This window comes from Pseudomonas sp. GW822-FHT04C11 (genome assembly GCF_058800905.1).
Window position 1 is genome coordinate 1 of record NZ_JBXAMS010000013.1, and the last position, 182935, is coordinate 182935.

At 60.1% G+C, this 182935-nt stretch carries 156 protein-coding genes, 5 tRNA genes and 2 pseudogenes; 88 read left to right on the top strand and 75 right to left on the bottom strand.

The window, feature by feature from the left end:
• Positions 1–213: 213 nt before the first annotated feature.
• A complete protein-coding gene (locus AC1RJ3_RS20115; protein WP_493080082.1) occupies positions 214–2040 on the bottom strand; it encodes a glycoside hydrolase family 15 protein in 1827 nt (608 codons plus the stop codon).
• A 210-nt stretch (positions 2041–2250) separates the two neighbouring features.
• Here AC1RJ3_RS20115 and AC1RJ3_RS20120 point away from each other — a divergent pair, with 210 nt between their 5' ends.
• The 5 genes from AC1RJ3_RS20120 (at position 2251) to AC1RJ3_RS20140 (ending at position 8433) form a co-directional block, all read left to right on the top strand.
• On the top strand, positions 2251–3423 hold the full coding sequence (locus tag AC1RJ3_RS20120) for an MFS transporter (RefSeq protein WP_493080084.1): 1173 nt from the start codon (positions 2251–2253) through the stop codon (positions 3421–3423).
• 147 nt (positions 3424–3570) lie between these two features.
• Positions 3571–3765 (top strand): hypothetical protein, encoded by a 195-nt coding sequence (locus tag AC1RJ3_RS20125; protein WP_371917679.1) that lies wholly within the window; start codon positions 3571–3573, stop codon positions 3763–3765.
• A gap of 196 nt (positions 3766–3961) precedes the next feature.
• The gene (locus AC1RJ3_RS20130; RefSeq protein ID WP_347927461.1) at positions 3962–4396 is read left to right on the top strand and encodes an ANTAR domain-containing protein; all 435 of its coding nucleotides are present in this window, start codon (positions 3962–3964) and stop codon (positions 4394–4396) included.
• A 149-nt stretch (positions 4397–4545) separates the two neighbouring features.
• Entirely contained in the window at positions 4546–5193 is a 648-nt protein-coding gene (locus tag AC1RJ3_RS20135; RefSeq protein ID WP_347927459.1) for a response regulator, read from the top strand.
• The gene (locus AC1RJ3_RS20140; protein ID WP_493080086.1) at positions 5194–8433 is read left to right on the top strand and encodes a transporter substrate-binding domain-containing protein; all 3240 of its coding nucleotides are present in this window, start codon (positions 5194–5196) and stop codon (positions 8431–8433) included.
• A 16-nt stretch (positions 8434–8449) separates the two neighbouring features.
• Here the strand turns inward: AC1RJ3_RS20140 and dkgB are convergent, their stop codons facing one another.
• The gene (gene dkgB, locus AC1RJ3_RS20145) at positions 8450–9253 is read right to left on the bottom strand and encodes a 2,5-didehydrogluconate reductase DkgB (protein ID WP_493080088.1); all 804 of its coding nucleotides are present in this window, start codon (positions 9251–9253) and stop codon (positions 8450–8452) included.
• A 234-nt stretch (positions 9254–9487) separates the two neighbouring features.
• Between dkgB and AC1RJ3_RS20150 the strand changes: the two genes are divergently transcribed.
• The 7 genes from AC1RJ3_RS20150 to AC1RJ3_RS20180 all read left to right on the top strand — a co-directional run bounded on the left by AC1RJ3_RS20150 (position 9488) and on the right by AC1RJ3_RS20180 (position 22377).
• Entirely contained in the window at positions 9488–10924 is a 1437-nt protein-coding gene (locus tag AC1RJ3_RS20150; RefSeq protein ID WP_347927454.1) for a mechanosensitive ion channel domain-containing protein, read from the top strand.
• 460 nt (positions 10925–11384) lie between these two features.
• Positions 11385–11825 carry a carboxymuconolactone decarboxylase family protein gene (locus AC1RJ3_RS20155; RefSeq protein WP_054596457.1) on the top strand — a complete coding sequence of 147 codons (441 nt, stop codon included), beginning with the start codon at positions 11385–11387 and terminating at the stop codon, positions 11823–11825.
• Positions 11826–11932: 107 nt separating this feature from the next.
• The gene (locus AC1RJ3_RS20160) at positions 11933–15616 is read left to right on the top strand and encodes a DUF4132 domain-containing protein (protein ID WP_493080091.1); all 3684 of its coding nucleotides are present in this window, start codon (positions 11933–11935) and stop codon (positions 15614–15616) included.
• Between the two features lie 33 nt (positions 15617–15649).
• Positions 15650–16750 (top strand): ATP-binding protein, encoded by a 1101-nt coding sequence (locus AC1RJ3_RS20165; RefSeq protein WP_493080093.1) that lies wholly within the window; start codon positions 15650–15652, stop codon positions 16748–16750.
• Positions 16734–19190: a DUF5682 family protein gene (locus AC1RJ3_RS20170; RefSeq protein ID WP_493080095.1), complete on the top strand. Its 2457-nt coding sequence runs from the start codon at positions 16734–16736 to the stop codon at positions 19188–19190. The genes AC1RJ3_RS20165 and AC1RJ3_RS20170 overlap by 17 nt, the downstream gene beginning before the upstream one ends.
• Entirely contained in the window at positions 19187–20314 is a 1128-nt protein-coding gene (locus AC1RJ3_RS20175) for a VWA domain-containing protein (protein ID WP_493080097.1), read from the top strand. Before AC1RJ3_RS20170 ends, AC1RJ3_RS20175 begins: the two co-directional genes overlap by 4 nt.
• Positions 20311–22377: a YehQ C-terminal OB-fold domain-containing protein gene (locus tag AC1RJ3_RS20180; RefSeq protein WP_493080099.1), complete on the top strand. Its 2067-nt coding sequence runs from the start codon at positions 20311–20313 to the stop codon at positions 22375–22377. Before AC1RJ3_RS20175 ends, AC1RJ3_RS20180 begins: the two co-directional genes overlap by 4 nt.
• A gap of 6 nt (positions 22378–22383) precedes the next feature.
• Here AC1RJ3_RS20180 and AC1RJ3_RS20185 read toward each other — a convergent pair whose 3' ends face one another.
• The 3 genes from AC1RJ3_RS20185 to AC1RJ3_RS20195 form a co-directional block, all read right to left on the bottom strand.
• Entirely contained in the window at positions 22384–23973 is a 1590-nt protein-coding gene (locus AC1RJ3_RS20185) for a DHA2 family efflux MFS transporter permease subunit (protein WP_493080101.1), read from the bottom strand.
• A complete protein-coding gene (locus AC1RJ3_RS20190) occupies positions 23970–25097 on the bottom strand; it encodes an HlyD family secretion protein (RefSeq protein ID WP_103316094.1) in 1128 nt (375 codons plus the stop codon). The genes AC1RJ3_RS20185 and AC1RJ3_RS20190 overlap by 4 nt, the downstream gene beginning before the upstream one ends.
• A 102-nt stretch (positions 25098–25199) precedes the next feature.
• Entirely contained in the window at positions 25200–25964 is a 765-nt protein-coding gene (locus AC1RJ3_RS20195) for an AraC family transcriptional regulator (protein WP_347927441.1), read from the bottom strand.
• A gap of 100 nt (positions 25965–26064) precedes the next feature.
• Here AC1RJ3_RS20195 and AC1RJ3_RS20200 point away from each other — a divergent pair, with 100 nt between their 5' ends.
• The 4 genes from AC1RJ3_RS20200 to AC1RJ3_RS20215 all read left to right on the top strand — a co-directional run bounded on the left by AC1RJ3_RS20200 (position 26065) and on the right by AC1RJ3_RS20215 (position 35435).
• The gene (locus AC1RJ3_RS20200; RefSeq protein WP_347927439.1) at positions 26065–27222 is read left to right on the top strand and encodes an MFS transporter; all 1158 of its coding nucleotides are present in this window, start codon (positions 26065–26067) and stop codon (positions 27220–27222) included.
• Positions 27223–27331: 109 nt separating this feature from the next.
• Positions 27332–29059 carry a ShlB/FhaC/HecB family hemolysin secretion/activation protein gene (locus tag AC1RJ3_RS20205; RefSeq protein ID WP_493080104.1) on the top strand — a complete coding sequence of 576 codons (1728 nt, stop codon included), beginning with the start codon at positions 27332–27334 and terminating at the stop codon, positions 29057–29059.
• Between the two features lie 107 nt (positions 29060–29166).
• The gene (locus AC1RJ3_RS20210; RefSeq protein ID WP_493080106.1) at positions 29167–33954 is read left to right on the top strand and encodes a hemagglutinin repeat-containing protein; all 4788 of its coding nucleotides are present in this window, start codon (positions 29167–29169) and stop codon (positions 33952–33954) included.
• A gap of 773 nt (positions 33955–34727) precedes the next feature.
• Positions 34728–35435 (top strand): PA4824 family protein, encoded by a 708-nt coding sequence (locus tag AC1RJ3_RS20215; protein ID WP_493080108.1) that lies wholly within the window; start codon positions 34728–34730, stop codon positions 35433–35435.
• 92 nt (positions 35436–35527) lie between these two features.
• Here AC1RJ3_RS20215 and AC1RJ3_RS20220 read toward each other — a convergent pair whose 3' ends face one another.
• Entirely contained in the window at positions 35528–36679 is a 1152-nt protein-coding gene (locus AC1RJ3_RS20220) for an MFS transporter (protein ID WP_493080110.1), read from the bottom strand.
• Between the two features lie 151 nt (positions 36680–36830).
• On the opposite strand from AC1RJ3_RS20220, the gene AC1RJ3_RS20225 reads away from it, so the two are divergent.
• Entirely contained in the window at positions 36831–37823 is a 993-nt protein-coding gene (locus AC1RJ3_RS20225; RefSeq protein ID WP_493080112.1) for a diaminopimelate epimerase, read from the top strand.
• Between the two features lie 117 nt (positions 37824–37940).
• On the opposite strand, the pseudogene codA reads toward AC1RJ3_RS20225, so the two are convergent.
• The 3 genes and pseudogenes from codA to AC1RJ3_RS20240 form a co-directional block, all read right to left on the bottom strand.
• Positions 37941–39178 (bottom strand): annotated as a pseudogene (gene codA, locus AC1RJ3_RS20230) (cytosine deaminase).
• Positions 39179–39275: 97 nt separating this feature from the next.
• A complete protein-coding gene (gene queD, locus AC1RJ3_RS20235) occupies positions 39276–39632 on the bottom strand; it encodes a 6-carboxytetrahydropterin synthase QueD (protein ID WP_019692825.1) in 357 nt (118 codons plus the stop codon).
• A gap of 94 nt (positions 39633–39726) precedes the next feature.
• Positions 39727–40806, bottom strand: coding sequence for a patatin-like phospholipase family protein (locus AC1RJ3_RS20240; RefSeq protein WP_054596470.1), 1080 nt, complete (start codon positions 40804–40806; stop codon positions 39727–39729).
• A 153-nt stretch (positions 40807–40959) separates the two neighbouring features.
• Between AC1RJ3_RS20240 and AC1RJ3_RS20245 the strand changes: the two genes are divergently transcribed.
• From AC1RJ3_RS20245 to AC1RJ3_RS20255, 3 genes are read left to right on the top strand one after another with little or no spacing between them, the layout of a single operon-like run.
• Positions 40960–41274, top strand: a complete 315-nt coding sequence (locus AC1RJ3_RS20245; RefSeq protein WP_493080114.1) for a PepSY domain-containing protein — start codon at positions 40960–40962, stop codon at positions 41272–41274.
• On the top strand, positions 41274–41942 hold the full coding sequence (locus tag AC1RJ3_RS20250) for a response regulator transcription factor (RefSeq protein WP_054596472.1): 669 nt from the start codon (positions 41274–41276) through the stop codon (positions 41940–41942). Before AC1RJ3_RS20245 ends, AC1RJ3_RS20250 begins: the two co-directional genes overlap by 1 nt.
• Entirely contained in the window at positions 41939–43252 is a 1314-nt protein-coding gene (locus tag AC1RJ3_RS20255) for a sensor histidine kinase (protein ID WP_493080117.1), read from the top strand. The genes AC1RJ3_RS20250 and AC1RJ3_RS20255 overlap by 4 nt, the downstream gene beginning before the upstream one ends.
• Before the next feature lie 148 nt (positions 43253–43400).
• On the opposite strand, the gene AC1RJ3_RS20260 is transcribed toward AC1RJ3_RS20255, so the two are convergent.
• Positions 43401–44156 (bottom strand): methyl-accepting chemotaxis protein, encoded by a 756-nt coding sequence (locus tag AC1RJ3_RS20260; RefSeq protein WP_371917731.1) that lies wholly within the window; start codon positions 44154–44156, stop codon positions 43401–43403.
• A gap of 102 nt (positions 44157–44258) precedes the next feature.
• A pseudogene (locus tag AC1RJ3_RS20265) lies at positions 44259–45548 on the bottom strand (cache domain-containing protein); the annotation flags it as partial.
• Here AC1RJ3_RS20265 and AC1RJ3_RS20270 point away from each other — a divergent pair.
• From AC1RJ3_RS20270 to ctpM, 3 genes are all read left to right on the top strand, one after another.
• Positions 45547–45849 carry a hypothetical protein gene (locus AC1RJ3_RS20270; RefSeq protein ID WP_347927425.1) on the top strand — a complete coding sequence of 101 codons (303 nt, stop codon included), beginning with the start codon at positions 45547–45549 and terminating at the stop codon, positions 45847–45849. The pseudogene AC1RJ3_RS20265 and the gene AC1RJ3_RS20270 sit on opposite strands and share 2 nt — an antisense overlap.
• Before the next feature lie 10 nt (positions 45850–45859).
• Positions 45860–47176 (top strand): Na+/H+ antiporter family protein, encoded by a 1317-nt coding sequence (locus tag AC1RJ3_RS20275; protein ID WP_162491290.1) that lies wholly within the window; start codon positions 45860–45862, stop codon positions 47174–47176.
• 154 nt (positions 47177–47330) lie between these two features.
• A complete protein-coding gene (gene ctpM, locus AC1RJ3_RS20280) occupies positions 47331–49013 on the top strand; it encodes a methyl-accepting chemotaxis protein CtpM (RefSeq protein ID WP_493080119.1) in 1683 nt (560 codons plus the stop codon).
• A 191-nt stretch (positions 49014–49204) separates the two neighbouring features.
• Here ctpM and trhP read toward each other — a convergent pair whose 3' ends face one another.
• On the bottom strand, positions 49205–50530 hold the full coding sequence (gene trhP / locus AC1RJ3_RS20285) for a prephenate-dependent tRNA uridine(34) hydroxylase TrhP (RefSeq protein WP_493080121.1): 1326 nt from the start codon (positions 50528–50530) through the stop codon (positions 49205–49207).
• A 162-nt stretch (positions 50531–50692) separates the two neighbouring features.
• Here trhP and AC1RJ3_RS20290 point away from each other — a divergent pair, with 162 nt between their 5' ends.
• Complete coding sequence (locus AC1RJ3_RS20290; RefSeq protein ID WP_347927422.1) at positions 50693–51754, top strand: AI-2E family transporter; 1062 nt, start codon at positions 50693–50695, stop codon at positions 51752–51754.
• On the opposite strand, the gene AC1RJ3_RS20295 is transcribed toward AC1RJ3_RS20290, so the two are convergent.
• The 3 genes from AC1RJ3_RS20295 to AC1RJ3_RS20305 form a co-directional block, all read right to left on the bottom strand.
• Positions 51751–51933 carry a hypothetical protein gene (locus AC1RJ3_RS20295; RefSeq protein WP_019692817.1) on the bottom strand — a complete coding sequence of 61 codons (183 nt, stop codon included), beginning with the start codon at positions 51931–51933 and terminating at the stop codon, positions 51751–51753. The genes AC1RJ3_RS20290 and AC1RJ3_RS20295 overlap by 4 nt on opposite strands.
• Before the next feature lie 106 nt (positions 51934–52039).
• The gene (locus AC1RJ3_RS20300) at positions 52040–52234 is read right to left on the bottom strand and encodes a hypothetical protein (RefSeq protein ID WP_054596479.1); all 195 of its coding nucleotides are present in this window, start codon (positions 52232–52234) and stop codon (positions 52040–52042) included.
• A 260-nt stretch (positions 52235–52494) separates the two neighbouring features.
• Positions 52495–52812: a hypothetical protein gene (locus AC1RJ3_RS20305; protein ID WP_019692815.1), complete on the bottom strand. Its 318-nt coding sequence runs from the start codon at positions 52810–52812 to the stop codon at positions 52495–52497.
• 247 nt (positions 52813–53059) lie between these two features.
• On the opposite strand from AC1RJ3_RS20305, the gene AC1RJ3_RS20310 reads away from it, so the two are divergent.
• Positions 53060–53878 carry a shikimate 5-dehydrogenase gene (locus AC1RJ3_RS20310; protein ID WP_493080124.1) on the top strand — a complete coding sequence of 273 codons (819 nt, stop codon included), beginning with the start codon at positions 53060–53062 and terminating at the stop codon, positions 53876–53878.
• A 28-nt stretch (positions 53879–53906) separates the two neighbouring features.
• On the opposite strand, the gene AC1RJ3_RS20315 is transcribed toward AC1RJ3_RS20310, so the two are convergent.
• A complete protein-coding gene (locus tag AC1RJ3_RS20315; RefSeq protein WP_054598279.1) occupies positions 53907–54554 on the bottom strand; it encodes a YceH family protein in 648 nt (215 codons plus the stop codon).
• 225 nt (positions 54555–54779) lie between these two features.
• Entirely contained in the window at positions 54780–55706 is a 927-nt protein-coding gene (locus AC1RJ3_RS20320; RefSeq protein WP_493080126.1) for a universal stress protein, read from the bottom strand.
• A gap of 195 nt (positions 55707–55901) precedes the next feature.
• Here AC1RJ3_RS20320 and AC1RJ3_RS20325 point away from each other — a divergent pair, with 195 nt between their 5' ends.
• The 3 genes from AC1RJ3_RS20325 to AC1RJ3_RS20335 all read left to right on the top strand — a co-directional run bounded on the left by AC1RJ3_RS20325 (position 55902) and on the right by AC1RJ3_RS20335 (position 58588).
• Positions 55902–56252, top strand: coding sequence for a hypothetical protein (locus AC1RJ3_RS20325; RefSeq protein WP_493080128.1), 351 nt, complete (start codon positions 55902–55904; stop codon positions 56250–56252).
• Positions 56253–56290: 38 nt separating this feature from the next.
• The gene (locus AC1RJ3_RS20330; RefSeq protein ID WP_347927416.1) at positions 56291–57529 is read left to right on the top strand and encodes an MgtC/SapB family protein; all 1239 of its coding nucleotides are present in this window, start codon (positions 56291–56293) and stop codon (positions 57527–57529) included.
• A 138-nt stretch (positions 57530–57667) separates the two neighbouring features.
• Entirely contained in the window at positions 57668–58588 is a 921-nt protein-coding gene (locus tag AC1RJ3_RS20335; protein WP_493080130.1) for a universal stress protein, read from the top strand.
• Between the two features lie 53 nt (positions 58589–58641).
• Here the strand turns inward: AC1RJ3_RS20335 and AC1RJ3_RS20340 are convergent, their stop codons facing one another.
• On the bottom strand, positions 58642–59205 hold the full coding sequence (locus AC1RJ3_RS20340; RefSeq protein WP_054596485.1) for a GNAT family N-acetyltransferase: 564 nt from the start codon (positions 59203–59205) through the stop codon (positions 58642–58644).
• A 224-nt stretch (positions 59206–59429) separates the two neighbouring features.
• Between AC1RJ3_RS20340 and AC1RJ3_RS20345 the strand changes: the two genes are divergently transcribed.
• On the top strand, positions 59430–60350 hold the full coding sequence (locus AC1RJ3_RS20345; protein WP_054596486.1) for a universal stress protein: 921 nt from the start codon (positions 59430–59432) through the stop codon (positions 60348–60350).
• Here AC1RJ3_RS20345 and AC1RJ3_RS20350 read toward each other — a convergent pair.
• Entirely contained in the window at positions 60340–61323 is a 984-nt protein-coding gene (locus tag AC1RJ3_RS20350; RefSeq protein WP_493080133.1) for a zinc-dependent alcohol dehydrogenase family protein, read from the bottom strand. The genes AC1RJ3_RS20345 and AC1RJ3_RS20350 overlap by 11 nt on opposite strands.
• Before the next feature lie 33 nt (positions 61324–61356).
• A complete protein-coding gene (gene fnr / locus AC1RJ3_RS20355; protein WP_493080135.1) occupies positions 61357–62109 on the bottom strand; it encodes a fumarate/nitrate reduction transcriptional regulator Fnr in 753 nt (250 codons plus the stop codon).
• Positions 62110–62395: 286 nt separating this feature from the next.
• Between fnr and AC1RJ3_RS20360 the strand changes: the two genes are divergently transcribed.
• Positions 62396–64771 (top strand): phosphoketolase family protein, encoded by a 2376-nt coding sequence (locus AC1RJ3_RS20360; protein ID WP_493080137.1) that lies wholly within the window; start codon positions 62396–62398, stop codon positions 64769–64771.
• A 90-nt stretch (positions 64772–64861) separates the two neighbouring features.
• Positions 64862–65743 (top strand): universal stress protein, encoded by an 882-nt coding sequence (locus tag AC1RJ3_RS20365; RefSeq protein WP_429540195.1) that lies wholly within the window; start codon positions 64862–64864, stop codon positions 65741–65743.
• Positions 65744–65775: 32 nt separating this feature from the next.
• Here the strand turns inward: AC1RJ3_RS20365 and AC1RJ3_RS20370 are convergent, their stop codons facing one another.
• The 3 genes from AC1RJ3_RS20370 to AC1RJ3_RS20380 form a co-directional block, all read right to left on the bottom strand.
• A complete protein-coding gene (locus AC1RJ3_RS20370) occupies positions 65776–66201 on the bottom strand; it encodes a potassium channel family protein (protein ID WP_019692802.1) in 426 nt (141 codons plus the stop codon).
• A complete protein-coding gene (gene ftsH / locus AC1RJ3_RS20375) occupies positions 66198–68021 on the bottom strand; it encodes an ATP-dependent zinc metalloprotease FtsH (protein ID WP_054596491.1) in 1824 nt (607 codons plus the stop codon). The genes AC1RJ3_RS20370 and ftsH overlap by 4 nt, the downstream gene beginning before the upstream one ends.
• A 163-nt stretch (positions 68022–68184) precedes the next feature.
• Positions 68185–68832: a BON domain-containing protein gene (locus tag AC1RJ3_RS20380; protein ID WP_054598280.1), complete on the bottom strand. Its 648-nt coding sequence runs from the start codon at positions 68830–68832 to the stop codon at positions 68185–68187.
• A 302-nt stretch (positions 68833–69134) separates the two neighbouring features.
• Between AC1RJ3_RS20380 and AC1RJ3_RS20385 the strand changes: the two genes are divergently transcribed.
• From AC1RJ3_RS20385 to AC1RJ3_RS20410, 6 genes are all read left to right on the top strand, one after another.
• On the top strand, positions 69135–70046 hold the full coding sequence (locus tag AC1RJ3_RS20385) for a universal stress protein (protein WP_493080140.1): 912 nt from the start codon (positions 69135–69137) through the stop codon (positions 70044–70046).
• Positions 70047–70120: 74 nt separating this feature from the next.
• Complete coding sequence (locus AC1RJ3_RS20390) at positions 70121–70840, top strand: ABC transporter ATP-binding protein (RefSeq protein ID WP_347927399.1); 720 nt, start codon at positions 70121–70123, stop codon at positions 70838–70840.
• On the top strand, positions 70837–71724 hold the full coding sequence (locus AC1RJ3_RS20395; RefSeq protein WP_347927397.1) for an efflux RND transporter periplasmic adaptor subunit: 888 nt from the start codon (positions 70837–70839) through the stop codon (positions 71722–71724). The genes AC1RJ3_RS20390 and AC1RJ3_RS20395 overlap by 4 nt, the downstream gene beginning before the upstream one ends.
• Positions 71725–71777: 53 nt before the next feature.
• The gene (locus tag AC1RJ3_RS20400) at positions 71778–73217 is read left to right on the top strand and encodes an efflux transporter outer membrane subunit (protein ID WP_493080143.1); all 1440 of its coding nucleotides are present in this window, start codon (positions 71778–71780) and stop codon (positions 73215–73217) included.
• Positions 73214–74356, top strand: coding sequence for an ABC transporter permease (locus AC1RJ3_RS20405; RefSeq protein WP_427539817.1), 1143 nt, complete (start codon positions 73214–73216; stop codon positions 74354–74356). Before AC1RJ3_RS20400 ends, AC1RJ3_RS20405 begins: the two co-directional genes overlap by 4 nt.
• A gap of 106 nt (positions 74357–74462) precedes the next feature.
• Positions 74463–75839: an MBL fold metallo-hydrolase RNA specificity domain-containing protein gene (locus AC1RJ3_RS20410; protein WP_493080146.1), complete on the top strand. Its 1377-nt coding sequence runs from the start codon at positions 74463–74465 to the stop codon at positions 75837–75839.
• A gap of 138 nt (positions 75840–75977) precedes the next feature.
• Here AC1RJ3_RS20410 and AC1RJ3_RS20415 read toward each other — a convergent pair whose 3' ends face one another.
• Positions 75978–76475 carry a BCAM0308 family protein gene (locus AC1RJ3_RS20415; RefSeq protein ID WP_103316127.1) on the bottom strand — a complete coding sequence of 166 codons (498 nt, stop codon included), beginning with the start codon at positions 76473–76475 and terminating at the stop codon, positions 75978–75980.
• A 331-nt stretch (positions 76476–76806) separates the two neighbouring features.
• On the opposite strand from AC1RJ3_RS20415, the gene groL reads away from it, so the two are divergent.
• Both groL and AC1RJ3_RS20425 read left to right on the top strand, forming a co-directional pair.
• The gene (groL, locus tag AC1RJ3_RS20420) at positions 76807–78423 is read left to right on the top strand and encodes a chaperonin GroEL (protein WP_493080148.1); all 1617 of its coding nucleotides are present in this window, start codon (positions 76807–76809) and stop codon (positions 78421–78423) included.
• Between the two features lie 173 nt (positions 78424–78596).
• Positions 78597–79487 carry a universal stress protein gene (locus AC1RJ3_RS20425; protein WP_493080150.1) on the top strand — a complete coding sequence of 297 codons (891 nt, stop codon included), beginning with the start codon at positions 78597–78599 and terminating at the stop codon, positions 79485–79487.
• Between the two features lie 24 nt (positions 79488–79511).
• Here AC1RJ3_RS20425 and AC1RJ3_RS20430 read toward each other — a convergent pair whose 3' ends face one another.
• The 3 genes from AC1RJ3_RS20430 to AC1RJ3_RS20440 are packed head-to-tail and all read right to left on the bottom strand — an operon-like array spanning position 79512 to position 83940.
• Positions 79512–81899 carry a serine hydrolase gene (locus tag AC1RJ3_RS20430; protein ID WP_493080152.1) on the bottom strand — a complete coding sequence of 796 codons (2388 nt, stop codon included), beginning with the start codon at positions 81897–81899 and terminating at the stop codon, positions 79512–79514.
• Complete coding sequence (locus AC1RJ3_RS20435) at positions 81851–83125, bottom strand: putative glycoside hydrolase (RefSeq protein WP_347927384.1); 1275 nt, start codon at positions 83123–83125, stop codon at positions 81851–81853. Before AC1RJ3_RS20435 ends, AC1RJ3_RS20430 begins: the two co-directional genes overlap by 49 nt.
• Positions 83122–83940: a polysaccharide deacetylase family protein gene (locus AC1RJ3_RS20440; protein ID WP_493080154.1), complete on the bottom strand. Its 819-nt coding sequence runs from the start codon at positions 83938–83940 to the stop codon at positions 83122–83124. Before AC1RJ3_RS20440 ends, AC1RJ3_RS20435 begins: the two co-directional genes overlap by 4 nt.
• Positions 83941–84046: 106 nt before the next feature.
• Between AC1RJ3_RS20440 and AC1RJ3_RS20445 the strand changes: the two genes are divergently transcribed.
• On the top strand, positions 84047–84607 hold the full coding sequence (locus tag AC1RJ3_RS20445) for a nitroreductase family protein (protein WP_493080156.1): 561 nt from the start codon (positions 84047–84049) through the stop codon (positions 84605–84607).
• Between the two features lie 18 nt (positions 84608–84625).
• Here AC1RJ3_RS20445 and AC1RJ3_RS20450 read toward each other — a convergent pair whose 3' ends face one another.
• On the bottom strand, positions 84626–85591 hold the full coding sequence (locus AC1RJ3_RS20450; RefSeq protein WP_427539834.1) for a ribose-phosphate diphosphokinase: 966 nt from the start codon (positions 85589–85591) through the stop codon (positions 84626–84628).
• A gap of 26 nt (positions 85592–85617) precedes the next feature.
• Positions 85618–86184: a bifunctional pyr operon transcriptional regulator/uracil phosphoribosyltransferase PyrR gene (locus AC1RJ3_RS20455; RefSeq protein WP_493080159.1), complete on the bottom strand. Its 567-nt coding sequence runs from the start codon at positions 86182–86184 to the stop codon at positions 85618–85620.
• A 287-nt stretch (positions 86185–86471) separates the two neighbouring features.
• On the opposite strand from AC1RJ3_RS20455, the gene AC1RJ3_RS20460 reads away from it, so the two are divergent.
• A complete protein-coding gene (locus AC1RJ3_RS20460; protein WP_493080161.1) occupies positions 86472–87179 on the top strand; it encodes a phosphoribosyltransferase in 708 nt (235 codons plus the stop codon).
• On the top strand, positions 87172–87849 hold the full coding sequence (locus tag AC1RJ3_RS20465; protein WP_054596513.1) for a dienelactone hydrolase family protein: 678 nt from the start codon (positions 87172–87174) through the stop codon (positions 87847–87849). The genes AC1RJ3_RS20460 and AC1RJ3_RS20465 overlap by 8 nt, the downstream gene beginning before the upstream one ends.
• 6 nt (positions 87850–87855) lie before the next feature.
• Here the strand turns inward: AC1RJ3_RS20465 and AC1RJ3_RS20470 are convergent, their stop codons facing one another.
• The gene (locus AC1RJ3_RS20470; RefSeq protein WP_054596514.1) at positions 87856–89223 is read right to left on the bottom strand and encodes an erythromycin esterase family protein; all 1368 of its coding nucleotides are present in this window, start codon (positions 89221–89223) and stop codon (positions 87856–87858) included.
• A gap of 305 nt (positions 89224–89528) precedes the next feature.
• Between AC1RJ3_RS20470 and AC1RJ3_RS20475 the strand changes: the two genes are divergently transcribed.
• From AC1RJ3_RS20475 to polX, 3 genes are all read left to right on the top strand, one after another.
• Positions 89529–90947 carry a cytochrome C gene (locus AC1RJ3_RS20475; protein ID WP_493080164.1) on the top strand — a complete coding sequence of 473 codons (1419 nt, stop codon included), beginning with the start codon at positions 89529–89531 and terminating at the stop codon, positions 90945–90947.
• 25 nt (positions 90948–90972) lie between these two features.
• Complete coding sequence (locus AC1RJ3_RS20480; RefSeq protein WP_493080166.1) at positions 90973–91632, top strand: c-type cytochrome; 660 nt, start codon at positions 90973–90975, stop codon at positions 91630–91632.
• Between the two features lie 139 nt (positions 91633–91771).
• On the top strand, positions 91772–93574 hold the full coding sequence (gene polX / locus AC1RJ3_RS20485; RefSeq protein ID WP_493080168.1) for a DNA polymerase/3'-5' exonuclease PolX: 1803 nt from the start codon (positions 91772–91774) through the stop codon (positions 93572–93574).
• Between the two features lie 84 nt (positions 93575–93658).
• On the opposite strand, the gene AC1RJ3_RS20490 is transcribed toward polX, so the two are convergent.
• From AC1RJ3_RS20490 to AC1RJ3_RS20535, 10 genes are all read right to left on the bottom strand, one after another.
• The gene (locus AC1RJ3_RS20490; protein ID WP_103316139.1) at positions 93659–94045 is read right to left on the bottom strand and encodes a hypothetical protein; all 387 of its coding nucleotides are present in this window, start codon (positions 94043–94045) and stop codon (positions 93659–93661) included.
• Between the two features lie 191 nt (positions 94046–94236).
• A complete protein-coding gene (locus AC1RJ3_RS20495; protein WP_103316140.1) occupies positions 94237–94782 on the bottom strand; it encodes an Hsp20/alpha crystallin family protein in 546 nt (181 codons plus the stop codon).
• Positions 94783–94880: 98 nt separating this feature from the next.
• On the bottom strand, positions 94881–96374 hold the full coding sequence (gene arcD / locus AC1RJ3_RS20500) for an arginine-ornithine antiporter (RefSeq protein ID WP_493080170.1): 1494 nt from the start codon (positions 96372–96374) through the stop codon (positions 94881–94883).
• 243 nt (positions 96375–96617) lie between these two features.
• Positions 96618–98744, bottom strand: coding sequence for a copper-transporting P-type ATPase (locus tag AC1RJ3_RS20505; RefSeq protein WP_493080262.1), 2127 nt, complete (start codon positions 98742–98744; stop codon positions 96618–96620).
• A 57-nt stretch (positions 98745–98801) separates the two neighbouring features.
• Complete coding sequence (locus tag AC1RJ3_RS20510; RefSeq protein ID WP_054596521.1) at positions 98802–99056, bottom strand: DUF2933 domain-containing protein; 255 nt, start codon at positions 99054–99056, stop codon at positions 98802–98804.
• Positions 99057–99160: 104 nt separating this feature from the next.
• Positions 99161–99553, bottom strand: coding sequence for a hypothetical protein (locus AC1RJ3_RS20515; protein ID WP_493080173.1), 393 nt, complete (start codon positions 99551–99553; stop codon positions 99161–99163).
• Positions 99554–99801: 248 nt separating this feature from the next.
• Positions 99802–100503 carry a VIT1/CCC1 transporter family protein gene (locus AC1RJ3_RS20520; protein WP_493080175.1) on the bottom strand — a complete coding sequence of 234 codons (702 nt, stop codon included), beginning with the start codon at positions 100501–100503 and terminating at the stop codon, positions 99802–99804.
• 79 nt (positions 100504–100582) lie between these two features.
• Complete coding sequence (locus AC1RJ3_RS20525) at positions 100583–101548, bottom strand: FAD:protein FMN transferase (RefSeq protein ID WP_493080264.1); 966 nt, start codon at positions 101546–101548, stop codon at positions 100583–100585.
• Entirely contained in the window at positions 101538–103763 is a 2226-nt protein-coding gene (locus AC1RJ3_RS20530) for a PepSY domain-containing protein (RefSeq protein ID WP_493080177.1), read from the bottom strand. The genes AC1RJ3_RS20525 and AC1RJ3_RS20530 overlap by 11 nt, the downstream gene beginning before the upstream one ends.
• A gap of 25 nt (positions 103764–103788) precedes the next feature.
• Positions 103789–104259 carry a DUF2271 domain-containing protein gene (locus tag AC1RJ3_RS20535; RefSeq protein ID WP_347927369.1) on the bottom strand — a complete coding sequence of 157 codons (471 nt, stop codon included), beginning with the start codon at positions 104257–104259 and terminating at the stop codon, positions 103789–103791.
• A gap of 133 nt (positions 104260–104392) precedes the next feature.
• Between AC1RJ3_RS20535 and AC1RJ3_RS20540 the strand changes: the two genes are divergently transcribed.
• The 3 genes from AC1RJ3_RS20540 to AC1RJ3_RS20550 all read left to right on the top strand — a co-directional run bounded on the left by AC1RJ3_RS20540 (position 104393) and on the right by AC1RJ3_RS20550 (position 107012).
• The gene (locus tag AC1RJ3_RS20540; RefSeq protein ID WP_054596527.1) at positions 104393–105052 is read left to right on the top strand and encodes a response regulator transcription factor; all 660 of its coding nucleotides are present in this window, start codon (positions 104393–104395) and stop codon (positions 105050–105052) included.
• The gene (locus AC1RJ3_RS20545; RefSeq protein WP_493080180.1) at positions 105049–106380 is read left to right on the top strand and encodes a sensor histidine kinase; all 1332 of its coding nucleotides are present in this window, start codon (positions 105049–105051) and stop codon (positions 106378–106380) included. The genes AC1RJ3_RS20540 and AC1RJ3_RS20545 overlap by 4 nt, the downstream gene beginning before the upstream one ends.
• 122 nt (positions 106381–106502) lie before the next feature.
• Positions 106503–107012: a DUF1993 domain-containing protein gene (locus AC1RJ3_RS20550; protein WP_054596529.1), complete on the top strand. Its 510-nt coding sequence runs from the start codon at positions 106503–106505 to the stop codon at positions 107010–107012.
• Positions 107013–107078: 66 nt separating this feature from the next.
• Here the strand turns inward: AC1RJ3_RS20550 and sstT are convergent, their stop codons facing one another.
• A complete protein-coding gene (sstT, locus tag AC1RJ3_RS20555; RefSeq protein WP_493080183.1) occupies positions 107079–108311 on the bottom strand; it encodes a serine/threonine transporter SstT in 1233 nt (410 codons plus the stop codon).
• Positions 108312–108636: 325 nt separating this feature from the next.
• On the opposite strand from sstT, the gene AC1RJ3_RS20560 reads away from it, so the two are divergent.
• Entirely contained in the window at positions 108637–109791 is a 1155-nt protein-coding gene (locus tag AC1RJ3_RS20560) for an MFS transporter (protein WP_054596531.1), read from the top strand.
• A 4-nt stretch (positions 109792–109795) separates the two neighbouring features.
• Here AC1RJ3_RS20560 and nhaR read toward each other — a convergent pair whose 3' ends face one another.
• Positions 109796–110695 carry a transcriptional activator NhaR gene (nhaR, locus tag AC1RJ3_RS20565; RefSeq protein ID WP_054596532.1) on the bottom strand — a complete coding sequence of 300 codons (900 nt, stop codon included), beginning with the start codon at positions 110693–110695 and terminating at the stop codon, positions 109796–109798.
• A gap of 135 nt (positions 110696–110830) precedes the next feature.
• Between nhaR and AC1RJ3_RS20570 the strand changes: the two genes are divergently transcribed.
• Both AC1RJ3_RS20570 and AC1RJ3_RS20575 read left to right on the top strand, forming a co-directional pair.
• Positions 110831–111082, top strand: a complete 252-nt coding sequence (locus AC1RJ3_RS20570; RefSeq protein ID WP_054596533.1) for a hypothetical protein — start codon at positions 110831–110833, stop codon at positions 111080–111082.
• A gap of 29 nt (positions 111083–111111) precedes the next feature.
• The gene (locus AC1RJ3_RS20575; RefSeq protein ID WP_054596534.1) at positions 111112–111861 is read left to right on the top strand and encodes a TerC family protein; all 750 of its coding nucleotides are present in this window, start codon (positions 111112–111114) and stop codon (positions 111859–111861) included.
• 86 nt (positions 111862–111947) lie between these two features.
• On the opposite strand, the gene AC1RJ3_RS20580 is transcribed toward AC1RJ3_RS20575, so the two are convergent.
• Positions 111948–112118 carry a hypothetical protein gene (locus AC1RJ3_RS20580; protein ID WP_173860006.1) on the bottom strand — a complete coding sequence of 57 codons (171 nt, stop codon included), beginning with the start codon at positions 112116–112118 and terminating at the stop codon, positions 111948–111950.
• A gap of 213 nt (positions 112119–112331) precedes the next feature.
• Between AC1RJ3_RS20580 and AC1RJ3_RS20585 the strand changes: the two genes are divergently transcribed.
• A complete protein-coding gene (locus tag AC1RJ3_RS20585) occupies positions 112332–113006 on the top strand; it encodes a peptidase C39 family protein (protein ID WP_493080186.1) in 675 nt (224 codons plus the stop codon).
• An 81-nt stretch (positions 113007–113087) separates the two neighbouring features.
• On the opposite strand, the gene pbpG is transcribed toward AC1RJ3_RS20585, so the two are convergent.
• On the bottom strand, positions 113088–114029 hold the full coding sequence (gene pbpG / locus AC1RJ3_RS20590) for a D-alanyl-D-alanine endopeptidase (protein ID WP_054596536.1): 942 nt from the start codon (positions 114027–114029) through the stop codon (positions 113088–113090).
• Between the two features lie 20 nt (positions 114030–114049).
• Between pbpG and AC1RJ3_RS20595 the strand changes: the two genes are divergently transcribed.
• Together AC1RJ3_RS20595 and makC are read left to right on the top strand one after the other, a co-directional pair.
• The gene (locus AC1RJ3_RS20595) at positions 114050–114190 is read left to right on the top strand and encodes a hypothetical protein (protein WP_347927366.1); all 141 of its coding nucleotides are present in this window, start codon (positions 114050–114052) and stop codon (positions 114188–114190) included.
• A 749-nt stretch (positions 114191–114939) separates the two neighbouring features.
• Positions 114940–115332, top strand: a complete 393-nt coding sequence (gene makC / locus AC1RJ3_RS20600) for an alpha-pore-forming tripartite toxin MakABE regulator (RefSeq protein ID WP_493080189.1) — start codon at positions 114940–114942, stop codon at positions 115330–115332.
• Positions 115333–115459: 127 nt separating this feature from the next.
• Here the strand turns inward: makC and folD are convergent, their stop codons facing one another.
• Positions 115460–116314: a bifunctional methylenetetrahydrofolate dehydrogenase/methenyltetrahydrofolate cyclohydrolase FolD gene (gene folD, locus AC1RJ3_RS20605; protein ID WP_054596538.1), complete on the bottom strand. Its 855-nt coding sequence runs from the start codon at positions 116312–116314 to the stop codon at positions 115460–115462.
• A 275-nt stretch (positions 116315–116589) separates the two neighbouring features.
• On the opposite strand from folD, the gene AC1RJ3_RS20610 reads away from it, so the two are divergent.
• The 12 genes from AC1RJ3_RS20610 to AC1RJ3_RS20665 all read left to right on the top strand — a co-directional run bounded on the left by AC1RJ3_RS20610 (position 116590) and on the right by AC1RJ3_RS20665 (position 127137).
• A tRNA-Arg gene (locus AC1RJ3_RS20610) sits at positions 116590–116666 on the top strand.
• 32 nt (positions 116667–116698) lie between these two features.
• Positions 116699–116774: transfer RNA gene (locus AC1RJ3_RS20615), tRNA-His, on the top strand.
• A 58-nt stretch (positions 116775–116832) separates the two neighbouring features.
• A tRNA-Leu gene (locus AC1RJ3_RS20620) sits at positions 116833–116917 on the top strand.
• A gap of 77 nt (positions 116918–116994) precedes the next feature.
• Positions 116995–117067 (top strand) — tRNA-His (locus AC1RJ3_RS20625).
• Positions 117068–117472: 405 nt separating this feature from the next.
• Positions 117473–118783 carry a trigger factor gene (gene tig / locus AC1RJ3_RS20630; protein WP_493080191.1) on the top strand — a complete coding sequence of 437 codons (1311 nt, stop codon included), beginning with the start codon at positions 117473–117475 and terminating at the stop codon, positions 118781–118783.
• Positions 118784–118875: 92 nt separating this feature from the next.
• On the top strand, positions 118876–119517 hold the full coding sequence (gene clpP / locus AC1RJ3_RS20635; protein WP_054596540.1) for an ATP-dependent Clp endopeptidase proteolytic subunit ClpP: 642 nt from the start codon (positions 118876–118878) through the stop codon (positions 119515–119517).
• A 106-nt stretch (positions 119518–119623) separates the two neighbouring features.
• Positions 119624–120907 (top strand): ATP-dependent Clp protease ATP-binding subunit ClpX, encoded by a 1284-nt coding sequence (clpX, locus tag AC1RJ3_RS20640; RefSeq protein ID WP_054596541.1) that lies wholly within the window; start codon positions 119624–119626, stop codon positions 120905–120907.
• Between the two features lie 198 nt (positions 120908–121105).
• Positions 121106–123502: an endopeptidase La gene (gene lon, locus AC1RJ3_RS20645; RefSeq protein WP_054596542.1), complete on the top strand. Its 2397-nt coding sequence runs from the start codon at positions 121106–121108 to the stop codon at positions 123500–123502.
• Between the two features lie 147 nt (positions 123503–123649).
• On the top strand, positions 123650–123922 hold the full coding sequence (locus tag AC1RJ3_RS20650; protein WP_002552737.1) for an HU family DNA-binding protein: 273 nt from the start codon (positions 123650–123652) through the stop codon (positions 123920–123922).
• A 53-nt stretch (positions 123923–123975) separates the two neighbouring features.
• Positions 123976–124052, top strand: a tRNA-Asp gene (locus tag AC1RJ3_RS20655).
• Between the two features lie 101 nt (positions 124053–124153).
• Positions 124154–126013 (top strand): SurA N-terminal domain-containing protein, encoded by a 1860-nt coding sequence (locus AC1RJ3_RS20660; RefSeq protein WP_054596543.1) that lies wholly within the window; start codon positions 124154–124156, stop codon positions 126011–126013.
• Between the two features lie 272 nt (positions 126014–126285).
• The gene (locus AC1RJ3_RS20665) at positions 126286–127137 is read left to right on the top strand and encodes a DUF2242 domain-containing protein (protein ID WP_493080195.1); all 852 of its coding nucleotides are present in this window, start codon (positions 126286–126288) and stop codon (positions 127135–127137) included.
• 353 nt (positions 127138–127490) lie between these two features.
• Here AC1RJ3_RS20665 and AC1RJ3_RS20670 read toward each other — a convergent pair whose 3' ends face one another.
• Positions 127491–128531 (bottom strand): AraC family transcriptional regulator, encoded by a 1041-nt coding sequence (locus tag AC1RJ3_RS20670; RefSeq protein WP_123582910.1) that lies wholly within the window; start codon positions 128529–128531, stop codon positions 127491–127493.
• Between the two features lie 3 nt (positions 128532–128534).
• Positions 128535–129665 (bottom strand): nitrilase-related carbon-nitrogen hydrolase, encoded by a 1131-nt coding sequence (locus tag AC1RJ3_RS20675; RefSeq protein ID WP_493080197.1) that lies wholly within the window; start codon positions 129663–129665, stop codon positions 128535–128537.
• Between the two features lie 210 nt (positions 129666–129875).
• On the opposite strand from AC1RJ3_RS20675, the gene AC1RJ3_RS20680 reads away from it, so the two are divergent.
• Entirely contained in the window at positions 129876–131915 is a 2040-nt protein-coding gene (locus tag AC1RJ3_RS20680) for an oxidoreductase (protein WP_493080199.1), read from the top strand.
• Between the two features lie 191 nt (positions 131916–132106).
• Positions 132107–133039, top strand: a complete 933-nt coding sequence (locus AC1RJ3_RS20685) for a 1-aminocyclopropane-1-carboxylate deaminase/D-cysteine desulfhydrase (protein ID WP_493080200.1) — start codon at positions 132107–132109, stop codon at positions 133037–133039.
• Here the strand turns inward: AC1RJ3_RS20685 and AC1RJ3_RS20690 are convergent.
• From AC1RJ3_RS20690 to AC1RJ3_RS20700, 3 genes are all read right to left on the bottom strand, one after another.
• Entirely contained in the window at positions 133026–133583 is a 558-nt protein-coding gene (locus AC1RJ3_RS20690; RefSeq protein WP_103316160.1) for a cytochrome b, read from the bottom strand. The genes AC1RJ3_RS20685 and AC1RJ3_RS20690 overlap by 14 nt on opposite strands.
• Positions 133584–133784: 201 nt before the next feature.
• Positions 133785–134612 (bottom strand): phosphonoacetaldehyde hydrolase, encoded by an 828-nt coding sequence (gene phnX, locus AC1RJ3_RS20695; RefSeq protein WP_493080202.1) that lies wholly within the window; start codon positions 134610–134612, stop codon positions 133785–133787.
• A gap of 123 nt (positions 134613–134735) precedes the next feature.
• Positions 134736–135845: a 2-aminoethylphosphonate--pyruvate transaminase gene (locus AC1RJ3_RS20700; protein WP_493080204.1), complete on the bottom strand. Its 1110-nt coding sequence runs from the start codon at positions 135843–135845 to the stop codon at positions 134736–134738.
• 111 nt (positions 135846–135956) lie between these two features.
• On the opposite strand from AC1RJ3_RS20700, the gene AC1RJ3_RS20705 reads away from it, so the two are divergent.
• Positions 135957–136823, top strand: coding sequence for a LysR substrate-binding domain-containing protein (locus tag AC1RJ3_RS20705; protein ID WP_493080206.1), 867 nt, complete (start codon positions 135957–135959; stop codon positions 136821–136823).
• Positions 136824–136979: 156 nt separating this feature from the next.
• Here the strand turns inward: AC1RJ3_RS20705 and AC1RJ3_RS20710 are convergent, their stop codons facing one another.
• Positions 136980–138773: a type VI secretion system Vgr family protein gene (locus tag AC1RJ3_RS20710; protein WP_493080208.1), complete on the bottom strand. Its 1794-nt coding sequence runs from the start codon at positions 138771–138773 to the stop codon at positions 136980–136982.
• A 219-nt stretch (positions 138774–138992) separates the two neighbouring features.
• Between AC1RJ3_RS20710 and AC1RJ3_RS20715 the strand changes: the two genes are divergently transcribed.
• The gene (locus AC1RJ3_RS20715; protein WP_347927353.1) at positions 138993–139697 is read left to right on the top strand and encodes a YebC/PmpR family DNA-binding transcriptional regulator; all 705 of its coding nucleotides are present in this window, start codon (positions 138993–138995) and stop codon (positions 139695–139697) included.
• A gap of 136 nt (positions 139698–139833) precedes the next feature.
• Here the strand turns inward: AC1RJ3_RS20715 and AC1RJ3_RS20720 are convergent, their stop codons facing one another.
• From AC1RJ3_RS20720 to AC1RJ3_RS20735, 4 genes are all read right to left on the bottom strand, one after another.
• Positions 139834–141159, bottom strand: coding sequence for a leucine-rich repeat-containing protein kinase family protein (locus AC1RJ3_RS20720; protein ID WP_493080210.1), 1326 nt, complete (start codon positions 141157–141159; stop codon positions 139834–139836).
• Between the two features lie 88 nt (positions 141160–141247).
• Entirely contained in the window at positions 141248–142381 is a 1134-nt protein-coding gene (gene zapE / locus AC1RJ3_RS20725; RefSeq protein WP_493080212.1) for a cell division protein ZapE, read from the bottom strand.
• 184 nt (positions 142382–142565) lie between these two features.
• Entirely contained in the window at positions 142566–143318 is a 753-nt protein-coding gene (locus AC1RJ3_RS20730; RefSeq protein ID WP_493080214.1) for an anti-sigma factor family protein, read from the bottom strand.
• Positions 143315–143821: an RNA polymerase sigma factor gene (locus AC1RJ3_RS20735; protein ID WP_054596561.1), complete on the bottom strand. Its 507-nt coding sequence runs from the start codon at positions 143819–143821 to the stop codon at positions 143315–143317. Before AC1RJ3_RS20735 ends, AC1RJ3_RS20730 begins: the two co-directional genes overlap by 4 nt.
• 160 nt (positions 143822–143981) lie before the next feature.
• Between AC1RJ3_RS20735 and AC1RJ3_RS20740 the strand changes: the two genes are divergently transcribed.
• A complete protein-coding gene (locus AC1RJ3_RS20740; protein ID WP_493080217.1) occupies positions 143982–145073 on the top strand; it encodes a catalase family peroxidase in 1092 nt (363 codons plus the stop codon).
• On the top strand, positions 145070–145612 hold the full coding sequence (locus AC1RJ3_RS20745) for a cytochrome b (RefSeq protein WP_054596563.1): 543 nt from the start codon (positions 145070–145072) through the stop codon (positions 145610–145612). The genes AC1RJ3_RS20740 and AC1RJ3_RS20745 overlap by 4 nt, the downstream gene beginning before the upstream one ends.
• On the opposite strand, the gene AC1RJ3_RS20750 is transcribed toward AC1RJ3_RS20745, so the two are convergent.
• From AC1RJ3_RS20750 to AC1RJ3_RS20760, 3 genes are all read right to left on the bottom strand, one after another.
• Positions 145606–145755, bottom strand: a complete 150-nt coding sequence (locus tag AC1RJ3_RS20750) for a hypothetical protein (protein WP_493080219.1) — start codon at positions 145753–145755, stop codon at positions 145606–145608. The genes AC1RJ3_RS20745 and AC1RJ3_RS20750 overlap by 7 nt on opposite strands.
• Before the next feature lie 9 nt (positions 145756–145764).
• Positions 145765–146916, bottom strand: a complete 1152-nt coding sequence (locus AC1RJ3_RS20755; RefSeq protein WP_054596564.1) for a M14 family metallopeptidase — start codon at positions 146914–146916, stop codon at positions 145765–145767.
• A 523-nt stretch (positions 146917–147439) separates the two neighbouring features.
• On the bottom strand, positions 147440–147781 hold the full coding sequence (locus AC1RJ3_RS20760) for a DUF6124 family protein (protein WP_054596565.1): 342 nt from the start codon (positions 147779–147781) through the stop codon (positions 147440–147442).
• 129 nt (positions 147782–147910) lie between these two features.
• Here AC1RJ3_RS20760 and AC1RJ3_RS20765 point away from each other — a divergent pair, with 129 nt between their 5' ends.
• A complete protein-coding gene (locus tag AC1RJ3_RS20765; protein WP_054596566.1) occupies positions 147911–148576 on the top strand; it encodes a LexA family protein in 666 nt (221 codons plus the stop codon).
• 42 nt (positions 148577–148618) lie between these two features.
• Here the strand turns inward: AC1RJ3_RS20765 and AC1RJ3_RS20770 are convergent, their stop codons facing one another.
• The 4 genes from AC1RJ3_RS20770 to AC1RJ3_RS20785 are packed head-to-tail and all read right to left on the bottom strand — an operon-like array spanning position 148619 to position 154179.
• Complete coding sequence (locus tag AC1RJ3_RS20770; protein ID WP_493080222.1) at positions 148619–150568, bottom strand: acetyl/propionyl/methylcrotonyl-CoA carboxylase subunit alpha; 1950 nt, start codon at positions 150566–150568, stop codon at positions 148619–148621.
• The gene (locus AC1RJ3_RS20775) at positions 150568–151383 is read right to left on the bottom strand and encodes a gamma-carboxygeranoyl-CoA hydratase (RefSeq protein ID WP_054596568.1); all 816 of its coding nucleotides are present in this window, start codon (positions 151381–151383) and stop codon (positions 150568–150570) included. The genes AC1RJ3_RS20770 and AC1RJ3_RS20775 overlap by 1 nt, the downstream gene beginning before the upstream one ends.
• A gap of 13 nt (positions 151384–151396) precedes the next feature.
• Positions 151397–153004: a carboxyl transferase domain-containing protein gene (locus tag AC1RJ3_RS20780; protein WP_493080225.1), complete on the bottom strand. Its 1608-nt coding sequence runs from the start codon at positions 153002–153004 to the stop codon at positions 151397–151399.
• An 11-nt stretch (positions 153005–153015) separates the two neighbouring features.
• Positions 153016–154179 (bottom strand): isovaleryl-CoA dehydrogenase, encoded by a 1164-nt coding sequence (locus tag AC1RJ3_RS20785; RefSeq protein WP_054596570.1) that lies wholly within the window; start codon positions 154177–154179, stop codon positions 153016–153018.
• Between the two features lie 251 nt (positions 154180–154430).
• Here AC1RJ3_RS20785 and AC1RJ3_RS20790 point away from each other — a divergent pair, with 251 nt between their 5' ends.
• The gene (locus AC1RJ3_RS20790; protein ID WP_493080227.1) at positions 154431–156128 is read left to right on the top strand and encodes an AMP-binding protein; all 1698 of its coding nucleotides are present in this window, start codon (positions 154431–154433) and stop codon (positions 156126–156128) included.
• Positions 156129–156718: 590 nt separating this feature from the next.
• Here AC1RJ3_RS20790 and AC1RJ3_RS20795 read toward each other — a convergent pair.
• The 3 genes from AC1RJ3_RS20795 to AC1RJ3_RS20805 all read right to left on the bottom strand — a co-directional run bounded on the left by AC1RJ3_RS20795 (position 156719) and on the right by AC1RJ3_RS20805 (position 159167).
• Positions 156719–157618 (bottom strand): hydroxymethylglutaryl-CoA lyase, encoded by a 900-nt coding sequence (locus tag AC1RJ3_RS20795; protein ID WP_347927342.1) that lies wholly within the window; start codon positions 157616–157618, stop codon positions 156719–156721.
• A gap of 37 nt (positions 157619–157655) precedes the next feature.
• Positions 157656–158054 carry a MerR family transcriptional regulator gene (locus AC1RJ3_RS20800; protein WP_493080230.1) on the bottom strand — a complete coding sequence of 133 codons (399 nt, stop codon included), beginning with the start codon at positions 158052–158054 and terminating at the stop codon, positions 157656–157658.
• A gap of 183 nt (positions 158055–158237) precedes the next feature.
• Entirely contained in the window at positions 158238–159167 is a 930-nt protein-coding gene (locus tag AC1RJ3_RS20805; protein ID WP_054596575.1) for a LysR family transcriptional regulator, read from the bottom strand.
• A gap of 176 nt (positions 159168–159343) precedes the next feature.
• Here AC1RJ3_RS20805 and AC1RJ3_RS20810 point away from each other — a divergent pair, with 176 nt between their 5' ends.
• Entirely contained in the window at positions 159344–160573 is a 1230-nt protein-coding gene (locus AC1RJ3_RS20810) for an acyl-CoA dehydrogenase (RefSeq protein ID WP_054596576.1), read from the top strand.
• A 72-nt stretch (positions 160574–160645) separates the two neighbouring features.
• On the opposite strand, the gene ftrA is transcribed toward AC1RJ3_RS20810, so the two are convergent.
• Complete coding sequence (gene ftrA / locus AC1RJ3_RS20815) at positions 160646–161623, bottom strand: transcriptional regulator FtrA (protein ID WP_493080232.1); 978 nt, start codon at positions 161621–161623, stop codon at positions 160646–160648.
• A gap of 100 nt (positions 161624–161723) precedes the next feature.
• Here ftrA and AC1RJ3_RS20820 point away from each other — a divergent pair, with 100 nt between their 5' ends.
• Positions 161724–162158 carry a rhodanese-like domain-containing protein gene (locus AC1RJ3_RS20820; RefSeq protein ID WP_493080234.1) on the top strand — a complete coding sequence of 145 codons (435 nt, stop codon included), beginning with the start codon at positions 161724–161726 and terminating at the stop codon, positions 162156–162158.
• 166 nt (positions 162159–162324) lie between these two features.
• Here the strand turns inward: AC1RJ3_RS20820 and AC1RJ3_RS20825 are convergent, their stop codons facing one another.
• Positions 162325–162978: a type 1 glutamine amidotransferase gene (locus AC1RJ3_RS20825; RefSeq protein ID WP_493080236.1), complete on the bottom strand. Its 654-nt coding sequence runs from the start codon at positions 162976–162978 to the stop codon at positions 162325–162327.
• 155 nt (positions 162979–163133) lie between these two features.
• Between AC1RJ3_RS20825 and AC1RJ3_RS20830 the strand changes: the two genes are divergently transcribed.
• A complete protein-coding gene (locus tag AC1RJ3_RS20830; RefSeq protein WP_493080238.1) occupies positions 163134–164246 on the top strand; it encodes a succinylglutamate desuccinylase/aspartoacylase family protein in 1113 nt (370 codons plus the stop codon).
• Between the two features lie 623 nt (positions 164247–164869).
• Positions 164870–165580 (top strand): alpha/beta hydrolase, encoded by a 711-nt coding sequence (locus AC1RJ3_RS20835; RefSeq protein WP_493080240.1) that lies wholly within the window; start codon positions 164870–164872, stop codon positions 165578–165580.
• 8 nt (positions 165581–165588) lie between these two features.
• Here AC1RJ3_RS20835 and AC1RJ3_RS20840 read toward each other — a convergent pair whose 3' ends face one another.
• The gene (locus tag AC1RJ3_RS20840) at positions 165589–166167 is read right to left on the bottom strand and encodes a DcrB/PsbP domain-containing protein (protein ID WP_493080242.1); all 579 of its coding nucleotides are present in this window, start codon (positions 166165–166167) and stop codon (positions 165589–165591) included.
• A 166-nt stretch (positions 166168–166333) separates the two neighbouring features.
• A complete protein-coding gene (locus AC1RJ3_RS20845; protein ID WP_347927334.1) occupies positions 166334–167146 on the bottom strand; it encodes a hypothetical protein in 813 nt (270 codons plus the stop codon).
• A 237-nt stretch (positions 167147–167383) separates the two neighbouring features.
• On the opposite strand from AC1RJ3_RS20845, the gene AC1RJ3_RS20850 reads away from it, so the two are divergent.
• From AC1RJ3_RS20850 to AC1RJ3_RS20865, 4 genes are all read left to right on the top strand, one after another.
• Positions 167384–167551, top strand: coding sequence for a metallothionein (locus AC1RJ3_RS20850; protein WP_019689605.1), 168 nt, complete (start codon positions 167384–167386; stop codon positions 167549–167551).
• A gap of 116 nt (positions 167552–167667) precedes the next feature.
• Positions 167668–168456: an AraC family transcriptional regulator gene (locus tag AC1RJ3_RS20855; protein WP_103320336.1), complete on the top strand. Its 789-nt coding sequence runs from the start codon at positions 167668–167670 to the stop codon at positions 168454–168456.
• Between the two features lie 93 nt (positions 168457–168549).
• A complete protein-coding gene (locus AC1RJ3_RS20860) occupies positions 168550–168723 on the top strand; it encodes a DUF1427 family protein (protein WP_081013678.1) in 174 nt (57 codons plus the stop codon).
• A gap of 30 nt (positions 168724–168753) precedes the next feature.
• On the top strand, positions 168754–169710 hold the full coding sequence (locus AC1RJ3_RS20865) for a quinone oxidoreductase family protein (RefSeq protein ID WP_493080245.1): 957 nt from the start codon (positions 168754–168756) through the stop codon (positions 169708–169710).
• Between the two features lie 174 nt (positions 169711–169884).
• Here the strand turns inward: AC1RJ3_RS20865 and AC1RJ3_RS20870 are convergent, their stop codons facing one another.
• A complete protein-coding gene (locus tag AC1RJ3_RS20870) occupies positions 169885–170919 on the bottom strand; it encodes a purine-nucleoside phosphorylase (protein WP_493080247.1) in 1035 nt (344 codons plus the stop codon).
• 42 nt (positions 170920–170961) lie between these two features.
• Positions 170962–171918, bottom strand: a complete 957-nt coding sequence (locus AC1RJ3_RS20875; RefSeq protein ID WP_054593108.1) for a nucleoside-specific channel-forming protein Tsx — start codon at positions 171916–171918, stop codon at positions 170962–170964.
• A 267-nt stretch (positions 171919–172185) separates the two neighbouring features.
• Here AC1RJ3_RS20875 and selD point away from each other — a divergent pair, with 267 nt between their 5' ends.
• Both selD and mnmH read left to right on the top strand, forming a co-directional pair.
• Positions 172186–173220 carry a selenide, water dikinase SelD gene (gene selD, locus AC1RJ3_RS20880; RefSeq protein ID WP_054593107.1) on the top strand — a complete coding sequence of 345 codons (1035 nt, stop codon included), beginning with the start codon at positions 172186–172188 and terminating at the stop codon, positions 173218–173220.
• Positions 173220–174317: a tRNA 2-selenouridine(34) synthase MnmH gene (gene mnmH / locus AC1RJ3_RS20885; RefSeq protein ID WP_493080250.1), complete on the top strand. Its 1098-nt coding sequence runs from the start codon at positions 173220–173222 to the stop codon at positions 174315–174317. Before selD ends, mnmH begins: the two co-directional genes overlap by 1 nt.
• A gap of 46 nt (positions 174318–174363) precedes the next feature.
• Here the strand turns inward: mnmH and AC1RJ3_RS20890 are convergent, their stop codons facing one another.
• Together AC1RJ3_RS20890 and AC1RJ3_RS20895 are read right to left on the bottom strand one after the other, a co-directional pair.
• Positions 174364–175419 (bottom strand): permease, encoded by a 1056-nt coding sequence (locus AC1RJ3_RS20890; RefSeq protein ID WP_347927330.1) that lies wholly within the window; start codon positions 175417–175419, stop codon positions 174364–174366.
• A gap of 91 nt (positions 175420–175510) precedes the next feature.
• Positions 175511–176185, bottom strand: a complete 675-nt coding sequence (locus tag AC1RJ3_RS20895) for a hypothetical protein (protein WP_054593104.1) — start codon at positions 176183–176185, stop codon at positions 175511–175513.
• 329 nt (positions 176186–176514) lie between these two features.
• Here AC1RJ3_RS20895 and AC1RJ3_RS20900 point away from each other — a divergent pair, with 329 nt between their 5' ends.
• The 3 genes from AC1RJ3_RS20900 to hemB all read left to right on the top strand — a co-directional run bounded on the left by AC1RJ3_RS20900 (position 176515) and on the right by hemB (position 179241).
• Positions 176515–177213, top strand: coding sequence for a glutathione binding-like protein (locus AC1RJ3_RS20900; protein ID WP_054593103.1), 699 nt, complete (start codon positions 176515–176517; stop codon positions 177211–177213).
• Positions 177214–177260: 47 nt separating this feature from the next.
• Complete coding sequence (locus AC1RJ3_RS20905; RefSeq protein ID WP_493080253.1) at positions 177261–178103, top strand: PhzF family phenazine biosynthesis protein; 843 nt, start codon at positions 177261–177263, stop codon at positions 178101–178103.
• A 163-nt stretch (positions 178104–178266) separates the two neighbouring features.
• The gene (hemB, locus tag AC1RJ3_RS20910) at positions 178267–179241 is read left to right on the top strand and encodes a porphobilinogen synthase (RefSeq protein ID WP_019689616.1); all 975 of its coding nucleotides are present in this window, start codon (positions 178267–178269) and stop codon (positions 179239–179241) included.
• 19 nt (positions 179242–179260) lie between these two features.
• Here hemB and AC1RJ3_RS20915 read toward each other — a convergent pair whose 3' ends face one another.
• Positions 179261–180790, bottom strand: a complete 1530-nt coding sequence (locus AC1RJ3_RS20915) for an FAD-dependent oxidoreductase (RefSeq protein ID WP_493080255.1) — start codon at positions 180788–180790, stop codon at positions 179261–179263.
• Positions 180791–180935: 145 nt separating this feature from the next.
• On the opposite strand from AC1RJ3_RS20915, the gene AC1RJ3_RS20920 reads away from it, so the two are divergent.
• The gene (locus tag AC1RJ3_RS20920; RefSeq protein WP_054593100.1) at positions 180936–182033 is read left to right on the top strand and encodes a DUF1615 domain-containing protein; all 1098 of its coding nucleotides are present in this window, start codon (positions 180936–180938) and stop codon (positions 182031–182033) included.
• A 37-nt stretch (positions 182034–182070) separates the two neighbouring features.
• On the opposite strand, the gene AC1RJ3_RS20925 is transcribed toward AC1RJ3_RS20920, so the two are convergent.
• Positions 182071–182730, bottom strand: coding sequence for a methyltransferase family protein (locus AC1RJ3_RS20925; RefSeq protein ID WP_493080257.1), 660 nt, complete (start codon positions 182728–182730; stop codon positions 182071–182073).
• Positions 182731–182935 lie beyond the last annotated feature (205 nt).

Consider the following 182935-nt stretch of genomic DNA (forward strand, 5'->3'; position numbering starts at 1 on the left):
CGATCCGTACGACTCCGACGCGTAAAGCACAACCTTGTGGCGAGGGAGCTTGCTCCCGCTGGAGCGCGAAGCGGTCCTAAGACCATTCGATGCGGTTTTGCTGGAGGACCGAGTGAAGGGGTTACGACTGCTGCGCAGCCGAGCGGGAGCAAGCTCCCTCGCCACAAGGGATTGTCGGCTGTCAGACAGTCCGTCAGGTTTCTCACCCGCATTTTACGGCTGCCAGTAACTCTTCTCCCCACTCAACTTCCGCTCGAGAAAACTCGCTGCGCTGATCAGTGCCAAGTGGGTCAGCGCCTGTGGTGTGTTGCCCAGGTGCCGTGCGTGGCTGTCGAACTCTTCGGCGTAGAGTCCGAGCGGGTTGGCGTAGCGCAGCAGTTGTTCGAACTCCAGGTGCGCTTTTTCGACCATACCGGCGCGAGCCAGGCACTCGATGTACCAGAACGAGCAAGCGGCGAACGCGCCCTCGGTGCCGGGCAGGCCATCGATCTGGCTGTCGTCGTTGTGGTAGCGGTACACCATGCCGTCGCGCACCAGGGTTTTCTGGATCGCTTGCAGGGTCGACAGCCAGCGCGGGTCCCTGGCGCTGACGAAGCGCACCAGCGGCATCAGCAACATCGAACCGTCAAGCGCGGTGCCGCCGATGTGCTGGACGAAATGCCCATGTTCGTCGCTCCAGAAGTTGTTCCAGATGTCGGCGTAGATCGCTTGGCGGGTCTGATCCCAACGGGCGAACGGGGCGGGCAGCGAGCGTTTCGACGCGAGACGGATGGCCCGGTCCAGTGCCACCCAGCACATCAGCCGTGAATGCAGGAAATGATGCTGCTCGCCACGCATTTCCCAGATGCCGACATCCTCTTGCTGCCAGCTATCGCAAACCTGATCGACCACCTTGATGGCATGTTGCCAACTCTCATGGGAAATGGCCTCACCGTACTTGTTGACCAGGTACACCGCGTCCATCAACTCGCCGAAAATATCCAGCTGAGCCTGCTCGTAGGCCTGATTGCCGATACGTACCGGCTTGGCGTTGCTGTGACCGGACAAGTGCGCGAGTTCGATTTCCGGCAGCTCCTGACGACCGTCGATGGCATACAGGACGTTGAGCTTCATCGCTTTGCCCTGGCAGTCGCTCATCCGTCCGTGCAACCAGCGCATGTAGGCGTTGGCTTCATCGACAAAGCCCAGGCGCATGAAGGCATAGACGGTGAAGGAGGCATCGCGGATCCAGGTGTAGCGATAGTCCCAGTTGCGGGCGCCGCCGGGTATTTCCGGCAGGCCGAAGGTCGCGGCAGCGAGGATCGCGCCGTGTTTGCGCGAGGTCAGCAGTTTCAGCGCCAGCGCCGAGCGGTTGACCATTTCGCGCCAGCGTCCGCGGTAATTGGATTGCCCGATCCAGTCGCGCCAGAACTTCAGTGTGCGTTGCAGGCACAGGTCACTGTTTTCATCCTTGAAGCGTGGGTCGTCGAGGGCGCCGAGGAGAAATTCGGCGCTCTGGCCCTGTTTGAGGCTGAACGTGGCGACGGCGGCGTCTTGTGCAACTTGCATCGGTTGATTGGCGCGCAGGCGTAAACCTGGCTGCTGGGCGGCTTCGAAGCAGACGTCTGCGCCGTCGGTCCGCGCTGTGGTCTGCGCTCGGGCGTAGTCATGGCGCACCGCGCAATGCAGGTGGAACGTGGCGTGGCCACTGACCAGCCGCACACGACGGATCAACAGGGGCAGGGCGTCGTCGTTGTCGCCGACCGGCAGCAGATCGGTGATTTCCACCACCGCTTGTTCACTCAACCAACGGGTTTGCAGCACGTTGGTGTCGGGCAGGTAGATTTGCTCGCGCCGGGCATCGGGCAGGTCGGGTGCCAGTTGGAAAATCCCCGCGTCCGGGGTGTCCAGCAATGAGCAGAAAATCGACGGGCTGTCGAATTCCGGCCAGCAGAAAAAGTCCACGCTGCCCTTGTCGTTGACCAACGCTGCGCTGCGCATGTCCCCGATGATGCCGTGGGCGTCGATAGCGCTTTGTCGCTCGTTGTAATGATCAGCCATTGCTGTGTCACTCCGGATAGAGACATAGGCCGCCATCGATGAACAGTGTGCTGCTGACGAGATGTGCCTATCACTCAGCTTTCGACGGGCGGGCATATCAGGTGACTGGCGCAAGGTGGCTTGAGTTCATGTTTGGCGGGCTTATTTGTGGTTTTTTACTACCTGGACGCTTTATGGCAAGTTGCACGCCTCAGCAGAGGATGGAACCGGATGGCAAATCCCTATCAAGCGCTATTCAACGCCCCTGGCAGCCGCGCCTTTGTGCTGGCGGGAATGGTCGCGCGCATGCCGATCTCGATGACCGGCATCGGCCTGATCACCATGCTTTCGCAGTTGCAGGGCGGTTACGCGTTGGCCGGGTCAGTGGCGGCGACCTTTGCCTTGGCCACGGCGTTTTGCGCGCCACAGGTGTCGCGCATGGTCGACCGTTTTGGTCAGGGCCGGGTGCTGCCGGTTTCGGCCTTGGTCGGCGGTTGCGCGTTGTTGTTGCTGTTGCTCTGTACACGATTGCAAGCGCCGAACTGGACACTGTTTGTGTTCGCCGCGCTGGCCGGTTGCATGCCGAACATGTCGGCGATGGTCCGGGCGCGCTGGACCGAGCTGTATCGTGGTCAACCGCAGTTACAAACCGCCTATGCGCTGGAGTCGGTGCTGGATGAGGTGTGTTTTATCGTCGGACCGCCACTCTCGGTGGGGCTGTGCGTGGTGGTGTTTCCCGAGGCCGGGCCGTTGGTGGCGTTGCTGATGTTGGCGATTGGGGTGAGCGCGTTTGTGTTGCAGCGCAGCACCGAGCCGTCGGTGCATCCGCATGACGCCGATCAACCGGGTTCGGTCGTGGGTTCAGGGGATATACGCCTGTTGATGCTGTTGATGGGCGCCATGGGCACCATCGTCGGGGTGGTGGATGTGGTCAGCGTGGCCTTCGCCCAGCAGCAAGGCCAGCCAGCAGCGGCGAGCATCGTGCTGTCGGTGTATGCCATCGGCTCGTGCCTGGCCGGGTTGGCGTTCGGCGCGTTGAAACCCGAAGTGCCGTTGCCGCGTTTGTTTCTGTACGGCGGAGTGGCGACGGCGCTGACCACGCTGCCGTTGCTGCTGGCGGGGAACATTCTCGGGTTGTCGCTGGCGGTGTTTGTTGCCGGGCTGTTTTTCGCACCGACGTTGATTGTCGCCATGGGGTTGGTGGAGCGCATCGTGCCACCCGCCAAACTCACGGAAGGCCTGACCTGGCTGATCACCGGCCTGAGCATCGGCGTGGCGATCGGCGCAGCAGGTTCCGGCTGGCTGGTGGATGCCTTCGGCGCACGCAGCGGGTTCTGGCTGTCGATTGCGGCGGGGGCGGTGGTGCTGGGTTCGGCCATCCAGAGTTATCGACGACTCAAATGAACATTGGCGTCAGCTGACTCAAATCCATGGATAGGCGATAAACCCGTAGGAGCAAGGCTTGCCCGCGAAGCGAACACCGCGATTTTTCAGGTATTACGCGTCATCGTTCATCGCGGGCAAGCCACGCTCCCACATGTACGGCGACTAATTTGTGTTGGGCGTCATTCTTTCCCCTTACCGGCCAGCGATGACGTGCGCGCCTTTGGCAATGATGAAGTGGAAATCGAAGCCACCCTGGCAACCACCTCGGTTGACGGGGACGAACTGGATGCGCTTGTGGCACGAATCTCCCTCTCACCCTTGGTTCAACAGGCGTTCTGGAGCCCGAGTACGACCGAGTGACCGACCGATGAGTGGCACTGACTTGCAGCGTTGGCTGAAGTTGTCATCGGTGCGACAGCAAAAAAATTAAAAGTCGATGGAACTGTTTCTTTCAGAAATGTCCTACAGAAACCCCCGCGGCATTGCCCTTAGTCTGAGGCGCTCTTGATAAGGGTGGGCGTAAACAGCCGCACCGTCATTGTAGGGTCAATCAACCATGCCGAATAAAGCGTTACGTATCCTGATCGCCGATGAGCAGCATTTTCATCGCATGAAAATCGAGCGCAGGCTGAATCAGCTCGGTTACTACCGAATTGCCCCCGTGCACTCCCTTGTAGAGCTGCTCAGCGTTGTCGAATACGGCTGTGAGCCGTTTGATCTGGTGATCATCAATGCAACCTTGTGTACCGGGACCGGCCTGGACCTGGTGGCGTTCTGCCAAGACAACCAGCAGATCTGTCATACGTTGATCTACGATGCCCAGAAAGCCGGCTTGCCCGCGTTGTTTGCCGTCCAGCAGCACAACGTGCGGATCAGCCAGGATCGCGTACCGGACCAGGAAACCCTCGAAGGGCTGATGAGTCGCGTCGATATACCGGCTCACGGTTCCCGGCGTGGGCACGCCCGGCAGCAGGGCGGTTTGCGCGCCTGAGGCACACGACCGTTGGTCTGAACTGTCAACTTTGACAGGTAGTTTCGCCCAGTTCCTCGTGCAACAGTCGTTGCGCAGCCGTTGTGTCAGCCTTGGCAAATGCCATGGGCGGCACGCCGGGGTTTTTGGGCGTTTCTACAGGAGTTGCCATGCTGTCAGTGCTGATCGCGGATGATCATCCGGTTGTTGTGGCCGCTGTCAAAATGCTGCTTGCGGCACTCAAGGATTCCAATGGCAGAGAGATGTTCCAGACCATTCTGGAATCATTCAATGGTGTTGAGGCCCTGCAGACGATCCTTACCCAGTCACCTGATCTGGTGGTGCTGGATCTGAATATTCCCAGGCTTGGCGGGTTGGAACTGCTGAGTCGTCTGCAGCGCGATCAGTCACTTTCCCGGGTTGTGGTCTTCACCTCCTGTGAGCCGAGGTTCTATGTCGACCGCTGCATGAGAGCCGGGGCCTTGGGCTTTGTCTCGAAAACCAATGACCTGCAAGAGCTGCGTAAAGCCGTTCAAGCGGTGATGTCTGGCTATATGTATTTCCCTCAACTGGACTCCAGCTCAGTGAGTCTGGATCCGCTGCAACTCAACGAGTCGCAGATGATCGGGAAACTCTCCGACCGTGAACTGAGCATCTTTCGATACCTGGCGCTCGGCTTTAGCAACAAGGAAATCGCTAAAGCCATGAACCTCAGCCACAAGACCATCAGTACCTACAAAACCCGTTTGATCGCAAAGCTCAATGTGAAATCCCTGGTTCACTTGAGAGAATTCGCCATACGCAATCAGCTGATCTGAATGCATATGCGCCTGCGTGTATGGCTGGTTGCATTGACGTTGTTCAGTCCGTGGTACGCGGCGAACACCTTTGCGCAAGAACCTGAACCCCTGCATCTACTGGGACGCTCGACTGTTGAGGGTTACCGCGTCGAACTGGCACCGGCCGACTGGCGCTGGTTAAGGGATAAGGGCAGCTTGCGATTGGGCGCTTCGGCGCCGGATTACCCGCCGTTCGAGAGCACGATCAACGACTACGATTTTGAGGGCATCACGGCTGATTTTGCAGACCTGCTCGCCCAATTGCTGCGCATCAAGGTTGAGGTGACGCGTTACGAGTCTCGCGAGGCTGTAATTAACGCGTTAAAGCGGGGAGAGATTGATCTGCTGGGGACCGCCAACAACTTTGAAGCGGCCGATCCGCAGCTTCTGATGTCGCGTGCCTATGCAGAAGATGCTCCCGTTCTGGTCGCGAAGGAGGGTGACAGCGCCAGGCTGACAGAAGATCTTTCAGGGGTGCGGGTAGCCATGCTCGATCATTATCTGCGGCCTGAAGCTGTCAAGGAGAGTTACCCCGAAGCCCGGCTAAGACTCTATCCCTCGACATTGAGTGCCATTGGCGCCGTGGCCTTTGGGCGCGCGGATGCCTACCTCGGTGACTCCATCAGTGCTCGCTACCTGATCAACAACAATTACCTGAATAATGTGCGGTTGACGCAATTTGCCCGAATGGAAGTCAACACATTCGGGTTCGCCGTGAGTGCCGAGAACACCCGTTTGCGCCGCATCACCGATGCCGCTCTGGCGGTGATCCCAGAGCAGGAACGCATGACCATCCTGCGTCGCTGGAGCTCCGGCGGCAGTTTCAGCAACCCGCAGCGCGTACAGTTGAGTGCCAGCGAACAACGCTGGCTCGACCAGCATCCACGTGCCAGGGTCGGGGTTATCAGCGACTTTGAACCACTTTCGTTTTATGAAAAAGAAGGCCGGTTCAGTGGCCTTAGCGCAGAGGTCCTGGACAGAATCAGCCTGCTCACCGGGTTGAAATTCGAACCGCTGCGCAGCGAGTCATTGAGTGAGCAACTCGATCAACTCAAACGCGGAACAGTCGACTTGTTGGCGGTGATGACGCCGAGCATCGAACGCCAGGCAGAGCTGCGTTTCACGCGACCGTATCGGGTCAGCCCCTTTGTGCTTGTCAGTGCTGTGGGCGCCAAAGCCCCCAAGACCCTGGACGATTTAGCGGGTAAACGCCTGGCAATTGTCCGTGGTAACGCTCTGCATGAATTCATTCGGGTCAATGCACCGGGTGTGCTCTTCATCGAAGCGGAAAGTCCCGCCCAGGCGATGGCAATGGTGGCCAGCGGGGCGGCTGATGCTGCCTTGAACTCGTTGATCAGTGCGCGCTACATGATTGGCCGGTACTACCGCAACACGCTTCAAGTGACCAGCACTGTCGGCACCGAACCGGCACACATCAGCTTCGCGACCAACCGTGGAGCCCTTGAACTCTACTCAATTCTCAATAAAGCCCTGTTAAGCATTCCCCCGGAAGAAATGGACGAGTTGGCCAACCGCTGGCGCAATGAACTGCCGGTGGATGACAGCTACTGGTCGCGTCACCGCACGTCCATCCTTCAGGGTTTTTTGGCCGCAGGACTGTTGCTGCTGTTGGCGCTGGGCTGGATTGCCTACCAGCGCAACCTGATCCGCAAGCGCCAGCAATTGCTGCAACAGGTGCAGCAAGCGAGGGACGCGGCGGACGATGCCAACCGTGCCAAAACCACCTTCCTGGCAACCATGAGCCATGAAATCCGCACGCCAATGAACGCTGTGATCGGCATGCTCGAACTGGCGATGTTGCGAGCTGAAGAGGGCGTCACGGACCATCTTGCGATAGAGGTGGCGTGGAATGCCGCGCAGCAGATGCTGGAGCTGATCGGCGATATTCTGGACATCGCGCGGATCGAGTCGGGGCATTTGTCCCTGACCCCGGAACGCGCGAATCTGTTGGCGCTGGTCAGTTCGGTGAGCAAAGTATTTGAAGGCCTGGCACGGCAAAAGAACCTGCTTTGGCAGGTCGAACTGGATGCCCGTAGTGACCGCGATGTGTTGATCGACCCGATGCGTTTCAAGCAAATCGTCTCCAACCTGCTGAGCAACGCGATCAAGTTCACCCGCGCCGGACAGATCAGCCTGACGCTACGAGTAGAGCCCGCTGCCGTCCACGGGAACCTGGCGATCAGCCTGCGGATCAAGGACAGCGGGATAGGCATCAGCGAATTCGACCAGCAGCGATTGTTCAGTCGGTTTGTACAGGCCAGCAATAGCCCGCAGGATGGCCGCAGTGGCTCCGGGCTGGGCTTGCTCATTAGCCGTTCGCTGTGCGAGATGATGGGGGGGCGATTGCAATTGCGCAGCGAGCTGGGCGCGGGCACGCAAATCGACGTCAGCCTCGATGTACTGGCATTGCAGCCGCTGGCCGCGCCGCCGGTCGAGACTGTGCCACCGGAGCGAGGGCACTCGTTGAACATTCTGGTGGTTGACGACTACCCGGCCAATCGCCTGTTGCTGGTGCAACAACTGAGCCGTCTTGGGCACCGTGTGTGTGATGCCCAGGACGGTGAGCAGGGGCTCGAATGCTGGCGTGAACACACGTTCGACGTGGTGATCACCGATTGCAACATGCCGAACCTCAGCGGTTACGAGTTGGCCATGGCAATTCGTGACGAGGAGCGGGCCAATGGGGACATGCCTTGCCTGATTCTCGGTTTCACTGCCAATGCCCAGCCCGAAGAAAAGATCCGTTGCATGGAAGCCGGGATGGACGATTGCCTGTTCAAGCCCATCGGCCTGAAGGACCTGAGTGCCCGTCTGACTGGCGTGACACCGGGCATGAACTCGCGACCGCCGATCACAACGCTGCCGGCCAGCGCTGCCGAGATCGATCTCGGCAGCCTGGAGCAACTGGCCGGGCCTGACCGTAGCCTGATCAATAAACTGCTGGCTGAACTGGCCAGCAGTAATGCCAAGGATCTGGCACGGTTACAGGGCTTTTACCGCAAGCGTGACCGCATAGGCTTGCGGGAGCTGGCCCATCGGATCAAGGGCGGCGCGCAAATGGTCAAGGCCCGGCGCGTGGTCCACTGTTGCGAACAACTGGAAGTCGCCTGCGGTGGGCGCGACAACAACGTATTGAACCAGGCGGTGCAGGCCCTGCAATTCGCCATGGAGCGTTTGGCTCTGCACCTGGAGCAATAATGCTGAGCGGTTACGCTCAATCCCAATCGGGAGCGATACCTTTCGGGCTGGTCAGGCGCTGGCCGCGCTCAAGCCCGGCGATCAGCGCCATATCGGCTTCGCTCAATGTCAGCTCGCGGGCCGCCAGGTTGCTGTCGAGGTTGGCCCGTTGGGTCGACGACGGAATTACCGCGTAACCCAGTTGCATGGCCCAGGCCAGCGTGACTTGTGCCGGAGTTGCCTGATGCCGCTCGGCGATCTGTTGGATGACCGGGTCCTTCAGGACTTCGCCGTAGGCCAGGGTCATGTAGGAGGTGATCTGAATACCCCGGCTCTGGGCAAACTCGACCACTGTGCGGTTTTGCAGGTAAGGGTGCAGCTCGATCTGATTGGTCGCGATGTTGTCTGCGCCGACCGCGTCGATGGCTTGCTGCATGAGGTCGACGGTGAAATTCGACACACCGATCTGCCGGGTCAGGCCCAGCGCCTTGGCTTCCAGCAGGGCGCCCATGAATTCATGCACCGGCACCTGGTTTTCCGGGGACGGCCAGTGGATCAGCGTCAGGTCCAGATAATCGGTTTGCAGTTTGCGCAGGCTATCTTTCAAGCTGGCGATCAGCTGGTCCTTGGCAAAATTGGCGATCCAGATCTTGCTGGTGATGAACAGTTCTTCGCGGGCAATGCCGCTGGCGGCGATGGCCTGGCCGACATCGGCTTCGTTGTCGTAGATCTGCGCGGTATCGATCGCCCGGTAACCGAGTTCAAGGCCGGTGCTCACCGAATCGATGACCACCTGGCCTTGCAAGCGAAAAGTACCGAGGCCGAAGGCGGGAACAGACATGTGTGACTCCAGGGGTTGTGACGGGAATGGCCGCGAGTATCCCGGTCTGCATCCTTGAGAAAAACCGCTGAATCGGCAAAGCACTTTTTACTGAAAATCACGAATCCAGGGGGGCGTGCGCTCAAGCGATGGTGAGTGGTGTTGTGCGGGTTGCGTTCACCTCGCAATCAAACACTCCTACACTGTGCCCAATCTGTGCGATCTTCACGCCATTGGTCTTGCTGGAGTTGCTTGATGTTGTCACTGCTCACCGATCACCCGCTGTTTTGCGCCCTGGCGCTGATTTTGCTCGACATCCTGCTGTGGCGGTTGGTCAGTGTCAGTCACTGGCAGTTGGTCGTGCGGGTGGTGATTTTTGCGTTGTTCAGCGCCGTGCTGTTCAACGAAGGCATGAACCCGATGGATGTGGCGCCCTGGCCGGAGAACGTGCCGTTGCACCTGGCAGCGACCGGATTGCAGATCGGTTGGTGGCTGTTTGGCGCGCGAACCCTGACGGTATTGCTCGGCACGGTGATGATGCAACGGGTCGGGCATACTGGCCGGCTGTTGCAGGATTTGCTCGGTGCGGTGATTTTCCTGATCGCGATCATCGCTGCCCTGGCGTATGTGCTCGATTTGCCGGTCAAAGGCGTGCTGGCGACTTCCGGTGCCCTGGCGATCATCGTCGGCCTGGCATTGCAGAGCACCCTCAGCGATGTGTTTTCCGGCATCGTGCTCAACACCACCAAACCCTATCAACTGGATGACTGGATCTCCATCGACGGCACCGAAGGCCGGGTCACCGACATCGACTGGCGGGCCACGCGGCTGCAAACCTCACAGGGCAGCATGGCGGTGATCCCCAACTCGTTGGCAGCCAAGGCCAAGATCATCAACTTCAGTCGGCCCAGCGACATTTTCGGCATTACCATCAGCCTGCAACTGAGCCCTCATGCGCGCCCGCACACGGTGATCGAAGCACTGGAGCGGGCGATGCAGGGTTGCCGGCCACTGCTCAGCAAACCGGCACCGAGCGTCTCCTTGAAAAGCTCCAGCGCCAGTGGCGTGGAATACGAGATCATCGGATTTGTATCGTCCATGGGGCAAAAGCGTGAGGTGCGCAATCTGCTGTTCGATCTGGCCTTCCGGCATTTGCGTGCATCGGGCGTGAGCCTGTTGTCGACCGCAGAAACCACAACACCGCCGGGCCTTTCACGGCCACGGGCGCTGCTCGAAAGCTCGAGTATTTTTTCGACCTTGCGTTCGGAAGAGAAAGATACCTTCAGCCAGAACATGACGCTCATCACCTTCCGTGCCGGGGAAATGATCCTGCCGGCGGGAGAGGTCAGCGATCACCTGTTCATCATCGAATCGGGCGTGGTGTCAGTGGCCTTGAGCCGTGGCGGCAAAAAGTTCGAAGCCGGGCGCATGGGGCCGGGCGAGGTGATCGGCGAGGCCGGGATTCTCTCGGATGAATCGGTGCCGGCGGACTTTTCGGCCAAGACCTTCTGCACCCTGTACCGGATCGAAAAGGAATACCTCAAACCCTGTCTCGACGCCCGCCACGACATCAACGAAGCGATGCAGGCGTTACTGGATTTCCGCTTGCACACTGCACAAACCTTGACTCAGGAAGTACCAAAAGTGGTGGAAAAGAAGGGTTTTCTGCAGTGGTTGCGTAGCCGGGCGTAGGCCGTTACGGCGCCTTCACAATGTTCTCTCGTGGGAGCAATCAAAAACCCGCCAACCTCGTGAAAAGGTGGCGGGTTTTGTGTGGTCTGCGAACACTGCCCAAAGGCCGATACGGTTCCGTGGCGAGGGAGCTTGCTCCCGCTGGGTTGCGAAGCGACCCTAAAATCAGCCACCGCGAATATCCAGATAGCGCGCGATTACCGGATTACGACCGCTTCGCGGCCGAGCGGGAGCAAGCTCCCTCGCCACAATGACTGACGCCGGATTGGCTACTGCGGTGAGTTCCGTGCATCGAGGTGATCCAGCGCTCGATTCACCGCCAATCCGGCCGCAGAAACGGTCGCGCCAAAAGACGGGCGGGTCAGTCATTGGCTACCTCGACTTCTGAACAATTGGCTATTTGTGCCAATCGCCGGCAGCGCTACCGTATAGCGCATCCCCACTTGCTATGGAGCTGACCATGCAATCTCGCGTCGATTTCTACACCGCCTCGCCGGATGCCCTCAAAGCCATGATCGCGCTGGAAAGCGCGGTGACAAAACTGCCGCTGGAAAAGTCGCTGATCGAACTGGTCAAGCTGCGTGCCTCGCAAATCAATGGCTGTGCCTTTTGCGTCGACATGCACACTGCCGATGCACGCAAAGGGGGCGAGACCGAGCGCCGCCTGTATGCGGTGTCGGTCTGGCGTGAAACGCCGTTCTTCACCCCGCGTGAACGCGCCGCCCTGGCCTGGACCGAGTCGCTGACCCTGATCAGCCAGACCCACGCCCCGGACGCCGACTACGAGCTGCTGGCCAGCGCGTTCAGCCCCAGCGAAATGGTCGACCTCACCGTGGCAATCTCCACCATCAATAGCTGGAACCGCCTGGCCGTGGGCTTCCGCAAGCTGCCGCAGGCATAAGCAACCGGCCCGGGCAGGGCCCCGGCTGCACAGGCCGCCCTGCCGCCAAGGGAAATTGTGTTGTATCCTGCGCGCCCGAAACGGACCGATAGCGAACAGGACGACGCATGCTCAAATGGATAGGCAAGGTATTGGGTGGGGCCAGCGCAACGCCGGCCGCAGCGGCGAGCAACGTGCCGGGCGATGTCTGGCTGCAGCGCCTGCAGACCTACCTCGAACCCCTTGACCACTTGCCCGATAACGGCGGCCGCGCCGGCCTGGCCGAGGCGATCCTGACCTATGTGCGCCAGGGCGATGGGCCGCAGGTCCTGGCCGAACTGGGCCAGCGCTACGCCGTCGCCAATTACCTCCACATATTGAGCGGGCACGAGTGCCGGGTCGGCAGCCTCGGGCCGCAGCTGTATCACGATCTGACCGATGTCGACCCGGCCCAGCTATTGCGCTGGGCGCGGGTGCTGCAAGCCTGTCCGGCACGCCGCTTCGGCATCGCCATGGCCGACGGCAGCCATTGGCCGGAGCTGCTCCTGACCCACAGCGTCGAGCTGTTGCGCGACCCGCAGACCGATGAAACCCGCATCGTCCAGCGCATCAGCGCCCCCTTGATGGAGACCCTGCTGCTGGAGGCGCACCTGCCGCCCTCGGCGCTGCTGACCGCGTGTTTCAGCGGCTCGAATGACGCCTACCGTCAGGGCTACGGCATCTACCTGGTGCCCTATATGGACGGCTATTCGCAGTGGGTGCTGCGCCATGTCGAGGCGCTGCGGCCGTTGCTGCTGGCGGGGGACATGTACCTCAAGCACCAGGTCCTGAACCTGATGAGCGACCTCGATCCGCCGGTCATGACCGCCATGGCCGGTGAGCTGTGTGAAATGGCCTGTGGCGGCAATCGCGAAGTGCGTGAACAGGCGGCTCCGCTGCTGCTCAAGTGCCAGCGCGGCGCCCTGCAACCCCTGACCCTGATGATCCAGGGCGGCAAGCCCGAGCAGCGCGCCCATGCCCTGCGCCTGCTGTGGGCCCTGGCCAACCAGTTGGCTGACCCGCCCCTGCGCGCCGAGGCCCGGGCCCTGGCCGAAGCCGACCGTGCGGCCTCGGTGCGCGGCCTGCTCGCTGAGTGGGACGCCGAGCCTGCCCACGAGCAGGGGCCGGTCCACTACAGCGGCCCGGTGATTGATTGGGCGGTGGTGCTGACCCCTGAACGCCTGGAAGTCGTCGACCAACTGTGGGCCGACCTCAATCAGCTGATCGACCGGGATAACGAGAGCAACATCGAGTACTACGCCGCCCACCCGGAGAAAAAAACCGCCGGCAAGCCGGAGCTGTGGCCCAACTACAGCGTCGCAGCCCTGAACCAGCTCAAGGCGTTTTTGGCCTCGACCGAAGTGGTGCCGCCGGCGTCCCGTGATCTGCCGCAAGACCATAGCGAGTACTTTTCCCGCCCGGCGATGCAGGCCTTCGCCGACAGCGAGGAGTTGACGGGGGTGATGGCGTTCAAGGTCCTGGATTTCTGCAACGCCCTGGGCAGTGGCGAGGGCTGCCTGAGCAACATCAGCTGTCGCGCGTTGGAGCAAGCCTATCAACAGGACGACTCGCTGAGCCTGATGGCCCTGGCACAGATGCTCGAGGACCGTGGCCGCAACGGCGACAGCCTGCTGCAGGATTGCTTCAATGGCGGGTTCGCCGAGGATTGGGATGCCGACGCGGTGGCGCCGTATTTTGCCCTGCACCAGGGCTGGCTGGAGCAGGCGCTGGCGGCCCTGGAGGTGTATCGCACCGACGCGTTGTATGCCGCGGTGGTCAAGATGGCACCGCCGCCCGCATCGTTGATCAACCGCCTGTTCGAGATCGCCCTGGGCTCCAACCAGGGTGAGCGGGCCCAGGCCCAGCGCGCCCTGGAACAGCTGCCGGGCAAGGAGGCGCACCTGATTGCCGCCCTCGGCTCGGGCAAGTCCGAGGTCCGGCTGCTGGCCACCAAATGGCTCGGCAACCTGGGCCACCAGCCGGCGATCCCGGCCCTGGAACAGGCCCTGAAAAAGGACAAGAACGACGGCGTGCGCACCGCCATGATCGAAGCTCTGGAGCAAATGGGCCAGCCGGTGGAGCAGTACCTGGACCGCGAGCAATGGGTCATCGACACCAGCAAGGCCATGGCCAAGGGCGCGCCCAAGGACCTGGCATGGTTCCCCTGGGACGCCTTGCCCGAATTGCGCTGGGCCGATACTCAGGAGCCGGTTCCGGCCCTGGCGGCCCAGGGGCTGCTGGCCCAGGCGGTCAAGCTCAAGTCGGCGCAGCCGGGGGCGTTGCTGCGGCGCTTCTGCGGGATGTTCGAAGCCCGCGGCCGCGAGCGTTTCGGCCAGTTCGTGCTGGACACCTGGCTGGCCGAAGACACCCGGCCGATCCCGCTGGAGCAGGCCCAGCAGTTGGCCGAGCGGCATGCCACGAGCACCCTGTTTTTCATCCAGCGCTACCCGGACGACTACAAGGACAGCCCGCACCTGGGCAAGAGCCTGGACGAGCTGAGTGCGAGCTTCCTGCCGCGTTTCATGCGCCAGCCCCAAGGCTCGGCGGCGGCCAGCAAAGGCTTGCTGGCGGTGGCGGCGGCCTGCGCCGGGGCCGATGCAGCGGCGCCGGCCGGGCGTTACCTCAAGGAGTTCTATGGCACCCGCGCGTCCCAGGGCAAGGCGCTGATCGCCATGCTGGCCTGGATCGAGCACCCGTCCGCGACCCAGTTGTTGCTGTCCATTGCCAGTCGCTTCCGCACCGCAGGCTTTCAGGAAGAAGCCATCCTGCAAGCCCGGGCCCTGGCCGAACGCAACCACTGGACCCTGGCCCAGCTGGCGGACCGCACCTTGCCTTCGGCCGGCTTCGACGAGCACGGCCTGCTGGAGCTGAGTTACGGCGAACGGCTGTTCAGCGCGCGCTTGCTGGCTGACTTCAAGATCGAGCTGTACAACCCCGACGGCAAGAAAATCGCCGCCTTGCCCGACCCGCGCCAGGACGACGACGCCGACGAAGCCAAGGAGGCGAAGAAGCAGTTCGCCAGTGCCAAGAAGTCCCTGGCCAGCATCGTCAAGCAGCAGACTGAGCGCCTCTACGAAGCCCTGTGCACCGGCCGCGAGTGGCCGTACGCCGACTGGCAGCGTTACCTCAACCAGCACCCGATCATGCGCCGGCTGTTGCAGCGCCTGGTCTGGGTGCAGGTCGAGGGGGACCGGGTACTGGCCAGCTTCCGCCCGCTGGACGATGGCAGCCTGACCGATTGCGAGGACAACCCGCTGACCCTGGCCGACGACGCCCAGGTGCGCCTGGCTCATGACTCGCTGCTGGGCGCCGAGGAACTGCTCCAGTGGCAGCAGCACCTGGTGGACTACGAAGTGACGCCGCTGTTCCAGCAGTTGGGCAAGGGCGTCTATCAGTTGCCCGAAGGGCAGGGCGACGCCCATTCTATCGAAGACTTCAAGGGCCACCTGCTGGAAGCCTTCGCCCTGCGCGGCCACGCGCTGAAGCTCGGCTATACCCGGGGCGCGACCGAGGATGCCGGCTGGTTCTACACCTATGAAAAGTCCTTTGTCAGCCTCGGGCTGTCGGCCGATATCCGCTTTACCGGCAACCCGCTGCCGGAGAGCAACCGCACCGTGGCCCTGGTCGACCTGACGTTCTACCGCGGCCGCTACAGCATGCCCCTGGCCAAGGTGCCGACGATTCTGCTCTCGGAGTGCTACCACGACCTGCGCTCGATCGCCGCCCAGGGCACAGGGTTCGACCCGGACTGGGAAAAGAAAAGTGAATACTGAAAGCCTGGCACGCCACCGTAAAGGACCACGCCCATGACCCCTGCGCCTGGCGCAATGCTCAAGGCCCCGGCCGAACAGGCCCACGCCGCTGAACTGGCGCGCCTGCAACAGCACGACAGCGGCCCGCGCCCCATCGGCTGGCGCCTGTCACCGCGCGCGGTGCGCGGGTTTATCCTCGGCGACGGGCCGTTGCAGGTGCGGCGCAAGTTCTATGGCGACGATGCCCTGATCGACCGCTGTATCGTGACCCTGATGAGCAACCGTGGGTTGATGCTGGTGGGCGAGCCGGGGACCGCCAAGTCGATGCTCTCCGAGCTGCTGGCGGCGGCGATCAGCGGCCAGTCGTTGTGCACGGTGCAGGGCACGGCCGGGACCACCGAGGAACAGATCCGTTATTCGTGGAACTACGCCTTGCTGCTGGCCGAAGGTCCGACCCAGCGCGCCCTGGTGCGCGGCCCGATGTATGAGGCGATGCGCAGCGGCAGCCTGTGCCGGATCGAAGAAATCACCCGCATGCAGCCCGAGATCCAGGACAGCCTGATCAGCCTGCTCTCGGACAAAGTGCTGCACGTGCCCGAACTCAAGGACGAGGAGGCCACGGTGTTTGCCGCGCCGGGGTTCAATATCCTGGCCACCGCCAACCTGCGTGACCGGGGCGTGCATGAAATGTCCAGCGCCCTCAAGCGCCGCTTCAACTTCGAAACCGTGCGCCCCATCAGCGACCGGCGCCTTGAAACCCAGCTGGTGCGCGAGCAGACCGAAGCCTTGTTGCAACAGGCCCAGGTCAAGGTCGACTTCAGCCCTGACGTGCTCGAACTGCTGGTGACCGCGTTCAACGACCTGCGCCATGGTGCCACCGCCGAAGGCACGGTGCTGGAGAAACCCAGCGCGGTGATGTCGGCCGCCGAAGCGGTGGCAGTGGGGTACGCCGCCAGCCTGGATGCCCACTACTTCGGCAACGGCGTGGTCGGCGGCGAGCATATTGCCCGGCAACTGATCGGCACCGTGCTCAAGGACAACCCCGAGGACGGCGGCAAGCTGCGCCACTATTTCGACGTGGTGGTGCGCCAGCGGGCCCAGCGCCAACCGCAATGGCAGCGGGTGCTCGAGGCGCGACGTGGGCTTGATCGCTGATGCGTCCCTGGCCGGCACCGGGCTAGACAGCGCCAGCCTGCGCGCCCTGGGCCAGAGCCTGGCCAGCGATGAGTTGATTGTGTTTGCCGTGCGCCACCACAGCCCCGGTTGCGCCTGGCAATTGCAGCAACTGTTCGCCAGCCATCCGCCGAGCGTGGTGCTGGTGGAAGGGCCGCGGTCCTTCGACCCGTTGCTGCCGCTGCTGGTACACCCCGAAGCGCAGATGCCCCTGGCGATCTACACCTACGCCGTGGGCGGCGCGGCGGCGGATTCGCGGCGCGCAGCCTATTACCCGTTCTGTGACTATTCGCCGGAGCTGGTGGCCCTGCGCGCCGCAGCGGCCCAGGGCATTCCCGCACGCTTTATCGACCTCGACTTTGCCGAGCAATGCGCCCTGGAGGCGTCGCCGCCCGAGGTGGAACTCCGCCAGGATTCGCTGCTCGACGAGGGTCATTACCGGCGCAGCGAACACCTGCAACGCCTGGCCGGCCAACTGGGCTGCCGCGACCACGAAGAACTCTGGGAGCACCTGTTCGAGGTGCCGGCTACCCGGCTCGATTGGCCCGAGCACCTGACCCGGGTCGCGGCCTATTGCCAACTGGCGCGCCTGGATTGCAGCCACGACGAGCTGCACGTCGACGGCACCCTGGCCCGTGAGGCGGAAATGGCCTGGCATATCCAGCAGGCCCTGGCCGCCCGGCGTCCGGGAGAGGGGCCGGTGCTGGTGGTGGTCGGTGGCTTGCACGCGGTGGCGCTGCCGGGCTTGCTGGCGACCGGGGTCGAGCGGCCGGCCATCAGCCGCGCCGGGCTGACCGATGAAGCCAGCGCGCTGATCCGCTACAGCTTCGACCGCCTGGAGCGCCTCAATGGTTACGCCGCCGGCATGACCGCGCCGGCCTGGCACCAGCGGCTGTGGCACGCCCAGCTCAAGCACCCGCAACGCAACGCGCAGGCCCCGGCTCGGCCACGGCAGGCAGCGGCCCTGGAGCTGTTGTTCGAGGTCGCGGAAAAACTCCGCGAGCAGGACGTGGCGCTGCCTTTGCCGACCCTCACCGCCGCCTACGAACAGATGCTGCGCCTGGCCACCCTGCGCGGGCGCGATGCGCCGATCCGGGTGGATGTCGACGACGCCATCCTCAGTTGTTTTATCCAGGGCAATGCCGACGCCGACGGCGTTCGGGTGCGGCAAGTGGCCCGCGCCTGTTTCACCGGCCAGGCCTTGGGCCGGGTGCCGCCCGGGGCCGGCACGCCGCCGTTGGTCAGGGACGTGGAATACCGTGCCCGGCACCAGCGCCTGAAGCTGCACGACTCGCAGCCGCGCCGGGTGGTGCTGGACCTGTACCGGCGCGCCGAACACCGGCGCAGCAGCCAGTTGCTGCATGGCCTGCTGTTGTTGGGCATCCCCTTTGCCTGGCGCACCGGCGGCCCGGATTTTGTCGACGGCCACGGTTTGCATCTGCTCCAGGAACACTGGGAGTACGCCTGGACGGCCAGCACCGAAGGTGCGCTGGTGGAAGCGTCGGTGTATGGCGCGACCCTGCCCCAGGCGGTGGCCAATCGCTTCGCCCAGCGCCTGGAGCAACAGGCCGGCGACGGCGTGGCCGATGCCCGGGGCGCGGCGGTGCTGTTGGTGCAGGCCTGTGTGCTGGGGCTGCATGAGCAGTTGGCCACGCCCTTGCAGCGCCTGGCGGAAGCCATTGGCGCCGACCCGGTATTCGCCTCGCTGGTGGCGGCCACGGCCAGCCTGTCGCTGCTGCTGGAGTCCCACGAGCCGTTGCAGGCCGCGCACCTGCCGGGCTTGCCGAGGTTGCTGCGTAGTGCTTATCAGCGCGCCACCTACCTTGGCGCCCAAGGCGTGAGCGAGGCCGAGGCCACGGGCCATGTGGCCTGCCTGGTGCAGTTGCGCGAATTGCTGGCCGGGGCCGCGGGTGCGGAGCTGGATCAGGCGTTGTACTGGGCCCTGGTCAGCCAGTTGCACCAGCAGCCCAACCTGCTGTTGCGGGGTGCCTGTGCCGGCTTGCTGTACCTGGCCGGGCGCTTGTCCGAAGCACAACTGGCCACTGAACTGGCCGGGCACCTGCATGGCCTGCGTCAACCCCAGGAAGCCGTGGCCTACCTGCGCGGCTTGCTGTCCACCGCCCGCGAGAGCGCCTGGCAGATCCCCTGCCTGCTAGAGGTGCTGGACCAATTGCTCAACCAGTGGGGCGAGGCGCAGTTTGTCGCCTGCCTGCCGGAGCTGCGCCTGGCCTTTGCCGAAATGACCCCGCGTGAAACCGACCGTATCGCAACCCGAGTCGCCCAGTTGCATGGCGCCGATGATCTGGGCCGGCTACGCCATGCAATGCTGCATGCCGATCAGGTCCAGGCCAACCTGCGCCTGTCGCAAAGCCTGGCCCTGGTGTTGCAAGGCGACGGCCTCGCCCCCTGGATGACGCCATGACCCCCCTCGAACGCTGGCGCCTGGTGCTGGGCAAATATGCCGATAAACCTCTGCGTGACGCCGCCGGCGGCGCCGGGCTGGAAGGCCAGGCGGCGCGCATGGACGTGGCACTGGAATACCTCTACGGCCGTGAATACCAGGGCCGGGGCTTACGCGAAGACGCTCTCGCCGGTTCCCTCGACCCGACCCAATTGACCCTGGTGACCTGGCTGGGTGAGGTGCGCGAGCTGTTCCCGGTGGACACCGTGGAGGTGATCGAGCAGCACGCCCTGGACCGCTACGGCCTGACCGAGCTGGTCACCGATCCCCAGGCCCTGGAGCGCCTGGAACCCAATCAACAGCTGCTGCGCACCTTGCTCGCCCTGCGCGGGCACTTGCAGGGCGATGTGCTGGTGATGGTGCGGCGCATCATTCGCCAGGTGGTGGAAGAGATTCGCAAGCGGCTGGAACCGCAGGTGCGCCAGGTGCTGTCCGGGCGCCTCAACCGCCAGCGCCATTCCCCCATGGCCGTGGCCCGCAATTTCGATGCCCTGGGCACCCTGCGGCGCAACCTCAAGCACTACGATGTCGAACGCCAGCGGCTGGTGGTGGAGAAGCTGTTTTTTTTCCAGCGCAACAGCCGGCGCCTGCCGTGGGACATCATCCTTTGCGTGGACCAGAGCGGGAGCATGGCCGACTCAGTGATCCACAGCGCGGTGATGGCCGGGATTCTCGCCGGGCTGCCGGCGCTGCGGGTCAAGGTGGTGGTGTTCGACACCGACGTGGTCGACCTCAGCGAGCACGCAGGCGACCCGGTGGAAACCCTGATGCGCGTGCAACTGGGGGGCGGCACCGATATCGGCAAGGCCCTGCGCTATTGCAGCCAGTTGCTGGAAAACCCCCAGCGCACGGTGCTGGTGCTGGTCAGTGACTTCTACGAAGGGGCATCGCCCAATGAGCTGCTGCGCACCGTCAAGCAACTGGCCGAGGCTCGGGTGACCCTGCTCGGGCTGGCCGCTCTCGACGACCAGGCCAACCCCGATTACGACCGGCAGATGGCCACCAGCCTTGCCGCCTGCGGCATGCAGATCGCCGCCATGAGCCCGCAGCGCCTGGCCCACTGGCTGCTCAAGGTGATCTCATGAGCCTGCGCCCGGCGCTGCTGGCGCAACTGCTGAGTTTTGACGACGAAGCCTTTGTTGCCCTGGCCAATCGCGGCCTGTTGCGCCGCGCCTATAAAGATTTGGAAAGCAACCCGCCACGGCTGCTGGAGGAGGGCGCGGAGCACTTGCTGCTGGAGTGCGGTCATTATCAACTGCGCTTTGATCAGCGCGGGCCGGCCTTTGCCCAGTGCAGTTGCCCGGCCAGCGGCGTGTGCCAGCACATCCTGGCCTGCGCCCTGGGCTTGCGCGAGATTTTGGCCGAGCAGGGCCCGCCGCTGGCGCCTGGAGCCGAGCCAGAACCCGCGCCGGATCAGCGTCAGGCACTGTTGAACAGCTTGCTCACGCTGCCCCATGCCGAGTTGCTCAAGCATGGGGGCAAGCCGGGTTATCGCTGGGCCTGGCAGTTCGTCATGGACCTGGATCTGGAGCAGGAGCTGCACCTGGGGGGCGAGCACAATCTGACCCTGACCCTGGGCACGCCACCTCTGACCCTGCGCTATATGGGCGGCCCCCTGGGCGGCATGCTCGCCGACCAGCGCAGCGGCGCCCTGGAGAAGTACCAGGTGGCGGCGGTGCTGGCGCTGCGCCGCATGCAAGGGCTGGAGCTGATCGCGCCCGTCCCCCTGGGCGGCGCCAATGCCGAGTCGAGCCCGACCCTTCGGGAGGCCACTCGCAGCCGTTTGCGCCAGGGCGCGCGGCAGTTGCTGGAAGAGTCGGTGGCGGTGGGCCTGGCCCATTTGTCCCAGGCCATGCAGCAGCGCTACGTGACCCTGGCGGTGTGGGCCCAAGGCGCCGATTACCCGCGCCTGGCCCTGTCGCTGCGGCGCCTGGCGGATCAGGTGCAACTGCTGCTGGAGCGGGCGGCCGGGGCCGATGGCCAGCGCCTGTTCGATGAACTGAGCCGCTGTTATGCCTTGCTCCAGGCCTTGACCAGCGCCGCGCAACGTGGCGATGAGCCGGCGCGCCTGCTGGGCCAGGCGCGCAGCCAGTACACGCCGTCGACGGCCCTGGAACTGTGGGGGCTGGGCGCCAATGCCTGGCGCTCGGCGTCCGGTTACCAGGGCTTGAGCCTGGTGTTCTGGAGCCCGGCGCAGCAGGGTTTTTTGTCCTGCACCGAGGCCCGGCCCGAGCTGCAACGCGGCTTCAACCCGTTGCTGCGCTACCGCAATCCGGGCCCCTGGAGCGGTCTGCTGTCGCCGGCCCATGCCAGCGGCCGGCGGCTGTCGTTGATGGGCGCCCAGGTCAATGGCGATGGGCGCCTGTCGGTGGCCGAGTCGGTACAGGCCGCAGTGCTTGAGCCATTGACCGCGGTGCAGTGGCAGCAACTGCCGGCGGCAGCGGATTGGAGCGCCTTGCTCCTGGCGCGTTCGGCCCAGCGCCGCAGCCTGCTGACCCCGGCGCGGCCGATGAACGACTGGGCGTTGTTGCAACCGGCCGCCGTGGGGACGGTGCAGTTCGACAGCACACGCCAGACCCTGGTCTGGCCGCTGCACGACCATCAGGGCGCGACCCTGTGGGTCGAATTGCGCTATTCGGCCTACACCCGGCACGCCATCGGCCGGATCGAGCAAGTGGCTGGAGAACTCTGGATCGAGGGTTCACAGCTGGTGGCGCGGGTCTATGAACACGCGGGCAGGCTGATTGCCGAGCCCTTGAGCCTGATTCGAGCCGATGCCGCCCCAGGCCAGCCGTTGCTCGATGCGCTGCATTTCGATTTGGCACCTGCCACTGCGACGCCGCTGGCGGCTGTGGATGAGGCACTGGACTCGCCGGTGCAGGAGGTGTTGCTGCCGAGCTGCCACCTGCTGCCGGAGTTCGCCGGCTGGTTGTGCCAGCAGGCCGAGCGCGGGGTGGACCCGCAAGTGGCGTCGGGTGTCGACCAGGCCTTGCAGCAGCGCGGCCTGACCCTGCGCGCGGCGGGCTACAGCGCCTTTGAACGCATGGCGCCGGAGGCCGGGGTGCCGGCGCGGCTGATCATTGCCCACTACCTGTGCCTGCAATACCAGCACTTGCAGGCCGCCGGTGGCGACATTCCAGCCAGTTGAAGCGTCTCAGTGATCGGCCACGGGCGCCGCGGGCGGTGCCACCTTGCGCATCAGTGGCACCATGGCGGTGGCGACGATAAAGCACAGCATGATCATCAAAAACGCATCGCCATAGGTTTGCGTCTGGGCTTCGCGGTAGGTCAGCAGCCACAGTTGGTGCAGGCTGGCTGTCACGCCCGCGTCGCCGCTCTGACCCAGGGCGGCGAAGTTGCTGCCGACCTGTGACAGCCACTGGTTCATGGCTTCATTGCTGCTGTTGAGGTGCTCGGCCAGTCGCGTGAAGTGCAGGTTGGTGCGGTCATTTAGGATCGTCGCGCAGGCGGCAATACCAATCGCACCTCCCAGGTTGCGCATCAGGTTGAACAACCCCGATGCGTGCTTCAACCGCGCCGGGGCCAGCCCGCCCAGGGTCAGCGTCACCGCCGGTGGCACCGCCAATTGCTGGGCAATTCCGCGCAACGCTTGCGGCAGTATCAACTCCCGCGCGCCCCAGTCATGGGTGATCGGGCTGAAGTCCCACATCGACAACGCGAACAGCCCAAGGCCGGTCATCATGATCCAGCGCAGGTCGACGCGGTTGGCCAGAAAGGCATACAGCGGAATCGCCAGGATCTGGAACACCCCGGTGGAAAACACCGCCAGGCCAATGTCCAGTGCCCCATAACCGCGCACCCGGCCGAGGAACAGCGGTGTCAGGTAAATGGTCGCGAACAGACCAATCCCGGTGACGAATGAAAAGAAGCAGCCAAGGGCAAAATTGCGGTCTTTCAGCGCCCGCAGATCAACGATCGGGTTGGCCACGTGCAAGCTCCGGCCGATGAACGCCAGGCCCGCCAACCCGGAAATCCACGCGGTGGTCAGAATCGTCTGGTCGCTGAACCAGTTCCAGCGCGGACCTTCCTCCAGAGTGTATTCCAGGCACCCGAGAAACAGCGCCATGAACACCATGCTCAGGTAATCCGCGCCCTTGAGCAGGGACAATTCCGGCTGGTCGATTTTCACCAGCAGCGGCACCGCGATGGCGACGAAAATCCCCGGCACCAGGTTGATGTAGAACAGCCAGTGCCAGGACGACACGTCGGTGATCCAGCCGCCGATCACCGGCCCCAGCGTCGGTGCCAATGAGGCCACCGCGCCGATGGTCGCGGCAGCGATCACCCGTTGTTTGCCGGTGAAGAAAAAGAATGCCGTGGTGAACACCAGCGGGATCATCGAGCCGCCAAGAAAACCTTGCAGGGCGCGGAAGGCGATCATGCTCTGGATGTTCCAGGCCGCGCCGCAGAGCAAGCTGGCCAGGGTGAAACCAACCGCTGAGACGCAGAATAGCCAACGGGTGGAAAACACCCGCGACAACCACCCTGACAGCGGAATCACGATGATTTCGGCGATCAGGTAGCTGGTTTGCACCCAGGCGGTTTCGTCGGTACCGGCCGAGAGCCCGCCGCCGATGTCACGCAGCGAGGCTGAAACAATCTGGATATCCAGCAGCGCGATGAACATGCCGATGCACATCGTGGCGAAGGCAAACACTTTGGTCGCCGTTGCCATGTTCGCGGCATTGAACGGTACTGCCTGGGCGGTGAGGGCGCGGCTCATGGTGCGCTGGCCCGGGCTATGGCAACGGTGGTTTCCTTGGGCGCGGTTTTGGTATCAACCGAGGCGGTCACCGACAGCCCCGGACGTAATTGGCCGAGCACGCCGTCGGCCGGATCGAGGAGGATCCGCACCGGCACTCGCTGGACGATTTTGGTGAAGTTGCCGGTGGCGTTTTCTGGTGGCAACACACTGAACTGCGCGCCAGTGGCTGGCGCCAGGCTGTCCAGATGGCCATGGAATTCTCGGCCCGAAAGCACATCGGCATGAATGCTCACGCGCTGCCCCGGCACCATGTGCGCGAGCTGATCTTCCTTGAAGTTGGCGTCGACCCAGAGTCCGCTGGCCGGCACCACCGAGAGCAGTTGCGAGCCGGCCTGGGCATAGGCGCCAACCCGCGCCCGACGGTTGCCGATCACCCCGTCGACCGGCGCGCGCAGTTCGGTGTAGCCGAGGTTCAGCTGGGCCAAATCACGTTCGGCACGCGCCTGCATCAACGCCGCCTTGGCTTGTTGCTTGCGGGTGGCGATCACGTCGAGCTGCCGCTGCGTTGCGAGTAACTCGGCTTGTGCCCTGGCACTCAGCGCTTGAGCCGTCTTGAAGGTGGCATCGGCGCGTTGCGCACTTTCCACCGACACTGCATTACTGCCGACCAGCTTTTTGTAGCGGGCATTGTCATCCCGCGAGCGGGCGGTTTCCGCACCGGCGGCATCGATCCCGGCACGCGCCTGACCGATCACTGCATGCTGCAATTGCTCCGTGGCATCGAGATTGGCGAGCAGCGCTTCTTGCGCCGCAACGGCGCCTTCGGCCTTGGCCAGGCTGGCGCGATAGTCGCGTGAATCAAGGCGGATCAGCAGGTCGCCAGCCTTGACGCGTTGGTTGTCGGTCACCAGCACTTCTTCGACATAACCGGCGACTTTCGGCCCGATCACCGTCACGTCGCCACCGATGTAGGCGTCGTCGGTTTCTTCGATGAAGCGGCCGCTGGTCCACCAGTGCGAACCGTAGAGGGCGATCAACGCCAGGGCAAAGAGGCCCGCAACGGCGAGCAGTAGGCGCTTGAGCAGAGGCGGGCGCGCAGGTTGCACGGCAAGGGAAGGATCAACGGCGTTCAGGTTGGTCATGGCAATCCCCTATGGGGTAGCAGTCGTTATTACGATCATAATATGATTCAAGTAATATTTACTGACAAATGATTTTTCCGGCCGCTCGTCGGTTGCCGATGATCATTTGAAATAAGTGCCTGGCGTCTTGCCGGTCATGGCCTTGAAAAAGGCGATGAACACGCTGTCGCTGGCAAAGCCCAGTTCAAACGCGCTGTAACTGATGTTGCGACCGGTAGCCAGCAGTTCGATGGCGCGCATCAGTCGCCACTGCTGTCGCCACTGTTGATAACCCATGCCGGTTTCCCGCTGGAAAATCCGCCCGATGGTTTTGCTGCTGGCGCCGACCCTTGTCGCCAATACCTGCAATTGCGGCGGCAGTTGTTCGGGGAGGCTCAGCAACGGCGCCAGGCGTTTATCCCGAGGCAAGGGCAGCAGCATCGGCTGGTGGATGGCTTCGCGGATTTCACTCAGGCACAGCCCGAGCAAATGCACGAATTTGCCCTGACGCCAGTCTGTGTCGAACGGGGCCATGGCGATCGGCTCCAAGACCGCACGCAGCAATGGGCTGACCTCGATCACGCAGACTTGATGGGGTAATTGAGTCGAGAGTGGCGGCGTCAGGTAAATGGACCGGTAGTCGACGCTCTGTTGCATCACCGCTCGATGGCGCACTCGTGGTGGAATCCATGCCGCGCGCGATGGCGGTAACAGGCAGAGTTGATCGGCCAGGGTAATCCGGGTGCAGCCCCGGCGGGTGAACAGCAATTGCCCGCGCTGATGCTGGTGTAGGCCCGAGTCGTGGTCGCCCAGGCTTGCGGCAATGCCGATGACATCGGCCTCATGAGTGTCCGGGTCGAAGGGGGTTTGTGCTTCAAGCCAGGCCATGAGTTTGTCCGATTTAAGTGGTTTGTTGTCCGGGTCTGGATAATACGTCAGTGACGGCTCCTTAAAATCACCGCCAGTCCTTCTTGGTGAGTAAGCCGTCATGAATTCAAACAACCTGTTGCGCCTGGCCGTTGCCTTGTTGATGTTCGGGCAGATCGCGCAAACCCTCTACAGCCCTGCGCTGGCCGATATTGGCCGGGCATTTGAAGTGACGTCCGCAGCCGCTGCGCAGGTCCTGTCGGTGTATTTCCTGGCGTTCGCTGCTGGTGTCGTGGTGTGGGGGCGGCTTTGTGATCGCATCGGTCGGCGACCGGCGATGCTCGCCGGTCTGGCGTTGTATGCCTTGGCCTCGGTCATGGCGCTGGGTGTCAGTACTTTCAGTGGTCTGCTGGCGGCGCAAGCGCTGGCGGCCTTTGGTGCAGCGGTCGGTTCGGTAGTGACGCAAACCTTGTTGCGCGACTGCTTCAGTGGCCAGGCGCTGGCCCGAGTGTTTTCGATGGTGGGCATGGCGCTGGCGATCAGTCCGGCGTTGGGTCTGTTTATCGGCACCAGCCTGGTCAGCGGGTTTGGCTATCGAGGCGTATTGGTTTGCCTGCTGATACTGGCATTGATCCTGTTCGGCTGGAGCGCCTGGACCTTGCCGGAAACCCGACCGGACAACGTCTCGATACCACCGTTGTTCGCTACCTTGCGGCGGATGCTGCAAGACGTGGCGATCTGGCGTGCGGCGTCATTGGTGGCAGTGTTCAACATCGCTCTGTTCAGCTATTACAGCCTGGGTCCCTTTGAGTTTCAGCGTTTGGGATTGGGTCCTGAATTGTTCGGTTATAGCGGTGTGGTCCTGGCGCTGGGATCGGGGTTGGGGGCGGCGTTGAACAAACATTTGCTCAAGCGCGGCATGAAGGTGGAGCAGCTGATCGGCATTGCGGCCGTGGTGGCATTGCTCGGCGCGCTAGGTGTACTGGGATTGCGCGCCAGCGTCTGGTTTATCGCGCCGATGCTGTTGGTGGCCCTGGCATTCGGGATGGCAATTGCGAATATCCTCGGCTCAGCGTTGACCGGTTATGGCGATCGGTTGGGTACTGCCGGTGCGCTGTTTGGCTTGATGTATTACCTGTTGATCGGCAGCGGTCTGATGCTTGCGGCCTGGAGCCAATCTTTGGGTGGGACGCTGTTGATGTGTGGGGTTCTGGCAGTGTTTTTGAGCGGGTGGATGAGCGCGTACGGCCTGATCGGCAAAAACTGTAGTGATGTTTAATTATTAAATACGACGTAGGCAACGTCTTGCATTTGTGTAGTCAGGGTTTGACTATCACGCCAATTGATAGCGTGGCATTAGGCCAGTTAATCGAATGCAAGGATGTTGAGTGCCGTTTTCGCTTTCCGTTGTCCCGCGTTTTTCCACCCCCTTCTTTCCACGTTTGTTGGCCGCGCTGCTGAGCCTGAGCATCGCTGCGCTCCAGGCTGCAGAACCCTCGGCACTCGGCCAGGAAGGGCTGCGCCAGCAACAGCAGCAACAACGCGATCTGCAACAACTGCAACTGGAACAACGTCGCCGCCAATTGCAACGCGGCAGCTTTGGGCCGGCGCCAAGTACTCCGGCGTTGCCCGCGCAGGTCACTGCCGATGAACGCTGCTGGCCCTTGAGCGGGACGCGCATTGGCGGCGTCACCTTGTTGAACCGTCATGAACTGAATGAGCAACTCAAGCCACAGATCGCTTCGTGCATGGGTGTCGGCCAGATCAATCATCTGTTGGCGACCATCACCCGCTTGTATGTGGACGCCGGTTACATCGCCAGTCGGCCGTACCTGGTCAGTGCCCCGGCAGCCGGTCAGTCGCTGGATATCCGGGTTGATGAAGGTTACGTCGAGTCCATCGAACTGCAGGATCAGAGCTTGCCGGTCGCACTGGGCGGGGCCTTTCCCGGCATGCTCGGCAAGCCGCTGAACCTGCGCGATCTGGAGCAGGGCCTGGATCAGTTGAACCGCTTGCGCTCACTCGATCTGACGGCCGACATCGCCCCCGGCAGCCAGCCTGGTGCCTCGCGGATCATTTTGCGTTCGCGCAGCAGCGCCGCCTCGCGCTGGGCCCTGGGGCTGGGCCTGGACAACCTTGGCAGCGCCAGCACCGGACGCGATCGCGACACCTTGAGCCTGAGTCTGGACAGCCCGTTGCAGCTCAACGATTTGCTCAGCATCAATCTCAGCGACACCCTCAACCACGGCCCACGATATAGCCGCAACGCTAGCCTGTATTACGCCATTCCGTACGGTTACTGGACGTACAGCCTGTTCGCCAGCCATGCCGAATACCGTGCACCGTTCAAACTCAGCAGCACCACGCTGTATAGCCGCGGGTTGACCGACCAGCTCAGCCTGCGCGCCGACCGTGTGTTGTGGCGTGATCAGGGGCATCAGCTCAGCGCCAGCCTGCAACTGGCGCACAAGGACGTCGACAGTTATCTGGAGAACATTCGCCTCGGCATTCAGAGCCCGACGCTGACCGTGGCCGAAGCCGGGTTGAACCTGTTCTGGCTCAACAGCGCGGTGTGGAACCTCGACATCAACTATGCCCAGGGGCTGCGTTGGTTGGGGGCGGACGACGATGCCCAGCGCCAGAACAGCAACCTGCCGAAAGCGCAGTTTCGCAAATACCGCGCGAACCTCAGCCAGTGGCGCAATGGCCAGTTCGCCGGGCAAGCCTGGCAGTGGCAGAGCCAGCTCTCGCTGCAATACAGCCCCGACCCGCTGCCGGCCATCGAACAACTGCTGGGTACCGACGATTCCGCCGTCCGCGGCTATCGCGAAAACAGCGCATCCGGCGCCAGCGGAGCGATCTGGCGCAACACCTTGCGCTTGCCACTGAACAGCGGCCTGCCGGTGCAAATCACCCCACGCCTGGGCCTGGACAACGGTTGGCTCAAGGCCGATCACGGCGCCCAAGGCCAACGGCTGAGCGGTGCCAGTGCCGGGCTCAACCTGAGCTGGAAAAACCTGCAAGTCGACATCGACTACCAACGCAGCCTCAACACGCCCAAGGGGTTTGGGAATGAACCCGAAACCTGGCTGATGCGCCTGGGCCTGCAGATATGAAAACCGTCATCCCCGACAGCCTGAAACAGCCGCGGTATCTGAGCGCGACAGCAGCGGCGCACTCCCCAACGCGCAACTTGATTCAGTCAATTTATTGAGAGGTTCTCATGCCGATAGAAAAGTTCGCGTTTCACCTTTCCCCTCGGGGCAAGTTGCGTTGGGCGATTGCCAGCCTGTTTCTCGTTGCCCAATTGCCTCAGGCGTTTGCCGGTGGCTTGACGGTCGCACCCGGTCCGGGCGGCACCCCGCAGCTGCAAAATCAGGCTGGTGTACCAATCGTCAATATCGTTGCACCCAATGGCGCCGGTCTGTCGCATAACCAGTTTCTCGATTACAACGTCGACCGGCAGGGGCTGGTGTTGAACAACGCCCTGCAAGCCGGGCAGTCGCAACTCGCCGGGCAATTGGCCGCCAACCCGCAGTTCCAGGGTCAGGCAGCGAGCGTGATCCTCAACGAAGTGATCAGCCGTAATGCCTCGGCCGTCAACGGCGCGCAGGAGATTTTCGGGCGCCCGGCCGACTATGTGCTGGCCAACCCGAACGGTATCTCGGTCAATGGCGGCAGCTTCATCAACACTCCGAATGCCAACCTGGTGGTCGGTCGTCCCGAGCTGAACGACGGTAAATTGCAGGGGCTCAACACCCGTGACGCCACCGGCCAATTGCAGATCCAGGGCCTGACGAACCGCGAAGGCAGCATCAACCTGATCGCCCCGCGCATCGACAGCCAGGGCCGCATCGATGCGCGCGACCAGTTGAACCTGACTGCCGGCCGCAATCAGCTGGATTACCCCAGTGGTCAGGTGCGCAGCGTCGATCCTGCCGGCGCCACTCAGGATTCGCGCATCGATGCCAGCCTGTTCGGTGCCATGCAGGCCGGACGCATCAACATTGTCAGCACCGCCGAAGGCGCGGGTGTGCGGGTCGGCCCGGTCCAGGTTGAAGGCCATGACGGCGTGAAGATTCAATCCGCGGGTGACTTGCAGATCAGCGGCCAGGCACTGCCCAACAGCCTCGACGTCACCCGCAGCGCGGTACGCAGCAGCCAGGGTGATGTTGCGTTGCGCGGTGACAAGGACCTGACCTTGGCGGCGGCGGATGTCAGTGGCCGCAACGTCAAGCTCGACGCCGGGCGCAACCTCACGCTGAGCAGCGTTGAAGCGCGCAAGCTTCAGGAGAAACGCGAGAACTGGAACAACAACACCATCGGCATCACCTGGGAAACCTACGACCGAACCCAGACCGACAGCGACTCGCGTCAGCACGGCAGCCAGGTCGTGGCCAGTCACACTGCCGAACTCAAGGCCGGCGCCAGCACCGAACTCAAGGCCGCCAAGGTCGAGGCCGGCGAAACCCTGAAGGTCGACAGCGGTGCTGATCTGCGCCTGACAGCAGCCATCGAAACCCGTACCCAGACCGATCAGGGTAAGCACCGCAAGCACTTGTGGAAAGCCGATTGGAACAACAGCAGCGAAGAGCAACGCAGCGTCACCAGCCAGTTGAAGGCGGGTAAAAACATTGCGATCAGCAGCGGCGAGTTGCTGTCTTCCCAAGGCGCGGAGCTGAGCAGCAAGGGCGACATTCACCTTGCTGGCAAACAGGTCGAGATCGGCAGCGCCAGCCGTACGCAACGCAGCAGCAAGAACGGTTATTCGGGCGATCTGGTCGGTGGCGGGTTCTTCGGCAAGACCGGCGATGCCGATCAGGGCAAGACCCTGAATCAGGGCAGCAAGATCAACGCCGACGGCAAATTAATCGTCAAGGCTGACGACGTGCGTATCAGCGGCAGCCAGGTGCGTGGCCGGACCGAGGCCAGTGTCATCAGCGACAAAGGCTCGCTGACTATCGATGGCGTGCAGAACACCTCGCACAGCAACAGCCATGACAAGGACAGCAAATTCTTTGGCATCGCCAAGGATGAAAGCCGCCAGAACCTCAAGGGCAGCACCACGGTCAACAGCCAGCTGAGTTCCGACAGTAACCTTGCACTCAAGAGCGCCAAGGACATCGACGTGGTCGGCGCCACGGTCTCGGCCGGTGGTTCGCTGAGTGCGGACGCGACGGGCACGTTGACAGTCAGCTCGGCCCAGGACACTTCCGACAGCAGCACCTCGAGCCAGAATCGTGGTTTTGACGCTTATGCCAGGGAGAACGCGCCAGGCGCCGGTCAGTACCGCGCCGGCATTCACTATGAAGACGAACAACAAACCACCACTGCCAACGACACCCGTCAACAGGGCTCAAGCCTGACCGGTGCCAACGTCCAACTGGCGGCGGGCGGCGACCTGATCCTCAAAGACGCCAAGGTCAAAGCCAGTGCCGGGGATGTCAGCCTCAGTGGGCAGAACGTTGCGCTGTTGGCTGAACACGACAGCACCTCCAGCACCACGGACACCACTCGCAACGCTGGCGGTTTCTACTACACCGGTGGTCTGGATCGCGCCGGCAGCGGCGTCGATTTCGCCCACGGCAGCAGTCAGGACAACACCGCCAAAACCACGGCTCGCACCACCGGTGTCGAGAGCAGCGGCAAGCTGCAGATCAACGCCGGCAACGGCACGCTGACCACCCAGGGCGCGCAGGTTGCCGCCGGTTCGACGCTTCAGGTTACGGCGGGGCGGGTCGACAATCAGGCTGCCGATAACACCGACAGCAGCTCCCACAAAGAGAACAACTGGTCGGTCGATGTCGGTGCCAACGTCGAGTACAAAGGCATCGCCCGGCCTGTTGCCAAAGCCATTGAAGGCGTGGCCCAGAGCAAGGTTCAGCAACCGGGTTTGCTGGATAACCTCACGCAGCCGAATGTCGGCATCGATGTCGAGGTCGGTCATTCGAACAACAGCCGTAGCGAGCAAAACAGCAACGCTGTGGTCAGTCAGTTCAAGGGCGGGGCGGTTGGCGTTCAGGTGGCCGGTGAATTGAAGGATCAGGGCAGCCAATACCGTGCAACCGACGGCGCGTTGACGATCAAGGCTGACAGTCAGGTCGCGACGGCGGCCGCCAACACTCACAGCAGCAGCGAGCAATCGGTGGATGCCAAGGTCGGCGTTCGCGTCTACACCACCACCGGCGAAGACGTGAACGTGCGCGGCAGCGGGGCGGGTGGTAGTCGCCAGACTTCCGAGACCAGCTCCAAAGCCGTGGTCGGCAGCTATGCCGGCAATCAGGGCGTGAAGATCGATCTGCGCGGTGATGGCCAGTACGAAGGCAGTCAGTTCAACGGCGGGCAGGGCGGTGTGGCGATCAAGACCGGCGGCAATCTGGCGCTGAATCAGGCCAATGACCATCAGAGCGGCAACACCTCCAGCCTGCGTGGCGATGGCTCGCTGACGGTCGGCACCAATCCCGGCGCCGAAGGCAGCAACGTCAATCTGGGCGCCGGTTTCCAACTCGATCACAAGGCCAACCAGACCGACGACAGCCAGGCCCGGGTCGCGAGTATTCAGGGCAAAGGTCCGGTGCAGTTGAGCAGTGGTGGTGATCAAGTGCTGCAAGGCGCCACCATCGGCACGGTGGTGAACAAGGTGGCTGATATCTCGCTGAATGCGGGTGGCAAGCTCGATCTGCAAGCCGCAACGGAGACTCACAGCGCCACTGGCAGCAATCTGGGCGGTGGCCTCAATCTCGGTGGCGGTAAAAGCAGTACCGAGAAAAGCAGTACCGAGAAAAGCAGTGGCTTGAATGGCAACCTGAGTGCCAATTTCAACATCGGCCGGGTCGGCGAAAACAGCCAGAGCCTGAAGGGTGGCAGTCTGAACAGCCAGGGCCCGGTGCTGCTGAGCAGCGGCTCCAGCGCTGCTGATGCGATCCACCTGCAAGGCACTCAGGTCAGTGCGCCAAGCGTGACCCTCGATGCACAACGAGGCGGGATCTATCTGGAGTCGGCGCAATCGACTCAGGCCATCAACAATTGGGGACTGACCCTCGGCGCTGGCGGTAATGCGAGCAAGTCCACACCGTCGGCGACCAACGATCAGGACGTTGCCAAGAGCGGCCATGGCTTCGACGCGCGAGCGAAAATCGACGTCGACAACCGCAACGGCACCACCCAGAAAAACAGCCACATCCAGGCTGACAGCGTGGTGCTGAACAGCGCTGGCGACACCCGGTTGGCCGGTGCCCGCATCGACGCCAAACAGGTCAGCGGCCAGGTTGGTGGTGATCTCACGCTCGAAAGTCGTCAAGACCATGAAAGCAGCGTCAAGGTTGGTATCGATCTGCGTTTGAATGCAGAGAAAAATCAGCCAGGCGCCGTCGGCAAACTGGCCAAGACCACCGGCCCGCTCAAGGACAAGGTTGAGGGCAAGGCCCAGGAGGCTTTCGACAGCCATCGCGACAAGCTGGAAACTGCCGTCGATAAAAGTGTCGAGGGGCTGGCCTCGGCCAAGGACTCACTGACCCGCAGTGGCAGTTATTCGCTCAACGCGAAAGACTCCGCCGGCAGCAAGGTCGCCGACGCTACCCAAAGCGCGCTGTTCGGCGACAAGAGCGGTGCAACCTCGTACACCCCGACGCTGTACCTGGACGTCAGCCACACCAGCAAAAACAGCGTTACCCAGGCGTCCGGCATCAGCGGCAGCCAAGGCGTCGACCTTCGGGTCGGTGGGGAAACACAACTGACCGGTGCACGGATTTCTGCCAAGGAAGGTTCGGTGGATCTGGGCGGTTCCAGGGTCACCAGTACCAGCCTCAGCGGCAGCGACTACCGGGCCGATGTTGGCCTCAATCTGTCCAAGTCTGCGGTCAACCTGGCGACCGGCGCCAAGGACGAACTCACCCAAACGCCTGACGCCGCCACGGCCAAGGATCGCAAGTTCAACCTCGGCCCGCTGAGCGCCGGTGGCCATTACGAGACTCAGGTGCTGCAAGCCGGTATCGACGAGAAAAGCCTCTAAACCGGATCAGGCCGGTGACCGGTATCACTGGCCTGCGCTAACGACAAAGCCCCTCTCCTGGCAACAGGAGGGGGGCTTTGCTTTCGACTGCGGTAACTAATAAGTTCACTTGTTATTTCTGTCAGCTACCTGAACATCATTCAGAAAACAGTGCGTGTTCTCTGTTGAGTGCGGACAAGTCTGTAACTCGGTGGATATACTCCGGCGCATCCGAAGAGCGACTCCTTAGTTGGGAAGATATCGCTGATAAAGCACTTTTGTAGTGTTTGTTTGTACGTGCGCCTATCAGAAATAAGTGTGCTGATGTTTCGTGATGTGTATCAGTGTGTAACCGGTTTTTTGATGGTGAACGCTGTTGGTGACGGCCTGCATGGGTTTCAAGGCAGGTTTGGTTGCCGGTGGCAGACGTTTTCGGATGAAATAAAGTTGTCATAAGTTGAAATGAATTCTGTCCGGCCAAGTTGGGTAGTCATGCCTCGTCATGGCCATTAATGAAAGATCAGGAGCGTCGAAGATGACCGAAGAACCTAGTTGTAACTCTCAATGCCCGAGCACTGCCTTATTGTTGAAGACATTAACTTTAGTCGTCGCAAACCCTCCTCGTTATAGGCATGAGGAGCATTTGCGTGAACACGTATTCAAGGTCGATCATGCCAAACTACACACCTTGCCGCACCGTCCGGACCGCCCACTCGAAAATCACTGCGCAGGCCGTTGAGGCCGGTTCATTCACTGCTTTTCTTCAAGATCTGTCTCCCCACAAACGCGGGGTCATGCGACAAAACCTGGTGTTTGTCGGAGTGGCCGTTGGCGTCTCCCTCCTGCTGACTCTCGTTTCCAAAGCCCACGCCGCCGGCGGCCCCTATGTGGTCGACGACGGTTCGATCAACGCCCCCGGCGAATGCAACGTCGACGTCTGGTACAAAAGCCAGCGCCACCAACAGTCGAACCATGAAACGGAGCTGTCCCAGGACTGCACGTTCAAGGCGCTGCCCTCGGTGCAGTTCGGCGCCGCGGTGTCCCACGGCCACGACGATGGCGACAGGGAGACCCAAGTCAGCCCGAAGATCAAGGCACAGGTGTTCAGCGATGACGAACTGGGGCTGGAAGTGGCCCTTGCCGCAGGCGCGAACTTCGCCCTCAACCGCCGCCACTCCTTCGATGGCGCCGACCTGACCCTGCCCATGACGTATCAACCTGTCGAGTCGTTGCGCCTGAACGTCAGCACCGGCTGGACCCATGAATACGACGACGGCAGACAGAAACGCAGCTGGACCTGGGGCACAGGCGTTGAGTACGCGCTGGCCGAATCCCTGACGCTGATTGCCGAACGCTTCGGCCAGCAGGGTGCAGATCAGGGCTGGCAGGCCGGACCTCGTCTGCATCTGGGCAAAAAGGTTGATATCGATCTGGTGGTCGGACGCCACCTGAACAACGACCGTGAACGGTGGCTTGCCACTGGTGCCACGCTGCGTTTTTAAACAGCCGGCTGTTCAGTTCACCTCACCCGCCAGTGCATTGTGGCGGGTGATGGTGTGAAAGATCGCAGGCTGCGATCTTTTGCTTTATTGATTCAAACCTTCAACGCCTTGCCACCGACTGCCACCGCCAGCAGCAACACCGCGATCAATCCGAAGGCAAAACTCAAGCTGCTGCCATGGGCGATAAAGCCGATCACCGCAGGCCCGGCCAGGATTCCCGCATACCCCAATGTCGTGATGGCGGGCACGGCGATGTTTTCCGGCATGACGTTCTGTTTGCCGACAGCGGTGTACAGCACCGGCACGATGTTCGAGCACCCGACCCCGACCAGCGCATAACCGATCAGCGCGGCTTCCCAAGCCGGTGCCAAGGTTGCCAGCAGCAAACCGGCAGCCGCGGTCAAACCGCCAAACACGATCACGCGCGTGGCCCCCAGCTTATGCACGATGGCATCGCCCATCAGCCGTCCGACCGTCATGGTCAAGGCAAACGCGGCATAGCCCAGTCCGGCATACGCGGTGTCGAGATCACGCTCTGAGGTCAGGAACACCGCGCTCCAGTCCAGCACCGCGCCTTCGGCCAGGAACACGATAAAGCACAGGCTGCCGATAAACAGCACCACGCCATGGGGAATGGCGAACGCCGGCCCCGAGCTTTCGCTGCCGTAGGGCAACAGGTGGGGCGCTGCCTTGAGCAACGACACCAGCAGAAACACGATCACCACCACTGTCGCGCCCAACGGCGAAATGCCCAGGCCGAGCAGCGCGCTGACACCGGCCGCGCCAACGATCCCGCCGAGGCTGAACAAGCCGTGAAAGCCCGACATCATGGTCTTGCCGCTGGCGCGCTCGACGATCACCGCTTGCAGGTTTACCGTCGAATCCACCGTGCCCAACCCGGCCCCGAACAGGAACAGCGCAGCGATCAGCAGCGGGATCGACGACACCGTCGCCAGCAGCGGCAGTGCCAGGCAGATCAACAGCGTGCCGCCACTGAGCACCCGTCGACAGCCGAAGCGCGAGGCCAGCATACCGGCCATCGGCATCGCCAGAATCGAACCGACTCCCAGGCACAGCAACAACAAGCCGAGCGTGCCGTCATCGAGCCCGGCCCGGGCTTTGGCGTAAGGCACCAGCGGCGCCCACGCGGCGACGCCGAAGCCTGCGATAAAGAAGGCGATGCGCGTCGACATCTGTTCGAGGCGCCCGGGGCGGACGGAGACGGGAGGGATGATGGCGGTCATGAAAATCCTTGGTACTTCGGGGGAGGCTGTGATCAGGGTCACATCCTTGCACATCAGTGACCGTCAGACGACCTTGAGGTTCTGCGGGTGTGATTCGAGTCGCCAACGCTTACAGTAGCGTCGTGTTCCAGACCTCACTCAGGACCTGTCCATGACCTCGCTTTTCGATGCCCGCGGGAATATCTACGCTGTTGTCAGCCCACACGATCTGCGCCAGCGCGGGATCAGTCTTCCGGAGGATGCCAGCCAGTCGGCGCAAAGCCGAGCCGACTGGGCGCTGTCTGCGGTGGAAGCGTTTTGCAGTTGGGCTCCGGGCACCCAACCGGCCGGTGCCAAGGAGCACCGTTCGGACGGCTTGCTGGTCGGCCCGTTTCAGGCTGCGCCACCGTTTGATTTGTTGATCGTTAACACCGACGGCACGTTGGCCGAGCGCAGTGGCAACGGCCTGACGATTTTTGCCCAGGCGCTGACCGAGCAGGGCTTGATGCCGGCGCACGGGCGTTGCCTGCTCAAGGTTCACCATGACAAAAGCGATGCCGTGTCGCCTGTCGAAACCTCGGTCGAGCCTGCGCAGGTCGACGGCGTGCAGGGTTTCTGGCTGGACCTCGGCAAACCGGCCTTCGGGCCGAATGCGCTGGGGGCTCAGGCGCTCGAGACGCGGACACTGAATCAACGTGAGTTGAGCCATGTGCCGATGCTCGCACAACTGAATCCGCTTTGGGCTCACAGTCAGTTCGTGCGGATCGGCAATCCCCATTGTGTGACGCTGGTGGCGGATGCCGAGGCGTTGCCGAGTAATGAGCAGATGCGCGAACCCGGGTTGTTGACTGATCTCACGCGCATCGCTTTTGCGCCACCGTGCGGGACTGGCGAGCCTTGTGCGGCGGGCGTCAATCTGCAATGGGCGAGGCTGGAATCCGAGCGTCGAATTGCTGCTCGGGTCTTCGAGCGTGGGGAAGGCCCGACCGCGTCGTCCGGCACCAGCGCCAGCGCGGTGGCTTGCGCGGCGTGGAGTGTCGGTTGGGTGACGGCGGGAACTGTGGCGGTGGTTATGCCCGGCGGTACGGCGCCGGTGTTGCTCGAAGAGCAGGGTGGCGAACTCAGTCGGGTCAGTTTGTTCGGGACGGCGCGGTTGATGTCCTGATTTTGAAATCGCCATCGCGGGCAAGCCTTGCGCCTACGGATCGGGGGATGGCGAAGGTTCACGCAAACTTTGTAGGCGCAAGGCTTGCCCGCGATGGCGTCAGCCCGGTCAGCCCGGTCAGCCGAAAAGCTCCACCACCGGCATCTGCCGCTTCATCAACACTTCCCCGCCACGAATCGAGTACAGCGGCAAGCCCTGGCTGCGAATCACTTCGTAATCGCTGTCCGCCGACAGAATCAGCAAGTTCGCCGGACGTCCCGGCTCCAGCCCATAACGATCGCCCAGGGCCATGGCCTTGGCGCTATTGTCGGTCACCAGGTCCAGCGCGGTTTGCAGGTTGCGGTAACCGAGCATGTGGCAAATGTGCAGGCCGGCTTCGAGCACCCGCAGGATGTTGCCGTTGCCCAGCGGATACCACGGGTCGACGATCGAATCCTGACCGAAACACACGTTCATCCCGGCTTCCAGCAACTCGTTGACCCGGGTAACACCTCGGCGTTTCGGGAACGTGTCGAAGCGCCCTTGCAGGTGAATGCTTTCGGTCGGGCAGGAGACAAAACTGATCCCCGAGTGCCCGAGCAGGCGAAAGAGCTTGGCGCAGTAAGCGTTGTCGTAGGAGCCCATGGCCGTGGTATGGCTGGCGGTCACCCGTGAACCCATGTCACGGCTGCGGGCTTCTTCGGCCAGCACTTCAAGAAAGCGCGAATGCGGGTCGTCGGTTTCGTCGCAATGCACATCCACCAGGCAGCCGGTGCGCTCGGCGAGGTCCATCAGGAACTTCACCGAACTGACACCTTGATCGCGGGTGTACTCGAAATGCGGAATGCCACCGATCACGTCGGCACCGAGGAGAATGGCTTCCTCCATCAAGTCGCGGCCATTGCGATAGGACTCAATGCCTTCCTGAGGGAAGGCGACGATTTGCAGGTCGACCAGGTGTCGACTCTCTTCACGCACTTCAAGCATCGCCTTGAGCGCGGTCAACTGCGGGTCAGTAACGTCGACGTGGGTACGCACATGCTGGATGCCGTGGGCGGCGAGGGCGCTGATGGTCTTTTTGGCGCGGGTCTTGGTGTCTTCAGCGGTGATGGTCGCCTTGCGCTCACCCCAGCATTCGATGCCTTCGAATAGTGTGCCGCTCATGTTCCAGCGCGGTTCTCCGGCGGTCAGCGTCGCGTCGAGGTGAATGTGCGGCTCGACGAAGGGTGGCACCACCAGATTGCCACCTGCATCGAGGTCTTCGGGGCCGAGGGTCGGCGCTTCGGTCTGACGGGCGATGTTGGCGATCAGGCCGTTTTCCAGGTGCAGTTCATGCAGCCTTCATGGTTGCGCAGGCGGGCGTTGATGATGTGCATGAGGGCGGGTCCTTTTCTCGATCGATAGCGTCAGTGAATGCCTGAATCATAGGCATAAAAAAACCACCGGTCTCGGTGGTTTTTTTTATCCCCAGGCTTATTCGCCGTGGTAGATGCAACCGCTGGTGCAGGTTTCGTGGATGCGAATGGCGCTGAGTTCAGGCAGCAACGGCTTCAGCTCGTTCCAGATCCACTTGGCGAGGACTTCGCTGGTCGGGTTTTCCAGGCCGGGAATATCGTTCAGGTAGTTGTGGTCCAGGCGCTCGTAGAGCGGCTTGAAGATCGCCTTGATTTCCGAGAAATCGCGGATCCAGCCAGTGTGCGGATCGAGATCACCGCTCAGGTGAATCGCCACTTTGAACGAGTGACCGTGCAGGCGGCCGCACTTGTGACCTTCCGGGACGTGAGGCAGGCGGTGGGCGGATTCGAAGGTAAACTCTTTGAAGATTTCCACAGTGGTTTGAGCTCTGTCAGGTGGCTATCGCCCGCGGCGATGGGGCAGATCGCGAGTTTAACAGCTTGGGTTCGGGGTTGCGGGAAAACACTGACTAAAGGGTCAACAGCTGCTCGCCCAAACGCCCGCTGGCAGCCAGTTCGAGGAACTCGTCGCCGAGCCGCTGGCTCTCGTCCATGGCGGTTTTCCAGTATTTCTGGCGGCTGGCCGGGTCACCCATGAAGCGCTTGAAGTCGTTCCGGTCGGGTAATTTGCCGTAGGGCAGGCGCGACAGGTAGGCCTTCGACGGCGCCACCAGCAGCACATCTTGCAAGCGCCCGGAATTGCCGCGTCGCCATGGCAGGGTTTTGTCGAACCAGCCGGGAATCACCCGATCGGTGAAGTGCGGGTAGAGCACGATGTCGTCGCCGCTGTATGGCAAGTCGAGGTGGTAATCCAGCAAGCCGCCATCGCGATAAGTCCCCGCGCCCGCACCGGGCAAGTCACGTACGCCTTCCATGACCATCGGGATCGAACCCGACGCGAGCAAGGCCTGACGCAAGTTGCCGGCGTTCAGCGGGACGAAACGCGACGGGAAGTCATTCAGCGTGTTGAGCGGCGGCGCCAGGCGTGGGTCATGCACGATCAGCCGTTCGAAGTGTCGCGACAACCGTGAGCGCCCGCGCAGGTTGTCGGCGATCACCGAGGACAAGCCCAGCCCGAGCCGTCCGCGATGGTCGTCGGCGAGCAGGCCGTGGCTTTTCACAACCATGATGTTCAGCCGATAGAGCGGGTTGTCCAGCAGCCGCGCATCGTGCCCGTCGAGCAAGTCATGCAACATGCGCCGCGAGCTCTGGCTGATCTGCGCCATGCTCACGCCCTTGGCAAAACTCTGCGCGTTGTACAGCTCACCGAGACGCCTGATGCCTTCGGTAGCGTCCGGCAAACAGGCGCTGGCGAAGCGCCAGGAACCGACCGAAGCGCCGATCAGCGAGCGCTCACGCGGTGCGGCCGGTAGCCACTGGCCGAACAGCGCCAGGTCCAGACCTTGAATCCCCAAGGCCTTCGGGCCACCGGCAGCACCCGGCAGCGTGCCGACCTCCAGGGCGCTCAAGCCGTTTTCGCGAATCCGCGTAAAGGCTCGTGGGCCGGCCTTGAGGGTCAGGGCAGGGAATTTGATGTGGATGGCGGTCATACCGGTCTCGATTTTTTCCGGATGTGTTTACACAGGAATGAAGTGTAAATGCATCAATGATGGCAATTCAGTTTCAGTTAAGTTGATGCAGCTAGGGTGACGCCCCGGGTAATTTATGAAGAATACGCAGGCACTCCATGCTCAGGATATGTAATGAAGGTTAATCTGCGCGCCTATGGCCTGGCGACACTGACGCTCCTGGCATTTTGCTCGGTGGTGGTGGCCCGTGACCTGGATCAGGACGAAGCGCTTCGCCTGCGTCAGAAAGGCGTGATTCTACCGCTTGAACAGCTGTTGCAGCAGGCCATGGACCGCCACCCCGGCGCTAAATTGCTCGAAGCCGGGCTTGAAGAAAAGCATGAGGTCTACATTTACGAAGTCGAGTTGCTGACCGCCGACGGCGTGGTGCGCGAGCTGGACCTGGAAGCCGCCACTGGGCGCTTGATCAAAGACAAGGACGATGACTGATGCGCCTGCTGCTGGTGGAAGACCACGTACCGCTGGCCGACGAATTGATGGCCGGGCTCGATCGCCAGGGTTACGCCGTCGACTGGTTGGCCGATGGCCGCGATGCGCTGTATCAGGGCCGCTCTGAACCTTACGACCTGATCATTCTCGATCTGGGCCTGCCAGGGTTGCCGGGGCTTGAGGTGCTCGGCCAATGGCGGGCCGCGGGCCTGGCCGCGCCAGTGCTGGTGCTGACCGCGCGCGACTCCTGGGCCGAACGCATTCAAGGGCTCAAGGCTGGCGCCGACGACTACCTGAGCAAACCGTTTCACCCGGAAGAACTGCACCTGCGGATTCAAGCGCTGCTGCGCCGCTCCCACGGCCAGGCCAATCAGCCGACGCTCAAGGCCGCCGGGTTGCAGTTGGACGAGGGCCGTCAGTGCGTGATTCGCGACGGCGCCGACATTCAGCTGACCGCTGCCGAGTTCCGCCTGTTGCGCTATTTCATGTTGCACCCGGAGCAGATCCTTTCCAAAAGCCACCTGGCTGAACACCTCTACGACGGTGAAACCGAACGCGACTCGAACGTGCTGGAAGTTCACGTCAATCACCTGCGCCGCAAACTCGGCCGCAGCGTGATCGACACCCGGCGCGGTCAGGGTTACCTGTTCGGTGGGCAAACCCGGTGAGGTCGATTCAACGGCGTTTGAGCCTGGGACTGATCAGCGTCATGGTGGTGGTTGGTCTGGTGCTGGCGCAAACCAGTCTGTGGTTGTTCGAAGTGGGCTTGCAGCGTTATCTGGAAGCCGGGTTGCGCAATGACAGTGAAAGCCTGCTGATGGCCTTGGTGCGGGGGCCGCAGGGTTTGCAACTGGACGAACGGCGCCTGTCACCGGCTTACCAGCGACCGTTCTCCGGGCATTATTTCCATATCGACTTTGCCGACAATCACTGGCGTTCTCGTTCGCTGTGGGATCAGGAATTACCGCTGCTCGACCATCCCGGACTGCACAGCAACCTGCAACTGGGTCCGGAAGGCCAGCAATTGCTGGTCCTGCGCGCGGACTATCGGCGGTTGGGGCAGTCAATCTCCATCAGCGTGGCGCAGGACTACACCCCGGTGCGCGAGAGCTTCCAGCGTATGCGCCAGGTTGGGCTCGGGTTGGGCCTTACAGGGTTGCTGCTGATTCTGGTGTTACAGCGGGTCACCGTGCGGCGCGCCTTGCGACCGCTGGAAAACGCCCGCGAGCAGATCGCTCAGATGCAACAAGGGCAACGCTCGCAACTGGACGATCAAGTGCCGCTGGAATTGGTGCCTTTGGTGGCGCAGATCAACCATTTGCTCGCGCACACCGAAGACAGCCTCAAGCGCTCGCGCAATGCCCTGGGCAACCTCGGTCATGCGCTGAAGACGCCACTGGCGGTGCTGTTGAGCCTGGCGTCGGGCGAAAAACTCGACGCCCATCCCGAACTGCGCAAGATCCTTCGCGAGCAACTTGCACAGGTTCAACAGCGACTCAATCGTGAATTGAACCGCGCGCGCCTGGCCGGTGATGCCTTGCCGGGTGCGCAGTTCGATTGCGCTGCCGAGCTGCCGGGATTGCTGGCGACCCTGAACATGATCCACGGCGACCACTTGAATCTCGACTACACGGCACCGTCCGGTTTGCACTTGCCTTGGGATCGTGAGGATCTGCTGGAACTGCTCGGTAATCTGCTGGATAACGCCTGCAAATGGGCGGATGCCGAGGTGCGCTTGAGCATCGTCGAGACGGCTGAAGGGTTTGTGCTGGCAGTAGAAGACGATGGGCCGGGTATTCCCGAAGCGCAGCGCGATCAGGTGTTCAGTCGTGGCACGCGGCTGGATGAGCAGACTGACGGGCATGGTCTGGGGCTGGGGATCGCGCGCGATATCGTCGAGGCGTGGGGTGGGGAGTTGGTGTTGCAGGAAAGCGAGTGGGGTGGGTTGAAGGTTGTGGTCGAGTTGCCCAGGCGCTGAAACCTTGTGGCGAGGGAGCTTGCTCCCGCTCGACTGTGCAACAGTCGTAAATCCGGTCAATGCGGTTTAGCTGAAGCACCGCAGTGACTGGTTTTTGGGCCGCTTCGCAGCCCAGCGGGAGCAAGCTCCCTCGCCACGAGGTTGTGGATCAAACCCTGAACTGATCCATCAAACCCTGCTGCTGATTCGCCAGGCTATTGAGTGACTGGCTGACCCGCGCCGATTCATTGGCTTGCCCCGACAGCGATTCCGTCACGTCACGAATGGTCGCTACGTTGCTATTGATCTCCTCGGCCACGGCGCTCTGCTCTTCGGCAGCGCTGGCGATTTGCAGGTTCATGTCGGTAATCACCGTCACCGCATCGCCGATCTGCCGCAGGGCGGTCACCGCCTGGCTGACGTGCTCGACGCTACCCTGGGCCTGGCGATGGCTGTTGTTCATCGAGCCGACCACATCTTGCGTGCCGCTTTGCAACTGCTCGATCACCTGACGGGTTTCCTCCACCGACTCTTGCGTACGCCGTGCCAGGTTGCGTACCTCATCGGCGACCACCGCAAAACCACGCCCGGCGTCACCGGCGCGGGCCGCTTCGATGGCGGCGTTCAGTGCCAGCAGGTTGGTCTGTTCGGCGATGGCGCGGATCACTTCCAGCACCGAGCCGATTTTCTCGCTGTTGGCGGCCAGGCCTTCGACCTGGGTCATTGCCGTGCTCATGTCTGCCGCCAGGCTGTCGATGCTGGCGGTGGTGCGGTCGATCACGGTCAGGCCCTGACGAGTTGCCTGATCGGCATCGCGTGCCGCTTGCGCCGCTTGGGCGGCGCTGCGGGCGACGTCCTGGGCGGTGGCGCTCATTTCATGGGACGCGGTGGCCACCTGATCGACCTGACGGTATTGCTGCTCCATGCCGGCGCTGGTCTGGGTGGCGATGGCCGACGATTGATCCGCCGTGCTGCGCGCGTCCTGCACCGAGCGTTTCACTTGCGCGATGATCGGTTGCAGCTTGTCGAGGAAACGGTTGAACCAGCCGGCCAGTTGCCCGAGTTCGTCTTGCTTGTCATAGGCCAGACGGCGGGTCAAATCGCCTTCGCCGCTGGCGATGTCTTCCAGCATGCGCGCCACGCCAAGAATCGGCCGGGTCACACTGCGTGCCATCAACCACACCAGCAACAGACCGATGACGGCCGCCAGTACGCCGAGGCTCAGCTCGATCAGGGTGCCGGCGGTGTTGCGTTCGTCGAGTTGCTGCTTCAGGGTTTCGGCAGGGCCGACCAGGACTTTCTCCGGCACGTCGAGCAACACGCCCCACGACTTTCCACCGGGAATCGGCTGGAACGGCGACAGTACTTTGAGCAACTGATTGTTATGCAGACTCTGGGTCTGAGTGCTGGCGGCGAGCCTGCGGATCAGCTCGGCACCGTTGTCCTTGTCCACGCTGTCCAGACGCTGGCTGAGTTTGCTGGCGTCCGGGCTGTAACCGGCAAGCAGACCCACCGGGCTGAGGATGCTGACGCTGGTCTGGCCGTCATAGAGCTTTTTACTGGCTTGCTGGCTGACCGCTTGCAGGCTGTTGAGGTTGATATCGACCGACAGCGATGCAATGACCTTACCGTCGACCAGCAGCGGGAAGACGATGCTGGTCATCAGTACATTCTGGCCGTCGATCTCATAGAAATAGGGTTCGATCACGCACGGCTTGAGGGTGGTCCGCGGGCAGGTGAACCAGGCATTGGCGGGTTCGCCGCTGGGGCCGGTGCTGGTATCGGCCATGTCGCTTTCCGGCAGCGCCATCGAGTTCAGCTTGCCGGCGGTCGGTTGCGACCAATACAGGGCGAAGCGGCCCTTGTCGTTGCTGCCGATTTCTTTCTGGCCGCTGAACAGTTCGTCCTTGCCGTCCAGTGCGTTGGCTTCAAACACCAGCGACAGGCCGAGCAGTTGCGGGTTGGCTTGCAGCGCCGACTTGACCTGACGGGTCAGGTCTTCGCGCAGGTCGAAGGCGTCGAGGAAGCGCTTCTCGGCCTGCTCACGCAAAAACAGCACCTGGCGCGCGAAACCGTGGCCATATTGGTAGGCGTCCATGAACTGCTGGCGAATCCCCAGCGCCTGAACTTCACCCTGCGCCTCGATGCGTGCTTGAGCCGCTTCGGTGAGCATCTCCATGCTCGAGGCTTTGACCAGCTGAGAACTGTGCTCCATGCGATACAGCGAAAGACCGACCAGCAAGGTGACAATGCCGGCCAGGCACAGCCCGGCGAGCAGGGTGATTTTCCATTGAATGGAAAGTTGTCGGAGCTGCATGGAGATGTCCTTATTCGATATTTATTTGAGACTTTGCACTGTAACGGCGTCGATTCGACTTTCTTTATCCATGGAAGCCAATAAAAAACGACATAAATCCGTAGCAGCTGCCGAAGGCTGCGTTCGAGTGCGCAGCAGTCGTGAATCCAGGCGATGCGGTGTTGGTTTTGACAAGCCAGGCCTGCTGTTGCACAGTGCGTGCCCTCTAATAAAACCCTCTCTTCAATCCGCCGTCGGCTCATGCAGCTGGCTGGACGGACTCATCCTGTTTGCGCCGGATTTACCCGTCGCCCTGTTTTGAGGTAACGATGATTAATGCAGTAATTGCCGCGGTCGGCATCATGCTGGTGCTCAGCCTGTCCCGCGTGCATGTGGTGATCGCGCTGATCGTCGGCGCGTTGGTGGGCGGTTTGACCGGCGGCCTGGGCATCGATGCCACGCTCAAGGCCTTCAACAGTGGCCTGGGTGGCGGTGCGACCGTGGCCTTGTCCTACGCGTTGCTCGGCGCTTTCGCGGTGGCGATTGCCAAATCCGGCCTTGCCCACGCCTTGGCGGACAAAGCTTTGCTGCTGGTCGACCGGCAGGACGCTGCGGGTGGTGGTCAGGTCAAATGGCTGCTGATCGCGTTGCTCTGGGTGGTGGCAATCGCTTCGCAGAACGTCCTGCCGATCCACATCGCTTTCATTCCGCTGCTGGTGCCGCCACTGCTTTATGTATTGACCAAGCTGCAAATGGATCGCCGACTGATTGCCTGCGTCATGACCTTCGGCCTGATCACGCCGTACATGTTCTTGCCGGTGGGCTTTGGCAACATCTTCCTGAATGAGATTCTGCTGGCCAACGTCAGTAGAAGCGGGGTGGACATCAGTGGTGTCAACGTCACTCATGCCATGGGGATTCCTGCGTTGGGCATGGTGTTCGGGTTGTTGATGGCGTTCGTCAGCTACCGCAAGAAGCGCGTGTATGACCTGGAGAAAATCGAGCGGGTCGAGCAGGTCGCGGTGCAATACAACCCGTTGACCCTGATGGTCGCGGGGCTGGCGATTGCCGCTGCGTTCATCATTCAGTTGCTGCTGGACTCGATGATTATCGGCGCGCTGGCCGGGTTTCTGATCTTCTCGGTATCGGGTGTCGTGCGCTGGCGCGAGACTGACGACCTGTTCACCGAAGGCATGAAGATGATGGCGATGATTGGTTTCATCATGATCGCCGCCTCGGGTTTCGCCGAGGTCATGAAGGCCACCGGTGACGTGAAAACCCTGGTCGAGGCCTCGGCGTCGTGGATCGGTCACAGCAAAGGTGTCGGTGCATTACTGATGTTGCTGGTCGGGCTGCTGGTGACCATGGGCATCGGCTCATCGTTTTCCACAGTGCCGATTCTTGCGGCGATCTTCGTGCCGTTGTGCGTGCAACTGGGTTTCAGCCCGTTGGCGATCGTCTGCATCGTCGGGACTGCCGGCGCCTTGGGCGATGCCGGTTCGCCAGCGTCCGATTCGACCCTGGGCCCGACCTCCGGCCTGAATATCGACGGCCAGCATCACCATATCTGGGACACCGTGGTCCCGACGTTCCTGCACTACAACCTGCCGCTGCTGGCGTTTGGCTGGGTGGCGGCGATGATCCTCTGATCCCCCCGTCAAGCCCTCTGCCCCTGTAGGAGCATAGCTTGCTAGCGATAGCGATCTCACGGACACCATCGCGAGCAAGCTTTGCTCCTACAGTTTTGCGTTGCTCTGCCGTTAATGCTTTAACCACGCCAATAATATCCAGAGTGAACAACACATGCGCCTGAGCCTTAAAGCCAAAGTCTTGTCCCTCTCCGTCCTCCCGGTGTTGCTCTTTGCGTTGGTGATCAGTCTGACCACTGCCTTCATTTTGCAAGAGCAGGCCCGTAAAGAAGTTGAAGAAACCCGTCAGCGTTTGATGAACGATGCCAAGGCCACCCTGCAAAGTTACGTTGCGGTGGCGATGACGGCGATCAAGCCGCTGTATGACGCCGCAGCGCCTGGCGATGAGGCGGCTCGCGCGCAAGTGGTCAAATTGCTCTCGAGCATCAGCTACGGCAAGGACGGTTACTTCTTCGGCTACGATTCCAACACCGTGCGCCTGTTCAAGGCCAACAGCCCGGAAGGCGTTGGCCAGAGTTTCAAGGACAATCGCGATCCTAATGGCGTGTATGTCAACCGCGACCTGGTGAAAGTCGCCAAGGACGGTACGCACTACCTGCAATACAGCTCGCCGTTGCCTGGCGACAGCAAAGTCCTGGTGCCCAAGCTGGGTTACACCGAATACCTGTCCAAGTGGGACATGGCTATCGGTACCTCGGTGAATCTCGATGGTGTCGAAGCCCAGGTCGCCGTGGTCCAGACCGAGGTTCGCGAGCGCATGGAAGGCGTGCTGCTGAGCATCGTCGGCGTCGCAGCGGTGGTGCTGCTGGTGATCGCGGCGGTCGGTCTGTTCGTGGCCAATACCATTTTGCGTCCGTTGCACCTGATGAAGGCCAATCTGGACGACATCGCGGCAGGCGAGGGCGATTTGACGCGCCGGCTGGCGATTACCTCTCAAGATGAACTGGGCGAGCTGGCCGGTTCGTTCAACCGTTTTGTCGACAAAATTCACGGTCTGGTGCGGCAGATTACCGAGATGACGTCGCAGCTGACCGGGCTGGTCAATCAGGTCTCCGATCAGGCCCAGCGTTCGGATCAGGCCATGGAGCGCCAACGTCACGAGACGGATCAGGTGGCCACGGCGATCAACGAAATGTCGGCGGCAGCGCAGGAAGTGGCGAAAAGCGCTCAGGGCGCTGCGGTGGCGGCCCAGCAAACCGACGAAGAAGGTCAGGCGGCCAAACGCGTGGTGGCCGGGAGTATTTCGCAGATCCATGCGCTGGTGAAAGATATTCGCAGCAGCGGGGTTTCTCTCGACAGTTTGCAGCAGGACGTGTCGTCGATTGTCAGCGTGCTGGGGGTGATCCGTTCGATTGCCGACCAGACCAACCTGCTGGCGCTGAACGCTGCCATCGAAGCCGCTCGCGCCGGGGAGGCCGGGCGTGGTTTTGCGGTGGTCGCCGATGAGGTGCGCGCGCTGGCCAGTCGCACTCAGCAAAGCACTCAGGAAATTCAGGGCATGATCGACCGCTTGCAGGCCGGCACCCAGTCGGCGGTCGATGCCATGCGCCGTTCAAGCGAAGCCGGTGACGGCACCTCGGCCCAGGCCAATCAGGCGGGCGCTTCGCTGGACACCATGGCCCAGTTGATCGGCACCATCAATTCGATGAACGCGCAGATCGCCAGCGCCGCCGAAGAGCAAACCGCGGTGGCCGAAGAGATCAACCGCAGCGTGCATCAGATCGCCCTCGCCGTGGACAGCGTCGCCGACGAAACCCAGCTCGGCGCACAAACCTCCCGCAGCCTGGCGGATTTGGGCCAGCGGTTGGGTAAATTGGTCGGGCAGTTCAGGATCTAAAGGTGTTTTTGCTTGAACCCCCGTAGCAGCTGCCGAGCCCGCGAGGCTGCGTTCGAGGACGCAGTCCTCGCAAATCCTGCGTACGCGGTTTACCTGAAAAAACGCGCTGCCTGATTTCACGACCGCTTCGCGGCCGAACGCAGCCTCGCGGGCTCGGCAGCTGCTACGGGGGGAGTATCTGCCAATCGTGGCTAAACTACTGTCACATCGCGCATCAACAACCCGAACTTCAGATCCACCGCATCCGGAATCGGTAGATACACGGTGTGCCCGTCCCCCGGTGCCACTTCAATTGCTTCGCCTTTGGCGCTTTGCAATTGATGCAAGTCGAAGTGGAAATTGCCTTTGGGCGTCATCAATTCCATGTGATCGCCCAAACCAAAGCGGTTCTTCACCTTGACCTCGGCCAGCCGATCACGGCGCTCACCGGTCAGCTCACCGACGAACTGCTGACGCTCCGACACCGAGCTGCCGTTCTGGTAGTTCTGGTATTCGTCATGCACATGGCGGCGCAGGAAACCTTCGGTGTAGCCACGCTGGGCCAGGGATTCAAGGTCGGTCATCAGGCTGCGATCGAACTCGCGGCCGGCCACGGCATCGTCGATGGCGCGGCGATAGACCTGAGTGGTCCGGGCGCAGTAGAAGTGCGATTTGGTCCGGCCCTCGATCTTCAACGAGTGGACGCCCATCTGCGTCAAGCGAGCGACATGTTGCACCGCGCGCAGGTCCTTGGCGTTCATGATGTAGGTGCCGTGCTCGTCCTCGAAGGCCGGCATCAGTTCATCGGGGCGGTTGGCTTCCTGGAGCAAAAACACTTGATCAGTGGGCGTGCCGATGCCCAGCGTTGGCTCTGGAGTGAATGCTTGAACGATCTCGCCCACGGTGTTTTCCGTGGCCGGCTGTGCGGCGTATTTCCAGCGACAGGCGTTGGTGCAGGTGCCCTGATTGGCATCACGCTTGTTCATGTAACCCGACAGCAGGCAGCGCCCGGAATAGGCCATGCATAGCGCGCCATGAACGAACACTTCCAGCTCCATGGCGGGGACTTGCTGGCGAATCTCGGCGATTTCTTCCAGCGACAGCTCCCGCGACAGGATGATCCGGCTCAGACCTTGCTGCTGCCAGAACTCAACACTGGCCCAGTTCACTGTGTTGGCTTGCACCGAGAGGTGAATCGGCATCTGCGGGAAATGCCGGCGCACCAGCATGATCAACCCCGGGTCGGACATGATCAACGCGTCCGGAGCCATGGCGATGACCGGCTCAAGATCCTTGAGGAAGGTTTTCAGCTTGGCATTGTGCGGGGCGATGTTCACCACCACATAGAAACGCTTGCCCTGGGCCTGGGCCTCGCGGATACCGAGGGCCAGGTTGGCATGATCGAACTCGTTATTGCGCACACGCAAGCTGTAGCGCGGCTGGCCGGCGTAGACCGCATCGGCGCCATAGGCGAAGGCGTAACGCATGTTTTTCAGGGTGCCGGCAGGGGCAAGCAGTTCAGGCGTGGCGAGGGGCATGAGGGGCTCGATCACAAAAGCTCGCGAGGGTAGAGCAGTCGTGTGAAGCGTTTATTGATCTGGATCTATGTCGGGTGAAAAAAGCAGGGCACTCGGGCGCGTGGTGGCTGACTAACGTAGAACAGGCAGTCAGTGTCTGCGGGTTACTGGCGGGGAGCGGACATGAACCAAACCGTTGTGCGAGACAGATCGCTGCTGGTGCTGCTGGTGTTGGTGACCGCCGCTTTCATCTGGATTCTGCTGCCGTTCTACGGCGCGGTGTTCTGGGCGGTGATTCTCGGGATTGTCTTCGCGCCCTTGCAGCGCCGGCTGCAAGTGAAGTTTGGCTGGCACCGCAACCTGACGGCGCTCTCCACCCTGGGCATCTGCCTGGTCATTGCCATTTTGCCGGTGATCATTACCAGCGTCCTGTTGGTACAAGAGGGGGCGACCCTCTACAAGAATATCGAGAGTGGCCAGTTGGACATCGCCGGCTATCTGGCGCAGTTCAAACACAGCCTGCCGCCGTATTTTCAGCACCTGCTGGACCGCTTTGGCATGGGTGATCTGAGCACTTTGCGCGAGAAGATCGTCAAGAGCGCGATGCAGGGCAGCGAGTTTTTCGCCAGTCAGGCGTTCAGCTTCGGCCAGGGCACGTTCGAGTTCTTGGTGAGCTTTTTCATCATGCTCTACCTGTTGTTCTTCTTTCTGCGTGACGGTGCCGAACTGTCGCGCAAGGTTCGTGCGGCCGTGCCATTGGCGGAACACCAAAAGCGCCGCTTGCAGCTCAAGTTCAACCGCGTGGTGCGAGCCACGGTCAAAGGCAACCTGCTGATGGCGATTACGCAAGGCGCGCTGGGTGGGTTGATTTTCTGGTTTCTGGATATTCCCAGTGCATTGCTCTGGGCGGTGGTGATGGCGTTTCTGTCGCTGCTACCCGCAGTGGGGGCGGGGATTGTCTGGGCGCCGGTGACAGCCTGGTTCCTGCTCAGCGGCGCGATCTGGCAGGGCGTGGTGCTGGGGCTGTTCGGGGTGTTCGTGATCGGTCTGGTAGACAACATTCTGCGTCCGACCCTGGTGGGCAAGGACACCAGGATGCCGGATTACCTGGTCCTGGTTTCGACCTTGGGCGGTCTGGCGATCTTCGGTCTCAATGGTTTTGTCATTGGGCCGTTGATTGCCGCGCTGTTCATGTCGAGTTGGGACTTGTACATCGAAACCAGGCCACGCGTGCAGTTGCCTTAAGCGCCCAGCGCGTAGGTGCCGATACGTTGCGACAGGGCCTGGGCGGCAGGCAGTGAAGTGAGCGGGCCGCTGATCGCGACGCCGTCCTGAACCAGATACCAACAGGCGAGCAATCCCAGCTCTCTGAGCGGTGCGGGAACGGCGCTGCCGATAACGGACATGATCTGAACCTTGGGCATAAGTACCTCCATCAATCTATGGAGCTACCTTACTGACCCGACAGTTCAACGGAAAATCAACGCGCTCGATAGTGGACATTGACAACAACGTGGCGAATGGCCGCTGTCAGTCGACGACCTGGTCGAGCATGTTCATCACTTCATGGTCATTGAGCAGGCCTTTACGCACCAGGTTTTCGGCGAGCAGCGAGAGAAACTTGGCGCTGCGATGGCCTTCCAGGTGTTTGAGCTCGGTCAATGCGTTATAGACCTTGCTTGAGGTACAGAGTCCAACAATGCGGTGCGGGTTTTGCGTGGGCATAAGGGCGTCCTTGTTGTTATGAACCGTTTATTACGGACAATTCAAAGCTTGCGGAACTGTCATGACATAAATATGACGGTTATTGCACACAAGCCAGGGCATTCGTCGGATCAATCATGCCAAATTTAACCGCAGTCACTGTCCCGGTAGCGACCTTGGCGAGATTTATTCAGACATAGTTCGACGGCTGAAACGAAAACAGGCCCCGTTTCGAGGCGGGGCCTGTGTTGTGTAGTCTGCAGTGATGACCAGCCGGAGCCTTAGTAGCGAGGCTGAATGTAGTACCCCGGTTGTGGCGGGACGTAAACCGGTGCTGGCTGGACATACACCGGCTGCGGTTGAACGTAGACTGGCTGCGGTTGAACGTAGACCGGTTGTTGTTGTACGTAAACCGGACGCTCGTTGGACATGACTGATCCCGCGACCACCGCGCCTACCACCGCGCCGACGGCGAGCGGTGCACCCCAGCCCCAGCCGCCGCCACGGCCATGACCATAATAGTAGCCATGGGCTTGTGCCTGTCCTGCGACAGCAAATGCACCGATCAGCAAGGCTATTACAGGGAGTTTGCGGATCATGATAATTCCTCGTGTTTTCGCCCCAACGCGCTTGAGCCTTCAATAGATCCAAGGATAGTTGCGGGGATAACTCTAAGACAGCGTTTTTTGGCGAATCTGCGACGCGTCAGAGTAAATATTGTGTAAGGTCTGTACCGGCTTCTTTACCTTTACCTACCCGCCGGGCCAGAGGCCTCGCTATGATCGGATAAACCCGATGCCATGGCCAATCCCGTCCATCTGAAAGTGCAACTTGAAGGAGATCCACATGCTGATGAACCCGAATAAAGACACCCAACTGTGCATGTCACTGTCTGGGCGCCCCGGGAATTTCGGCCTGCGTTTCCACAACCATCTGTATGAGCAACTGGGCCTGAATTTCTATTACAAGGCGTTCAGCAGTCAGGATCTGCCGGGGGCGATTGGCGGGATTCGTGCCCTGGGTATTCGCGGCTGCGGCGTATCGATGCCCTTCAAGGAAGCCTGCATCGCACTGGTCGATGAGCTGGATGCGTCGGCGCAAGCCATTGCCTCGATCAATACCATCGTTAACACCAACGGTCACCTCAAGGCGTACAACACCGATTACATCGCCATCGAGCAACTGTTGAAAACCCATGCCGTGCCGCAAGACTCGACGTTCGCCTTGCGCGGCAGCGGCGGGATGGCCAAGGCGGTGGCCAGTGCCTTGCGCGACGGTGGCTATCAAAACGGCCTGATCGTGGCGCGTAACGAAAGCGCGGGTCGCGCCTTGGCCGACTCGCTGGGCTATCGCTGGCAAGCAGAACTGGGCAGTGAGCGTCCACGGATGTTGGTCAATGTCACGCCGATTGGCATGAGCGGTGGCGCGGAGGCCGATCAGCTGGCCTTTGACGCTGACGCCATCGATGCTGCCGAGACTGTCTTCGATGTGGTGGCGATCCCCTCGGAAACGCCGCTGATCGTGCGCGCTCGAGCCGCAGGGAAACGGGTCATCACCGGGCTTGAAGTCATCGCCATTCAGGCGCTTGAGCAGTTTGTGCTGTACACCGGCGTGCGTCCCAGCGAAGAGCAGTTCCACAAGGCCGTGGCGTTCGCCCGCAGCTGATCAGGCGCTGCGGGCCAGGGTGGCCAGGTTACTCGAGGCGCGCCAGACGCTCTTCGAGCGCCGCAATCCGCGCTTCGAGTTCTTCGATGCGCTCCACCGACACGCCGCCGCTGGCGCCACGCTCCGCCGGGTTCTGGCGGGCGGCGAGGATCGCTTCGATATCTGCCGGGTCGCCCAGTGCGTGCATGTAGCGGTCTTCGCGCTGGCCCGACTGGCGCGGCAGCAACATCGCGAGCCCGCGGGCAATCAAGCGCTCCAGCTGATGCACAACCTGTTCGGCATCTTCGAAGTCGTGCATGCGGCCGCTGCGTGTCAGCAGTTCGTTGACCGTCTGCGGACCGCGCAGAAACAGCAAGCCGCTCAGAATAACCTGGGCCGGGACCAGCTCCAGCGCCTTGTCGAGCCGATGCTCCCAGCGATCGGCGCGGCTGCCCATGACCAGTTTGGTAAAGCCTCGACCTTCCAAGGCGCGCAAGCTTTGCCCGACCTGGCCCTGGCTGAGGTTCATCACCGGTTCCCGGCTGGTTTTCTGGTTACAGGCGATGACCAGTGCATTAAGGGTCAGCGGATAGGTCTCCGGGCTGGTCGCCTGTTTTTCGATCAACGAGCCGAGAATGCGCAGCTCCGTGCTGCTCAGTTGCAGTGCATCGGTGGACGTCTCTGGCTCTGCGCTCATGCTTTCCGGGCCCTTGCTAACCGTATCTTCCATTGTTGACTCCCTAATTTAGCAACAGACCCTTGTTTGTGGGTCAGATCGCTCTCCTTTCCGTCGTTCTGTTTGACGCAGAACCTCGTCGGAGGAGGCGAGTGCGCCAATCTTAGCGCACTGTTGCTCAATCTTCTGATGGCGGCACGGTTATTCTCGCCGTCGGCATCGCTATCGTAGAGCGTGCCGTATACCTCACTCAGCAAGTTTTTCGGGCGATACGATCCAGACACTGCAGGGCATTTTGTACAACAGGCTTTCTGCCGTGCTGCCGACCAGCCGGTCCAGCCCTCGATGGCTGATCCGGCCCATGACAATCACATCGACCTGATTGACCTCGGCATAGTTGACCAGGACCTTGCCCGGGTTGCCCATGATCATGTGACGCTGTTCCGGCGGGATGCCATTACGCTCGGCAAGTTCGTTGAATGCCTCCCCCTGAGCGTCGAACAGGGTCTTGGCTTTGCCTGAAGAGAAGAAGGTCGAAACGTTGTTGAAGTCGAATTCGTCGGCACTGATGGAGGAAAGGTCATAGGCATAGACGACGTCGACCTCGGCATTGCAGGCGCTCGCCAGTTTGACCGCTTCGTGGAGTATCCGGTCGTTCAAGCCTTGGTACTGTTTATCGCGATGGAAGGGGTCGACCGCTGCAACAACCTTGCGAGGCAAGGCATGGATGGCGTTACTGACGAAATGCAGCGGTACTGGACATTCGCGCAGCAAATGCACGTCGAGCGGTGTGAACATCAGCCGCGAGAGCAGCGATTCGTGTTGCAGTGCTTTGATCAGCAACTCGATCGGCTGTTCTTTGAGGTGGATCAGAATTTCCTGCAGCGGGCGTTCGACCCAGGTCACCTCGGTGGTGACTTCCAGGCCAATCTTGCGCAGAGGCCTGGCCTGCTCCTCCAGCCACAGGCGGTGACGTTCGATATAACCCAGGCGCATCTCTTCGCGGGCCTGGTCGTTGACCAGGCTGGCAGTCGCCAGGCCTTCCAGGTAGTCGAAAGCCACGATGTGCAACGCCGCGCCCTCGGCCTTGGCCAGTGCGGCGGCCCTGTCGAAGGCCGGGCTGTGCTCCATCAGCGGCGAGACGATCAGCATGAAACGTGATTGATCAGACATGACAAATCTCTCCTGGGTAGACACAAAGTCGGCGGCTGTACGGTTGGCACGGTGAGTTGTCAGCTCCTGAAACCATGACCTGATCGTGTCGCTGGCCAAGTGCCCGAGCTTGATCTGTGTCAAACCGGCGAGAGGCCAGTCTTGTCGTCCGACATACGGTCGTTTGCTGCGCCTCCAATCTGCTGATTATTGACCATGATCAATCTCTCGTCCGCGAACCCGGCGCAGTCTGAAACTGGTGCGCGCTTCACGCCAGGACGCATTACCCGCAGACCGATTGCGAGGCTTGATCCGAGGCCGGCTATGATTATTGAAATAACGGAACAACTGGCAAGACACCGTTGGCTCGTACAGATGGATGTGTGGGAGGTGGGTTTCGACAGTCGGGATGAAGCAGAGGCGTTCGTCAGGCAGCTCAAGGCGCGCATCAATGCGCCGCATGCCTGGCCGGCAAACACTGTCACCAAGCCATTGCCCCGACAGCCCGCCGGTTCTCGATCCGACCCGGCGGTCGAGCAACGGGTGCTGGCTGATCTCGCGAGATAAGCGCCGAGGTCAGGGGGGGATGACCGGGTGCGTACCCAATGAGTGAAACCTTCGGCCTGACCAATGCAGCCGCTGCGCTGGGCATCGGCATGCTGGTCGGTCTTGAGCGCGAGCGCCACAAGGGCGGGGGCGACAGCCGCGCCTGTGCCGGGTTGCGGACATTCGCGATCACTGCACTATTGGGCTATATCTCCCCGCAGGTTGGCGGCGGTCTGCTGGTGGGGATCATCGCGATCTGTGTGGCGCTGCTGCTCACCGTGGCTTATTGGCGAAACCTTGAAAAGGATCCTGGCATTACCAGTGAAGTGGCTTTGCTCACGGTGTTGGTACTGGGGGCGTTGTGTGGCACCGCGCCGGAGTTGGCCATTGCGATTGGCGTGGTGATGGCGGGGTTGCTGACTTATCGTCAGCGGTTGCATCACTTTGCGCACAATCAGTTGACCGACGCGGAAATTCGCGACGGTCTGGTGCTGTTGGTCGCCGCACTGGTGGTGCTGCCACTGGCGCCAGATCGCTTCATCGGGCCCTATGCTGCAATCAATTTGCGCACCATTTGTACCTTGACCGTACTGTTGATGACGATAGGCGCGGTGGGGCATATCGCGGTTCGCACCCTGGGCACCCGCTACGGTTATCCGATCAGTGCGATCGCTTCGGGGTTCGTTTCCGGTACGGTGACCATTGCGGCCATGGGGCATATCAGTGCCAAGGAGCCGGCGCACATAAAAGTCCTGAGCAGCGCTGCGATGCTGTCCAATCTGGCGACCGTGATACAGGTGGGCCTGATCCTGGGAACAGTTGATCCCGGCCTGTTGCGCAGCATGTGGGGGCCGTTGTTATCCGGACTCTTCGTCACGGGGTTGTATGGCCTTTGCTTGATGTTTCCAAGATCGACGGGGGACGGCAACGAGCCGATCAAGGTCGGTGGTGCGTTCAATCTCAGACTGGCCTTGATCGTGGTACTGGCCATGACCGGCATTACCTTCCTGTCTTCTGCAATGCTGAGTCACTTTGGCCAGGTGGGTGTGATGCTGACGACGGCCCTCGGCGGTTTTGCCGATGCCCACTCTTCAACGGCGTCCATTGCTTCCCTGGCCAAGGCCGGTCAGTTGCCTTTCGACGCCATTGCCGGCCCCGTGCTGATGGCGGTGAGCAGCAACTCGCTGAGCAAATGTGTGGTGGCGTGGGTTAGCGGCGGTCGGCCGTTCGCCACTTATGTCATCCCGGGTCAGGTATTGATGACGGCGGCGATGTGGGCGGGCACCTTGTTGCACTGAAGCGTTCGATGCGGCTCGTATCAATCGAGCTCCTGCAAACAGTGCATAGAGCTGATAAAGATCAACTCGCCTGCACCCGGAACGTTCAATCTGTAGCCTTACCGATAGCATTGAAATGGCCGAGCGCCGAGGTGTCTTATGTCGCAGACTCAACGTTTATTGCTGATTGCCCCGCCCGCGATGACCCGTACTCCGGCGTTCGAACGCGCTACGGCCCTGGCTCTGGCGGCGCAATTGCCCTTGCATATCGTGGCGTTCGATTACAGCGAAGCCTTGGCGGTGGCCGGTCTGTTCGCCCCCGAAAAAATCCGGCAAGCCCGTGATGGCTATCTGGAAAACCATCGACAATGGCTTGAGCAGCAAGCCTACCTGGCGAAGAAGCATGGGGTCGAGGTCACCAGTGAGGTGGTCTGGGTCCAGCACCCCTATGAAGAGATCCTTCACTTCGTCAACGAGATGCCTCTGGCCCTGATCATCAAGGACGCCCAGGAGGAGTCCGCGTTGAAGCGGATCTTCTTTACTCCGCTGGACTGGCAGTTGCTGCGCGACTGCCCAGTGCCGGTGCATCTGGTCACCAACGCCAGCTACGCACGGCCGCACAAGATTCTGGCAATTATCGATGTGTTGCGCAGTGAAGACCAGGACCTGGTGTTCAACGATCAGATTGTCGACGCGGCAGTGAAGCTGGCCGAACAGTGCAACGCCGAGCTTGATTTGGTGCATGTGTATGACTGGGCAGCGGTGTACGCCACGGACATGGGCGTTGGTGCATTGCCCCTCGCCACCGGCATCTACGAAGCATTGGGCGAGGCGCAACATGAGGCATTTGCGGCCCTGGCCGAGCGCCACGGCGTGCCGGCCGATCATCGCCACTTCATTGAAGGCGCGCCCCTGCAGAGTATCTGCGAGTTTGCGACTGATCATCAGATCGATGTCATCGTCATGGGAACGGTACACCATAAGGGTTTGAACAAACTCTTGGGCAGCACCGCCGAACATCTCTTGCATCGGGCGCCGTGCAGTGTGCTGGCGATCAAGCCGGGCGAGCGGCTGCAGTAGTGTTGAATTACCCCTTGGCGCGCCAGTGTCTGGTGCTCCAAGGGGTATTTTTCTTACAGCATGAGGCGATGAATGACCTGGCGGGCATCGTCTGGATCGTTATGGACTTCAAATCCCAGGGCTTTTGCCAAATCGCGCATGGGGGCATTGCTTGAGGCATCAATGGAATACATCTGATGAAAGCCGTTCTTGCGGGCTGCTTTGATCAAATGCTCCATCAACAGCGTACCCAGCCCCAGGTGCTGCCATTCATCGGCGACGGTGATCGCGCATTCGCATTCATGTTCGGCAGTGGCGGCATAACGACTGACGCCGATTTCGATCAATTTACCGTCTTCGTGGACCAGCGCGATGTAAGCCATGCGCTTCTTGCCGTCGATGTCCATCAACTGGTCGAGCATGGCCTTGCCGGGTTCGTTGATTTGCGCCAGAAAGCGCATATGACGGGATTCCGGGGACAGGCGTTTGATGAATGCGTATTCGCGCTCGCGGTCTTTATCCGTCAATGGCCGGATCAGTACATGCCGACCGTCCCTGAGTGCTTCGATCCAGTATTGCCCGGAGACCGCGGCATAGGCGGCGGCAGCCCGTTCGTTGTGGTCCTTGACAGTGAGCATGGTGCAATCCTCCCTCTGATGGAAAAAAGGTCCGCGTGTAGCAGAAGGTCACGCGGTTCATACCTTTTTACGCCAACGGCGGCACTCGAATCTGATCTGGATCAGACACTCGGCACAGGCGTCCTCAAAGGCCCGGATTTGATGTAAATCAACCACGTTGGGGGCAATGAGCGCAGTCTAGGAACATGCCGGCGGGATCGACCGGCGCCGAGCCGAGGTGTGTGATGGGTCATTATCAACGGTTACTGCTGATCGCCGATCGAACCTTGCATCAATCTCCAGCCTTGCTGCGCGCGGTCGCCCTGGCCAAGGCGAGTGGGGCGGTCTTGCACGTGTGTGCCTTTGTCGAACCGGTGCCGATCGTTCATTTGTGGGATGAAAAAGTCGATGAAGCGGCATTTCAGAGCTACCTGCGTCGCTATCGTCGCTGGATGTCGGAGGAGATCCAGCGGCTGAGCGGTGAGGGACTGAAAGTCTCGGTGGAGGTGGTCTTCACCACCCATCCGTTGCTGGATATCCTGAAGCATGTCGAGGAGTTCAAGCCTGACCTGCTGATCAAGGACGCCACGCTGGAGCCGGTGCTGAAACGGGTATTCATCACGCCACTTGATTGTCACCTGCTGCGCGAATGCCCGGTGTCTGTGCACCTGGTCAACCAGGCCCGTTACAGCTTGCCTCACCGGATCGTGGCGGCGGTCGACCCCTTCGACCCGCAAACCCAGATCAGTGGCCTCAACGACACCATCATTCAAACCGCGAACGCCCTGGCCCTGCAGTGCGATGCGCCGCTGCATTTGCTCTACGCCTATGACCTGTCGCCCGCGTTCAATGGCGATGCACCGTTGGTCAACGGCGGCTGGAGCATGGATTACATGGAGGAGCTGCGTGAATCCCTGCACCTGGCATTCGTGACCCTGGCCGACCGCTACGGTATACCGCCCGAACGACGGCACTTTGTCATGGGCCAACCGGTTCGGGCATTGACCGAGTTTGTCGAAGAATACCTGGCCGACGTGGTGGTGATGGGCACGGTGCACCGGGTCGGGCTGGATCGGTTGATTGGCAGCACCACCGAACGGGCGCTTTACTCAGTGCCTGGCAGCATTCTGGCGGTTCGCTCACCCGGCTTTGCGGTCAGGGGGTGAGCACGATGGCGCCTTTGACCTGACCGCTCCTCAGGTGGGCGAGCGCTTGATTGGCATCGTCCAGTGCAAAGCAGGTGACATCGCTGTGCACGGGCGTATGGCGGATCTCCTGGAAAAACGCCGTGCCGTCTTCGCGCGTCAGGTTGGCCACCGAACGTACGCTGCGCTCACCCCAGAGCAGTCGATAGGGAAACGCCGGGATGTCGCTCATGTGGATGCCGGCGCATATCACACAGCCACCCTTGACGGTGGCCTCCAGCGCCAACGGCACCAGCGCTCCGACGGGGGCGAAGATCAGGCTGGCGTCGAGCAGGTGTGGCGGTTTCTGGTCCGAGGGGCCCGCCCAGGCGGCGCCCAACGTTCGGGCATACGCCTGGCCCTCGTTGTCGCCCGGTCGGGTGAAGGCGTATACCTGTTGACCTCGGCCCAGCGCCACCTGGATTGCCAGGTGCGCGGCGGCACCGAACCCGTAGAGGCCCAGATGACGTGCGGTTTTGGCCATTTGCAGCGCTCGAAAGCCGATCAGCCCGGCGCATAGCAACGGTGCGGCTTCGGTGGCCGAGAGCGTGTCCGGAAGGCGAAAGCAGAAGCGCGCGTCGGCCACGGTGTAGTCGGCATAACCGCCGTCCAGATTACAACCGGTGAACTGCGCCTGATCGCAGAGGTTCTCCCGGCCCGAGCGGCAGAACTCACACCGGCCGCAAGTCGATCCGAGCCAGGGAACGCCGACCCGCTGGCCGATCCAGTCGGGCGCAACGTCAGCCCCCACCGCGGTCACTTCCCCGACGATTTCATGCCCCGGCACTCGCGGCAGTGTCGCTTGTGGCAGCTCGCCATCGACCAAGTGCAGGTCGGTGCGGCATACGCCACAGGCCAGGACTTTGATTAACAGTTGCTGAGCATCAGGTGTCGGGATCGCGCGCTCTTCCCGTTGCAGTGGCTGGCCAGGAGTCTGTAGCACCATGGCGCGCATGACGATTCTCCGGAATCAACGGCATTCAGGCTGTCAAACTGGCGCGTCCCGATGGCAGCCGGTGACCAGATGCTTGAGCCTGTCCATGTCGAGGATGGTGACGTTACGCCCGGAAATCTCGACCAGTGCCTGATCCCGCAGGTGGGCAATGCCTCGACAGATGGTTTCCAGACGCAGCCCCAGGTAGGAGCCGATCTCTTCGCGACGCATCTTCAGTACGAACTCCCTGGACGAATAACCGCGCAGGCTAAGCCGCAGTGACAGGTTCAGCAGAAAGGCCGCCAGACGTTCGTCGGAGTTCATTTTGCCCATCAACATCAGCATTTCGTGATCGCGCACTATTTCGCGGCTTAGAAGTTTGTTCAGATTGTGCTGCAGTGTAGGCAGCTCCCGGGAAAGCTTCTCCAGCTGGGCGAAATGGATGGGACACACTTCGCTGTCCTCAAGAGCGAAAGCATTGCAGGTGTGCTGCTCTTCACTGATGGCGTCCAGGCCGAGCATCTCGCCGGGTATTTGAAAACCGGTGACTTGCTCGCGACCGTCGAGAGACAACACTGTGGTCTTGAAAGAACCGATGCGCACTGCGTAAAGCGAGCGCAATGAATCGCCCGTGCGATACAACGCTGCACCTTTTTTAACTTTTACGCGCTGGATGATCAGGGTATCCAATCGCTCTACTTCCTGGTCGGTCAGGCCAATCGGCAGGCACAGTTCCAGCACGCTGCAGTTGGCGCAGGCAGCCTTGAGGTAATGGGCGTGAAGGGGGCGGAGGTCATACGGCGGCATTAAGCGTCCCTCTTTCGATGTATCAAGCATAGGCGCTGAGAGCCCGGTCAAACCCTTAATGTGTAAACCGGGGGCGTTTGTACGACGAACGGGGAAGGGGGCCCAGCAGATTCAGTGACGGAAGCTGCCGCGTTGACGCTCTCGAGATCTCCTCTTCAGAGAGGGTGCGTTTGATGTAAATCAAGTCTTGAACCTCCCAGACTCCCAGAATCGACAAATGCCCTGTTCGCAGCGCGGTCCTGTCATCGACGGTCGGTGCTGCTCCTTGTCGAGAGCGGAGAGCTTCATGAGCGATTTTCTGAGTGCCGAGCAGCTGGAAGGTCTCGACGCCTATTGGCGAGCGTCCAATTACCTGGCGGTGGGTCAGATCTACCTCAAGGACAACCCGCTGATCAGCGCACCCCTGGCACTGGAACATGTAAAACCGCGTTTACTGGGGCATTGGGGAACAACGCCTGGGCTGAATCTGATCTACGTGCACCTCAACCGCCTGATCACCTGTTACGACCTGAACATGATCTTCGTCACCGGCCCCGGGCATGGTGGGCCGGCGATCGTGGCGCAGACCTATCTGGAAGGGACTTATACCGAGTTCAATCCTTCAGTGGAGCAGAACCGTAACGGCCTGGTCCGGCTCTTTCGGCAGTTTTCCTGGCCTTATGGGCTTTCCAGCCATGTTTCGGCGCAGATTCCCGGGTCGATCCATGAAGGCGGCGAACTGGGCTATTCCCTGGCCCATGCTTACGGCGCGGCGTTCGATAACCCGGACCTGATCGTGGCGTGCGTGATCGGCGACGGTGAGGCTGAAACGGGAACGCTGGCGGCCAGCTGGCATTCCAACAAATTCCTTAATCCGGTGCGTGACGGGGCTGTCCTGCCGATTCTGCACCTCAATGGCTACAAGATCGCCAACCCCTCGATACTCTCCAGAATCAGCGAAGACGAACTGTCGGCCCTGATGTATGGCTACGGTTACGATCCGTATTTTGTCGAGGGTGACGAGCCTGAAGAGGTTCATCAGGCGTTGGCCAGAACCCTGGACACGATGCTGTTGAAAATCCGCGAGATCCAGCGTGTTGCGCGCAAATACCCGCAGCCCCCGGTGCCGGAGCGCCCCCTTTGGCCGATGCTGGTGCTGCGTACGCCAAAGGGCTGGACAGGCCCCAAATTCGTCGATGGCCGGCGTATTGAAGGCACGTGTCGTGCGCATCAGGTGCCGCTGGCGGATTTCGGCCAGCCGACTCATCTGCGGCAACTGGAGGAGTGGCTCAGCAGCTATCGTCCGGATGAGCTGTTTGACGCCAACGGTGCCTTGTTACCCGAAATCGCTGCGCTGGCACCGACGGGGCACCGGCGAATGAGCGCCAATCCTCACGCCAATGGTGGCCTGCTGCTGCGACCGCTGGATCTGCCGCGCTTTACCGAATACGCCGTGAAACTTCCCGCGCCGGGCTGCCTGCGCGCAGAAGCGACCCGGGTGCTGGGGGCGTTTCTGCGCGATGTGATGAAAAACAATCTGGCCTCAGGCAATTTTCGGTTGTTCGGCCCGGATGAAACCGCCTCGAACCGACTGGATGCAGTCTACGACGTCAGCGCAAAGGCCTGGATGGGTAACCTGGAGCCCGAGGATATCGACCTGACGGCCGAAGGCCGGGTGATGGAGATTCTGAGTGAGCAAGTGTGCGAGGGTTGGCTGGAAGGCTATTTATTGACGGGCCGGCATGGACTGTTCTCCTGTTACGAGGCGTTCATTCACATCGTCGATTCGATGTTCAATCAGCACGCCAAATGGCTGAAAACCGCCGCCGAGGTGCCTTGGCGCAAACCCGTAGCCTCGCTCAATTACTTGCTCACCTCGCATGTCTGGCGTCAGGACCATAACGGTTTTTCCCATCAGGACCCGGGCTTCATCGATCTGGTCGCGAACAAGAAGTCCGATGTGGTCCGGATCTACCTGCCGGCCGACGCCAACTGCCTGCTGTCGGTTGCCGACCACTGCCTGAGAAGTCGCAACTACATCAACGTCATCGTTGCCGGCAAGCAACCGGAGTGGCAGTGGCTGGATATCGGTTCGGCCATCCGTCATTGCCTGTGCGGCATCGGTCGATGGGACTGGGCCAGCCAGAACGATCAAGACCCGGACGTGGTCATGGCCTGCGCCGGAGACGTCCCGACCCTGGAAACGCTGGCCGCCGTGACCTTGCTTCGCGAGTACGTGCCGGATCTGCGCGTCAGGGTGATCAACGTCGTCGACCTGATGGTGCTGCAACCGTCATTTCAGCATCCCCATGGTTTGTCGGACTCGGCGTTCGACGAGCTGTTCACCATCGACAGGCCCGTGATCTTTGCTTTCCACGGGTACCCAGCACTGATTCACCGGCTGATTTACAAACGCAGCAATCATGAAAACTTCCACGTGCGCGGCTTCAAGGAGGAGGGGGCGACCACGACCCCGTTCGATATGGCGGTCATCAATAACCTGGACCGTTATCAGTTGGCGCTGGATGTGATCGAGCGGGTTCCGCGCCTGCACGAGCAGATCGAAACCGCCCGGGCGCGTTACTGGGCAACCATGGAGAAACACAAGCTTTACCTCATCGAACACGGGCAGGACTTGCCCGAAGTGATGAACTGGCAATGGACGCCTGCGGCCGGCAGTTGAGGAGCCCCAATCGATGCCGTCATCCATCCAGCATGAGCGCAGAGGCAAGAAGCCGTTCGCGTCCAGGCCTGAACGTTCTGGAGCCAGACCATGAGCCAGTATCAACGGTTGCTGCTAATCATCAATCCGACCCTGCGTCACTCCCCGGCCATCCACCAGGCCAGCGCTCTGGCCAAGGCCTGTGGTGCCACTCTGCATATTCTCGGGCTGACCAAACCGGTCAGGCTTTTTTCTCTGCTTGAACCGCCGGCACGGGACGAGACGCGCACGCGTTACCTGCAGGAGCAGAGCCGATGGTTGAAGAATGAAGTGCACGCACTACGCGCCAAAGGGCTTGATGTGACCAGCGAAGTGAGATGGAGCGATGATGCCCGTCTGGAGATCCTGGACTATGTGATGCAACTGCGTCCCGACCTGTTGCTCAAGGAGATTCAGCATGAGCCGCTGCTCAAGCGTGCTTTTGTCACGCCCATGGATTGGTACTTGCTGCGCGAATGCCCGGTGCCGGTTTATCTGCTGAGTCCGTGCAGTCATACCTTGCCGCGCAAGGTGGTCGCGGCGGTGGATCCCGAGCCGCAGGGCAGCAAGCTGAACGAGCGGATCCTGCAGCAGGCCAATAGCCTGGCGTTGCAATGTGATGCCCAATTGTCTCTGCTGCACGTCTGCCCTATGTCCTCCGACTATCTGGACGATGCAGATGGAGATGAGCCGGTGCTGTCGAAGCTCAGGAAAGATCTGCGCCAGGCACTGGAAAAATCCTTTGTCACACTGGCTCACGACTTCGGGGTGCCTGTTGAATGTCGGCACTTTATCTTCGGCGATCCGGTGTCGGCGCTGGCCGGATTCGTCAACGACAACCAGACTGACGTGATCGTCATGGGCCGGGGCCGGCACCATGGCCTGCAATGGTTGATTGGCAGCACCACCGAACATGTTCTTTATCAAGTGCCTTGTAGCATCCTGGCGGTTTAGCTCCCGTGGAAGCGGTCGTCCACCGGCGGCCGCTATTTGCTCTTCCAGTATTTCTGCATTTCGAGAAACAGAAAGGACGCCGTCCAGGTAATGAGCACCAGGCCGGTCAGTGCCTGCAACCCGGTCAGGTACTTGAGTTTGCCCACGGGCGAAATATCGCCAAAACCGATGGTGGTAAAGGTGGTGAAGGAGAAGTACACGCAATCCATGAACGAGCCATCAAAGTTGCCATTCAGGCTGCCCCAGTCGCCGGAGCGCGCCATCAGGTAATAGGCCAGCGCAAAGCACCAGACTTCTGTTGCATGGGCCAGCATCGCGCCAAATACCCCGACGACAATTCTGAATCGACTCCAGGCCCTGAGCCTGGGTAGCCAGTCGTTCAGGCGTGACAGGCATTCGTAGTGGATCACCACGGCAACGATTACCACCAGCGTATTGATCAGCGTGACCTCAATCATGGCGAGCCATCGGGGGCGGCCTTGAGCGGTAGCAGCGGCGGAAACTCCTCTGGCGTCAGCGTTTCTCTTTCCAGCAGTAAATGAGCACCGGCATCCAGGTCGGCTCGACGACTGTCGAGCAGCGCCTTGGCCCGGTTATAGGCTTCTTCGAGCAAGGCGCGGATGCCCAGGTCGATTTCCCGCGCGGTTTGTTCCGAATAGTCTTTCTGGCCCAGTCCGGCCATGTGTTCACCCAGATAAGTCGGGGTTTGCCGTTCCAGTACCGATTGACCGAGTTCGGCACTCATGCCGAAACGGGTGATCAACTGCCGGGCGATGTCGGTCGCCCGGGTCAGGTCATCGGCGGCACCCGTGGAAATCTGGCCATAGACGATGAACTCGGCGGCCCGACCGGCCATCAGCACGGCGATGCGGTCCTTGAGCATCTGACAACTGATCAGGAAGTGATCCTCGGTCGGGCGCTGCAAGGTATAGCCCAGCGAGCCAATGGAGCGGGGGATGATCGAGACCTTGTGGACCGGGTCCATTCCCGGCAAGGTGCCTGCGGCCAGGGCATGGCCCATTTCGTGATAGGCCACCACCAGACGTTCGTCAGGCAATAACAGGCTGCTCTTGCGTTCGACCCCGGCGACGATGCGTTCCACCGCGACGGTGAAGTCGTCGAGGTTGACGGTCTCGCCTCCCCGGCGGGTGGCCACGATCGCGGCTTCGTTGATCAGATTGGCCAGGTCGGCACCGGTGAAGCCGGTGGTGATTTCGGCGATACGTTCGGAGTCGATGTCGGGCGCTACGGTGATTTTTTTCAGATGGACCTTGAGGATCGCCTGTCGGCCTTTTCGATCGGGGCGGTCGATCACCAGTTGACGGTCGAAGCGCCCGGCCCGCAGCAGCGCCGGATCGAGGACCTCCGGCCGGTTGGTCGCCGCCAGCAGGACCACACCTTCACGCGGGTCGAAACCGTCCAGTTCGGCCAGCAGCTGGTTGAGGGTCTGTTCTTTTTCGTCGTTGCCGCCGAACGCACCGATACCGCGCATTTTGCCCAGGGCGTCGAGTTCGTCGATGAAGATAATGCACGGTGCCGCTTGCCGCGCCTGCTCGAACAAATCGCGCACTCGAGCGGCGCCGACACCGACGAACATTTCGACGAATTCGGACCCGGAAATCGAAAAAAACGGCACCCCGGCTTCACCGGCAATCGCCTTGGCCACCAGAGTCTTGCCGGTGCCCGGTGGGCCGACCAGCAGGGTGCCCTTGGGAATATGCGCCCCCAGGCGTGCGTACTTGGCCTTGTCCTTCAGGAACGAGACGATTTCCACCAGCTCGGCCTTGGCTTCATCGATGCCCGCGACATCGGCGAACGTCACTCCGGTATCGCGTTCGACAAACACTTTGGCCCGCGACTTGCCGACATTCATCAGTCCGCCAAGGCCCTGTTTTTCGGCCATGCCGCGGAACAGGAAATGCCACAGCACCATGATCATCGCAAAGGGTAGCAACCAGCCCAGCAGCGCGTTCAGCAGGGTGTTTTCGCTGATGCCGGAAAAGCCGACACCCGATTGTGCCAACTCAGTCGCCAGCGTGGGATCGACCCGCACGGTGGTGAACAGGTCGTGGCCGTCGATGGGCTCTTGCAGCTTGCCGCTGATCTGCTCCTTGTCGACCCGCAACTCGCTGACCTTGTGCTCGCCCAACAGTTGCAGGAACTGACTGTAGGGGATGCTCTGCACCGAATGGCGGTCAACAAAAAACAGCTGGGCGAGTGCAAGGACCAGAAAGGTGATCGCGAAGTAGGAAAGGTTCCATTGGTGATTCTTTTTCATGGCCTTGGCTCAGGGAAAAAAGGCGGGCTGGCCCGATGCGTGACGGTTTGATTGCCGAACGCCGAGGCTCAAGCTCGTTGGGCATCTGAATACGATTCTAGACGCCATCAGCCCGAACGCCGGGGTTTACGCCGGACGTCGAGCTGATATTCCCTGTTTGACATCAGGCAATCAGCAGGTGATCTTCCACTGCTCTCACACCCGGTACGGACCAGGCAGCGCGGGTGGCGATCTGGCGTTCACGCCACAGATGGACCCGGCCTTCAAGTTTCACGACATCACCGTCTACCTTGACGTGAATACCCTTGGCATCCACTTCGGCATTGCGCTTGAGGGCTTCTTCGATGCGGTGCTGGATATCGGCCACTTCCACCCGAGGATAAAGGGTGAGCCGATTGTCCACGCCCACCACCCCGGACAACTTGCGCACCGCCCGTTCGACGGTTTCTTTCTGGTACTGCCAGTCCACCTTGCCTTCCAGCGTTACCCAGCCCTTTTGTACGATGACCTTGATGGTGTCTATGGGGACGTCAGAACTCCAGGCAATGATCTTCAACGCGCGGGTCGCGATGGTGTCATCTGCCGTGCCTTCCCCGGGGTCCAGCCTGACCTGTATTTCTTCGGCCAGCGCGCGTACGCCCTTGATGCGTTTTACCGCCTGTTCAGCAGCGATTTTCTGGGCATAGGTCCGGACATGGCCGGAGAGCGTGACGACGCCCTTGTCCACAGCGACGCCGATATTGGCGGCATCGATATCCGGCTGGAACTCAAGCTCATCGAGAATGGTTTGGCGCAGACTCAAATCGTTCATGATCGTGTCCTCTGTGGTCGATTTGGCGCGAGCATCGGACAACATGAGCCCGATTACTGGGTATGTTTTTACGCCTGGCGGCTGAGCATTTATTGAGCTGAATCAACAATGCTTCTTTCAGCAGCGGTGCTTGGGCGCACAACAACTTTTTGTGATTTTTATCAACCCCGGCCAGCACCTGCCCGCTCACTATCGACATTAACCAGAGAGGGTGTTCGTCGATCCGTGTGCTGATGGAAGGCCGGCACAGGAGTGCTGTTCATCGGTTTCGACTGACCAAGCATCTGCCGACGAGGTGTGTGATGTTCGAAATTCGCCGTTTACTGCTGATCGCTCCGAGCGAAATGTCCCGTACCCCCGCGTTTGATCGGGCGGAATCCCTGGCGAGAGCGACAGGCGCGCTGCTGCATATCGTGGCGTTCGATTATGTCGAAGCGCTGGCGGTCGCTGGCTTGTTTGACCATCAGGCCATGGCGCAGGCGCGCGAAGGATATTTGCAAGTGCACCGTCACTGGCTAGAGCAGCAGGCCCGGTTTGGGCAATGCAAAGGCCTGCACGTGACCACCGAAGTGGTCTGGGCCAAACCGGGTATCGAGGAGGTGCTTGAGTACGTGAACGACTTCGGCGCAGACATCGTGATCAAGGATGTACAGCATGTATCGGCATTTCAACGGGTTTTCTACCGGCCTCTGGACTGGCTGTTACTGCGCGACTGTCCAGCCCCCTTGCACCTGGTCACCGATGCCAGAAACCCGTTGCCCTTGAAAATACTGGCGGCTGTCGACCTTTCCCATCTTGAAGAGCTGACGCAGGGACTGAATGACCAGATCCTCGATATTGCTTCGAAGCTGGCCTTGTCCTGTGGCGCGAAGTTGCACCTGCTCAATGTCAGCGGCTGGATTGTGAACGGCGACTCCGGCGTGAACCTGCAATACCTGACCATGCGGGAAAGCTTGAGAGACGCGGTCAGCGATACCCAGATTGAAGCCTTCGATACGCTCGCCGAGCGCTATGAGATTCCAGAGGCGAAACGGCATCTGTTGACCGGTGTCCCGCACAAGATGATCGAGCGTTTCGCGGCGAGTAATGAGTTCGACATGATTGTGATGGGCACCGTGCACTATCGGGGCGTGAACGTATTTCTCGGCAGTACCGCCGAGAACACCCTGAACCGGGCTCCCTGCAGTCTGATGATCGTCAAGCCGCCGTATTGATGGCGTATCGTGGTGGCGGTATTCGATAACTGCCAGTGCCCAGGGGCATCGGCCGATCGGGAGCAGAAGCGCTCATGAGTTCGGATCAAACGGGTTCTGCCGATCATCCGGCGATTGATTCGAGCGGCCTGACCAAATGGTTCGGGGAAGGGGACGTACGAATGAAGGCTGTCGATCAGGTCTCACTGGTCGCACAGTTCGGTGAAATGGTGTTCATCGTCGGCCCGTCAGGGAGCGGCAAGACCACCCTGCTGAGCATGATCTCCGGCATTCTGCGGCCGGATGCCGGTACGGTGAAGATCAATGGCAATGACATCTGGAGCCTGAGCACCGATCAGTTGGCGGAGTTACGCCTCAATAACATCGGCTTCGTGTTTCAGGACTACCACCTTTTTGCACGGCTGACCGCTGCCGAGAACGTCGCGATTCCCCTGATCCTCAAGCATCGTGACTGGGATGACGCCATAACGCAGGCGAAGCAGAGCCTGGAAGTGGTGGGTCTCAAGGATCGCGGCGACATTCTGCCGGTCAAGCTGTCCGGCGGAGAACAACAGCGGGTGGCGATCGCCCGGGCGATCATCGGCGGCCCGCAGCTATTGATTCTCGACGAGCCCACCGCGTCCCTCGACGGTGACACCGGGAAGATGATCATTGCCTTCGTGAAGTCGAATATTCTCAACCAGCAGCGTTGCATTCTGATCGTCACTCACGACGCGCGGATCAATGAGTACGCCGACCGCATCATTCACATGGAAGATGGCCGCATCAGCGAACCTGACCGGACCTCGTCATGAAGAACCGGGTGCTGTTTGTGCTGGCAGTCATCGGTGTATTGGCCGGGGTGACCGCCGCCTACCTGCTCGGACGCACGCCCCGTCCATTGCCGCCAGCCTTCGCCCCGGCGAGCAGCACTTATGACACCGCGATTTATGCGAACGGGATTATCGAAAGCGAGCAGCCCGGCGGTTCCAATATCGTGATTTACCCGCAGGTTTCCGGGCCAATCACTCAAGTGCTGGTGCAAGAAGGGCAGGCTGTCACCCGCGGTACGCCCCTGGTGACCATCGATGACGCCGTGCCCAGGGCAAACTTCGAATTGGCGCAAGCCAGTCTGAAAACCGCTCAGGACCAATACACCAAGCGCCTGGCGTCCTACGGGATTGATCCCAAGTCCATCAGCAAGGACACGCTGGACACCGCAAAAGATACCGCGGCCCAGGCACAGGCAGCGCTCAAGGCGGCGAATGCCACGCTTGCGCAATATGCGATCAAGGCCCCGGTGGATGGCGTGGTCCTGGCCATCAATACCACCGTGGGCAGCTATGTGTCGCCACAGGGCGCCTATGACCCGTATATCCAGCAATTCAGCCCGTTGGCGGTGATGAGCGCTGAGCAGACCTATCTGGCGGTACGCTGCTACGTGGACGAGATCCTGATTGCCCGCTTGCCGACGCCCGAACATATCCGTGCACAGATGTTGATCCATGGCTCGGATATCAAGGTGCCGCTGGAGTTCGTTCGCGTGCAGCCGTACGTGTCGCCGAAAATCCAGTTGTCCAATCAGCGTCAGGAGAAAGTCGATCTCAGGGTGTTGCCGGTGGTTTTCCGGTTCGAGAAAAAAGACCTCCCGAGGGTGTACCCGGGGCAGTTGGTGGATGTCTTCATAGGACAGAAATGATGTGCCAGTCCCGCGTCCATCGACCTCTGCGATTGCATGCCCGGGTGCTCCCCGTGATTATTCTGATGGCGATGAGTGCTTGCACCGTAGGCCCGGACTTTTCGCGTCCGCCAACGCCGTCGCAGAGCGGTTATACCGGCAATCCGGCGACGGCGACCGTGGCGGCGAAGGGTCAGGCGCAGCATTTTTTGCCGGGGGCTGAAGTGGTGCCTGACTGGTGGCGGTTGTTCAAGTCCGGCTCTCTGGATGCAGTGGTTCGCCAGGCGACGGCCAACAACCAGACCTTGCAGGCTGCCGAGGCTAGCCTGCGGCAAAGCCAGGACACGCTCATGGCCGGTCATGGGGTTTTCTATCCGTACCTGGATCTTCACGCCGGCGCGACCCGCGAACGCAATGCTCCGCTCCAGCAAGGGCTGACGACGGGAGGGACGATCTTCAACGTCGTGACCCTGAGTGGCACGATCAGCTACACCCTCGATGTGTTTGGCGGACAGCGTCGAACGGTGGAAGGCCTGCAAGCCGAGGTCGACCGTCAAGCCTGGCTGACCCATGCGGCTTACCTCACCCTGACCGCCAATGTCGTGAATACCGCCATCGCCCGTGCCGGCTATATCGCGCAAAGGCGCGCCACCGAGCAGTTGATTGCGCTGCAAAAACAACAGCTTCGGACCACCGAGGTCCAGGTGCGCAGCGGTACGGCGCCTTATTCGGCGGTGCTCAGTTTGCGCAGCCTGATTGCCAGCAATGAGGCCTTGTTGCCGGCGCTGGAGCAGAAAATCAGCCAGGCCGAGCATTTGCTGGCCACCCTCGAAGGCGTCGCACCCACCGATGTCAGTCTCCCCAATATCGAGCTGACAGGTCTTTCGCTGCCCACCGATCTGCCGGTCAGCCTGCCCTCGAGGCTAGTCCGGCAGCGGCCGGATATCTTGTCCGCAGAGGCACAGCTGCACCGGGCCAGTGCCAACATCGGGGTGGCCACGGCGGCGATGTTTCCCAGTTTCAATCTGACCGGGACCTACGGTACGGCCGGGTCGAACCTGGGGTCATTGTTTGCGAGTGGCGGGCGGTTCTGGAGTGTTGGCCCCTCCATCGATGTCCCGCTGTTCCAGGGCGGTAGCCTGTGGTTTGGCCGTAAAGCGGCAATCGATGCCTATCAGCAGGCGGCAGCGAATTATCGGCAAACCGTGCTCGAGTCTTTCGCGCAAGTGGCCGATGCCCTCAAGGCCCTGGAGTTCGATGCACAGGTCCTGCAAAAACAGACCGAGGCACAGGCTACCGCTGAAGAAGCGCTGCGTTTGCTGCAAGCCAACTACCGATCAGGCCTGGTGACCTATCTGGATCTGCTGTCGGCCGATGTACAGTTGCATCAGGTCAACATCGCCTATCTGCAAGCACTTGCCCAGCGTCATCAGGACACCGTCGGGTTGTTCGTCGCGCTGGGCGGCGGCTGGTGGAACACTCCGCCCCCTGCGGGCAGCAGGCAGACGCCATGAAATACTCAGGCATCCTGCGGATCGGCTTCAAGCTGCTGGTCAACGACAAGGCCAAGTTTTCGGCACTGCTGGTAGGGATTACTTTCTCGGTGTTCCTGATGTTGCAGATGACTGCACTGTTTGCCGGCATCCTCAATCGCGCCCACTCGACGGTGACCAATATCGGCGCGGCGATGTGGATCATGGACCCGGCCGTGAACACACCGACCATTGTCATTCCTCTGCCCGACTATTTGCTCGATGCCGTACGCAGCATGGAGCAGGTGCGCTACGCGGTGCCTGTATTCATTGGCGGCGCCCAGGTCAGGTTGGCCAGTGGCACTTATCAGGCGGTCAGTGTGATAGGTCTCGACGACACCAGCCTGTTCGGTCGCCCTGAGCTTGAAGAGGGTTCTATCGAGGACATTTATGCGGAAAACGCATTCATCATGGTCCACGACGCCGAGTTTTCGAAACTGGAGAATCCGCGGATTGGCACCTCCTTCGAGCTCAATGACCACCGCGGCACCATCGTCGCCATCGCCAAGGTACTGACCAGTGGATTGACCGGCATACCGACGCTCTACACCACCTACCGACGAGCCATCGAATACATCCCGACCACCCGCTTCACGGTGTCTTACATTCTGCTGGAACCCAGGAACAAGGCCGCAGAGGCCGGGATCAAGCAGCAGGTTGCGCAGTTGGGCTATGTCGCCTTGACCCGGGGAGAGTTCAACCAGCGGATTACCGATTTCTACATCTATCAGACCGGGGTCGGCACCAACATACTGACGATGACGGTAATCAGTTTCCTGGTCGGGTTATCCATCTCCGGTCAGACGTTCTACACCTTCATTCTGGAAAACCTCGACAAGTTCGCAGCCCTCAAGGCTATTGGCGCCAAGGGCCGCGAGCTGATCTACATGATCCTCTTCATGGCCATGTTCACCTGTTTGACGGGGTACGGACTGGGGGTTGGGCTGGTCACGTTGATGATCTTCACGGTGCGCACCTATCTGCCCAATTACGCAGCGATGATTACGTTCTGGAACCTGGGGCTGGCGTTTGGCCTGGTGCTGTTGATTGCCGGGGTTTCCAGTTACGTGGGCATACGCAAGGTGCTGAAAATCGAGCCATTCGACATTTTCAGGGGCTGAGCCTCGATAAGAGGGAGCCAGCCCGGCTGCTGTTGATAAATATCAAGTGCCGGGAGACGTAAAGGGAGGATCAATAGCGTACCCATCAGTGTTCAAGGAGACGGGCATGCGAATGACATTTCTCGGTGCGGCTGGCACGGTGACGGGCAGCAAGTACCTGCTGGAACATAACGACAAACATGTGTTGATCGATTGCGGCCTGTTCCAGGGCTACAAACAGCTGCGCCTGCACAACTGGGACCCTTTCCATCTGCCGGTCCGCGATCTGGAGGCCATCGTTCTGACCCATGCTCACCTGGATCACAGCGGCTACCTGCCGGTGTTGGTGCGCAACGGTTATCGCGGCCCGGTCTATGCCACGGCGGCGACCTGTGAACTGGTGAAGATACTGCTGCTCGACAGTGGCCGCCTGCAGGAAGAGGAGGCTGAGTACGCCAACCGCCATGGCTTCTCCAAACACGATCCGGCCCTGCCGCTGTACACCGAACAGGACGCGGAGAGGGCCCTGAAGCTATTGCGGCCAGTGGAGTTGCACCATCCGATCGACATTGCTCCGGGGATCAGCATCCAGTTGCGCTGTGCCGGGCACATCCTTGGAGCCGCCACCGTAGAAGTGCGTGCAGACGGCATTAGTCTGGTGTTTTCCGGGGACTTGGGGCGGCCGAATGATCCGTTGATGTTCGCCCCGGAAACCATCGAACAGGCGGACTATCTGTTGGTGGAGTCGACCTACGGCGACCGTCAGCACCCCGCCGAGCCCCCGGAGGAGCAACTGGCCGACGTTATCAACCGCACGGCATTGCGCCACGGCATTACCTTGGTGCCTTCGTTTGCGGTCGGGCGTGCGCAACTGCTGATGTATCACCTCTATCGGCTGAAACAGAAGAAGGCGATCCCCGACCTGCCGATCTACCTCAACAGCCCCATGGCCACCGATGTCACTCGCTTGTACCAGCGTTTTCGCAGTGAGCACCGGCTGTCGCTGGAGGAATGCGAAGGCATGTGCCATGCCGCGCGTTTCGTGCGTTCGGTCAGAGACTCCATCGACCTTGACCAACAGCGCACCCCCGCGGTGATCATCGCTGCCAGCGGCATGGCCACCGGGGGGCGGGTGCTTCACCACCTCAAGGCGCTGGCCCCCAACCCGCTCAATACGCTGCTGGTTCCCGGTTTCCAGGCGGGGGGAACTCGCGGTGCACAGATCATCGCCGGTGCCCCATCGGTGCGGATTCATGGCAAGGACGTGCCGATTCGGGCCGAAGTGGTGCCCATGGGGACCTTGTCCGCGCATGCCGACGGGGATGAAATCATGCAGTGGCTAAGGGGCTTCAAGCGGCCACCGAAACACACCTATGTCGTGCACGGAGAACCGAATGCATCGGATGTGCTGCGCCGGCGCATCAGCCTGGAACTGGGGTGGTCGGTCTCGGTGCCGGAGTACCGTGACAGCGTTGAGCTGACCGGCGTTCCGGTCCCGGCCTGAAATCCTGATGACCGAAAGTCCCTTGCCGGTGTGGCGGCAAGGGGCCTTCGGCCAACAGCTGATGCTGGGTGACGGGTGTTCTGGGTACACAAACTTTGTTGCCTGGCTTGCTGACTGTCGTCATCAGCCGGTCTCGCTTTACTCATCACGTGTCCAGCTGACGCTCAACTGGTATTGATCATCACTGTAGTGGTAATCGGAGTGGCCTTTGAAAGCGCCTGTCAGTGCATGACCCAGGCGGTTGGCGAGATGGATGCCGGTGGTGGTCACGAGCAGATCCCCCCCGGAGTCGGTCAGCTTGATGAGGCGCTCAAGGGCATGATCGGCTTTTTCCTGCCGTTCGGTGTTTTCGATCAGATTGACGATTTCTTTTCGATGCTTGAGCAAGAAGCTGCCGGACAGCGTTAGCGTGCCCGCCGGCCTGTTGTCATCGATGCGCCGACAGGCCGGGCAGGTCACCGTTTCGGCATCAGCGATCACCGTGTTTTCAGGCTGCTTCCAGGTCCAGTTACCAGCCTGATAAATCGCATCGCACTTCGAACAGATGGCCGAGCCTGCGACTCGCTGCAATAAATAGGGGTCATGGGCAGGTGTCTTGAACAGTTGTTTTTTTTGACTGAGCTGATATTTGTCCATGACCTGTTCCTCGCAAATGAGAAGGATAAAAACTGCGCCCCCAGCCCTGTTTTCAGATCGATTTTTACCGATAGTGCCCGCTGACAGAACCGTGGAGTTCACGGGTTCATTTGGCCGCGACTGGTTGTTGTACAGGTTGATTTTTGTCAACTGGGGGCCATTGGCTGACGGTCAATCATCTGGAGTCGGTGCGCGAAATACGCACGCATACAAGTGCCGCTGAAGGCCCCGCGACGTCGTGGCTTTGTTGATAAAAATCAACGTCGCGTGAGCCATTTCAGGGAAGCTGCAAGTACCTGCCTGTTGCAGAGTTACTTGGGAGAGCAACCTGATGGCTCACAGTAAAATTCTGTTTCGTGCCGCCGCTCGCGAGAAAGTCCTCTGCGGTGCCACACAGTTGGCGGACGCTGTCCGTGTGACCCTTGGGCCAAAATCGAAATCGGTGTTGATCCAGAACAAATGGGGTAACCCAACGGTTTGCAACGACGGCGTGACGATTGCCAAGCGAATCGACCTGCAAGACCCCGAGGAGGGGCTGGGTGCCCAGATGCTGCGTCAGGCGGCGGAACGTACCGGCGATGCGGTCGGGGACGGGACCAGCACGGCAACGGTGCTGGCCCATGCCATCCTGGCTGATGGCATACGCAACGTCGTCGCCGGTGCCAGCGCGATTGATTTGAAGCGCGGCCTGGATCGCGGGCTGTTGCTGGTCGTGCAATCGCTGGCGGCCCAATCGCGCCCGGTCAGTACCCCCAAGGAAAAGGCCCAGGTGGCCACGCTTTCGGCGCATAACGATGCGGTTATCGGCCAGCTGGTTGCAGATGCTCTGGAAAAGGTCGGCGTTGAAGGCGTGGTCAGTGTCGAGGAGTCCAAGACCACTGAGACCGTGGTCGAGGTGATGGAAGGAATGCGTTTTGACCGTGGTTACGTCTCACCGTATTTCGTGACGGATACCGAGAAGATGCAGGTCGAACTCGATGATGCCTACCTGCTGCTCTGTGATCATAAGATCGGCGTGCTCAAAGACTTGATTCCATTGCTTGAGTTGATCGCCAAAAGTGGCCAGCCACTGGTGCTGATCGCTGACGACATAGAGGGCGAGGCGCTGACCACGCTGGTCGTCAACCAGATTCGTGGCGTATTGCGCGCGGTGGCGATCAAGGCCCCCGGCTTTGGTGATCGACGCAAGGAAATGCTCCAGGACATTGCCGTCCTGACCGGCGCAACGGTGGTCTCCAATGAGCTGGGCATCAGTCTGGAACAGGTGGACTTGAGCCAGTTGGGACGAGCGCATCGCGTCGTGGTGCAAAAAGACAGCACGGCGTTGATCGGCGGCGCCGGTCAACGCGAGGAAATTGAGGCGCGCCTGCAACAGATCCGCGTGCAAATGGACGCGACTACCAGCGATTACGACCGTGAAAAACTCCAGGAACGATTGGCCAGGTTGTCTGGCGGCGTTGCGGTGATCCGGGTCGGGGCGCCGTCGGAGGCCGAGATGAAGGCCCGCAAGGATGCACTGGATGATGCCATTTCAGCGACTCGCGCGGCGATTGCCGAGGGCATCGTTCCGGGTGGCGGGTTGGCATTGCTCAAGGCTGTGCCGGTTATCGCGGCCGAGGAGGCCGGCTATGAAGGCGATGCCAAAACCGGTTTGCAGATACTTCGCCGAGCGCTCGAAGCACCGGCCCGGGTGATCGCGGAAAACTCGGCGGTGGATGCCGGCGTGGTCGTTGCCCGTATGCTGGCGGAGCCGGGGAATATTGGCTTCGATGCGTCAGCCAATGTCTATGTGGACATGTATGAAGCCGGCATCATCGATCCGACCAAGGTGGTGCGTATCGCGCTGGAAAATGCCGTTTCAGTCGCCAGTATCCTGCTGCTGACCGAGGCGACCATGACCGATATCCCGGAAAAGGAAACGCCTGCCCAGCCGCCGTTTCCTGAATGACCCGCACCGCGCTGCAGCGGTGCGCGGTGACTTGATATAAATCAAGATCAAGCAGGCTTGTGGGGAGGACGCTGAGTCAACGCTGGTGATTCGATCCAGCGAGGACGCAATGGCTGACCAGCGGCAAGGGGCAGCGGCAGGCGTCGAAGTCCAACCTGTCTGGAGTTCAGACCATGAGCCAGTATCAACGGTTATTACTGATCATCAACCCGGCCCAGCGCCATTCCCCTGCGATACACCATGCCGCTGCCCTGGCCAAGGCCAGCGGGGCGAGCCTGCATATTGCCGCGTTAGTACCATCGCTGGACATCCTGTCACTGCTTGAAGAAGGCGTGCGGGAAAAAGCTCGGCAGAGTTACCTCCAGGACCATAGCGATTGGCTCAAGGATCAGGCGGAAAAGATGCGCGGCAGGGGCATCGAGGTGACCACCGAGGTGGCATGGGCCGACGACATGCAGCAGGCGATCCTTGATCACGTCAGCGAAATGCAGCCCAACCTGCTGATCAAGCAAGTGCAGCATGAGCCTGCGCTCAAACGTGCATTCTTCACCCCTCTGGACTGGCACTTGCTGCGCCACTGCCCGATACCGATGTATCTGGTGGGCGCGAGTGGTCATGCCTTGCCGCGCAAGGTGGTGGCAGCGGTTGACTCGTCGGATACCGCGTCTTCGAACAGTGAGCTGAATGACCGGATCATCCAGCAGGCCAACAGCCTGGCGCTGCAATGCAATGCCGAATTGCATCTGCTGTATGCCTGTGACATTTCGGCGGCCTATCTCGGCGATATGGGCGGCGGCGGGCTGACGCTGGCGGACCTTACCCGGGAACTGCGCAGAGAGCTGGAAAAGTCATTCCTGCGCTTGGCCGGTCGATTCGGTGTGCCCTCTGACCGTCGACATTTCATCATAGGGAGCCCGGTCTCGGCGTTGAGCGAGTTTGCCGATGAGCAACAGGTGGATGTGATCGTGATGGGCAGAGTCCAATCTCACGGGCTGGACAAGCTCCTCGGCAGTACGACCGAACATATCCTGTATCAGGTGCCTTGCAGCGTTCTCGCGGTCTAGGGGCTGTGGCGTATTGCGTCAAGTTCAGTAGAACAAGTTCTCCTGCCGCAATCGCGCGAACCGCTCAAGCGCTGCGGCATCGAGCGCTAGCGCGGCGTCAGGCGCTATGCCGTCGCGAATGGCTTGCCAGACGATTTGCGAGCCGATTGAGCCGCGGGTCGCCGCAATATCGAACGCACCGGGATAGAGCGCATGCAGCGTGGCAAGCAGTGCCAATCCCAGGCGTGCGACGGGCCGTTGCTCAGGCACCGGGTTGCGCGTGATGCTCACGCCATGACAGAGCTGACCGTGCCAGTTCGATTCAGTGGGCACGAAGTCGATCGGCTCGAAATGCGCGCCAACGTTGAGGGCATTCAGCGCATGGGCGAGCTGGGTCGCGTTGATCCACGGCGCGCCGATCCACTCGAACGGATGCGGTGTGCCGCGTCCCACGCTCAGTCTCGCGCCCTCGAGCAAACCGACATCCGGGTAGAGGTCCAGCTGGGACAACGTGCGCAGGTTTGGCGAGAGCGGCACCCAGCCGAGCCCGGTGTCGGCGAAGGTCATCTCACGCCGGTAGCCCTGCATCGGCACCACGCGCAGATCCGCGCCAATGTGCTTGTTGCGGTTGAACAGACTCGCCAGTTCGCCGACCGTCATGCCCGGTTGCAGCGGCGCCGGGAAATAGCCGGTGAATGATTCTTGACGGCTGTCCAGCACCGGTCCGCCGAATTGCTGCGCCCCGAGCGGATCGGGCCGGTCCAGCACGAACAGTGGAATGCGCCGCGCCGCCGCGGCCTCCAGTGCGTAGCCGAGCGTCGTCTCGTAGGTGAAGAAGCGCACGCCGGCATCCTGGATGTCAAAGACCAGCGCATCCAGTCCGGCGAGCGAACCGGGCGGAAAGCGCCGCGCCGCGCCGTAGAGACTGTGTACGGTGAGGCCCGTCGCGGTGTCGAGGGTGTCGCCGACCCGCTCGTCCACATCGATATTCAGCCCATGCTCCGGCGAGAACAGTGCGGCCAGCCTGACGCCAGGCGCGTGCGCGAGTACGTCGACGGTGCGCCGGCCCTCGGCGTCGAAACCGCTGCGATTGGTGATCAAACCCACGCGCTTGCCGGTGAGCGGCGTAAACCGCTGCGCCTCGAGCACGTCGATGCCGGTCTGCACCGGGCCCGTCGAGATCGGCAGGCGATCGGCGGCACTCAGCGCCGGTAACGTCGATGGCAGCCATTGGCCAATTTGCGCGACGCTCGCAGGTGGAGCCCGGCTGGCCAGCAGCGCGAGCAACTGTGCACGCAGCGGGCGGGCGTCACCGCGGTCGTCCGGGTACACGCGGTTGGTCAGGATAACGATGAATTGGCGCGTCAGCGGATCGATCCACAGGCCGGTGCCGGTGTATCCGGTGTGGCCAATCATGCCAATCGGTGGCAGACGGTCGTGGTTCGACGCGAACGGTGCGGCCAGGTCCCAGCCGAGTCCGCGCCACGGTGGAGTCGCGAGCGGCGAGGCGGCACTGGTGAGCGCGGCAATGCTCGCTGGCCGCAGAATCTGCAGGCCGCCCGCGCGCCCTTGGTTGAGCATCATCTGCGCGAAGCGGGCGAGGTCATCCGCGGTGGAAAACAGCCCGGCGTTGCCGGAGACGCCGCCCATCCATTCAGCAGTCGGATCGTGCACCCGGCCGCGGCGGATACCGGCCTTGTTCGCCAGTGTCGGTGCACTGCGGGCCGCTCGCCCGGGGTCCGGCACAAAGACCGTGTCGCGCATACCGAGCGGGCCGAAGATGTAGGCCTGGCAATACGCGTCGAGCGTGCGGTGGGTGATGCGCTCGACCAGTTCGCCCAGCACCACGAAATTCAGGTCACTGTAGATGACGCGCTCACCTGGCACGCTCCGCAGACGCTGCGCCGCAATCGCGCTCAAGACGCCTTCGCGGTCCGGATGCAGTGGCCGCACCGGCAGGTCTGGCAGCAGGCCGGAGGTGTGCGCCAGCAGATGACGAACGGTCACCGGGTCTTTGCCGAAGGCCGCAAAGGCCGGCCAATACTGTGCAACGCGTGCGTCCAGGTCGATGCGGCCGGCTTCGGCCAGTTGCATGATCGCCGTGGTGGTCGCGATGACCTTGGTCAGCGACGCAAGATCGAACTCGGTGCTCAGCGTCATCGGTTCGGGGTCGGGCGTTGTTGCGCGTTGCCCAAAGGCCTGGCGATAGAACACATGCGTGGCGTCCCCGATCAGCACGACGGCCCCCGGAATCCGTCCGGCAGTGATCTGCCCCTCGACGATCTGTGCGGCTTGCAGGCGCGCCACCGCATCGAAATCGGCGGCACCGGCAAACTGCGCCGCCGCCATTGCAAGCAGCATTACCCAGCGTTTCAGCGCACCGATCAAGGGTGCGGCATATCGGCGGCGTTGTAGTGATTGTGTGGATTCCATAACATCCATCCATCGGTGCCGGCTGCGTTGGCGGCGTTGATCTGGGCACTGATCGCCTCTGCGTCAAACAAGCGACGATCGAACGCATAGTCGCGAAAGGCTTGCAGCCACGGACGAAAACGCACCCCCGGCAGATGGGTGCGCTTGATTGCTTCCGCCAGGGAGCGTCTGACGATCTGAGCGGGATCGCTGACCGGATTGGTCAAGCCCGGCAGCCCCCAGGTAAAACCGGACGGGTAGAGCATCGGTGAAATATAGTCGAGCGGCTCGCCGAGCAATTCGATTTGCTGGCCGATCGCGGTATCGTCCAGATTCCAGCAGACGTAGCCGAAGATGTCCGCAGAGACGAATACATTGTAGGGCGCCAGCCGTGTGCGTGCGGCCTGCAGGAAACCGACGATCGCCGCGGTCCGGTTGCGCCGGGTATTGGACAGGGCGAAGTGCAGCCCGCTCTTGTCGGGAAAGCGCACATAGTCGAACTGGACCTCGTCGAAGCCCATCTGCGCCGCCTCCTCGGCGACGTCCAGATTGTGCCGCCATACATCCTGCGAAAACGGATCCATCCATTGCAGCTTCTCGAGATCGCGCCACGGTTGGCCGTCTGTGGTGTGCACGCTCCACTCTGGATGCGCGCTGGCGAGCGGGTCGTCCTTGAACACCACGATGCGCGCGATCAGATACAGGTGTTGCTCATGTAGTCGGGCCAGCAGCGCCGCAAAGTCGTGGTCCTGTGGTGCGCGCACCGTCACCTGGGCAGCCGCGCCGATGGCCTCGCGCGCCGCGCTGCGATACGGCGTCAGGCCGCGGTCGCCCTTGACGTCAATCACCAGCGCATTGATCTCGCTGCTTTCGGCAAGGCTGAGGGCATTATTGCGCAACGTCTTGTTGGTCACGCCGAACACCGACAAATACAGCGCTTTCGGGCGAAACGGGGTCAACGCGAGCGTCAAAGGTGTATCGCCGGACACCTTGGCTTCGGTGCGCAAATACCCTGGAGCGCGGGCCGCAACGTTCTCCACCGCCTGAGCGATTTCGAACTGCCCGTGTTCGTCGGTACGCATCACACCCGCCGATGTGGTGATGATCGCGTCGGCGAGCGGATTCTGCGTGCTTGAGTCGAGCACGACACCCGTGACGGCCAGGGCGCCTCGCTGGCTCAACAGGGTAGTAAAGACGACGAGCAGCGTCGCGATTGCATAGCGCCTCACTGCGCTGATAAAGGTCATCGTGCGCTCTCCGTTGCGGGCATCGTCGGGGTGTTCGGTTCGCCAAGCAGGTGCGCGAATGCGCTGGCGCCGTAGGCATCGGTCATCAGAAAACGCGGCAGCGCGAGCAGCCGCGCATGCCGGTCCGCCTTGCGCGCGTCCAGTGTGAAGGCGACCACATAACCGTCGTCGGCGGCGAGTGCGATCAACTCGTCGTCGTAGATCCCGAAAGGCCACGCGAGCATGTCGATATGCGTACCGGTTTGCGCCTCCAGGCGTTGACGGGATTTGTCGAGTTGCATGCGCACGAATTGCTGGAAATCTGCCGGCGTACGGTGTCTGCGCTCGACCTTGAAATTGGGATGCCAGTACGTGTGCCCCTGGATGTCAAAGAGTCCGGTCTGTTTCAGGCTGCGCAGTTGCTCCCAGGTCATTGCGTAGGAGGCGTTCGAGATCGCCGATGGGTAGATGAACAGCGTGACCGGAAAACGCTCGCGCTGCACGATGGGCAGCAGTTTTTCGAATACCGAACGATGCCCGTCGTCGACGGTGATCGCCACCGGCTTGTGCGGTAGCGTCGCATTGGGGTCCTGCAACCAATTGACCACCTCACGCAGCGGCACGATGTGGTAGCCATGCTCGTGCAGGACGCGTAACTGGGTTTCGAAGGTGCTCATGCGCACGGTCATCGAGTCATCCAGCGTCTGCGAAAAACGGTGGTAAACGAGGATCGTGACGCGTGGTTCGGCGCTTTGCCCGGTACTGTCCGCGCCCCAGGCCAGCCCGCCGATGCACACCAGCACAGCGCACACCAGAAGCCGGATCGCGCTGCTCATATAAGCTCCCCCCGTTTGGCAGGTTTTGCCCTGATTTGATCTAAATCAATAGTAGATCCTCGTTGGCGGGCCACTGTATGAAACGACAATATTTGAGGCTGCCGCCATGAATATCAACGAGGCAATCTCGGGCCGTCGCTCGACGCGTGAATACACGAAAGAAGCGGTTGATGAACTCATCATTCGTCGCTTGATCAATACCGCCGTCCAGGCGCCCAGCGCAGTCAACCAACAACCGTGGACGTTCACAGTGATCCGCGATCAGCAACTGCTGGATCGGGTCTCGCGCGAAGCGAAGGCCCACCTGCTCGCGACAGTGCCCGCAGGGACCCAGTCCGAGCACTTTTATTCGATGCTCAACGATCCAGGCTTCCAGATCTTCTATCACGCACCGGTGCTCATCCTGATTTCGGGGAGCGCGCCAGGTCCGTGGATCGTCGAAGACTGCGCCCTGGCGGCCGAGAATCTGATGCTTGCCGCGTACGCTGAAGGACTCGGCACCTGCTGGATCGGTTTTGCCCAGGGCTTTCTCAATACGCCGGAGGGCAAGCATGTATTGGGTCTCCCTGCTGGATCGAGGCCCGTGGCGCCCATCATCGTTGGCCATCCGAAGTCTGCGCCTGCGCCCGTCCAGCACAAGGACCCCGAGATCCGCTGGATTGGCTGAGCAGGAGGCCGCCCGTGCTCAGACGGTAGCAAACGCTCCGTTTTCAGCCAGCAAGGTGGCAATCAGTGCGGTGCTGTCGAGCACGTGCAAGTGGCGCGTCACACAGTCGGCTGGCAGGCGAAACGGAGGCACGCTGTCAGAGATCGCCAGGTGTTCAAACAGTGGCTTGTCGAGCAGGTCGCTGCCACCGGTGAACAAACCATGGGTGGCGGCTGCAAATAACCGGGTGGCACCGGCCTGCTGGCAGGCGAGGCCCGCATGCATCAGCGTTTCACCGGTGCTGATCAGGTCGTCGAAAATGATCGCGGTTTTACCCAGCACTTCACCCACCAGCAGCGTGCCGGTGAACGTCGCTTGAGCACGGTGCTTTTCCATCAGCGCACCGCCCACCGGGCGTCCCAGTTGCCGCTCCAGGGCCTGGCGAAACTGCTCGGCCCGCTTGGTGCCGCCGGCGTCCGGGGAAACCGACACCACCTCGGCGTCGCCGACGAACCCGGCGAAATGCCGGGCGAACAATTCCGCGCACTGCACGTTCCAGGTGGGAATGCGAAAGGCGTTATCAAACGCTGCCGGGTTGTGCACTTCCAGGGCCACCAGGCGATCCACGCCGCAGGCTTCAATCATGGCCGCCACGTAGCGGGTGATCGTCGGGTCCTGAGGTTGGGTACGACGATCCTTGCGCCCGTAGCAGAGGTAGGGCGTCACGGCCTGCACCTGGTGAGCGCCGGCATCCTTGAGTGCGCCACAAAAAAACAGCAACCGACACAGCTTGTCGTTTGCGCTCTGCCGGTCATCCCCATACAAGGAATGGAACACCACCACCTCGCGACCGTTGACTGATTCCAACGGGCGGCATTTATGCTCGCCATCTTCATAGTCACGCTCTTCGTGGCGCGCCAGTTGACAGCCAAGCCGCTGCGCGACGCGGCTCGCGTAGTGCTCACTGCCTTGCAGGGCAAACAGAAGCGGGCGTTCGGTGAGCATGTGATGGCTCCTTCAAGGCACTGCCGTCAGTGGGCGGCACCATGACGCAGAACTTCGATGCAAAACTCCGCTTCGTAGGGCGGTACGTTGCATTCGACGATGTCATTGGCGGCAACTTGCAGATGCACGCCGACAATATCGGCATGAATCGGCTGCTGGCAGACGTGCCGATCGACCAATACCGCGGTGTAGACCCGACGCGCACCGAGTTGCGCCAGATACGCGCAGGTGCGCAGCAGCGAATGGCCTTCAAACAGCACGTCATCGACAACAAGCAGGGTGGTACTGGCGAGGTCCAGTGCGCCCAGAAGCGGGTTTTCGGTCAATTGCGTGTGTGCATGCAGCACGCTGAGATCATCGGCATAGCGCTTGACCTTCAGGGGGTAAAGAGGCAGTTCCGGCTGGCCGGTCTGACGCGACAGATGTTGCTGTAAACGCTGTGCCAGCGGCTCGCCGCGGCGCTGGATGCCGATCAGTACCGCTTGAGTAGGCGGCAACAGTGCCGCAGCCTGGCGCGCCATCGCCTGCAGTACCCTGTCGAGTTCATCGCTGTCGTACACGCGCAACCGCTGACTCGCAGGTAGGGTCGGCATGGCAGTCTCCCGTTCAGGGCCGATAGATTGATCATAGCGCAAGGGGGCCGTAGCTGACGGCGCCGGGCATCTGTGCCTTGCGCGGGGACTTGATATAAATCAAGACCGGGGAGACTTCATGGGAGGATTCTGAATTTAAAAAAGGGTATTGGCACATAGCTGAGCACTTGCCGCGCGCTCATGGGTTGTAAAGGCTTCTCGGCAGTACGACTGAACCTGTCCTGTATGGCTGCCTTGCGGCGTTCTGGCGGTATGGATTTGGCCCGATGGCTTCAGGAGGTTTTCAAATGACACACAGTCCCTTACTGCAAACCACCTTGCGCGACCGGACCGCTGCCGGTCGAACCCTGGTTGAGCCGCTGCGCAAATACGCTCATCGACCGGATGTCATCGTTCTGGCCTTGCCCCGTGGCGGGGTTCCGGTGGCCTATGAAGTAGCGACAGCCCTGGAGGTTCGCCTGGACCTGATGCTGGTCCGCAAGTTGGGAGTTCCTTCCCAGCCAGAATACGCCATGGGCGCCATTGCCAGTGGCGGCGTACAAATCGTCAATGAGGGGGCGCTACGGGCTCACCCGATTGATCAGGATACGTTCGATGCCGTGGTCGCCCGGGAAACCCGGGAACTCTCTCGTCGTGAGCATTTGTACCGGTCAACGCGTGCGCCGGTGGTACTCAAGGACCAGGTGGTGATTCTGGTCGACGATGGCCTGGCGACAGGGGCCTCGATGATGGCCGCGATCCACGCTGTGCGCCTGCAAGCACCGTCGCGCATTGTCGTTGCCGTGCCCGTGGCGCCGCTTGAGACGGTCGAGGCGCTGCGCACCGAAGTGGATGAGGTGGTGTGTCCGCTCATTCCCGAGTGGCTGATGTCGATCGGCTATTGGTACATGAACTTCACCCAGACCTCGGATGCGGAAGTCATCGATCTATTGCAAAGAGCCTGGCAACGCGAGTCCAGTACGGGCATTGCCCCTCAGGAGAACTCCGATGCTTGAGTCTCACTATCGAAAACTGAGCCTGGAGGACGTGGAGCTGTCAGCCGACCTGCGTCTGCCGATGAATGCTGCCGGATTGGTGGTTTTTGTCCATGGCAGCGGCAGCAGCCGTTCAAGCCCTCGTAACCAGCAGGTTGCAGAATCTCTGGGCCGGCGGCGGCTGGGCACGTTGTTGTTCGATTTACTCACGGAGCCGGAGCAGCGCCTGGATAACGTGACGCGGGAGCTGCGTTTCGATATCGCGATGCTTTCCCGGCGACTGGTGCAGGTGATCGACTGGATTGGCCGGGACGCGGAACTGCAATCGCTGCGGATCGGGCTGTTTGGCGCAAGCACCGGGGCCGCTGCGGCGTTGTTGGCGGCGGCCGAGCGCCCGGACGTGGTCCATGCGGTGGTCAGCCGGGGAGGGCGGACCGACCTGGCAGGTGCGGCGCTGTCCCAGGTAAGGGCGCCGACCTTGCAAATCGTCGGAGCAGAGGACCCGGTGGTAGTGCGTCTGAACGTGCAAAGCAGTCACGTTCTGCGCTGTGAACAGCGTCTGGAAGTCGTGGAGGGTGCTACGCATCTGTTTGAAGAACCAGGCACCCTCGAAGAAGTCGCCAGACTTGCTGGCGACTGGTTCGAGAGACATCTGCGTGGTACTCGTTCAGAGACCTCCATCAGTCCCTGACCGGTATCACACGCCAAACGGAAAGGTTTCGTCTTCCGGTTCCAGCGCCTGGCTTTTCGGCAGAGGCAGCGCCGTCACCGCTTGCGTCTGTTCAATCCACACCATGGCGTCAAATTGCTCGGCCAGCACCGACTCGAAATAGTGGCTGCTGCGCTCGCTTTCGGGGCGGTAAATCACCCCGATGGCCCGCTCCAGCAGAGGCTCGGACAGCGCCTTGCGCAGGTCTTCGCGCAGGGGATCTCGCCAGTCGGTCAAAGACGCGGGGACGCCGGCTTTAAGGAACTGATGTTCCCAACTGTCCGGGCGAGATGGCCGGATGTCCTTGATGAGCATGTCGGCGTCCCAGTCATCGGCTGCCGCCACCTGGCCACGGTCGGTGCTCATGCCGATCAGAACGACATCGCGCCCATAGGCGCTGCGACACAGCTGACCGATGTTGAACTGGCCCTTCCAGCCCATTTCCGTGGCAGCGGCATTGCCGATATGGGAGTTGTGCGCCCAGACCACGGCCTTGGCGTGAGCGCCTCGGTGCTCAAGCAACCCCCGCAGTGTGTCGAACATGTGCCGGTCACGCAGGTTCCAGGAGGCGGTCGAGCCTCGATAAATCGCTCGGTAGTATTGTTCCGCCGCCCGGACGACCCGGGCGTTTTGCGTGGCATCGAAGAACGCCTCGTCATCGTGGATAAGCCCGGCCAGCTGCTCGGCCAGCATGTCATGGAGCTGCTCGACCACTGCTTGCTCGCAGGGCATCAGCCCACCACGTTCAACAAAGTGGCCGTACAACGCAGGTTCATCCTGCCAGGGAGTCAGGCAGCCATAGCGCCGTCGTGCTTCGTGTGCCAGATGCGGGTCGACCCGCTCCAGATAACTCAGGACCTCGTGGATGGAATTGCGCAAACTGTAGACGTCCAATCCGCGAAACTCGACTCGACGCTCGGGGGCGTGCTTGTGGTTGTATTGATGCAGCCAGTGGGCGAATGCTTTCACATCGGTATTGCGCCACATCCAGGTCGGGAATCGGCTGAAGATATGCCGTTTCCAGGCTGTATGGGCCAGCCCGCGGACATAATGGTCAACATGCGCGGCATCTGGCCAGTCCGCTTCAACCGCCACAATCGTGAACCCGTGCTGCTCAATCAACCTTTGGGTAATCGCCGCACGGGTTCGGTAGAAGTCGCTGGTGCCATGGCTGGCCTCACCGATCATCACTACCCGCGCATCAGCGTAACGGTCGAACATTTCACCGAAGGCGTCTGAATTCAATTCCGGCAGCGGTTCCGCATATTGACGTAACAGAGGGGCAATAGTGGTTCTCGCAACAGTGCTGCGCGGACCGTAAAGTTTTTCCAGCAGTTTTTGCGAAGGAGAGGTCATGAGCGTCGTCCCTATCAAGAGGAGGGGTTAACCGACGTGCAGCCCGCTGGGCTGCTTCTTTGATTATTCCTACACCTTGGTCCAGACGATTCATTGAGTTTCGTCAACAAAGGCTGCAATGCCCCAGGAGAACGTGTCTGGATCGCGCGTCCGCAGGCTGCTGAAGATGACCTGACGCGATGTGCGTGATGTGCGTTGCGGACTTGAGTGGCGCAGCGCGCGCCAGCACTTGTAAATGGCTAGCGTCTGACTAGGCTCCATTCAGGTTTAAATCGTTCGACAGTCTCTTTTCAGAGGGAGCTGAGATGAATGTGAAGGACGGCGAAGCAGGCGGGATGAAGTCGGTGGTGCAGTCGTTTTTTTCCGGGTCAGCTTTTTTAATCACATTACTCCGGCGACCGGGCACCCTGCTGGTGGCGTTATCAGTGCTGCTGTTTTGTCAGTCAGCGCAGGCCTTGCCTTCCTTTGCACGCCAAACCGGACAAAGTTGCATTGCCTGCCATGCCGGCGGGCAATTTCCCGAGCTGACACCTTATGGGCGTCTGTTCAAGCTGACGGGGTACACCAACGGCGTACAAACCAACCCCCTGGCCGCGATGATCGTCGGTGATTTCACCTCGACGCGTAACAACAGCGACGGTGCGGGCAGCTCGATTTCACCCAAAGACAAGCAATTCATCATTGATTTCGGCAGCGTGTTCCTTGGTGGAAAAATCACTGACGTTATCGGCGGCTTTGCCCAATTCACCTACAGCTCCTATGACCACCAGGACGCCTCGGGTAATTGGGTCAGTCACCTGGGCTCGGACAACTTTGACCTGCGTTATGCAGACAGCCGGCTGGATGCCTCACGAGATGTCATCTGGGGCGTCACATTGCATAACAACCCCACGGTTCAGGATGTCTGGAACAGCACGCCTGCGTGGGGCTATCCGTATGTCAGTTCAACCCTGGGCGCCTTTGGCGGGGTCCCGACCTCTACACTGATCGAGGGGGGATTGGCTCAACAGGTGGCGGGTATCGGTGCCTATGTTTATTTGAACAAGTCGTTGTATCTGGAGCTGACCTCCTACCAGACCGCCAAAGACACATGGCAGTTTCTGAGCCTGGGCAACAAGAAGGGCGACACCTACCATCCGTTGACGTACATGGATGGCTCAAGCCCTTATGCACGGCTGGCCTATACCTACGAATGGGGGGCCCAGAACGTGATGCTGGGGGCCTTTGCGATGAATGCCAAAATTCTGCCCCTGGACGACTCCAACAATCCGATCCATGGCCAGGGCAGTACCGAGTACCGGGACGTAGGCTTCGATGGCCAGTATCAATACCTCCTTGAGCCCCATACTTTCACGGCACAGATACGTTATGTCAGGGAAGAAATCAGGGATGGCACCCAGACCCTCTTCGACGGACCTGCAACCCTGCGATCCTTCAAACTGAAGGGCAGTTATGTGTACGGTGCCAAGTATGGTGCGAGCCTGGCGTATACCAATGTCAATGGCAGCTCGGATGCCACGGCGTACCCGGACAGTGCCAGTTTTTCACCCGATACACAGATGTGGACGCCCGAGGTGTTCTGGTTACCGATGCAGAACCTCAGGGTCGGGCTCCAATACAACTATTTCACCCGCTATTTGGGCGCAACGAACAACTATGACGGCAATGGCCGTGATGCCAGCGAAAACGACACCACCTATCTTTATATGTGGTACGCGTTTTGATCAGTTGAACGCAGAGGCGTAGACCATGAACGCAACGGGCGTGAAGAGTACTTTCAATCGATCGCATTTATTGCTTGCCCTCTGCGTGGTTGCGCTCACGGGCTGCACCGGTACGACCGAGCAGGCCTCGGAGAAAACCTCGCCGATGTCCGGCATCGCCATGGTCGACAAGGTTTGCTCCATGTGCCACGGATTGACGGGGGAGTCCGTCTCGCCGATGTTTCCCAAGCTGGCCGGCCAGCAAAAGGAATACCTGAAGCTGCAACTGACTGACTTCAAGGGCCATGTCCGCAGCGATAAAACCGGGACCCAGTACATGTGGGGATTTACCCATTTGACAGAGACCCAGATCAACGAACTGGCGGACTATTTTTCCAGCCAGAGCCCCATGAAGGCTGACGCCGACAAGTTTGATGCACGCGGCGAATTGATCTTCCGCAAGGGCTTGCCTGGCTCGGGTGTCGCCCAGTGCAGCTCCTGCCATGGTGCCGAGGGCGAGGGCAATGGCCAGTTTCCGCGCCTGGCAGGTCAACATGCCGAGTATATGATCCGCCAGCTCAAGGTGTTCCAGCAGACTGACCAGCGCCCGCGTGGCGAGCTGATGAAGCAGGTCACTCATTCCCTGTCTGACGAAGATGCCGCCTCTGTCGCGCATTACATTGCGACACTCGGGGCAAAAAAATGAGGGCCTTCGCGGCACCGGCGATGAGCCTAGGGGCACGTCGCGGTTCCAGGCCTTCAGGCACTGTCTGATCTATATCAATGACCGTGTGGCGGGATCGGCAATCCTGACCCAGTGACCTCCACTGAGTCAGGATTGCGCCATGAAGCTCACTGCGGCACCGCTTCCAGAGCCGTTGCCAACCTCGCCCTCTTCATCGGCCAAGGCCGGGCAGGCGATGGGTAATGATCAAATCGCCGGGATTTTTGACGATATCGCCGATCTGCTGGAAATCGAGGACGCCAATCCCTTCCGTATCCGCGCTTACCGCAATGCCGCGCGAACCCTGAGGGCTTTGACCTTTGAGGTCGCGAAGCTGATCGTGCGCGGTGAGCCGCTGCCCAAACTCACGGGCATTGGGGTCGACCTTGCCGGCAAGATCAACGAAATCGTCACCACCGGCGATTGCGCTCTGCGCCAACGCCTGCGCACGACATTGCCCTTGGGGCTGGTCGATCTGCTTTCCATCGCCGGGCTGGGCCCAAAACGCGTCAAACATCTCTATCACGACCTGGGCATCGAAACCGCGCAGCAACTGTGTCAGGCGGCCAAAGAGGGGCGCATTCGCCATCTACCTGGCTTCGGCGAAAAGATGGAAGCCCGACTGTTGAACGCCGCGCAGAAGGGCATTGGCAGGGACCGCCGGTTGCCATTGGCCTTTGTGGCGCCGGTGGCCCTGCGACTGACCGAGTACCTGCAGCAGCTGCCAGGCGTTGAGGCAGCCACGGTTGCCGGCAGCTTGCGACGGATGCGCGACACCATCGGCGATATCGATATTCTGGTGGCCGCGGCACCGTCGGTGGACGTCACGGCGCACTTTATCCAGCATCCGGACATTGCCAGCGTGCTGGCACAGGGGCGCACCCGTACCAGCGTAATACTGGGCACCGGCATGCAGGTGGATCTGCGGGTGGTCGAGCCGGCGGTCTATGGCGCCGCCCTGGTGTATTTCACTGGCAGCAAAGCGCATAACATCGCGATTCGCCAACGGGCTCAGAAGCAAGGTCTCAAGCTCAGTGAATATGGCCTCTTCAGGGCAAAAAAATGTGTGGCCGGCACCACCGAAGATTCCGTTTACCAGGCGCTGGGGCTGGAATGGATGACACCGGAACTGCGCGAGAATCGCGGTGAGATTGCCGCGGCAGAGGCAGGTCAGTTACCCAGGCTGATCGAGTTGAGCGACCTCAAGGGCGATTTGCATGCTCACACCCGCGCCTCGGATGGGGGCAACAGCCTGGAAGAGATGGCATTTGCCGCGCGGGAGGCCGGGCTGGACTATCTGGCGATTACCGAGCATTCGCGGTCCCTCAGAGTGGCCCATGGCCTGGATGCCGACCGGCTGCTCAAGCACATCGACCAGATCGATGCGCTCAACAGCCGCTTGCGGGGCGTGACCTTGCTCAAGGGCATCGAGGTGGACATTCTCGAAGACGGTAGCCTGGACCTGCCGGACGATATCCTCAGGCGTCTGGACCTGGTGGTCGGCGCCGTACACAGCCATTTCGGCCTGACGATGCGTCAACAGACCCAACGCTTGCTCCGGGCCATGGATCATCGCTATTTCACGATTCTGGCGCACCCGTTGTGCCGGCTGATCAATGAGCGCGACCCGCTGAACCTCGATCTGCCGGTCATCATCAAGGCGGCCCGGCAGCGTGGTTGTTGCCTGGAACTCAATGCGCAGCCGCAACGCATGGACCTGTTCGACCTGCAGTGCCGCTACGCCAAGGATGAAGGGGTGCTCATTGCCATCAACTCGGATGCGCATCGCACCGTTGACTTTGCCTATTTGCAGTATGGAATCGCTCAGGCACGCCGTGCCTGGCTGGAAAAAACCGACGTGCTCAACACCCGTCCCCTGAAGGAACTCAAGGCGTTCCTGAGCGCCTGTTCTGCCCGGGGATGAGTGGCTGTGGGTGCGGGATTGAGACGCTCCATTCCCTTTCGTCAGCAACGTGCCGGATGACCTCCGAGAAATCAGCTGCGCCTGTCACTGTATGGGCCCCGAGGGAGTCCCCGGAACCAGGCGCCACGCTTCAGGACATTGGCGTATATAAGGGTAGTAGCCTTTGGCTGAAGGGCAGTAATACCAGCTTGGCGCAGGCTGGGTGTTGGGGGGCGCTGCCACCACGGGCGGGTTGGCCGGGTAGTAATAAACAGGGGGCGGGTAGTAGTAAACCGGGTAGGAGGGGTAGTAATACGGACCACGAAGGTACGCGCCTTCCCAACCCAGTCCCAAGCCAAGACCGATGCCCCACCAGAACGGAGCGCCGATATGACCGCCTCCGTGTCGGTCGGCGTTGGCCGGTAATGCAAGGCACGTGGCGATCAGGATTGCCCCTATCAGCGTGCAACGTTTTACCGAGTCGATATTCATGATGTCTACCCAATCGTGGGGGCAATTCGAGAATAGGAGTCGCTCAGGGGAAAAATCTGATCCACATCAGAAAACAGGCATACGAACGGGCAAGTGGATAGACGGGCTGCCAATAGGGGGGGAGTCATAATGTTCGATGCAAAAAAAAACCTTGCCGGTTTCCCGGCAAGGTGAGGAGGACGGTCATCGGTTCAATTGCCTTTGATCGGTACAATTTTCTCCGGTTTCATGGCTTCGGGCTTTTTCGGTAGCGATATGCTCAGCACACCTTTGCTGAAGCTCGCTTCGATCTTGTCGGCGTCGACCCCTTTCGGCAGGTTGAACATCCGTTCGAAGGAGCCGTAGTGACGCTCCGACAGGTAATAGCCCTTTCTTTTTTCTTCCTTGTCTTCCTGTTTTTCGCCTTTGATGATCAGGCTGCCGTTGGACAGTTTGATCTCGACGTCCTTCTGGTCCATACCGGGCAGTTCGACAGTGATATCGAAGCTTTTATCTTTCTCGGTGATGTCCACGGCAGGGATGCCGTACCCCATCAGTTCACGAGATAAAAGCGGCTCGACGTCGAACAGCCCACGGCTGAATGGCGATAATCCCAAAGGACCTCGATTGAAGTCTTCGAACAGGTGATCGACCTGTTCCCGCAGTTTTTGCAGAGGACGCCAAAGGTCAGTCGTCGCTGGGAGCGGACTTGCTTTTTTTTCGGTATGAACCGGTACTTTTTTCACGGAATTGGCCATTTTCAGTTCTCCTCTTTGGCTATGTCGAGGTGGGCTGCAAACGTTTTGGACACCTGTGCCTGCCTCGAGAAAAAACACATCCATTCATTGATTTGGCCTTACAAGGCCAGTTTCCCTGACCACAGCATCCAGCCGGCGAAAGCGGCCGCCGCCCAGATGACGATCAACAATCCCCACTCAAAGCCGTTCAGCGCTTGACCCTGGCGAGCCCGTTTGGTGGCCAGGTAAATCAGTGAGCCGGGGGCATAGAGCAGGGCGCTGAGCAGCATGTATTTCGGCCCTGCGGCGAATAACAGCCAGAAGCAATACAGGGTTGCGACCGAGGCAATCGCCATGTCGCGCAGTTGCAGGGCTTTGTGTCCGGCATAGGTCGCGCCCTGCCACGTCAGCTTCAACGCGTACAGGCCGCTGAACAGGTACGGCAACAGAATCATCGAGGTCGCCAGAGAGATCAGGGCCAGGTAACTGGCGCTCGAATACAGCGTCAGCAGCAGGAATAGCTGGATGCAGCCGTTGGTAATCCACAAGGCATTGGCAGGCGCGCCATGGGTGTTTTCCAGGGCCAGCGGTCCCGGCATGACTTTTTCCTTGGCCGGTGTGAACACCGACTCTGCCGCCAGCAGCGTCCAGGCGAGCAGCGCGCCGCCGACCGAGATGATCAGGCCGACGCTGATCAGCATCGCTCCCCAAGGGCCGGCCACCGCCTCAAGCACACCACTCATCGAAGGATTTTTCAGCGCGGCCAGTTCCGGTTGCCTGAGAATGCCCAGTGACAGCAGGGACACCGCAATCAGCAACAACAAGGTGAGAACAAAGCCGATGACGGTGGCCCGTCCCACATTCACCCGTTCTGCCGCACGGGCGGAAAATACGTTGGCGCCCTCGATGCCGATAAACACCCAGACGGTGACCAGCATCGTGCTTTTGACCTGATCCAGGGTGCTGCCCAGTGCCGGCGCACCCCAGAAGTCGACCATAAACGTTTCGCGCTGGAACGCCGCAATCACCAGGCCGATAAACACAAGCAACGGAACGATCTTGGCCAGGGTGGTGAGGGCATTGGCCCGCGCTGCGGTGCGCATGCCCCGCAGGATCATCCAGTGCAACGACCACAGCACCAGCGACGCCGCCGCAATGGCCGCTTTGTTATTGCCTTCACCGAATAGCGGGAAGAAGTAACTCAGCGCCGCGAACAGAATCACCAGGTAACTGACGTTACCGATCCACGCGCTGATCCAGTAACCCCAGGCCGAGTTGAAACCGAGGAATTCGCCGCCCAATGCGCGGGCATAGGCAAACACGCCGTTATCCAGTTCGGGTTGGCGGTTGGACAAGGTTTGATAGACCAGTGCCAGTGACAGCATGCCGACGCCGGTGATCAACCAGCCAATCAGGATCGCGCCGGCACCAGCGCCCGCAGCCATGTTCTGGGGCAGGCTGAAAATACCGCTGCCGATCATCGAGCCGACCACCAGAGCGATCAACAGGCTCAAGGACAGGCGCCTGGGTTCCAGCTGGCGCAAGCTTCCCGCCGCAGGGCGAGGCGAAATGCCTGGAATAGTCGGTTGGGTGCCGTGCACATGCGTTGCCATGCAAACCTCCACGAGACAATTTCTTCATCGGCTATCGCCAATGCGAGAGCGCGAACGCTGATGATTAATGTCTGCGTGAATGGGCTGCCGGGATTTGATTTAGATCAGAGGAATGGAAAGCCGCATGAAAGACGCCGGGGATATACCCCATGGGCGTGTGCGCCGCTGTGTCACGTAGAAAAGGGGTGGAATGCTCTCAGGATTCGAGCGGTTGAGCGGCCGTTGGGTGTCAGCGTATTTCGCTTATTCAATGGCGGCCTGGCGCAGGCGCAAGGCATTGAACACTACCGATGCCGAGCTCACGCTCATGGCCAGCGCCGCAATCAGTGGCGATAAAAGATGACCGGTCAGCGGGTAGAACACACCGGCGGCCAGCGGAATGCCCATGGCGTTGTAAAGGAAGGCGAAGGTCAGGTTCTGGTGCATGTTTCTCACGGTGGCCACTGACAGGCTGCGCGCACGCAGGATGCCGAGCAGGTCGCCCTTGACCAGGGTCACCTGAGCGCTGTTCATTGCCACGTCAGTGCCGGTGCCCATGGCGATACCCACATCGGCGCGCGCCAGTGCCGGGGCGTCATTGATGCCGTCGCCAGCCATCGCCACCCGGTGTCCGGCCTGTTGCAGTGCCGCGACCAGGCGCTCTTTGTCTTGCGGCTTGACCTCGCCATGCACCTCCTCGATACCCAATTGACGCGCCACCGAACGGGCCGTCGTAAGGCCGTCGCCAGTCGCCATGACGACCTTGACGCCGTCCGCTTGCAGACGGCCGACTGCCAGTTTCGAGGTGGGCTTGATGGGGTCGGCTACCGCCAACAACCCCGCCAGGACACCATCGACCGCCAGGTACATGATGCTCGTGCCATCACTGCGTAGTGTTTCTGCCTGGGCTTGCAAGCTCTGTATGGAAACACCCGCCTCATCCATCAACACCGTATTGCCCAGTCTCAGGCCACGGCCCTCGACCTGACCGCTGACGCCAATACCGGAGGCGGACTCAAAGGCTTCAGGCGTGCTCAGTGTCAGACCCATGCGGCGGGCTTGCTCGACGATGGCATGTGCCAACGGGTGCTCGCTGCCCTGATTGAGAGACGCCGCCAGGCGCAGCACTTCGTCCTGGGTAAATCTGCGTGCAGCCTCGACACTGTGGAACGCTGGCCGGCCTTCGGTGAGGGTGCCGGTCTTGTCGACGATCAAGGTGTCTATCTTGCGCAGGTTCTCGATGGCGGCGGCATCGCGAAACAACACGCCGACACTGGCAGCCTTGCCGGTGGTGACCATGACCGACATTGGTGTCGCCAGACCCAGGGCACAGGGGCAGGCAATGATCATGACCGCGACGGCGTTGATCAGGCCAAATACCCAGCTTGGCTCTGGCCCCCACAGGCCCCAGCCGACCAGCGTCAGCAGCGCGATGCTGATCACCCCGATCACAAAGTAACCGGCGATCACGTCGGCCAGACGTTGCATTGGCGCTTTCGAACGCTGTGCCTGCGCAACCATCTGCACGATCTGCGCGAGGAGGGTAGCCGCCCCGACCTTCTGTGCCTGCATCACCAGACTGCCATGGAGGTTGAGGGTGGCGCCGATCAATACGTCGCCGGCCTTCTTCATGACCGGTATCGGCTCACCGGTGAGCATCGACTCGTCCACCGCGCTTTCACCTTGCAGCACCTGACCGTCGACCGGCACTTTTTCACCCGGGCGTATGCGCAAGGTGTTGCCGCTGTGTACGTGGGTCAACGGGATGTCTTCTTCCGTGCCATCGGCATTGATCCGGCGGGCGGTTTTCGGTGCCAGCCCCAGCAGCGACTTGATGGCTGCCGAGGCTTGCGAACGCGCCTTGAGTTCTAGCATCTGGCCGAGCAAGGTCAGCGAAATGATCACCGCCGCCGCTTCGAAGTACACGCCGATGCGACCGTCCATCATGAACGTGTCGGGGAAGGTATTGGGGGCCAGGGTGGCGACGAAGCTGTAAAGGAAGGCCGCTGCCGTACCAAGACCTATCAACGTCCACATGTTGGGACTGCGCTGAATTACCGAATGTACGCCGCGCACATAAAAAGGCCATCCGGCCCACAGCACGACGGGGGTGGCCAGTGCCAGCTCGATCCAGTTTTGTAGGGGACCGTGGATCAGCATCAGGACATGACTGCTCATGGCCAGCACCGTGACGATCACGGTCAGCGGCAATGTCCACCAGAAGCGCCGGGTGAAGTTCTTGAGCTCGGGGTTCTCGTCCTCTTCCAGTTCGGGAATCACCGGCTCCAGGGTCATCCCGCACTTGGGGCAGGTACCGGGGCCCGTCTGGCGGACTTCCGGGTGCATGGGGCAGGTGTATTCAGAAGTAGCTGACAAGCGGGCTGCGGGCATCCGATCGACCGGGGGGGCCGGGTTGTGCTCTTGATGATGCTCAACGCCGTGCATGAGTCAATTCCTGTTCTCGTCCTTGACCGGGTCTGCGGTTTCACTTCGATGGCTGTGACCACCGTGATGGTGGTGCCCAAACAAATGCATCAGCGGACACAACAGCAAAATCGAGTAGGGCAACAGGCCGAGAATATGGCCGTAGTGCTCACGGGCCAGATAGAACAATGCAATGACCAGCAGCATGCCTAGCGCGATGCCGGATTTGCTTCTCCAAAATGCTGGAGAGGTGTTGGTCGAGTGCTGTGAGTTGATCATGGTCGGGTGCTCCTGGGGAGTGAGCGCTGCCAATACGCTGAACAGGATCAACACTGCGGTTTCAGGGTGAAACCGCCGTGGCCGTTACGACAGGCTTGTCCGGATCACTGGTTCATCGGCATCTTCATCATGTTCGATTGCTGATCCATCATATTCATCATCATGTTCATCATGCCCATTCTGTCCTTGTTGCCCGGCATACCCATGTCATTACAGTTTGCATTCATCATGGCCATACCGTCCTTCATCGTCTTCATGCTCTCCTGCATGGCGGCTCGCCGCTCGGCAGGGGTTTTGGCGGCGGCGATTTTGTCGTGTGCAGCCTGCATTTTTTTCATTTGCTCGGCCATGGCCTTGTTCTGCTCAGGTGTGGCGGGTGTGCTGGTTTGAGCGGGGTCGGTCGGGTTCAGCTCCGGGTGGTGTTCATCGACGGCCGAGGCCACGAGCGGGCTGCTCACAAGCAGGGCGGCGAGGATCAATTTCAATGAGGCATGCATGGCAATCTCCAAAGGATGAGGACAACACCGTAATACCCACAGCACGATGATGGCGAAACCAGAACATGGAACTTCCCCGATAATGAAATAGCGGGATTCTGTTTTTTCAACCTACAGCACACCAAAACTCCATGATTGATCAAAATCAAATCAAACGTAGTCAGTCAGGTCCCCCGGCCCAAGCCCTGAATGTAGTCGCTCATCGCTGACCGTGACCGGGTAACGCTCAGGTCCGTTTCATAAAAGCGCTAGGCAACGGCACCAAATGAAATACCGACAGCAGCGGTAATGGCCATCGCCAGCGCGCCCCACAGCGTCACTCGCCAGGCGCCGACCAGCAGATTGGCGCCGCCTGCCTTGGCGGCAATACCGCCTAAAGCACCCAGGAATACCAGTGACATGCCGGATATCCAGGCAATCACGCTGTGGGTCGGCGCGAGGATGGTCACGCCCAGCGGCAATGCGGCGCCCACCACAAAGCTGGCCGCCGAGGACATTGCCGCCTGCAGCGGTTTTGCGCTGAGCGCATCGGAAATGCCCAGTTCGTCGCGTGCATGTGAGCCCAGTGCATCGTGTGCCATGAGCTGCGTGGCGACTTTACTGGCCAGCTCGGGTTCAACACCACGATCCACATAGATGGCCGCCAACTCCCGGTGTTCGGCAAGCGGCGCTGTCTCAAGCTCTGCTTGTTCGCGCAACAGATCGGCCCGTTCGGTATCGGCCTGGGAATGCACGGAGACGTATTCGCCTGCCGCCATCGACATCGCACCCGCCACCAGCCCGGCAACTCCCGTGACGAGCAACGTGCTGTGGGTGGCATTGGCGGCGGCGACGCCGATCAGCAGACTGGCGGTCGATACAATGCCGTCGTTGGCACCCAATACCGCGGCCCGAAGCCAGCCGATTCGCTCATGCTTATGGGATTCAGCGTGTCTGCGAAAGAACTTCATCGTTGAAATCTGCTCACTGTCGTTGAATTGATACCAATCAAAAAAATGCCTGGATAAATCAACCACTGGCCTGGTCGTTTCAGCGAGTTTCAATCTGCGCCTGGAGCTGTCCGGCAACAACCGATAGCTCCCTGAACTGCTCGCCATCATGTATCACGAACAACGCATCCATACCGCGTTCCTGCGCAAGCTCAGGACCGGCTTTCTCCCCCAGGACCATCAGCGCGGTGGCCCATGCATCGGCGAGCATGCAGGTGGCAGCGACCACCGTCACGGCCGCGAGTGAGTTGGACAAGGGCGTTCCGCGAGCCGGATCCATCGTATGCGAGTAATGCCGACCCGCGACCTCGATCCACTGACGATAGTCCCCGGACGTGGCAATCGCTGCATCGCTGATCTCCATCACCCCCATGACTTCACGAATGCCGCGGCGGGGTCTTTCAATCGCAACAACCCAGGACTCTCCACCCGGCTTGGCTCCGCGCGCGCGCATTTCACCGTCGATTCCTACCAGATAGTTGGTTATCCCCCAGCCATCGAGGCAACGTGCCATTTCATCCACCGCAAAGCCCTTGGCGATGCCTGATAGATCAAGGGTAGTCGCTGAGCGTTTACGGGCCAGGTTGCGCAGCGGATCAATCTCCAGCGCTTGCGTGGCTGGCACGCGCGCCTGACGATCCGAGGCACTGATATGCGCTGCGCCGGGTTGTTGTTCGCCAGGCCCGAAGCCCCAGGCATTGACCAGATCGCCCACGGCGATATCAAACGCCCCGTTGGATTGACGACCCACCCGCAGCGCCGTAGCCAGGACGGTGGCCAGTTCCTCGGGAATGGGCAGCCATTGCTGTTCGGCTGCTGCGTTGAGACGGTTGAGTGCGGAATCGGCCTTCCACGTCGACATCTGTTGATCCACCGTGTCGACAGCCGCAAACAGACTCTCATTGATGGCAGCCTCATCCACCGGCGGCTCGGCGTAAAACACCGCAGTGTAACGGGTGCCCATGGTTTCCCCGCTCAGGCTATAGCGCCGGGGTTCAGTAGACATCTTCACGGTAGCGTCCTTGTGCTTTGAGCGTCAGCACATTCAAGTCGAGCGGGGCCAATACTTCATCCAGGGCGTTCATCACCCCTTTGGCCATCTCGCGACTCCCGCACACCAATACGTGGGCACCTTTTTCAATCAGGTGACGGAGTGCCAGCGCGTCGGCGATCAGGCGGTCCTGCACATAGCTGCGTTCATGGGTTTGGGAGAAGGCGGCGCGCAACCGGGTGAGGCGCTGATCCGCCAGATAGCGGTTGAGCTCGGGTTCATAGAGAAAGTCGGACGCCGGGTGACGTCCGCCCCAGTACAGGTGCATGGGCTGCCTGGCTTTGTTGTTGCGGATAAAACCGGCTAAAGGGCCGATCCCCGTACCGGCACCGATGAGAATCACCGGCTGTTTTCCACGGCCGGGACGAAACTCTGGATTGGGCTGTATGAAGGCTTCAATCTGTCCTCCCAGCGGCAAGTCGTGAAGGAACCCGGAACACACGCCGTCGGCGTGTTTACGCACACAGATTTCCAGAACGCCGTCATCTGATCCGCTGGCCAGCGAGTAGTAGCGCGGCACCCTGGAGCCAGGCGGCAGCACGCCAACCAGATCTCCGGCCTGGAACCGGGGCAGGCCGTTGCCTTTGAGTTTGTGTTTGAGCTCGCCCGGCGAGTGAGGCGTTGCGACTGCGTTGAAACGCAGGATCTGGGTGGGGGCGTTCACGTGTTCGCCGTAGTGTGTGCGATCGATCAACGCCAGGGTCGTGGTTTCCGGCAGCCGTGGGACGTGTACCAGCGTCAGTTCATGGCCCAGCAACCGGCCAACGGCGCTGCCCCAACGGGTGAACGCCTGGGCGGATTGGCGATTGATGGTTTCAAGTTCCAGCAGCTGCGTCCCGCCTGAAGCCAGCAGAGCCGCCTGAGTGTCCTTGGCAAACTGACAAAACTTCGGGAACTGCCGATCGCCAAATCCCAGTACGGCAAAACCCAGGCCAGGCTTTACGTGGGCATTCGCCAGTCGTTTCATGAACTGCGAGGCCGAGGCGGGTGCGTCACCGTCGCCGGTGGTGGCGGTAAGGATGAACAGCCGTTGGGCGCTGCGATACTCTACCGCGAGCCGGTTCATCGGCGCGGTATGGACGCGGTGGCCGGTCTGCTGCAAAGCCTCATGCAAGGTGTTGGCAAAGCCCCAGGTGGTGCTGCTTTCGCTGCCGACCAGAATCACCGTGTCGGCGTTTTGCGCGCCACTGTTGTGACGGATTTTCGGCTGGGACTGGCGACGACGCCACCACAGCAGCACGCCGGTGACGCTCATCAACGGCACGCTGAGCGCGCAAATGCCGAGGAACAGGCCCAACCACCAGAGACTTTCGCCGGTATGCAGCTGGTAGATGAACTCGTAGGCATTACGCATGCGGTCGTGGGGCACGTAAGACAACAACGCCCCGCTGACGGGGTCGACATAACCGTCGCCTTGCGCGGTACTCAACGAAAAGAAATCTTCGGGGTGACCGACGCTGGGGTAGACCAGCTCGCGCAGGTCGCTCAGGTCAGTCGCCAGCAGTGCTGGCAAGGTCACGACCGGTGCTGCCGGGCCGCTGCTGAGCGTGCTCGGAAATACCGGCTCGCGTTGCGTCCCGTCCGAGATCAGGTTGAAGGTGGTGGCTGACATGTACAGTCCGGTCAACGCGGACAACAGTAAGCCCAGAATCGCCAAACGCCCGACTTCGGCATGCCAGCGCTGATTGAAACTGCCGCGCAGTGGCCGCATCACGCGCCGCCAGCCGCCCAGGCGCTGTGCCAGCAGCGCCGCCCCGGAAATCGACAGTATCAGGATGAACAGCGCGCCGATGCCGGCTGCCGCATGCCCCGGTGTGCCTGACAGCAATGAGCGGTGCAGGTCTTTGACCCAGCGGGTGAACGCCGAGGGCGTATAGCTCGCAACACCTGCTCCGGTCAGCGGGTCGACGCGCTCGGCGCCGGTCTGGCCGTCCTGGGTGAAATACACGATGACTGAACCCGAGGCGGTACGGCGGATTTTTTCGACCCCGGGGTAGTGGTTCGCCACTCGACCGGCCAACTCGGCAACGTTCACCTGACCGGATGCCGGTACTGTCGCGCTCAGTCTTTCCAGGGCCGGATTGATCGACAGGATCGCACCGCTGATCGCCAGCAGCATGACCAGCAGGGCCGCGACGAGGCCGGGCAGTGAGTGAAACTGGCGTAGCATGGTCAGCCTCCAAGGGGTGCCGGTGTCACATGTCGTAGGTAAAGGACTCGATGTAACCGCTGCCGGTAGAAGGTTTTCCCGCGCCTTGAGTGGTCAATGGCACGGCAATATCGGAGCGGGCTTCACGTTGATTCTCGACAGCACTGTCGACGCGGATCTGATAGCCGGCATCAATCAGTGTGTCTGCCAGTTCAACGCTCACTTTCAGGGTGCGCCCGCTACCGACGCTGGCGCCGCTGACCCCGTCAAACTCGTTGGGGTTCAAGCCGCTGCCGCGGGCCCAGTCGGACAAATGCCTGTAGTACTTGGCCTTTTTGCCAGCCACCCACAGGGTTTTCTGGTATTTACCGTTGGCGTCGGTCACATAAAACGCCAGGTACGCGTCATTGCCGTCGTAATTTTTCAGTCGGGTGGTCAGGGTGACTTCCCGCGCCTGGGCCAGACCCGGCAGTGCAATGGCGGTGGCGAGACAAATCGCAGCAGTCAGCTTTTTCATGGTGGATTTCCCGTTCAAGCGTTGTGGCTGAATCCTGCGCCTGTAAGCTGACAGCAACCTGAAGGGGAATTCAGGCCTTTGTCAGGTTGGTCATCCAAGGTGTTGTACGACGAACCATCACAGGAGGGTGGCAATGCGGGTTTTATTGGTTGAGGACGCTGTGGGGCTCGGCGAGGCAGTACGTGAGCAACTCGCGGATGACGGCCACGCGGTGGACTGGGTGCAGCGCCTCGATCACGCTCAGACCAGCGTGCGAACGACGCGTTATGACCTGATCTTGCTTGACCTGATGCTGCCGGACGGGCGAGGGCTGGATTTTTTGCGCCAGCAACGCGGGGCGGGGGATGTCACTCCGGTGATTATTCTTACGGCGCGAGACCAGATATCCGATCGCATCGAAGGCCTGAATGCGGGGGCTGACGACTATCTGGTCAAACCCTTCGATCTTTTCGAGTTGTCCGCCCGAGTCGCGGCGGTGGCACGGCGCTACAGTGGTAATCCCAATCCGCAGATCAAAGTGGGCGGGTTGCAGGTCGACATGACCGCTCGCACGGTGCTGCGCGCCGGCATGACGGTGGACCTCACCGCGCGTGAGTGGGCATTGTTCGAAGCCTTCATCCAGCGCCCTGGCGCGTTGTTATCGAAATCCCAGCTGGAAGATCGCCTGTATGCATTCGGTGCCGAAATTGAAAGCAACACCATCGAGGTCTATATCAGCCGTCTGCGCAAGAAACTCGGCCGCGAGATGATTGAGACGGTTCGCGGGATGGGCTACCGGTTGATGCCGGAATGAAGCCCGCCTCGAGTCTGCAAAAGCGTCTGGGGCTGGGGCTGACGCTGGGCATGACCCTGCTTTGGCTGGGGGCGACCGTCGGCGCCTGGGTCGTGGTGCAACACGAATTGAACGAGGCCTTCGACAGTGCACTGGAGGAGACGGCACAGCGAATCCTGCCCTTGGCCGTGCTCGAAATCGGCAGCCCTGATGAGCCTCGCCAGGCTCGGCATATTGCACCGCTCAAAGTGCGCAAGGAATACCTGACGTACCTGGTCCGCGATGCCAGGGGCGAGATACTGATGCAATCTCATGATGCCGACCCTGACATTTTCAATCCGCTGCCGGTGGAGGGCTTCACCACCACTTCCAGGTACCGTTTGTACGGGACCAGCGCTCCGCGCGAAGGCGTTTTTATCGAGATGGCCGAGCCCTTGGCCCATCGACGCGAAGCCGCTCAGGAGGCCTTACTCGCGTTGCTCCTGCCGTTGCTGGCACTGATTCCGATCAGCTTGTTGGGCACCTGGTTGTTCGTGCACGTCAGCCTGCGCAGCGTTCGGGCGTACCGCCGGGCCATCGAGACGCGCGGGGTCGGTGACTTGTCCCCGATCAAGGTGGATCGATTGCCTGCGGAAATCGATCCGTTGGCCGAGGCGGTCAACCATCTGATGGAGCGACTGCGCAAGGCACTGGAGACGGAACGCAGCTTTACCGCCAACAGTGCCCATGAGCTGCGCACCCCGCTGGCAGCGACGTTGGCACACATTCAGCGGTTACGCCGCGAGGCGCCTGAGGGCCCGCTTCAAGTGCGTGCCGCGAAGATCGAGGCCTCTCTCCAGGCGCTGACGCGACTCTCGGAAAAGCTGATGCAACTGGCCAAGGCTGAAGGTGGCGGGCTTCTGTCCGAAGTGCCGCAAGACCTCATACCGTTACTGGCTCATGTGGTCGATGAGTGCAACCACGCAGCCGGCCAGCGGGTTCATCTGGTTCTGCCCGCTGTGCAAAGCGTGCTGTCGGCAATTGATCCTGACGCCTTCGCCATTCTTGTGCGCAACCTGATCGAGAACGCGATGAAGCACGGCGCGCCGGATCTACCCATTGAGGTGAGCCTTTCCAGTCAGGCACTCCTGAGAGTGGTCAATGCCGGTCCGGTGGTGCCTGAGCCGATATTGAAACGCCTGACCGAGCGCTTCGTGCGCGGTGAAAGCGGCGCTGAGGGTTCGGGGCTTGGCCTGGCCATCGCGCTGACGATTGCCCAAGGCGTCAACGCGACGATGACGCTCGTGTCGCCCGCGACGGGTAAACAAGACGGCTTTGAAGTCATCGTGCAGTTTGTTCAGGGGCGCTAGGGGGAATGGATACACTGGCCGGTCGTGCGGGATCAAAGACACGCCGCACGTCGCTGCAAGCAGGGCTATAATCGCGCCCACGTTTTACTCTTTCACAACACCCTCCACCCTACGAGACTGCCATGACTATTTCTCTGTACGCTGCTTCCGTTCCAGTCTTCAAGCAAATGCTCAACGCGTTGAGCGATGTTCTGAACAAGGCCGAAGCTCACGCCACCGCCAAAAACATCGACCCGAACGCCTTCCTGCAAGCGCGTCTGTACCCGGACATGTTCCCGCTGGTGCGTCAGGTGCAGATCGCCGTCGATTTCGCCAAAGGCGTTTCTGCCCGCCTGGCCGAAATCGAACTGCCGAAGTACGACGACACCGAAGTGACCTTCGCCGAGCTGCAAGCCCTGATCACCAAGGTGCTGGCCTTCATCGACGGTATCAAGCCTGAGCAAATCAATGGCAAGGAAGGTATCGAGATCGTTACCCGCCCAGGCACCCCGAAAGAAAAACGCTTCAGTGGCCAGGCTTACCTGCTGACCTACGGCCTGCCGCAGTTCTTCTTCCACGTCACCACCGCCTACGCGATCCTGCGTCACAACGGTGTTGAAGTCGGCAAGCGCGATTACATGGGCGCGTTCTAAACCCGCCAGCAACAAAAAACCCGCCAAGGTGTGAACCTTGGCGGGTTTTTTTGTGGGGCCGGTTTGTTACGCGGCTTGTACGGTTTTCTCTTCCTGGGCCAGGCAAGCGGCTGCGGTGAACAGCACGTCGGTGGAGGAGTTCAGTGCGGTTTCTGCCGAGTCCTGCAACACGCCGATGATGAAGCCGACCGCCACCACTTGCATGGCGATCTCGCTCGGAATACCAAACAGGCTGCACGCCAGCGGAATCAACAGCAGTGAACCACCGGCCACACCCGAAGCGCCGCAGGCACAGATCGCCGCGACGACGCTGAGCAGCACGGCTGTCGGGATGTCCACGGCAATCCCCAGCGTGTGCACCGCCGCCAGGGTCAGTACCGTGATGGTGATCGCCGCACCGGCCATGTTGATGGTCGCGCCCAGCGGGATCGATACCGAGTAAGTGTCTTCATGCAGGCCCAAGCGCTTGCTCAGTTCCAGGTTGACCGGAATGTTCGCCGCCGAACTGCGGGTGAAGAACGCGGTGATTCCGCTTTCCCGCAGGCAGGTCAGCACCAACGGGTAAGGGTTGCGGCGCAGCTTCCAATAGACGATGGCCGGGTTCATCACCAGCGCCACGAACAGCATGCAACCCAGCAGTACGGCCAGCAGATGCAGGTAACCGATCAGTGCGCCGAAGCCCGAGGTGGCCAGCGTGGAGGCGACCAGGCCGAAGATCCCCAGCGGAGCAAAACGAATCACCAGGCGCACGATCAGCGTGACGCCGTTGGACAGGTCGCCGAGTACGGTGCGGGTGGTTTCGCCGGCATGGCGGATCGCGATGCCCATGCCGATTGCCCAGGCCAGAATACCGATGAAATTGGCGTTCATCAGTGCACTGATCGGGTTGTCGACCGCGCTCAGCAGCAGGCTTTGCAAGACTTCGGAGATTCCGCCGGGCGCGCTGATCGCCACGTCGTGGGTGGACAGCACCAGGCTCGAAGGGAACAGGCTGCTGGCCACCACTGCCACTACGGCTGCGGCAAAGGTGCCCAGCAGATACAGGAACAGAATCGGCTTGATATGGGTTTCCTGACCGTGTTTGTGGTTGGCGATCGAGGCCATCACCAGCACGAACACCAGAATCGGTGCGACGGCTTTCAGTGCCGAGACAAACACTTTGCCGATGAATGCGGTGGATTTCGCCACCTCAGGCGCAAACAGCGCCAAGGCAATGCCGAGGATCAGGCCAATGACGATTTGCGTGACCAGGCTGGTGTGTTTGAGTCTGTGCAAAAGAGTAGGCGGAGCAGCAGTCATAGCGGTATCTCTGATTTTTTTAAGGTGCCGTGAATCGAGAAACCCGGTCAGCAACAAACGGGCAGGCTGACCGGGCAAGCGCACATTGCGTCATCTGCGTTGGCGGGTGAGCAAGGTTGAATTTTTTTGCGGGCGCGGACTTTATCACAGCGTAGTCGCGATCCTTCAGACCTGTGACGATCTGCCACCCGAGTGTTTAAGAGGATGTGTCAGGTTTGCGCCAGCGCTGTCGGACACACTCTGTTAAGCTTCGCCATCCACTTTTTCATCTCCCCTCAGTGAGCCCTTGGGCTGTCGCTGGCGTTGTCGTTTTCTGGAGTTACCCATGCTGTTGCCCATCCTGTTGTTGTCAGCCGCCGGTTTCACCGTGCTGACCACAGAATTCATCATTGTCGGTCTGTTACCGTCGATCGCTCGCGACCTCGATGTCAGCGTTTCCCAGGCGGGACTGCTGGTGACCTTGTTCGCGTTTACCGTCGCCGCCTTCGGACCCTTCCTGACCGCGTATTTCGCGCGTTTTGAACGTCGGCGTCTGTTTATCAGCGTGCTGATCATGTTCGGGCTGGCGAACACCCTGGCGGCCATGGCGCCGAACATTGGCGTGATGGCCGTCGCGCGGCTGATACCGGCGCTGGGTTTGCCGGTGTTCTGGGCGTTGGCCAGTGAAACGGCGGTGGACATCGTCGGGCCGGACTATGCGGGGCGGGCGATTGCCAAGATCGGATTCGGGATTGTCTGCGCGACCGTGTTCGGGATCCCCGTTGGTACGTTGATTTCCGATGCGTTCGGCTGGCGCACGGCGTTCGGCATTCTCGCGGTCATTGCCTTGGCCAAGGCGCTGCTGCTGTTTATCTATTTGCCGAAAACCAACCTGCACAACCAGCAGGTGAGCTTGCGGTCACAGTTCAAGATTCTGCGCAGCCCGCTGATGCAAGGGCATGTGCTGTTGTCGATTCTGGTCTTCAGCGGGATGTTTACCGCTTACACCTACCTGGCCGACATCCTTGAGCGGCTGGCCGGCTTCAACGGCACCGTAGTCGGCTGGTGCCTGATGGGCTTTGGCGCGGTCGGGCTGATCGGCAACTCGCTGGGCGGGCGCATGGTCGATCGCCATCCGTTGATCGCATCGATGGTGTTCTGTGGCTTCATGATCGGCGGCATGGTGGCGCTGGTGCCGAGTATTCATTCGACGCTGGGACTGGCGGCGGCGATGGGCGTCTGGGGCGTGACCCAGGCTGCGTTGTTCCTGGTCAGTCACGTGCGCTTGATGAAAGCCGCACCGCAGGCGCCAGCCTTTGCTGCGTCGCTGAACATCGCCGGGGCCAATCTGGGGATTGGCTTGGGGGCGATGGTCGGTGGGCACGTGATCGACACCTTGGGCCTGGGCAGCCTGGGGTTTGCGGCGGCCGGTTTTATCCTGGTGTCGATTGTATTGGCCTTGTTGCTGATGAAGGTCAAAGCCCCAGCCGTCTGCGCCTGAGGCTTCAAAGCGCGGTAAACAGCTCGCGGCGGGCACCTTCGGTAATTGCGACAATGCCGGGGTGCTTGACCTTGCGCTCGACCGAGATCGCGTAAAACGACTCGGTCACCGCATCGGTCTGCCCGATCAACTCGACGCCGCATTGGCGTCTCACCTCGTCGGCAATCACGCTCGGGCCGATGAAAATCCCGCTGCCGGATTGGCCGAACGCCTGCATCAAGGCACTGTCATCAAACTCACCGACAATCCGTGGCTGAATCTGCTGTTCGGCGAACCAGCGCTGCAAGCGGCTGCGTACCACGGTTTCCTGCCCTGGAATCAACAGGGGCGCACCGTGCAGGCCGCGCGGGAAGTCTTTGCCATAGCGTTGTGCCAATTCGGTGGTGGCGAAAAAACTGATGCCGCATTCGCCGAGTTTCTGGCTGTAACCCTTGATGTCCAGGTGCGACGGCATCGGGCTGTCGGAGATCACCAGGTCCAGCCGCTGAATGGCCAGATCAGCCAGCAAGCGCTCCAGTTTGTCCTCGCGACAGGTGATGCGTAGCGGCTCAGTCAGCTCCATGGTCGGTGCAATCAGGCGATAGACGATGGATTTGGGCACCACGTCGGCGACGCCCACCCGGAACAGTATCTGCTGTTCATTGGGCTGCGCCCGAAGCATGGCCTCCAGCTCGCCACCCAGCTGAAACATCTGCTCGGCGTACGGCAGTGTCTGCCGTCCGGCCTCGGTCAGTTCAAGTTGCCGGCCAACCCGTTGAAACAGCTCTATCCCATAGGTTTGTTCGAGCAGACTGATCTGCCCGCTGATGGTCTGCGGAGTCAGGTTCAATTGCTCGCACGCACGCACGATGCTGCCGGTTTTGGCCACGACCCAGAAGTAATGCAATTGCCGATAATTGAGCATGTGCTTTGCCGATTCGGAAAAACCGAAGTATAGCTGCTAAAAATACGAATTTTCCTGAAGTGTTTGCCTCCTTAGAATGCCTCGCTATCGACGGGCCACTCCCTTGGTCAAGTTCGCTCTATCGAGGAAAGCATGATGAAACTCAACTCCCTGGCCGCCGCTTCGTTGCTGGCCCTTTCTGCACTGCTGCTGACAGGCTGTGACCAGGCCGAGAAAAGTGCCCAGCAATTGATGGGTAAAGCGGCCGAAACCGCCAAGCAGGCGATCGACGATACGCATAAGGCGGCGGAGCAAGCGCTGAGCGACGCCACTTCGAACATCGTCGGCAACAAGGAAAAACCCGCTGACGATAGCGAGAAAAAACCTGGCACATCGCAGGAAATCTAACCCGTTCAACACCGAGTCAGGACTGATCCATGGACTATCTTTTACAACTCGCAGCAAGCCCTACAGCCTGGGTCGCCCTGGCTACGTTGATCGTGATGGAAATCGTGCTCGGCATCGACAACCTGATCTTCATCTCGATCCTGACCAACAAGCTGCCCGTGCAGCACCGTGCGAAGGCTCGCCGCATCGGTATCAGCATGGCCTTGGTCCTGCGTCTGGGCTTGCTGAGCACCATTGCGTTCATCGTGCAGCTGACGGAGCCAGTGATTGAACTGTTCAACCACGCGTTCTCGTGGAAAGACATGATCCTGATCGCCGGTGGCCTGTTCCTGTTGTGGAAGGCGACCACTGAAATCCATCACAGCATGGATCCGCCAGCCGAGGATCCGACGTCGAAAACGTCCGGTGTGACACTGGGTTTTGCCGCGGCAATCGGTCAGATTCTGATGCTCGACCTGGTGTTCTCCATCGACAGCATCATTACCGCTGTCGGCATGACCGAGCATTTGCCGATCATGATCATTGCGGTGCTGGTGTCGGTGATGGTGATGTTGCTGGCGGCCGAGCCTCTGGCCAAATTCATCAATGACAATCCAACAGTGGTGATGCTGGCCCTGGGCTTCCTGATCATGATCGGCATGACCCTGATCGCCGAAGGTTTCGGCGCCCACGTACCGAAAGGCTACATCTATGCGGCCATGGCATTCTCGGCAACGATTGAAGGTCTGAACATGCTGTCGCGTCGGGCCCGGGAGAAGCGAGTCGCTGCTGAGGCGTAAGCGTTAAGGTAAATCACCAACGGTCATCTGCACTCGACAACGTGCAGGTGGCCGTTTTGATTTGTGGGGGATTTGAACCGAATCGATCAGTGTGCTGTGACGTGGTGCCGGGCAGGTTTCTCGACTTTGCCGGGTGCCGCAGGTGGAATATAGGCGTGCTGGTGTCTGCGGGTAATGCGCAATACGCCCCACAGCATCGCGGCGGCAACGGCCAGCCAGCCACCGATCAGCATCAGGATTATCATCGTCAGGCTCATTCAGTGCCTCCTCTTTGCCCTGCTTCGGGCACACACTCTGTACAAGCGTCAGTCTAGTCGCTGATGTGTTGCAGGCAATTGACCTAGTGTGATGAGTCTCCAACCCGTTCGCTCTATCAACTGCATGCGACTGCCGTTAAAGGCTATACCACTGCTATGATCATGAGCGAAGCCGGGAGACCGTTTGCCTGGCGCCTGAACAAGTGAGTGATGATGTTGCCGGTACTTTCCCGATTCCGCTGCGCCCTGCTGGCCGCGGCCTGCGTCTTGAGCCTGGCCGGTTGTGCCGGGAGTGTGCAACCTGAAATCCAGCGTCTGCCTGAGCGCGTCGAGCTCAGTGGCATGCCGTTTTACCGTGGCGAAGCCTATCAAAGCGGGCCGCAATCGCTGGCCAGCATGCTTTCCCAGCAAGGCATCGTGATTACCCCGGGGCTGCTCGACAAGCCGCTGCATTTGCCGGGCGCCGAGGCGCAGTTGCAGCAGAACATGCAGAACCTGGCGCGTGAATACGGGATGGTCGTGTATCCGCTGGACAGCAATCTGCCGGCGCTGTTGGCCCAGGTCGCGGCGGGTTACCCGGTGTTGCTGCGCTTCAGCGAAGGTTCGGCATTCTGGAAAGAGCCGAGGTACGCGATTCTCGCCGGCTACAACCGTCACAAGCAGACGGTGCTGCTGCGTTCAGGAATGGACCGCCGGTTGCTGATGAGCTTCACGTCGTTCGAGTCCGCGTTCGAAAATGCTGGCGGTTGGGCAGTGTTGATTCAGGGGCCGACCCAGATTCCGGCCAAGGTTGACTCGCAGCGCTGGCTCAAGGCCGCTGACGATCTGGCTCGGGCTGGACAGGAGCAGGCAGCAACCAAGGCGACCAAAGCACTGGCTGCCCATTAATCGAACCGAATAAAAACGGCGCCTTGAGGCGCCGTTATCGATAAAGGCCCCGACTCGCGTCGCGGGCCTTTTTTCGTGCGCTTATTTGCCGGTCTGCGCCATGCCGCTACCTTGACGATGTTGCAGATTTTTCTCGGCTTTGTATTGCAGGGCAACACTCGGCACAGAGGTGCTCCTGCCGGTTTCAACCCACTGACGAATCCGTCCGGCATCCGCAAAGTGGGTGTACTTGCCGAAGGCATCGAGAATCACCAGCGAAACAGGGCGATTACCCATGTTCGTCACCAACACCAGGCAGTGGCCGGCCTGATTGGTAAAGCCGGTCTTGGTCAGCTTGATGTCCCAGTCGGCCTTGTTGATCAGGTGGTCGGTGTTGTGAAAACCCAAGGAGTAGCTGGGTCTGCGGAACGTCACGGTTTTTTCCTTGGTCGTGCTCAGTTCACTCAGCATCGGGTATTTGCGTGCAGCCTGGAGCAGTTTGCTCAGGTCGCGGGCCGTGGAAACGTTGTGCTCTGACAGGCCGGTCGGTTCGACGTAATGGGTGCTGGTCATGCCCAGCGCCCTGGCTTTGGCGTTCATTGCGGCGATAAAAGCAGCGTAACCGCCAGGGTAGTGATGGGCCAGGCTCGCGGCAGCGCGATTTTCCGAGGACATGAGTGCAATCTGCAGCATTTCCCTGCGCGACAGCTCGCTATTGAGTTTGACCCTGGAGAACACACCTTTCATTTCCGGGGTTTCGCTGATCGTAACGGAAATGTATTCGTCCATGTTCTGCTTGGCGTCCAGCACGATCAGCCCGGTCATCAATTTGGTCACCGAGGCGATCGGCACGATCACGTCCGGGTTGCTGGCGTAGATGACTTTGTCGGTTTGCAGATCGATCACCATCGCACTGCCGGAGGCGATGCGCAGTTGTGAGGTGTCTCGAGGTGCCGCGGTGGTGTCACGTGCGTAGACGTTTGAGGTGACAAGAGGGCCTGTAAGTACAAAAAATAGGCTCAGGATGGATAGACGGATTTTCACGCGGGCGGACTCGGTAAGAAATGAATATGCCGTTCTGCAACGGGCTTTCTGGGAAAAACGTAACATTTTATGAGTATGTGCTAGGAAAGCGCTATACGCCTGCTGCAGAGGTGCTTCAGATGAAAAATATTTTAGGCTGTATCGGCTCTGTAACGGTCTGATTCACAGGCGTCGTCGATGCTCGGGAAGCACAGGATGTGATTGCTTTGGTGTAAGACAATAAAAGGCTTCGTGTGGTCAGGTAGGGTGGGACTGGTCATGCGGGCAGGTTATTTCGAACGGTTGTGGTTTCAGATCTGTTAATAGCGAATTTAACGTTAAAATTGATATAGAGAAACGCTCTATTAAACAGTGGTAACCCTTAAAGTGGTTGTGGGTGGGTTTAAGTTTAGGGGTTAACACTAATAGTCAGTGGTCACGGCGAGTGGTGAGTGGTGGGAGGCGGTTCAAAATTTTGTCACGTAATAGGGTGACTGTTGAGTCCTGAATGTAAGGTGTTTGTTGTTGTTAGGAAAAAACGCTCGCCAAAAATATGGCGGTTATGTGGTTTTTTTATTTGTAGGGATAGAAGCTTGCGCCTTTACTTTTAAATGAGTGGTGCTAATCTCACCTTCGCATTGAGCGACAAGTTATACAGCGTCATCAGGCCCGCTCACGGAAAGACGATATGCGGCTGATTGTCACTAATGCTGTCGACTCGGTGAAATGTTGCGAGTTGGTTTTTTGATCCAGTTGTATGGCTGGGACAGTTGTAATCGGGCATTGAATGCCTCGTGCCAAAGCCTATGGAAGGGCGTGAATGTACGCTGTCCGGACACCTCATGCTTCCCCCTAAGCGAGCACGCCCAGGTGCTGATGGTTCAAGTGACTTGACAACGCTAAAGACAACTTACACAAAAGGAATAGTGTGATGAAATCAGTAAATGTTTTGATTGTTGTCGATGTTGAGAACGCGCTGGCATCAGATGATCTCCAGGGTAATGTGTACCTGATAGACAGTAACAAACACTGCGGTTCAAGTAGTGAGGGTCAGGCAGAGCTCTATACGGCATGTGTTGAAGGGCAATACATTAATTGGGCTGTAGCGCCTCTCTCTCCTTCCAATGATGTGCAGATAGTTGGTTTTACTGGTCAGATGGTTAATGATAGGATTTGCCTTCCTAAGTCAGTGCCCGATCCATCAGGTAATTACTGGAAGGGGCAGGTCGAGGCGCAGGGTTATAAAGGGAACGTGCAGTATTCGGTAGTGCTTTCAATGGATGGGAAGCAGATGACCTTTGATCCGTTCCTGAAAATTCAGTAGTGTGTGAAGAGGTGCTTTGATCTAGATGAAGTTGTTAGTGTCAACTTCTTTATTTCAAGGTGATATAAAACAAGGAACCCCGCCAATTGGCGGGGTTCCTTGTTTGTGCGTCAGGGCGAGCCTTGAATCAGCCGTGCAGGGTTTCCGCTGCGTACAGCGTGTTTTCCAGCAGGCAGGCGCGAGTCATCGGTCCGACCCCGCCGGGTACTGGTGTGATCCAGCCAGCGCGGGGCAGGGCGGTTTCATAAACCACATCGCCTACCAGCTTGCCGTCTTCCTGGCGGTTGATGCCAACGTCGATGACGATGGCGCCTTCCTTGATCCACTCACCTTTGACGAGGCCAGGTTTGCCGGCGGCGACTACAACCAGGTCGGCGCGACCGACGTGGCCGGCCAGATCCTTGGTGAAACGGTGGGTCACGGTTACGGTGCAACCGGCCAGCAGCAATTCCATCGCCATTGGGCGACCGACGATATTGGAGGCGCCAACGACCACTGCATCCATCCCGTAAAGATCGGCGCCTGTGCTTTCCAGCAAGGTCATGATGCCTTTAGGGGTGCACGGGCGCAGCAGAGGGATGCGTTGTGCCAGTCGGCCAACGTTATAAGGATGGAAACCATCCACGTCTTTGTCCGGACGAATGCGTTCCAGCAGTTTGGAGGCGTCCAGGTGTTCTGGCAGAGGCAGTTGCAGCAGCACGCCGTCAATGTTCGGGTCGTCATTAAGACGGTCGATCAGTTCGGTCAGGGCCTGCTGGGTGGTGTCGGAGGGCAGGTCATAGGCTTGGGAGAGGAAGCCGACCTCTTCACAGTCTTTACGCTTGTGCGAGACATAAACCTGAGAGGCGGGATCGCTGCCGACCAGGATCACCGCGAGGCCGGGCGTGCGCAGACCTTGCTGGCGACGCTCGGCAACACGTTTGGCGATCTGCTGGCGCAGGCTGGCGGCGATCGATTTGCCGTCGATTAGTTGTGCAGTCATTGCGCGTGATTAACCATCGAGAGGGGGAAGAAAAGAGAACGCATTCTCGCATGTCAGAACGTGAGGGCAAAGGCGCTTGGTCTGCAAATTCCCCTAAGCCCTTTAATTAAATGAATTTTTTTCAAAAAGGATTTGACGGTCTCCAGGGGTGCCTATACTATTCGTCGCACTTGTCGGGCACAGCCTAGCACTGGTTAAGAAGGTCAGGCGGAATTACGGTTCTGCAAGGCTGAAAAGCACTTAGTTTGTAGTCCTTCAAGGGTACAGCTAATAAGGCGCCCGTAGCTCAGCTGGATAGAGCATCCGCCTTCTAAGCGGATGGTCGCAGGTTCGAGTCCTGCCGGGTGCGCCATTAGGCAGCTTTGGCACAAGTAGCGCGATATGGTGGGCGTAGCTCAGTTGGTAGAGCACGGGATTGTGACTCCCGTTGTCGTGGGTTCGATCCCCATCGTCCACCCCATATTTCGAAAGGCGCCAGATTTAACCGTCTGGCGCCTTTGCTTTAACAGTTGTGAACCGCGGATGTGGTGGAATTGGTAGACACACTGGATTTAGGTTCCAGCGCCGCGAGGCGTAAGAGTTCGAGTCTCTTCATCCGCACCAATTAAAGCTTCAGTCAGGCCGTTGGCCGGGTTGGAGCTCAGCGAAGAAGTTTTTTGGCTTCTTTGTTACGCAATATGGTGGGCGTAGCTCAGTTGGTAGAGCACGGGATTGTGACTCCCGTTGTCGTGGGTTCGATCCCCATCGTCCACACCCCATATTTTGAAAGGCGCCAGATTTAACAGTCTGGCGCCTTTTTTGTTTCAGTATTTGTATGTTCAGCGACTGCAGGTTCCGGGTCGCAAGGGCAGGGCGTTTCGTCGTATTCATGTTGCTCGATGATGCCGCATTGCCCGCCGGGCTTGCTCGCAAGGTCGGCTGCCAGGGAGCTGATTGGCTCTCCTTCTATATATAGGAGGGTTGGCGCAGAGACCTGGCGTGATTGACTGTATTTGCCTCCGGGGTGAGGTGTATTCGTGCATCCACACCGATAAATTGCCTGCTGCGTTTTTACCCGTTTTCAGTAGGGTGACTTCTTGAGTTTGACCCACTAGAATGCATGCCCTTGATTCTGTGGTCGGAAACGGCCGGCTAACGTCTGTGCAACGAGGAATATCCATGCAAGTTTCTGTTGAAAATACTTCTGCTCTAGAGCGCCGCATGAGCATCACCGTGCCAGCTGAGCGCATTGAGACTCAAGTCAACAAGCGTCTGCAACAGACTGCCCAAAAGGCCAAGATTGCAGGCTTCCGTCCTGGCAAAGTGCCAATGAGCGTGATTCGTCAGCGTTATGAAGCTGATGCGCGTCAGGAAGCTGTAGGCGACGTGATCCAGGCTTCTTTCTACGAAGCGATTGTCGAGCAAAAGCTGAACCCGGCCGGCGCTCCTTCGGTAGAGCCTAAAGTCCTGGAGAAGGGCAAGGATCTGGAATTCGTTGCAACGTTCGAAGTGTTCCCCGAGTTCACCGTTGCCGGTTTCGAATCCATCGCTGTCGAGCGCCTGAGCGCTGACGTGGCGGACGCCGATCTGGACAAAATGCTGGAAATCCTGCGCAAGCAGAACGTTCGTTTTGAAATTGCCGATCGTGCAGCTCAGAACGAAGACCAACTGAACATCGATTTCGTTGGCAAGGTTGACGGTGAAGTGTTCGCCGGTGGTTCCGCCAAGGGTACTCAGCTGGTTCTGGGTTCCGGCCGCATGATCCCTGGCTTCGAAGAAGGCCTGGTTGGCGCTAAAGCGGGCGAAGAGCGCCTTCTGAACCTGACCTTCCCTGAGAACTATCAGAACCTCGACCTGGCTAACAAGGCAGCCGAGTTCACCGTCACCGTGAACACTGTTTCCGAGCCGAAACTGCCTGAATTGACCGAAGAATTCTTCGCTCAGTTCGGTATCAAAGAGTCTGGTATCGACGGTTTCCGCACTGAAGTTCGTAAGAACATGGAGCGCGAGCTGCGTCAGGCGATCAAATCCAAGGTCAAGAATCAGGTAATGGACGGTCTGCTGGCCGCCAACCCGATCGAGGTGCCAAAGGCCCTGCTGTCCAACGAAGTTGATCGTCTGCGCGTTCAGGCGGTTCAGCAGTTCGGTGGCAACATCAAGCCTGACCAACTGCCAGCCGAGCTGTTCGAAGAGCAAGCCAAGCGTCGCGTTGTGCTGGGTCTGGTGGTGGCTGAAGTGGTCAAGCAATACGACCTCAAGCCTGACGAAACCCGCGTTCGCGAGCTGATTCAGGAAATGGCTTCGGCTTATCAGGAGCCTGAGCAAGTCGTGTCCTGGTACTACAAGAACGACCAGCAACTGAACGAAGTCCGTTCGGTTGTGCTGGAAGAGCAAGTTGTGGATACTGTTCTTCAGAAAGCTAGCGTGACCGACAAATCGGTCTCTTACGAAGAAGCGGTCAAGCCGGTAGAAGCTCCACAAGCCGACTGATTGTTTTTGCGTTAGAAGCACACACCATAAGCCAGCTTTCGAGCTGGCTTATGCGTATTCAAGACATAACTATTTGGGAGTGACTGCGAGACATGTCCCGCAATTCTTATTATCAGCAGAGCTCTGACATCCAGGCCGCAGGTGGTCTGGTCCCGATGGTTATCGAGCAGTCCGCCCGTGGCGAACGTGCCTATGACATCTACTCGCGCCTCCTCAAGGAACGAGTGATCTTCCTTGTCGGCCCGGTAGAAGACTACATGGCCAACCTGGTCGCCGCGCAACTGCTGTTCCTTGAAGCGGAAAACCCGGACAAGGACATCCATCTTTACATCAACTCACCAGGCGGTTCGGTGACTGCGGGCATGTCAATCTACGACACCATGCAGTTCATCAAGCCTGACGTTTCCACTACCTGTATCGGTCAGGCCTGCAGCATGGGTGCTTTCCTGCTTGCCGGTGGTGCTGCGGGCAAGCGTTACTGCCTGCCGAACTCGCGCATGATGATTCACCAGCCATTGGGCGGTTTCCAGGGTCAGGCGTCGGACATCGACATCCATGCCAAGGAAATCCTCCATATCCGTTCGCGTCTGAACTCGTTGTTGGCTTATCACACCGGTCAAAGCCTCGAAACCATTGAGCGCGACACCGAGCGTGACAATTTCATGAGCGCAGAGCGTGCGGCTGAATACGGCCTGATCGACTCGGTGATCGACAAGCGTAAAATGCCCGCCTAAGCAGCTCAAATGCAGGTGGTTGGTTTAACTGGCCACCAGCGGGCTTGAAAAAGCCCGCAATTGCCTTCATCTTGTGTTGCAAGCCTATCGGATTTGGATCGATCGAATGACTGACACCCGCAACGGCGAGGACAACGGCAAGCTGCTCTATTGCTCCTTCTGTGGCAAAAGCCAGCATGAAGTGCGCAAATTGATTGCCGGCCCCTCGGTCTTTATCTGCGACGAGTGCGTCGACCTGTGCAACGACATCATCCGCGAGGAGGTGCAGGAAGCACAGGCCGAAAGCAGCGCGCATAAATTGCCTTCGCCTAAAGAAATCAGCGGCATCCTTGATCAGTACGTGATTGGTCAGGAACGTGCGAAAAAGGTTTTGGCTGTAGCGGTGTACAACCACTACAAACGCCTCAACCAGCGTGACAAAAAGAATGACGATGTCGAACTCGGCAAAAGCAACATCTTGCTGATCGGCCCTACAGGCTCGGGTAAAACCCTGCTTGCTGAAACACTGGCCCGTTTGCTGAATGTGCCTTTCACTATCGCTGACGCAACCACCCTCACCGAGGCGGGTTACGTGGGTGAAGACGTTGAAAACATCATTCAGAAACTGTTGCAGAAGTGCGATTACGACGTAGAAAAAGCTCAAATGGGCATTGTCTACATCGATGAAATCGACAAGATTTCGCGCAAGTCCGACAACCCGTCCATCACCCGGGACGTTTCCGGTGAAGGCGTGCAGCAGGCCCTGCTCAAGCTGATCGAAGGTACGGTCGCTTCCGTTCCGCCTCAAGGTGGTCGCAAGCACCCGCAGCAGGAATTCCTTCAGGTCGACACCCGTAACATCCTGTTCATCTGCGGCGGTGCGTTCTCCGGTCTGGAAAAGGTTATTCAAAACCGTTCCACCCGTGGCGGCATTGGTTTCAATGCAGAAGTTCGCAGCAAGGAAGAAGGCAAGAAGGTGGGTGAGTCCCTGCGTGAAGTCGAACCTGACGATCTGGTCAAGTTCGGTCTGATCCCGGAATTCGTCGGTCGTCTGCCGGTTCTTGCAACTCTGGACGAGCTCGACGAGGCTGCGCTGATGCAGATCCTCACCGAGCCGAAAAATGCTCTGACCAAACAGTATGCCAAGCTGTTCGAGATGGAAGGCGTAGACCTGGAATTCCGGGCCGATGCACTGAAATCGGTCGCCAAGCGCGCACTGGAACGCAAAACCGGTGCTCGTGGATTGCGTTCGATTCTCGAAGGTGTGCTGCTCGACACTATGTATGAAATCCCCTCGCAATCCGAGGTGAGTAAAGTAGTGATCGATGAAAGCGTTATAGAAGGCAAGTCCAAGCCACTGTATATCTACGAAAACAGTGAGCCGGCTGCCAAGGCAGCGCCAGACGCGTAAGCGTCGCACTGCCGGATTAAAAGAAGGGGCCTTCGGGCCCCTTTGCTTTTGCAGGAGCTGCCGAAGGTTTGGGCCGCGTTTGGACGATCTTTACCGCGGTCTTTTAATCAGCTTGTTTTTTTCGAAAGCAGCCCCCATCTTGGTTTCAAGCTTACTTCCATCTGTTTCCGGCCTTATGGCCGCCGTAGAGGCGAAATCATGAAGACAACCATCGAATTGCCTCTCCTGCCATTGCGTGATGTTGTGGTTTATCCGCACATGGTTATCCCGCTGTTTGTGGGGCGCGAGAAATCTATCGAAGCCCTCGAGGCGGCGATGACGGGCGACAAGCAGATCCTTCTGCTGGCCCAGAGAAACCCTGCCGACGACGATCCCGGTGAAGACGCACTTTATCGTGTCGGTACGATCGCAACGGTTCTGCAGCTGCTCAAGCTGCCTGACGGCACGGTCAAAGTGCTGGTTGAGGGCGAGCAGCGTGGCGCGGTCGAGCGTTTCAGCGAAGTCGACGGCCATTGCCGTGCCGAGGTTTCGCTGATTGACGAAGTCGACGCTCCCGAGCGCGAATCGGAAGTGTTTGTTCGCAGCTTGCTGTCTCAATTTGAACAGTACGTTCAACTGGGCAAGAAGGTTCCGGCTGAAGTCCTGTCATCGCTCAATAGCATCGATGAGCCAAGCCGCCTGGTCGATACCATGGCCGCGCACATGGCGCTGAAGATCGAGCAGAAGCAGGAAATCCTCGAAATCATCGATTTGTCGGCCCGGGTCGAGCACGTTCTGGCATTGCTGGACGCCGAGATCGATTTGCTGCAAGTCGAAAAACGCATTCGTGGCCGCGTCAAAAAGCAAATGGAGCGCAGCCAGCGCGAGTACTACCTGAATGAGCAGATGAAGGCCATTCAGAAAGAACTCGGCGATAGCGAAGAAGGCCATAACGAAGTCGAAGAGCTGAAAAAGCGCATCGATGCCGCAGGCTTGCCAAAAGACGCGCTGATCAAGGCCCAGGCTGAGCTGAACAAGCTCAAGCAAATGTCACCGATGTCTGCTGAAGCGACCGTGGTGCGTTCCTACCTTGACTGGCTGGTTCAGGTGCCGTGGAAGGCACAAAGCAAGGTTCGTCTGGATCTTGCGCGCGCAGAAGACATTCTTGATGCTGACCATTATGGTCTGGAAGAAGTCAAAGAGCGGATTCTCGAATACCTCGCCGTACAAAAACGCGTGAAGAAAATCCGCGGTCCGGTGTTGTGCCTGGTCGGTCCTCCTGGGGTGGGTAAAACCTCTCTTGCGGAGTCGATTGCTCACGCGACAAACCGCAAATTTGTACGCATGGCCCTCGGCGGCGTGCGCGATGAGGCGGAAATTCGTGGTCATCGCCGGACTTATATCGGTTCGATGCCAGGAAGATTGATACAAAAGATGACAAAGGTGGGCGTGCGCAACCCGTTATTCCTGCTCGATGAAATCGACAAGATGGGCAGCGACATGCGTGGCGATCCGGCATCGGCTTTGCTGGAAGTGCTCGATCCCGAGCAAAACCACAATTTCAACGATCACTATCTGGAAGTCGACTACGACCTGTCCGATGTGATGTTCCTTTGCACCTCGAACTCGATGAACATTCCGCCGGCGCTGCTCGACCGGATGGAAGTGATTCGTCTGCCGGGCTACACCGAAGACGAGAAGATCAACATCGCTGTCAAATACCTTTCGCCCAAGCAAATTCAGGCCAATGGCCTGAAAAAAGGCGAGCTGGAATTCGACACCGAGGCGATCCGCGACATCATTCGTTACTACACCCGTGAAGCCGGTGTGCGTGGGCTCGAGCGCCAGATTGCCAAGGTTTGCCGCAAGACGGTCAAAGAGCATGCAATGGAAAAACGCTTCTCGGTGAAAGTCACGGCCGAGATGCTGGAGCACTTCCTTGGCGTGCGCAAATTCCGCTACGGCCTGGCCGAGCAGCAGGATCAGGTGGGGCAGGTGACTGGCCTGGCCTGGACTCAGGTGGGCGGCGAGTTGCTGACCATCGAAGCTGCAGTGGTGCCGGGTAAAGGGCAACTGATCAAGACCGGTTCGCTGGGCGATGTGATGGTCGAATCGATCACTGCTGCGTTGACGGTCGTTCGCAGCCGCGCGAAAAGCCTGGGGATCCCGCTGGACTTCCATGAGAAGCGCGACACCCATATCCACATGCCGGAAGGGGCGACGCCCAAAGACGGTCCTAGTGCGGGTGTAGGCATGTGTACGGCACTGGTGTCGGCATTGACCGGGATTCCTGTACGCGCTGATGTTGCCATGACCGGCGAAATTACCTTGCGCGGCCAGGTTCTGGCGATCGGTGGACTTAAGGAAAAACTGCTGGCGGCACACCGTGGCGGGATCAAGACAGTGATCATTCCTGAAGAGAATGTTCGCGATTTGAAGGAAATTCCTGACAATATCAAGCAAGATCTTCAGATCAAACCGGTTAAATGGATTGACGAGGTCCTGCAAATTGCGCTGCAATACGCGCCGGAGCCCTTGCCGGATGTGGCTCCCGAGATAGTTGCAAAGGATGAGAAACGCGAGTCTGACTCTAAGGAAAGAATTAGCACGCACTAGTACGTATTAGCCTGGGGGGCTTTCTTGACAGCTTTTTAGAGCCCTTGTTATAAAGCGGCTCTTAAGTGTCTGTAGGCCATTCAGCACTCGTTTTTGCTTTCACCAAAAAACTTAGAATCATCTCAAATAGATATAAGGGGACTTAGAGTGAACAAGTCGGAACTGATTGATGCTATCGCTGCATCCGCTGATATCCCGAAAGCTGCTGCTGGCCGCGCGCTGGACGCTGTAATCGAATCCGTCACTGGCGCTCTCAAGGCTGGCGACTCTGTTGTTCTGGTTGGTTTCGGTACTTTCTCCGTGACTGATCGTCCAGCTCGCATTGGTCGTAACCCACAGACCGGTAAGACGCTGGAAATCGCAGCAGCCAAAAAACCAGGTTTCAAAGCCGGTAAAGCACTGAAAGAAGCTGTTAACTAAGCCTCACTCGGTTTTTTGCCTATCCGGGTCGGGGTCATCCCTGACTTGGCAGCGGAGCGGTAGTTCAGTCGGTTAGAATACCGGCCTGTCACGCCGGGGGTCGCGGGTTCGAGTCCCGTCCGCTCCGCCAGTTACGAGAAGGCGCATCCTCGGATGCGCCTTTCTTCTATCCGGATTCTACCCACGCTCCACGGTTGCCTAATTTGAAGTTCAACCGTTTCTGGGGGACGCATGCTGCAGAATATCAGGGACAATTCACAAGGCTGGATTGCCAAGACCATTATCGGGGTCATCGTTGCACTGATGGCTTTGACCGGTTTCGACGCCATCTTCAAGGCCACTACCCACCGTAATGATGCGGCCAAGGTGAATGGTGAAGAAATCAGCCAGAACGAGCTGAGTCAGGCGGTTGATATGCAACGCCGTCAACTCATGCAACAGCTGGGCAAGGATTTCGATGCATCCTTGCTTGATGAAAAAATGCTGCGCGATGCTGCTTTGAAAGGGCTGATCGACCGCAAACTGTTGCTGCAAGGCGCAGAAAAATCGAAATTCGCTTTCTCTGAGGCTGCACTGGACCAAGTGATCCTGCAAACGCCTGAATTCCAGGTCGACGGCAAGTTCAGTCCTGAGCGTTTCGACCAGGTGATCCGTCAGCTGGGCTACAGCCGTATGCAGTTCCGCCAGATGCTGGCTCAGGAAATGCTGATCGGCCAGTTGCGCGCCGGTCTGGCAGGTAGCGGTTTCGTCACCGATGCACAGGTGCAGGCTTTCGCTCGTCTGGAAAAACAGACCCGCGATTTCGCGACCCTGAACGTCAAGGCAGATCCAGCCGCGGTGAAGCTGACTGATGAAGAGGTCAAGGCTTACTACGACGAACACGCCAAAGAGTTCATGACACCTGATCAGGTGGTCATCGATTACCTCGAGTTGAAGAAGGCTTCCTTCTTTGATCAGGTCGCCGTCAAGGACGAAGACCTGCAAGCGCTGTATCAGAAAGAAACCGCGAACCTGGCCGAACAACGCCGGGCTGCGCACATTCTGATCGAAGTGAATGACAAGGTGAACGAGGCGCAAGCCAAGGCGAAGATCGAAGAGATTCAGGCGCGTCTGGCCAAAGGCGAAAGCTTCGAGGCCCTGGCCAAGGAGTTCTCGCAGGATCCAGGTTCGGCTGCCAACGGCGGTGACCTCGGTTACGCTGGCCCGGGCGTTTACGACCCGACCTTTGAGAAAGCGCTGTATGCGCTGGGCAAAGACCAGGTGTCGGCGCCGGTGCGCACTGAATTCGGTTTCCACTTGATCAAGCTGTTGGGCGTTGAAGCACCGCAAGTGCCAAGCTTCGCCAGCCTGAAAGACAAGCTGACCAAGGAACTGAAAACCCAACAGGTCGAGCAGCGTTTTGTGGATGCGACCAAACAGTTGGAAGATGCCGCGTTCGAAGCTTCCGACCTGGCTCAACCAGCTGCGGACCTGAAACTGACCGTCCACACGTCCGCACCGTTTGGCCGTGAAGGTGGCGAAGGTATCGCGGCCAACCGTGCCGTGGTCACTGCTGCGTTCAGCCCGGAAGTACTGGATGAAGGTGCCAACAGCACCGGCATCGAGCTGGATCCGGAAACGGTTGTGGTGCTACGTGCCAAAGAGCATCGCAAGCCTGAACAGCTGCCACTGGAAAGCGTCGCTGCGAGCATCCGCGTGCAATTGACCAAGGAGCACGCCAGTGCTGCTGCCAAGACCAAGGCTGATGAGCTGATCGCCAGTCTGCGTGATGGCAAGACGCCGCTCGCCAGCCAGGGCTGGAAAGTCACCAATGCGGCAACTCGTGCTCAGGAAGGTGTTGATCCAACCGTGCTGCAAGCGTTGTTCCGCATGCCGAAGCCTGCAGCCAAGGACAAGCCGACTTTCAGCAGCGTGACCCTGACTGACGGTAGTCTGGTGATCGTGCGTCTGAACGGTGTGAGCGAAGCCGCAGCGCCTTCTGAAGAAGAGAAGGCTCAGTATCGTCGCTTCCTCGCGTCGCGCGTTGGCCAGCAAGACTTCGCGGCCTACCGCAAGCAACTGGAGAGCCAGGCGGACATCAAGCGTTACTGATGCCTGACTGACCCGTTAGAGGTAAACAAAGACCCTGGCCGAAAGGCCGGGGTCTTTTGTTTTGTGCGGTTCGACGGTCGACTGAATTCTTTGGCCACCCGGTCAGCGCGCAGCGGCCAAATTACGGGTGTTCATCGATCATTTGTGCCAGCGACTTTTTCCGGTAAACGAAGGTCAGTAAACTTGTATCGTTTACAAGACACTAATCCATGCGCCGTTACGGGGTGATCTGTTGCACAATAGGCCCCGGATCGTTTTCTTCAGGATGTTCAATGTTCAAATCATTCCATGTGCGTGCCGCCGGGCTGGCGTTGGTACTGGCTGCAGCAGCCGGTTGTGCCAAGGACCAGGCCATCTATGAGCATGAAAATTTCGATGATTCCGGGACGTTTTCGCGCAAATACCCGGTTACCGATGTTGCTTCCTGCGAGGCCGCTCGTCGGGCGTTGTTGAGCCAGGGCTACATCATCACCAGCACTGATCCGAAACTGGTCAGCGGTCACAAGAGCTTTCAGCAGACCGGCGACACGCATATGGAGATCAGCTTTAACGTGGTCTGCGCCGAAGACAGCAAGCATCACGCGACGATGTTCGCCAATGCCTTGCAGGACCGTTACGCGCTGAAGAAAACCAACAACTCCGCCAGCCTCGGCGTCGGTGTGTTGGGCTCGGTGTCGATGCCGATTGGTTCTTCCGATGATTCGATGGTCAAGGTCGCCAGTGAAACCGTGTCCTCCGGGAAGTTCTACGAGCGGTTTTTCACCCTGGTCGAGCTGTTCCTGCCGCCTGAGGTGAAGAAAGAGGCACATATCGTCGAGAAGCCAAAGGCCGATCTGGGTGTGCCTGAACCCACGGCAGCCCCTGCAGCGCCAACATCCACGCCCGCAGTGACGCCAGCGCCAACTCCAGCGCCTGCTGAGCCGGCGACGACTGCGCCAGCGCCAGCGGTGAGTGCGCCGATAGAGCCTATATCCGCCGTATCGGCACCTGCAGCGGCGTCGGTTGCACCTGCGAGCAATACCGAGCCGACACCGGTGTCTGAAGTCATCACGCCACCGGCGAATCCGAGTTCGTTGCCGGCACCGACCGAGCCAATTCCGGCACTGCCATCGTCCGGCAAGTAATCTGAAGGCGAGCGCTGCGGGGGCAACCCCCGTAGCGTTTGTTCAGAGTCATCTGCACCACCAGAGGCTGATTTTCTTCAGCTTTTATTCAAAGTCCACCGTGATAAATTCTTGAGTGCCTGCTACGTTTTACTAGCAGGAACGTACCGCTGTGCCCGCGTCATTTTTCTTTCATACGGGCACTTTATGCTGAGGGCGAAGGTCATTGGTATAACGGTTTAACTCGACTCAAAAGGACATCCCTATGGACGATTATCAAGAAGAGCTGCTTGAATACCAGGCGTTTGAACTGGACCCTCTGGAGCCCGCCGAAGACGCTACCGAGTTGTAAAAAAGCAGCTGCAGGCTAGCCGTCAGGCTGATTGCCTGTGACTGCGACGGAACTCGCCAGGTGTCTGGTTGTTCCAGCGTTTGAAGGCGCGCTGAAAGGCTTCGGCCGAGGCAAACCCCAGCAGGTAGGCGATTTCGCCAAAGGCCAGTTCCGTGTCGCGGATGTAGGTCATGGCCAGATCGCGGCGAGTGTCGTTGAGAATCGCGCGAAACTGCGTACCCTCTTCGGCGAGCTTGCGACGCAAGGTCCAGGTCGGCAGCTTCAGGCGTGCCGCCACTTCTTCCAGGTCGGGTTCGCGACCTCCATTGAGCAACGGCCCCAGCAACTGAGTGATGCGTTCACGCAGGCTGCGGGTGCGGGTCAATTGCTCCAGTTCCCGTTCACACAGCTTGAGCAGTAGACGCCAGGTACTCGGGCAGTGCTCGGGGTTGCGCAGTGCCAGGCTGGCCTGACTCAGCCTTAGTTGGTTGTGCTCGGCACCAAACTGGATCGGACAATCACCCAGCAGTGCGTAGCGCTCGCGGTAATCCGGCTCGGCGAACTCGATGTCGATGCGTTCGGCGTGCAGCGGCTGGCGGCTCACGCTGGATAACTGCTGCAACCAGCTGGCGATGATCGAATCCACCACAAAGCGGTTATAGGCGTTGTACGGGCTGATGGAATAGAACCGTAGCCATGCGCCCTGGGCATCTTCATGAAAACTCGACTGGCCGCGGTAATTGGAGCCGTACAAGGCCTCGAAGCGAATCAGGCAACGCGCCGCTTCGCGCACGGTTGGCGCCTGAGCGGCAGTGACGCCGGCCAGCCCGACCTGGCTGAGGCGGCTCAGTTGGCCCATACGCAGACCCAGCGCCGGGTCGCCGGTCAGTTGAATGGCCGCGTGGCCCAGGCGCATGTAGCGCGGGATCGACAGCCGTGCGCCGGCTTCGGCTAACCGCGCCGAGTCGAGTCCGTATTGTTCCAGCAGCGGCTGAGGGTCCAGACCGTGGCTGGACACTGCGTCAGCCAGGCTATGGACGAAGCCGACCGACAGATCCCCGAGGCGCATCGGCTGTGGTTTCATCACTTACAACCAGATATTGAGCAAACGTGCGCCGCGGGCCTCGCGGTCGGCGAAGTGTTGGCCGTTGCTGCTGAGAAAGCTCTGGCCGGCGCTGCCCTGATCCCAGAATTGTCCGCGCAGGAACACGCTGACACCAGCACTGGCCTGACTGACCGGGCGCTGACTGGTCAACGTCAGGCGATGCCAGGCCTCGCCCTCGCTGAGCGCGCCGGGTTCGAGGCCGATTTTGCTCGGGGTCGATGGCCCTTTGTCACCGCGCCAGGGTTTGTCCCAGGCATTTCGGCCGATGACAAAGGCCGGCACGGCGATCAATTGAGCGCCCTGATCGTTGAGTTTGCGATAGTTGTCCGGGTACCAGCTGTCGTTGCCGATCAATACGCCCAGACGTCCGGCCGGAGTATCGATGACATTGATCACTTGATCGGTGCTCGGCTGGATATGGCCCCGTTGATCGAAGGCCGGGCTCAGCTGGCGCTGCGGTTGGCCGATCGGCAAGCCATCGCGACCGAACACCAGGCTGCTGTTGTACAGCGCACCACGACCGATTTTCAGTGTGCCGTCGCTGACACTGGGCTCGGGCAACACGATGCTGCCGGCCACCAGGGTGATGCCGAACTCGTTGGCCAGCCCACCGAACAGCGCCTGGTACTGCCTGGCCATGCTTTTGGCTTTCATGCGCAGGTGCGCGTCATCCAGGCGGTTGTCGCCCTTGGCGCTGATCAACGCGCGCAAAAAGCTCAGGGGATTGCTCACCGCCAGCCAATTCATGGCTTCGTCCAGCGTGCTGGCTTGATACAGCTCGTCTTTCTCGCCGCTAACCATCAGCCAGGTACCGATGTGTTCCGGCAGCACAACGATGGTCTTTTCGTTCAGCAGGCCTTGTTCGCGAGCCCGCTGCAGATAGGCCGCGAGCTTGCGGTGCAGGTGTTCGGGGCTTTGATAATCGGTGGGGAACAATTCGGGCTGGATGCCCAGCAAGTTGCCGCGATCGGCAGGAACGCCCTGGTTAACGGCGAGGTTGATGCGCAGGTCCGAGAGGTAATGGCCAACCGGGCGATCGGCGGTCCACATTGCGTAAGCGGCGATGAGGGCGACAAATGCCATGGTGACGGTCAGATAAAGAAGTTTGCGCATGGGGAAACAGTCAGCGGCCTTGTGCAGGATTCGCCGACTAGGGTAGGCCCCATGCCGAGGAATGCCAAGAGGTGCTGCGCGTTTGGATCAATAAGTTGTCAGTTACGGTCATTGAGCGATGACAGGCCTGCTCTTAGTCTGTGGCACATAACCGATGGGTGCCAAAGAGCACCCGCACTATTTTCGTGATTGTTCGTTGTGGAGCTACCGATGACCGCCGCTCATTACCCGCACCTGCTGGCCCCGTTGGACCTGGGTTTTACCACGCTGCGCAACCGCACCCTGATGGGCTCGATGCACACCGGCCTTGAGGAGAAGCCTGGCGGGTTCGAGCGCATGGCGGCGTACTTCGCCGAACGTGCTCGCGGTGGTGTTGGCCTGATGGTCACCGGCGGTATTGGTCCGAACGATGAGGGCGGGGTGTACTCCGGCGCTGCCAAGCTGACCACGCTCGATGAGGCGCTCAAGCACCAGGTCGTCACCCGTGCCGTGCACGAGGCGGGTGGCAAGATTTGCATGCAGATTCTGCACGCCGGGCGTTATGCCTATAGCCCGAAACAGGTCGCGCCGAGTGCGATCCAGGCACCGATCAACCCGTTCAAGCCCAAAGAGCTGGACGAGGAAGGCATCGAGAAGCAGATCAGCGACTTCGTCACCTGTTCGACCCTGGCGCAAAAAGCCGAGTACGACGGTGTCGAGATCATGGGCTCGGAAGGTTATTTCATTAACCAGTTCCTCGCAGCCCACACCAACCACCGCACCGATCGCTGGGGCGGCAGCTACGAAAACCGTATGCGCCTGCCGGTGGAAATCGTTCGTCGCGTTCGCGAGGCGGTAGGCCCGAATTTCATCATCATCTTCCGACTATCGATGCTCGACCTGGTGGAAGGTGGCAGCACCTGGGAAGAAATCGTTCAGTTGGCCAAGGCCATCGAGCAAGCAGGTGCGACCATTATCAACACCGGGATCGGCTGGCACGAAGCGCGGATTCCGACCATCGCCACCAAGGTTCCACGTGCAGCCTTCAGCAAAGTCACGGCCAAGTTGCGTGGGGAGGTGAGTATTCCGCTGATTACCACCAACCGCATCAACACCCCGGAAATCGCCGAGCAGATCCTCGCCGAAGGCGATGCCGACATGGTGTCGATGGCGCGGCCGTTCCTCGCCGATCCGGAGTTCGTCAACAAGGCCGCCGCCGGTCGCAGTGATGAAATCAATACCTGCATCGGTTGCAACCAGGCCTGCCTGGACCACACCTTCGGCGGCAAATTGACCTCGTGCCTGGTCAACCCGCGGGCGTGCCATGAAACCGAGCTCAATTACTTGCCGGTGCAGCAGATCAAGAAAATTGCCGTGGTCGGTGCTGGCCCTGCGGGATTGTCCGCGGCCACCGTGGCCGCCGAGCGTGGTCATCAAGTGACGCTGTTCGATTCCGCCAGCGAAATCGGCGGCCAGTTCAACGTCGCCAAGCGTGTGCCGGGCAAGGAAGAGTTCTTTGAAACCCTGCGCTACTTCAAGCGCAAGTTGCAGACCACGAATGTCGAGGTGTGCCTGAATACGCGGGTCGATGTCGCGCAGTTGGTGGACGGGGGTTATGACGAGGTGATTCTGGCCACCGGCATTGCGCCGCGTGTACCGGCGATTCCGGGTGTCGAGAATGCCAAGGTGTTGAGCTACCTGGACGTGATCCTCGAACGCAAGCCGGTCGGCAAGAGCGTTGCGGTGATTGGCGCCGGCGGTATCGGTTTTGACGTCTCGGAATTCCTCGTACATCAAGGCGTCGCCACCAGCCAGGACCGTGAAGCGTTCTGGAAAGAGTGGGGCATCGATACTCACCTTGAGGCCCGTGGCGGTGTCGCCGGGATCAAGGCCGAGCCTCACGCGCCAGCACGCCAGGTGTTCCTGTTGCAGCGCAAGAAATCCAAGGTTGGCGACGGTCTGGGCAAAACCACCGGCTGGATTCACCGTACAGGGCTGAAGAACAAGCACGTACAGATGCTCAATAGCGTCGAGTACCTGAAGATCGATGACGAAGGCCTGCATATCCGCATCGGTGAAACCGGTGAGCCGCAAGTACTGCCGGTGGACAACATCGTGATCTGCGCCGGGCAGGATCCGTTGCGCGAATTGCACGACGGCCTGGTAGCTGCCGGGCAGAACGTGCATTTGATCGGTGGCGCGGATGTAGCGGCGGAGCTGGATGCCAAGCGTGCGATCAATCAGGGTTCGCGCCTGGCAGCTGAGTTGTAATCACGCAAGTCCAAGGTTAATACCCTACCTGTGGCGAGGGGGCTTGTCGGAACGCTGCAACGCCCCGTTCGGCTGCGCAGCAGTCGTAAATTTGGGGGTCGCTTCGCGACCCAACGGGGGCAAGCCCCCTCGCCACAGGTGCTGTCGCTCTGCTGCTAAGATGCCGGCTCTTTCCCAAAGAGCCGGCATCAATGCTTTCTCCTCCCAGCGACTGGCTGCCCCATGCCCCGCTTGAACGTCTTCATCTCGACTGGCTCACCAGCGCCGGGATCGAGGTGGCGATCCTGCGCCTGGACCGGATCGACCCGCTGATCTCCGGCAACAAGTGGTTCAAGCTCATTGAGCATCTAAGGGTGGCCCGCGAGGCCGGTGCCGAAGGTGTGATCAGCCTGGGCGGTGCCTGGTCCAATCATCTGCATGCGTTGGCGGCAGCCGGTAAACGCTTTGGTTTTCCTACCGTCGGCCTGCTGCGCGGGCATCCGCAAGACACCCCGACCGTGGAGGATTTACAGGCCTTTGGCATGCAATTGCACTGGTTGGGTTACGGTGGTTATCGTGCGCGCCACGAGCCGGGTTTCTGGCAGCCATGGCAAGCGCAATACCCGCACCTGCATCCGGTCCCCGAAGGCGGGGGCGGTCTGCTCGGTGCGCGTGGTTGCGGGCAGTTACTGACTCAGGTCGGCAATCAGTTGAACCAGTTGGGCTGGAATGACCATGACGGCTGGTGGCTGGCCTGCGGAACCGGCACCACGCTGGCCGGGTTGGTGCAGGCCGAGGCGGGGAGGCATCCGGTGTATGGCGTGCTGGCGGTGCCCGATGATCATGGCGTGGCGCAGCAGGTCGAGGCGATTCTCGGCGAATGCGGCTTGTCGGACGGGGGATATGAGCTGTTCGACGGCAGTTGCGGCGGTTTTGCCAAAGTAGCCCCGCCGTTGCTGGCGTTTATCGAACACTGCGAGCGAGCCAGCGGTATCCCGTTGGAGCCGCTGTACACCGGTAAAGCGCTATGGGCACTCAAGCAACAGGTTGATGCCGGATTTTTTGCCGCCGGCACACGCTTGATCTTCGTGCACACCGGCGGCTTGCAGGGGCGTCGGGGTTTTGCGTCACTCAGTCAGGGCTGACGCGCTTGGGCATCATCCGCAGCAGGGTGTTATCGCGAACCACGTAATGGTGATACAGCCCGGCCACGGCATGCAGGCCGATCAGCCAATAGCCGATGGTGCCGGCCAGTTCGTGCCAGCCCTTGATCTGCTTGGCCAGCGGTTTGTCCTCGCTGATCAGCAACGGCAGGTCGATGCCGTAGAACATCACCTGATGACCGTTGGCGCTGGTGACCAGCCAACCGAGAATCGGTGTGGCGATCATGAATATATACAACGCCCAGTGCATCAGCCGGGCAAGCACGGTTTGCCACTGGGGCGATGCCGGGAAGATTTGCGGAGCGCGTCCCAGGCTACGGGCGAACAGCCGTAACCAGACCAGTGTGAACACGGTCAGGCCGAGCATGTAGTGCGTTTCCGTGATCAGGGCTCGGCCGCCACTGCCCCTGGGAAACATCCCCCGCAGTTCGATACTGGCGTAAACCAGCGCCAACAGTACCAGCATCAACCAGTGCAACATGATTGATACGGTGCTGTAGCGTGATTCGGAATTCTTCCAGGGCATACGGTTTTTCCTCGCTTATCAGGTCTGAAGCCCCCGTTCTTGTATGACGGAGTGGGTTAACTGTAATCCTGTTTGCGAGGATTTGCCTGAGTCAGATCAGGCTTCGTACCTTATCGAGCGCTCTGCGACAGCCTATTGGCTAGAAAAAAGCGCCAGTCCCGGTTCAGGGACTGGCGCTTTTTTTGGCACTTGAGGCGGTAATCAGCTGCTTTGCGGCATCTCACCGTTGGCCAGGCGCTGATTGATGTCGGCGATCACTTCCGGCAGGTCGGTGATGGTGTCGATCATGTAGTGCGGACGCGAACTTTCGAACAGGGCATGAATACGCTTGCGTTCGCTGGCCAGTTTGTCGCTGCTCAGCGCGCGATAGCCGTCGTAGGTCAGGCCTAGCGCGTTACCCGAGCAAATCAGCGCGACAGTCCACATGCCGGCACGGCGACCTTCGAGAATACCCGGCACGGTGTCGTCGATCTTTACGCAGGCGGCGACGTCGTCAATACCCAGGGCGATCACGTTGGCTAGGGCCTGAGCCGGCCATGGGCGGCCATTCGGCACTTCGTCGGTGGCGACCACGTGGTCGGCGACATAGCCGTTGGAGGCGGCCAGTTCGACAACTTTGTCCATGACTTGCTTCGGATAACCGGAGCACGAGCCGATTTTGATCCCTTGCTGGCGCAGGTTGGCGATGGTCTCCAGGGCGCCCGGGATCAGCGCCGAGTGCTCGGCGATTTTTTCGATTTGCAGCGGCATGAAGCGCTTGTAGATGGCGGTTACGTCATCGTCGCTCGGCGTACGACCGAAAACCTGGCGATAACGCTCGGCAACTTCGGGCTGATCGCAGAGCGTGCGGATGTGGTCCCACTTGCCCATGCCCATCGGCCCGCGGGCTTCTTCGATGGATACCTGGACGTCGAATTCGGCAAAGGCTTCGACGAAGATCCGGGTCGGCGCGAAAGAGCCGAAGTCGACCACGGTGCCCGCCCAGTCGAGGATGGCGGCTTGCAGCTGAGTCGGGTTGCTGTAGTTCATGTCTCAAATCCTGTAATTGGGGGAATGGCAAGCAAAGCCATGACTCGCCCGTAGCTGCCGAGCCCGCGAGGCTGCGTTCGGCAGCGCAGCCTCGCGGGCTCGGCAGCTACGGGCGGTGAAAAGTCAGGTATCGAGGACTTCCATTTCGCGCAGCACCTCGCCGATCGCCGCCACTGCCGCATGCATCTCGGCCTGATTGACATGGCCGATGCAGCCGACACGAAAGGTTTCGACCTGGGTCAACTTGCCCGGGTAGAGGATGAAACCCTTGGCCTTCACGCGTTCGTAGAAGGCTTTGAACTGGTAACGCGGATCTTTCGGCGCATGGAAGGTGACGATGATCGGCGCCTGGATCGCGGCGGGCAGGAAGCTGCGCAAGCCGAGTTTGGCCATTTCATCGAGCAGCACCTGACAGTTGTTCGCATAACGCCGATGCCGCGCCGGTAGGCCGCCTTCTTCGTTGTATTGCAGCAACGCTTCGTGCAGCGCCGCGACCACGTGGGTCGGCGGGGTGAAGCGCCATTGGCCGGTCTTGGCCATGTAGGTGTATTGGTCGAACAGGTCCATCGCCAGCGAGTGGGAATTGTCGGCAGCATTTGCCAGGGCGGCTTTGCTGGCAAAGACAAACCCCATCCCCGGTACGCCTTCCAGGCATTTACCCGAGGCGGCGATCAGCGCTTCGAACGGTACTTTTTGAGCGTCGATCGGCAGTGCACCGAAAGAACTCATGGCGTCGATGATCAGACGTTTGCCGTGTTGGGCGATGACGTGGGCGATTTCCGGTAGCGGGTTAAGAATCCCGGTGCTGGTTTCACAGTGGATCAGCGCCACGTGGGTGATGCTGCTGTCGGCGTGTAGCAGGCGGTCGACGTCGGCGGCGGTGGTCGGTTGGTCTTCAGCGGTTTCGAACGTACTGAAGGAACGACCGAGCACTTCGCAGATTTTCGCCAGGCGTTTGCCATAAGCCCCGTTGATCAACACCAGCACCTTGCCGTCGCGGGGTACCAGAGTGCCGATGGCCGCTTCGACGGCGAAGGTGCCGCTGCCCTGCAACGGCACGCAGTAGTGACTGTCGGCAGCGTTGATGATCGCCAGCAGCTGTTCGCAGAGGCTGGCGGTCAATTGGTTGAAGCGCTCATCCCATGAACCCCAGTCCACCATCATCGCCTCACGGGTGCGCTGCGAGGTGGTCAATGGGCCGGGAGTGAGCAGGATGGGGTCGGCAGTACTCATTCGGGTGTTCTCGCAATCGGTGGGATGAAGCTGCGGGAGATAAATTGCAATTTGCCGTTCCATCAATCAAATTGTTTGTTGTTATGCCAGCCATCAGTAAGGCCGATAGGTATGAACCTGTTCCAACTCCGTGCGTTTGATGCCGTGGCCCGCGAAGGCAGCTTCACCCGGGCTGCTGCCCGTTTGTTCATCAGCCAGCCGGCGGTCACCGGGCATATCAAGGCGCTGGAGGAGCACTATCAGGTCACCCTGCTGCGGCGCACCGCGCGGCGGGTTGATTTGACGGAGGAGGGCACCCGACTGGCGGCCATCACCCGGGCGATGTTCGGCCTGGCCGAAGAGGCGCAAGTGATGCTTGAGGCCAACCGGCAACTGTTGACCGGTCGTTTGGAAGTGGCGGCGGACGGTCCGCACCTGGTCATGCCGATGCTCGCCAGCCTGCGTGCGCGGTATCCGGGGATCACCGTGAATTTACGGCTGGGTAATGCTCAGGAAACCCTCGCGGCGTTGTTGTCCGAGCACGCCGACGTGGCGGTGCTGACCGAGGTCGAGCCGCGCAAAGGTTTGCACCTGCAAGCCTTGAGCGAGTCGCGGATCTGCGCGCTGGTGCCGGCGGGGCACCCGTGGTCGGCGCTGCACGAAGGTATCGCGCTCAAGCAACTGGACCAGGTGATCATGGTGTTGCGCGAGCCGAGTTCGATCACCCGTCACACGTTCGATGAGGCTTGTGCTCAGGTCGGGGTCAATCCTCGGGTGCTGCTGGAGCTGGACAGTCGGGAGGCGGTGACTGAGGCGGTGGCGGCCGAGTTGGGGGTGGGCGTGGTGTCTTCAGTGGAAGTCAGCCACGACCCGCGTGTGCGGGCGGTGCCGATTATTGGCGAGGGACTGGTCAACCGGCACATGATCGGTTGCATGGAGCGGCGGCGGGATTTGCGCTTGATACAGGCGTTTTTCGGCTTGGCACGGGGTACCTCGTAGCAGCTGGCGTAGCCTGCGTTCGGCTGCGCAGCAGTCGTAAAATCGGACAGCGCGGTGCTTCAGGCCAACTGCGGTTACAGGATTTACGACTGCTGCGCAGCCGAACGCAGCCTTCGGCAGCTGCTACGCGGGGGTGAACATCTCAGGGGCGGCGATCTAGGGCGTAGCGTCCGGGCCGTTCACCAGCCAGTCGAACAGCAGACGCGCTTCTCGCGGTTGGCGCTGAGCGCTGGCGGGGTTGGCGCTTTCGATGAAGCCCAGGCGTTGTTCGCTGTTCCAGTATTGCTGGAAATAATCGGCCAGCGCCACGCATTGCCCCGGATACAGCAGGCAGAGTTGTTCGGGAGTACGGGCGAACTCGCTGGCCAGGCGTTGTTTCTGTTCTATCGTCAGCGACAGGTTGCCCAGTGCCTGGCTTTTACCGGTCATCAGCACATCGTCACGGTTGAGGCTCCCCAGATCCTTGAGCCCGGGACGCGGCATGCGCACGATGTACCACGTGGTGTCGGCCAGGCGTTCGGTGGTGGCGGGGGGGCGCTCGAACAAGTAGATCTCGCCGCTCCAGCCTGTCGGCGGCGCCTTCGGTTCAGCCGCCACCACCGGCTGCGGTTCGCGTGCTTGTGCATCAGCGAAACCCGTGCAAAGCACTGGTCGATCAGGATCACCGTCGAGGAAACTCACGAGTACCTCGCTGCCGGCCAGTGGCAAGGTTGGACGTCCCGTCCCCGTATGGGCAATTGGCAACCAGATGCCTGAGGAACTTTGGCTGTCGGATTGCGCGTCAGGCCACAGGCAGATGTTGATAAGCCCGTGTTCGTCGAGGTGCGGCGGCTTTCCTGCCGGGCCGATGACCTCAGCGGTCTGGTAACCGCAGATACTCGGGCGGGAATGTTTGAGGGCCGGGCGGAACGCGGTTGACCAGGGAATTGCCTTGAATTGATTGCGATAACCCGTTGCCTCGGACAACACCTTGTCCACGCCAGGCGTTTCGCCTTGGTGCAGCACTTCGCTTAATAACCATTGATCGTTGAACGCCGGGACCGGATGCCCGGTGACTTGCAGCAGCCGCCCGCTGAGCAGTTCGGGCAGTGTACTGTGGCCCTGAACCAGACGATGCAGGCTGCGCAGACGTTCGAGTTCGCGACGACCGAGCTGGTTGCGACGGGTTTGCACCGGGTCGATTCGACCCGTTGGGTGCAGGCTGGCGAGGTAGGTCTGGTTGGCGCAGGCGTCAGGTGCGGTGGATGCGGGGTCAGCGTTGGCGTGCTGCGCAAAGGTGGTTTGCGGCCCTGTGGTCGGCCGGCTATGGCATTGGAAGAGCCGGCTGATCCGCGGGTGTCCGGCATCCCGTGCTGTGGGGTGAAAAGCACTCTCGACCGGTCGCTGCGCAAAGCTGTCGCTGTCATCGGCGAACACCAACACGTGCCGGTCGTGTTGATGTTCGAAGTGATAGTGGATGCCTTCCTCTTCACACAATCGTTGCAGCAGGTTCAGGTCGGTTTCGTCGTACTGGATGCAAAACGGGCGCGGCGGGTATTCACCGTTTGGTAACTCGAAACGGTAGCTGTCGGGTGGCAGTCGATGCTCGGCCAGCAACTGGCGCAAGATTTCTGGCACGCTCAGGTGCTGGAATACCCTTCGACGGTGCTTTTGCTCAAGTGTAAGCAGACGGGGTGCGAGGTTCAGGCTGTAGCCGATCTGCTGCGCGCCGCAGTACTGCAAACCGGCACTGTGGATGACGCCGTGGATGCCGGTGGTGGGGCTCAGGCTGAGGAATGCCGGTTGATGCAGCAGTAGGTCCAGATTCATTGCGGGCTGCGGGCCGCGCATTTCGATGTCGAATCGATAGACCTGGTTGAGGGCTTCGCGGCCGCTGAACTGTCGGACCTGAAAACTCAAGGCGAGCTCGGTGAGCGTGAGGATGAAGGGACTTTCCATGTCGTTGTGCATCAAACACTCTTCTGCCATGAAGTACGGGGCACAGAGGTTACGAAACACTGGCGCTCAATAGTCACCGTAAACCTGCTTTTCAGAAAAGCCCTACAACAGGTTGTGAAGATGTCGATCACTCACAACACTTTTTGGTCGATTGCCAACTTTTTGCCGTATAAACTTGCACAAAGCGTCGGCCAATAGATGTCTCGGCGCCACAGATCAAGAGAGTGAGTAATGGGCGCACAGTGGAAGGTTAAACACAAAGAAGCGGCAGCCAACGCCAAGGGCAAGATCTTCGGCAAACTGGTGAAGGAAATCACCATTGCTGCACGTAACGGCGCTGATGTCAGCACCAACGCGCACCTGCGCCTGGTGGTCGAACAGGCGAAAAAAGCCTCGATGCCGCGTGAAACCCTGGAGCGTGCAATCAAGAAAGGCTCGGGCCAGCTCGGCGAAACCGTGCAGTACCACCGCGTGACCTACGAAGGCTTCGCCCCGCATCAGGTGCCGCTGATCGTTGAATGCGTGACTGACAACATCAACCGTACCGTGGCAGAAATCCGCGTAGCGTTCCGTAAAGGCCAGCTGGGGGCTTCCGGTTCCGTGGCCTGGGATTTCGACCACGTGGGTATGATCGAGGCGTCCCCGGACACCCCGGATGCCGATCCGGAAATGGCTGCTATTGAAGCCGGCGCACAGGATTTCGAGCCGGGCGAAGACGGCGCGACCCTGTTTATCACCGAAGCCACCGATCTGGACTCCGTTCAGAAAGCCTTGCCTGAGCAGGGTTTCACGGTGCTGTCGGCGAAGCTCGGCTACAAGCCGAAGAACCCGGTCAGCGGCCTGACCGATGCACAAATGGAAGAAGTCGAAGCTTTCCTCGAAGGCCTCGATAACCATGACGACGTGCAGGACATGTTTGTCGGGTTGGCGGGTTAAACCGCACTGTCGATTTGTGACCTGACCTGTGGCGAGGGAGCTTGCTCCCGCTGGACGGCAAAGCCGTCCCAACAACGACGGCTGCTACGCCGCCGAGCGGGAGCAAGCTCCCTCGCCACGGGTTTTGTATGTGCCGTTAGTGATCTGAGTTACAGGCAGCCAACTCCTGCACGATCTTGCTGAATCCCGGGCGCGCCAGCACGTCTGGCTGACAGCAGCGGCTCTGCAAATCCATCAAGCGCTCACGGCGTTCAATGCTCAAGCCTGAGTCGATCCGCTCCAGCAACTCACCCAACAGAATCCCGAAGGCCCGCACTTCGATGCGTTGCAGCGCGCGCGTTTCAAGGGTGTCAGACGTGGCATGGAAGGACGCCGCGCCGAAGTCGCCCAACAGACAATCGCCGTGCTCATTCCACAACGTATTGTGGCCGTACAGGTCGCCGTGGGTGATGCCCTGTTGATGAAGGTGCGCGGCCGCCGAGGCAATGCCGCTGGCGATCCGCAGCGCCACCGCTGCACTGAAACGGGTGTCCTCTGCGTACACATCACGGCTGCAAGACGCCAGGCTCGGCAACGCCGCCAGGTTACGATAGCTCGGCTCGATCAAGTGCATGACCAACCCGGCCTGAGCCTGCGGATGCCCGACGATCCGCCCCTCGACCTTGATCAGGTTGGGATGAATACCTGCGGTGATGCAGGCATTCATTTCATGCAGCGGTGAGCCGTCGCTGGTCATGTGCCCCTTATAGAGTTTCACCGCGACCTTGCGCTCAGGCTGCGACGGTTGCTCCCACACGGCCTGGTGAATTACCCCGGAAGCGCCTTCGCCCAATTGTTGCTGCAGGTTCAGTTGCGACCAGGGAATGTTCGGCGTGGCTTCGAGCGCGGCGGCATCGGCCTCGGTTTCCAGCGGGTTGCCGGCGTACGCCAACCAAGCCAGCCCGGGCAATGTCAGCAACCACTGCGGCAGTTCGGTCATGCGGTTGGCGGCGATGCGGATCAGCTCCAGCTGATGGCACTGGCTCAAGCTTGCAGGCAGGCTTTGCAGATGGTTGCCGGCCAGCATCAATTTTTGCAGGTGCGGCCGTTCGCCCAATTCGCTTGGCAATTCGCTGATGCAGTTGTCGGTCAGGATCAACCAGCGCAGCAGCGGTGGCAGCGCGGCGGCCGGGACTCGCTCAAGGCGATTGGTCTTGAAACCGATCATCGTCAGTTGCGCGCATTGACCGAGGCAGGTCGGCAACTCGCGGAACTGATTGTCCGAGCAGAACAGCACGCGCAGATGCGTCAGGCGATGCAGGTCATCCGGCAAGCTGCTCAAGGCATTACCGCTGAGGTTGAGCACCTCCAGGGTGTCTGCCAGGTCGAAGATTTCCCGGGGGAAGTCGGTCAGGCCGCACGACAGATCCAGACGTTTGAGCCCTGCAAGCGCGCCGGCCCGCAGTTGTGCAAGGGTATGCATGAACACATCCAACCAATGAGAAGAGAACGGCAAGTCGCCCACAAAAAACGCCGCCATGATAACGGCAAAATCCGCTGCACTGGACGCTTTATAGCGCTGGCCCGACGTCCACCAACTGCCCCAGGCGACTGCGGGTGCGCGCCAGGTCGATGGCGTCACCGCCCAAGTGCTCACGCAGCGGCCGTTCGCCGAGCAGGATCAGGCGCTTGTCCTGGTCGTAGAGCACGTCGATCAGGTTGATGAAGCGCTGTTGGGTCGCAATCGAGCAGTCCGCCAGATCGGGCAGTGCCTCGATGATCCAGGTGTCGAAGCGTCGGCACAGTTCCAGGTAATCCATCACGGCCGTGGGTTGTTCGCACAGGTCGTTGAAGGTGAAGGCAATGGTTCGACCCTCGCAATGCAGAGCCTGTAGCTGGCGAGTACCGACCGGCAGGATGATGGCCGAAGTGTCCGGTTGCGGCAGCTTCAAGGCCTGACGTTGCAAGGTCGTGGTTGGCCACAGGTATTCACCTTGGGTGAATACCTGCTGCGAATGAGGTTGTACCTGACTGCGATAATCATGAGGGCCGCCGACTTCCATGACCTGCATATGCGCATGGATCAAGTCGATGACCGGTTTGAAGCGTGCATGGTAGAGCGGATTTGGTAACAAGCCCTGAGGCGGGTAGTTGGACGTGACCAATAGCAGGACACCACGCTGGAATAGCGCTTTGAACAAGCGTGCGATGAGCATCGCGTCGCCGATGTCATGTACATGAAACTCGTCGAAACACAGCACCCGACAGTCCTTGAGCAGTTCATCCAGGGTGCTTGCCAGCGCATCGGTGTGTGCTCGATGGCGAAACATGCCCTGATGCAATTGCACAAAAAAGTCATGGAAGTGCAGGCGTTGTTTTTCGGCCACCGGCAAGGCCTGGAAAAAACCATCGAGCAGCCAGCTCTTGCCACGGCCGACCGCGCCATGCAGATAAAGGCTTCGAGGTGCCTGCACAGGCGCGCGACTGCCGGGCAGTGCGCTCGCCAGTTGCGCCATGCAGTCGATAACCCGTTGCTGGCTGTGGCTGAGGGTGTAGCCCTGAGCATGAGCCTTGTGGCGAAAGTAGTCGTGGATGATTTGAGCGCTTTCGCCATTGTTTTCAGGAGCGATGGGGGACTTGCCAAGAAACCTGCGCAGGGCCGGCCAATGTGGTTTGAGTCGTGAGCGGTTTGGCGGGATAGCCAAGTGTTGTCCCCCGTGGTCTTTATGCCTGCTTCCCTTGAGCGACGGCGATGCGATTTTAACCAGGCGGTAAGTTTTCCTTCCAGCTGTGTCGATGAAAGTCAGAGTGGTTCGACAAAAACAGGCGGCTGGTACCGCTTTTTGCCTTTTGAAATCACTGTGCAGTCGGCCTGATTCGATGTGAGCATTAGAACTTCAGCTCTTGCTTGAGCATCTGCGTCGCCGGATCCCGGGCCTCGCTGACCATCGCGTAGTTGTACCCGGGCCCAGACCAGTACTCGGCCTGCAACTCGCCGTCGCTGCGACTGCCGCGTGGCAGCAGGTAGTTTTTCGGGCCTGGCGGGCGGACGTAGAAACTGATCTTGCGGCCGCTCTGGTCCTCGTACATCACCATTGCTGCCGGGCCTTGCTCGGTGCTCAGCAACCGTCCGCTGACCGGTTTGAACCCCGAGTTGGCGAGGTTCGGCAGGCGATTGGCCTGGGAGAAGTAATGGTCAAGCCAGCCCTGCATATCGCCGTCATCGGTGACTGTGTAATCGGCCGGCAGGATGCCTTGCTGGGCGAACATCCGGTACGCCTGCAGTGCGTCGGTCATCGGCAGTGCTGCGCCAACCGTGGTCATTTCCCGTGCTTGCCAGCCGCCCAGGCCACCGACGCTGACCGCGATCAGCAACACGGCGGCGCTGGCCAAGTGGCGGCGGGACTGTCGTTTCAGACGCCGGCGAATCACGCTGGGGTCGAGGTTCGGGTTGGGCGGTTGCTGCAAGGCGCCGCTCAAGGCTGCGCGCAATTGCTGGGCGTCCTGTTGCCAGGCCTGAACCTGCTCGGCAACGTGCGGATTGGCCGCCAGGTACGTTTCCACCAGTCGCCGGTCCGCGTCGTCGAGTTGATGGTCGACGTAGGCGTGCAGGTCATTGACGCTTGGGGGCATGCTGATCATTTGAGTATCCGCAAAGAGGGGCTGGTGATTTCGCCATCGCTGAGTTGGCGCAAGGCCTGGCGAGCGCGGGACAGACGAGACATCACCGTGCCGGTAGGAACGTCGAGAATCTCGGCGACCTCCTTGTAACTCAAGCCTTCCACCGAGACCCAGAGCAACAGCGCGCGTTGCTCGGTGGTCAGTTTGTCGAAGGCTTGCAGCGTCGATTGCGCCAGCACCGTGCGCTCGACCGAGGGCTGGGCATCGTCGCGACCGGTGAAGAACTCAAGCATTCGCGCGTAGCGCCTTGAGCGTCGATGGGCGTCGAGAAACTGTCGATACAGAATCGAAAACAGCCAGGCGCGCAAATCGCCGTCCGGGCGTTTGTCGCCCCATCCCGACAGCGCCCGCTCCAGGCACGACTGCACCAGATCGTCAGCGTTGCTGGGGTTGCGCGTCAGCGACACGGCAAAACGCCGCAGCCTGGGGATGAGTTCACGTAACGGTTCGTCGAGATCGTTCATGGAATGCTGGCTAGTCATTACGCTTTGGATCAGGAAGACGTCCGGCAGTGGAGGTTATTCCAGCAGTGGAAAAATAAACACCGGGTCAGGGAATAAACCTCTGCGGGCTTCGTCTGATTGATCCTTTCCACCGGTGGCCCACGGCCCTGGAGATGTTCACATGGTTGATCGTTCACCGCCGCCACGGCCAGACAAAATCCCCTTGAGCCGCATGAGCCTGGCTTTGCGCCTGGCCGGTATCGGCGCAGTAGTCGCTGCCCTGGCCGGGGCTTTTGCCTACGTCAATGGCACGTTTGACCCACAGCGTCTGACACCAAAAGCGCTGGTCGACGTGCTGGAGAAAAACAATGCTGTACACCCGGGCTTTCGGCGCAATCACGCCAAGGGCGTGTGCGTGGCCGGGTATTTTGAAAGCACCAGCGAGGCGCGCCCGTATTCAACCGCCCAGGTCTTCAGCGCGGCGCGAACGCCGGTTGTCGGGCGTTTTGCGTTGCCCAGCGGCAATCCTTATGCACCGGACAGCAGCGTACCGATCCGCAGCCTGGCGTTGCGCTTCAAGCAGGCCAATGGTCAACAATGGCGCACGGGAATGAACAGCATGCCGGTGTTCCCGGTGGGCACGCCTGAAGCCTTCTATCAGCTACAACAGGCCCAGACACCCGATCCGGCCACCGGCAAACCCAATCCTGCCAGCGTCCCGGCGTTTTTTGCCTCACACCCGGAAACCGCGCCGTTCCTGCAATGGATCAAGAGCGCCAAGCCATCGGCCAGTTACGTGACCGAGACCTACAACGGCATCAACGCTTTTTATCTGGTCAACGCCGCGGGTCGGCGTCAGGCAGTGCGTTGGAGCGTGGTCCCCGTGGCGCGTGATGCGGTCGGCGCCAGTGCCCCTGAAGGTGCGGACTTTCTTGAAAAGGATTTGCTCCAGCGCTTGAAGAGCGGGCCGTTGCGCTGGCAACTGAATATGACGCTGGCCAATACTGCTGATCCGACCAACGACGCCAGCAAGGCCTGGCTGGGTGAGCGCAAGGTCCTGAACGCCGGGACGCTGGTGCTGGAAAGCGCCCAGGCACAGAACGATGGCGAATGCCGCGACATCAATTACGACCCGCTGGTCTTGCCGAGCGGTATCGAGGGTTCCGATGACCCGTTGCTGGCCGCACGTTCGGCAGCTTATGCCCGTTCTTACCTGCGTCGAACCGCTCAAGTCGACCAGTTACCCACCGCCAAACAGGAGTCGCCAGAATGAGCGCGCACCCTCATCATTTCACTCCGCTGGCGCGGCTGCTGCATTGGCTGATGGCGGTGATGGTCGTCGCCATGCTGTTTATCGGTGCTGGCATGGTCGCGTCTGTATCCGAACGCCATGAATGGCTGATCCACCTGCACAAGCCGTTGGGCGTGGCGATTCTGCTGTTGGTGATAGTGCGTCTGTTTGTACGCTTCTCGACTCGCCAGCCGCCGTTGCCGACAGACTTGCCGGGCTGGCAGGCATTGGCGGCCAAGGCATCGCATGGGCTGCTTTACGCATTGATGCTGATCTTGCCGTTGCTGGGCTGGGCGATGATATCGGCAGCAGGGGACCCGGTGATGCTCGGCAGTTCGTGGCAATTGCCCGCGATTGTGCCGGCGAATGCGTTGCTGTTTGCCTTTCTACGCAGGGCCCACGGTTATCTGGCGTACCTGCTGTTTCTGACCGTTCTGTCGCACCTGGCAGCGGCGTTGTTCCATGGCTGGGTGCGTCGTGACGGGGTGTTGCAAAGCATGTTGCACAGCAAGGATCACTGATTGGCTGGCACGGCACATCGCTCAGGTACGCCGCTTTTCAGCGTCAGCAGCCAATAGATCAGCGCCACAGCGTTGATCCCCGCGCCCAACAGCGCCGCCGCCGAGTGAAAAAATGGCTGCACGCCGTACCGGCAGGCAGCCATTGAGAGGCATCAACGCAGGGTGCCAACCATCTCCGCAATCGTCGACAGCACATCCTTGCCCAACTGCATCGAACGCTTGCCCGACCAGCCGGTGCGGGCATTCGGTGCGTCGTTGTTGTCCTTGAATGGCATCTCCAGCGTCAACGACAGGCAATCGAACTTCTCACCGACGCTGTTGCAGGCCAGGGTCATGTTGGCCTTGCCCGGGAGGTCACGGGTGTAGCCGTGGGTGGTCTGGAAGTCGCGGGTCAGGTGTTTCAGATGACTGCGAAAGTGCTCTTCGAGCTGTGCGATTCGCGGCGTGTAGCCCGGGTTGCCTTCGCAGCCAGCAGTGAACACGTAGGGGATTTCTTCATCACCGTGGATATCGAGGAACAGGTCGACACCGTACTTCTCCATTTGCTGTTGAACGAAGAGTACTTCCGGGCTGGCGTCCTGGCTCGCGCTCTGCCATGCGCGGTTGAGGTCCTTGCCCATGGCGTTGGTCCGCAGGTGACCATGGAAAGCGCCGTCCGGGTTCATGTTTGGTACCAGATACAAATCGGCACTGGCCAGCAGTTTGTTCAACTCAGGATCATTGTGCTGTTGCAGACGTTCGATGACACCTTCCATGAACCACTCGGCCATGTGTTCGCCAGGATGCTGCTGGGCAATGATCCAGATCTTGCGCTGGCCCTCGGCGCCGCTGCCTTTGCGCAACAATTGAATATCCCGACCTTCGACGCTTTTGCCGGTGGCCAGCAGTTCGGTGCCAGCCTTGCTCAACGCCTGGTCGATCAGCCAATCGTGGCGTCCGCGGCTGTAGGGTTCAAAGTAGGCGAACCAGGCGTGAGTCTCGGTGGCTTCGAGGCTGAAGCGCAGGCAGTCGCCTTCAAAGATCGTCGGCACACGGAACCAGTTGACGTGGTCATACGAGGCCACCGCCTGGTAACCGTCCCATGCCTTGTGATAGGAGGATTTACTGGCGTTGTTCAGTCGAAACCAATGTTCCTGGCCGACGTGCAGACCACTGGCCTTGAAGTGAAACCACTGGAAATGCTGACTGCGGGTATCGGGTTTGATGGCCAGCAAGGCCTGTAGCGGATTGCTGATGTCCAGCACCTCGATGTTGCCGCTGTCGAAGTTGGCGGTGATCTCAAAGGAGCGGTGGGCCACGGTCATAATCTATTCCTGAGTATGATTTTTATGGCTGTTACTTTACACGCAAGGGTGGGAAAGCCGAGGGCAATTTGCGCGGGGATAAAATGGGGGCGTCGTCCTTGACGCAGCCGCAGCTTAGTGTTTATGCGATTGATTCTCAAGTGCTATTTTTGGCGCCCTAAAGCCCGTGCTTGAGCGGTCTGTTGCAAAAAGATGCTCTTTTGATATCATCCGCGCCATCGAATTCAGCAGCACCCGACTTCATTAGCCTGAAGCCATAGCCAGAATAACTGGCAAAAAAAAAGACCCGGCAAAAAGCCGGGTCAAAAACCGTGATTAGCCTGATGAGGAGATATTCCAGGAGTCCGACCTAAGGTCTCTTGGTCTATCGACTGATCTCGCGACCAGCTGCATGCAATAATAATCATTATCATTTGCAAGTCAAATGTTTTCACCTGCCTTATAGGAAGAATTTTTCCTGTGGCTGCCCAAAACGTCTGTGGCGTGAGTCAGATCGCAGCGTTTTCTAATCGTGTTTTCCTGTTCATCCTTTCTGGTCACCGTCCAGGGACCTGTCCACCATGGCCTTGGCCATGTCGATCATGTGTACGACTGAAAATGCCAGATCGCGACTTGCGCCATGCAGGTTGTCTGCCGACTCATAAGCAGTCGCGGCCGCACAGCGCAGCAAGTCTGATGCATGGACCAGAGCTTCTTCGCTGCTGATGTTACGGTTTACATCGAAGAATCGTTCTGCGACTTCGAATTCTGAAACAGTTGGTTTCAAGTAATAGTCCAGGGCGCGTTGGGCTGCTGCACAGCCCTTGAGCGAGGTGAAATTCGCGTCGATTTCTTGTTCGGCCGTGTCTTTGCGGGTGATGTCCATGGTGGGTAATGCTCCGTGGGTGGGGCGATTGGGTAATTCGAATCCTAGTACAAACTGTATTCATGACGAAAAATTAAATACTACAATGTGTGTGTTGAGGGTCCGACTACGCGAAGTATTGTTCCGCCCATGGATAAATGGATTGAGTTGGTCAAGGCCAAGATGAGTGAGCTCAAAATCACTCAGGAAAAGCTCGCAGAGCGTCTCGCAATGTCTCAGGGCGGCATCGGCCATTGGCTGAACAAGCGTCGCCAGCCCAGCCTTGAGGATATGAACCGGGTGCTTCGGGAGTTGGGGCTGGGGTTTCTCGAAGTCGCCCTGGTGATCAGGGAACCCGAGCTTGCGAGTGACGAGCCGCAAGAGGGCGATTACGAGGTGTCGCTGGCGCAAAAGTACAACCCGTACTTCCGTTACCCGGTCAGTGACTGGCAGGGTATCAGTGAGGTGCGCGAGGCTGCGCCGGCTGCTTATGCCAAGGGGCGTCACGAGTTATCGGATTATCACGCCCAAGGTCCGGCGTTCTGGCTGGTCGTGGTCGGCGATGCGATGACCGCACCGAGCGGTATCAGTATTGCGCAAGACATGCTGATTCTGGTCGACCCGGCGGTTGAAGCCGTGCCCGGTAAACTGGTGATCGCGCAGTGGCCAGACAGTGCCGAAGCGACGTTCCGCAAATTGATCGAAGAGGGCGGTCAACGGTATCTCGTGCCGCTGAATCCGACTTACCCGAAAGCCCTGTTTACCGACGAGTGCCGAATTATCGGAGTCGTGGTGCAGGCAACTGCCAAGTTCTAGTCAGACAGGTCCTACGGCGTAGGACCTGTTATCAGAACGCGATTATTCCAGCTCCACCAGCGCACTGCCTTCGTTGACCATCTCGCCCTCCTGGCAATACAAGGCTTTGACCACGCCTGCATGGGGCGCACGAATGCTGTGCTCCATTTTCATGGCTTCCAGTACCACCAGTTGCGCACCGGTTTCGACCGTTTGCCCTGGCGTTACCAATACACGGACGATGCTGCCATTCATTGGCGCGGTCAGACCGCCCTGATGACTATGGCTGGCTTCGACCGCGGCGATAGGGTCGTAAAGCTTGATGCAGCGCAGCTCACCCTCCCATTGCAGGTACAGGGTTTCAGCCTGACGGATGGCGCGATGCTGACGGCGCAAGCCGTGATGCTCGACCAGCAATTGCTCACCGTTGAGCTCGGCGTTACGGGTCTCGGCCGGTGCCAGGGTGATGGCCCGGTCCTGGTCTTCGCAGCTTAAGTGCAGCGTGGTTTCTGCCGGCAACCCGGCACGGAAACCGCTGCCAACGGCCCATGGTGAACCCGGGTCATCGGCGCGTACGTGGTGTGCCTGGCTTTGCGCAAAGGCTTGGGCAGCGGCTTGCCAGAACGCATCGCTGAGTTCGTTTGGCGCTGGCAGCAATTGGTCCTGATAACGTGGGATGAATCCTGTATCCAGCTCCGCCGCAGCAAAGGCCGGGTGTCCGATGATTCGGCGCAGAAAGTTGATGTTGGTCTTCAGCCCGCCAATGGCGAACTCTTCCAGCATGCTCAGCAGCCGCAAACGTGCCTGTTCGCGGTCCACGCCCCAGGCGATCAGCTTGCCAAGCATCGGATCGTAGAACGGCGAAATACTGTCGCCTTCCTCGACACCGCTGTCGACACGCCGGCCCGGGCCCGCAGCCGACTCGCGGTACAGCGCCAGGTGTCCGGTGGCCGGCAAGAAGTCATTGCTCGGGTCTTCGGCATACAAACGCACTTCAATTGCATGGCCGAGCAACGGCACCTGCGCCTGCGTCATGGGCAGCGGCTCGCCTTGGGCGACGCGAATCTGCCACGCCACCAGGTCGAGACCGGTGATGGCTTCGGTGACCGGGTGTTCGACCTGCAGGCGCGTATTCATCTCCATGAAGAAGAACTCACCGCGCGAATCCAGCAGAAATTCCACGGTGCCTGCGCCGACATAACCGATCGCTTGCGCCGCGCGGACTGCCGCTTCACCCATGGCTTTGCGCAGTTGCGCGCTCAGGCCAGGGGCCGGCGCCTCTTCGACGACTTTCTGGTGGCGACGTTGAATCGAGCAATCACGTTCGTTGAGGTACAGGCAGTTACCGTGCTGATCAGCGAAGACCTGGATTTCCACATGCCGCGGTTTGAGCAGGTACTTTTCCACCAGCATCCGCGAATCGCCAAACGAAGATTGCGCTTCACGCTGCGCCGAGGCCAGGGCTTCGGCCAGCTGGCTGACGTCCTCGACCACTTTCATGCCTTTACCACCGCCACCGGCAGTCGCCTTGAGCAGCACCGGATAGCCGATGCGCTCGGCGGCATCGCGGAAGGTTTCCAGGTCCTGAGCTTCGCCGTGATAACCCGGTACCAGCGGCACACCCGCAGTTTCCATCAAGGCTTTGGCGGCGGATTTGCTGCCCATGGCGTCAATGGCCGAAGCGGGTGGGCCGAGGAAAATCAAACCGGCGGCTTCAATGGCGCGCGCAAATCCGGCGTTCTCCGAGAGAAAACCATAACCCGGGTGAATCGCCTGAGCGCCGCTGGCCTTGGCGGCAGCGAGCAGTTTGTCGATTTGCAGGTAGCTGTCAGCGGCTTTGCTGCCACCCAGGTCGACGCGGATGTCTGCCTCGCGACTGTGCCGCGCATCGCGATCGGTAGCGCTGTGCACGGCCACAGTGGTCAGGCCCAGCGCCTTGGCGGTGCGCATCACTCGGCAGGCAATTTCACCACGGTTGGCCACCAGCAAGGTGGTGAGAACAGGCGCGCTCATCAACGCAGCTCCTTGGTGGTGGATTCGGACTGCCAGCTTGGCGGACGTTTTTGCAGGAACGCCCGCAAGCCTTCCTGACCTTCAGGGCTGACACGAATTCGGGCGATCGCGTTTTCGCAGTAACGGCGCAACGCCGGGTTCAGGGCTCCATTGCCGACTTCACGCAGCAGCTCCTTACTTGAGCGCATGGCGTGTGGGCTATTGAGCAACAGATTGTTGATCCATTGTTCGACCTGCGACTCCAGTTCGCTGGCCGGATAGCTTTCGCTGAGCAGGCCGATTTCCTGAGCACGTTGGCCACTGAAACGTTCAGCGGTCAGTGCATAACGGCGCGCGGCCCGTTCGCCGATGGCTTGCACAACGAAAGGGCTGATCACCGCCGGCGCGAGGCCGATGCGTACTTCCGACAGGCAGAATTGCGCGTCATCGGCACCAATCGCCATGTCGCAGCAACTGATCAAGCCCAAAGCGCCGCCATAGGCCGCGCCCTGGACAACCGCCAGCGTCGGGATTTTCAGCTTGGCCAGGTTGTACATCAACTCAGCCAGCTCGCGAGCGTCGTCAAGGTTGGTGTGGTAATCGAGTTCGGCCGATTGCTGCATCCAGGCCAGGTCAGCGCCAGCGCTGAAATGCTTGCCACGCCCGCGCACCAGCAGAAAACGCAGGCTCGGGTTGCTCTGGACCTTGTCCAGCGCGAGGATCAGTTCGCGGATCATTTCGGCGTTGAAGGCGTTGTTTTTCGCCTCGCGACTCAACCACAGCGTGGCGAAACCACGCGGGTCGGTCAGCAGTTCGAGGGTATTGAAGTCGCTCATGGTTTTCTCCAGATCACATCCGGAACACGCCGAAGCGGCTCGGTTCGATAGGTGCATTCAGCGATGCAGACAAGGCCAGGGCCAGCACGTCGCGGGTTTGCGCCGGGTCAATGACGCCGTCGTCCCACAACCGGGCGCTGGAATAGTAGGGGTGGCCCTGTTCTTCGTACTGATCGAGGATCGGTTGCTTGATCTCGGCTTCCTGGGCGTCGGAGAACGGATGACCGCTGCGTTCAGCCTGTTCGCGCTTGACCTGAACCAGCACGCCTGCGGCTTGCTCGGCGCCCATCACGCCGATTCGCGCGTTCGGCCACATCCACAGGAACCGCGGATCGTAGGCCCGTCCACACATGCCGTAGTTACCGGCGCCGAAGCTGCCGCCGATGATCACAGTGAATTTCGGCACCTTGGCGCAGGCCACGGCGGTGACCAGTTTTGCACCGTGCTTGGCAATGCCGCCGGCTTCGTATTTCTGGCCGACCATGAAGCCGGTAATGTTTTGCAGGAACAGCAAGGGAATCCCGCGCTGGCAGGCCAGTTCGATGAAGTGCGCGCCTTTCTGCGCAGCTTCGGCGAAGAGGATGCCGTTGTTGGCGAGTATCGCGATCGGGTAGCCGTGCAGGTGTGCGAAACCACAGACCAGCGTCGTACCGAACAGCGCCTTGAATTCGTCGAACACTGAGCCGTCCACCAGTCGCGCAATCACTTCACGCACGTCGAACGGTTGCTTGGCATCGGCCGACACCACGCCGTACAACTCGTCGCTGCTGTAGAGCGGTGCGATTGGCGTAAGTTGTTGCAGTTCACCGAGCTTGCGCCAATTGAGGTTGGCAACACTGCGCCGAGCCAGGGCCAACGCGTGTTCGTCGCTGTCGGCATAGTGGTCGGCTACACCGGAAATCTTGCAATGGACATCGGCACCGCCCAGGTCTTCGGCGCTGACCACTTCACCGGTCGCGGCTTTCACCAGTGGCGGGCCGGCAAGGAAAATCGTTGCCTGCTGACGGACCATGATCGCTTCATCGGCCATGGCCGGCACATAGGCGCCACCGGCAGTGCAGGAGCCCATGACCACAGCGATCTGCGGGATGCCCATGGCGCTCATGTTGGCCTGGTTGAAGAAGATCCGCCCGAAGTGCTCACGGTCCGGGAACACTTCATCCTGACGCGGCAGGTTGGCGCCGCCGGAGTCGACCAGGTAGATGCACGGCAGGCGATTCTGTTGGGCGATGGTCTGGGCGCGCAGGTGTTTTTTTACCGTCAGCGGGTAGTACGAACCGCCTTTCACGGTCGCGTCGTTGGCGACGATCATGCATTCGACGCCTTCGACCCGGCCGATGCCGGCGATCACTCCGGCGGCGGGGACATCTTCGCCGTAGACCTCGTAAGCGGCCAGTTGGCTGATTTCCAGAAAGGGCGAACCGGGGTCGAGCAGGCGATTGATCCGCTCACGAGGCAGCAGTTTGCCGCGTGAGGTATGCCGTTCCTGGGCCTTGGCGCCGCCGCCTTGCCGGACCTGAGCGAGCAGGGTGTGCAAGGCGTCGACCTGGGCAAACATCGCCGCGCTGTTGGCCGCGAACTCCGCCGAACGGGGGTTGAGCTGGGTGTGCAGGATTGCCATGGACAGCTCCGTTAGCGGGTTTCGTTGAAGAGTTCACGACCGATCAGCATGCGACGGATCTCACTGGTGCCCGCACCGATTTCATACAGCTTGGCGTCACGCAGCAGACGGCCTGCCGGGAATTCGTTGATGTAGCCGTTGCCACCCAGAATCTGGATCGCATCGAGGGCCATTTGCGTGGCGCGTTCGGCGCTGTAGAGGATTACGCCGGCAGCGTCCTTGCGGGTGGTTTCGCCACGCTCGCAGGCTTGAGCCACTGCGTACAGGTAGGCGCGGCTGGCGTTGAGCTGGGTGTACATGTCGGCGACCTTGCCCTGGATCAGCTGGAATTCGCCGATGCTTTGGCCGAACTGTTTGCGGTCGTGGATGTACGGAACGATGAGGTCCATGCAGGCCTGCATGATCCCGGTTGGCCCGCCGGAGAGCACCACGCGCTCATAATCGAGGCCGCTCATCAGCACTTTCACGCCACCGTTGAGCACGCCCAGGATGTTTTCTTCCGGGACTTCAACATCATCGAAGAACAGCTCGCAGGTGTTCGAGCCGCGCATGCCGAGCTTGTCGAATTTGTTGCTGCGGCTGAAACCTTTCCAGTCGCGTTCGACGATAAATGCGGTGATCCCGTGCGGGCCCTTTTCCAGGTCGGTCTTGGCGTAGATCACGTAAGTGTTGGCGTCCGGGCCGTTGGTGATCCAGGTCTTGCTGCCGTTGAGCACATAGTGGTCGCCACGTTTGTCGGCGCGCAGTTTCATCGAAACCACGTCGGAGCCGGCGTTCGGCTCGCTCATGGCGAGGGCGCCGATGTGCTCGCCGCTGATCAGCTTCGGCAGGTATTTGGCTTTCTGTTCGTGGGTGCCGTTGCGGTTGATCTGATTGACGCAGAGGTTGGAATGCGCGCCGTAGGACAGGGCGACCGAGGCCGAGCCGCGGCTGATTTCTTCCATGGCCACCACGTGCGCCAGATAGCCCAGACCGGCACCGCCGTATTCTTCTGGAACGGTAATCCCCAGCAACCCCATGTCACCGAATTTACGCCACAAGTCAGCCGGGAACAGGTTATCGATATCGATCTGTGCTGCGCGCGGGGCGATCTCTTTGCTGACGAAGGCGCGGACCTGGTCACGCAGCATGTCGATGGTTTCGCCGAGGGCAAAGTTCAGGGTCGGATAGCTCATGGGGCACCTTCAAACTTGTTTTTATAAATGGAGAATCGGCCTGCACTGCGCGCCGAATCGACTGTCACCTTTACGTTAACGTAAGCCTGTGACGAATGGCTGTCAATCACCCTTTACGTTAACGTCAACTTGAGCGACTCTGTAGGCGCCGAGCTTGCTCGCGATGAACGATAGCGCGGACTTTCAGTAACGCCGGGGCAGACCTGTCGCAGGTAAGCCTCGCTCCTAAAATAAAGACAATAGGGGTCGTCATGGATCAACACAGTGCTCCCCCACAGCACAGCTACAGCCGTGGTTCACAGGACAAAGCCTTGCTGGCGATGACCATTGGCCAAGCGTTTGATAACACCGTCGCGAAGTATCCCCAGGGTGACGCATTGGTGGTGCGTCATCAGCAACTTCGCTACAGCTGGGCGCAATTGGCCGAAGCGGTCGATTTGCACGCCAGAGCGTTATTGGCGCTGGGTTTGCAAACGGGGGACCGTCTCGGCATCTGGGCGCCAAACTGCGCGCAGTGGTGCATCAGCCAGTTTGCCAGCGCGAAGATCGGGGTGATTCTGGTCAACATCAATCCGGCTTATCGCAGTTCCGAACTCGAGTACGTGCTGAAGCAGTCCGGCTGCCAATGGCTGGTGTGTGCCGGTTCATTCAAGACCTCCGATTACCACGCCATGCTGCAAGGCCTGGCACCGGAACTGGCCGAGCAATCCATTGGCCACCTGCACTCTGAGCGCTTGCCGGATTTGCGCGGTGTGATCAGCCTCGACGCGCAACCGCCATCAGGCTTTTTGCCGTGGTCGCAATTGGCGGATCTCGGTGCCGGGGTGCCGGTTGAACAGCTCAAGGCACGGCAAAACAGCCTGCATTTCGACCAGGCGGTAAACATTCAATACACCTCCGGCACCACCGGATTTCCCAAGGGCGCGACCCTCAGTCACTACAACATCCTCAACAACGGCTACATGGTTGGCGAAAGCCTAGGGCTGACCGCCGATGATCGCCTGGTGATCCCGGTGCCGCTGTATCACTGCTTCGGCATGGTCATGGGTAACTTGGGTTGCATCACCCATGGCAGCACCATGATTTACCCCAACGACGCCTTCGACCCGTTGCTGACGTTGACCACTGTTGCGCAAGAGAAAGCCACCGCGTTGTACGGTGTGCCGACCATGTTCATCGCCATGCTCGATCAACCGCGCCGTGCAGAGTTTGACCTGTCGACGTTGCGTACCGGGATCATGGCCGGGGCAACGTGCCCGATTGAAATCATGCGTCGGGTTATCAGCGAGATGCACATGAGCGAAGTGCAGATTGCCTACGGCATGACGGAAACCAGTCCGGTGTCGTTACAGACTGGTCCGTCAGACGATTTGGAACTGCGCGTCACCACGGTCGGCCGCACCCAGCCGCAGCTGGAAAGCAAAATCATTGATGAGGCGGGCAATCTGGTGCCCCGTGGAACCATCGGTGAACTGTGCACTCGCGGTTACAGTGTGATGCTCGGTTATTGGAACAACCCGCAAGGCACGGCCGAGGCGATCGATCAGGCTGGCTGGATGCACACTGGCGATCTGGCGACCATGAACGAAGAGGGTTACGTCTGCATCGCCGGACGTAACAAGGACATGATCATTCGTGGTGGCGAGAATATTTACCCGCGGGAGCTGGAAGAGTTCTTCTTCACCCATCCAGCGGTGGCGGATGTGCAGATCGTCGGTATTCCATGCGAGAAGTACGGCGAGGAGATCGTTGCCTGGATCAAGTTTCACCCGGGCCACAGCGCCACTGAGCAAGAGCTGCAAACCTGGTGCAAGGAGCGCATCGCGCACTTCAAGACGCCGCGCTACTTCAAGTTCGTCGAGGAGTTTCCGATGACCGTGACCGGCAAGATCCAGAAGTTCCGGATGCGCGAGATCAGTATCGAAGAGCTGAAAGCCAATAAAGGCTAACGACAATCCTGTGGGAGCGAGCTTGCTCCCACAGGATACGCGGCCAAAACCTGAACGCCAGACAGCACAAAGGGGAGCCGAAGCTCCCCTTTAATTTGTCGTTGCCTGCTCTTTTTTTATTATTAAGGGGCGGTCTGTTGTTGTTTTTGGCAACCGTGACCCTTTACCGCTGTTTCGGGCGACCCCCATCCGGGGTCAAGAGCAAACGTATTTTTTTGAGCGCTGATCTGCTTTTTCGCCAAGCGATCCAACCAGTTCGGGAGCTACCTGAAGGTAGTTTTATTGTTCTCTGCCCGGTTGCGGGTTACTGCAAGCAGCACCCTGAAAAGCACACCTTCTCCAAAAAAATCTGTTAGCTGCGTCTCTGCCGTGTTGTTTTTGTTATGTCAGAGTCGTTACGTCTTATTTTTATTAGGTTTGCTGCTTTTTATTCTTGTTATGCCATAGAGATAGCAGAAGCCATGCCAACTTTTTAAAGTCCTTTAAAATCAAGCAATTAACATTTTGTAGGACAAATCGTTCATAAAAATTCGGTCAGGTTGTTTCCGTGTTACTCGTTTTGTTGCGGGTGCGGTAACACCCCCGACACATCACTGGGCGCTACGGGCCTTGGCCACGCGTGAACCGGTAGGACGGCCCAGGACGTTGCAGATCTGCTGGCCGGCCAGAATCAGTTTGTCCATGTCGACGCCGGTCTCGATACCCAGGCCGTTGAGCAGGTACAGCACGTCTTCGGTGGCAACGTTACCGCTGGCGCCTTTGGCATACGGGCAGCCGCCGAGGCCGGCGATAGAACTGTCGAATACCGCAATCCCTTCCAGCAGGCTGGCATAGATGTTGGCCATGGCCTGACCGTAGGTGTCGTGGAAATGCCCGGCCAGTTTGTCCCGTGGCACGTCGGCTGAAACCACCTCGAACATCTTGCGCGTTGCGCCGGCGGTGCCGGTACCGATGGTGTCGCCAAGAGAGACCTCGTAGCAGCCCATCGCATACAGCTCGCGTGCAACCAGGGCAACTTGCTCGGGCGCCACGTCACCCTCGTAAGGGCAGCCGAGCACACAGGACACGTAACCGCGCACACTGACCCCGTGTTGCCGGGCGGCCTCCATGATCGGCACGAAGCGCGCCAGGCTTTCGCTGATCGAGCAATTGATGTTGCGTTGCGAGAAGGATTCGGACGCGGCGGCGAATACCGCGACTTCCTTAACCCCGGCAGCCACCGCGTCTTCGAACCCGCGCAGGTTCGGCGCCAGTGCACCGTAGGTCACCCCGGGCTTGCGCTGGATCTGCGCGAAAACCTCGGCCGAGCCGGCCATTTGCGGTACCCATTTCGGCGAAACGAAACTACCGACTTCTATATAGCCAAGGCCAGCGGCGCTGAGTGCATCGACCAACTGCACCTTGTCTGCAACGCTGATGGGCTGGGCTTCGTTCTGCAGACCATCGCGTGGACCGACTTCGATCAGGCGTACATGGGTGGGGAGGGGCATAAGGAATTCACCTGTTGTTTTGAGAGCGTGGGAACGATCAGATAGCCTGCTGGCTCTTGATCGTCTGTTCCAGCGCCTGGATACAGCGTTCTTCGGCGGTGTCGAGTTCCAGTTTCATCTGCTCGATGTCCAGCAATTGCTGTTCAAGCTGTTCACGGCGTTCGGTGATTTTCGCCAGCATGCTGTGCAGCTGTTTTTGATTGCCGCTGGAGGGATCGTAAAGCTCGATCAGTTCGCGGCACTCGGCCAGGGAAAAACCGATGCGCTTGCCACGCAGGATCAGCTTCAGGCTGACCTTGTCACGTGGCGAGTAGATACGTTCCTGGCCGCGACGCTCGGGGCTCAGCAGGCCTTGCTCTTCGTAAAAGCGAATGGCGCGAGTGGTGATGTCGAGCTCGCGGGCGAGGTCGGAAATGCTATAGGTCTGGCTGCTCATGGGCGCGCTCGAAAAAGAGGTCATGGCGCTAAGCTAATTCCAGCTTGACGTAAACGTCAAGCAGATCGAGCACCTGTAGGAGCGGGGGGACGCCTAGTTCTTGCCCGCGATGAACGATTACACGGGCGATCAGGTGCACCGCAGCGACCCCATCGCAGGCAAGAACTAGGCGTCCCCCCGCTCCTACATTTTGTCGAGCTTCTTCTCATGCGCCGTCACTTGCTGGCACAACTCGATCATCTGCTCACGCATCCAGCGGTTGGCCGGGTCCTGGTCGGTGCTTTCGTGCCAGTAGAGGTGGGTCTCCACCGGCGGCACATCATTGACCGGCAGATAGAAGGCATGCAGGTCATGACGCCGGGCAAAACGCTCCGGTACGGTCATCACCATGTCGGTTTGCTGCAACACCTGGGAGGCCATCAGGTAATGCTGCGAGCGAAGGGCGATCTTGCGCTGGATGCCCATTTTGCCCAAGGCCAGGTCGACATAACCGAGACCGCTGCGGCGGCTGGAAATGTGCACATGGGTCAGTGACAGGTAGTCGTCGAGGCTGAACTTTTCCTTGCTCGCCATCGGATGGCCCTTGCGCATGGCACACACGTAGCGATCTTCCATCAACTTGACGTGACGCACTTGCGGATCGGTGTTGAGCGGTGCATCGACGGCAAAGTCCAGGCGGCCAGCGGCGAGTTCCTTGGTGGTCTCGCGGCGTTTCGACAGAAAACTCTCGATGATCACCGTCGGCGCCAGGCGTCGCAGGCGCTGGAACAGCGGCGGCAGGATCACCGCCTCGGTGAGGTCGGTCATGCTGATGCGATAGGTCTTGACCGCCTGCAACGGGTTGAAAATCCGGCTTTCCTGCACCGATACCCGCAGCAGCGACAGCGCGTTGCGCACCGGACCGATGATGTTTTGCGCCATGGGCGTGGGCACCATGCCCTGGGCGGTACGCACGAACAATGGGTCGTTGAAGGTCTCGCGCAGGCGGGCCAGAGCGTTCGACACCGCAGGCTGGGTAATGCCGACAATTTGCCCGGCGCGGGTCAGGTTGGCTTCGGTGTAGATCGCGTCAAAGACGATGAAAAGATTGAGGTCAACCTTGCTTAGGTTCATGGCGTTTCGCTCTTGGCTTTTGTTATTGGAGCAGGGGGCTCGATCAGTCGATCATATATCGGTGATGAATGTTAATACACGCCGAGAATAGGCTAGGTAAATTATCAACGCTGATCTAGCATCGATTCATGACCTCAACAACGTCTTCAACACCTCGTCAAAAAAGGTAGCTGCCCATGGATTTCGCCTATTCCCCCAAGGTCCAGGAACTGCGTGAACGCGTGACTGCGTTCATGGATGCTTACGTTTATCCAGCCGAAGCGGTGTTTGAACGCCAGGTTGCTGAAGGCGACCGCTGGCAGCCGACGGCGATCATGGAAGAGCTGAAAAACAAGGCCAAGGCTGAAGGCTTGTGGAACCTGTTTTTGCCGGAGTCCGAACTGGGCGCCGGCCTGACCAACCTGGAATACGCACCATTGGCGGAAATCATGGGCCGCTCCTTGCTCGGACCTGAGCCGTTCAACTGCTCGGCGCCGGATACCGGGAACATGGAAGTGTTGGTGCGCTACGCCAATGAAGAACAGAAGCAGCGCTGGCTGGAGCCGCTGCTGCGCGGCGAGATCCGCTCGGCGTTCGCCATGACCGAGCCGGACGTGGCGTCCTCCGACGCCACCAACATGGCCGCTCGTGCAGTGCGCGATGGTGACGAATGGGTGATCAACGGCAAGAAGTGGTGGACCTCCGGCGCATGCGATCCACGCTGCAAAATCCTGATTTTCATGGGCCTGAGCAACCCCGACGCACCGCGTCACCAGCAGCACTCGATGATCCTGGTGCCGGTGGATACGCCTGGCGTGAAGATCGTTCGTCCGCTGCCGGTGTTCGGTTACGACGACGCACCTCACGGTCACGCCGAAGTGCTGTTCGAGAACGTCCGTGTGCCTTATGAGAACGTGTTGCTGGGTGAGGGCCGTGGCTTCGAAATCGCCCAGGGGCGCCTTGGCCCAGGCCGGATTCACCACTGCATGCGCTCGATCGGCATGGCGGAGCGCGCACTGGAGTTGATGTGTAAGCGCTCGATCAACCGCACCGCCTTCGGTAAACCGCTGGCACGCTTGGGCGGCAATATCGACAAGATCGCCGACTCGCGGATGGAGATCGACATGGCGCGGCTGCTGACCCTCAAAGCCGCCTACATGATGGACACCGTGGGCAACAAAGTGGCGAAAAGCGAAATCGCCCAGATCAAGGTGGTGGCGCCGAATGTGGCCTTGAAGGTGATCGACCGGGCGATTCAGATCCACGGTGGTGCGGGTGTCTCCAACGATTTTCCGCTGGCCTACATGTACGCCATGCAACGTACGCTGCGTCTGGCCGATGGCCCGGACGAAGTGCACCGCGCAGCGATCGGCAAGTTTGAAATCGGCAAATATGTGCCGAACGAAATGCTGCGCAGCGGGCACTAAGCCGCGGCGCTGTACATCACCCGCAAACGCAGTATTGCTGTGTTTGCGGGTGAGTGGATTGGCAATCACCCCTCACATCGACAGCGCTTTCACTTCGCGGCCAAACCGCTCCCGATACACCGACGGCGGCAGCCCGACCACGCTGCGAAACGCCACCCGAAAACTCTCCACCGAACGGTAACCACATTGCAGCGCGATGGACTCGGTGTTGTGCGCGCTGCTTTCCAGCAGTTCCCGGGCGCGTGCCAGCCGTTGTTGTTGCAGCCAGGATTTGGGCGAGGCACCGGTGGCTTCGCTGAACCGTCGTAAAAAAGTTCGCTCGCTCATGGCTGCCTGACTCGCCAGTTCGCGCACACCCAACGGTTCATGCAGGCGTTCGCGGGCCCATTGCATGACGCGCGACAGATCGCTGCGGGGAGTGCGGCTGACGGGGGCGGGAATGAACTGTGCCTGGCCGCCAGTGCGTTGCGGCGACATCACCAACCGGCGTGCCACCGAGTTGGCGACCTGGGTGCCAAAGTCCCGTGCCACCAGGTGCAGGCACGCGTCAATGCCGGCGGCGCTGCCGGCGGACGTGATCAACTGCCCCGCATCGACATACAGCACGTCGGGGTCGACCAGAATGTTCGGGAAGCGTTCGGACAGTTCCTCGGTATAACGCCAGTGAGTTGTTGCGCTCAGCCCGTCGAGCAACCCCGTGGCTGCGAGTACAAACACCCCGGAGCAGATCGACAGCAGCCGCGCGCCTCGGGCATGCGCTTGGCGCAGGGCCGAAAGTAGGGCTTCAGGCACTGGTTCAGTGCGGCTGCGCCAACCGGGAATGATGATGGTCCGCGCGGTGTCCAGCAGCTCCATGCCGCCGTCCGCCAATACCTGAATGCCGCCCATGGCGCGCATCGGCCCCTGATCGACAGCGACGATCCGGTGTTCGTACCAAGGAAAGTCGAACTCTGGCCGTGCCAGCCCGAAGATCTCCACGGCAATCCCGAACTCGAAGGTGCAGAGACCGTCGTAGGCCAGAATCGCGACTAATCCGGGTTCAGTGTGCATTTGGCGGAAAATTCCCAGTGAGTGTCTTGTGCGCCACTGTAGCGGTATCGGCGAGTTGGATACAGTCCTCTCACGCCCACACACGCTTTGGAGAGCACCCATGACCAGTCTGGTTCGCGAAATTCCTGCCGCCCCGTCCGCCGTTGCCCTGATGCATTTCAGCAATCGCCTGACCTTTGAAACCGACTGTTCCGACGTCTTTGGCAGCCAGCAGGCGGGTGACGTGGACTTCGTTCTGGTGGATGTACGGGGTCCACTGGCGTTCGAGCGCGGACATGTGCCGGGCGCGATCAACATTCCTGGGCGCTTGATCAACGTCGAGGTCCTGGCGGCTTACCCGAAAACCACGCTGTTCGTGGTGTATTGCGCCGGTCCGCACTGCAACGGCGCGAACAAGGCTGCGGTGAAGCTCGCAGCGCTGGAATACCCGGTCAAGGAAATGATCGGCGGAGTGACCGGCTGGCTGGATGAAGGCTTTGAACTGAGCCACCCGGTTGAACGCCCAACCAGTGCGGCAATCGGATGCGAGTGCTGATCACGACACGCCGTCGAGTCAGCTCTTGTGGCGAGGGAGCTTGCTCGCGCTCGATCGCGAGCGGTCGCCATAAAGTTGATGCGTTTATCCTGAGAGAACGCACTGACAGGTTTACGACTGCTTCGCAGCCGAGCGGGAGCAAGCTCCCTCGCCACAGGGGGAATTGCTAGACCCTGGACGCGGTTGCATGCCACTCATCCAGCGTCGCCTGCAACCAGTCGAACACTAGGCGGTAAGCGGCGCTGTCGTCCTGATCGCGGGGCAGGGGGGACTCATTGCCGAAGTGGGCATTGAGTAGCGCTACCGACTCGGCGTTCCATTCCGGATGAAACTGCAATCCCACGCGGGTCGAGCCGACGGCGTACATCTGCTGCTCACACTGGGCGCTGCTGGCCAGCAATCGGGCGTCGGGTGGCAGATCGATCGCGTCCTCATGCCATTCAAGCACGTTCAATGCGCGCCCATCGGCGAAGGTAACCGTGGTCCAGCCGGTTTCGGTCCGGGTCATTCGCCGCACATTTCCACCCAGGTTCAGGGCCAGCAATTGCGCACCCAGGCAAATGGCGAATACCGGCGCGCCCTGTGCGATGCTTGCCGCCAGCCACTTGCGTTCTTCTGCCAGCCACTGCGGACCTGCGTTGGCCTCGTAAGGTCCGCCCAGAATGATCACCGGCGCAGCGCCTGCGGGCGGAAGCTGACCAAGGTCCGCGCGAAACACCTTCAGCGTCAGCCCTCGGGACTCGGCCCAATCGTCAATCGCCCCCGGGCCTTCGGCGGGGTGGTGCTGGATCAGGTTCAGCGAGGTCGATTGCTCGGGCATGGCGCGGCTCTCTGGTGGCGAAGGGTTGTACGGTCGGCTTTTCCGTCGGAACCTGTGGCATCTTGACTGAAAACGAGGCGTTTCTGAAGGCCGGTTACAGACGTCTGAAGGCAAACGCAAAGGTCACCAGGCAGAGTTCAACACAGGAGCCCGCCATGCAACGTATCGACCATCAATTGCCCTGGAGCCACCTCGGCACCGAGCGCAGCCTCAGTGTGTTTCGTTTTGGCGCGGGTCCGCGCAAGGTCTACATTCAGGCCAGCCTGCATGCCGATGAGCTGCCGGGCATGCGCACGGCCTGGGAGCTGAAGAAGCGTCTCACCGAACTTGAAGCCCAGGGCCAGCTCAACGGCGTTATCGAACTGGTGCCGGTGGCCAACCCGATTGGCCTGGACCAGCATCTGCAAAGCGCCCACATGGGCCGTTTCGAGCTGGGCAGCGGGAAGAATTTCAACCGGGCGTTCTATGAACTCAGCGGGCCGGTGGGGGAGCTGATCGGTTCGCAGTTGGGCAGCGACGCCGAGGCCAACATTGCGTTGATCCGTCAGACCATGGGTCAGGTTCTCGACCGGTTGCCAGCACCGGCTTCACAGTTGGAAGCCCTGCACCGTTTGCTGTTGCGGCATGCCTGTGAGGCTGAGATCACCCTGGATCTGCATTGCGATTTCGAGGCGGTCATTCATCTTTATGCGCTGCCGCAACACTGGCCGCGGTGGCAGTCTCTGGCGGCGCGGTTGAAGGCCGGTGTGGCGTTGTTGTGCGAAGACTCCGGTGGCAGTTCGTTCGATGAGTCCTGTTCGTCGCCGTGGTTGCGGCTGGCCAAGGCGTTTCCAGAGGCGTCGATTCCACCGTCCAACCTGGCGACGACGCTGGAATTGGGGAGCATGGGTGACACGCGGGTTGATCAGGCTCAGGCCAATTGCGAGGCGATCCTCGGGTTCCTGGCGGAGCAGGGTTTTATTGCCGGGCAGTGGCCGCAAGCGCCGGGCGAGTGCTGTGAGGGGATGCCGTTCGAGGGCACGGAGTATCTGTTTGCACCGCATCACGGGGTGGTGAGTTTTCTGCGTGAGGCGGGGGAGTGGGTCGAGAAGGGCGATGCGTTGTTTGAGGTGGTCGATCCGTTGAGTGATCGGGTGACGGTGGTGTGTGCCGGGACCAGCGGGGTGTTGTTTGCGCTGGATCGCGGGCGGTATACGCAGCCGGGGATCTGGCAGGCGAAGGTGGCGGGGCGGGAAGCGATTCGGGTTGGGAAACTGGTCAACGATTGAGTCTGGTCTGGCTGCCCCATCTCCTGTGGGAGCCGAGCTTGCTCGCGATGACGGCCTGACAGCCGGCCCATCTCCCGCAGATGTACACAGATCTACTGTGGGAGCCGGGCTTGCCCGCGATGGCGGCCGGACAGCCGACCCATCTCTTGCAGATGTACATAGATCTACTGTGGGAGCTGAGCTTGCTCGCGATGACGGCCTGACAGCCGATCAACCTCTTGCAGGTGTACATATCCATTCCTGTGGTAACGGCCACTTGGGGTTTCGCCCTGACGGCGACTCCCTTTGGCAGACGCCCCAAAGGAAGCAAAGGTCTTCGCCCCAAGCGTACGGCACCTCGCCTAGGCTCGGCGTACCCTCACTCCGGTGTCCATCAGGGGGCATCGCCTACGGTCTGCTTCGCGACGACCTCCTCTCGATGTGTCCGGCTGCGCCGTACGGCGCTGCGCGCCCACCCCCCTGATGAACACCTGCGCTCGGCCTTCCGAAGGGGCGGGTGGATCAAGATCAACAGCGGCAGGCGAGCTAACGCTCGGCCTGTTGAGTGGTTGAGGCGGTTTTCGGGAGCGCTTCTTGTGGTGTTAGGCTCTGGGGCGAGCTCGCCGTATTTTTAAGGAAGGTCCATGTTCCGTTTTTTTGCTGTGTTGATGTTGATGGTGTCTTCCGTTGCCCATGCGGCGCTCAACGATGATTTGCCGTTGCCGTACCTTGAGCAGTCCAATCCTGATTCACGCAATCAGCCGTTGGTGATTTTTCTCCACGGTTCGGGCAGTAACGAAGAGGACCTGTTCGACATCAAGGACGAGTTGCCGGCGCAGTACACATATCTGTCGGTGCGGGCGCCGCAGGCGGTGGAGGCGGACAGTTATCAGTGGTTTCGCAAGAAGGGTGAAGGCGCCTATGACGGCGATACCGATGACCTGAATAGCAGCAGCGCGCTGATTGTCGATTTCGTGGCGCAGGCGGCGAAGAAGTATCACACGGAGGCCGACAAGGTGTTTTTGGTGGGGTTCAGCCAGGGCGCGATCATGTCGTATGAAGTTGCCTTGCGTCATCCCGAGACGGTACGCGGGATTGCGGCGTTGAGCGGTAAGGTTTTGCCAGTGTTAAGGTCGCAGCTCAAGGCCGACAAGGCGCTTGAGCCGTTGGCGATTTTCATCGGTCACGGGACGGCCGACCTGAAACTGCCCTACAGCGATGGCAGCGAGGCCAACAGCCTGTTGCAGGGCATTGCGCTCACGCCTGAGTTTCATGCCTATCCAGGCGTCGGCCACACCATCAGTGCGGCCGAAATGCAGGATTTGAACGCCTGGTTGCTGCGGATCAATCAGTAGCCGAAGGCTTATTTATCGCCAAGGATCTGTTTGACCAATGCCGCATGCCCAGCCTTGTCGTCGGCGCGGGAGATGATCTGGATCAGCATCATGCGCGTGCCGGAACCTGCCAGCAGGCTGGTGTCGAGCGTCAGACCGCCGCCCTGGGTGGCGGTGCTGTCGATCTGGCGCAGGCCCAGGCCTTTGATGGTCAGGCTTTTCTCGCTTTGCTTGTTGAAGTCAGGCAAGGCATCGCGTTGCTGAGTGGCAAAACCGGACACTGATTCGTCCAGAAAAGCAGTGTCGTTGTCTTTGACATTCAGACTATTGGGCAAGGTATTTTCAGCGATGATCAGTACGGTTTTGCTCGCCTGATTGGTGTACATGGTGCCCGTTGCGCCAGCGGTGCCCTTGGCGGCATCACCACCAGGCAGTGGGTTGGCGATAAAGCCCTGAGGCAAGGTGAAAGCGAATTTCCCGCCCAGCGCCGAGATTTTTTGCGCAGGTGCGGTTTTCGCGGCCGGTTGCTTGGCAGCGTAAACGCTCACGGCAGCGAAGCTGGTGACCGCTGTCAGCAACAGGACAACGGCTTTTTTACTCAACGACATGCAAACTCTCCGGGGTAATCGCGCAGTGGCGGCGATCATCCCACGGCCAACCTTGATCACTCCAGCGCGATCTTGAATCAAGGTGCCAGAGGCGACGTGAGGTCATTTGACGCGCACGGCGTGGGTTCGGATCCTTACTCGGCACAATCGGCTGGGCGTTCGCTGGCTACCGTGGTTGCGGGTCGCTTGGCTCGATCGTCACTTCAGGCATTCGCCGGGCATTACCACGCGATGGTGCGGCCAGCCGCTTGGTGATCAGCAACATGCCAAGGGACACTGCCACGCCGAGGACGAATGCGCTCCACCCCCAACGAGGCAGTGCCAAAGCCAGCGTCAGGCAGAACGCCGCGAACGAATACATGCCGGTGGCCGTGGCCCGCAGTAACGCGGCGGTGAATGCGGGCCCCCGGGTTTGTTGAGAGAACACCGCCATGACACTGCCGAGCACCGGGAACACCGCGAGCAAGCCGCTCCAACGCTCGCCGACGGTGCTGGCGAGCAAGGTCACCGCCAGGGTCAACAGCGCCCCGGCCAGCATGCGCAGCAAGAGTTTGTCGGATTTCGGCGCAGGGCCTGAAACCAAGGGTTGAACATGCGGGAACAGATAAGGTGCCGCGAGCAACGCAGTGATCGCCGCGAGGGTCGAAAACACCAGTGACGCTGGAATCAGCGACAACACCACGGCCGCCGTGGCCCAGCTCAGCAGGGCGATCGACAACGCTGCAGGCCAGTTGAATTTTTGCGCCGCCTGGGCGTAAACCACGCAGAACGCAATCATCGCAAACATCGCTGACAACGCCGCGGTGGCTGCTTGCGTCGCAAAGACCGGGCCCTGTTCGACGGCCAGAAAAAACAGAATTGGCCCCACCACCACCGGCAATCCCGACAGCCAACCGGCTACGCTCGGTCCCCAGCGTTTGCCGGCGAGGGATATCAGTAAGAGAAATCCGGGGATTAGCGACAGTTTCAAAAGCAGCACGGCCAAGTCCTTGGTCAATTGTCATTGTTGTCACAGCATACCCGGCTTCGTCATGCCATTTCCGGCTTGGGTACGCAGATTGCAATCGCAGGTCATGGTTGCGAGTGCATCGACTACCCTAAGAGATGAGCGAAGGCCGCCTGTCACGTCATCGGAACCGGTTTTCAATGTGCGGTCATTGCTTCAGGTGCGGCATTGGTGCCGCCTCTGGACCACCACACACATGGAGTCAGTTAGATGAAAGCAACGACCTGCGCCTGCCCCAACTGCAACTGTAAACTGGGTGAGCACTCTATCGTCCGCCACGGTAAACACTATTGCTGCGAGGGTTGCGCCAAGCATCACGAGCATGGCGAAGCCTGCACCTCGGCGGGTTGCCAATGCGCCAAGGGGGCTCACGGCTGAAAACATCCGCCTGAACGTGGAGCCGTTTGTGCTCCACGTTGAGCGGGTGTCAACTGGCGGCAGTCGTGGCGCCTCGTTACCATGGGGCCTTCTCCCTTACATCACGATTCTTGCCCATGGCCCTTGCCGCTCCGCCTGATCTCAGCGACACCGATGTGCCGGTGCAGCCATTGGCGCGCACCTATCCGCGCGGCCTGTACATCGAGCCGCACGAACATGTCTGGGGCCAGTTGTTGTATGCGATGAGCGGGGTGATGTGGGTCGAGACACCCGACGAAGCATTGGTCGTGCCGCCGCAACGGGCGGTCTGGTTGCCACCGGGGGTGGTGCACGGGATTCGGGTGGTCTCGGACCTGCAGATGCGCAATATCTACCTGCGCCCCGCGTTGGCTGCGACGTTGGACAGCAGCGTTCAGGTGATCGAGGTCGGCGGTTTGCTGCGCGAGTTGATTCTCGGGTTGGTCGAGCAGGGCGACAGTGGGCCGACGGACTATTATGAGGCGCTGGTGGGGCTGGCGTTGCTGGAGCTGAAACGGGCGAAACGTTCGCTGTTGAAGATTCCCATGCCGGACAACGCCGAGCGGCGGCTGGTCAATCTCTGTCAGGCGGTCATGGCTGCACCGTCTCTGGATATCCCCTTCGAACAGCATGCCGAAAATGCCGGCGCCAGCGTGCGCACCCTGGCGCGGTTGTTCAAGGATGGGTTGGGCATGGGTTTTGCCGAATGGCGGCGTCAGGTGCAATTGGCGATTGCAGTCGCCGAGCTGATCCAGGGCGTGCCGGTCAGCACAATCGCCCGTGAACTGGGCTATTCGCCGAGCAGCTTCAGCGACATGTTTCGCCGCGAGCTGGGTGTTGCACCCTCGCAGTTCGCCCGCGAAGGCGATTTCAGCTCCGCGCCGTAGCAGGGCATTTGGCCGAAATCCTGAAGTACTTGGCCGATCGCTTTGGCGACCATTCTCTAGACTCTGTGTATCCCCGATTACACGGAGCTCAGCATGAACTACCTCATTTCAGTGGCTATTGGTCTTGGCGTCGGCCTGCTCTACGGCGCGCTGGATTTTCGTTCGCCCGCGCCACCGGCCATTGCATTGGTGGGGTTGCTGGGCATGTTGGCCGGTGAGCAGCTGTGGCCGATGGGGCGGCAACTGGTCGCTGGCTGGATCTCCTGAAATCCCTTCATTTGTCAGATGGACATTCCCATGAAAGCACTGCAATTCGATAAAATCGGTGATCTGGCGGCCCTGCGTTACGTTGAGGTACCCACCCCGGTTCCGGGCGCCAACGAGGTGTTGGTGCAGATCAAGGCTGCGGGCCTGAATCCCAGCGACGTGAAGAACGTGCTTGGACGTTTTCCCTACACCACGCTGCCACGGATTCCCGGGCGCGACTTCGCCGGCGTGGTGGTTGAAGGCCCGCAGGCGCTGATCGGTCAGGAAGTCTGGGGCACGGGCCGCGAGTTGGGTTTTTTCGCCGATGGCTCGCATGCGCAATACGTGAAGCTGCCGGCCAAGGGCGTCGCCCTCAAGCCAACGCATTTGAGCTTTGCCCAGGCTGCCAGCCTTGGCGTGCCCTACACCACGGCGTGGGATGCGCTGGAACGTAGTCTGGTGAGCGCGCAAACCCGTTTACTGGTGATCGGTGGTGGCGCAGTGGGTAGCGCGGCGCTGGCGCTGGGAAAAATTCGCGGTGCCGAGGTGTTGGCGGCAGCGCGACGTCCCGAGCAGGTCAAGGCCTTGCAGGCCCAGGGCTTTAACACGATTCAACTGGAAACACCGGAAGCGCTGGGCGCTCAGGTCAATGCGATTTTCACCGGTGGTGCCGACGTGATTTTCGATACCACCGGTTTTTGGCTGCCGGCGTCGGTAGCGGCGTTGGCCACCTTCGGCCGCATCGCAATCATCGCCGCACCCGTCGACGGGCAGGTGCAACTGCCCGCGTTGGCGCTGTATCGCCGGGGTGGTTCGGTGGTCGGGATCAACTCGTTGCTGTACGGCGTCGAAGCCTGCGCGGCGATGCTTGAGCAGTTTGGCCGGTTTTTCGATGACGGGTTGTTGCCGTTGCCGGATGGGCTGCTGGAGTCGCCACTGGCCGAGGGGCTTGAGCGTTATGCCGAGGTGAATCAGGGCGGTGGCGACAAGGTGATTTTGTTGCCGTGATGGCTGTCGGGTTCGAGGTGTTCCATCGACGGGTGATGACGGTGGCGAGGGAGCTTGCTCCCGCTGGACGGCGCAGCCGGCCCAGTAACGATAGTCGCGTTCCAAATGTCGGAACGCGTCGTCTGCATTACGACTGCTTCGCAGTCGAGCGGGAGCAAGCTCCCTCGCCACAGGTTATGCCTCAGGCACACCCTTCTCCCACGCCGACCAGTTCTTCAGAATCTCCTGCACCAGCGGGTTGCCGGTGCGGAAGAGGTTTTCCAGGGCCGGCACAAAACCACCCTGATCGGCGTACTTGAGCAGGTTGTCGACTTCGCTGTAACCCGGATATGGACGGTCGAAGTCGGAGCCAGCGCGCACCACCGCCAGGCGCTGGATATCCACCAGGCCTTCACGGCTGGCACGCAACAGCGCCTCATACGTCGAGTTGTCTTCCTGCTGAGTCGTGCAGTAAACGCCTTTGTTGTCCGTCAGCAAACGGGTCCAGACTTCGGCACGTTCGCTCAGGCGTGTTCCGGAAAACCAGGTATTGCCGGCCAGCGTGTCGCATTGAGTGACCACCGGTGGTTGATTGGCCGGCGCGTAGGGGTATTTCACCCGCCACGCGGCGGACTCCTGGCTTTCGCTCAGAACAACTTTCGCGCTCAGGGCGAAGGCTTTGGCTTGCAGCTTCGGGTTGAGTTCGAAGACTTCGGTCTTGTAGTCCAGCGGCGGTTTTTCGTTCGGACCTTTGGTGTTGATGCCGATGTAACCGGTCGGCCACTCTTTGGGAGCGTCCCGCGAATCCAGTTCCCATTGCGTGCCGAACTCCACCAGATAATGCGCCCACGCGGCGGTGCCGATAGTGCCGTGGTGCGGGTTGATGCCGGCGATTCCGGCAATCAGGAAATAGCTTTTGCGCAGGTCGAATTTCGGTGACAGGGCCAATGCCAGCGTGGATGCCGCGGCGTTGGTCTGACCCATACCGGTGACCATCAGACACACCTGCTGCGTATTGCAGCGAATGCTCGGATACTCGGCAGAAAGCCCCGGCACGCGGATCTCCTGCTTGAGCTCCAGGCGATCAATCCAGGTTTGCGCTTCCGGGGCGAACATGCTGATCAGCATGACTTTCGGCGTGATCGGGGCCTCGGCTGCCCAGACACTGGAAGAGAGCAGGGCGCTGAAGGCCAGGCCGGCGGACAGAGAAAGGCGTGTGACGGTGTGCATGGAACCTCCTTGGTAGATGTTGATAGCGAAGCAGCTTGTCACTCAAAACTGATACCCGACACCTGCGTAGTAACCCCAACCATCGGAACGAGCGCGGAAGTTGCCTTCACCGAAATTCAACTCGCTGCCATCCTCCCAGTTACCGCCGTTATGGAAATAACGCCCGACCAGGGTGAAGCGCAGGTGCGTGAATGAATAGAGCAATACGTTGGTGGCCACGGTGGCGTTGGCCGTGCGTGCCGGATTGTCTTTATGCAGGTCCGAACCAAAGTCGAAGTTGGTGAAGCCAATGTAAGTCAGTGACGCGCCATTGCTGAAGCGGTCGATGGGCACGATGTACTTCAACTGGGCACGATACCCGTCCCACGAGTACTCGTTGCTGGCGCCGTAGTTTTCCCACTGATAGCGCCCATAGAAGTTGGCCGACAGGTTGACCCGCGAATGGGTGTCGATGTCGGTGCCCAGGCCGCTGTAAAGCGTGTTGGCGCGATTGGCGGTGCTGCTGCCGTGGTCGTAGATCCAGTCGAACGCGACATACCATTCCTTGAACGGCCCGACCGCCAGGCTGCGACCGGCCAGGTAGTCGATGGAAATACGTGGCTCGTGCTCCATGAACAACGGCGAACCGTGGTCCCAGGCACCTTTGTCGTGGCTGTTGCCGATGCCGAGGATCTTCGGGGCGTCAATATAGCCATACAGTTCGAATGGCCCCTTGCGCCCGAAGTACTCGTATTCCAGGTAAACGTCGTCGGCCGGTTGCGGGCCGAAGCTAATGTCCTTGCTGCCGATCAGCGTCAGATCCTGATTGAACCAGTCCGACAGGTACGCGCCTTTCTTTGGTGGGCTGGCTTCAGCGCTGAGCGTCTCGCCTTGGGCGGATTCATCAACGGTTTTTTCTTGAGCCAGGGCAGCGCAGCTGAGTAGTCCCGTAACGGCGCTTAGTAGCAAGGAAACAGCAACAGTGGGGCAGGACGCGGTGCGTCTGGAAGTGGCGTGCATTGAAAATCCCTGTTCGTGCAGTGGTTGGCCGAACGTGAGCGCTCATGTAGTGATCGGGCGTTCACGTGACTGACGCAAACGTTTGCATGTTGCGGACCAACTTGGAACAGACGATTGAAATAAAGGGAGATTTTGTGAATTAGCTGACGTTTTGGTTAGCAATTTGCTCCCTTGGCGAGCGTGTCTGCTCGAAAGCGGGGCAGGCTCTGCCAGCGCTTGCGCCGTGCTCTGTTAGAATTGTTGAACTTGAATTCCAGAGGTGCCCCCATGAGCGAGCCGATTCGCCTGACCCAATACAGCCACGGCGCAGGTTGTGGCTGCAAGATTTCACCTCAGGTGCTGGAGGTGATTCTGGCCGGCAGCGGCGCGCAGAATCTCGACCCTAAGCTCTGGGTGGGTAATGCATCGCGCGACGATGCGGCGGTGTATGCCATCGACGACGAGCGTGGCGTGGTGTCGACCACCGACTTCTTTATGCCGATTGTCGATGATCCGTTCGATTTCGGCCGCATTGCCGCCACCAATGCCATCAGCGATATCTACGCGATGGGCGGCGATCCGTTGATGGCGATTGCGATCCTTGGCTGGCCGGTCAACGTGCTGGCGCCGGAGATTGCCCGGGAAGTGATTCGCGGCGGCCGTTCGATCTGCGATGAGGCGGGTATCCCATTGGCCGGCGGGCACTCGATCGATGCGCCGGAGCCGATCTTCGGCCTGGCGGTCACCGGGCTGGTGCAAAAGCGCCACATGAAGCGCAACGACACGGCCACCGCCGGTTGCTTGCTGTACCTCACCAAACCGCTGGGCATCGGCATCCTCACCACCGCCGAGAAGAAGGGCAAGCTGCGCGCCAGCGACGTCGGCCTGGCCCGTGACTGGATGTGCACACTGAACAAACCCGGTAGCCGTTTCGGCAAACTCGACGGCGTGACCGCCATGACCGACGTCACCGGTTTCGGGTTGCTGGGGCATCTGGTGGAGATGGCCGATGGCAGCGGCGTGACCGCGCGTATTGATTACGACCGCGTGCCACGTTTGCCGGGTGTCGAGTACTACCTCGATCAAGGCTGCGTGCCGGGCGGTACCCTGCGTAATTTCGACAGCTACGCCAACAAGGTCGGACGCATACAGGAATTGCACAAGCGCGTACTGTGCGATCCGCAGACCAGCGGTGGTTTGCTGGTTGCCGTGACGCCCGAGGGCAACGAGCAGTTTCTTGCCGTTGCTGCCGAATTGGGCCTGAACCTGGCGCCGATCGGTGAACTGGTTGAGCGACAGAGCAACGCGGTAGAGGTGATTTGATGCTTATCGATTTCACTGATTACCGCGACATCTTCCTCAACGACCGGCCGATGATGGATGTCCGCGCGCCGGTCGAGTTCACCAAGGGGGCGTTCCCTGGGGTGATCAACCTGCCGCTGATGACGGACAATGAGCGCCAGCGGGTCGGCACTTGTTACAAACAGCACGGTCAGCAGGCCGCCATTGTGCTCGGGCATCAGTTGGTCTCGGGTGAGATCAAGGCGGCGCGCATCCAGGCCTGGGCTGATTTTGCCCGGGCCAATCCCGACGGTTACCTGTATTGCTTTCGCGGCGGTTTACGTTCGCAGATCGTCCAGCAATGGCTCAAGGACGAGGCGGGCATCGACTACCCTCGGGTTGGTGGCGGCTACAAGGCGATGCGGACTTTCCTGCTGGAAACGGTCGATCAGGCCGTCGAACAGTGTGATTTCGTGTTGCTCGGCGGCATGACCGGCACCGGCAAAACCGATGTCCTCACCCAATTGAGCAATGGTCTGGACCTTGAAGGTTACGCCAACCATCGCGGTTCCAGCTTCGGCAAGCGTGCGACCGGTCAACCCGGCAACATCGACTTCGAGAACCGCCTGGCGGTGGACGTGCTGAAAAAGCGTGCCCGTGGCATTGAACAGTTCGTGCTCGAAGATGAAAGCCGTATGGTCGGCAGTTGTGCCTTACCGCTGCCGCTGTATCAGGGCATGCAACGTTTTCCGATGGTCTGGCTCGAAGACAGCCTGCAAGACCGGGTCGAGCGGATCCTGCGCGATTACGTGGTGAATCTCTGCGCCGAATTCATCGCTGTGTATGGCGACGAGGGGTTTGCACAGTTCTCCGAACGTATGCTGGCAAGCCTCAACAACATCAGCAAACGCCTGGGTGGCGAGCGTCATCAGCGCATGTTCGATTTGATGGAGGCCGCGTTGGCCGAGCAGGCACGCAGCGGTGCAGTGGACTTGCACCGTGGCTGGATCGAAGGTTTGCTGAACGAGTATTACGACCCGATGTACGCCTTCCAGCGCGAGAAGAAAGGCGACCGAATCGAGTTTGTGGGGGAGGAGGCTGCGGTGCTTGAGTATTTGCGTGAGCGCGGTAATCGTTAAGATCGAGACGCAAGCGCTGGTTAACACCAGCGCCTGCAATCCCCGTTTAAAGCACCATCGCGCCGATCAGGCCGCAGATCACGCCAACCAGCATGGTCAGCACGGCTACGGTTACCAGCACCCGGGTATCGAAATCCTTGCGCAGCATCAACAGCGACGGCAGGCTGATGCTCGGCAAGGTCATGAGTAGCGCCACGGCCGGTGCGGTGCCCAAACCCAGGGTCATCATGGTTTGCACAATGGGGATTTCCGCGGCGGTGGGAATCATGAACAGTGTGCCGACGATGGCCAGCGGTATCAGCCATAGCAAACTGTTGGCCATTGCGCCGTCCACATGCGGGAACAGCCAGACCCGGGCAGCGCCCAGAACCAGGACTGCCAGCACGTAGATCGGAATAGTGGTCCAGAACAATTGCCACAAGGTCCGCGCCCAGCGGCTCAGAAAGGGTTGTGCGTCGGTTGTGCGGGTCGCTTCGGCCACTGCTTCCAGCGCCGCCTCCGGCATGTAATCGGGTCGCGAGATGCGTTGGGCGACCAACGAAACACCCAGCACCAGCACAATTCCCGCCACCAGCCGCAGTGCGGTAAAGCCCCAGCCGAGTACGAAGCCCATGAACACCAGCGTTGCCGGGTTGAGTACCGGGTTGGCAATCCAGAATGCCAATGCCGCCCCCACCGAGACGTTCTGACGGCGCATGCCGGACACCACGGGCGCGGCGCAGCAGGTGCACATCATGCCTGGCAAGGCGAACAAGCCACCGCGCAAGGTCGAAGCAAAACCGGCACGGCCGAACAAGCGCAGCAGCCAGTCTCGCGGAATCAATACCTGCAACAGCGAACCCAGGATCACCGCCAGTACGGCCGCTTTCCAGATCGCCAGGAAGTACACCTTGGCGTACACCAGTGCAGCGGCGAGCGGTGAGGTTTGTTCATCGTTGAGGATGGAGGCGCCGATGCTGTGGCTGTCGGCAGCCACGAATGCCTTGAGGTAGTAGGGCGACCACTTGACGTAGTAGAGGCCGATACAGGCAACCAGCAGGAACAGGGCGGGTTTCCACCAGAGCGCCAGGCCCCGGTTGGGGACCGCTAAGGAGTTGGACATACAGAGGCTCCGGACAATTAGGACAGTGGGGCATCATACTCCAGTGCAGTTTAGTCCAGAGGCCCGGAAACGGTGGGCACACGCCGACCCGTTATGTGGGACACGTCTGCGGGCCGTTGTTCAGCTCTTGCTTGTAACGATGACTGAGCAAGGTGGCCTTGCCGTTGTGCCAGGTCAGAGTCAGCACATACAGCGAGTCGAAATCGTTGGATGGCCAGTCATCGAGAAGGGCGCGTTTTTCACCGGTGGCCTCTTCCGCCACCTTGTTGATCAACTCCGGCAGATAGCCGTGGGACCAGGCCGTGTAGATGATCGAGTTGCGGTACTTGGCGTGAAGTAGCTCGTCGGCCAGTTCGCTGATGTCGTTGGCCGAAAATTCGATGTTCACCGGCAGCCCGAGTTTGATTGCGGTGGGGCTGATGGTCAGCAGGGGGCGGAGGTAGCTGTAGGAGTTGTTGAACTCGCCTTCCTCGACGTTGCGTGTCGGATTGGCGGCAAACACGTAATTGGCTTTGCCGAACTTTTCTGGCAGTAGCTCTGCCAGTTTGATCGCGCGGTTCAGGCCCTGGCAGTTCAGCTGGCCGAGACCTCCGGCGGGCTTTTCTGCATGGCGCAAGAACACCAGGGTCTGGGTGCCGTCAGCCGGTTGGGCGCGGGTCTCACTGGCTTCCAGCGCCAGGAACAGGACGCAGGTCATGAGCAAGGCCGCACAAAACACCAGGGGGCGCGGCTTCAGGGTTTTAACGAAGTTCAGGTGCTTTTTCATTGAGTTATTATTCTTCAGCGCATTCGTTTAAGGCTGACAAAACATCACACCGGAAGCTCGCGGCTTCAAAGTGCTTTTCATGTCGTGGGGTCGATTCGTCTAACGCAAGGGCAGCCTTGGAGTCCACGTGCGCCCTTTGGTTCGATTCGAATCGGCGCGCATTACTTTATCTGCGGAGCGGGTTGGCTGACCGGAAGGTTATCGACAGAATGTTTCTGAATTAACCTGGCCCCATCAGCGTCGTGCTTATAATCTAACCGCCTTGAAGGCCGGGCATCTGCCGCGACCAGCCCCCATCACCGCCATTCAACTGTCACTGGATGTTCACCATGACCGATTTGTCTGCATTCCCGATTACTGAGAAATGGCCTGCGCAGTTTCCCGAGTGGATACAGCTCTATTCGTTGCCGACACCCAACGGTGTCAAAGTCTCGATCATGCTCGAAGAAACCGGCTTGCCTTACGAGCCGCACCGGGTGGGTTTCGATACCAATGATCAGTTCTCTCCAGCATTCTTGTCACTGAACCCCAACAACAAGATTCCGGCGATCCTGGACCCCCACGGGCCGGGTGATCAGCCACTGGCATTGTTCGAGTCCGGAGCGATTCTGATCTACCTCGCCGACAAAAGCGGGCAACTGCTGGCGCAGGAATCGGCCGCACGTTACGAGACGATTCAGTGGTTGATGTTCCAGATGGGTGGCATCGGACCGATGTTTGGTCAGTTGGGCTTTTTCCATAGATTTGCCGGCAAGGACTACGAGGACAAGCGCCCGCGTGACCGCTACGTCGAAGAGAGCAAGCGTTTGCTTAAAGTGCTCGACGGTCGCCTGGAAGGCCGCGACTGGATCATGGGTGAGCGTTACACCATTGCCGATATCGCGACGTTCCCGTGGGTGCGAAACCTGATCGGTTTCTATGAGGCGGGGGATCTGGTCGGGATCAACAACTTCCCGAACGTATTGCGCGTGCTGGAGCGCTTCCTGGCACGGCCGGCAGTGATTCGCGGGCTGGAAATTCCCAAGTGACGGCAAGCGTCACGACTCCATGATTTAGCCCGGCTTAAGGAAGAGCAATGCCTCGATACGACTTCAAACAGGTGGACGTCTTCAGCCGTGTTGCACTGAAGGGCAACCCGTTGGCCGTGGTCTTGGGGGCTGACGAACTGAGTGACGAACGCATGGCGGCGTTTGCGACCTGGACCAACCTCAGCGAAACCACCTTCTTGCTGGAGCCCGGCGATTCGCGGGCCGATTATCGAGTCCGAATCTTCACCACCTTGCAGGAGTTGCCGTTTGCCGGTCATCCGACCCTGGGCAGTTGTCATGCCTGGCTGGAGGCCGGTGGCATTCCCAAGGGTGAGGAGATCATTCAGGAGTGTGGCGTTGGCCTGGTGCGAATCCGCCGCCGTGGCACCGACCTGGCGTTCCTCGCACCACCGTTGCTCAAGTCCGGCCCGCTGGATGTGGCACTGGTGGAGCGGGTGCGCCTTGGGCTCGGGCTGGAAGCCGGTGCGATTATTCGGGCGCAATGGGTTGATAACGGTGCTGGCTGGTTGGCCGTGATGCTCGCCGAGCGTGAGCAAGTGCTGGCGCTGCAACCCGATCATTCACAGATGCTCGGGCTGGCGATCGGTGTCATTGCGCCGTGGCACCCCGAACGTGATGGCGACGAGGCCCAGTTTGAGGTGCGCGCGTTCATTTCCGGGGACGGCATGCCCGAAGATCCGGCCACCGGCAGCTTGAATGCCGGCGTTGCCCAATGGTTATTGGCCGAGGGGTTGGCGCCGGATTTTTACGTGGTCAGCCAGGGCCTGACCATGGGCCGCGCCGGGAGAATTCAGGTCGAGCGGATTGGCGCTGACATCTGGATCGGCGGCTCGGTCGTGACCTGTATCGACGGCAGCTTGAACCTGTAACGCTGGCGAGCTTCTTGACCGTTGCTCGCCGCCAAACTGTTACCGAATCGGAAATAAACTGTTCTTCAACTTACGTTTGTGTCGACGTGGGAGAGGGGCATAAGCTCCCTTCCTTTATGACTTTCGTCTTGTCCAGGCCGTTGGCCTCCTGCCAGGAAAACCCATGTCCAGCCAGTTCCCCGAAGCTCGTCCACGTCGTTTGCGTCGCAATCCGCAGTTGCGCAGTCTGTTCCAGGAAACCGAGTTCACCCTCAATGACCTGGTGCTGCCGATCTTTGTCGAAGAAGAAATCGACGATTTCGTGCCGATTACCAGCATGCCCGGCGTGCGGCGGATTCCGGAGTCGAAACTGGCAGGCGAAATCGAACGCTATGCGCGGGCGGGCATCAAGTCGGTAATGACTTTCGGGGTCTCCCATCACCTGGATGGCAGCGGCAGCGACACCTGGAATGAAAACGGTCTGGTGTCGCGTATGGCACGGATCTGCAAGGACGCGGTGCCGGAGATGATCGTGATGTCCGACACCTGTTTTTGCGAGTACACCGATCATGGTCACTGTGGGGTCATGCATGCGGGGGAAGTCGATAACGACAAGACCCTGATCAATCTCGGCAAGCAAGCTGTCGCCGCTGCACGGGCCGGGGCCGACGTGATTGCGCCTTCAGCGGCAATGGACGGGCAGGTCCAGGCGATTCGCCGGGCGCTCGACGAAGCCGGCTTCAGCCAGACTTCGATCATGGCCTATTCGACCAAATTTGCCTCGGCGCTCTATGGCCCGTTCCGTGAAGCCGGTGGCAGTGCGCTCAAAGGCGATCGTAAAAGTTACCAGATGAACCCGATGAACCGTCGTGAAGCAGTGCGCGAATCGTTGCTCGATGAGCAGGAAGGCGCTGATGCGCTGATGGTCAAGCCGGCTGGTGCATATCTGGACATCATCCGTGATATCCGCGAAGCGTCGCGTTTGCCGTTGGCGGCCTATCAGGTGAGTGGCGAATACGCGATGATCAAGTTCGGTGCCGCCGCCGGTGCGATCGATGAGGACCGTGTGGTGCGCGAGAGTCTGGGGGCGATCAAGCGGGCGGGCGCGGACCTGATCTTCACCTACTTTGCGATGGACCTGGCGTTGAGCGGCATCTAAGCCGCCGGGCGTTCCATTGTTACCAGAGGAACGGTTTGATCCCGTGGTCCCGGAAGTAACGCTCGATGACTTTCGGGTCGGCGGACAGGTCGGCGACGGCCACATAACTGTCGGGCCTTAATAGATAGAAGCCATTGCGCGCCAGCCCGGCGGCTTCGTGGGTCGGATGCCAGTCGAAAACGTGCAGTGCCAAGTGATGCTCGGCGCACCAGGCGAGCATTTCTTCGCTGGTGTCGCCGTATACGTGAACCTGCCAGTTGAGGCTTGTCAGGCTGTCGAAATTATCGGTCTCGCTGTCATGCGCCCAAGGCAGGCGATCACCGCCAAAAACATGGCCGGCGTGGCCTTCGCTCAGAGGCATCCCGCGATAATTCAGGGTGATTTGCGACACCGTACGAAACAGATACTCGCGCGCCAATTCAAATGAGACCATTTTGGGTAGCAGGAACGGTGCAATGCGGGTGCGTATCACGTCGGCCATTGCGCCTTCGGCGGAGACGAAATTGAACACCCGGTCGGTGGTTGCCACCAGTCGCCGGGCAAAGGCCATGCGTTCGACTTCATAACTGTCGAGCAGTTTGTCGTTGGCTGCTCCATTGAGAACGGCAGCGAGTTTCCAGGCGAGGTTGATCGCGTCGCCAATACCGGTGTTCATACCCTGGCCGCCGGCGGGGCTGTGCACATGGGCGGCGTCACCGAGCAAAAAGGCGCGCCCGAAGCGGAAGGTGTCCGCTACCCGGTGATGGACCCGGTAGGTCGAAAACCAGTTGACCTTGTTTACCTGAACTTTCAGGTGCTCGATGGCCCGACTACTGACGTCTTCAAACTTGAGGGTTTCAGCCTGTTCCGCGCGTTCATCGCGCACTGTTCCGATCAACCGTGCACGGCCTTCGCCAGCCAGCGGAAAAACCGCCAGAAAGTCGGCTTCATCCAGATCCACATGCAGTTCACCATTGAGCGCCAGACCTGAGGCTTCGACGTCGGCGACATAAAACACTTGCTGGTAGGTGCCGCCGGGAAAGCCGATGTCGAGTGCCTTGCGCACGGTAGAACGAGCGCCGTCACAACCCGCCAGGTAGCAGGTCTGACAGGTATGTTCCTGGCCGTCGGGCAGGAGCAACTGCGCGGTAATGCTGCCGCCATGTTCGGTGAAACCAATCAGCTCGGTGTCGCGCTCGACCACCACGCCCAACTGCTCCAGGCGTTCGATCAACAGTCGCTCGTGCTGGTCCTGCGGGAACATTTCCAGAAACGAGTAAGGGGTCAGGTCCTTGCCGATATCCTCGAACGGTAACCGCGCCACTGGTTCGCCTTTGACCCACAGATTGACTGCCGGTACTTTGTGGCCGTTCTGCACCACGGCTTGGCTGAGGTCGAGCTGGCGGTACAATTCCAGCGTCCGTGCCTGAACCGCCAGGGCGCGAGAAGTGGTGCCGGGTGCGCTGGTCTTGTCGAGTATGCGCACCCGGACTCCAAGCTTGCTGAGCCACAGCGCCAGGACCAGTCCTGTGGGGCCGGCGCCAACGATCAGTACATCGCTGCGGTTCATGTCGTTGCCCTCGGTCGAGAGTCCCGCTGAACAGGGGTGTATCCAGTTTAGATCCGATTGACCGAGGTGCTTGCATCCTCCGATGCAATGGTTCAAGAAGCGATATCCTCGGCGGTCAGAGCGCTTAAAAGGACCCATGTAAAAAATGCGATCCCATCGATTGATCATGAGTGTAGTTACGTTGTTGCTATTGGCCGGCTGCGCGAATCAGGCTGCTCGGCAAGCGGCTCAACCGACGCCCGTACAGGTGAAAGCGCAGATTGCCCGTTTGTTGCCGAGCAGCACCGCAGACCGTGAAGGTTGGGCCGCCGACATTTATGCAGCGTTTGCGGCACAAACGATCCCGCCCACCACGCAGAACCTGTGTTCGGTGCTGGCGGTAACCGAGCAGGAGTCAACCTTTCAAACCGACCCGACAGTGCCGGGGCTGGGAAAGATCGCCCGAGATGAAATCGATCGACGTGCTGCCAGGGCACACATTCCCGATCTGTTGGTGCGCGGAGCCTTGCAGGTCAGCTCAACCAATGGCAAAAGTTACAGCGAGCGCTTGAATGCGGCGCGCAGCGAGAAGGAACTCAGCGCGATATTCGACGATTTCATCGGCCGGGTGCCGATGGGCAAAACACTGTTTAGTGGTTTCAATCCGGTGCATACCGCTGGCCCGATGCAGGTCAGTGTCGCGTTTGCCGAGCAGCACGCACAGCACTATCCCTATCCGGTAGACAGCTCGATTCGTCATGAGGTGTTCAGTCGCCGTGGCGGCATGTACTTCGGCATTACACATTTGCTTGGCTACCCAGTGAGTTACCACCAAGCGTTGTACCGCTTCGCCGATTTCAATGCCGGTTGGTACGCCAGCCGCAACGCCGCGTTTCAGAGTGCGCTCAATCACGCTTCGGGAAGCAGTTTGGCACTGGATGGTGATCTGATCCGCTACGACTCGATCATGCCCGGCACGACGGAATTGGCGGTTCGCGCGTTGGGTAAACGGCTGGACATGCGCAATACGACGATCAGGGACCAGCTGGAGCTGGGGAACCGCCTGGAATTTGAAGACAGCAAGCTATATAAGAAGGTGTTCGAACTGGCGGAAACGGCTGAAGGCAAGCCGCTGCCCAGGGCAATCCTGCCGGGTATCCAGTTGCAAAGCCCGAAAATCACTCGAAAGCTCACCACGGCCTGGTTCGCCAAGCGTGTCGATGAGCGTTATCAGCGCTGCATGGCGCGTGCTTCGGCGGAGTAGAGGTAAGCGTTGGCTGTGCAAGCACCGGGCGCTGATCTCAGTAGAGCCCGGGGATGAGCCGCCAGGTCTTGGCACAGTAAGCGTCATACTCGGCACCAAACTCACTGCGCAACAGGTCTTCTTCGGCGTTTATGCGAGCAATGAGGGTTGGGAGCAGCAGGAGGACGAGCACGATCCCGACACTGGAGCGAAAGGCCAGCGCCCAACCCAGCGCGTTGATCAATAAACCGAGATAACTCGGATTACGCAGCCTTCGGTAGATACCGTCAGTCACCAGCGTATGCCCAGGTTGAATGGCGACCAGGCCGCTGAAGCGTTTGCCAAGTACGAACACGGGCCAGATCCGCAACGCGCCGCCCGCAATGAATAGTGCTGCGCCAACCCAGCGTATGCCTTCGCCATCAAGGGTCCAGAAGTCCATTCGGTCGGTATAGGCCGGAATAAACGCGGACAACACGCCAATCACCCCAAATACCGGTAGCACCCAACGGTTGGCCCGGTCTTCACGTACCCCGGAGTTCAAGTTGGCTTCGGTGAGCAACGAAGCTCCCACCATCGCCAGCGTCGCAAGGGCAATGATCATCAGGGCTGGATGCGAGAGAAACGCAGCAAAGCCACCCAGTCCCAGAATGGCGAGCCCGAGATAGACCAGAACTGCTGCAATGCTGAACACGGCCAGCTTCAGGGAGATCTTCATGGCGGGGGTGCTCGTTGAATCGTCTCTATATAAGCGTAGTGGGGTCAGGCTGATTACGGTGCCTGATCGGCCGCTTTCACCCGTCAGGATAGAAAAACTAAATTAAGTATTGACGGCAGATTCTGGACGTCTATAATTCGCCCCACTTCCGGCGCAGTCGAAACGGAAAACTCCTTGGTAAACAAAGAGTTACGCAGTTTTCGAC

Bases quoted from the DNA above. Each gene is read 5' to 3' on its own strand.
- AC1RJ3_RS20115 (WP_493080082.1), bottom strand. From the start codon at position 2,040: ATGGCTGATCATTACAACGAGCGACAAAGCGCTATCGACGCCCACGGC.
- AC1RJ3_RS20120 (WP_493080084.1), top strand. From the start codon at position 2,251: ATGGCAAATCCCTATCAAGCGCTATTCAACGCCCCTGGCAGCCGCGCC.
- AC1RJ3_RS20130 (WP_347927461.1), top strand. From the start codon at position 3,962: ATGCCGAATAAAGCGTTACGTATCCTGATCGCCGATGAGCAGCATTTT.
- AC1RJ3_RS20135 (WP_347927459.1), top strand. From the start codon at position 4,546: ATGCTGTCAGTGCTGATCGCGGATGATCATCCGGTTGTTGTGGCCGCT.
- AC1RJ3_RS20140 (WP_493080086.1), top strand. From the start codon at position 5,194: ATGCATATGCGCCTGCGTGTATGGCTGGTTGCATTGACGTTGTTCAGT.
- dkgB (WP_493080088.1), bottom strand. From the start codon at position 9,253: ATGTCTGTTCCCGCCTTCGGCCTCGGTACTTTTCGCTTGCAAGGCCAG.
- AC1RJ3_RS20150 (WP_347927454.1), top strand. From the start codon at position 9,488: ATGTTGTCACTGCTCACCGATCACCCGCTGTTTTGCGCCCTGGCGCTG.
- AC1RJ3_RS20155 (WP_054596457.1), top strand. From the start codon at position 11,385: ATGCAATCTCGCGTCGATTTCTACACCGCCTCGCCGGATGCCCTCAAA.
- AC1RJ3_RS20160 (WP_493080091.1), top strand. From the start codon at position 11,933: ATGCTCAAATGGATAGGCAAGGTATTGGGTGGGGCCAGCGCAACGCCG.
- AC1RJ3_RS20165 (WP_493080093.1), top strand. From the start codon at position 15,650: ATGACCCCTGCGCCTGGCGCAATGCTCAAGGCCCCGGCCGAACAGGCC.
- AC1RJ3_RS20175 (WP_493080097.1), top strand. From the start codon at position 19,187: ATGACCCCCCTCGAACGCTGGCGCCTGGTGCTGGGCAAATATGCCGAT.
- AC1RJ3_RS20180 (WP_493080099.1), top strand. From the start codon at position 20,311: ATGAGCCTGCGCCCGGCGCTGCTGGCGCAACTGCTGAGTTTTGACGAC.
- AC1RJ3_RS20185 (WP_493080101.1), bottom strand. From the start codon at position 23,973: ATGAGCCGCGCCCTCACCGCCCAGGCAGTACCGTTCAATGCCGCGAAC.
- AC1RJ3_RS20190 (WP_103316094.1), bottom strand. From the start codon at position 25,097: ATGACCAACCTGAACGCCGTTGATCCTTCCCTTGCCGTGCAACCTGCG.
- AC1RJ3_RS20195 (WP_347927441.1), bottom strand. From the start codon at position 25,964: ATGGCCTGGCTTGAAGCACAAACCCCCTTCGACCCGGACACTCATGAG.
- AC1RJ3_RS20200 (WP_347927439.1), top strand. From the start codon at position 26,065: ATGAATTCAAACAACCTGTTGCGCCTGGCCGTTGCCTTGTTGATGTTC.
- AC1RJ3_RS20210 (WP_493080106.1), top strand. From the start codon at position 29,167: ATGCCGATAGAAAAGTTCGCGTTTCACCTTTCCCCTCGGGGCAAGTTG.
- AC1RJ3_RS20215 (WP_493080108.1), top strand. From the start codon at position 34,728: ATGCGACAAAACCTGGTGTTTGTCGGAGTGGCCGTTGGCGTCTCCCTC.
- AC1RJ3_RS20220 (WP_493080110.1), bottom strand. From the start codon at position 36,679: ATGACCGCCATCATCCCTCCCGTCTCCGTCCGCCCCGGGCGCCTCGAA.
- AC1RJ3_RS20225 (WP_493080112.1), top strand. From the start codon at position 36,831: ATGACCTCGCTTTTCGATGCCCGCGGGAATATCTACGCTGTTGTCAGC.
- AC1RJ3_RS20240 (WP_054596470.1), bottom strand. From the start codon at position 40,806: ATGACCGCCATCCACATCAAATTCCCTGCCCTGACCCTCAAGGCCGGC.
- AC1RJ3_RS20245 (WP_493080114.1), top strand. From the start codon at position 40,960: ATGAAGGTTAATCTGCGCGCCTATGGCCTGGCGACACTGACGCTCCTG.
- AC1RJ3_RS20250 (WP_054596472.1), top strand. From the start codon at position 41,274: ATGCGCCTGCTGCTGGTGGAAGACCACGTACCGCTGGCCGACGAATTG.
- AC1RJ3_RS20260 (WP_371917731.1), bottom strand. From the start codon at position 44,156: ATGGAGCAGCAATACCGTCAGGTCGATCAGGTGGCCACCGCGTCCCAT.
- AC1RJ3_RS20270 (WP_347927425.1), top strand. From the start codon at position 45,547: ATGGAGATGTCCTTATTCGATATTTATTTGAGACTTTGCACTGTAACG.
- ctpM (WP_493080119.1), top strand. From the start codon at position 47,331: ATGCGCCTGAGCCTTAAAGCCAAAGTCTTGTCCCTCTCCGTCCTCCCG.
- trhP (WP_493080121.1), bottom strand. From the start codon at position 50,530: ATGCCCCTCGCCACGCCTGAACTGCTTGCCCCTGCCGGCACCCTGAAA.
- AC1RJ3_RS20290 (WP_347927422.1), top strand. From the start codon at position 50,693: ATGAACCAAACCGTTGTGCGAGACAGATCGCTGCTGGTGCTGCTGGTG.
- AC1RJ3_RS20295 (WP_019692817.1), bottom strand. From the start codon at position 51,933: ATGCCCAAGGTTCAGATCATGTCCGTTATCGGCAGCGCCGTTCCCGCA.
- AC1RJ3_RS20300 (WP_054596479.1), bottom strand. From the start codon at position 52,234: ATGCCCACGCAAAACCCGCACCGCATTGTTGGACTCTGTACCTCAAGC.
- AC1RJ3_RS20305 (WP_019692815.1), bottom strand. From the start codon at position 52,812: ATGATCCGCAAACTCCCTGTAATAGCCTTGCTGATCGGTGCATTTGCT.
- AC1RJ3_RS20310 (WP_493080124.1), top strand. From the start codon at position 53,060: ATGCTGATGAACCCGAATAAAGACACCCAACTGTGCATGTCACTGTCT.
- AC1RJ3_RS20315 (WP_054598279.1), bottom strand. From the start codon at position 54,554: ATGAGCGCAGAGCCAGAGACGTCCACCGATGCACTGCAACTGAGCAGC.
- AC1RJ3_RS20320 (WP_493080126.1), bottom strand. From the start codon at position 55,706: ATGTCTGATCAATCACGTTTCATGCTGATCGTCTCGCCGCTGATGGAG.
- AC1RJ3_RS20325 (WP_493080128.1), top strand. From the start codon at position 55,902: ATGATCAATCTCTCGTCCGCGAACCCGGCGCAGTCTGAAACTGGTGCG.
- AC1RJ3_RS20330 (WP_347927416.1), top strand. From the start codon at position 56,291: ATGAGTGAAACCTTCGGCCTGACCAATGCAGCCGCTGCGCTGGGCATC.
- AC1RJ3_RS20335 (WP_493080130.1), top strand. From the start codon at position 57,668: ATGTCGCAGACTCAACGTTTATTGCTGATTGCCCCGCCCGCGATGACC.
- AC1RJ3_RS20340 (WP_054596485.1), bottom strand. From the start codon at position 59,205: ATGCTCACTGTCAAGGACCACAACGAACGGGCTGCCGCCGCCTATGCC.
- AC1RJ3_RS20345 (WP_054596486.1), top strand. From the start codon at position 59,430: ATGGGTCATTATCAACGGTTACTGCTGATCGCCGATCGAACCTTGCAT.
- AC1RJ3_RS20350 (WP_493080133.1), bottom strand. From the start codon at position 61,323: ATGCGCGCCATGGTGCTACAGACTCCTGGCCAGCCACTGCAACGGGAA.
- fnr (WP_493080135.1), bottom strand. From the start codon at position 62,109: ATGCCGCCGTATGACCTCCGCCCCCTTCACGCCCATTACCTCAAGGCT.
- AC1RJ3_RS20360 (WP_493080137.1), top strand. From the start codon at position 62,396: ATGAGCGATTTTCTGAGTGCCGAGCAGCTGGAAGGTCTCGACGCCTAT.
- AC1RJ3_RS20365 (WP_429540195.1), top strand. From the start codon at position 64,862: ATGAGCCAGTATCAACGGTTGCTGCTAATCATCAATCCGACCCTGCGT.
- AC1RJ3_RS20370 (WP_019692802.1), bottom strand. From the start codon at position 66,201: ATGATTGAGGTCACGCTGATCAATACGCTGGTGGTAATCGTTGCCGTG.
- ftsH (WP_054596491.1), bottom strand. From the start codon at position 68,021: ATGAAAAAGAATCACCAATGGAACCTTTCCTACTTCGCGATCACCTTT.
- AC1RJ3_RS20380 (WP_054598280.1), bottom strand. From the start codon at position 68,832: ATGAACGATTTGAGTCTGCGCCAAACCATTCTCGATGAGCTTGAGTTC.
- AC1RJ3_RS20385 (WP_493080140.1), top strand. From the start codon at position 69,135: ATGTTCGAAATTCGCCGTTTACTGCTGATCGCTCCGAGCGAAATGTCC.
- AC1RJ3_RS20390 (WP_347927399.1), top strand. From the start codon at position 70,121: ATGAGTTCGGATCAAACGGGTTCTGCCGATCATCCGGCGATTGATTCG.
- AC1RJ3_RS20395 (WP_347927397.1), top strand. From the start codon at position 70,837: ATGAAGAACCGGGTGCTGTTTGTGCTGGCAGTCATCGGTGTATTGGCC.
- AC1RJ3_RS20405 (WP_427539817.1), top strand. From the start codon at position 73,214: ATGAAATACTCAGGCATCCTGCGGATCGGCTTCAAGCTGCTGGTCAAC.
- AC1RJ3_RS20410 (WP_493080146.1), top strand. From the start codon at position 74,463: ATGCGAATGACATTTCTCGGTGCGGCTGGCACGGTGACGGGCAGCAAG.
- AC1RJ3_RS20415 (WP_103316127.1), bottom strand. From the start codon at position 76,475: ATGGACAAATATCAGCTCAGTCAAAAAAAACAACTGTTCAAGACACCT.
- groL (WP_493080148.1), top strand. From the start codon at position 76,807: ATGGCTCACAGTAAAATTCTGTTTCGTGCCGCCGCTCGCGAGAAAGTC.
- AC1RJ3_RS20425 (WP_493080150.1), top strand. From the start codon at position 78,597: ATGAGCCAGTATCAACGGTTATTACTGATCATCAACCCGGCCCAGCGC.
- AC1RJ3_RS20430 (WP_493080152.1), bottom strand. From the start codon at position 81,899: ATGGAATCCACACAATCACTACAACGCCGCCGATATGCCGCACCCTTG.
- AC1RJ3_RS20435 (WP_347927384.1), bottom strand. From the start codon at position 83,125: ATGACCTTTATCAGCGCAGTGAGGCGCTATGCAATCGCGACGCTGCTC.
- AC1RJ3_RS20440 (WP_493080154.1), bottom strand. From the start codon at position 83,940: ATGAGCAGCGCGATCCGGCTTCTGGTGTGCGCTGTGCTGGTGTGCATC.
- AC1RJ3_RS20445 (WP_493080156.1), top strand. From the start codon at position 84,047: ATGAATATCAACGAGGCAATCTCGGGCCGTCGCTCGACGCGTGAATAC.
- AC1RJ3_RS20450 (WP_427539834.1), bottom strand. From the start codon at position 85,591: ATGCTCACCGAACGCCCGCTTCTGTTTGCCCTGCAAGGCAGTGAGCAC.
- AC1RJ3_RS20455 (WP_493080159.1), bottom strand. From the start codon at position 86,184: ATGCCGACCCTACCTGCGAGTCAGCGGTTGCGCGTGTACGACAGCGAT.
- AC1RJ3_RS20460 (WP_493080161.1), top strand. From the start codon at position 86,472: ATGACACACAGTCCCTTACTGCAAACCACCTTGCGCGACCGGACCGCT.
- AC1RJ3_RS20465 (WP_054596513.1), top strand. From the start codon at position 87,172: ATGCTTGAGTCTCACTATCGAAAACTGAGCCTGGAGGACGTGGAGCTG.
- AC1RJ3_RS20470 (WP_054596514.1), bottom strand. From the start codon at position 89,223: ATGACCTCTCCTTCGCAAAAACTGCTGGAAAAACTTTACGGTCCGCGC.
- AC1RJ3_RS20475 (WP_493080164.1), top strand. From the start codon at position 89,529: ATGAATGTGAAGGACGGCGAAGCAGGCGGGATGAAGTCGGTGGTGCAG.
- AC1RJ3_RS20480 (WP_493080166.1), top strand. From the start codon at position 90,973: ATGAACGCAACGGGCGTGAAGAGTACTTTCAATCGATCGCATTTATTG.
- polX (WP_493080168.1), top strand. From the start codon at position 91,772: ATGAAGCTCACTGCGGCACCGCTTCCAGAGCCGTTGCCAACCTCGCCC.
- AC1RJ3_RS20490 (WP_103316139.1), bottom strand. From the start codon at position 94,045: ATGAATATCGACTCGGTAAAACGTTGCACGCTGATAGGGGCAATCCTG.
- AC1RJ3_RS20495 (WP_103316140.1), bottom strand. From the start codon at position 94,782: ATGGCCAATTCCGTGAAAAAAGTACCGGTTCATACCGAAAAAAAAGCA.
- arcD (WP_493080170.1), bottom strand. From the start codon at position 96,374: ATGGCAACGCATGTGCACGGCACCCAACCGACTATTCCAGGCATTTCG.
- AC1RJ3_RS20505 (WP_493080262.1), bottom strand. From the start codon at position 98,744: ATGCCCGCAGCCCGCTTGTCAGCTACTTCTGAATACACCTGCCCCATG.
- AC1RJ3_RS20510 (WP_054596521.1), bottom strand. From the start codon at position 99,056: ATGATCAACTCACAGCACTCGACCAACACCTCTCCAGCATTTTGGAGA.
- AC1RJ3_RS20515 (WP_493080173.1), bottom strand. From the start codon at position 99,553: ATGCATGCCTCATTGAAATTGATCCTCGCCGCCCTGCTTGTGAGCAGC.
- AC1RJ3_RS20520 (WP_493080175.1), bottom strand. From the start codon at position 100,503: ATGAAGTTCTTTCGCAGACACGCTGAATCCCATAAGCATGAGCGAATC.
- AC1RJ3_RS20525 (WP_493080264.1), bottom strand. From the start codon at position 101,548: ATGTCTACTGAACCCCGGCGCTATAGCCTGAGCGGGGAAACCATGGGC.
- AC1RJ3_RS20530 (WP_493080177.1), bottom strand. From the start codon at position 103,763: ATGCTACGCCAGTTTCACTCACTGCCCGGCCTCGTCGCGGCCCTGCTG.
- AC1RJ3_RS20535 (WP_347927369.1), bottom strand. From the start codon at position 104,259: ATGAAAAAGCTGACTGCTGCGATTTGTCTCGCCACCGCCATTGCACTG.
- AC1RJ3_RS20540 (WP_054596527.1), top strand. From the start codon at position 104,393: ATGCGGGTTTTATTGGTTGAGGACGCTGTGGGGCTCGGCGAGGCAGTA.
- AC1RJ3_RS20545 (WP_493080180.1), top strand. From the start codon at position 105,049: ATGAAGCCCGCCTCGAGTCTGCAAAAGCGTCTGGGGCTGGGGCTGACG.
- AC1RJ3_RS20550 (WP_054596529.1), top strand. From the start codon at position 106,503: ATGACTATTTCTCTGTACGCTGCTTCCGTTCCAGTCTTCAAGCAAATG.
- sstT (WP_493080183.1), bottom strand. From the start codon at position 108,311: ATGACTGCTGCTCCGCCTACTCTTTTGCACAGACTCAAACACACCAGC.
- AC1RJ3_RS20560 (WP_054596531.1), top strand. From the start codon at position 108,637: ATGCTGTTGCCCATCCTGTTGTTGTCAGCCGCCGGTTTCACCGTGCTG.
- nhaR (WP_054596532.1), bottom strand. From the start codon at position 110,695: ATGCTCAATTATCGGCAATTGCATTACTTCTGGGTCGTGGCCAAAACC.
- AC1RJ3_RS20570 (WP_054596533.1), top strand. From the start codon at position 110,831: ATGAAACTCAACTCCCTGGCCGCCGCTTCGTTGCTGGCCCTTTCTGCA.
- AC1RJ3_RS20575 (WP_054596534.1), top strand. From the start codon at position 111,112: ATGGACTATCTTTTACAACTCGCAGCAAGCCCTACAGCCTGGGTCGCC.
- AC1RJ3_RS20580 (WP_173860006.1), bottom strand. From the start codon at position 112,118: ATGAGCCTGACGATGATAATCCTGATGCTGATCGGTGGCTGGCTGGCC.
- AC1RJ3_RS20585 (WP_493080186.1), top strand. From the start codon at position 112,332: ATGTTGCCGGTACTTTCCCGATTCCGCTGCGCCCTGCTGGCCGCGGCC.
- AC1RJ3_RS20595 (WP_347927366.1), top strand. From the start codon at position 114,050: ATGAATATGCCGTTCTGCAACGGGCTTTCTGGGAAAAACGTAACATTT.
- makC (WP_493080189.1), top strand. From the start codon at position 114,940: ATGAAATCAGTAAATGTTTTGATTGTTGTCGATGTTGAGAACGCGCTG.
- folD (WP_054596538.1), bottom strand. From the start codon at position 116,314: ATGACTGCACAACTAATCGACGGCAAATCGATCGCCGCCAGCCTGCGC.
- tig (WP_493080191.1), top strand. From the start codon at position 117,473: ATGCAAGTTTCTGTTGAAAATACTTCTGCTCTAGAGCGCCGCATGAGC.
- clpP (WP_054596540.1), top strand. From the start codon at position 118,876: ATGTCCCGCAATTCTTATTATCAGCAGAGCTCTGACATCCAGGCCGCA.
- clpX (WP_054596541.1), top strand. From the start codon at position 119,624: ATGACTGACACCCGCAACGGCGAGGACAACGGCAAGCTGCTCTATTGC.
- lon (WP_054596542.1), top strand. From the start codon at position 121,106: ATGAAGACAACCATCGAATTGCCTCTCCTGCCATTGCGTGATGTTGTG.
- AC1RJ3_RS20660 (WP_054596543.1), top strand. From the start codon at position 124,154: ATGCTGCAGAATATCAGGGACAATTCACAAGGCTGGATTGCCAAGACC.
- AC1RJ3_RS20665 (WP_493080195.1), top strand. From the start codon at position 126,286: ATGTTCAAATCATTCCATGTGCGTGCCGCCGGGCTGGCGTTGGTACTG.
- AC1RJ3_RS20670 (WP_123582910.1), bottom strand. From the start codon at position 128,531: ATGAAACCACAGCCGATGCGCCTCGGGGATCTGTCGGTCGGCTTCGTC.
- AC1RJ3_RS20675 (WP_493080197.1), bottom strand. From the start codon at position 129,665: ATGCGCAAACTTCTTTATCTGACCGTCACCATGGCATTTGTCGCCCTC.
- AC1RJ3_RS20680 (WP_493080199.1), top strand. From the start codon at position 129,876: ATGACCGCCGCTCATTACCCGCACCTGCTGGCCCCGTTGGACCTGGGT.
- AC1RJ3_RS20685 (WP_493080200.1), top strand. From the start codon at position 132,107: ATGCTTTCTCCTCCCAGCGACTGGCTGCCCCATGCCCCGCTTGAACGT.
- AC1RJ3_RS20690 (WP_103316160.1), bottom strand. From the start codon at position 133,583: ATGCCCTGGAAGAATTCCGAATCACGCTACAGCACCGTATCAATCATG.
- phnX (WP_493080202.1), bottom strand. From the start codon at position 134,612: ATGAACTACAGCAACCCGACTCAGCTGCAAGCCGCCATCCTCGACTGG.
- AC1RJ3_RS20700 (WP_493080204.1), bottom strand. From the start codon at position 135,845: ATGAGTACTGCCGACCCCATCCTGCTCACTCCCGGCCCATTGACCACC.
- AC1RJ3_RS20705 (WP_493080206.1), top strand. From the start codon at position 135,957: ATGAACCTGTTCCAACTCCGTGCGTTTGATGCCGTGGCCCGCGAAGGC.
- AC1RJ3_RS20710 (WP_493080208.1), bottom strand. From the start codon at position 138,773: ATGCACAACGACATGGAAAGTCCCTTCATCCTCACGCTCACCGAGCTC.
- AC1RJ3_RS20715 (WP_347927353.1), top strand. From the start codon at position 138,993: ATGGGCGCACAGTGGAAGGTTAAACACAAAGAAGCGGCAGCCAACGCC.
- AC1RJ3_RS20720 (WP_493080210.1), bottom strand. From the start codon at position 141,159: ATGCATACCCTTGCACAACTGCGGGCCGGCGCGCTTGCAGGGCTCAAA.
- AC1RJ3_RS20730 (WP_493080214.1), bottom strand. From the start codon at position 143,318: ATGATCAGCATGCCCCCAAGCGTCAATGACCTGCACGCCTACGTCGAC.
- AC1RJ3_RS20735 (WP_054596561.1), bottom strand. From the start codon at position 143,821: ATGAACGATCTCGACGAACCGTTACGTGAACTCATCCCCAGGCTGCGG.
- AC1RJ3_RS20740 (WP_493080217.1), top strand. From the start codon at position 143,982: ATGGTTGATCGTTCACCGCCGCCACGGCCAGACAAAATCCCCTTGAGC.
- AC1RJ3_RS20745 (WP_054596563.1), top strand. From the start codon at position 145,070: ATGAGCGCGCACCCTCATCATTTCACTCCGCTGGCGCGGCTGCTGCAT.
- AC1RJ3_RS20750 (WP_493080219.1), bottom strand. From the start codon at position 145,755: ATGGCTGCCTGCCGGTACGGCGTGCAGCCATTTTTTCACTCGGCGGCG.
- AC1RJ3_RS20755 (WP_054596564.1), bottom strand. From the start codon at position 146,916: ATGACCGTGGCCCACCGCTCCTTTGAGATCACCGCCAACTTCGACAGC.
- AC1RJ3_RS20760 (WP_054596565.1), bottom strand. From the start codon at position 147,781: ATGGACATCACCCGCAAAGACACGGCCGAACAAGAAATCGACGCGAAT.
- AC1RJ3_RS20765 (WP_054596566.1), top strand. From the start codon at position 147,911: ATGGATAAATGGATTGAGTTGGTCAAGGCCAAGATGAGTGAGCTCAAA.
- AC1RJ3_RS20770 (WP_493080222.1), bottom strand. From the start codon at position 150,568: ATGAGCGCGCCTGTTCTCACCACCTTGCTGGTGGCCAACCGTGGTGAA.
- AC1RJ3_RS20775 (WP_054596568.1), bottom strand. From the start codon at position 151,383: ATGAGCGACTTCAATACCCTCGAACTGCTGACCGACCCGCGTGGTTTC.
- AC1RJ3_RS20780 (WP_493080225.1), bottom strand. From the start codon at position 153,004: ATGGCAATCCTGCACACCCAGCTCAACCCCCGTTCGGCGGAGTTCGCG.
- AC1RJ3_RS20785 (WP_054596570.1), bottom strand. From the start codon at position 154,179: ATGAGCTATCCGACCCTGAACTTTGCCCTCGGCGAAACCATCGACATG.
- AC1RJ3_RS20790 (WP_493080227.1), top strand. From the start codon at position 154,431: ATGGATCAACACAGTGCTCCCCCACAGCACAGCTACAGCCGTGGTTCA.
- AC1RJ3_RS20795 (WP_347927342.1), bottom strand. From the start codon at position 157,618: ATGCCCCTCCCCACCCATGTACGCCTGATCGAAGTCGGTCCACGCGAT.
- AC1RJ3_RS20800 (WP_493080230.1), bottom strand. From the start codon at position 158,054: ATGAGCAGCCAGACCTATAGCATTTCCGACCTCGCCCGCGAGCTCGAC.
- AC1RJ3_RS20805 (WP_054596575.1), bottom strand. From the start codon at position 159,167: ATGAACCTAAGCAAGGTTGACCTCAATCTTTTCATCGTCTTTGACGCG.
- AC1RJ3_RS20810 (WP_054596576.1), top strand. From the start codon at position 159,344: ATGGATTTCGCCTATTCCCCCAAGGTCCAGGAACTGCGTGAACGCGTG.
- ftrA (WP_493080232.1), bottom strand. From the start codon at position 161,623: ATGCACACTGAACCCGGATTAGTCGCGATTCTGGCCTACGACGGTCTC.
- AC1RJ3_RS20820 (WP_493080234.1), top strand. From the start codon at position 161,724: ATGACCAGTCTGGTTCGCGAAATTCCTGCCGCCCCGTCCGCCGTTGCC.
- AC1RJ3_RS20825 (WP_493080236.1), bottom strand. From the start codon at position 162,978: ATGCCCGAGCAATCGACCTCGCTGAACCTGATCCAGCACCACCCCGCC.
- AC1RJ3_RS20830 (WP_493080238.1), top strand. From the start codon at position 163,134: ATGCAACGTATCGACCATCAATTGCCCTGGAGCCACCTCGGCACCGAG.
- AC1RJ3_RS20835 (WP_493080240.1), top strand. From the start codon at position 164,870: ATGTTCCGTTTTTTTGCTGTGTTGATGTTGATGGTGTCTTCCGTTGCC.
- AC1RJ3_RS20840 (WP_493080242.1), bottom strand. From the start codon at position 166,167: ATGTCGTTGAGTAAAAAAGCCGTTGTCCTGTTGCTGACAGCGGTCACC.
- AC1RJ3_RS20850 (WP_019689605.1), top strand. From the start codon at position 167,384: ATGAAAGCAACGACCTGCGCCTGCCCCAACTGCAACTGTAAACTGGGT.
- AC1RJ3_RS20855 (WP_103320336.1), top strand. From the start codon at position 167,668: ATGGCCCTTGCCGCTCCGCCTGATCTCAGCGACACCGATGTGCCGGTG.
- AC1RJ3_RS20860 (WP_081013678.1), top strand. From the start codon at position 168,550: ATGAACTACCTCATTTCAGTGGCTATTGGTCTTGGCGTCGGCCTGCTC.
- AC1RJ3_RS20865 (WP_493080245.1), top strand. From the start codon at position 168,754: ATGAAAGCACTGCAATTCGATAAAATCGGTGATCTGGCGGCCCTGCGT.
- AC1RJ3_RS20870 (WP_493080247.1), bottom strand. From the start codon at position 170,919: ATGCACACCGTCACACGCCTTTCTCTGTCCGCCGGCCTGGCCTTCAGC.
- AC1RJ3_RS20875 (WP_054593108.1), bottom strand. From the start codon at position 171,918: ATGCACGCCACTTCCAGACGCACCGCGTCCTGCCCCACTGTTGCTGTT.
- selD (WP_054593107.1), top strand. From the start codon at position 172,186: ATGAGCGAGCCGATTCGCCTGACCCAATACAGCCACGGCGCAGGTTGT.
- mnmH (WP_493080250.1), top strand. From the start codon at position 173,220: ATGCTTATCGATTTCACTGATTACCGCGACATCTTCCTCAACGACCGG.
- AC1RJ3_RS20890 (WP_347927330.1), bottom strand. From the start codon at position 175,419: ATGTCCAACTCCTTAGCGGTCCCCAACCGGGGCCTGGCGCTCTGGTGG.
- AC1RJ3_RS20895 (WP_054593104.1), bottom strand. From the start codon at position 176,185: ATGAAAAAGCACCTGAACTTCGTTAAAACCCTGAAGCCGCGCCCCCTG.
- AC1RJ3_RS20900 (WP_054593103.1), top strand. From the start codon at position 176,515: ATGACCGATTTGTCTGCATTCCCGATTACTGAGAAATGGCCTGCGCAG.
- AC1RJ3_RS20905 (WP_493080253.1), top strand. From the start codon at position 177,261: ATGCCTCGATACGACTTCAAACAGGTGGACGTCTTCAGCCGTGTTGCA.
- hemB (WP_019689616.1), top strand. From the start codon at position 178,267: ATGTCCAGCCAGTTCCCCGAAGCTCGTCCACGTCGTTTGCGTCGCAAT.
- AC1RJ3_RS20915 (WP_493080255.1), bottom strand. From the start codon at position 180,790: ATGAACCGCAGCGATGTACTGATCGTTGGCGCCGGCCCCACAGGACTG.
- AC1RJ3_RS20920 (WP_054593100.1), top strand. From the start codon at position 180,936: ATGCGATCCCATCGATTGATCATGAGTGTAGTTACGTTGTTGCTATTG.
- AC1RJ3_RS20925 (WP_493080257.1), bottom strand. From the start codon at position 182,730: ATGAAGATCTCCCTGAAGCTGGCCGTGTTCAGCATTGCAGCAGTTCTG.